The sequence below is a fragment of the Pseudomyxococcus flavus genome, assembly GCF_050038885.1.
GTDB classification, from domain to species: Bacteria; Myxococcota; Myxococcia; order Myxococcales; family Myxococcaceae; genus Myxococcus; species Myxococcus flavus.
On sequence record NZ_CP143624.1, the window covers coordinates 3932198 to 4162125 of the forward strand.

Annotated in this window: 183 protein-coding genes, 1 tRNA gene and 1 CRISPR repeat array (2 of these 185 running past the window's edge); of the genes, 106 read left to right on the forward strand and 78 right to left on the reverse strand. The window is 70.8% G+C overall.

Annotated features, from left to right (window positions below; all coding sequences use genetic code 11):
- The 3 genes from VZL07_RS16565 to VZL07_RS16575 form a co-directional block, all read left to right on the forward strand.
- Window positions 1-926, forward strand: partial view of a DUF4419 domain-containing protein gene (locus VZL07_RS16565; RefSeq protein ID WP_426756508.1) — the 3' portion only. It extends 682 nt beyond the left edge of the window; 926 of the gene's 1608 nt are visible here — the last part of the coding sequence; its start codon lies off the left edge, out of view; its stop codon occupies window positions 924-926.
- A gap of 265 nt (window positions 927-1191) precedes the next feature.
- Window positions 1192-1662: a hypothetical protein gene (locus VZL07_RS16570; RefSeq protein WP_426756509.1), complete on the forward strand. Its 471-nt coding sequence runs from the start codon at window positions 1192-1194 to the stop codon at window positions 1660-1662.
- Window positions 1663-1672: 10 nt separating this feature from the next.
- A complete protein-coding gene (locus VZL07_RS16575) occupies window positions 1673-2446 on the forward strand; it encodes an eCIS core domain-containing protein (protein WP_426756510.1) in 774 nt (257 codons plus the stop codon).
- 4 nt (window positions 2447-2450) lie between these two features.
- On the opposite strand, the gene VZL07_RS16580 is transcribed toward VZL07_RS16575, so the two are convergent.
- Complete coding sequence (locus VZL07_RS16580; protein ID WP_426756511.1) at window positions 2451-2750, reverse strand: YiaA/YiaB family inner membrane protein; 300 nt, start codon at window positions 2748-2750, stop codon at window positions 2451-2453.
- A gap of 110 nt (window positions 2751-2860) precedes the next feature.
- Between VZL07_RS16580 and VZL07_RS16585 the strand changes: the two genes are divergently transcribed.
- Window positions 2861-3736: a LysR family transcriptional regulator gene (locus tag VZL07_RS16585; protein ID WP_426756512.1), complete on the forward strand. Its 876-nt coding sequence runs from the start codon at window positions 2861-2863 to the stop codon at window positions 3734-3736.
- Window positions 3737-3832: 96 nt separating this feature from the next.
- Here the strand turns inward: VZL07_RS16585 and VZL07_RS16590 are convergent, their stop codons facing one another.
- Window positions 3833-4531 (reverse strand): LysM peptidoglycan-binding domain-containing protein, encoded by a 699-nt coding sequence (locus tag VZL07_RS16590; RefSeq protein ID WP_426756513.1) that lies wholly within the window; start codon window positions 4529-4531, stop codon window positions 3833-3835.
- A 265-nt stretch (window positions 4532-4796) separates the two neighbouring features.
- Between VZL07_RS16590 and VZL07_RS16595 the strand changes: the two genes are divergently transcribed.
- From VZL07_RS16595 to VZL07_RS16605, 3 genes are all read left to right on the forward strand, one after another.
- On the forward strand, window positions 4797-5372 hold the full coding sequence (locus VZL07_RS16595) for a protein-tyrosine phosphatase family protein (protein ID WP_426756514.1): 576 nt from the start codon (window positions 4797-4799) through the stop codon (window positions 5370-5372).
- Window positions 5372-7204 (forward strand): hypothetical protein, encoded by a 1833-nt coding sequence (locus VZL07_RS16600; RefSeq protein ID WP_426756515.1) that lies wholly within the window; start codon window positions 5372-5374, stop codon window positions 7202-7204. The genes VZL07_RS16595 and VZL07_RS16600 overlap by 1 nt, the downstream gene beginning before the upstream one ends.
- A 96-nt stretch (window positions 7205-7300) precedes the next feature.
- On the forward strand, window positions 7301-8416 hold the full coding sequence (locus VZL07_RS16605) for a hypothetical protein (RefSeq protein WP_426756516.1): 1116 nt from the start codon (window positions 7301-7303) through the stop codon (window positions 8414-8416).
- A gap of 66 nt (window positions 8417-8482) precedes the next feature.
- Here VZL07_RS16605 and VZL07_RS16610 read toward each other — a convergent pair whose 3' ends face one another.
- The 8 genes from VZL07_RS16610 to VZL07_RS16645 form a co-directional block, all read right to left on the reverse strand.
- On the reverse strand, window positions 8483-10297 hold the full coding sequence (locus VZL07_RS16610) for an acyl-CoA dehydrogenase (RefSeq protein WP_426756517.1): 1815 nt from the start codon (window positions 10295-10297) through the stop codon (window positions 8483-8485).
- A gap of 55 nt (window positions 10298-10352) precedes the next feature.
- Window positions 10353-11477, reverse strand: a complete 1125-nt coding sequence (locus tag VZL07_RS16615; protein ID WP_426756518.1) for a slipin family protein — start codon at window positions 11475-11477, stop codon at window positions 10353-10355.
- A 309-nt stretch (window positions 11478-11786) separates the two neighbouring features.
- Window positions 11787-11856, reverse strand: a tRNA-OTHER gene (locus VZL07_RS16620).
- A 302-nt stretch (window positions 11857-12158) separates the two neighbouring features.
- A complete protein-coding gene (locus tag VZL07_RS16625) occupies window positions 12159-13115 on the reverse strand; it encodes a hypothetical protein (protein ID WP_426756519.1) in 957 nt (318 codons plus the stop codon).
- Between the two features lie 257 nt (window positions 13116-13372).
- Entirely contained in the window at window positions 13373-14155 is a 783-nt protein-coding gene (gene bla / locus VZL07_RS16630; protein ID WP_426756520.1) for a subclass B1 metallo-beta-lactamase, read from the reverse strand.
- A 182-nt stretch (window positions 14156-14337) separates the two neighbouring features.
- Window positions 14338-14988, reverse strand: a complete 651-nt coding sequence (locus VZL07_RS16635) for a class I SAM-dependent methyltransferase (RefSeq protein WP_426756521.1) — start codon at window positions 14986-14988, stop codon at window positions 14338-14340.
- A gap of 116 nt (window positions 14989-15104) precedes the next feature.
- Window positions 15105-17231, reverse strand: a complete 2127-nt coding sequence (glgX, locus tag VZL07_RS16640; RefSeq protein WP_426756522.1) for a glycogen debranching protein GlgX — start codon at window positions 17229-17231, stop codon at window positions 15105-15107.
- Between the two features lie 67 nt (window positions 17232-17298).
- Window positions 17299-18570, reverse strand: coding sequence for a hypothetical protein (locus tag VZL07_RS16645; RefSeq protein ID WP_426756523.1), 1272 nt, complete (start codon window positions 18568-18570; stop codon window positions 17299-17301).
- Window positions 18571-18850: 280 nt separating this feature from the next.
- Here VZL07_RS16645 and VZL07_RS16650 point away from each other — a divergent pair, with 280 nt between their 5' ends.
- Window positions 18851-19069 carry a hypothetical protein gene (locus VZL07_RS16650; protein WP_426756524.1) on the forward strand — a complete coding sequence of 73 codons (219 nt, stop codon included), beginning with the start codon at window positions 18851-18853 and terminating at the stop codon, window positions 19067-19069.
- Between the two features lie 83 nt (window positions 19070-19152).
- Here VZL07_RS16650 and VZL07_RS16655 read toward each other — a convergent pair whose 3' ends face one another.
- From VZL07_RS16655 to VZL07_RS16670, 4 genes are all read right to left on the reverse strand, one after another.
- Window positions 19153-19689 (reverse strand): hypothetical protein, encoded by a 537-nt coding sequence (locus VZL07_RS16655; protein ID WP_426756525.1) that lies wholly within the window; start codon window positions 19687-19689, stop codon window positions 19153-19155.
- A gap of 153 nt (window positions 19690-19842) precedes the next feature.
- Window positions 19843-20556, reverse strand: a complete 714-nt coding sequence (locus tag VZL07_RS16660; protein WP_426756526.1) for an MOSC domain-containing protein — start codon at window positions 20554-20556, stop codon at window positions 19843-19845.
- 212 nt (window positions 20557-20768) lie between these two features.
- Entirely contained in the window at window positions 20769-21353 is a 585-nt protein-coding gene (locus VZL07_RS16665; protein WP_426756527.1) for an Erp protein, read from the reverse strand.
- Window positions 21354-21381: 28 nt separating this feature from the next.
- Window positions 21382-23856 carry an efflux RND transporter permease subunit gene (locus VZL07_RS16670; RefSeq protein ID WP_426756528.1) on the reverse strand — a complete coding sequence of 825 codons (2475 nt, stop codon included), beginning with the start codon at window positions 23854-23856 and terminating at the stop codon, window positions 21382-21384.
- Between the two features lie 432 nt (window positions 23857-24288).
- Here VZL07_RS16670 and VZL07_RS16675 point away from each other — a divergent pair, with 432 nt between their 5' ends.
- The gene (locus tag VZL07_RS16675; RefSeq protein ID WP_426756529.1) at window positions 24289-26769 is read left to right on the forward strand and encodes an efflux RND transporter permease subunit; all 2481 of its coding nucleotides are present in this window, start codon (window positions 24289-24291) and stop codon (window positions 26767-26769) included.
- 98 nt (window positions 26770-26867) lie between these two features.
- Window positions 26868-27146: a hypothetical protein gene (locus VZL07_RS16680; RefSeq protein WP_426756530.1), complete on the forward strand. Its 279-nt coding sequence runs from the start codon at window positions 26868-26870 to the stop codon at window positions 27144-27146.
- A gap of 22 nt (window positions 27147-27168) precedes the next feature.
- Here the strand turns inward: VZL07_RS16680 and VZL07_RS16685 are convergent, their stop codons facing one another.
- Window positions 27169-28041, reverse strand: a complete 873-nt coding sequence (locus VZL07_RS16685; protein WP_426756531.1) for a hypothetical protein — start codon at window positions 28039-28041, stop codon at window positions 27169-27171.
- Window positions 28042-28386: 345 nt separating this feature from the next.
- On the opposite strand from VZL07_RS16685, the gene VZL07_RS16690 reads away from it, so the two are divergent.
- The 3 genes from VZL07_RS16690 (at window position 28387) to VZL07_RS16700 (ending at window position 31746) form a co-directional block, all read left to right on the forward strand.
- The gene (locus tag VZL07_RS16690; RefSeq protein ID WP_426756532.1) at window positions 28387-29319 is read left to right on the forward strand and encodes an NAD(P)/FAD-dependent oxidoreductase; all 933 of its coding nucleotides are present in this window, start codon (window positions 28387-28389) and stop codon (window positions 29317-29319) included.
- Window positions 29316-30236, forward strand: a complete 921-nt coding sequence (locus tag VZL07_RS16695; protein ID WP_426756533.1) for a helix-turn-helix domain-containing protein — start codon at window positions 29316-29318, stop codon at window positions 30234-30236. Before VZL07_RS16690 ends, VZL07_RS16695 begins: the two co-directional genes overlap by 4 nt.
- A 118-nt stretch (window positions 30237-30354) precedes the next feature.
- Window positions 30355-31746, forward strand: a complete 1392-nt coding sequence (locus tag VZL07_RS16700; protein WP_426756534.1) for a DUF4340 domain-containing protein — start codon at window positions 30355-30357, stop codon at window positions 31744-31746.
- 130 nt (window positions 31747-31876) lie between these two features.
- Here VZL07_RS16700 and VZL07_RS16705 read toward each other — a convergent pair whose 3' ends face one another.
- The 6 genes from VZL07_RS16705 to VZL07_RS16730 all read right to left on the reverse strand — a co-directional run bounded on the left by VZL07_RS16705 (window position 31877) and on the right by VZL07_RS16730 (window position 37846).
- Complete coding sequence (locus tag VZL07_RS16705; protein ID WP_426756535.1) at window positions 31877-32458, reverse strand: protein-tyrosine phosphatase family protein; 582 nt, start codon at window positions 32456-32458, stop codon at window positions 31877-31879.
- Complete coding sequence (locus tag VZL07_RS16710) at window positions 32455-33453, reverse strand: hypothetical protein (protein WP_426756536.1); 999 nt, start codon at window positions 33451-33453, stop codon at window positions 32455-32457. The genes VZL07_RS16705 and VZL07_RS16710 overlap by 4 nt, the downstream gene beginning before the upstream one ends.
- Window positions 33443-34690, reverse strand: coding sequence for a GtrA family protein (locus tag VZL07_RS16715; protein ID WP_426756537.1), 1248 nt, complete (start codon window positions 34688-34690; stop codon window positions 33443-33445). The genes VZL07_RS16710 and VZL07_RS16715 overlap by 11 nt, the downstream gene beginning before the upstream one ends.
- Window positions 34683-35609, reverse strand: a complete 927-nt coding sequence (locus VZL07_RS16720) for a phosphatase PAP2 family protein (RefSeq protein WP_426756538.1) — start codon at window positions 35607-35609, stop codon at window positions 34683-34685. The genes VZL07_RS16715 and VZL07_RS16720 overlap by 8 nt, the downstream gene beginning before the upstream one ends.
- Window positions 35587-36921: an inositol-3-phosphate synthase gene (locus tag VZL07_RS16725; protein ID WP_426756539.1), complete on the reverse strand. Its 1335-nt coding sequence runs from the start codon at window positions 36919-36921 to the stop codon at window positions 35587-35589. The genes VZL07_RS16720 and VZL07_RS16725 overlap by 23 nt, the downstream gene beginning before the upstream one ends.
- A gap of 397 nt (window positions 36922-37318) precedes the next feature.
- Complete coding sequence (locus VZL07_RS16730; RefSeq protein ID WP_426756540.1) at window positions 37319-37846, reverse strand: pyridoxamine 5'-phosphate oxidase family protein; 528 nt, start codon at window positions 37844-37846, stop codon at window positions 37319-37321.
- 124 nt (window positions 37847-37970) lie between these two features.
- Between VZL07_RS16730 and VZL07_RS16735 the strand changes: the two genes are divergently transcribed.
- Entirely contained in the window at window positions 37971-38465 is a 495-nt protein-coding gene (locus VZL07_RS16735) for a hypothetical protein (protein ID WP_426756541.1), read from the forward strand.
- Window positions 38466-38472: 7 nt separating this feature from the next.
- Here the strand turns inward: VZL07_RS16735 and VZL07_RS16740 are convergent, their stop codons facing one another.
- A complete protein-coding gene (locus VZL07_RS16740) occupies window positions 38473-39450 on the reverse strand; it encodes an aldo/keto reductase (protein ID WP_426756542.1) in 978 nt (325 codons plus the stop codon).
- A gap of 197 nt (window positions 39451-39647) precedes the next feature.
- On the opposite strand from VZL07_RS16740, the gene VZL07_RS16745 reads away from it, so the two are divergent.
- From VZL07_RS16745 to VZL07_RS16785, 9 genes are all read left to right on the forward strand, one after another.
- Window positions 39648-41609 (forward strand): LA_2272 family surface repeat-containing protein, encoded by a 1962-nt coding sequence (locus VZL07_RS16745; RefSeq protein ID WP_426756543.1) that lies wholly within the window; start codon window positions 39648-39650, stop codon window positions 41607-41609.
- A 69-nt stretch (window positions 41610-41678) separates the two neighbouring features.
- Window positions 41679-42677 (forward strand): zinc-dependent alcohol dehydrogenase family protein, encoded by a 999-nt coding sequence (locus VZL07_RS16750; protein WP_426756544.1) that lies wholly within the window; start codon window positions 41679-41681, stop codon window positions 42675-42677.
- A gap of 219 nt (window positions 42678-42896) precedes the next feature.
- Entirely contained in the window at window positions 42897-43232 is a 336-nt protein-coding gene (hpf, locus tag VZL07_RS16755; RefSeq protein WP_426756545.1) for a ribosome hibernation-promoting factor, HPF/YfiA family, read from the forward strand.
- A gap of 291 nt (window positions 43233-43523) precedes the next feature.
- Window positions 43524-44141, forward strand: a complete 618-nt coding sequence (locus tag VZL07_RS16760; protein ID WP_426756546.1) for a RedB protein — start codon at window positions 43524-43526, stop codon at window positions 44139-44141.
- A complete protein-coding gene (locus tag VZL07_RS16765; protein WP_426756547.1) occupies window positions 44138-45535 on the forward strand; it encodes a sensor histidine kinase in 1398 nt (465 codons plus the stop codon). Before VZL07_RS16760 ends, VZL07_RS16765 begins: the two co-directional genes overlap by 4 nt.
- Window positions 45532-46299 (forward strand): response regulator, encoded by a 768-nt coding sequence (locus VZL07_RS16770; RefSeq protein WP_426756548.1) that lies wholly within the window; start codon window positions 45532-45534, stop codon window positions 46297-46299. Before VZL07_RS16765 ends, VZL07_RS16770 begins: the two co-directional genes overlap by 4 nt.
- A gap of 3 nt (window positions 46300-46302) precedes the next feature.
- On the forward strand, window positions 46303-47031 hold the full coding sequence (locus VZL07_RS16775) for an ATP-binding protein (protein ID WP_426756549.1): 729 nt from the start codon (window positions 46303-46305) through the stop codon (window positions 47029-47031).
- The gene (locus tag VZL07_RS16780) at window positions 47031-47411 is read left to right on the forward strand and encodes a response regulator (RefSeq protein ID WP_013936365.1); all 381 of its coding nucleotides are present in this window, start codon (window positions 47031-47033) and stop codon (window positions 47409-47411) included. Before VZL07_RS16775 ends, VZL07_RS16780 begins: the two co-directional genes overlap by 1 nt.
- A 15-nt stretch (window positions 47412-47426) precedes the next feature.
- Window positions 47427-48830 carry an aminopeptidase P family protein gene (locus VZL07_RS16785; RefSeq protein WP_426756550.1) on the forward strand — a complete coding sequence of 468 codons (1404 nt, stop codon included), beginning with the start codon at window positions 47427-47429 and terminating at the stop codon, window positions 48828-48830.
- On the opposite strand, the gene VZL07_RS16790 is transcribed toward VZL07_RS16785, so the two are convergent.
- Window positions 48793-49374: a carboxypeptidase regulatory-like domain-containing protein gene (locus VZL07_RS16790; RefSeq protein ID WP_426756551.1), complete on the reverse strand. Its 582-nt coding sequence runs from the start codon at window positions 49372-49374 to the stop codon at window positions 48793-48795. The two genes, VZL07_RS16785 and VZL07_RS16790, sit on opposite strands and share 38 nt — an antisense overlap.
- Window positions 49375-49506: 132 nt before the next feature.
- Window positions 49507-49932 (reverse strand): nuclear transport factor 2 family protein, encoded by a 426-nt coding sequence (locus VZL07_RS16795; protein ID WP_426756552.1) that lies wholly within the window; start codon window positions 49930-49932, stop codon window positions 49507-49509.
- A gap of 443 nt (window positions 49933-50375) precedes the next feature.
- Here VZL07_RS16795 and VZL07_RS16800 point away from each other — a divergent pair, with 443 nt between their 5' ends.
- Together VZL07_RS16800 and VZL07_RS16805 are read left to right on the forward strand one after the other, a co-directional pair.
- Window positions 50376-51872, forward strand: a complete 1497-nt coding sequence (locus VZL07_RS16800) for an AgmX/PglI C-terminal domain-containing protein (protein WP_426756553.1) — start codon at window positions 50376-50378, stop codon at window positions 51870-51872.
- 39 nt (window positions 51873-51911) lie between these two features.
- Entirely contained in the window at window positions 51912-52214 is a 303-nt protein-coding gene (locus VZL07_RS16805; protein WP_426756554.1) for a hypothetical protein, read from the forward strand.
- 437 nt (window positions 52215-52651) lie between these two features.
- Here VZL07_RS16805 and pdxA read toward each other — a convergent pair whose 3' ends face one another.
- The 4 genes from pdxA to VZL07_RS16825 form a co-directional block, all read right to left on the reverse strand.
- On the reverse strand, window positions 52652-53668 hold the full coding sequence (gene pdxA / locus VZL07_RS16810) for a 4-hydroxythreonine-4-phosphate dehydrogenase PdxA (protein ID WP_426756555.1): 1017 nt from the start codon (window positions 53666-53668) through the stop codon (window positions 52652-52654).
- 4 nt (window positions 53669-53672) lie between these two features.
- Entirely contained in the window at window positions 53673-54641 is a 969-nt protein-coding gene (locus VZL07_RS16815; RefSeq protein ID WP_426756556.1) for a peptidylprolyl isomerase, read from the reverse strand.
- A gap of 64 nt (window positions 54642-54705) precedes the next feature.
- Window positions 54706-55698: a peptidylprolyl isomerase gene (locus VZL07_RS16820; RefSeq protein WP_426756557.1), complete on the reverse strand. Its 993-nt coding sequence runs from the start codon at window positions 55696-55698 to the stop codon at window positions 54706-54708.
- A 97-nt stretch (window positions 55699-55795) separates the two neighbouring features.
- Complete coding sequence (locus tag VZL07_RS16825; protein WP_426756558.1) at window positions 55796-56824, reverse strand: alpha/beta fold hydrolase; 1029 nt, start codon at window positions 56822-56824, stop codon at window positions 55796-55798.
- A gap of 166 nt (window positions 56825-56990) precedes the next feature.
- Between VZL07_RS16825 and VZL07_RS16830 the strand changes: the two genes are divergently transcribed.
- From VZL07_RS16830 to VZL07_RS16840, 3 genes are all read left to right on the forward strand, one after another.
- Window positions 56991-57299 carry a CBS domain-containing protein gene (locus VZL07_RS16830; protein WP_426756559.1) on the forward strand — a complete coding sequence of 103 codons (309 nt, stop codon included), beginning with the start codon at window positions 56991-56993 and terminating at the stop codon, window positions 57297-57299.
- 26 nt (window positions 57300-57325) lie between these two features.
- Window positions 57326-57619, forward strand: a complete 294-nt coding sequence (locus tag VZL07_RS16835) for a GIY-YIG nuclease family protein (RefSeq protein WP_426756560.1) — start codon at window positions 57326-57328, stop codon at window positions 57617-57619.
- 128 nt (window positions 57620-57747) lie between these two features.
- Window positions 57748-58131, forward strand: coding sequence for a hypothetical protein (locus VZL07_RS16840; protein ID WP_426756561.1), 384 nt, complete (start codon window positions 57748-57750; stop codon window positions 58129-58131).
- Between the two features lie 17 nt (window positions 58132-58148).
- Here the strand turns inward: VZL07_RS16840 and VZL07_RS16845 are convergent, their stop codons facing one another.
- The gene (locus VZL07_RS16845; RefSeq protein ID WP_426756562.1) at window positions 58149-58460 is read right to left on the reverse strand and encodes a hypothetical protein; all 312 of its coding nucleotides are present in this window, start codon (window positions 58458-58460) and stop codon (window positions 58149-58151) included.
- 89 nt (window positions 58461-58549) lie between these two features.
- Between VZL07_RS16845 and VZL07_RS16850 the strand changes: the two genes are divergently transcribed.
- Entirely contained in the window at window positions 58550-58834 is a 285-nt protein-coding gene (locus VZL07_RS16850; RefSeq protein ID WP_426756563.1) for a hypothetical protein, read from the forward strand.
- A gap of 28 nt (window positions 58835-58862) precedes the next feature.
- Window positions 58863-59297 carry a hypothetical protein gene (locus tag VZL07_RS16855; RefSeq protein WP_426756564.1) on the forward strand — a complete coding sequence of 145 codons (435 nt, stop codon included), beginning with the start codon at window positions 58863-58865 and terminating at the stop codon, window positions 59295-59297.
- 19 nt (window positions 59298-59316) lie between these two features.
- Here VZL07_RS16855 and VZL07_RS16860 read toward each other — a convergent pair whose 3' ends face one another.
- The 8 genes from VZL07_RS16860 to VZL07_RS16895 form a co-directional block, all read right to left on the reverse strand.
- Window positions 59317-60009, reverse strand: coding sequence for a radical SAM protein (locus tag VZL07_RS16860; protein WP_426756565.1), 693 nt, complete (start codon window positions 60007-60009; stop codon window positions 59317-59319).
- A gap of 110 nt (window positions 60010-60119) precedes the next feature.
- Window positions 60120-60953, reverse strand: coding sequence for an NAD(+) diphosphatase (nudC, locus tag VZL07_RS16865; protein ID WP_426756566.1), 834 nt, complete (start codon window positions 60951-60953; stop codon window positions 60120-60122).
- A 70-nt stretch (window positions 60954-61023) separates the two neighbouring features.
- A complete protein-coding gene (gloA, locus tag VZL07_RS16870; RefSeq protein ID WP_426756567.1) occupies window positions 61024-61410 on the reverse strand; it encodes a lactoylglutathione lyase in 387 nt (128 codons plus the stop codon).
- A 64-nt stretch (window positions 61411-61474) separates the two neighbouring features.
- Window positions 61475-63802, reverse strand: coding sequence for a hypothetical protein (locus VZL07_RS16875; RefSeq protein ID WP_426756568.1), 2328 nt, complete (start codon window positions 63800-63802; stop codon window positions 61475-61477).
- An 18-nt stretch (window positions 63803-63820) separates the two neighbouring features.
- Window positions 63821-64183 carry a hypothetical protein gene (locus tag VZL07_RS16880; RefSeq protein WP_426757301.1) on the reverse strand — a complete coding sequence of 121 codons (363 nt, stop codon included), beginning with the start codon at window positions 64181-64183 and terminating at the stop codon, window positions 63821-63823.
- 49 nt (window positions 64184-64232) lie between these two features.
- Window positions 64233-65420 carry an NAD(P)H-dependent flavin oxidoreductase gene (locus VZL07_RS16885; RefSeq protein WP_426756569.1) on the reverse strand — a complete coding sequence of 396 codons (1188 nt, stop codon included), beginning with the start codon at window positions 65418-65420 and terminating at the stop codon, window positions 64233-64235.
- A 125-nt stretch (window positions 65421-65545) separates the two neighbouring features.
- A complete protein-coding gene (locus VZL07_RS16890; RefSeq protein ID WP_426756570.1) occupies window positions 65546-66001 on the reverse strand; it encodes a GNAT family N-acetyltransferase in 456 nt (151 codons plus the stop codon).
- Window position 66002: 1 nt separating this feature from the next.
- Window positions 66003-68837: a TonB-dependent receptor domain-containing protein gene (locus VZL07_RS16895; RefSeq protein WP_426756571.1), complete on the reverse strand. Its 2835-nt coding sequence runs from the start codon at window positions 68835-68837 to the stop codon at window positions 66003-66005.
- Window positions 68838-68977: 140 nt separating this feature from the next.
- Between VZL07_RS16895 and VZL07_RS16900 the strand changes: the two genes are divergently transcribed.
- Complete coding sequence (locus VZL07_RS16900; RefSeq protein ID WP_426756572.1) at window positions 68978-69595, forward strand: Uma2 family endonuclease; 618 nt, start codon at window positions 68978-68980, stop codon at window positions 69593-69595.
- 19 nt (window positions 69596-69614) lie between these two features.
- Here the strand turns inward: VZL07_RS16900 and VZL07_RS16905 are convergent, their stop codons facing one another.
- Both VZL07_RS16905 and VZL07_RS16910 read right to left on the reverse strand, forming a co-directional pair.
- Complete coding sequence (locus tag VZL07_RS16905; RefSeq protein ID WP_426756573.1) at window positions 69615-74264, reverse strand: AAA domain-containing protein; 4650 nt, start codon at window positions 74262-74264, stop codon at window positions 69615-69617.
- Between the two features lie 67 nt (window positions 74265-74331).
- Window positions 74332-74784: an HIT family protein gene (locus VZL07_RS16910; RefSeq protein WP_426756574.1), complete on the reverse strand. Its 453-nt coding sequence runs from the start codon at window positions 74782-74784 to the stop codon at window positions 74332-74334.
- 254 nt (window positions 74785-75038) lie between these two features.
- Here VZL07_RS16910 and VZL07_RS16915 point away from each other — a divergent pair, with 254 nt between their 5' ends.
- The 8 genes from VZL07_RS16915 (at window position 75039) to VZL07_RS16950 (ending at window position 91208) form a co-directional block, all read left to right on the forward strand.
- The gene (locus VZL07_RS16915) at window positions 75039-76718 is read left to right on the forward strand and encodes a carboxypeptidase-like regulatory domain-containing protein (protein ID WP_426756575.1); all 1680 of its coding nucleotides are present in this window, start codon (window positions 75039-75041) and stop codon (window positions 76716-76718) included.
- Between the two features lie 584 nt (window positions 76719-77302).
- Complete coding sequence (locus VZL07_RS16920; protein WP_426757302.1) at window positions 77303-78781, forward strand: Ig-like domain-containing protein; 1479 nt, start codon at window positions 77303-77305, stop codon at window positions 78779-78781.
- Window positions 78782-78941: 160 nt separating this feature from the next.
- The gene (locus VZL07_RS16925) at window positions 78942-79403 is read left to right on the forward strand and encodes a response regulator (RefSeq protein ID WP_426756576.1); all 462 of its coding nucleotides are present in this window, start codon (window positions 78942-78944) and stop codon (window positions 79401-79403) included.
- Window positions 79404-79529: 126 nt separating this feature from the next.
- Complete coding sequence (locus tag VZL07_RS16930) at window positions 79530-83351, forward strand: protein kinase domain-containing protein (RefSeq protein WP_426756577.1); 3822 nt, start codon at window positions 79530-79532, stop codon at window positions 83349-83351.
- 187 nt (window positions 83352-83538) lie between these two features.
- Window positions 83539-84495 carry an ADYC domain-containing protein gene (locus VZL07_RS16935; RefSeq protein WP_426756578.1) on the forward strand — a complete coding sequence of 319 codons (957 nt, stop codon included), beginning with the start codon at window positions 83539-83541 and terminating at the stop codon, window positions 84493-84495.
- A gap of 179 nt (window positions 84496-84674) precedes the next feature.
- Window positions 84675-85934 (forward strand): efflux RND transporter periplasmic adaptor subunit, encoded by a 1260-nt coding sequence (locus VZL07_RS16940; protein ID WP_426756579.1) that lies wholly within the window; start codon window positions 84675-84677, stop codon window positions 85932-85934.
- A gap of 42 nt (window positions 85935-85976) precedes the next feature.
- On the forward strand, window positions 85977-89159 hold the full coding sequence (locus tag VZL07_RS16945) for an efflux RND transporter permease subunit (RefSeq protein ID WP_426756580.1): 3183 nt from the start codon (window positions 85977-85979) through the stop codon (window positions 89157-89159).
- Window positions 89160-89243: 84 nt separating this feature from the next.
- Window positions 89244-91208 (forward strand): 4-alpha-glucanotransferase, encoded by a 1965-nt coding sequence (locus VZL07_RS16950; RefSeq protein WP_426756581.1) that lies wholly within the window; start codon window positions 89244-89246, stop codon window positions 91206-91208.
- Between the two features lie 9 nt (window positions 91209-91217).
- Here VZL07_RS16950 and VZL07_RS16955 read toward each other — a convergent pair whose 3' ends face one another.
- Window positions 91218-91949 carry an AMIN-like domain-containing (lipo)protein gene (locus tag VZL07_RS16955; RefSeq protein WP_426756582.1) on the reverse strand — a complete coding sequence of 244 codons (732 nt, stop codon included), beginning with the start codon at window positions 91947-91949 and terminating at the stop codon, window positions 91218-91220.
- Window positions 91950-92166: 217 nt separating this feature from the next.
- Here VZL07_RS16955 and VZL07_RS16960 point away from each other — a divergent pair, with 217 nt between their 5' ends.
- The 4 genes from VZL07_RS16960 to VZL07_RS16975 all read left to right on the forward strand — a co-directional run bounded on the left by VZL07_RS16960 (window position 92167) and on the right by VZL07_RS16975 (window position 97722).
- Window positions 92167-93471, forward strand: coding sequence for a pyridoxal phosphate-dependent aminotransferase (locus VZL07_RS16960; RefSeq protein WP_426756583.1), 1305 nt, complete (start codon window positions 92167-92169; stop codon window positions 93469-93471).
- A gap of 95 nt (window positions 93472-93566) precedes the next feature.
- A complete protein-coding gene (locus VZL07_RS16965) occupies window positions 93567-94865 on the forward strand; it encodes an NTP/NDP exchange transporter (RefSeq protein WP_426756584.1) in 1299 nt (432 codons plus the stop codon).
- A 46-nt stretch (window positions 94866-94911) separates the two neighbouring features.
- The gene (locus VZL07_RS16970; RefSeq protein WP_426756585.1) at window positions 94912-96087 is read left to right on the forward strand and encodes an NAD-dependent epimerase/dehydratase family protein; all 1176 of its coding nucleotides are present in this window, start codon (window positions 94912-94914) and stop codon (window positions 96085-96087) included.
- Between the two features lie 132 nt (window positions 96088-96219).
- Window positions 96220-97722, forward strand: a complete 1503-nt coding sequence (locus VZL07_RS16975) for a hypothetical protein (RefSeq protein ID WP_426756586.1) — start codon at window positions 96220-96222, stop codon at window positions 97720-97722.
- Window positions 97723-98063: 341 nt separating this feature from the next.
- Here the strand turns inward: VZL07_RS16975 and VZL07_RS16980 are convergent, their stop codons facing one another.
- Window positions 98064-98438 (reverse strand): hypothetical protein, encoded by a 375-nt coding sequence (locus VZL07_RS16980; protein ID WP_426756587.1) that lies wholly within the window; start codon window positions 98436-98438, stop codon window positions 98064-98066.
- A 394-nt stretch (window positions 98439-98832) separates the two neighbouring features.
- Between VZL07_RS16980 and VZL07_RS16985 the strand changes: the two genes are divergently transcribed.
- Both VZL07_RS16985 and VZL07_RS16990 read left to right on the forward strand, forming a co-directional pair.
- Entirely contained in the window at window positions 98833-103704 is a 4872-nt protein-coding gene (locus tag VZL07_RS16985; RefSeq protein ID WP_426756588.1) for a DNA topoisomerase 3, read from the forward strand.
- A gap of 270 nt (window positions 103705-103974) precedes the next feature.
- A complete protein-coding gene (locus VZL07_RS16990) occupies window positions 103975-105369 on the forward strand; it encodes an MBL fold metallo-hydrolase (RefSeq protein WP_426756589.1) in 1395 nt (464 codons plus the stop codon).
- Between the two features lie 8 nt (window positions 105370-105377).
- Here the strand turns inward: VZL07_RS16990 and VZL07_RS16995 are convergent, their stop codons facing one another.
- The 4 genes from VZL07_RS16995 to VZL07_RS17010 all read right to left on the reverse strand — a co-directional run bounded on the left by VZL07_RS16995 (window position 105378) and on the right by VZL07_RS17010 (window position 110536).
- Window positions 105378-106943 (reverse strand): B12-binding domain-containing radical SAM protein, encoded by a 1566-nt coding sequence (locus VZL07_RS16995; protein ID WP_426756590.1) that lies wholly within the window; start codon window positions 106941-106943, stop codon window positions 105378-105380.
- 100 nt (window positions 106944-107043) lie between these two features.
- Window positions 107044-108504, reverse strand: a complete 1461-nt coding sequence (gene cls / locus VZL07_RS17000; RefSeq protein WP_426756591.1) for a cardiolipin synthase — start codon at window positions 108502-108504, stop codon at window positions 107044-107046.
- Window positions 108505-108902: 398 nt separating this feature from the next.
- On the reverse strand, window positions 108903-109283 hold the full coding sequence (locus VZL07_RS17005) for a DUF5335 family protein (RefSeq protein ID WP_426756592.1): 381 nt from the start codon (window positions 109281-109283) through the stop codon (window positions 108903-108905).
- A gap of 107 nt (window positions 109284-109390) precedes the next feature.
- Complete coding sequence (locus VZL07_RS17010; RefSeq protein ID WP_426756593.1) at window positions 109391-110536, reverse strand: AAA family ATPase; 1146 nt, start codon at window positions 110534-110536, stop codon at window positions 109391-109393.
- 246 nt (window positions 110537-110782) lie between these two features.
- Here VZL07_RS17010 and treZ point away from each other — a divergent pair, with 246 nt between their 5' ends.
- The 3 genes from treZ (at window position 110783) to VZL07_RS17025 (ending at window position 115890) form a co-directional block, all read left to right on the forward strand.
- Entirely contained in the window at window positions 110783-112642 is a 1860-nt protein-coding gene (gene treZ / locus VZL07_RS17015) for a malto-oligosyltrehalose trehalohydrolase (protein WP_426756594.1), read from the forward strand.
- Window positions 112643-112943: 301 nt separating this feature from the next.
- Entirely contained in the window at window positions 112944-114293 is a 1350-nt protein-coding gene (locus VZL07_RS17020; RefSeq protein WP_426756595.1) for a discoidin domain-containing protein, read from the forward strand.
- Window positions 114294-114453: 160 nt separating this feature from the next.
- The gene (locus VZL07_RS17025) at window positions 114454-115890 is read left to right on the forward strand and encodes a M20 family metallopeptidase (protein WP_426756596.1); all 1437 of its coding nucleotides are present in this window, start codon (window positions 114454-114456) and stop codon (window positions 115888-115890) included.
- On the opposite strand, the gene VZL07_RS17030 is transcribed toward VZL07_RS17025, so the two are convergent.
- From VZL07_RS17030 to VZL07_RS17045, 4 genes are all read right to left on the reverse strand, one after another.
- Window positions 115865-117805: a DUF4135 domain-containing protein gene (locus VZL07_RS17030; RefSeq protein ID WP_426756597.1), complete on the reverse strand. Its 1941-nt coding sequence runs from the start codon at window positions 117803-117805 to the stop codon at window positions 115865-115867. The genes VZL07_RS17025 and VZL07_RS17030 overlap by 26 nt on opposite strands.
- A 115-nt stretch (window positions 117806-117920) precedes the next feature.
- Window positions 117921-118064 carry a hypothetical protein gene (locus VZL07_RS17035; RefSeq protein WP_426756598.1) on the reverse strand — a complete coding sequence of 48 codons (144 nt, stop codon included), beginning with the start codon at window positions 118062-118064 and terminating at the stop codon, window positions 117921-117923.
- A 91-nt stretch (window positions 118065-118155) separates the two neighbouring features.
- Window positions 118156-119460, reverse strand: coding sequence for a JmjC domain-containing protein (locus tag VZL07_RS17040; protein ID WP_426756599.1), 1305 nt, complete (start codon window positions 119458-119460; stop codon window positions 118156-118158).
- A 3-nt stretch (window positions 119461-119463) separates the two neighbouring features.
- Window positions 119464-120672, reverse strand: a complete 1209-nt coding sequence (locus VZL07_RS17045) for a hypothetical protein (RefSeq protein WP_426757303.1) — start codon at window positions 120670-120672, stop codon at window positions 119464-119466.
- A gap of 97 nt (window positions 120673-120769) precedes the next feature.
- On the opposite strand from VZL07_RS17045, the gene VZL07_RS17050 reads away from it, so the two are divergent.
- Window positions 120770-121342: a glutathione S-transferase family protein gene (locus VZL07_RS17050; RefSeq protein ID WP_426756600.1), complete on the forward strand. Its 573-nt coding sequence runs from the start codon at window positions 120770-120772 to the stop codon at window positions 121340-121342.
- 75 nt (window positions 121343-121417) lie between these two features.
- Here the strand turns inward: VZL07_RS17050 and VZL07_RS17055 are convergent, their stop codons facing one another.
- The 3 genes from VZL07_RS17055 to VZL07_RS17065 all read right to left on the reverse strand — a co-directional run bounded on the left by VZL07_RS17055 (window position 121418) and on the right by VZL07_RS17065 (window position 124899).
- Window positions 121418-123022, reverse strand: coding sequence for a serine/threonine protein kinase (locus tag VZL07_RS17055; RefSeq protein WP_426756601.1), 1605 nt, complete (start codon window positions 123020-123022; stop codon window positions 121418-121420).
- A 177-nt stretch (window positions 123023-123199) separates the two neighbouring features.
- Entirely contained in the window at window positions 123200-123946 is a 747-nt protein-coding gene (locus tag VZL07_RS17060) for an ABC transporter permease (protein WP_426756602.1), read from the reverse strand.
- Window positions 123947-123969: 23 nt separating this feature from the next.
- Window positions 123970-124899, reverse strand: coding sequence for an ABC transporter ATP-binding protein (locus VZL07_RS17065; protein WP_426756603.1), 930 nt, complete (start codon window positions 124897-124899; stop codon window positions 123970-123972).
- Window positions 124900-125000: 101 nt separating this feature from the next.
- On the opposite strand from VZL07_RS17065, the gene VZL07_RS17070 reads away from it, so the two are divergent.
- From VZL07_RS17070 to VZL07_RS17100, 7 genes are all read left to right on the forward strand, one after another.
- Window positions 125001-125465, forward strand: coding sequence for a DUF4150 domain-containing protein (locus tag VZL07_RS17070; RefSeq protein WP_426756604.1), 465 nt, complete (start codon window positions 125001-125003; stop codon window positions 125463-125465).
- Window positions 125466-125468: 3 nt separating this feature from the next.
- The gene (locus tag VZL07_RS17075; protein WP_426756605.1) at window positions 125469-125984 is read left to right on the forward strand and encodes a DUF6484 domain-containing protein; all 516 of its coding nucleotides are present in this window, start codon (window positions 125469-125471) and stop codon (window positions 125982-125984) included.
- Between the two features lie 88 nt (window positions 125985-126072).
- Entirely contained in the window at window positions 126073-126933 is an 861-nt protein-coding gene (locus VZL07_RS17080; RefSeq protein ID WP_426756606.1) for an AHH domain-containing protein, read from the forward strand.
- 35 nt (window positions 126934-126968) lie between these two features.
- Window positions 126969-127568 carry an imm11 family protein gene (locus tag VZL07_RS17085; RefSeq protein ID WP_426756607.1) on the forward strand — a complete coding sequence of 200 codons (600 nt, stop codon included), beginning with the start codon at window positions 126969-126971 and terminating at the stop codon, window positions 127566-127568.
- Window positions 127565-128890 carry a TIGR02270 family protein gene (locus tag VZL07_RS17090; protein ID WP_426756608.1) on the forward strand — a complete coding sequence of 442 codons (1326 nt, stop codon included), beginning with the start codon at window positions 127565-127567 and terminating at the stop codon, window positions 128888-128890. The genes VZL07_RS17085 and VZL07_RS17090 overlap by 4 nt, the downstream gene beginning before the upstream one ends.
- Window positions 128887-130014 (forward strand): hypothetical protein, encoded by a 1128-nt coding sequence (locus VZL07_RS17095; RefSeq protein ID WP_426756609.1) that lies wholly within the window; start codon window positions 128887-128889, stop codon window positions 130012-130014. The genes VZL07_RS17090 and VZL07_RS17095 overlap by 4 nt, the downstream gene beginning before the upstream one ends.
- Window positions 130015-130046: 32 nt before the next feature.
- Window positions 130047-130814 (forward strand): Imm49 family immunity protein, encoded by a 768-nt coding sequence (locus VZL07_RS17100; protein ID WP_426756610.1) that lies wholly within the window; start codon window positions 130047-130049, stop codon window positions 130812-130814.
- Window positions 130815-131330: 516 nt separating this feature from the next.
- A CRISPR array of direct repeats spans window positions 131331-132862; the repeat unit is 37 nt; unit sequence GTCGCTCCCCGTGAACGCGGGGAGCGTGGGTTGAAAC.
- A gap of 340 nt (window positions 132863-133202) precedes the next feature.
- Here the strand turns inward: VZL07_RS17100 and VZL07_RS17105 are convergent.
- A complete protein-coding gene (locus tag VZL07_RS17105) occupies window positions 133203-134630 on the reverse strand; it encodes a PLP-dependent aminotransferase family protein (RefSeq protein ID WP_426756611.1) in 1428 nt (475 codons plus the stop codon).
- Window positions 134631-134732: 102 nt separating this feature from the next.
- Here VZL07_RS17105 and VZL07_RS17110 point away from each other — a divergent pair, with 102 nt between their 5' ends.
- From VZL07_RS17110 to ettA, 4 genes are all read left to right on the forward strand, one after another.
- Entirely contained in the window at window positions 134733-135197 is a 465-nt protein-coding gene (locus VZL07_RS17110) for a 2,4'-dihydroxyacetophenone dioxygenase family protein (RefSeq protein ID WP_426756612.1), read from the forward strand.
- 76 nt (window positions 135198-135273) lie between these two features.
- Complete coding sequence (locus VZL07_RS17115) at window positions 135274-135606, forward strand: DUF2834 domain-containing protein (RefSeq protein WP_426756613.1); 333 nt, start codon at window positions 135274-135276, stop codon at window positions 135604-135606.
- Window positions 135607-135799: 193 nt separating this feature from the next.
- The gene (locus tag VZL07_RS17120; protein WP_426756614.1) at window positions 135800-136519 is read left to right on the forward strand and encodes a hypothetical protein; all 720 of its coding nucleotides are present in this window, start codon (window positions 135800-135802) and stop codon (window positions 136517-136519) included.
- Between the two features lie 406 nt (window positions 136520-136925).
- On the forward strand, window positions 136926-138605 hold the full coding sequence (gene ettA, locus VZL07_RS17125) for an energy-dependent translational throttle protein EttA (protein ID WP_426756615.1): 1680 nt from the start codon (window positions 136926-136928) through the stop codon (window positions 138603-138605).
- A 59-nt stretch (window positions 138606-138664) separates the two neighbouring features.
- Here ettA and VZL07_RS17130 read toward each other — a convergent pair whose 3' ends face one another.
- Both VZL07_RS17130 and VZL07_RS17135 read right to left on the reverse strand, forming a co-directional pair.
- Complete coding sequence (locus tag VZL07_RS17130) at window positions 138665-138910, reverse strand: hypothetical protein (RefSeq protein WP_426756616.1); 246 nt, start codon at window positions 138908-138910, stop codon at window positions 138665-138667.
- Between the two features lie 49 nt (window positions 138911-138959).
- Window positions 138960-140081: a peptidoglycan-binding protein gene (locus tag VZL07_RS17135; protein ID WP_426756617.1), complete on the reverse strand. Its 1122-nt coding sequence runs from the start codon at window positions 140079-140081 to the stop codon at window positions 138960-138962.
- 427 nt (window positions 140082-140508) lie between these two features.
- Here VZL07_RS17135 and VZL07_RS17140 point away from each other — a divergent pair, with 427 nt between their 5' ends.
- From VZL07_RS17140 to VZL07_RS17165, 6 genes are all read left to right on the forward strand, one after another.
- A complete protein-coding gene (locus VZL07_RS17140) occupies window positions 140509-140712 on the forward strand; it encodes a DUF6229 family protein (RefSeq protein ID WP_426756618.1) in 204 nt (67 codons plus the stop codon).
- Window positions 140713-140825: 113 nt separating this feature from the next.
- Window positions 140826-143666 carry a type 2 lanthipeptide synthetase LanM family protein gene (locus VZL07_RS17145; RefSeq protein WP_426756620.1) on the forward strand — a complete coding sequence of 947 codons (2841 nt, stop codon included), beginning with the start codon at window positions 140826-140828 and terminating at the stop codon, window positions 143664-143666.
- 152 nt (window positions 143667-143818) lie between these two features.
- A complete protein-coding gene (htpX, locus tag VZL07_RS17150; RefSeq protein ID WP_426756621.1) occupies window positions 143819-144736 on the forward strand; it encodes a protease HtpX in 918 nt (305 codons plus the stop codon).
- Between the two features lie 197 nt (window positions 144737-144933).
- Entirely contained in the window at window positions 144934-146268 is a 1335-nt protein-coding gene (locus tag VZL07_RS17155; RefSeq protein ID WP_426756622.1) for a porin, read from the forward strand.
- 212 nt (window positions 146269-146480) lie between these two features.
- Window positions 146481-148139, forward strand: coding sequence for a LysM peptidoglycan-binding domain-containing protein (locus VZL07_RS17160; protein ID WP_426756624.1), 1659 nt, complete (start codon window positions 146481-146483; stop codon window positions 148137-148139).
- A gap of 137 nt (window positions 148140-148276) precedes the next feature.
- Window positions 148277-149440 (forward strand): ATP-grasp domain-containing protein, encoded by a 1164-nt coding sequence (locus tag VZL07_RS17165; RefSeq protein WP_426756625.1) that lies wholly within the window; start codon window positions 148277-148279, stop codon window positions 149438-149440.
- 6 nt (window positions 149441-149446) lie between these two features.
- Here the strand turns inward: VZL07_RS17165 and VZL07_RS17170 are convergent, their stop codons facing one another.
- Together VZL07_RS17170 and VZL07_RS17175 are read right to left on the reverse strand one after the other, a co-directional pair.
- Window positions 149447-150019, reverse strand: coding sequence for a DUF2378 family protein (locus VZL07_RS17170; RefSeq protein ID WP_426756626.1), 573 nt, complete (start codon window positions 150017-150019; stop codon window positions 149447-149449).
- 11 nt (window positions 150020-150030) lie between these two features.
- A complete protein-coding gene (locus VZL07_RS17175; protein WP_426756627.1) occupies window positions 150031-150804 on the reverse strand; it encodes an alpha/beta hydrolase in 774 nt (257 codons plus the stop codon).
- A 131-nt stretch (window positions 150805-150935) separates the two neighbouring features.
- Between VZL07_RS17175 and VZL07_RS17180 the strand changes: the two genes are divergently transcribed.
- The 6 genes from VZL07_RS17180 to VZL07_RS17205 all read left to right on the forward strand — a co-directional run bounded on the left by VZL07_RS17180 (window position 150936) and on the right by VZL07_RS17205 (window position 159004).
- The gene (locus VZL07_RS17180) at window positions 150936-151127 is read left to right on the forward strand and encodes a hypothetical protein (protein ID WP_426756628.1); all 192 of its coding nucleotides are present in this window, start codon (window positions 150936-150938) and stop codon (window positions 151125-151127) included.
- Between the two features lie 82 nt (window positions 151128-151209).
- Window positions 151210-153348 carry a hypothetical protein gene (locus VZL07_RS17185; RefSeq protein WP_426756629.1) on the forward strand — a complete coding sequence of 713 codons (2139 nt, stop codon included), beginning with the start codon at window positions 151210-151212 and terminating at the stop codon, window positions 153346-153348.
- Between the two features lie 26 nt (window positions 153349-153374).
- The gene (locus tag VZL07_RS17190) at window positions 153375-155192 is read left to right on the forward strand and encodes a lamin tail domain-containing protein (protein WP_426757304.1); all 1818 of its coding nucleotides are present in this window, start codon (window positions 153375-153377) and stop codon (window positions 155190-155192) included.
- Entirely contained in the window at window positions 155180-155683 is a 504-nt protein-coding gene (locus VZL07_RS17195) for a thermonuclease family protein (RefSeq protein WP_426756630.1), read from the forward strand. The genes VZL07_RS17190 and VZL07_RS17195 overlap by 13 nt, the downstream gene beginning before the upstream one ends.
- Window positions 155684-155863: 180 nt before the next feature.
- A complete protein-coding gene (locus VZL07_RS17200) occupies window positions 155864-158125 on the forward strand; it encodes a PAS domain-containing sensor histidine kinase (RefSeq protein ID WP_426756631.1) in 2262 nt (753 codons plus the stop codon).
- A 39-nt stretch (window positions 158126-158164) separates the two neighbouring features.
- On the forward strand, window positions 158165-159004 hold the full coding sequence (locus VZL07_RS17205) for a hypothetical protein (protein WP_426756632.1): 840 nt from the start codon (window positions 158165-158167) through the stop codon (window positions 159002-159004).
- A gap of 30 nt (window positions 159005-159034) precedes the next feature.
- Here VZL07_RS17205 and VZL07_RS17210 read toward each other — a convergent pair whose 3' ends face one another.
- The 3 genes from VZL07_RS17210 to VZL07_RS17220 form a co-directional block, all read right to left on the reverse strand.
- A complete protein-coding gene (locus VZL07_RS17210) occupies window positions 159035-159994 on the reverse strand; it encodes a TerC/Alx family metal homeostasis membrane protein (protein ID WP_426756633.1) in 960 nt (319 codons plus the stop codon).
- A 166-nt stretch (window positions 159995-160160) separates the two neighbouring features.
- Window positions 160161-161132, reverse strand: coding sequence for a TonB family protein (locus tag VZL07_RS17215; RefSeq protein WP_426756634.1), 972 nt, complete (start codon window positions 161130-161132; stop codon window positions 160161-160163).
- 151 nt (window positions 161133-161283) lie between these two features.
- A complete protein-coding gene (locus tag VZL07_RS17220) occupies window positions 161284-161877 on the reverse strand; it encodes a DUF938 domain-containing protein (protein WP_426756635.1) in 594 nt (197 codons plus the stop codon).
- A 43-nt stretch (window positions 161878-161920) separates the two neighbouring features.
- On the opposite strand from VZL07_RS17220, the gene VZL07_RS17225 reads away from it, so the two are divergent.
- Window positions 161921-163495 carry an ATP-binding protein gene (locus VZL07_RS17225; protein WP_426756636.1) on the forward strand — a complete coding sequence of 525 codons (1575 nt, stop codon included), beginning with the start codon at window positions 161921-161923 and terminating at the stop codon, window positions 163493-163495.
- A 74-nt stretch (window positions 163496-163569) separates the two neighbouring features.
- Here VZL07_RS17225 and VZL07_RS17230 read toward each other — a convergent pair whose 3' ends face one another.
- On the reverse strand, window positions 163570-164631 hold the full coding sequence (locus tag VZL07_RS17230; RefSeq protein WP_426756637.1) for an ATPase, T2SS/T4P/T4SS family: 1062 nt from the start codon (window positions 164629-164631) through the stop codon (window positions 163570-163572).
- Window positions 164632-164709: 78 nt separating this feature from the next.
- Between VZL07_RS17230 and VZL07_RS17235 the strand changes: the two genes are divergently transcribed.
- The 20 genes from VZL07_RS17235 (at window position 164710) to VZL07_RS17330 (ending at window position 196870) form a co-directional block, all read left to right on the forward strand.
- Complete coding sequence (locus tag VZL07_RS17235) at window positions 164710-166374, forward strand: carbohydrate-binding protein (RefSeq protein ID WP_426756638.1); 1665 nt, start codon at window positions 164710-164712, stop codon at window positions 166372-166374.
- 395 nt (window positions 166375-166769) lie between these two features.
- Entirely contained in the window at window positions 166770-167477 is a 708-nt protein-coding gene (gene infC, locus VZL07_RS17240; RefSeq protein ID WP_426757305.1) for a translation initiation factor IF-3, read from the forward strand.
- Between the two features lie 253 nt (window positions 167478-167730).
- Entirely contained in the window at window positions 167731-168627 is an 897-nt protein-coding gene (locus VZL07_RS17245; RefSeq protein ID WP_426756639.1) for a DUF2135 domain-containing protein, read from the forward strand.
- A gap of 29 nt (window positions 168628-168656) precedes the next feature.
- A complete protein-coding gene (locus VZL07_RS17250) occupies window positions 168657-169316 on the forward strand; it encodes a DUF1175 family protein (protein ID WP_426756640.1) in 660 nt (219 codons plus the stop codon).
- Window positions 169313-170905, forward strand: a complete 1593-nt coding sequence (locus tag VZL07_RS17255; protein ID WP_426756641.1) for a hypothetical protein — start codon at window positions 169313-169315, stop codon at window positions 170903-170905. The genes VZL07_RS17250 and VZL07_RS17255 overlap by 4 nt, the downstream gene beginning before the upstream one ends.
- Entirely contained in the window at window positions 170902-175620 is a 4719-nt protein-coding gene (locus VZL07_RS17260) for an MG2 domain-containing protein (protein WP_426756642.1), read from the forward strand. The genes VZL07_RS17255 and VZL07_RS17260 overlap by 4 nt, the downstream gene beginning before the upstream one ends.
- Window positions 175621-175623: 3 nt before the next feature.
- Window positions 175624-177834: a hypothetical protein gene (locus VZL07_RS17265; RefSeq protein ID WP_426756644.1), complete on the forward strand. Its 2211-nt coding sequence runs from the start codon at window positions 175624-175626 to the stop codon at window positions 177832-177834.
- Between the two features lie 138 nt (window positions 177835-177972).
- Window positions 177973-179655, forward strand: a complete 1683-nt coding sequence (locus VZL07_RS17270; RefSeq protein WP_426756645.1) for a trypsin-like serine protease — start codon at window positions 177973-177975, stop codon at window positions 179653-179655.
- A gap of 348 nt (window positions 179656-180003) precedes the next feature.
- Complete coding sequence (locus tag VZL07_RS17275; RefSeq protein ID WP_426756646.1) at window positions 180004-180210, forward strand: hypothetical protein; 207 nt, start codon at window positions 180004-180006, stop codon at window positions 180208-180210.
- 138 nt (window positions 180211-180348) lie between these two features.
- A complete protein-coding gene (locus VZL07_RS17280) occupies window positions 180349-181998 on the forward strand; it encodes a trypsin-like serine peptidase (RefSeq protein WP_426756647.1) in 1650 nt (549 codons plus the stop codon).
- Between the two features lie 456 nt (window positions 181999-182454).
- On the forward strand, window positions 182455-183780 hold the full coding sequence (locus VZL07_RS17285) for a trypsin-like serine peptidase (protein WP_426756648.1): 1326 nt from the start codon (window positions 182455-182457) through the stop codon (window positions 183778-183780).
- 214 nt (window positions 183781-183994) lie between these two features.
- The gene (locus tag VZL07_RS17290; protein ID WP_426756649.1) at window positions 183995-186175 is read left to right on the forward strand and encodes a hypothetical protein; all 2181 of its coding nucleotides are present in this window, start codon (window positions 183995-183997) and stop codon (window positions 186173-186175) included.
- Window positions 186176-186290: 115 nt separating this feature from the next.
- Window positions 186291-188207, forward strand: coding sequence for a HEAT repeat domain-containing protein (locus tag VZL07_RS17295; RefSeq protein ID WP_426756650.1), 1917 nt, complete (start codon window positions 186291-186293; stop codon window positions 188205-188207).
- Window positions 188208-188247: 40 nt separating this feature from the next.
- Window positions 188248-190014, forward strand: a complete 1767-nt coding sequence (locus VZL07_RS17300) for a hypothetical protein (RefSeq protein WP_426756651.1) — start codon at window positions 188248-188250, stop codon at window positions 190012-190014.
- 50 nt (window positions 190015-190064) lie between these two features.
- Window positions 190065-190793 carry a hypothetical protein gene (locus VZL07_RS17305; RefSeq protein ID WP_426756652.1) on the forward strand — a complete coding sequence of 243 codons (729 nt, stop codon included), beginning with the start codon at window positions 190065-190067 and terminating at the stop codon, window positions 190791-190793.
- A 334-nt stretch (window positions 190794-191127) separates the two neighbouring features.
- The gene (locus VZL07_RS17310) at window positions 191128-192777 is read left to right on the forward strand and encodes a mechanosensitive ion channel family protein (RefSeq protein ID WP_426756654.1); all 1650 of its coding nucleotides are present in this window, start codon (window positions 191128-191130) and stop codon (window positions 192775-192777) included.
- A gap of 108 nt (window positions 192778-192885) precedes the next feature.
- Window positions 192886-193551 (forward strand): DUF4142 domain-containing protein, encoded by a 666-nt coding sequence (locus tag VZL07_RS17315; protein ID WP_426756655.1) that lies wholly within the window; start codon window positions 192886-192888, stop codon window positions 193549-193551.
- A gap of 67 nt (window positions 193552-193618) precedes the next feature.
- Window positions 193619-194572, forward strand: a complete 954-nt coding sequence (locus VZL07_RS17320) for a hypothetical protein (protein ID WP_426756657.1) — start codon at window positions 193619-193621, stop codon at window positions 194570-194572.
- Between the two features lie 22 nt (window positions 194573-194594).
- Entirely contained in the window at window positions 194595-195353 is a 759-nt protein-coding gene (locus VZL07_RS17325) for an ATP-binding cassette domain-containing protein (RefSeq protein WP_426756658.1), read from the forward strand.
- Entirely contained in the window at window positions 195350-196870 is a 1521-nt protein-coding gene (locus VZL07_RS17330) for a glycine betaine ABC transporter substrate-binding protein (protein ID WP_426756659.1), read from the forward strand. The genes VZL07_RS17325 and VZL07_RS17330 overlap by 4 nt, the downstream gene beginning before the upstream one ends.
- 101 nt (window positions 196871-196971) lie before the next feature.
- Here VZL07_RS17330 and VZL07_RS17335 read toward each other — a convergent pair whose 3' ends face one another.
- Together VZL07_RS17335 and VZL07_RS17340 are read right to left on the reverse strand one after the other, a co-directional pair.
- Window positions 196972-197943 (reverse strand): COX15/CtaA family protein, encoded by a 972-nt coding sequence (locus tag VZL07_RS17335; protein WP_426756660.1) that lies wholly within the window; start codon window positions 197941-197943, stop codon window positions 196972-196974.
- Between the two features lie 453 nt (window positions 197944-198396).
- A complete protein-coding gene (locus tag VZL07_RS17340; protein ID WP_426756661.1) occupies window positions 198397-201336 on the reverse strand; it encodes a sigma 54-interacting transcriptional regulator in 2940 nt (979 codons plus the stop codon).
- A gap of 238 nt (window positions 201337-201574) precedes the next feature.
- Between VZL07_RS17340 and VZL07_RS17345 the strand changes: the two genes are divergently transcribed.
- Window positions 201575-202507: a hypothetical protein gene (locus tag VZL07_RS17345; RefSeq protein WP_426756662.1), complete on the forward strand. Its 933-nt coding sequence runs from the start codon at window positions 201575-201577 to the stop codon at window positions 202505-202507.
- A 12-nt stretch (window positions 202508-202519) separates the two neighbouring features.
- Here the strand turns inward: VZL07_RS17345 and VZL07_RS17350 are convergent, their stop codons facing one another.
- The 3 genes from VZL07_RS17350 to VZL07_RS17360 form a co-directional block, all read right to left on the reverse strand.
- The gene (locus tag VZL07_RS17350) at window positions 202520-203050 is read right to left on the reverse strand and encodes a hypothetical protein (protein ID WP_426756663.1); all 531 of its coding nucleotides are present in this window, start codon (window positions 203048-203050) and stop codon (window positions 202520-202522) included.
- 3 nt (window positions 203051-203053) lie between these two features.
- A complete protein-coding gene (locus VZL07_RS17355) occupies window positions 203054-203695 on the reverse strand; it encodes a hypothetical protein (protein ID WP_426756664.1) in 642 nt (213 codons plus the stop codon).
- 100 nt (window positions 203696-203795) lie between these two features.
- Window positions 203796-204086, reverse strand: a complete 291-nt coding sequence (locus VZL07_RS17360) for a hypothetical protein (protein ID WP_426756665.1) — start codon at window positions 204084-204086, stop codon at window positions 203796-203798.
- 193 nt (window positions 204087-204279) lie between these two features.
- Here VZL07_RS17360 and VZL07_RS17365 point away from each other — a divergent pair, with 193 nt between their 5' ends.
- Window positions 204280-204492 carry a hypothetical protein gene (locus VZL07_RS17365; protein ID WP_426756666.1) on the forward strand — a complete coding sequence of 71 codons (213 nt, stop codon included), beginning with the start codon at window positions 204280-204282 and terminating at the stop codon, window positions 204490-204492.
- 11 nt (window positions 204493-204503) lie between these two features.
- Here the strand turns inward: VZL07_RS17365 and VZL07_RS17370 are convergent, their stop codons facing one another.
- Window positions 204504-205919: an NAD-dependent succinate-semialdehyde dehydrogenase gene (locus VZL07_RS17370; protein WP_426756667.1), complete on the reverse strand. Its 1416-nt coding sequence runs from the start codon at window positions 205917-205919 to the stop codon at window positions 204504-204506.
- 143 nt (window positions 205920-206062) lie between these two features.
- On the opposite strand from VZL07_RS17370, the gene VZL07_RS17375 reads away from it, so the two are divergent.
- The 6 genes from VZL07_RS17375 to VZL07_RS17400 all read left to right on the forward strand — a co-directional run bounded on the left by VZL07_RS17375 (window position 206063) and on the right by VZL07_RS17400 (window position 214347).
- Window positions 206063-206305, forward strand: coding sequence for a hypothetical protein (locus VZL07_RS17375; RefSeq protein WP_426756668.1), 243 nt, complete (start codon window positions 206063-206065; stop codon window positions 206303-206305).
- A gap of 197 nt (window positions 206306-206502) precedes the next feature.
- Window positions 206503-207207: a phosphatase PAP2 family protein gene (locus VZL07_RS17380; protein ID WP_426756669.1), complete on the forward strand. Its 705-nt coding sequence runs from the start codon at window positions 206503-206505 to the stop codon at window positions 207205-207207.
- Between the two features lie 138 nt (window positions 207208-207345).
- The gene (locus VZL07_RS17385) at window positions 207346-209106 is read left to right on the forward strand and encodes a histone deacetylase family protein (RefSeq protein ID WP_426757306.1); all 1761 of its coding nucleotides are present in this window, start codon (window positions 207346-207348) and stop codon (window positions 209104-209106) included.
- 12 nt (window positions 209107-209118) lie between these two features.
- Window positions 209119-209778 carry an acyltransferase gene (locus tag VZL07_RS17390; protein ID WP_426756670.1) on the forward strand — a complete coding sequence of 220 codons (660 nt, stop codon included), beginning with the start codon at window positions 209119-209121 and terminating at the stop codon, window positions 209776-209778.
- Window positions 209779-209938: 160 nt separating this feature from the next.
- Window positions 209939-212107, forward strand: a complete 2169-nt coding sequence (locus VZL07_RS17395; RefSeq protein WP_426756671.1) for an ATP-binding protein — start codon at window positions 209939-209941, stop codon at window positions 212105-212107.
- Between the two features lie 185 nt (window positions 212108-212292).
- Window positions 212293-214347 carry a neutral/alkaline ceramidase gene (locus VZL07_RS17400; RefSeq protein WP_426756672.1) on the forward strand — a complete coding sequence of 685 codons (2055 nt, stop codon included), beginning with the start codon at window positions 212293-212295 and terminating at the stop codon, window positions 214345-214347.
- Window positions 214348-214372: 25 nt separating this feature from the next.
- On the opposite strand, the gene VZL07_RS17405 is transcribed toward VZL07_RS17400, so the two are convergent.
- Window positions 214373-215782: a serine/threonine-protein kinase gene (locus VZL07_RS17405; RefSeq protein WP_426756674.1), complete on the reverse strand. Its 1410-nt coding sequence runs from the start codon at window positions 215780-215782 to the stop codon at window positions 214373-214375.
- 132 nt (window positions 215783-215914) lie between these two features.
- On the reverse strand, window positions 215915-216967 hold the full coding sequence (locus VZL07_RS17410; protein ID WP_426756675.1) for a DNA ligase: 1053 nt from the start codon (window positions 216965-216967) through the stop codon (window positions 215915-215917).
- A gap of 170 nt (window positions 216968-217137) precedes the next feature.
- Between VZL07_RS17410 and VZL07_RS17415 the strand changes: the two genes are divergently transcribed.
- The 3 genes from VZL07_RS17415 (at window position 217138) to VZL07_RS17425 (ending at window position 220102) form a co-directional block, all read left to right on the forward strand.
- Window positions 217138-217626 carry a gluconokinase gene (locus VZL07_RS17415; protein WP_426756676.1) on the forward strand — a complete coding sequence of 163 codons (489 nt, stop codon included), beginning with the start codon at window positions 217138-217140 and terminating at the stop codon, window positions 217624-217626.
- Between the two features lie 118 nt (window positions 217627-217744).
- Entirely contained in the window at window positions 217745-218386 is a 642-nt protein-coding gene (locus VZL07_RS17420; RefSeq protein WP_426756677.1) for a carbonic anhydrase, read from the forward strand.
- A 15-nt stretch (window positions 218387-218401) separates the two neighbouring features.
- A complete protein-coding gene (locus tag VZL07_RS17425; protein ID WP_426756678.1) occupies window positions 218402-220102 on the forward strand; it encodes a dihydroxyacetone kinase family protein in 1701 nt (566 codons plus the stop codon).
- Between the two features lie 285 nt (window positions 220103-220387).
- Here VZL07_RS17425 and VZL07_RS17430 read toward each other — a convergent pair whose 3' ends face one another.
- Window positions 220388-220948, reverse strand: coding sequence for a hypothetical protein (locus VZL07_RS17430; protein ID WP_426756679.1), 561 nt, complete (start codon window positions 220946-220948; stop codon window positions 220388-220390).
- A gap of 487 nt (window positions 220949-221435) precedes the next feature.
- Window positions 221436-222248, reverse strand: coding sequence for an oxidoreductase (locus tag VZL07_RS17435; protein WP_426756680.1), 813 nt, complete (start codon window positions 222246-222248; stop codon window positions 221436-221438).
- Window positions 222249-222341: 93 nt separating this feature from the next.
- On the opposite strand from VZL07_RS17435, the gene VZL07_RS17440 reads away from it, so the two are divergent.
- The gene (locus VZL07_RS17440; RefSeq protein WP_426756681.1) at window positions 222342-223262 is read left to right on the forward strand and encodes a LysR family transcriptional regulator; all 921 of its coding nucleotides are present in this window, start codon (window positions 222342-222344) and stop codon (window positions 223260-223262) included.
- Window positions 223263-223275: 13 nt separating this feature from the next.
- Here the strand turns inward: VZL07_RS17440 and VZL07_RS17445 are convergent, their stop codons facing one another.
- The 3 genes from VZL07_RS17445 to VZL07_RS17455 all read right to left on the reverse strand — a co-directional run bounded on the left by VZL07_RS17445 (window position 223276) and on the right by VZL07_RS17455 (window position 225193).
- Window positions 223276-223614, reverse strand: a complete 339-nt coding sequence (locus VZL07_RS17445) for a CBS domain-containing protein (protein WP_426756682.1) — start codon at window positions 223612-223614, stop codon at window positions 223276-223278.
- A 152-nt stretch (window positions 223615-223766) separates the two neighbouring features.
- Window positions 223767-224543, reverse strand: a complete 777-nt coding sequence (locus VZL07_RS17450; RefSeq protein ID WP_426756684.1) for a DUF481 domain-containing protein — start codon at window positions 224541-224543, stop codon at window positions 223767-223769.
- Between the two features lie 23 nt (window positions 224544-224566).
- Window positions 224567-225193, reverse strand: coding sequence for a phenylalanine--tRNA ligase beta subunit-related protein (locus VZL07_RS17455; protein WP_426756685.1), 627 nt, complete (start codon window positions 225191-225193; stop codon window positions 224567-224569).
- A gap of 186 nt (window positions 225194-225379) precedes the next feature.
- On the opposite strand from VZL07_RS17455, the gene VZL07_RS17460 reads away from it, so the two are divergent.
- Window positions 225380-227002, forward strand: coding sequence for an ABC-F family ATP-binding cassette domain-containing protein (locus tag VZL07_RS17460; protein ID WP_426756686.1), 1623 nt, complete (start codon window positions 225380-225382; stop codon window positions 227000-227002).
- A 190-nt stretch (window positions 227003-227192) separates the two neighbouring features.
- Here VZL07_RS17460 and VZL07_RS17465 read toward each other — a convergent pair whose 3' ends face one another.
- The 4 genes from VZL07_RS17465 to VZL07_RS17480 all read right to left on the reverse strand — a co-directional run.
- On the reverse strand, window positions 227193-227960 hold the full coding sequence (locus VZL07_RS17465; protein WP_426756687.1) for a PH domain-containing protein: 768 nt from the start codon (window positions 227958-227960) through the stop codon (window positions 227193-227195).
- Entirely contained in the window at window positions 227953-228531 is a 579-nt protein-coding gene (locus tag VZL07_RS17470; protein WP_426756688.1) for a PH domain-containing protein, read from the reverse strand. The genes VZL07_RS17465 and VZL07_RS17470 overlap by 8 nt, the downstream gene beginning before the upstream one ends.
- A gap of 214 nt (window positions 228532-228745) precedes the next feature.
- Window positions 228746-229336: a hypothetical protein gene (locus VZL07_RS17475; protein ID WP_426756689.1), complete on the reverse strand. Its 591-nt coding sequence runs from the start codon at window positions 229334-229336 to the stop codon at window positions 228746-228748.
- A 435-nt stretch (window positions 229337-229771) separates the two neighbouring features.
- On the reverse strand, window positions 229772-229928 hold the final stretch of the coding sequence (locus VZL07_RS17480) for an aldehyde dehydrogenase family protein (RefSeq protein WP_426756690.1). The gene runs 1283 nt beyond the window's last position; the window shows 157 of its 1440 coding nt (coding positions 1284-1440); its start codon lies off the right edge, out of view; the stop codon is at window positions 229772-229774.

Below are 229928 nucleotides of genomic sequence, written 5' to 3' on the forward strand. Positions count from 1 at the left end.
ACTGGAAGCAGCTCTACAAGCCCAAGGCCGCGTATCGCGCGGACCTCGCCACGGGCTGGATGGCGCGGTTGTTCCCCTACGTCGCGACCGATGGGGCCTACACGGAGCGGAACCCGCTCCTGAGCATCTCGCATGCCGAGGTGATGGCTTCGCGTGACACGGCGCCGACGCTCAGGTGGGATGCTCCTCGGATAGGTGTGGCGCTGAAGGACGTTCCCGCGAACCTGTCGAGCGTGGCGCTTCATGTGGAGACAAAGCCTGTTGTCATCCGGGAGACGTGGACCCTGGACGCGGGCGTCCTGAGCGTGGAGGTGGATGGCACGGGCGCGCTCCTGCCCAGGGCGGGTGTCGTCGTGCGGCGTGGCGATGGCCGCTCGCTCATGGAGCTCGTGGAGCGAATCCTCGCGGAGCACACGGGGATCCGCGCCACCCGCGTGGGAGCCTACAATGGAGCCGCGGAGCTCAACGCCCTCTATGATCAGCTTCAGGAGGCCACGCTCTTCTCTGGCGATCGCGCGTGGCGCCTCCGGCCTCGTTCAGAGCATGTGGAGGTCGACATCCCCATCGACGAGAATGGGCGCGGCACGGCGGAGGTCTTTGCGCTCGTGGACCTGCCGGATGGCTCCGTGCTGGCGTGGCGGGACGGGGGGGACAGTGGCCTCCACTGCGTCGTCCGGTTGGACCCAAGTCAGTGGGGGCCTGTTTCGTGCCCCAACTCGAATGGATTCCTGGCCTGGGCGGTGCCGGGTGGCCGGCCTGGAATGCCTTTCCTGCGCACCCAGCAACGGGCCGCGGAGGTCCCCGTCGTCGGCACGTCGCTCGTGACCGTGCTCATGCAGGCACTGGAGCACGGCGGCTCCACCGACCTCCCTACCTTGGGGATGCTCGGCGACCGGCTGTTGCCCTGGGAACTGCCTCGCAAGTAGCCGGAGCGCGCTTACACGTCAGTGGAAATAGTCGGGTCATTTAAGACCCTATACGCCTGGGTAGGTGTTACTTTTGACCCACTGAACGGGCGTATCAGGCCACCCGTCCTCGCGGGTTTGGAGGTCCAGAAATCCAGGAAGTACTCTCAAGAGTTGAAGTAAAGATTGATATTTCCGCTATTGCTGGTTTATTGTCGCATTCGTGTCCAGCGCCCCCGCACCCCTGATCCGCCGTGCGCAGTCCCTCCTTGATGCCCGCCATCTGGTGGAGGCTGGCGCGCTGCGTCTTCCCATCGAGCCCGTCCCCGCGCCCGCGCGGCGTCACCGGAGCGCTCCGAAGGGCCCTCGGGTGATGCTCGTCTCGGAGGAGCCGCTGTTCCGGCTGGCCATGGGCCGCGAGCTGGCGTCAGACTTCGAGCTGGTCCCCACGCTGGGCATCGCGTCGGCGGACCGTCGGATGGACCTGGGCGTGGTGCCGGAGGCGGTCATCGTGGATCTGGACTCGGTGGAGCGAGCGGCCGTGCCCACCTTCCTGGCGCGGCTGGTGGATCGGGACCTGGCGGGGCCGCGCATCCTCGTGTCGTCGCACTTCCGTCCCGAGGTGGCGGCGTCCTACAGCGCCTCCAGCCTCACGCACTTCGCGCTGTCCCGCCCGTGGCGTCAGGGCTCGCTGCGCACGCTGGTGGAGTCCGTCCTGGGCCTCTCCGGGCTGCGCGCCATGGCGGCGGGACGATGAGGCGCCACGCATGAGTCGCGGGGCCACGCTCTCGGAACGGCTGGCGGACGCGGGCCGGGGCCTGCTGACGGGCGTCACGAGCGCCTCGGTGGGCGTGGTGCGCAGCGTGGGCGTGGTGCTGAAGTCCGTGGGCGGAGGCGTGGCGCAGTGCGCGCGCGGCCGGCCTCGCGAGGGACTTCCCCGGCTGGGCCAGGGCCTGACGCGCGTGGCGCAGCTTCCAGCGGATGCCGTGCTGATGGTGGGCGGGCGCGTGCTCAGCTCGGTGCAGGTGCTCGCGGGCCTGGAGCCCCCGGGCCGCCGCCTCACCGAGGACGAAGTCGCGCGGGTCCGCCCGGTGTTCGGCGACAGCCTGGACTACGCGGCGGTGCGGGTGAAGGTGGGCCGGCTGGGCCTGCTGGGGCTCCCCGGGCGGGCCTTCGCGCATGGCAATACGGTCTTCGTGCCGCCCCCGAGCGGCGCCGTGGACTTCGGGCTGCTCGTCCACGAGCTGACGCACGTGTGGCAGCACCAGCACGGCGGCACCGCCTACCTGAGCGCGGCCCTGGCCGCGCAGTGGTCCGGCGATGGGTACGACTGGCGCAAGGGCGTGAGCCGCGAGAAGCGTTGGGCCCAGCTCAACCCCGAGCAGCAGGCCCAGCTCATCGAGGATGCCGCCGTCGCCGGCCTCATCCCCGTCACCACGCCAGTGTCCCCGCGCATGAAGCTCCGGGGCTGGTCCGACGCGGCGCTCGCGCTGCTCGACGAGGCCGTGGCCTGCCTGCACGCGGGACGCGGCGCGCCCTGAAGCCTCACAGCTTGGGCGGGGCCAGCGGGTCGTGCTCGGAGAGCAACCGCGACACGCGGGCCTCGTCGAGGCGCGTGCCGAGCTGCTCCATCTCGTGCTGGTCGCGCACCGTCTTCGACAGGCTGAACGTCGAGCCCACGGTGAAGAGCAGGCCCATGCCCAGGAAGGACTTCACCCAGATGTCCACGGGCAGGTTCCAGATGCCCACCGCCGTCACTCCGACGGAGAGCACGAACGAGAGCCACGTCTGGGCAACCCAGGCGGAGCTGTGGGCAACGACGACCTTCGGCGTGGCGCGGGACATGCGGACTTCCTCCTCGTGGGCGAGCCGTGCTCGCTGACGAGAAGAACCATGCGCCTTCTCACCGTAAAGTGCATGGAACTAGTTGATGGGGGATTGATAACCTGGAGTGAATGATTCAGCTCCAGCGGCTCGAGGGCTTCTACCGGGTGGCGCGCGCGGAAGGCTACGCGCGGGCAGTGCCGACATTCCCGTATCCCATCACCCAGCCGGGCATCCATCAGCAGGTGAAGCGGCTGGAGGCCGACGTGGGCGTCCCCCTCTTCGAGCGCGTGGGGAAGGACCGCGTGGTGCTCACGCCGGAGGGCCGCGCGCTCTACGCGCACGTGGCGCCCTTCCTCGAAGGGCTGGACGCCGTGGTGCAATCGGTACGCAAGGGCGAGGTGGGCGGCACGCTGCGCGTCCACGCCTCCGGCCACGTGCTGCGCCACCTGCTGCCCGCGTGGCTGCGGCGGCTCCAGGCGAAGCGCCCGGACATCGAGGTGGCCCTCTTCGAGTCCAAGACGCCCGCGCTGGACGTGCTGCGCGCGGGCGACACGGACCTGGTGGTGGACCACCTGCCGGAGATTCCGGACGACGTGGACGTCCGCGAGGTGGGGCGCACCCATCCCTTCCTCGTCCTGCCCTCGAACCATCCACAGGCGAAGCGCCAGCAGGTGCGACTGGCGCAGCTTCGCGACGACGCCTTCATCGCCTACAGCACCGACCGGCACCTGCGCGAGCTGCAGCTGGGCGCGCTGGCTCGGGCGGGCGTCACGCCCAAGCGCCTGCACGCCGCGGATTCGTCGGAGACCATCCTCGGCTTCGTGGCGGCGGGGCTGGGGTACTCGCTGCTGGCCTCGCTGCTGCCGGGCGGGCCGCGTGAGGCGGGCGTGGTGGCCCGTCCGTTTCCCGGCGCGGGCACGGGCACCGTCCATGCGGCCTGGCGGAAGACGGCCGCGCGCAGCCCGCTCATCCAGGCCGCGCTGACGCTCGCGCCCAAGCCGTGAGCCGTCACCGGAGCCAGAACGACAACGGGGCCCCGCGTCCGCCAGGAAGGCTGGACCCGGAGCCCCGCGGGGACTCACCCATCTCAGTGCGGGCGCTCAGCCCTGGTACTGGTGCACGGCCATGATGGGGTAGTTCATGCTGGAGATGGTGACGCGCTGCGAGCCGTCGGGGTTGACGTTGTTGGAGCCGATGAACGTCGGCTTGCCGTCCTTCCAGCCCGCGAACATCACCACGTGCTGGCCGCCGTTGGTCTTCATGGAGACCACGTCGCCCGGCTTCGCGTCCTTCAGGTCGATGCGCTTGAAGTTGGGGTCCCTGTCGAGCTTGGCCATCAGGCCCATCACGCTGTTGTCGTGCTGCGAGTCGGAAATCTGGCCCGCCTGCTCGAGCACGGCGGACACGAAGTTGGCGCAGTTGACGTTGTTGGGGACCCAGTCCTCCATGTCCGCGCCCACGCCGTTCTTCTCCAGCTTCAGCGAGCCCGCGTTCTTGCCCAGGTGCTGCTGCGCAATCTCGAAGGGGCTGCCCTTGGGGCCGCGGGTGCCAGGGCCGGAGCTGCTGGGGCCCTGCACGTCCTGCGCACCGCTACCGCCCGTGGCGCCACCCGGGCGGCCCGAGGAGCCGGGCTCGAAGCTGTCCCGCGACCCCGGGATGTTCAGCGTCTTGCCGGCGTAGATGAGGTCCGCGTTCTTGATCTGCGGATTCGCCTTCATCAGCGCGCTGACGCTGGTGTTGTAGCGCTGCGCCAGGTGGGAGAGGGTGTCGCCCGACTTGATGCGGTAGCTGCTGCTCATGGGGGGCTCCGTCAGGGTGTGGGGGCGCGGGGGGGCGCCCGATGTGCGTCTTGAACCTATTCTCGGAGGTTGAGACCCGGAGTTGCGTCCCTCTTGATTTTCGAGCCCGTCACCACGGAAAGCCTCCTGATTTCAGGAGGTTCTCGGGGCGCCCCCGGGAAGGTGCGCGGCGGCGTGGGGCCTCTCGTGGATCCGACGACACTCCTGGCGGCCCCCGCGGACGGTGGCGGTGGCGGTACCGGGAGGCGGCCCTACCTTGAGGCGCATGAGCGCGCCGTCCCGGAGGTTGAACCTGGACTGGGTGTTGCCCTCGCTGGCGGTGGGGGGACGCTTCCCCATCGACACGGCGGAGCACCTCGCCGGGAAGCTCGGCATCCGCTACGTGGTGGACGTGCGGGTGGAGGCCTGTGACGACGCACAGGTCCTGCGGGAGCACGGCATCACCTTACTGCACCTGCCCACCGAGGACCTGCGTGCGCTGCGCGGCGACCGCCTGGATGAGGGCGTGGCGTGGGTGACGGCGCGCCTGGCGCAGGGCCACAAGGTCTACATCCACTGTGAGCATGGCGTGGGGCGCAGCGCATTGCTGGCCCTGTGTGTGCTCGTGGCCCTGGGACATGCCCCCCTGGAGGCGCTGGCCCTGATGAAGCAACGGCGCTGGCAGGTCTCGCCCAGCGCGGAGCAGCTCCGGACCTTCATGGCGTGGGCGGACTCCTGGCGGCAGCGGCACGCGGTGACGTGGCAGGTACCCACGCTGGAGGCGCTGGCCGAGGTGGCGCACAGCCACCTGCGTCACCCGCCCGACCTGCGCGACGGGGACGCGGACGGAGGGGAGTCCTGATGTTGGTGTCCGGAGAACATCCGCGAGACGTGGACCCGACGGCGGAGGCGCGCGCGCTGGCGAGCGCCTGGTGGGAGGTGGAGGCGCTCCCCGCGGGCCTGACGCGCCACGCGGCGCTGGTGTCCCTGCTCATCCGAACGGGGGAGTGGGCGCAGGGTGTCCTCGACGCGGAGCAGGTCGCCCACGGGGGCGAGGACGGGGACACGCCGGTGGCGCGGGCCTGCGAGGCCGCGCTGCTGGCGCTGGGGCACGCGGTGGTGGCGTCGTGGACGGGCGGCTTCCACGTGGACCTGGCGCGGGTGGGAAGCGCGCTGGAGTCCCTGGGAGGGCTGGCGCTGCCTTCGCGGGTGCGGTGCAAGGTGCCTCGGGGCCATGCCTCCCTCGGGCTCTATCCCGAGGGCTACCTGGAGTCGGCGCGGGCGCTGCCAGCCGAGGGTGGGCCCTGGCGGGTCCTGGGCATCCGCGGCATCGGCACCGGGCTGGCGGGCGTGGTGGCGGCGGCGCTGGACGCCCGTGCGCTGTGCTTCGTCCGGCCCCGAGGTCACCCCTACCGGCGCACGCTGTCACTGTCCCCGGAGCGGACGGCGCGGCTGGTGGAAGAGGCGCGCGAGGGCTACCGCTTCGTCGTGGTGGACGAGGGGCCGGGGCGGTCCGGCTCGTCCTTCGGCGCGGTGGCGGACTTCCTGGAGGCGCGGGGTGTGCCGCCCGCGTCCACCTGGTTTCTGTCGGGGCATTCCGGCGCCCTGGGGCCTCGTGCCCAGCCGAGGCAACGCGAGCGCTGGCGCCAGGCCCAGCGGCGCGGCGTGGACTTCGAGTCGCTGATGGTGACACCCACCGAGCCCGCGCACGCGCTGGCGGGCTGGGTGGAGGACCTCACAGGCAAGGCGACGGCGCCCCTGGAGGACGTGGGCGCCGGGGCCTGGCGGCACTTGCTGGGCGGCGTGCCGGAGGAGGCCTGGCCCGCGGTGCATTCGTGGCGCGAGCGCCGGAAGTACCTGCTGCGCGCGGGCGGGCGGCCGTGGCTGCTGAAGTTCGCGGGCCTGGGGGCCTATGGCGCGCGCGCCTATCTCCAGACGCGGGTGCTCGCCGACGCGGGCTTCGGTGTTCCCGTTGCGGGACTGAAGCACGGCTTCCTGGTGCAGCCGTGGCTGGAGGAGGCGCGGCCCCTGAGCTTCGTGGGGCATGCGGTGGACCGCTGGGAGCTGGTGGCGCGCGTGGGGGCGTACCTGGGCTTTCGCTCGCGCCACTTCGGGCGTGTGGAGGACGGCTGTGGCGCCTCGACGCGCGAGCTGTGGGAGATGGCCCGGTACAACACGGAGGCGGCGCTCGGGCGGCAGGTGGCGCAGGCCCTCCACGTGTGGATGCCCCGGCTGGGCGCGCTCGAGCGGATGGTGCGCCGGACGGTGACGGACAACCGGATGCATGCGTGGGAGTGGCTGGTGCTGCCCGGTGGCCGCCTGCTCAAGGCGGATGCGGTGGACCACCACCGGGGCACGGACCTGGTGGGCTGCCAGGACCTGGCGTGGGACCTGGCGGGCGCCGCGGTGGAGCTGTCGCTGGATGACGCGGAGGTGGCGGCGCTCTGCGCGGTGGTGGAGCGCCACAAGGGCCGGCTTCCTCCCTTGGAGCTGCTCCGCTTCCATCGGCAAGCCTACCTGGCCTTCCAGCTGGGGGACCATGTGCTGGCCGCTGAGTCCCACGACGCGGAGGCCCCGGAGGAGGCCACCCGGCTCCGCCGCGCGGCGGCCCGCTACGCGGAGTTGCTGCGCCGCGAGCTGGCTCCGGCCCGTCGGCCCTTCGCGAGCGGAGGCGCGAGCGCACAGCTGTCATGACGCACCGTCTGGTGGTGACCGTCTCCTCGTGACAGGCGCGCGGAGCGCCATGCCGAAGCGCTTGAAGTCGGACCATGGGCCGCGCATGGTGCCGGCGTGAGCTCCATACCCCATCCCGACTTCACGGCCGCGCGTTTCTCCCAGAGTCCTGACGCGCGCTTCCAGCCGGCGCCCGCGGACGGCGTGCTGCCGGAGGGCTTCTTCACCACCACCAACCTGCCCACCTACGTGCGCATTGGCGGCGCGTGGCGCATGCCGCGCGAGCCTCGCATGGACGGTGCGCTGGTGCTGGACGCGCAGGGCGAGCTGTGGATTCGCGAGGGCCGGCGCGTGCGCGCGGGCGAGCGCGTGGTGGTGGGCCACGCCGAGGACGGCAGCGAAGGCGTGTACGTGAACTCCGCCTACCTCTCCGGAGAGGGCGAGGGGGAGTTCAAGTTCATGACGAGCGAGGTGTCCCGCGAGAAGCCCATCGACTACGCGCATATGGCCCGCGTGCTGGTGGACGAGCGCGAGCGCGGCGGCTACCCCATCTGGGTGACGGGCCCGGCGCTGGTCCATTCCCGCGCGCGCACGGACATGACGTGGTTCGTCGCCAATGGCTTCGTGGGCGCGCTGCTCGCCGGCAACGCGGTGGCGGTGCATGACATCGAGGCGTCCATCTTCGGCACCACGCTGGGAATGAGCGGCTCGGGGGAGGCCACCTCGGGAGGCCACGGCCTGCACATGCGCGCCATCAACAAGGTGCGGGCCGCGGGCTCCATCGCGAAGGCGGTGGAGGCGGGCGTGATTACCAACGGCATCATGCACGCCTGCGTGGTGCACAAGGTGCCCTTCGTGCTGACGGGCTCCATCCGCGACGACGGGCCGCTGCCGGACGTGGTGACGGACAACCTGGAGGCGCAGGTGGCCATGCGCCAGCACGCGGTGAAGGCCACCATGGCGGTGATGGTCGCCACGGCGCTGCACGCCATCGCCACCGGCAACATGCTGCCGGCCTTCGTGACGGAGAAGGACGGCTCGCTGCGGGAGCTGCCCACCATCTGCGTGGACTCGTCCGAGTTCGTGGTGAGCAAGCTGAAGGACCGGGGCACGCACCAGGCCTTCGGCGTCGTGACGAACGCGCAGGACTTCATGCACATCCTGCGGCTGTACGTGGAGCGGGAGCTGGCGGCGCGCGGGCTCGCGGTGCCGGGCGACGCGCCGAAGAAGTAGCGGGCCGCCGCGATGGCGGAGGCGGGCCTGGCCACCGCGGGCCAGGCTCGCCTCGTGGCACCTGCGTCAGAACGACTCTTCCGGCACCTCCATCAGGTCCAGGTTGCCGTGCTCAACCATGCGGGCGGCGTGGGCGACGCCGGGCAGCACCTCGTGGCAGAACCACCGGGCGCTGGCGAGCTTGCCCACGTAGAAGGCGCGGTCTCCCGGGTTGCTCTTCATGCGCTCCAGCGCGACCTCGGCGTGGCGCACCAGCAGCCAGCCGATGACGACCTCCGCGACGGCGAACAGCACGCGGTTGCCCTGCAGGCCCACGTGGTAGACGGACTCGCCCAGCTTGCCCATCAGCGTGCCGAGCATCGTCTCCAAATCTCCCAGCGCGCGGCCCAGGGCGGCGCGCTCGGCCTCCAGTTCCTTGCCCCCACCCTTGCGCTCGGCGGTCTCACGAATCTGCGCGAGCAGCCCCTGGAGCGTCGCGCCACCGTCGCGCGCCACCTTGCGCATGAGCAAATCCAGCGCCTGGATGTGCGTGGTGCCCTCGTAGAGCGTGTCGATTTTCTGGTCCCGGATGTACTGCTCCACCGGGTAGTCCTGCAGGTAGCCGGAGCCGCCGTGGACCTGGAGCGATAGCGCCAGCAGCTCGTAGGCCTTCTCCGAGCAGTAGCCCTTCACCAGCGGCAGGAGCATGTCGTTGAGCGTGTCCAGCTCGCCCGCCTCGGTGGCGCGGTGGCCGCCCTTGCGCTCCACGCCGTCCTGGATGAAGGCGGTGTAGAGGCACAGCGCGCGCATGCCCTCCGCGTGAGCCTTCTGCGCCATCAGCATGCGGCGCACGTCGGGGTGGCGGAAGATGGGCACGCGCGGCGCCGTCTTGTCGCGCGCCTGCATCAGGTCCGCGCCCTGGAGCCGGTCCTTGGCGAAGGCCAGCGCGCGGCTGTAGCCCGCGGACAGCGTGGCCATGGACTTCACGCCCACCGCCATGCGCGCCTGCTCGATGATGTAGAACATCTGCCGGATGCCGTCGTGCACCTCGCCCAGCAGCAGGCCACGACAGGGCTTCCCATCACCGAACGTCAGCTCACAGGTGACGGAGCCCTTCAGCCCCATCTTCTTCTCCAGCTTGGTGCACACCACGCCGTTGGCTTCGCCCAGGCTGCCGTCCTCGTTCACCCAGTACTTGGGCACGACGAACAGCGACAGGCCCTTGGTGCCCGGCGCCGCGCCCTCCGGACGCGCCAGCACCATGTGGATGATGTTTTCGGACATGTCCGAGTCGCCGTTGGTGATGAAGCGCTTCACCCCTTCGATTTCCCAGACCTCGTCGGAGACGCGGCGGGCCTTGGTGCGGGCGGCGCCCACGTCGCTGCCGGCGTCGGGCTCGGTGAGCACCATGGAGCCGCCCCAGCGGCGCTCCAGCATGTGCGGCAGGAAGCGCTTCTTCTGCGCATCCGTGCCCAGCCGGTCGATGATGCGCGCCAGCAGGTTGCCCAGCGTATAGAAGGCCAGCGAGGCGTTGGCGCCCACCAGCAGCTCGAACGCGGCCCAGCCCAGCGACGGCGGCGCGCCCAGGCCGCCCAGGTGCGGCGGCTGCTCCAGCAGGTGCATGCCCGCGTCGAAGAAGGCGTTCATCGCCTTCTTCAGGCCCGGGGGCAGCGTCACCTCGCCGTTCTCGAGCTTCGGCGGGTTGTGCTCCGGCTCCTCGAAGCTGAGGGCCAGCTCGTTGACGCTGAGCTGAGCGAAGGTCTGGAGCATCTGGCGCGCGGACGTCTCATCCAGGTCGCCAAAGGGCGCGTGGCCCAGCGAGGCGCGGCCGATATCGAGGAACTCGAAGAGGTTGAACTCGATATCGCGCAGGTTGGGGACGTAGTGGTTCGAAGACGACATCTCGGGCTCCTCGCGGGTGTGGGGCCGCGAGGCTAACCCGAGATTGATTCGCGAGTCAGGGACTCTTGAGCTGGAGGGTGGGGACGGCGCCCTCGCCGAGGACGAGGTGCACCTGGCCCACCTTGGACGCCAGGTCCTTGTAGGCCTCCAGCTCCTTGAGGCGCACCAGCAGCGGGTTCTCCGCCAGCACCCTGGCCGTCTGCGCCATGGAGCGGGTGGCCGCCGTCTCCTCGCGCCGCAGGATGACGTTGGCCTCTGCTTCCTTCTGCGCCTGGATGACGCGGTTCAGCAGCTCCTTCATCTCTCCAGGGAGGACGACGTCCTTGATGCCGAAGCGCAGCAGCTCCAGGCCCACCGCGTCCGCGCGGTCCTTCACCTGGGTGAAGAGGCCCTCGGCCACGGCCTCGCGCGAGGCGAGCAGCTCGTCCAGCGTCCGCTCCGACACGGCCTCACGCGCCGCCAGCTGCATGGCGAGGTAGAGGACGTCATCCGGCGTGCGGGACACGACGGCGAGCCGGCGTGCATCCGCCACGCGGAAGGCGGCGGACAGGTTGAGGCGCAGGGTGACGCGGTCCTTCGTCATGACCTCCTGGCCGGTGACGTGGAGCAGGCGCTCGCGCAGGTCGATGACGGCCAGCTGCACCTTGCGGGCGACGGTCCACGCGGCGTGGCGGCCCGGAGGCAGCACGGCGTCCAGCACACCGTCCACGTAGCGCAGCGCGACGCTGCCCTCGGCGGCGGTGGCTTCCACGTAATCGCTGGCGGGGACCAGGGCGCGCACGTCGTCACGCAGCGGCGCCGTGGCGATGCCCGAGGTGTCCACGCGCTCCACGCGCACGGTGGGCGTGGGGGGCGTGTGGTCGCGACTGGGGATGCGCTCCACCTGCCACACCTGGTGCAGGCCCCGGCCGAGCCAGCGCACGGGACGGCCCTTGTGGAAGAGGATGGCACGCTCGTCCGCGCCGAGCTCCACGACCTGAAGGTCCGCCTCCGGCACGAGGGCCAGGAGCGCCGGGTCGAGCTGGGCGAGCGGCTGCTCGGTGCTCACGCGCACCAGCCGCACCGTGCGGAAGGGGTGGAGGAGCCAGTACCGGCCGGGAGCGAGGTATCGCTCCGGCTTCTCGTTCACCAGCACGAAGACCCGCTCGTTCTGCCCGACCGTCACACTCATGATGCTCATCGCGCACCTCCTTTCCCCCTCCGGGGAGCTTGAAGAACCGGGACGTTTCCGTGCGCGGTGTCGCGCGTGTCCCGGGCACTGCTGAAAAGTGAGGGCCCCGCCGTCCACCGACGGGTGAGCGCGTACGGCATGTCCTGGCCGCTTCCTGGCTGCTCGCGCCAACGCGCCGGGCACGGTCGCGGACGGCGGCAGGGGCTTTCGCTGACAGCTCGAAAGGGGCCTTGTCGCCCTGGCGGAAGGCCGGGCATCGAGGTGGGAGGAGTGGGAAGCGGTGGACCCGCGCTCACGTCAGTTCGCGGCGAAGCCCTCTGGGTTGAACGAAGGAATCGAACCTTCTCCGCAGGATTTGGACCTGTGCTCTACCAGTGAGCGAGTTCAAAGCAGGCGCGGCTGGCGCCTGCTTCCATTTGGGCCCGACGGGGGCCCGACCGGGCGGGCCGATGTGAGGGAGCCACCGCGAGCGATGGACATGGGAACGCCCACGCCGGTGCCCGGACGCAGCGCGCCCCTGCCCGGAGTCGGGCGCCCAGGGACAGCCCCGTGGCACCTCTGGATTCCGCCGGGGCACTGGGACGATGCGCCACGGAGGACCTGACAGCGCGCTGTCCTGGCGATGAACGCCAGGGGCCATGGGTTGGAGGCCGCCCACTTCGTTTGAAGGGGCGGACGCAGGCCCCCTGCCTACTTCACCGCGTCTGCCTCCTGGGGCACGAATGGGATGGGCGCCTTCGCCTTCTGGGGCACGGGCGTCGCCAGGACTGACTCGGTCGGCGCTTCGGAGGGAGGCGTGTTGTCGGGCTGCATCGGCTTGCACTCAGCGGCGTGCTTGTCTGCCGGCTGCTCCTTCGAAGAGGTGCCTGCCGTGCGCGTCTTCGCCACCGGGCCCGAGGACACCTCGCACATGGGGGCGGTGCCGAGGATGGGCTTGGCGACCCGGGGGGAAGTGGCCGGCGGTGTCTGCCGTGACGAGCTCCTCCGTGCCGAGGATGACACGTCACCCCGGAGCGTCGCGTCGCTCCGCTGCGTGGAGTCGGTCTGCGTGTTCGCCAATCCCTCGCTGCTGGACGTGGAGGTGGCCGTCGCCACCGCCGAGGGCGCGGGCTTCTTCGCCGCTTCGCCCAGCGCCTCCGCGAGCAGGTTGTTGCTCTCGTGCATCTGGTCGCGCGCCCGCGCCATGCTGGCATCGTGGCGGTTGAGTTGCTCCGACAGGGCAGCCTGGTACTGGCTGCGCTCCTTCTCGATGCTCGCCTTGAGCGTGTCTCGCTCCTGTGCCACCTCGCTCAGCCGCTGCTCCAGCGCGCCCTTCTCCGTGTTCAGGACGGCCTCCGCCCGGGCCATGCAGGCCGCGAGCACCTTCTCCTCGGACTCCCGCTCCGGGAGCGGTTCGCTCCGGGTCCACGCCACCATCGCGCTGCTCTGCCAGCGGTAGTCCGTGTGCATCACGCACTCCTGCACCAGCCGCGTGAGTCGGTCCTCGGACCACACAGGCTCGGGCCGTGCGCAGGGGCCCACTTCCTCCTTGAGCGTGGAGGGAAAGGACCGGGTCTGCTTCACCCAGCAACCGTCCCGCTGCTCCATCCGCACCGCGGTACACGCGCTCGCCATCACCGCGAGCGACACTGCCGTCACAAGCCTCATGTCTCCCTCCGTCCCCAACACCCAGCGGCCCGTGCTTCTGGGCGGACGGTAGGAATGGCCAGGACACGCGCCCATGGCCGTGAACCCTGGAGCCGTGTGGGAATGTCTTGGGACGGACCTCACCGGCAGACGAGCAAGCGAGGAACGCTTCGCCTCGCGTGCGCTGGCCAACGCTCCTGGCCGAACGGACGACGCGCTGTCGCGGCGCGCAAGCCTGCCCGGCTGCTCGCGTGTCGAGCCCCAGAACCGCGAGGCCCTCAGCGGAGCAGCGCTTCCGTGTGGCTCAGCAGCTCCGGTCCTCCGGGCTGTCCGTGCCCGGGGATGACCACGCGCGCCTCGGGAAACCGCTGCCGCACGCGCTGCAGGCTCGCGGGCCAGGCCCCGACGTCCGCGTCCTCCAGGTTTCCCAGATCCTTCGAGGTGGCGTCCTTCACGAAGCAGCCGCCGAACAGCACGCCGCTTTCCCGGTGCCACACGACCACGTTGTCCTTCGCGTGGCCCGCGCCCGGAAAGAACAGCTCGAGCGGCCCCATCGACTGGGACTCCGTGAAGGTCTCCGAAGGCCCTGGCAGGTCCAGGGCGGCGGCAATCCTCGCCGTCTCTTCCAGTCCATGGACGGGAATGCCATGGGGCACGAGCGCCGGCACGCCGCCGAGCCGGTCCGTGTGGTAGTGCGTCACCACCGCCGCGCGCACCGGGCGGCGCAGCGTGTCTCGCGCCCAGCTCAGCAGCAGCGCCCCCTGACGCGCATCCCACCCCGTGTCGACGAGCAGCGAGGTCTCGCCGTCCTCGACGATGAGCCCGTTGGTGTAGACGCGGCCGAACCTCTCCGTGTCGACCACCGTGACGTGCCGCCACACGCCGGGCGCGAGCTGATGCACGCTCACGTCATCCGCCAGCACATATTCGTTCCTGTGCCCGGTCCGCGTCTCCACGGAGGCACTCCGCTCCGCTTCGACCGCGGGCGTCTTTCGGGTGCATGCGGCGCTCAGGGTGAAGAGCGCGCAGGCGACAAGCAAGGGGGAGGGACGGAGTGTCATCGTTGGGGGACCTCAACTGCGGTTGTTCGTGAATGCCAGGAGCCGCGTGCTAATTCGTGTCAGCGAACGGGTAGCACCAGGTGGCGGCGTCCCCGTGCAAGCCGTGTGCACAGGTTGGAGCAGCGCGGGTGTGGCCTCCCGGCAGCGGAAATGTGGCACTGGAGCCACGAAGGGGCGCGCCGTCAGCGCCGCTCGATATCCCACCAGCCGAACCACATGGTCCGCTGCTCCGTGAGCTGGACCCAACCCGGCGCATGGGTGTACGCGCGAGGGAGCAGTCCCGCCGCCGTGACGGCGTGCGCCGTCTCCTCGAAGGAATACAGGTGGAGGGACACCGCGGGGCCAGCCGTCTGCACCTGCTGGACGGGCGCCTCGTGTCCTTCGAGCCCGGGCCGCCGCTCCAGGACGGTGAAGAGCATGCGCCCGCCGGGCTCCATCGCGTCCGCCAGGTGCTTCAGCACGCGCGGCAAGTCGTCGCAGAAGTCCAGGCAGCCGATGGCGAGCGCCACCGAGAAGCGGCCCCACTCAGAAGGAATGGGTTGATGGTAGCTGTGCACGTGCCAGGCGCCCTCGGGACGTGCGGTCCGGGCCCGTGCGAGCATCTCCTCGGAGAGGTCGGTGCCGACCACCGTGACGGAGGCCTCCAGGCCGCGCGTGTGCAGTCCGGGCCCACAGCCCACGTCGAGCACGCGGGCGCCGGGTGTCACCACCGCCGCGAGGAATCGCTCGACTCGCTCCTCGTACCGGTGCAGGACCGGGAAGAGCGCCTCGTAGGCTGAGGCAATCTCCCCATATACCTGCTTCACGCCCTCTTCCTGCGCATCCCGGGACACGGTTCCTCCGGCTCGTGCGAACGCCCAGGCGACGCGGCCGGGCGCTCCGGCATCGTGTATGCCACGCCCGCCGCGAGAGGACGCGGCGGGGCACCCTAACACGCAGCGTGGCTGCCTCAGTCCGCGACCTGTCGGAACACCGCGAGCGAGCGGCCGATGAGCTCGAACGTCTCCTTCTCCAGCGGCTCGGGGCCCCTGCTGTCGTCGGCGGTGCAGAACTCCAGCTCCCACCGCTGGCCCTGCGCCGCGGGCGGCACCTTGTACGTCACCGGCTCATGGTGCGCGTTGAGCAGGATGAGCAGCGCGTCGCCGATGATGCGCTGCCCGCGCTCATCCGGGGTGGGGATGGCATCTCCGCCCAGGAGGAATGCCAGCGAGCGCACGAAGGGCTTCTGCCAGTCCTCCGCGTTCATCTCCGTGCCGTCCGGCCGGAACCACGTCAGGTCCTTGTGCTCGGAGTCCCACAGGTGCTGGCCCTTGAAGAAGCGGCGGCGCTGCAGCACGGGCTGCCGGTGGCGGAAGTGGATGAGCTTGCGCGTGAACTCCAGCAGCTTCCGCCGCCGCTCATCCAGGTTCCAGTCCACCCATGACAGCTCGTTGTCCTGGCAATAGGCGTTGTTGTTGCCGCCCTGCGTGCGGCCCATCTCGTCGCCAGCGACAATCATGGGGATGCCGGTGGAGAGAAAGAGCGAGGCCAGCAGGTTGCGCTTCTGCCGCTCGCGCAGGGCGATGATGTCCGGGTTGTCCGTCTCGCCCTCCACGCCGCAGTTCCACGACTGGTTGTCGTCCGCGCCGTCGCGGTTGTGCTCGCCGTTGGCCTCGTTGTGCTTGTGGCTGTACGTCACCAGGTCGTGCAGGGTGAAGCCGTCGTGCGCGGTGACGAAGTTGATGCTCGCCTGCGGACGGCGACGCGCCTCCGCGTACAGGTCCGCGTTGCCCGTGAGGCGGTAGCCCATCTCACTGGCGAGGTTCTCGTCGCCCTTCCAGAAGCGGCGCAGCGCGTCCCGGTACTTCCCGTTCCACTCGCGCCAGGGCGCGGGGAAGCCGCCCACCTGGTAGCCGCCGAGGCCCACGTCCCACGGCTCGGCGATCAGCTTCACGCGACTGAGCACCGGGTCCTGGTGGAGAATCTGGAACAGCGCCGCGTTGCGGTCGAACGCGCCTTCGCCCGTGCGCCCCAGCACCGTGGCGAGGTCGAAGCGGAACCCGTCCACGTGCATCTCGTTCACCCAGTAGCGCAGGCTGTCGACAATCAGCCGGGCCGCCTGGGGGTGAGATGCGTTGATGCTGTTGCCGCACCCGGTGAAGTCCAGGTAGTGCCGCCCGTCCGGCATCAGCCAGTAGTAGCTCGCGTTGTCGATGCCCTTGAGCGACAGCGTGGGCCCCAGGTGGTTGCCCTCGCAGGTGTGGTTGTAGACGACGTCGAGGATGACCTCGATGCCCGCGGCGTGCAGGTCCCTCACCATCGCCTTGAACTCGGCGACGGCGGCGCCGGGCGTCTTGCGGCTGGCGTAGTACTGCTCCGGCGCGAAGTAGCCCAGCGTGTTGTAGCCCCAGTAGTTCGACAGCTTCTTGTCGTCGAGGAACGAGTCGTCCGCGAAGGCATGCACCGGGAGCAGCTCCACCGACGTCACGCCCAGCTTCTGCAGGTGCTCGATGATGGGCGGGCAGGCCAGGCCCGCGTAGGTGCCGCGCAGGTGCTCGGGCACGCCGGGGTGGCGCATGGTGAGGCCACGCACGTGGGCCTCGTACAGCACCGTCTTGCGCCAGGGCACATCCGGACGCCGGTCATTGCCCCAGTCGAAGAAGTCGCTCACCACCACGGACTTGGGGACGCCCGCCGCGCTGTCGCGCTCGTCGCGCGCCAGGTCCTGCTGCGCGTGGCCCAGTGGATAACCGAACACCGGCTGGCGCCAGTCCACGTCGCCGTAGAGCGCCTTGGCGTAGGGGTCCACCAGCAGCTTGTGTGGGTTGCAGCGGTGGCCCTTGGAGGGCTCGTACGGGCCGTGGACGCGCAGGCCGTACAGCGTGCCTGGCTCCAGGCCCGGCACGTAGCCGTGGTGCACGAAGTCCGTGGACTCCGGCAGGTCGAACCGTTCGATTTCGCGCGTCGGGTCCGCGGGGTCGAAGAGGCAGACCTCCACGCGCGTCGCGACCTGGGAGTAGACGGCGAAGTTGACCCCTGAACCATCGAAGGTGGCGCCACGAGGCCAGGGCTTGCCCGGCCAGACTTCCCTACTCATTGCAGGCTCTCGATTCTGGAGGAAAAGCCCGCTGAATGTGGGGATGGCCCTTGCGGGCTGGCAAGCGTCACGCGGCGGCAGCGTGGTCCAGTGAGCGCCAGGTCCCCAGCGCCCAGTCCTGCTCGTCCGGGTCGTCGAAGCTCACCACGCACAGGGCCCGGCGCCTGCCCGACGTGCACAGGGCCGTCAGCCGGCACTCGCCCGGCTCCACGCGGAGCGAGGCCCGCCCGCTGACGCGCTTTCCGTGGTGCTCCAGGTCCATGGCCCGGCGCTCGACGAAGGTGGGCGCGAGGCGGTCCGAGCCGCCGTTCCCCAGCGGCACGAAGCGCACGCTGCGCCGGTGGTCCCGGGCCACCCAGGTGCCGTCCTGGAGGTACGCCTCCGCGAGCGAGCCGGGGATGCGAATCTCCCAGCCCTCCGGCAGCGCCACCTGCACCTCGCCGCGCCGGTAGCCGATGGGGGGGCCCCCCGGGGCCGTGGACGCGCGCCGGTGGACCTCCTCGGCGAGGGTGCCGCCCACGCCCAGGAACCCGAGCACCTCCTGCCACTCCCGCCAGGGGTAGGGCAGGCCCGGGTCCTCGCGCCAGGCCTGCTCCAGCAGGCGGGCCACGTCGCGCAGCTGCCGGCGCTCGTCCTCCAGGAGCGGCGGACGCCAGACGACGTCCGTCCACAGGCGGCACCGCGCGCGGTCGAGGCGGGTGCGCGCGTGGATGCCCGGGGTCCACCAGGGGAACACGTCGATGCCGCGGCGAGGGTCCTCGTACACGTCCACCAGCCAGCGCGCGTCGCGGGGACCCAGCGGCGTCAGCAATGCGCCGGGATATTCGAAGGTGCGGCCCAGGCGCATGGCCAGCGCGAAGCCGGACTCGCCCAGGCGGCGCATGCGCAGCACCTGGCCCACGCAATCCTGGAGCGACGCCAGCATGTGGACGTCCACCGGGCCCGCGTCGCCCGTGTGGAAGTAGCCGGTGGGGTCACCCGGCTTCCCGGACGCATGGCCATTCGCCCAGACGATGCCGAGCGCGTCGCCCAGGGCCTTGAGCGCGTCACAGAGGAAGAGATGGTAGCCGGGGCCCACGGCGGAGGTCTCCGCGGAGACGGACACGTGGACGCCCGAGGTGGCCACGAACGCGACCTCGCTCGCCGCTGGGTGGAGCCGCAGCCGGAGCGTGGGCGCCCCCAGGGGGCCAGCGCCCAGGTCGGCGCTTTCGAGCAGCTCGCCGTGGTGCTCCTCGAACCAGCGCGAGATTCGACGCAGCCAGGGAAGCGGGCCCTCGGACGCGGAGAAAAGGTGATGGCCCCCCCACCGCCTGCCGGCCAGTGACAACTTCACGCTCATCGCATCCCACCTGGGTTCAGAACCTGAATTCAGGTTCGGTTGACTATTTCAGCGTGGCTCTCCTGGAAGGTGCCACCGACGCCCAGTGGCTGCCCGCCCGTCCTCAAGGTGGTCACGCACGGCAGGCGTGGGTGCGTCCATACGGGGCGCTGACGGTTCTACGTGGCGTGGGGGCGGACGCATTGACGGTGTGTCGGGAAGCACTCGCTCAGCCAGGCGCCCATCCGCCGGGTGACCATTCCCCAGACGGCGCCCAGGTTGGACAGGAAAGGAGGCCGCCATGAGCAAGAAGGACGTGTTGCACATTCCACCCGAGGCCGTACCCACCGCGCCCGACCGGAACGCGGGCAACGAGGACGACACGCGCACGCCGCACAGCAGTCCGCCCCCGTTGCAACCGGATGGCGGTCCCGCCGGAACGCCCGGTACCGGGGGCAGCCAGCGCATCATCGAGCCGGTGAAGTCGCCGCAGCCGTATCCCGGCTTCAGCGTGAGCTGAGGCGGGTGCTCCAAAAAGGGGATGCCCGCGTCACCTCGACGCGGGCATCGTTCCTGCCGCCAGGGCTCATGCCCCGTGCGCGGCTAGCGCGTGGTGTCGGACTCCGGCAGCGGCGTGGGCGGCGTCATCCGGCTGTCCGGGTCCGTCATGCCGCTGCCGCCCGTGCCCGGCTCCAGCGTGGTGTCGTCCTCTTCGACATCCAGCTCTTCGGTTTCCTGGGTGTCGAGCGGCTCCGTGTCGCCGGCGCCCCCCGTGCCCGGCTCGGCGCCCATGTCCGGGTCGAGGCTCGGATCCACCTCCGTGCCCGTGCCGCCCGTACCCGGGTTCAGCGTCGGGTCCGCGTTGGGGTCCACGCTGTTGGGGTCCGTGGTGTCGTTCGTCTCGGGCGTCATGGTGGGGTCATCCATGCCCGTGCCGCCCGTCCCCGGTGGCGTCGTGGTGTCGGTACTGCTGTCGGTGCTCGTGCCCGTGTTCGGGTTGCTCATCGTGCCCATGTCACCGCTGTCGGTGGTGGACGTGTCACGTGTCGCGCCCGAGTCCGACTTGCATGCGGTACCGAACGCGAGGGCGCCGGCGGCGAGAGAGGCGAGGACGGCCTTCGTCTTGAGGAACCTGGTCATGTTCGTTCTCCGGTAGGTTTGTGTCTGCCTGCTGCTGGCCGGGAACGTGAGCAGCCGATGTGCGGACTGCAGAGGCCCCTCCCACGGCCGCCTGCTCTCCAGGCGGCGGCGGGAATGAAACCCGCGCACGGCTTGCTCCGACGAAGATGTTCTTCAGTCGTCGCTGTTGGGGCCCACCAGGCGCGGGCGGTCGTTTCCCCGGTTGCCCTGCGAGCGCCGCCGGAGCGAGTCGCGCCAGCCCGCTGTCAGCAGCGGGCACTCCGCGAGCGCGGCGGCGGCCTCCGGCGCCTGTCCATGCATGGCCTGATTGGCGAACGCGATGGTGAAGGCAGGGAAGGGGCGCTCCAGCAGTGTCACCGTGTCGCCTTCCTGGACGTGGCCTTCCTCCAGCACGCGGTAGTACCAGCCGGTGCGGCCCGTCTGCTGGAGCAGCAGCGCCAGGTCGCGGCGCCCCCAGCGGCGCGCGGGTTTCCAGCAGGGCTGACGGGGTTGGGATACCTGCACGCGCGCGTGGCCCACGCGCAGCACGTCGCCGATGCAGACGTCCGCCTCCGTGCCTTGGGTGAGCACCCAGTTCTCGCCGAAGGCGCCTGGGCCGATGTCGTCACGCGCGAGGTGCTCGCGCCAGAAGTCGTAGTGCGACAGGGCGTAGGCGAGGACAGCCTTCTCGGGGCCGCCGTGGACCTTGCGGTCCGCTTGTCCGTCGCCGGTGAGGCCCGTGGGGGACAGCCATACAGGGCCTGTTACCGGCTCCTTGAAGATGGCGCTGGTCCAGGGCCGATCCATCGGCGCGCTGGCGCCAGAAACGCCCAGCTCCCGGGGCATGCCCACCCGCAGCGACAGGATTCGCGTCTCGGTGGTGTCCATGGCCGCGGGACAAAGCAGGCGCGCGGGGCCGTGTCCAGCGCGGCACGCCCCACCGGAGGCACCGCGAAGGTAGCGGTGCCAGGGTGAGGCGCTTCATGTGGCCGCAAGGCGCGGGCCTGATGGCTCGTGTCCAGCGCGGTGCGCCCCACCAGAGGTACCGCGAGGGCCGCAGTGCCAGGGTGAGGCGCTTCATGAGATTTCAGCGCGTGGGCTCAGTAACCCGTGCCCGCGTCGTTCAAGGCACCCGAGGGCGCCGGGACGGTGTTGGACGTTCCGGTTCCAGGCGTAGTGCCGACGCCGGGCGTGGTCCCGACACCCGGCGTGGTGCCGACACCCGGCGTGGTGCCGACGCCGGGCGTGGTGCCAACGCCAGGCGTGGTCCCGGTTCCAGGCGTGGTGCCCATGCCGGAGCCACCGGTGCCCGCGTCCGCCCCATAAGGCGCCGTGCCCGGGATGTTGGAGGTGGAGCCCTCCGCGCCCGTGCTGTACGGCGACGTGGTCGTGGAGCCCGAGCCGCCGGTGCCAGGCGTGGTAGGCGTCGTGCCTGGAGCCGTGGTGCCGGGCGTGGTGGTCGTCGTGCCCGGAGCCGTGGTGTTCGGCGTGGTGGGGGTGGTGGGCGTGGTCGTCGTCGGTGACGTGTTCCCAGGCGCCGCGCCCGGCGTCACCGTCTGCCCGGTGTTGGGGTCCACCTGCGCCACTTGCACGGGTGCCTCGGTCGCGCTGCAGGCCGTGCCCAACGCCAGGGTTCCCGCCAGCGCACCGGCCCACATCCATCCCCGCTTCAGCTGCTTCGCCATATTGCTCCCTCCTTCGTGGGTGTGTGTTTCAGCTTGCGTGCGTGGGCTCACCGCGCTCGGTGTGTCGCGGTGGCGCCGCGTCCTGCGTGTCTTTTCGGGCGGGATGGCGTCGCAGCCTGCGCTCGGACAGCACCAGCAGCAGGGCCGGGAAGGCCACCAGCATGACGAGGAGGTTGGTGGCGAAGCCCAGATTGGCAAGGGCGCCAATGGAGTTGAGGCCCGGGTGGTCGGCGAGGAAGAGAGCGCCAAAGCCCATCGCGCTCGTCAGCAGGCCGCCACAAATCGCCTTCCCCGTCTCCGAGTACACCGACACGAAGTCGTTGCCAGGGGACGACAGGCGCGTCAGCAGATGCACGCCGGCGTCCACCGTCGTTCCGATGAGAATCGGGATGACGAGGATGTTGAGGTAGTTGAACTCCATTCCGAGCAGCGGCATCAGCCCCAGCAGCGCCGCCAGCGACACCACCGTGGGCGCCATGCACAGCAAGGCGAGGCGCAGGCCACCCAGCGTCAACCACATGGCCAGCAGTACCGCCAGCGTGGTGCCGCCGAGGATGCGCGGCGCCTCGTGCGTCACCATGTCGAGGATGTCCGCCATCACCATGGACTCGCCCGCCGCGGAGACGCGCGTGCCATCCGGTGTCCCCACGCCGCGTATCTCCCGCGCCAGCGTGCGGACCGCCATCCCGTCCGACTGGTCCACCGCCGGGTACACCATGACGAAGCCACCCGGTGCCCCCTCCCTGCCCACGAACTGCTGCCGCACGCTCGGCGGCAGGTCCGCACGGGTGAAGGGCGGCGCGGCGGCCTGCCTGCGCAGCGTCTCCACCTGCTCCCGCTGCCGGGCATCCAGCCGGTCCTCCGGGACGCGCTCCAGCAGCTGTGAGATGTCCTGGAGGACGCGCTGCTTCCGGGCCTGCTCCGGCGGCACGAGCGAGGACAGCGAGGCCACGAAGTCGATGGTGGAGTCCTGGCCGCGCGCTCGCTGCCGCGCGTGCAGCCGCTCCACCATCGCCTGTTCCTCCTCCGGCGAGCGGGTGAGCACCACCACCGGTGTCTGGGAATAGCCGATGAGGCGGTTGACCTCGCGGTCCAGCACGAAGGACGGCAGGTCCTGGTCCTCCAGCGAGCCGAAGTCGAAGTCGAAGCGCACGCGCCCCGTCTGGCTCAGCAGCCCCAGCAGCACCACGGCGGACAGGACGGTGATGACGTGGCGGCGCCGCAGGAGCAGGTGGCCCATGGGGGAGCTCGCCGTGGTGACGGACGCGCGCCGCGGCTTCCAGCCCAGGCGCGAGGCCAGCCCCAGCATCGCGGGCAGCACCATGACATAGGCGGCGATGAGCACCACCATGCCCGCGCCCGCGATGACGCCGAACTCTCGGAACGCGCGGAAGCGCGAGGTGCCCAGCACGAAGAAGGTGAGCGCCGCCACCAGGGCCGAGATGAGCGCCGCGCCGCCAGTGTGGGTGAAGGACGCGCGCGTCGCTTCCTCGGACGTGCGGCCCTCGCCGCGCAGGTGCAGGTAGCGCCCCAGCAGGTGGATGCCATGCTCCAGGCCCAGGCCTCCCAGGATGGCGCCGAGGAAGCCCGTCAGCAGGTTCACCTCGCCGAAGACGAGCGCCACCAGGCCGTAGGTCCAGGCCAGGCCCACGCCCACGGGCACCAGCACCAGGCCCACGGCCAGCGCGCTGCGGAAGTGGAAGAGGAGGTAGAGGAGCATCAACGCGGTGGCCACCGTCGACGCCACGCCGATGTCCCGCACAATCTGCCGCTGCTGGTCCAGCTTCTTCTGGAAGGTGCCGGTGATGTCCACCTTGAAGTCGGGCCCGTACTTCGACAGGTCCTGCGCCGCGAGCAGCCCGCGCACCGCGTCCGTCACCTTGCGCGAGAAGCCCAGGTCCGCGGACGTGGTGTCCGGCTTGGCCAGCAGCACCACGCGGCGCTGGTGCGCATCCAGGTAGTAGTCACCCTGGCTGGAGGACAGCCGCTGTCCGGCGCCGCCCGCGTACTTCGCCTCCAGGTCGGAGAAGTCCAGCGACGGCGGGGCCTCCTCCACCAGCGGCACGTAGAGCGGGTTGGCCTGCTGCTGCTCCCACTTGAGCCGTGCCTCCAGCCGGCGGTGCACCTCCTTCAGGTCCTCTTCGGAGAGGAAGTACAGGGCCCGGTCGCGGAAGAAGGCGCCGGGGCGCTTCACCTCGACGAAGCGGATGCCCGGCAGCGCTTCCAATCGGGGCGCCAGGTCATCCGCGAAGCGCTTCAGCGACTCGGCGTCTCCGCCTTCTCCCACCACCGCCACCCAGCCGAGCGCACCGAAGCGCTGCTCCAGCTCGTGCAGGTCCTGGACGCTCTCGAAGGTGTCGGGCAGCAGGTCCACCAGGTTGGCGTTGAGGTGGAGCCCCCGCGCGAGCAGGCCGCCCGCCACGGCCAGCACCAGCGCCAGCAGCAACGCCACCACCGGCCGCTGGTGGTTGTGCGCGGCCATCGCGCCCAGTGCTCGCTCCACGCGCCCCATCCACCGCGGCTCGCCTGGAGGTGACGTGTCGTTCCGATGCGGTTCCATCATGGACCTGGCACCCCGCCCGCCGACCCTGTACCGCCGGTCGCGTGGAGGGCGGCGCGGCTTCCCCTCCCTCGTGTGCTCGCATGCGCGAGCCCGTGTCGCGGGGAACGTGCCCACTGCGCAGGTGCGATGCAGGCGTTCACGTCCGCCTGTCTGCCCACCAGGGAGGGATAGCCGACACCATCTCGGGCCGGACCCAACCCATCCCATTCCCAAGGGATGGCTCGCGTCCGCTGGCGTGAGCGGACGGGCATTCGCTCGGGATGGTTCGTGACCTTACTTTCCGCCTCCCGGCATAAACGCGTTGACTCTCCCGTTAGCGCGTGCCCAAGGTGTCCGGCGATTCGGCCAGTCAACAAATGCAGGTGTCGCTACATGAGTGAGAAGCGTTGGTCGGAGCGGTTCGAGGGCGCGATGGGCCGCCTGGCCTTGCGGAACCACCGGAAGCCCTACCAGGCGCTGCTCCTGGCCCTGGTGCTGACGGTGGCCGGCGCCTACTTCGCCCGGACGCTGACGCTCAACGCGGACTTCGTGGGGCTGCTGCCGAAGGGCTTCCCCAGCGTCCAGGACATCGAGAAGCTCCGCAAGCGCTTCGGTGGCCAGGGCAACGTGGTGGTGGTGGGCATGGGCGCGGATCCGGAAGTGCTCAAGCGCTTCGCGGATGACCTGGCGCCCCAGCTCGAGCAGCTGCCGGAGATCCGCTACGTCAACTACCAGCGGCCCCGCGCCTTCTTCGACGAGCACTCGCTCTACTACGTGGACGTCGAGGACCTGCAGACCATCCAGGAGCGCATCGACGCGCGCATCCTCTGGGAGAAGCAGCAGGCCAATCCGCTCTTCGTGTCGCTGGTGGAGGAGGCGCCGCCGTCGGTGGACTTCTCCGACATCGAGCAGAAGTACACGGGCCGCGCCAACCAGCGCCTCTCCGGGCAGGGCGACCTCTATTACATCAACCCCACCGAGCGCATGGTGGTGCTGATGGCGAAGCCCCGGGGCAGCGCCGCGGACCTGGACTACTCGAAGAAGGTCGTGGGCCAGGTGGAGGACTTCCTGGCGAAGCAGGACCTGTCGAAGTACGGGCCCGGCTTCAAGACGGCGGTGACGGGCACCTTCAAGAAGAAGATCGACCAGCAGCGCGTCATCGTCGGGGACCTGGCGAGCGCGTCCACGCTGGCCATGGTGCTGCTGCTGGCGTACCTGGCCTTCCACTTCCGCAGCGCGCTGTCGGTGGGCCTCACCATGGTGCCGGTGATGGCGGGCCTGGGCTGGACCTATGGCTTCGTGGGGCTGGCCTACGGGCAGGTGAACCTGCTGACGGGCTTCCTGGCGGCGGTGCTGGGCGGCCTGGGCGTGGAGCACGGCATCCACCTGCTGGGGCGCTACAGCACGCTGCGCACGGAGGGGCTGGGCTCCGAGGAGGCGGTGGAGGAGTCCTTCCGGCACACCGGCTTCTCCGCGCTCATCGCGGCCCTGGTGGCGGCGCTCACCTTCCTCAGCCTGGCCATGTCCGAGTTCAGGGCGTTCCGCGAGTTCGGCATCATCGCCGCGGTGGGCATGCTGGTGAGCATCTTCTCCTATGTGATGCTGCTGCCCGCGATGCTGGGGCTGGCCACGCGCTTCGGCTGGTCGCCGCGGGTGATTCAGGAGGGCTCGGCCGGGCCGATGAGCCTGCTGGCCCGCTGGCTGCCGCGCTCGTACCGGGGCGTGGGCATCGTGGTGGGGGTGGGCGTGCTGGCGCTGGTGTCGCAGGCGTACCGCATCTCCTTCAACTACGACTCGCGCACGCTGGAGGACTACAAGCAGGCGTCGGCGGTGCTGGACCAGAAGGTCAATGACATCCTGGGCTACTCGCAGACGCCGGTGGTGGTGCTCACCGACTCCCCGGAGATGGAGCGCGAGGTGGTGCGCCAGCTCGAGGCGCGCAAGGCGGCGCGGGGCAAGGACTCCACCATCGACTTCGTGGGCGCGCTGGCGGACCTGGTGCCCAAGCGGCAGGACGAGAAGCAGGCCATCCTGCAGGCCATCTCCGCGAAGCTGGAGAAGCTGGACCCGGAGCGGCTGCCCGAGGACACGCGCAACTCGCTGGCGCGCGCGCTGAACATGGCGAAGGCGAAGCCCTTCACGCAGGACGCGCTGCCCACCAGCGTGCGGCACCAGTTCGAGAGCCTGGATGGCAGCACGGGCGGCGTGGTGCTGGTGTACGCAGGCGGCATCAGCCTGTCGGACGGCGAGGGCACGCGGAAGTTCGCGAAGGAGGTGCGCGGCCTGCAGATGCCGGACGGCAGCCAGGTGTCGGCGGCGGGTGAGGCGCTCATCCTGGCGGACATCCTGGACATGGTGGCGCGCGAGGGGCCGCGCATCCTCGCGGCGGCGGTGCTGAGCGTGCTGGTGGCCATGTGGCTGACGCTGGGCAAGCTGCGCACCGCGCTCATCTGCATGCTGCCCACGCTGCTGTCCGTCGTCGGGCTGGTGGGGCTGATGTCGCTGCTGGGCCTCCAGTTCAACTACCTCAACATCATGGTGCTGCCGGTGCTGGTGGGCACCACGGTGGACGCGGGCGTGCACCTGGTGCAGCGCCTGGGCGAGCGCGGCGCGGACTTCGTCTCCGTCTACGCGGAGACGGGCCGGGCGATTACGGGCGGCCTGCTGACGAGCGCCATCGGCTTCGTCGCGCTCATCCTCGCGAAGCACCCGGGCCTCAACTCCATCGGGGACCTGGCCAACCTGGGCTTCGGCATCAACCTGGTCATCGTGCTGCTGGGCTTCCCGTCGCTGCTGCTGATGGTGGAGCGCTGGCGGCGCAAGCACAGCTCCGCGCCGGAAGAGCAGACCGAGCAGCCCGCGCCGGAGGCGTGAGCGTCGCTGGCCGGCAACCACGCCGCCCGGTATGACAGGCCCCTGGGGGCACCGCATCCATGGCGGTGGCTCCCTGGGGCCTTTCTTCGAGGTGGGCGATGACGCAGAGGTGGACGCGGAGCAGTGGGCGACGGTGGCTGATGCTGGCCATCGTTGGCGCGGCGGCCCTGGTCGGTTGCCGTCACGGTGCGCAGCGCGAGGAGAAGAAGGGCGAGACGCGCTGTGCCGAGTCGCGCAACCTGACGTGTGTCACCGGCGTGAATTGCACCATGGACCGCGAGCGCGGCTGTGAGGTGTGCCGGTGCTCCACGGCGAATGGGCTGGAGCCCACCGACAACCGGCGGCCCGCGGCCATGGAGCCGGAGCGGCGCTGGTAGGCGTCACGCCGCGCCGGGTGTTTCAGCACCCGAGGACGGGGTAGTCGGCGGGGCGCAAGAGCAGGCGCCACGTGTTCCCCTCACGGAGGAGCAGCCCGGTGACGGCCTGCCCCTTGAGCCCCACGCGCACCAGGTATTGCGTGTCGCCGCCCACATGCAGCGCGGCGACCAGGGCCGTGGTGGCCTCGCCGTAGTCCGCGAAGCTGACGACCAGCGGCTTCCGGTCCACGTAGAGCAGGGAGGCTCCGGGCGTGTCGTCCGGGGCGATGTGCGGCGCGCCCGGGAAGCACTGAAGCCGCGTGAAGGGGCCCTGTCGTTCCTGGGTGCAGGTGTCGAGCGGGACGAGCGTGGCCTCCATCTTCCCACCGCGGCGCGTCTCCAGCGCCACCCGCCCGTCCGCTCCAGCGCGCCACCGGTAGTCCGGGGCCGGGAAGTCCTCGGGGAGGTAGGGATTGGCCCCTTCATCCACGGGGCGCTCGAACGTGCCCGACGTCCACTGGCCCGGAGCGGGGCGCTCCGGAGGTGTCGTGGGGGCGGGGCCGCTGACCGTCCCCTGGACGGCGCCGGCCAGGGCCACCAGGGGCTCGCCGAGGTCCGGCGTGCCAGGGGCCTGTGTGTAGACGCCCACGGTGTGGCAGACGGGCGGCAGGCCGAAGTCCTCCTCCTTCGTGCACACGGCCTCCGTGCGCTGGAAGCGCGCCTCCGCGAGGCCGTGGCGGCCCACGAGCGTCATGACCTGGAGCCGGGAGGCCACGTCCTCCGGGGCCTGCGCTCCCAGGATGACGCGGGTGGTCCGGCCCGACGCATCTTCAATCTGATATGGCGCGGTCCACCGCTCCGAGGCAGAGGCTCCGAACGAGGCCAGCGTGACTCCCAGCACCATGGCGTAGCGCATGACGTCCTCCCGAGCGGGGCTGGATAGCAACGCGTGTACCAGGCCCGAGGGCGCCTGGACCGTGGCCGGGCGGCCACACGGCGCTCCGGGCCTGCTCGCCGCGGTGGCGCGCCTGGGAGGACGGCCCATGCGCGAATCCGCCGATTCGGTGCGAAGGCGCGCCCTCCCGGGGGTGCTCCGCGCCGGTTAGCACTTCTACGCATGACGAGCCGGAAGACGCGGGAAGGCGGCGCTCAGCCTCGTGAGGTGTGGACGCGCCGGGAGACCCTGGCGGGGCTGGGCCTGCTGGGAGCGGCGCTGCCCCTGGCCTGCGGACACCCGGCGGCTGCGATTCGGAGGGCTGACATGGAACGCAAGGACGTGAAGGACGTGGTGGTGGTGGGCGGTGGACCCGGTGGCTTGAGCGCCGCGCTGATGCTGGGCCGCGCGTGCCGGAAGGTGCTGCTGTGCGACGCGGGGCCGCGCCGGAACGCGGCGGCCACGGAGGTGCATTACTTCCTGACCCGCGACGGCATCCCGCCCCAGCAGTTCCGCGACATCGCCCGTGAGCAGCTGCGCCCCTACGACGTCGAGGTGCGCGACGTGCGGGTGCAGAACGTCGAGCGCATGGGCGCGACCTTCCGCGTGACGCTGGAGGGCGGCGACGTGGTGGAGGCGCGCCGGGTGCTGCTCTCCACGGGCATGGTGGATGTGCCCAGGGACCTGCCCGGCTACCGGGAGCTGTGGGGCAAGGCCATCTTCCAGTGCCCCTACTGTCACGGCTGGGAGGTCAAGCAGCGGCCCTGGGGCGTGCTGGCCACCAGCGAGATGTACCTCGATTTCAGCCTGGTGCTGCGCAGCTGGACCGACGACGTGGTCGTCTTCACCCACGGCTCCTTCGAGGTGCCGGCGGAGCGGCGGGCCCAGCTGGAGCGGGTGGGCGTGCGCATCGAGGAGCGGCGCATCCGTGGCCTCGTCACGGCGGAGGGCGCGCACGGCCTGGCGCTCGCCGCGGTGGAGCTGGAGGACGGCACGCGGGTGCCTCGGCAGATTCTCTTCGACCATCCGCCCCAGCGTCAGGTGCCGCTCGTGCAGCAGCTGGGCCTGGAGCTGACCGAAGAGGGCTTCGTGAAGGTGCAGGCCACGGGCGAGACGTCCGTGCCGGGCATCTTCGCGGTGGGGGACATGTCCCAGCGGATGCAGGCGGCCATCGCGGCGGCGTCCGCGGGGGCCGTGGCGGCGGGCATGCTCAACCATGGCCTGAGTCAGGAACTGGCAGGTCCCGTGAGCGCCGGATGAGCGGCGTTGCGCCCGCGACGGCCGCTCGCTACGACAGGGCGATGCCGCGCACGTCCTGTTCGGACTCCCATGAGCCCACGCAGATGCCGCATGAGCGGTTCGAGCCGGGCCGGCTGCCCATCTGGGCCGGCAGGCTGCAGAACCGCGAGATGGGGACGGGGATGACCGCCGTCCACACCTATGCCGTGGTGGCGCTAGTGACGCGCGGCGAGTCGCGGATTCGCCACGCGGGCGAGCTGGTGCTGCGGGCGGGCGACGTCCACCTGATTCCGCCGGGGGATGCCCACCGAGGGGGCATCTCGAACGCGGAGGGCTGGGGCGTCGCGTTCCACCAGGAGGTGCTGGGCGGCGAGGATGGGGCCTCGCGCCTGGGACCCCTGCTGCGCGTGCGCGGCGGCTGTCACCCGGTGCTGCGGCCCTCGGTGGCGCAGCGCCGGCGGCTTCTTCGGTGGTTCCGGCTGCTGGCGGAGGAGGTGTCCCGGAACGAGCCGGGGCGCGACGAGGCCGCGCTCGCGCTGCTGCGGCTGGTACTCATCGAGCTGGAGCGAATCACGGCCCAGCCCGATGCCAGCGAGCCACCCTCCCTGAGCCTGAGCCGCAAGGCGCTCACCTATATCGAGACGCACTGCCTGGAGCCGCTGTCGCTGGCGCAGGTGGCGAAGGCACTGGGACGCTCTTCCGCGCACGTGGCGGGCGTGGTGCGGCAGGAGACGGGCCGCACGGTGGGGGAGTGGATACTGGAGTGCCGCATGGCCGAGGCGCGCCGCCGGCTGCGAGGCACCGACGAGCGCGTGGACATCATCGCCGAGCGCGTGGGCTACGCGGACGTGACGCACTTCATCCGGCAGTTCCGCCGCGTCCATGGCGTGACGCCAGCCGCATGGCGGCGCAAGGCCACGGTGGTGGGGGCTTCGTGACCCGCCTCCATGGCAGGACGTGGTCCCCATGACGGCGCCGCGGATGCGCGGAGGGGGCTGCCGAGACGCGCGGGGGTGAAGTAAGGGTTCTCCCTGGGCCCGGAGTCGAGGGAGAGCCATGAAGAAGGCGATGTTCCTCATCGTTGGCGCAGCCGCCGTGCTGCTCGTGTTCATGTTCGTCGCTGGTGAGCAGGGGCAGCCGGAAGCCAGCGGCGGTGGACGTCAGTTGGACCTGTCGGGCTTCGACCCGGCCCGCGTCTCGGCGCTGGAGCTCTCGGGGGTTCGCCGCGCCACGCTGCAGCGGGACGGGAGCGGGTGGACGGTCGCGGACCCGGGGGCGCCGGAGAGCCGCTTCATGGCGGACGAGGCGATGGTGAAGGAGGCGCTGGAGTCCCTGGCTCGGGTGTCGGGCGCGAAGTTCGTCACGGGCGAGGCCGACCGGCTGGCCGCGTTCTGGCTGGACAACGCGCAGGGCCTGAAGGTCCGCATCCTCCAGGAGGGCCGTCCCCCGCTGGAGCTGGTGCTCGGGAAGGATGGGGCCTCGAATGGTGGGACGTATGTGCGCATGGCGGCCAACACCGAGGTCTTCGAGCACCCCGTGCTGCTGGGGTGGCGGTGGCGCAGGCGCGTCATGGACTGGAGTGACCCGCGGCTGGTGCGGGTGGCGCCCGAGGACATCACCCAGCTGGTGTTCCGCGTCGGGGATGACGCGCCGGTGACGGTGACCTCGACGGGAACGCCCGGCGGCTGGCGGCTCGCGGACGGGACGCAGGTGCCCGAGGGCTTCCGGTTCAGCGCGCGCGTGGCCGAGCAGGTCGCACGGGATTTCGCGGGGGTCGAGGTGCAGGAGGTGCTCGCGGGGGAGGCCGCCGCCGAGGCGGCGCGGGTGCTCGCCACCGCGCACGACACGGTGGAGGCGCGCCTCAAGGACGGGAAGACGGTGGTGCTGCGGTTGGGCCGGGCGCCGGAGTCCCAGGACCCCGTCTTCGTCCAGCTGGAGGGGGATGCGCGGGTGTACGGGGTGTCCACGGCGGCGGCGCTGCAGGTGCGCAAGCGGCTGGTGGACTTCCGCGACCTGCGCCTGCTGGATTTCGCGCGGGAGAAGGTGAACCGGCTGCGCATCCAGGCCGGTGAGACGACGGTGGTGGTGGCGAAGGACGCGCAGGGCTGGGCGCTGCGTGAGCCGCAGACGCCGCCGGAGTCCTTCCGGTTCGACGCGTCGCAGGTGGAGGCGCAGCTCGTCTGGCTCCAGCAGCTCGAGGCTGCGCGGCTGCTCGACGCGCCGGTGGAGGACGCGCAGGCGGGCCTGTCATCGCCCGTGGCCTGGGTGGAGGTGAGCGAGGAGGGCGGCGGCGTGCAGACCCTGCGGCTGGGGAATGCGGTGCCGGACGTACCGGGAGGCTTCAAGGAGGTGTACGCCCGAGGCGCTCGCGACGGCTTCACCTATGCCGTGGAGGACCGGGCGCGCGCCTGGCTGGCGCGTGGCCTCGTGCTCTTCAGCGCGCCGTAGCGGCAGCACGCGTGGGCGTCGCCTCGTGGCAGGGGCGCGCCCGCATCCTGGTCAGCGCGATGCGTTTGATGGCCGGTACGACAGTCCGTACCCACGCCGCGGATGTCGGCGCTCCGGGCGGTGGCCGCGCCTACGCCGCCCGCTCCGCCGTCCGCGCCTGCCACGCGGCGACGAAGTCCGCGAGCCCGTTGAGCTGCCGGTCATTCAGCGTGGACTGCCAGCGCGCGCGCCGCAGCTCGCGGTAGGCGGCCGGTGCCTCCCAGCCACGCGCCACCATCACCGCCAGGCCCACCAGCGGGCCCCGGCCCACGCCGTGCTCGCAGTGCGTGTACAGCCGCCCGCCCTGCTCCAGCCGGGGCAGCGCCCACGCCACGCCCCGCATCAGCTGCTCCACCGACGGCGGATAGCGGTCCGTCACCGGCAGGTTCAGCAGCTCGATGCCGAGCGCCGCCAGCGCCTCCGCGTCGTCACAGCGCTCGCCGCGCACGTCAATCACCGCGGTGATGCCACGCGCCTTCAGCTCCGTGTACCGCGAGCGAGGCACCGAGCCGCCGACGTACAGCCAGTCATTCACCTGCGACACGTTCAGCCCGCGCCCCGGCAGCTTCGTGGTCCACTCCACGCAGCGCGCCACCGAGCGCAGCACCTGCTTCCGCACCCAGCCGCGCACGCCCGGCACGTGGTGCACCTCTCGCAACAGCGCGAAGCTCACGGGTCTCCCTCGAGCGTGACTTCCATCAACCCCGGCACCGGCGCCTTCCCCTCGCGCTCCAGCACCGCTCGATGCAGGTACGTCACCGGCGAGCCCAGCACCGGGCGCACCAGCCCGGACAGCACCCCCAGGTCCTCCACGGGCGCGCTGCGCTGGAGCAGCGACGTGGAGCGCAGCACCATGGCCGAGGCGCCGTCCGCGAACAGCTCCACCGTCCAGGCGCTCCGCTCCTTCGCGCCCTCCCGGGCCACCGTGAAGTACTCCAGGAAGCGGGCCTGCGAGGTGCCTTGCTCCCAGGCGTAGACCGGGCCGTATTCCCCGTCCTGCCCCTCGCGCGCCAGCAGCACCAACTGCTCGCCGCCGCGCAGGGCCCGGAAGCGCACCCACCGCTTCGCCAGCTTCGCCGGCGCGATGGTGGAGCGCGTGTGGTCCGCGTAGCCGCCGCCGGCATAGACGACTTCCCCCGCCTTGGGCCGGGTCACCGTGGCCTTGAGCTCGCTGAAGGCCAGCGTCACCTCGTGGTGGTAGCGCTCACGGCCCACCTCCACCTCGGAGCGCTCCAGGTGGTGGGGCGTCATGGACGCGGCGTACTCCAGCACCACCCGCCCGCCGTCGAGCGGCACCTCCACGCGCGTGGCGCCGTCCGCCGAGCGGGCCGAGCACGGCCCCACGTGCAGCGTCCCGGTCTCCGCGTCGTAGCGCCAGTCGCGGGCTTTGACCCGGGCCTGCGCCGTCCAGGGCTTCTGGCCGGGCGTCAGCACCGTGGTCCGGCACAGGCCGGTGCGCGAGCCCGGCCCGATGTTCGTCACCGTCAGCTGCGCGAAGATGAACGTCCCACCGTCCAGGTCCCCGATGAAGGTGAAGCTCTCCCCGTAGTTGTCACTGGGAGCGACCTGGGGCTCCAGCACCGCGCCCGCCGCCGCCACCGAGGGCAGCGCGAGCGCGGTGGCCAGGGCCAGGCCCTTCAGGACCTGGAAGCGGCGTTCACGCCGCATGAGGGCGCTGCTCCATGAGCGAGTCGTCGGAGGCAGGCTCGTTGTTGAAGACGTAGTCGCGCTGCAGCGGCAGGTTCCACGCGAAGTACACGACGCCGCGCACCATCCACCACCCCAGCGCGTAGGCCAGCTGCGGGTGCAGCGTCAGCAGCGCCACGCCGCCCGCGTTGAGCAGCGCGCTGGTGCCGCTCACCACCGAGTAGCGCGCCAGCTGCCGCGCCACCGCGCCGGTGCTCTTGAAGGTGAACACCCGGTTGAGGGAGTAGTTCACCACCGCGCCCAGGCCGCAGCCCAGCACCGTGGCCCAGGCGGGCAGCATGCCCACCCACTCCACCAGCGCCAGCACCAGCGCGAAGTCCACCGCCGTGGCCACCGCGCCCGCCAGGGCGTTGAGCCCGAGGATGGCCTTGCCGGAGCGCGCCTCCTGACGCTTGGGCGCCAGCGCCTTCACCAGGTTGCGGAAGCGGGAGAGCGCCGTGACGTTGCTCATGATGGCGACGAAGACGAGCCCCACCACCGCCAGCCAGTGCATGGGGTGCTTCTCCTCGGGCCAGAAGACGGCCTCCAGGATGGGCGACAGCGCCGTGCCCGCGCCCATGAAGAGCACCCGCTCCAGCCGCTGCATGGCGCCGTCACGCACGTTGACGCCCAGGCCCTCGCCCTTGGCGCGCACGTAGGGCACCAGCGACGAGCCGAGCAGCGCCATCAGCGCGGGCAGCAGCACCCACGTGTCCCGGTAGTACCAGGCCAGGCCCATGAGCATCGCCGAGTCCACGTAGCGGTCCAGCACCGAGTCCAGCGCCGCGCCCGCGGGGTTGGCCTCCTTGCGCGTGCGGGCGATGCGCCCGTCCATGACGTCCAGGATGCCCGCGAACAGGAAGAGCCACCCGCCCAGCGCGAAGCGGCCCGCCGCCACCGCCACGCCGGACGAGATGCCCAGCAGGCCCGACAGCATGGACAGCGCGTTGGCCGGCAGGCCCGAGCGCAGAATCACCGCCCACAGCGGCTGGATGACCCAGAAGAAGTAGTGCCGCAGGAAGAAGCCCACCAGCACCGTGCTGCCCCGCTTGAGCGTCTCCTCGTCGCGAGGGATGCCCTTGAAGGCGCAGCGGATACAGAAGAGGAGCAGCCCACCGATGAAGTAGGTACAGGCGACGATGGCCGGTGCCAGTGCCGTCCAGATGCGGGCGGATGGAGACAGGTTGCCGGTCAACCACGCCACCAGGTTCTCAAGCACGGGTGTCTCCTCTTGTAGTCAACGGCACGGCCCAGGGTGTGGAGGCCGTCATGCGGGCGTAGACGCTTTCGACCGCCATGAATGCAACCGCCGCCACGCCCATGCCCGCGAGCACGTCCAGGACGTAGTGGTGCGTCAGGTATACGGCGGAGAAGGCGACGAGCAACGCGAACAGCCCGGTGGAGATGCGCCACGCCCAGCCACGCGACCACACGAACAGCATCACCAGGAAGGGGTACGCCGCGTGGAGTGAAGGCATGGCCCCGAACACGTTGGTGCTGCGCGAGTAGAAGCCCGCAAAATAACTGATGCCCAGCAGTTCGTCGAAACGGGCGGTCCCCGCGGGGTTGGGGGGCGCCGCCAGGTCGGCCGGTCCAGGGCCGTACTGGAGCACGTACCAGGGCGGCGCGGCGGGGTAGAGCACGTAGATGACGACGCCAATGGCGTTCGCCACCAGGAAGCCCCAGCACAGCCGCTCGAAGAGGGAGTCCTTCTTCACGAAGAAGAAGATGGCCAGGATGAAGACCTCGTACAGGTACGCCGCGTAGGCGAAGCCGCACAGCAGGTCCAGGGCCGGGGTGAAGCGCGTGGACCACCACTCGGGCCAGTGGACACCGCCGGGCGCCGGGAACAACTGGCGCTCCAGCTCCCACAGGTCGCCCGTGTGGATGGGGCCCCGCAGGAACAGCCAGAGTCCCTGGCTGTCCAGCAGCATCCCGGTCAGCCACAGCGCGAACCCACCGCGGAGGAAGCGCTGCAGGCGGGGGCCCGACCAGGCCACCCCCAACAGCAGCGCGTCCGCCGCGGCATGGTCCCACCGCAGCCGGCCGGTGGCGTACACCAGCATCAGGTGGCCCAGTCCCAGCGCGGTGACGAGCCACGTGAGCGTGGTGACCTTATTTGGAAAGCGGGAGGTCATCTCCGTAATAGTCGAGCCCGAGGTGGGTGATGGGGTCCTCGCCCGCGACGACGCGCAGCGTGTTCTTCAGCTTGGTGAGCTGGATGAAGAGGTCGTGCTCCACCGGCAGGCCCGGCTGCGCCATGGGGCTCTTGAAGTAGAAGGACATCCACTCCTGGATGCCGCGCCACTCCAGCCGCTTGGCCAGGTCCAGGAACAGCGCGATGTCCAGCACCAGCGGGGCGGCCAGGATGGAGTCGCGGCAGAGGAAGTTGACCTTGATCTGCATCGGATAGCCGAGCCATCCGGTGATGTCGATGTTGTCCCAACCCTCCTTCGCGTCGCCGCGGGGCGGGTAGTAGTGGATGGACACCTTGTGCGCGTACTTCTTGTACAGCTCCGGATACAGCTCGGGCTGCAGGATGGTGTCCAGCACGCTCGACTTGGTGACTTCCTTGGCCTTGAAGGCCGCGGGGTCGTCCAGCACCTCGCCGTCGCGGTTGCCGAGGATGTTGGTGGAGAACCAGCCGTCCAGACCCAGCATGCGGGCCTTGAGCGCGGGCGCGATGACCGTCTTCATCATCGTCTGGCCGCTCTTGAGGTCACGGCCGGCGACCGCCACCGACTCCTGCTTGGCCAGCTCCTGGAGCGCCGGCGTGTCCACGCTGGCGTTGGGCGTGGCGTTGGCGAAGGGCACGCCCTCCTTGATGGCCGCGTAGGTGTAGAGCGCGGTGGGGTTGATGTCCGGGCTGTTCTCGTCCAGCGCCTTCTCGAAGGCGGCCAGGCTCTTGAAGGCCTCGGGCAGCGGACGGAACGTCTCCACGCTGCTGCACACCACCATCACCGCGCGCGTCGCGTTCAGCTCCTTCTTGAAGTCGCGGATGTCCTGGCGCAGCGCCTCGATGCTCTCGCGGTGCGTCTTGGTGGCCTTGACGTGGTTGGCCTCGATGCGGCGCACGAACTCCGGGTCGTGCACGCCCTGCTTCGGCTTGATGCTCTGGAGGTACGGCTTCACCTCCTCCAGGTGCTTGTCGCTCAGCACGCCGGAGCGCACCGCCACCTCGTACGCGTCCTCGCGGATGATGTCCCAGGCGCCGAAGGCGATGTCCTTGAGCTCCGCCAGAGGAACCAGCTCGCTGAGCTTCACGGTGCGCCCGTCGGTGCGCTTGCCGAGGCGGGCCGTACCCATCTGCGTGAGCGAGCCAATGGGGTGCCCCTTGCCCTGGCGCGCCAGCTCCACGCCCGCCATCAGCGTGGTGGACACAGCGCCCAGACCCGGAATCAGCACCGCGAGCTTGCCGTCCGGCTTCGACACCGACCTCTTGTTTTCCATCGTGATGTTCCTTCGTTTGACCTTTTCGAGTCGGCCGTATGCGGGTCGGTACGATACCGGTCGTGCATGCGGAAAATCTCGAAAGCGGATGGTTGATACTCTAAAGCGTTCGTCACTTCAACGTCATGAGCGTCGCGGCTCTTACCACCCGAAGGCGCCGCACTCATGGATCAGGCCAGCCTCAGGTACAAGGCGAGCAGATCGACGCTGTCAGAGAAACACCAGGTCGTCAGAAGGACGACATCCACGGCACACTCCTTGGTTGGGGCGGCATGGGTTTCTTTGGACCCATGCCACATGGGCGATGAGGAAGGTGTCAGTGGGAGAAGCCGGGACGGGTGCCTGATGAGGCGCCGTCCCACCCCCTTTATATGGAGAGGAGGCTGGTCGGGCCCGCTCAGTGGGGCAGCGGGGCGCTGTCGTCCAGGTCGAGCTTCTGGTGGTCGCCGGGCGCGTAGGACGTGCCGGTGAGGGCGGCCTTCACCATGCCGGCGAGCTGCACCATCCGGCTGCTCGGTGTGTCCCAGTACTCGGCCTTCTCCACCCGGACGCAGAGGAGAGCGAGCTCGGGATCATCCAGTCCGTCGGGGAACCAGGCCTTGAGGGTGGGGTTCCACAGCTCGCGGGCCTTCTCCTTGTCGCGCACCAGACGGCCGCGGCCGCTGACGGAGACATAGCGCTCGCGGCTCGGGTCCGAGTAGGCGAGGTTGACGTGGTGGTCGTGCGTCACCTCGTCGACCTTGGGCGAGTGCTCACGCGTGAAGAACCAGAGCTCGCCGTCGAAGTCGCGCTCGTGGGTCCACATGGGGCGGCTGCGGAGGCTGCCGTCCGCCTCCACGGTGGTCATCATCGCGACCTTGATGCCCTGGATGAAGTCGCCGAGGTGCTGGGCGACGTCCTGTGTGTCCTTCTGCTTCCTGGCCATGGCTGCCTCCCTTGGGAGCACAAGGTAGGCAGCGCGGAGTCCGCCGGGCACAGGGCGGCGGGTTGGCCGCCGCCAGGGCAGCCGGGCGTGTGGTAGGTGGCCGAGCAGGAAAGCGAGGTATCGGATGCTGAAGACGGCGTGGAACGAGTGGAGCCTCAAGGCGCTGCAGCTGGAGACGGCGGTGCTGGCGCTGGAGGAGATCGACCTGCCCGAGGAGATGCACGCGCTGCAGGAGGCAGCGGAGGAGAAGCTGCTGGCGCTGGCGCGTGCCTGGAAGGCCCGGCAGCCGCAGCGCGAGCCGCGCAAGTGGGAGAAGCAGACGCTGCCCGACGGCATGCCGCGCGACGCCGAGCTCCAGGACCTGGTCGAGGGCTTCAAGGAGGACGGCAAGTCGTGGACGCTGCTGCGCGCCACCAGCGACCACAAGGAGGTGGTGGAGACGGTGGTGTCGGAAGGCCGCGCCTGCATGGCCGCGGGCGGCGAGTACTACCTGGGCCAGTGGGACGCGAAGGAGTCCGTGCTGGAGGTGGGCCGCGACGACGAGGCGGACGAGCCGGGCACGGGCCTGGTGCTGGAGCCCACGGGCGAGCTCCAGTACACGCCGGACCCCGAGCTGTAGGGCGCCTTCAGCGCTGCAGCTCCTTCACGATGCGGGCGCGGAGCTTCTCGTCGGGCAGCCGGCCGAAGCCCGCCCGCACGTTGTCGGCCAGATGCGAGGGCTTGCTCGTGGCGGGCAGCGGGCAGTTCACCGCGGGGTGGCCGAGGATGAACTTGAGGAACACCTGCGCCCAGCTCGTGCAGTCGATGTCCGCGGCCCACCCGGGGAGGGGGCGGCCGCGCACGTGCTGGAAGAGGGAGCCGCTGGCGAAGGGCTGCATGACGAGCACCGCCACGCCATGCTCGGCGGCGGCGGGCAGCAGGCGCTTCTCCGCGTCGCGCTCCGCCACCGAGTAGGGCAGCTGCACGAAGTCCAGCTTCTCCTCGCGGATGAAGCGCTCCAGGTCGTCGAAGGCGCTGCGCGCGTAGTGCGTGACGCCGATGTAGCGGATGCGGCCCGCGGCCTTCCATTCACGCAGGACGGGCAGGTGTGCCCGCCAGTCCACCAGGTTGTGAATCTGCATCAGGTCCATGCGGCCGTGGCCCATGCGCCGGAGGGACTCGCGCATCTGCGCAATCCCCTCGCTCTTTCCGGTGGTCCACACCTTGGTGGCCAGGAAGGGCTTCTTCGTCTCACCGAGCTTCTCCAGCAGCTCGCCCACGACCTGCTCCGAGCGGCCGTACATGGGCGAGGAGTCGATGAGGCGCGCGCCCGAGTCCAGGAAGGCGCGGAGCACCTGGGCCAGGGGCTCGCGCTCTGCCGGGGCGGCATCGAAGGTCTGCCAGGTGCCAAGCCCGATGACGGGCAGGGCCTCGCCCGTGCTGGGGATGGGGCGTGTGAGCATCGCATCTCCTCGAGAGGGGGAAGGGGCGGCGGCCTTGCCCGTGGGCTTCGTGGTGGGCTGCGCGGCGGCGAGGCCGGGGAGGAGCAGGCCGCCCAGGGTCGCGGTGAGGACGTCGCGGCGGGACGGAGACTGTGGACTGCGGGCCGGAGCGCGGGAGGACATGGGCCGGCATGTTAGCGGCCCGGCGGTGGGCACTCGCGGGTGACGGCTGCGCGGGAGTGGACAGGTGACAGTTTCTGCCGACGGCGGTGTTCCCTTGGCACGAGCGGGGCGGTGACGCCCCCCGGCGACTCCTCTGGCCCGGTGCCCGCGCAGTGCGGGCCGGGCCACTCTCGGAACAGTCCAGGAAGGTCCAGGCGATGAATCGCAAGGTCTCGGTGTGCGCGGGGATGGTGGCGGCGGCGGTGGCGTTCTCGGCTTCGGCCGAGGAGAAGGTGGCTGGACAGGCCACGCAGGAGGCGCCTGGGCAGGTGGCGGCGGTCGATGGCCCGGGTACGGCCCGCACGATGAGCGCGTCGCCTGGCGTGGACGTGGCGGTCGTGGATGGCCTGGATGCGTCCCGCCTGCTGGCCGCGTCGCCTGGCGTGGAGGTGGCGGTCATTGATGGCCTGGATGCGTCCCGCCTGCTGGCCGCGTCGCCTGGCGTGGAGGTGGCGGTCATTGATGGCCTGGATGCGTCCCGCCTGCTGGCCGCGTCGCCTGGCGTGGAGGTGGCGGCCATTGATGGCCCGGATGCGTCCCGCCTGCTGGCCGCGCCTCCGTTGGAAAGTGTGGCGGAGAATCCAGCCGTGCCGCGGGCCGAGGCGCGCCCCACCCCGGTCGGCATCACGGCGGATGCGTCCGTGGCGGAGCAGCCTGCCTCGACCGGCAGCGCGCTGGACGAACCAAGGGCGGAGGCAAGGGATACCGCCGTGGCGGAGCAGCCTGCTTCGACCGGCGGCGCGGTGGACGCACCAAGGGCGGAGGCAAAGGCCACAGCCGTGGCGGAGCAGCCTGCTTCGACCAGCAGCGCGGTGGACGCACCAAATGCGGAGACAGCCAAGAGCACAGCCGTCGCGGTGGCGGACACTGCCCGCGGCGGTGAGGTGCGTGCATCCGAGCAAGCCGCGTCCTCGGCCGAGACGAAGTCGGAATCGGAATCGGACGCGAAGGAGGTGCACATCCCCTTCAGCTTCACCCTGGTGCCGGGCCTGAGCACGTCGGGGTTCCACACGAGCAACGTGGTCAACAACGTCTCCATCGGCCTGGTGTCGACCCACGCGAAGCGGGTGGACGGCGTGGCCATGTCGCTGGCCGGCAACTGGGTGGAGGACGGCGGACTGAGCGGCGCGCAGCTCGCGGTGGGCGCCAACGTGTCCCGAGGACCGGTGTCCGGCGCGCAGTTCTCCGTGGCCACCAACGTCTCGGGCGCGGACCTGCTGGGCCTGCAGTCCACCGTGGGCGTCAACGTGGTGCGAGGGCACGCGGAAGGGGCGCAGCTCGCGGTGGGTGGCAACATCACGTCGGGCGCCGTGAATGGCGCGCAGCTGGGCGTCGGCATCAACGTGGCGGGAGAGCGCCTGCTGGGGGCGCAGCTGGCGGTGGGCGCCAACATCGCCAGCGGGTCCGTGCATGGGCTCCAGGCGGCGGCGGGGCTCAACGTGGCGGGACAGATGAGCGGGCTGCAGATGTCCTCGGGCGTCAGCTACGCGCGGAGCCTCTCCGGGACACAGCTCTCCATCATCAACGTGGGCGGCGAGGTGGACGGCGCGCAGGTGGGCATCGTCAACGTCGCCAACAAGATTGCGGGCGCGCAGGTGGGCATCGTCAACGTGGCCCGCGAGTCGGAGGGCGAGGCGGTGGGCATCCTGAGCATCGTGGGGGGCGGCCAGGCCCACGTGGCGGCGTGGACCAGCGACGTGGCGCTCACCCACGTGGGGGTGAAGCTGGGCGGCCGCCACATCTACTCGCTGTTCACTGCGGGCTATAGCCCCTCCCTCGACGGAGAGCGCCGCCGCTACGTGCTGGGGGCAGGCCTGGGGGCCCACATCCCCGCGGGCCGCTTCTTCTTCGACGTCGACGTGACGAGCAGCACCCTCCATTCGCAAAAGCTCTTCGAGGACACCCACCATGTCCTGGGGCAGCTCCGGCTGACGGCGGGCTGGCAGGTGGCGCGCCGCTTCGCGGTGTTCGGCGGCGTCAGCGCCAACACGCTCGTCTCCTGGGACGGCAAGGACCAGTGGCGGGAGCTGGGCATCGGTCCCGAGTGGAAGAGCGTGTCGGACGAGGGCCGCACCGTCGTGCGCATGTGGCCGGGCCTGCTCGCGGGTGTGCAGATTTGACGAGCCCCACCATGTTCATCCCAGGCGCCTCGTCGGAGGGGCGCCCGGGGGTGATGCGTGGAACGAAGCATGCGCGCCATGGTGCTGCGCGCCGCGGGGCAGCCCCTGTTCGAGTCACGGCTGCCCATCCCCCGTGCCGGCCTGGAGGAGCTACTGCTCCGCGTCCACGCCTGCGCGGTGTGCCGCACGGACCTGCACATCGTGGACGGGGAGCTGCCGCGGCCCAAGCTGCCGCTGGTGCTCGGCCATGAAATCGTGGCGACGGTGGAGGCGGCGGGCGAGCGGGCGACGGCCATTCCGGTTGGCACGCGCGTGGGGGTGCCCTGGCTCGGCTGGACCTGCGGACGCTGCCGCTTCTGCGTGTCCGGCCGGGAGAACCTCTGTGCGCAGGCGCGCTTCACCGGCTATCAAATCGACGGGGGCTTCGCGGAGTTCACGGTGGCGCATCACCGCTTCTGCTTCCCGCTCCCGCCGGAGTACGCCGACGTCCACGCCGCCCCGCTGATGTGCGCGGGCCTCATCGGCTTTCGCAGCCTCCGCATGGCGGGCGCGGAGCGCCGCCGCTTGGGCCTCTACGGCTTCGGCGCGGCGGCGCACCTCATCATCCAGGTGGCGCGTCACCAGGGGCGGCGCGTCTTCGCCTTCACCCGGCCTGGCGACGCGGAGGGGCAGCGCTTCGCCCGGGAGCTGGGCGCGGAGTGGGCGGGCGGCTCGGAGGTGCTGCCTCCCGAGCCCCTGGACGCGGCCCTCCTCTTCGCGCCCGTGGGCGCGCTGGTGCCCGCGGCGCTGCGGGCGGTGGACAAGGCGGGCGTGGTGGTGTGCGGCGGCATCCACATGAGTGACATCCCCTCGTTCCCCTACGCGCTGCTGTGGGAGGAGCGGGTGGTGCGCTCGGTGGCGAACCTCACCCGGGCGGATGCGCTGGACTTCCTCGCGCTCGCGCCGCGCGTGCCGGTGCGCACCCAGGTGCAGGTCTTCCCCCTGTCCGCCGCGAACGAGGCCCTCACCGCGCTCCGGCAGGGGAGGGTGCGAGGCGCGGCGGTGCTCGACCTGACCGCGCCTGCGTGAGCCAGCCAGGGACGGAGCAGGCGCCCGCCCACCGCCCGGCTCCATTGAGGCAAAACGCCACGCAACGCCTGCGGCGGTGTCCCAATCCGCCGCAAACACCGCGTGAAGTGAGCGGGCGGGCGACGGGATTTCGCGGGCCTGGCGCTGGCCGCGCAAATGCATCGGGAGGCAGGGCAACCCGATGCCCCCTCACCGGGGCACCACCACGCGAGGCGGACGATGAACCGAGCGCTGCAAATCACCTATCGGGGCATGGAGACGAGCGAGGCCCTGAGCGAGTACATCCGCGACCACGCCGACAAGCTGGAGCAGTTCTACGACGGAATCGTCGGGTGCCACGTGGTGGTGGAGGAGCCGCACCGGCACAAGCAGCGCGGCCGGCATTTCCACGTGCGGGTGGATGTGAGTGTGCCGGGACGGAACATCGTCGCCGCCCGGGACCCGGAGGCGCGCGACGGCCACGAGGACGCCTACCAGGCGGTGACGGATGCGTTCGACGCCGCCAGACGCCAACTCCAACACTACGCGGATGCCTTGCACTCGCACCATCGGTGACGTCAGGCCTCACGCCCGCTTCATTCTCATCACAGACATTCAGTCGGGCGGTCGCGGGGCCCACCTTCCCAACATTTGTCAATCAAACCCATGACAGACCTGGGGCGCTGAGCGCTATCGTGTGGCTTGTCACGCCATGAAAGCCCAGCGCCACCAGGTGCTGCGGGTCGACGCCGAGGACTTCCACCTCGTCACTGCCGCCGTCCACTCGACAGCCTCTCTCTTCCAGCCGGTCACGCCTCCTCGCGCGAGGGGCGGCCACGGGGTCTGGATTTACCCGAGGGCGGTGCGATGACCCCCCCGGTGCGCAAGCGTGCGTGGCTGGTGCTGATGGGCGTCATCTGGGCGGGGGGCGTCACCGCGGGCTCGCTGGCCATGGCTCGCTACGCGCTCACGCCGGGCGAGTCACGGGAGCCCCCGGCGCGCTGGCCCGTCCGCTCCGGGCTGCCGCGGGTGGAGGGCCGCCCGACGCTGGTCATGCTGGCCCACCCGCGCTGCCCCTGCACGCGCGCCAGCCTGGGTGAGCTCTCCGTGGTGATGGCGAAGGCGCGGACGCGGCTGGACGCCTTCGTGCTCTTCCTCAAGCCCGAGGGGACGGAGCAGGACTGGGAGCAGGGCGAGCTGTGGCGCGCGGCGGCCGCGATTCCGGGTGTCACCGTCCTGCGCGACGCGGGCGGCGTCCTGGCCGAGGGCTTCGGCGCCGTCACCTCCGGCCAGGTGCTCGTCTATGACGCGGCGGGGGCGCTGCGCTTCAGCGGCGGCATCACCCCGGCGCGAGGCCACGCGGGGGACAACGCCGGCCGTGCGGCGGTGGAGGCGCTCCTGGACGAAGGGCCGGTGCTGGCGGAGCGGGCCGGGCACGCCGTCTATGGTTGCGCGCTCGAGAATCCGCGCGGGAGCGAGCCATGAGCACGGCGCAGGAAGCCGCCTCGGGCCCGCCGCTGGCGCTCAAGGAGCGCGCCGCGAGGCTCTTCCTGGAGCACCTGCTCGAGGTGCGCAGCCGGACGGATCGGCTCTTCGCGGGGTTGATGCTGGGCCAGTGGGTGGTGGGCATCGCCATCTCGGTGGTGGGGCCCTCGCGAGGCGCGCACCTCCAGGCGGCCCTGCTGACGGGCTCGCTGCTCAGCGCCTTGCCGGTGGTCATGGCCCGCTGGCGCCCGGGCTCCACGCCCACGCGGCACGTGGTGGCGGTGTGCCAGGCCCTCTGGTCCTCGCTGCTCATCTTCCTGACGGATGGCCGGGTGGAGACGCACTTCCACATCTTCGGCTCGCTGGCCTTCCTCGCGCTCTACCGCGACCCGTGGGTGCTGCTCTCCGCCAGCATCACCACCGTCGTGGACCAGGTGGCGCGGGGCATGTTGGGGACGCCGTCCCTCTACGGAGGCCTCCAGCCGGAGCTGTGGCGCTTCGTGGAGCACGCCTTCTGGGTGGCCTTCATCGACGTGGTGCTGGTGTATTCGTGCCGCGGCATGCTGCGCGAGCTGCGCGAGGTGGCGGTGCGCCGGGCGGAGCTGGAGCTGGCCCGCGAGCGCGAGCAGGCCAAGGCGCGGGAGCTGGACCGCGCCCTGCGCGAGCTCAGTGGCTTCCAGGAGCACCTCATCCGCGTGGAGAAGCTGGCCGCGGTGGGGCAACTGGCCGCCAGCGTGGGGCACGAGCTGCGCAACCCGCTGGCGGCGGTGCGCAACTCCCACGCCTATCTGTCCCGCAAGCTCACGAAGGACCCAGCGGGGGCCGCGGATGACCCACGGGTGTCTCAATTCCTCGGACTGATGGAGCGCGAGCTGAATGCCTGCGCGAAAATCATCTCCGACCTGCTCGACTTCGCGCGCGAGCGTCCGCCCGCGCTCCAGCCCTGTCCGCTGCGCCCGCTGGTGGACGAGGCCATCGGCGTGGTGCCGCAGCGCGAGGGTGTGCGAATCGTCAACGGTGTTCCCGAGTCACTGCCGGTACCCAACCTGGACAAGGAGCAGTTCCGCCAGGTCCTCGTGAACCTGGTGCAGAACGCGGTGGAGGCCATGCCCGTGGGGCGCAATGGAGAGGTTTCAGTGATGGCGGAAGGTGGCGAGTCCAAGCCCTGGCGCATCCGGGTCGTGGATGACGGCGCGGGGATTCCTCCCGACGTGCTGCCCAAGATTTTCGAGCCGCTCTTCACCACGAAGACGCGCGGCACCGGCTTGGGACTGGCCATTGTCGCCAACATGGTGCAACGTCATGGCGGCACAATCTCTGTGCGAAGCGAAGCGGAGCGGGGTAGTGAGTTCCTCATCGAGCTCCCCGCGGCAGCGGCGGCACAGGCCGCATGATGGAGGACGTCGCAGTGGCCCCCGCGCGCATCCTGTTGGTTGACGACGAGGAGTCGCTCCGCATCACCCTGGCCGCGAACCTGGAGCTGGAGGGCCACACGGTCCTCGAGGCGGCCAATGGTGAGGAGGCCCTGCGCCTCCTGGAGCATCAGTCCGTGGACGTGGTGCTCACGGACATCCGCATGCCCGGGCTCCATGGCGTGGAGCTCCTGCGCCGCATCAAGCAGGAGCGCCCCGACATGCCGGTGGTGCTGATGACGGCCTTCACGGCGGAGGAGCTGGTGGACGACGCGCTCGCCGAGGGCGCCTTCACCGTGCTGCCCAAGCCCTTCGACGTGACGCACGCGCTGGACACGGTGCTGCGCGCGGCGCGGGCGCCCCAGGTCCTGGTGGTGGACGACACCGAGCAGGTGGCGCGCGGCATGGTGCGCGCGCTGAGCACGGTGGGGCTGCGCGCGCGCGCCGTCTACAGCGGCGAGGAGGCGCTGGCCTCGCTGCGCTCGGGTGAGTACGACGTGTGCGTGCTGGACCTGGTGATGCCGGAGATGAGCGGGCCGGAGCTGGTGTCCAAGGTGCGCGCGGCGAACCTCTCCGTCGCCATCATCGCCGTGTCCGGCCACGTGGTGCCGGAGATGCTGCGCCGGGTGGCGGCGCAGGGCGCGGTGGTGTGCATGACCAAGCCGGTACCGCTGCGCGAGCTGGTGCAGGCGATTGCTCGGGTGCGAGGCCGGCCACAACAAGGGCTGCAAGGCGCGAGGATTTGACCCATGGCAGGCAGAGACCTCCAGGCGCGAGAGCGGGCGGCGGTGGCGGACGTGGTGGCCTCCACCCTGCGGCACGACCTGCGCAACAAGCTGGCCAGCATCCGCAACGCTTCGTTCTACTTGATGCGGCAGGTGAAGAAGACGGACCTCTGGAGCGCGGACCCGCGCGTGGAGACCTTCTTCCAGCTCATCGAGAAGGAGCTGACGTCCGCCGAGGACGTGCTCTCCAAGCGGGCGCCGCCGCCCACCGGGGGCGCCCGTCCGAAGGGCAGCGCCCGCGAGGGCGTGGAGCACGCGCTCGCCCAGGCCCAGGTGCCTCCGTCCGTCACGGTGGTGCGCGACCTGACGGAGCGGAGCAGCGTGCCGCTGGAGGTGGAGGACCTGGCCCTGCTGGTGCGCTGCCTCGTGGACAACGCGCTGGAGGCCATGCCGCGCGGTGGCACCCTCACGCTGCGGACCCGGGACACGGACGCGGGCGTGTGCCTGCGCGTGGAGGACACCGGAGAGGGGCTGTCGCCGGAGGCGTACTCCCGGGCCCTGGAGCCCTTCTTCACCACGCGTCCCCACCACGCGGGCCTGGGGCTGAGCATCGTCCACCGCACGGCCGTCCGGCACGGCTGGCAGCTGGACCTCGGCGCGGGCCCCACGGGGGGCACGTACGTGGAACTCGTCTTCACGGGCCCGGACGCAGGGGCCCATGACCGGAATGACGTGACGCGGGGGAGCAAGTGATGGAGACCAACTGGACCTTCGGGCGTTGCCTGCTACTCGTGGAAGACGACCCTTCCAATCGGATGACGTTGTCCGCGCTTCTCGAGGACGCAGGCTTCGCGGTCGTCACGGCGGGTTCCTATTCGGAGGCGGCGGGATTATTGAACCGGCCTCGCGCGTATGACGCCGTGTTGCTGGACCAGAGCCTGGGAGACGGCTTTGGTACCGGGTTGATTCCGCTGGTGCGTCACCACATGCCGAAGACGAAGGTCGTCTTCGTCACCGGGCATGACGGGAAGATCGACATGCCGGTGGACGCCGTCTTCCGCAAGGGTGGCCACTTCGACGACCTGCTGGCCTTCCTTTTCAAGTTGTTACCCCAGCGCCCGCTGGGCGCCTGACCGAGAGGTTCCAGAATGTTGCTCCCTTCCGTTTCCGAGCGCTCCGCTCTCACCCGACGGCGGGAGCAACTGGCCCGGACCCTGGGGGCCGTGCCCGCCTTGCTGGCGTCGAGCCGCCCCCGTCCGCGCAACTACGCCGCAGACCAGTTTCCCTTCCGCGCCTCCAGCCACTTCCTCTACCTGTTCGGGCTCGCGATGCCGGACGGCATGGGCCTGTATGACGGCCAGGGCTGGACGCTGTACCTGCCCGAGCCCGGCCCCGACGACGCGCTGTGGGACGGCGTGGTGCCCGGCTTCGACGAAATCGCGGAGCGCACGGGCTGCACGGTGCGCTCGCGCGCCGAGCTGCCCGCGGCGCTGAAGGGCCGCGAGGTGGCGACGCTGCCCACGCCGGACCTGGAGACGTGTTGGGACGTGGCGGCGCTGCTCGGCCGCGAGGTGCGTCCGGGCCACCTGTCGCCGGTGGACGTGCCGCTGGCGGACGCGATGATTGCGATGCGCCTGCGCCACGACGACGCGGCGGCGGCGCAGCTCCGGCAGGCCGCGGCCGTCACGACGCCGGCCCACCTCGCGGGCATGCGCGCGACGCGGCCGGGCATCCTCGAGGCGGTGGTGCGCGCCGCGATGGAGTCGGAGTTCGTCTCGCGCGACGTGAGGCCGGCCTATCAGCCCATCGTCACCGTGCACGGCGAGGTGCTGCACAACCTGCGCTACGACCACACCCTGCACGAGGGCGAGCTGGTGCTGGCGGACGTGGGCGGTGAGAGCCCGGGCGGCTTCGCCTGCGACGTGACGCGCACGTGGCCGGTGACGGGGCGCTTCAGCACGACGCAGCGTGAGCTGTACGAGCTGGTGCTGCGCATGCAGAAGGCCAGCATCGCCGCCGTGCGCCCTGGCACGCGCTACCGCGACGTGCACCTGGCCGCGCACCGGGAGATGGCGCACGGGCTGGTGGCGCTGGGCATCCTCCGGGGAGACCCGGAGGAGCTGGTGGTGGACGGCGTCACCGCGCTCTTCTTCCCGCACGGCGTGGGCCACCTGCTGGGCCTGGACGTGCATGACATGGAGGACCTCGGAGACCGGGCGGGGTACGCGCCGGGCCGCACGCGCTCGCCGGAGTTCGGCCACCGCTCGCTGCGGCTGGACCGGGATTTGGAGCCCGGCATGGCGGTGACGATCGAGCCGGGCATGTATCAGGTGCCGGCCATCCTGTCGGACGCGCGGCTCACCGCGCGCGCGAAGGACAGGCTCCAGCGCGACGTGCTGGCGCGCTACGCGGACGTGCGCGGCATCCGCATCGAGGACGACGTGCTCGTCACGCCCGAGGGCCACGAGGTGCTCACCGCCGCCATCCCGAAGGAGGCCGCGGACATCGAGGCCGTCATGACCAGCTCTGCCCGTCCAGCTCCGGGAAGGTGACCTCGCACTGGCCGGGATTCACCCCGTCCACGCGCGCATAGCCATTCTTGTTGAGCGTGCCCTCGCGCGTGCTGCCGTCCGGGAGCGTCACCCGGTAGCGCGCGTGGGGGACGGGCTTGCCCTCCTCGTCCTTCAGCTCGATGGCCAGCCACGTCTGCTCCTCGACCGGGGCTTCCTCTGTCTGAGGCGGGGGCGGCTCGGGCCACGGGGCGGGCAGGAGCACCGGGCGCTCCACGGCAAGCGCCACCAGCTCGCCCTGGGTGAAGGCCTCGGTGAGCCGTTGCTGGAGGCGCTGCTCGTATCGGCTGCGCTCCAGGCCGGACAGGCCCAGCGGGCGGGTGCCTCCGAGCGCTTCGTACATCGCGTACAGCGTGTGCGCGGCCGGTGTGGCCAGCCAGCGCTTCAGTGAGGACGTGACGAACACATCCGGCACCGGTGCATGTTTCGCCTGCAGTCGCTCCAGGTCGACGGACGGAACGACGAGCCAGTCCTCCCCCTGGGCTGGAAGCCTCCATCGGCGGTCACCTTGCAAGAGCGGCATCATGACCATCCCCCTGTCTCGGAGTGTTGCAGCATAACTCGCTGAGGACGGGGCAGGGATTCAGGTCGCGCGGCGTCGGGCGCCGCGCGTGGGGGTGTGGGTTGCGGGACGTCCGCGTGGGACGGTGGGGCAGGGCTACTGCTGCGGTACGGGTTCCGGGGAATTGCTGTCGGCGGGCGGAACCGGGCTGCTGTGCGAGAACACCATGAGCCACTTTCCGCCGCGGCGCTGCCACACGTCGGTGAAGTACACCCTGTCGGTGGCCTCGCTGCCGTCCGTCATGCGCAGCTGTGAGCGCTGGATGCCGGCCATCACACCCGTGTCACCGAAGACATGAGCCTTCATGGCTTCGGCTTCGACGGACGTGAAGCCACCGGGGATTTCGCCGATGCTCGCGACGAATGTCTCGCGGTCAATCTCCGAGCCATCCGCGCTCCGGTAGACGAAGTCCTCGGCGGTGAGGGCCTTGATGGTGGCGAGGTCCTTCGTCTGGAGGGCGCGCATGACGGAGGTCTCGAGGTCCGTCAGGGTGCGCACGTCGTCAGCGGAAGGGGTGGTCATGGGTGTCTGACTCCGGGTGGATGCATGGCCGCACGCAGAGGCCGCCAGCAGGATGGATGCGAGCAGGATTCGGTTCATGGAGGCGGCAAATGTACATGTGTCATCGACATTCGTGTCGCGGTGTTCCGCGCGTGCACGCATGAGGAATGAAGTTCGGAAGCGCGAAGTTGCGGGGGCGCGAGCGCCATCCACCGTGAGTTGACCGGTGAAGCAGTGGACAGGCGCGGTGTCTTCAAGGGGCACAGCGTTCGAGGAAGGACACTGGGGGTGGCGCGACGAGGACCGGGTCCTACGTTGCACGCTCTGTCGAAGTCAGGGCCGGTGAGTGCAGCGCGGGCGAGGGAGGGCGTGTGGACGAGCTTCTTTCCGGAGCTGAAGGGCAGTTTTGTACTCAGGGCAAAGGCACTCCCGGTGCACCGCTGGAGCCCCGGCGGTCCGCGAGCGTGCACGAAGCGCTTGCTGGGGACCTCGACGCGTATCTCGACCGGGAGCTCTTCGAGGCGCCGGACACCGAGGCCGCCGCGTGTGACACCGCGTCCGTGACGGAGGTCTCCGAGAGTCTGCGCGAGCTCCTCGCGTTGGCGGAGGCGGAGACGGAGTGGATGGAGCAGCATCCCCGGTCCACCTCGCCTGTCGCGGAGGTCCTGTCCGAGCCCACGGTGGAGATTCCCGCGTGGATGCGCACGTCGCCCGACGCGAAGCAGGTCACGTCCCTGGGCGCCTTGTTGCTACCGCTCGACGCGGAAGCCCTGTCCCATGTGACAGGGGCGGCACCGTTGTTCGGGTCGGCCCCGCAGGACGCTGCATCGTGGGATGGGCGACCGCTGTCCGCGCCGTGGGAGGTTGCCGCCGTGGGTGCCGAGGCTCCGGCTCGCGGGATGGGCCTGTGGTTCTCCGCTTTGATGGGCGCGGCCGCGGTGGGCGCGCTGACGGCGGGCCTGCTCCTGGTCGCGGGGCTGTCCGTGCGCGAGGGCTCGCTCCCGAGTGCGACAGCACGTGTCTCCCATGTGGAGGTGCCTGACACCGCGGGTGTGGGGGATTCGAGCCAGACCGCGTCGTTCCCCGCCACGGCGGGAAGCCTCGCCGCCGACGCCGCGGTGTCGCAGGACACGTCGTCGCTTGCTCCGGGAGCGGTGTCACCGGGGATGGTTTCCTCCGTACAGCCTCTGGTGAGCACGGCGTCGCAGCAGGTCTCGCTGGCGGGCGTGGTGCCATCTTCCGGGCAGGACGCGCTGCGCGAGGCGGTGGATGGACTCCGGCCGGATGGCGCCTCGCCGGCGCCGTCGGATGCTGCCCGTCGCACGGACACCCAAGCGCTCGCCGTGGCGCAGCCCGCTCCCGTCGCGCGCAAGGTGCGCACGAATGCGGACGAAGCCGCGGCCCTGCCGGATGCGCCAGCGGCACCCGTCGAGCTTGCCTTCGGTGAGGCCGAAGCCGGTGGCGCCGCTCCTGGCGAAGGCGTGCAGTCATCCCCCGGTGATGTTGTCGCGGACGCGGTGGAAGAAGCGGCCGCCGAGGAGAAGGGACCGTATGCGGACCTCGATGAGGAGTTCGCGCGCGAGCTGGGCTTCACCGACGACGCGGAGGCGGAGGCCTTGAAGGCGCAGGAGCCTGCCCGCACCGTCTACGTGCCGCCCGCGCTCGACATGAAGGAGCACCTCACGCCGGAGGACGTGAAGCAGGTGGTGGTGACGAACCAGCCCGCCATCACCGCGTGCCTGCGTTCTCATTCGGAGGGGACGGCGATGGCCTCGGGCGGCCGCTTCGTGGTGCAGTGGTCGGTGCTGCCGAGCGGCGAGACGCTCAACGTCTCCATGGACTCCAGCGTCCTGCGTGGCACACCGCTCGCGCGCTGCATCGAGGACGTGGTCCGCCGCTGGAAGTTCCCGGTGCATCAGGTCCGCATGCAGGAGCCCATTCGCTTCCCGTTCATCTTCTGAGCGGCGGGCTGCTCGACAGTCCATATGCTTCCACCTGGAATGTCAGCGCCCGAGACGCCGGAACCCACGGAGTTGCATGTCTGCCACCGGTGTCTGGTGCGCCTGGACGCGAGCGCCGGAGGCGTGGACCTGCCACGGCGCGTGCGAGCGGCCCTCGCGGGGCGCGGGCTCGAGCAGCGGACACGCGTGATTGCTTCGGGCTGCCTGGGCGAGTGTCCCATGGACCGCGTGAGCGTGCTGGTGCTGCCCGAAGGCGGCACCGGAGCGCACATCCAGCTCATCGACCCCGCGAAGGACGGCGAGGACCTGGCCGAGCACGTCAGCCGGCTTCCTGGCCCCTGAGGCCAGCGTGTCCGAGCATCGGCGCCTGCCCGGCAGTGGAGGCCACGCACGCGGTGTGGAGCCTGCTCGGTGGCCGGGCGGAGGCTGCGTCTGCGGTGGTGAAGCGTGTCGAGTGGCGGAGTCCAGGCTTGCGGTGGTGGAGCGTGTTTGGTGGCGGAGGCTACGTCTGCGGTGGTGGAGCCTGCTCGGTGGCGGAGGCTACGTCTGCGGTGGTGGAGCCTGCTCGGCGGCGCGTAGCCTGTTCGGTGGCGGAGGCCACGCCTGCGGTGGCGGGGGTTGCTCGGCGGCGCGTAGCGTATTCAGTGGCGGAGGCCACGCCTGCGTTGGTGGAGCTCGCTCGGCAGTGGACGCTGCACCCGCGGAAGTGGACAGCGCCGCCGGATGCGCGCAGCAAGGCGGAGCATCCGTCGCCGGTGTCCGCGCCCGCTTCGTCCTCGCTACCGGCCGCGCGCGGCTTCGCGCTTCCGCGTCCCGCGCGCCTGTGCCCCCGCGAGCTGCGCGGCCTTGAGCAGCGCTTCCACCATGGGCACGGCGCTCGCCTCGCCCTTGCCGGCAATGGCATACGCGGTACCGTGGTCGGGCGAGGTGCGCGGCACGGGCAGGCCCAGCGTCACATTCACCGTGCGCTCGAAGTCCAGCGCCTTGGCCGGGATGAGGCCCTGGTCGTGGTACATGGCCAGCACCGCGTCGTAGCGCGAGCCCACCTCGTCGGGCTTCGCGAAGAGTCCGTCCGCGGGGATGGGGCCGTGCGCGTCCACCCGGGACGCGCGGGCCTTGCGGATGGCGGGGCCAATCACCTCGACCTCCTCGCGCCCCAGCAGTCCGCCTTCGCCCGCGTGCGGGTTGAGCCCCAGCACGGCGATGCGCGGCTTGCGGCCCACCACCGGCTCGAGGCTGCGCGACAGCAGCTTGAGCTGCGCCGTCAGGCCGCCCACGGTCAGCAGCCGCGGCAGGTCCGCCAGCGGGACGTGGTTGGTGGCGAGCGCCACGCGCACGCGGGGCCCGTCCATCAACATCATCACCTCCACCCCGAAGGCCTCCGCCAGCACCTCGGTGTGGCCCATGAAAGGGATGCCCGCGCGGGAAATCTGCTCCTTCGACACCGGTGCGGTGCACAGCGCATCCACGTGCCCGGCCCGCATCGCATCGATGGCCGCCGTCACGAAGGCGTACTGCGCGCGGCCGCCCTCGCGCGAGGGCTTGCCGGGCGCGCGGTCCTTCTCCTTCAGCCGCGTCACCTCCACCACCGTGGGCGCGTCCACGCGGCCCAGGGCCTGTGGCGCCACACGGGCGTAGCGGCGGAAGACGGGGAAGCGCTCCAGCGTGGGCCCATCCCCGAAGAGGACGGGGATGAGCGCCTTGCGCACGGAAGGCCGGGCCAGGGCCGCGGCCGTCACCTCGGGCCCGATGCCCGACACATCTCCCAGGGAGATTCCGACGAGCGGAAGGCCCATGGGCTTACAGCTTCACGTCGATGTTGGCCTTCTGCCGCAGCTCCTGCACGTACTGGTCGAGGAACTTCTCCGTCTTCTCCTGGAGCAGCTTGCCCTCCAGCTTGGTGCGCATCTCCTCGTACGAGGCGGCGGCCACCGCGCGGCGCTCCTCCACCTTCAGCACGTGCCAGCCGAAGTTGGTGCGCACCGGGTCGCTGACGCCGCCCTCTGGCAGGGTGAACGCCGCCTTCTCGAACGCGGGGACCATGACGCCCCGCTTGAACCAGCCCAGGTCGCCGCCGTCCGCGGCGCTGGGGCCCTCGCTGCGGGCGCGGGCGAGCGAGGCGAAGTCCATGCCCGGGCGCCGCGCCTCCGCGGCGATGGCCTCCGCCTTCTTCTTCGCGGCCTCCACCTGCTCCGGCGTGGCCTTGGCGTCCACCTGCACCAGGATGTGGCGCGCGTGGACCTCCGAGTCACCGCTCTCCATGCGCGCGTACTGCGTATAGGCGGCCTTCAGGTCCTCCTCGGTAATCTTCACCTGGGAGCCGACCTTCATCCGCAGGAGCCGGTCGCGCATGATGCGCTTGCGCATCATGTCCCGGTACGTGGCCATGGTGAGGCCTTCGTTCAGCAGCAGCTGCTCGAACTGCGCGGGGTCGGTGATGTTGTTCTGCTGGCGCACGTCCGCCACCAGCTCATCCACCTCGGCCTCGGTGGCGGTGATGCCCAGCTGGGCGATTTCGGCCTCCATCAGCTTCTCGCCGATGAGGGTGTCCAGGGCCGTCTTCATCAACTGCAGCCGCTGCTCGCCGCGCTTGCGCGGGTCCGGGTCGTTGATGCTCGCCAGCTCCGGGGCCGCGCGCTGCTGCACCTCGGACAGCGCGATGATGTCGCGGTTCACCACCGCGGCCACCTTGTCCACCAGCTCCGCGTGCGCCGCCGTGCCGCCGCCCAGGAGCGCCACCGCCGCGATTGCCGCCACCAGCTTCTTCATTCCTGCCATCCTTCCGCACCACCCCGGGCGCGTCCAACCGACGCCCCGGACTTCGATTCCGTCGTCACTCCGTCGCCGCCTGCTGGGGCGCCGGACGCCCGCGGATGGCCTGCAACGTGGCCTCGTTCACCTGGATCTGCGCCTTCTGCCGCAGCTCCTTCTCGAACGTCTCCTGCGCCTGCGCCCGCTTCTGCTCCAGCACCTTGCTCTCCACCAGTTGCCGCACCTCCGCGAACTCCCGCTTGCGCGCCGGCTTGCGCTCCAGCACGCGGAAGAGGTGGAAGCCGTACTCGGTGGACACCACGTCCGAAACCTGCCCCACCCCCAGCTTGAATACCACCTCGTCGAAGGCGGGCGGCATCTGCCCCCGGGGGAAGAAGCCCAGGTCGCCTCCCACCTTGGCGTCCGCGCTCAGCGAATACCTGCGCGCCAGGTCCGCGAACTTCTTGCCGGACTTGAGCTGGGATTGCAGCCGCCGTGCCTCGTCCAGGCCCTTCACCACGATTTGCGCGGCGTGCACCCGCTCGGGCTCATGGAAGTCCGCCTCGTGGGCGGTGTACCAGGCCCGCAGCTCCTCTTCCGTCACCGCCACCCGCGAATACACATGGCTGGCGAACAGCTTCTCGATGGTCAGCCTGCTCGCCTCGCGCGAGCGCAGCTCCGCCATGGACAGCTGCCCCTGGGCGAGCACTTCGTTGAAGTTGCCGGCCGGGTAGTCACCCGACAGCCGCAGCACCCCCCGGTCCACCTCCTCCGGCGAGGCGGAGAGGTTGTGCTTGCGTGCCTCCTGGAGCAGCAGCATCCGGAGGATGTACGTATCGAGGAGCGCGCGCTTGAAGGGCTCCACGTCCTCCAGGGTGCGCTGGGACACGTCCGACAGCGCCAGCTCCCGCCACAGCTCCTGCTCGAAGTCCGCCCGGGTGAGGACCTCGCCGTTGACGCTGGCGACGACCAGGTCCTCCGGCGTCTCCTTCACGGGCTTGTTGCAGGCGGATGCCCCCAGGGCCAGCGCGATGGCGAGTGGGACCAGGGGGGCGCGGGTGGGAGAAGGGCGCATGCGCGGGGCCTCGTGGGTGGAATGGCTCCAGATGGGCAAGCCGTCAGTCATGGCACGAGGCCCGTTCCGCTAGCACGCCGGGCAGGGCCGGACAACCTCACCCCGTCTGGGGCCGCGTCGCGTGTGCGGAGAGGAACGCCTCCACCAGGGGGAAGATTTCGTCCGGGGCCCGGCGACCGAGCACCAGGTCCGCGTGGCCGTAGTCCGCCCCGAAGCCATGGGCCCTGCCGGCCACGAGGAACTTCACGGGGCCTCCCAGGTGCTCCTTGGCGCGCGCCACCGCCATGGGCGGCGCCAGGAGGTCCTTGCTGCCGGCCAGCAGCAGGAAGGGGATGGTCACCCGGGAGAGGGACTCGCGGTAGTCGAACTCGCCGTTGTAGGACGTGAAGCGGTTGGTGGTAATCCAGCGGGCGAACTGGCGCCCGACGCCGCCAGCGATGTCCGCGGGCACGTTGGCCAGTGCACGCCGCACCACCTCGGTGTCCATGTTCTCCGCCAGCATCATGTAGCGGCTCATGGGCCCCGGCGGCGCGCCGAACAGGGCGATGCTGGTGACGCGGCTGGTGGGGATGACCCGCAGCTTCAGCACCGGCTCCACCTTCTGGATGAAGGTGCGCAGGCCCGGCTGCACCGCGAAGGTGAAGGGAGCGCCGAGGACGACGGCCGCCCGCACCGGCGCCTGGGGCGTCTTCGCCAGGTGGGCGTAGAGCATCAGCCCGCCCTTGGAATGGCCAACCCAGAGCACTTCCCTGGCACCTGTGGACAAGACGGTGCGCACCGCGGTGCGCACGTCGTGCTCGGCCTGGTCGTCGAAGTTGAAGTCCAGACAGTCGCCCGCCAGGCCCCGGCCTCGCAGCTCCAGCACCCAGGTCTCGAAGCCCGCGCGGGCCAGGTAGCGGGCCAGGCTGTAGTGCTCGTCGAAGTCCAGGTGGAAGCGGTTGGCGCCCAGCCCGTGACAGAGGATGACCGGCTGGGCGAAGCGCTTCTCGCCCCGGGCGTGATAGCGCCCCAGGGCAATGGAGGCCCCGTCGTCCGTGGGCACCCGGTACAGCTCATCCGGCCGGAAGCTGAGCGTCAGCAGGCCCTCCTTCCCGCGCGTCATCGTCCGCGAAAAGAGGTCTGCCATCCGCCCCAGCCGCGCCACCTGTCTACGAGTCACCTCCGCAGTCTAAGCCGGACCGTGGGGCGATGCGGTGTTCATTGCTGAGCAGCTCCCTTGTACGGCAGGACTGTTGCAGGGAGATGTGGGAGACGACTCGGAGGACGTGGCAATGCAGCGAAAGCTGGCTTGGATGGAAAAGTGGTCCTCCCTCATCGCCACGGTTTTTCCCACGGATACTCTTCTGGCGGCCCTTCGGACGATGGAGCGGCACCAGGTGCGGTTGCTGGGCGTGGTGGGGGATGGGGGAGGTCTGGTGGGTGTGGTCAGCGAGGAGCACATCCTCGCGGCCTGGCGGGGAGACCCCCTGGCGCCCGTGGCGGGCGTCATGGCGCGGGCGGGGGCTCCCGGGGCGAGTCGATATCCCGCGCGGCGGTTGCGGTTCCGGGTGCCGAGGCGGCGCGAGCTGGGCCTGGGAGAGGAGGGGGCGGGGAGGAAGTAGGGCCGGCGGTCCGCGAGGGCGGTACAGTGCGGCACGCCGTGCCGGACGAATCGCCCTCGTGGACTGTCTACATCCTGCGGTGCCGTGACGGCACGCTCTACACCGGTGCCACCAACAACCTGGAGCGCCGGCTGGCCACGCATGGCCGGGGCCGTGGGGCCGCGTACACGCGCGCGCGCCTTCCCGTCACCCTGGTGTGGAGCGAGGTCGCGGAGGACCGCGGCTCGGCCTTGCGGCGGGAGGCCGCCATCAAGCGCCTGTCCCGCGCCGAGAAGCTGCGGATGCTGGCGGCGTCACCGCTTGCGCGCCGGCGCACCTGAGTGAGCGAGGCCACTCCCGGTGGCGGCGTCCATGGTGCATCGGCTCGCGGACGTTTCGCGCCGCTGGGGCAATACCTCCCTCGGAGCCGACGCGTTACGCTGGTGTCACCTTCCAAAGGGGCCGGTGCATGTCTCGCTCGTACTCGAAAGTGCTGGGAGTGTTGGCGCTGTGTGGGCTCGGTGTGTCCTGCCGTGCCAATCACCTGCCGGAGGTCACCGCGGGGCCTCGTCCCATGCCGCAGGTCGTGAGGGCAGGGGACGAGGTGCGGTTCATGTTCGAGGTGGCGGACCCGGACGGGGACTCCATGACCTTCGCCTGGGTGCAGGTTCCCGCGGAGCCCGCGGGGCGCTTCAGCGACGTGGGCGTGCAGAACCCCACCTGGGTGGCGCCCGAGGTGTCGGAGACGATGGATTTCTCCATCATGGTGACGGTGTTCGACAGCGAGGGTGGCGGCATTCGCGCCACGGGGCCCAGCGTCATCGTGCAGGCCCCCTCGCCCCAGTCGCCCTGAGCCCGGTGGGCCGCCCGTCAGGCGGTGGCGTGCGGCTCCGTGGGCGGCGTCTGGTCCGCCTGCGGCCGGGCCCGCCGGTGGGTGCGGCGGACGAAGAGCACGCCCAGGACGAGGAAGAGGGCAGCGCCCACGCCTCCGCCAATCACCTGATACGAAATCAGGTCCGCGGACGTCTTGCGGATGACCTCGGGCAGGTTGCACATCGTCTGCGTCGCGTAGGGCGTCTCGTTGTACCAGCCGAGATAGTTCGGTCCCATCCACGAGGCGACCACGACGCCCAGCAGGGCGCCGACGAGGACGAAGTTGAGGAGCGTCTTGGCGGCGTTCATCTGCAGGCACCTCGGCTGGTTGACGTCGGGGCGTGCTTAATATGTGCACGCCAGCGCCGCAAAGGGTGGAACGTGTTAAGGAAGTGGGCGTGCCGCTGCTTCCGCTCGCCATCCTGTTTGCCGTCCTCGCGCTGGGATGCGCTGCCACCCTGCTCGTCCACGCGTTCCGGCGGAGCGTGGGCACGGGGATGATGGTGCTGCTCATCCCCTGCTACATGCTCTTCTACGCGTTCAGCCAGTTCGAGCACCGGCGCAAGGGCCTCATCGTCGCCGGCTTCATGGCCTGCACGGTGCTGGCCGCCGTCTTCCTGGGGCTGGGGCTGCATGGCGCCGCGGCGCTGAGCGCCCGTCCCCCTCCGCCCACGGGCTTCTGATGGCGAGGCCCCCCAGGTGGAGGGCCGTGTGCTGACGCCCACAGGGGCCGTCTGCGCCACCCACCCGGACGTGGCCGCGGTGGCCACGTGTGCCCGCTGCGGCGGCTTCCTATGCGGTGACTGCACGGAGCTGGCGGGTGAGACGCCCTCCTGTGCGCCCTGCGTGGCGGTGCTGCGCCAGGAGGCGCGGCCGTCGCGGGTGATTCCCGTGGCCCTGGCGCTCAACGTGGTGGGCCTGGCGAGCCTGCCGTGCTCCCTGTACATCCTGGCGCTGCCCACGCTGGTGGCGGGCCTGGTGGGCGTGGTGCTGGGCATGCGGGAGCTGCGGCGCATCGCCCGGGGCGAGGGCGCGGAGCGCGGCCGGACCCTGGCGCGGGTGACGGTGGTGCTCGGCTGGGTGGACCTGGGGCTCGCCGCGGGCTGGGCGGCCTTCGTGCTTGAAGCAGCGTGGAGCTCACGGTGATGAGGGCCGGACGGCGCGCTCACACACCGCGCGCGTTCGGGTCCCACATGTACTTGTGCATCTGCAGCTGGAAGCGGACGGCGAGCCTGTCCTCGATGACCCACTCGGCGAGCTCGCGCGGGTGGAGCTTGTCGAACACGGTGGAGAAGAGGGTGCCGTAGGGCTTCTGGAGCAACTGATGCTCGGCGATGAGCGCCTTGGCCCAGTCGTAGTCCTCGCGCGAGCCGATGACGAACTTCAGCTCGTCGTTGGCGTTCATCGACGTGAAGTTGCGGTAGTCGTTGCGCAGGTGCTCGCCCGAGGAGGGCGTCTTCATGTCGACGATTTTGTGCACCGCCGGGGGCACGAGCCGCACGTCGATGGCGCCGCTGGTCTCCAGCAGCACCTTCAGCCCCGCGTCGAGCAGCGCCTCCATCAGCGGATAGACGCCGGGCTGGAGCAGGGGCTCGCCGCCGGTGACCTCCACCATGGGCGTGCGCATGGCCAGTACCTCGGCGACGATGTCCGGAATCTTCCGGCGCGCGCCGCCGTGGAAGGCGAACTCGCTGTCGCAGTAGGTGCAGCGCAGGTGACAGCCCGTGAGGCGGACGAAGGCGCACAGCAGCCCCGCGTGGGACGACTCTCCCTGGACGCTGAGATAAATCTCCTTCACCACCACGGAGTCCGCGGTGGGGACGCGTCGGGGTTCGATGTGCGGGCGCGCTGCGGGCATGGCTTCTTCGTCTTTGCTCGTTGGGGAGGGGCGCTTCAACCCCAACCTGCTGCGCCAGGTCAAGCCCACAAACAGGCGCCGGGCGGGGGCCTGCTGCCCCGCTCGTGGGCTCAGGGCGCGGCGGTGCCCTTCACGCGCTCGACGAAGGCGTCGATGAGCTGGCGGGCGATGCTGAGCTTCGGCGGGATTCGGGGCAGGTGGTCCGGGCTGAACCAGTGGGCCTCGGCGATTTCCTTCGAGTCCACGACGATGTCGCCGCCCGCGTACTCGGCGGTGAAGCCCACCATGAGCGAGCGCCCGAAGGGCCACGGCTGCGAGCCGAAGTAGCGGATGTTCTTCACGTCGATGCCGACTTCCTCCTTCACCTCGCGGGCCACGCACTCCTCCAGCGACTCGCCGGGCTCCGCGAAGCCGGCGAGCGTGCTGAACATGGGCTCCGGGAACTGGGCGTTGCGCGCCAGCAGCATCGTGTCGCCATGGGTGATGAGGACGATGATGGCCGGGGCGATGCGAGGGTAGAAGGGCGTCTTGTCCACCGGGCAACGGCGGGCGCGCTCTCCGGCGACGAGCTGGGTGGGCTGTCCGCAGCGGCCGCAGAAGCGATGGGTGAGGTCCCACTCCACGATGGCGAGCGCGCGTCCCGCCACGGCGAAGCGGACGTCATCCACGCGCTTGTAGAGCGAGCGGGCGGGGACGGCCTTGTAGCCCTCGGGTACGGCGAAGTCCTTGGCGAACCCCGCCGCGTAGCAGTCCACGCCGTCCAGCTCGCCCAGGTAGTGCGCGGCGGCGGCGAGCTCCGGGAAGGCCGCGCCCGTGGGAATGGAGACCCCCTCCGCGTGCTCCTGGACGAGCAGGTCCATGCCTCGGGCAAGGAAGAGCAGGGCGCCCTCGCGCGGACGGTCGGGCGGGGTGGGGTTGGGGATGAAGTGGGGTGCGGAGCTCACGGGGCCACACTAACGGGCCCGGGTCGGGCGTGCAGTCGTCGCGTGAGCTCCGGGCCTGGGGCGGCGCGGCTCAGCTGTCCTTCTGGATCAGCTCCACCTTGTAGCCATCCGGGTCCTCGACGAAGGCGATGACAGTGGTGCCATGCTTCATGGGACCGGGCTCGCGGACCACCTTGCCACCGGCCTGGCGGATGGCGTCGCACGTCGCATGGATGTCACTGACGCCCAGCGCGATGTGGCCGTACGCGGTGCCGAGCTCGTACTTCTCGACGCCCCAGTTGTAGGTGAGCTCCAGGGCGGGGTGCGTGTCCTCGGGGCCGAAGCCCACGAAGGCCAGGGTGAACTTGCCGTCGGGGTAGTCGTGACGGCGCAGCAACTTCATGCCGATGACCCGGGTGTAGAAGTCGAGCGAGCGCTCGAGGTCGCCGACGCGGAGCATGGTGTGCAGGATTCGCATGCGCGCTTCATAACGCCATCACCCCGTCGCGTCATGCGTCCCGGGTGCCCGGCGCCCGTCGGGTTCAGGGCTTCTGCTGGGACTGTGCTTTGGGTGGCACGGTGAGTGTGCCCGCCTCGACATGGGACGACGCCAGCGGCTTGCCGTCCTCGCCCCGCACGCCGATGCGCGAGCCGTCACCGCCCGCGTGCCACAGGCCCACCTGCACCTTCCAGGTGCCCGCGTCCCAGTCCTTGGTGGACACCGAGAAGGCATCTCGCAGGAGCGTGTCCCGCGGGGCCTCGGCGAGGAAGAAGGTGCCGCCCAGCACCGGGTGGTCCGCGTTCTTCCGCTTGCTGCCCGCGGGGCCGGGGAGGTGGACGAAGATGCCCGCCGAGCGGGGCACGGGCCCGGTGACGCGCCAGTAGAGCACCGTGTGGACGAACCCCTCCGCGTCCGGCGCGGGCGGCACCTCCGCCGCCACCAGCTCCACGGGGACGTCGAACCGCGTGCCCAGCGGCCTGGCCGCCGGCGGCAGCGCCGAGATGACCATGGGCGAGCCATCCGCGTTGAGGGGCACCGCGCGCGCCACCGGCTCCGTCGACGTCCCCAGCAGCACGGCCCACGCCGCGAGCGGCACACAGGCCACGCCGATGGCGGGAAGCCCCAGCCGCCCACGCAGCCTCCAGGCCGCGAAGCCCAGCCCCAGCCACGCGAGCGCGGACACCAGCGCTCCGCCGATGCCCGAGCGGGGCAGGAAGCGCAGCACCACGCGGTGCGTTCCTTCCGCCAACCGGACCCCCAGCAGTCCGTCGTGCGAGACGACCTCGCCCTCCGAGGCCTTCCAGCCCGGGTGCCAGTTCTGGTTCACCAGCAGCACCGTGGGGCGCGTGGCCGCCACGTCCACCGTCACGCGGTTGGGCGTCCACTCCACGCGGCGCGCGGTGCCCGCGGACGCGTCCTCCAGGTACTCCTCCTGGGGCAGGTCGCCGCGCAGTCGCTCCGACATGGGCACCGGCCACGCCTCGCCGCAGGCGATGGAGCCGCGGTTGAGCGCCAGGAAGTAGCCCTGCGCCCAGCGGTTGCCACGGGCCTGCGCGAAGGGCCGCTCCGCCTCCTCGGGAACGGGGCCGGGCGAGGGCACCATCTGCGACCAGCGGCTGAGCCGGTCGAAGGCGCGGACCTGGAAGCCCCAGCCCACGGCGATGACGACGCACGCCACCGCCGCCGCGGTGGGCCACCACGACGCGGCCGTGCGCGCCGGCGGCACGCGCCAGACGCGCACCAGCACCACGGCGAGCCCCAGCGCCACCAGCTCGGCGAGGAAGAACCCGGCGGGCACCAGGAAGCGCTCCGGGTAGCGCAGCGTCCCGAAGACGGGCAGCAGCCGCAGCGCGCCGAACAGCGAGGGCGTCGCCGCATAGCCGGCGGCCATCCACACGCACAGCGCCGCCAGCACCGCCGGGTACAGCGCGCGTCGCCAGGCCCACGCGGCGAGGGGAATCAGCGCCAGCACCGCGGGCGCGAGGAAGAAGTTGCCCGGGTCGCTGTAGCCGGAGCGCGCTGGGAGCTGGAGCAGCATGCGCACCAGCTCCTCCGCGGAGTTGCCCGGCGTGCCGGCCATGATGCGCGGCGCCGAGCGCATGGTCTCCACCAGCGGCCACAGCCGGAACGCGCAGGCGCCCAGGGTGAACACGGCGGTGGCGCCCAGCGCCCACACCGCCGCCTTGCGCCGGGGCGTCCCGCGCAGGCCGTACAGCGTGCGCCCGGCCTCCAGCGCGACGAACAGCGCGCCCATGGGCACCGGATAGGTGCCGCCGAAGCCCAGCAGCAAGGCGAACGTTCCCGCCACCACCACGGCGCCGCGAAGGTGCCCCTCCGCCGCGCGGCGCGTGCCCCACAGCAGCCAGGGCAGCAGCAGGAAGCCCGCGAAGTTGAGCCAGCCAATGGACCACGACAGCGCGGTGAAGCCCGCCAGACCGAACAGCGGCGCCGCGGCGAGCGCGCCCAGCGCGGAGCCCACACGCCGCCGCGCGTAGTGGAAGAAGCCCTCCATGCCGAACACGAGGAAGGCCCACAGCAGCACCGACTCCGCGCGCCGGGCGCCCATCAACGTGGACACCAGCAGCGTGGGCGACGCCACCCGCGTCTGCGGACTGCCCAGCGCGTACTGCCCGCCGCAGGCCCACGGGTTCCACAGCGGGAGCTGCCCGTAGTGCGTCACCGTGCGCGTGCCCGCATCCTCGTAGGAGTGCAGCAGGTGCGCGTCGCGGAAGTCATTCATCCCACCGGCCTGCTGGAGCGGACGCCAGCTCGCGGCCAACGCCAGCGCGGCGAAGAGGGCCAGCCGCAGGCTGGCGAGGGTGGCGGCGCGGTGGGCGAAGCGGAGCACCCTGCGGGGAGGAGGAATCATGGGCGAAGGGCGCAGGGCTCAGTCGTAGAAGGGGCGGGGCTTGCAGGGGCTCGCGGTGGCCTTGCGCGGCGGCAGCACGGGGCGGCTGTGCAGCTCCTCGTCGATGGCCTCCATGACGTCCGTCACCGGGACGCGGCGGCGGCGGGCCTCGTCCACCGCCCACCTGCGCTCGGAGGCGCCGAAGTCGTCGTCCTGGGACCAGCGGTCACCGGGAAAGGAATGGCGGGACTTGAGCCGCCACTCCGCCTCCTGGGCCGCCGCGGCGTGGCCCACCTGCTCGCGCTCGGCCGCGGACAGGCGCTGTGTGGGGGGCGGCACCTGCGCCGTGGCCGCGCGCACCACCGCGGTGGCGCCGCACAGCGCGAAGGCCAACCACCCCACCTGTGCTGCTCGACGCCACCTTGCACCCATGAGGGCGCTCTACTCCAACTCAGCCCCGGCCGTCCTCATCGGCGTCGGCCTCCAGGCCGTGGGGATCGGCGAGCACCCGGCGCGCCCGCTCCATCAGCTCCACCACGATTTGCCCGGCCGGCAGCACGCTCTCGATGCGAGCCATGCTGGCGCCGCTGGCCGGCATGGCCAGCTCCTCCAGGTCCCCCTCGGTGTCGGGGGTGGGGACGAAGGCACTGAACCTCGGTACGTCCACCGAGGTGCTTCCGGGCGTGCCCGGGAAGAGCCGGGTGCTGGCCACGCGCTCGGGCGGCGGGGTGGGCATGGGGACCCGTCCCTCGCGTCCCGTCCACTCGCGCACCACGCGGTTGCGCAGCACGCGCATGCGCTGGCCCGGCCACGCGGAGCCGAAGACGGTGGTGAGGTCGGAGTCGCCCGCGTCTCCTTCGACGATGCGCTGCTTGTAGCCCGGGTGGGCGTATGCCTCCACGGACGCCACCATGCGCGTGCCCACCCAGACGCCGTCCGCGCCATGGAAGAGGGCGCGCGCGGCGCTGAGCCCGTCGGCGATGCCCCCGGCGGCCAGCACCGGCACGGTGTCCGTCATGGCGCGCAGCTCGCGCACCAACGCCAGGGTGGGGGTGCTGCTGTGGTTGATGCCGGAGGCCTGCCGGCCCTGGGCGATGAGCGCGTCCGCACCCAGGGCCAAGGCCTGGCGGGCCGCCTCGGCCGACGGTGCCTGTATCCACACGCGAAGGCCCGCGGCCTTCAGCGCCGCGACCCACTCGGCGGGCGGCAGTTCTCCCTGGAAGGAGACGACGGGGACGCGCCGGGCAATGCACACGTCCACATGCTCGCGCGTGGTGGCGTGCTGGCCCCCGCCCTGGGTCACGAGGAGGTTGGCCCCAAAGGGCTTCTGCGTGCCCGCCCGGATGGCCTGCAGGCGGGCATCCAGGACGTCCGCGGGCTCCGGCGCGACGCCGAGCATGCCCACGCCGCCCGCCTCCGAGACGGCGATGACCAGCGGGGGCAGCGCCACGAAGGGCATGCCGTCGCTGACGAACGGATAGTTCACTCCCAGCTCGCGGGTCAGCCGCGTGTGCAGGGTGTTGCCTTCCAGGACATAGATGGGAGGCCGGCGGGGCTCGGGACCGGAATCACTGCGCTCCTCGTCGAGCTCGACATCACCGGAAGAGGGCGGGGAACGTCCGTCATTCGCTCCGTTCATCGGGTCTCCTGAAGCTGGCAGGCTCTTCGGCTCCTCCAAGGTTACCAGCAACATCCATGTCCCAGAGGCGAGGAGCGGAAGAGGGCCCTCCAGGCTGGTTGCCGGGTAACAGGCGTGGGCCGGGCCTAGGCTCCAAGTGTCTTGTGCATGTTGCGGTGGGGGATTCCGACCTCGGTGTAGGGCTCGCCGAAGACGGAGTAGCCCAGCCGCTCGTAGAAGGGGACGGCGGGCGCGCGCGCATGCAGGTGGACGTGGTTGAAGCCGCGCCGCACCAGCTCCGCTTCCAGCGTACGCACCAGCCGGGCGCCCAGCCCCTGTCCCTGGAGGTGCGCGGCCACGGCCATCTGGAACAGCCGTCCTCCGTGCGCGTCCTCGGGGTTGAAGAGGACACACCCGAGCACGGTGCCTGCCCGGTGCGCCACCAGGTGCAGGCTGTCCGCCTCGAACGGGAAGGCGACGTCGGCGCGGGTGTAGCCGAGCGGCTCGCGCAGCACGCGGAAGCGCAGCTCCAGCTCGCCCGCGTAGAGCGCGTGCCCCGGCTCGATGAAAGTGAACGCGAAGTCAGGGGTACCGGGCGTCACGTCAGAAGGTCCCCGTGAGCTGGAGGGTGAAGGTGCGGCCGTACTGGGGCACCGGCGCGATGGAGTTCTCGTCCGACACCGGCAGTGAGTAGCGGGTGTCGAGCAGGTTGTGGACGCCGGCGAAGTAGCGCAGCGGGCCGTAGTCGCCCGACAGGCCGAAGCCCACCAGCAGCGCCTCGCCGCTCTCCGCGCCGCCGGGGCCCGTGGGGCGCGCGCTCTGGTAGATGGCCTGGGTGGCCACGCGCATGTCGCCGGCGCCAATGGGCAGCATCATCCGGCCGGCGACGAGGTGCGCGGGCGCCGCGGAGGCGACCTCCTCCGAGGCGTGGCGCAGCGTCACGTAGGAGTAGCTCAGGTCCACCAGCAGCCAGCGGCCCGGTTGCCAGTGCACGCCGGCCTCCGCGCCCCAGGCCAGCGTGGTGCCGTCGGCGTTCATGAAGCGCAGGCACGGCGCGCTGCCGCACTCGCCCGAGGGACTGTCCTCCGCGGTGAGCTGCACGAGCCGGGAGATGCGGTTGTGGTAGCCGGCGACGGTGAGCCGCAGCTCGTCCGTCAGGTCGTGGGAGTGCTCCAGCTCGAAGGTGGTGATGGTCTCCGGCCGGAGGTTCACCGCCGCGCCCTGGGAGATGCCGTCCGCGTAGTAGAGCTCGTAGACGTTGGGGGCACGGAAGGCGTTACCGGCCACCAGCTTGGTGAGCCCCTTCTCATAGGGCCGCGCGATGACGGCCAGCCGCGGGGTGATGGGCGTGCTGTCCAGGTCCACGTACTTGTCCAGGCGCAGACCGGCCGACACGCTCAGCCGCGGGTGGAGCTTCCACTCGTCGAGCAGGTACGCGGACAGCAGCGTGCGCGCCTGGGTCTCCAGCGGCAGGTCGCCCGCGTCCTGCCGCACGCGGAGCTGCGCCTGACCTTCCACGCCGAGCGTGAGGACGTTGCCCTGGAACAGGCCGAGCCGCGCGCGGGCCTCGGCGGTGAGCCAGTCCGCCGCGCCGCCCTCGGTCCGGGGGCCGCCGTCCTCCTCCGGGTAGACGTAGGTGCCCTCGTAGCGGCTGAGGTCGAACGCGCCGCGCACGGACAGGCTGAAGCGCTCGGTGAACTGGCGCTCGTAGCGGGCCTCGGCGAAGGCGCGCAGGTCCTCCACGATGTTGCCCTCGGTGCCGGGCACCGTGCCGTAGGGCGCGGTGGGCAGCTCCTTGGTGCGCACGTTGAACTGGGCCTGGAAGGAGAAATCGCCCAGGCGGGCCCGGAGCGAGCCGCCCGCGGCGCGCTCGGCGTCCAGGCCGGTGATGATGGGGCCGTTGGTGCCCAGCCGGGTGGTGTCCGCGCCCGTGGCGCCCAGGGCGGAGGCGCTCACCAGCACGGAGCGGTTTCCTTCCTCCCACGACGCCGTGGCGTGGCCGCGCGTGGTGCCCAGCGCGCCCACCGCGCCCGTCACCTCGAGGTGGTTGTTCGCGCCCAGCGACTCGCGAGGCACCACGTTGATGACGGCGAAGAAGGCGCCCGTGCCGTAGAGGGCGCTGCCAGGGCCTCGCACGACCTCGATGCGCTCCACCTCCTGGATGTCCACGCTCAGGTCGCGGGCCGCGAAGCCCTGGCCGGCCCAGACGTCGTTCATGGCGTGGCCATCCCAGAGGATGAGGATGCGCGTGTTGAGGTCGCCCGGCGGCGAGAAGCCACGCACGCCCAGGTACGTGTAGGTCCGGTCGTCGGTGAGGTAGAAGCCGCGCACGCCGGCCACCGCTTCCGCGACGGTGCGCCAGCCGAAGGCGCGCAGCTCCTCCTGCGAGAGCACCGTGGTGGAGGCGGGCGCCTCGTCGACGGCGACCAGGCTCTTGGACGCGGCGCGCACCGGGGGCGGGGCGTAGCGCAATTCGGCGTGGACCTTCACCTCTTCCTCGGCCACCACCGTCACCGTCTGGCGGAGCGGGCGCACCTCGCGGCTCTCCACCTCCAGCGTGTGCTCGCCCTCGGGGAGGGTGACGACGGTGGGCGTGAAGCCGGCGGGCTTGCCATCCACGCGCACCGTGGCGCCGTCGCGGTTGGCCGTCACCACGAGCCGGCCGGTGGGCCGGTCCTGGGGCCGCAGTGCGACGCTGACGGGCACGCTGCCATCGGCGGGGACGTCCACCACGTACTGGGCGGGGGCGTAGCCGGGCGCGCGCACGTGCAGCACGCGCTGGCCGGGCGGCAGCCGCACCCGCCCGGGAACCCGGGCCAGGATGTTGCCGTTGGGGGCGTCGCGAATCTCCGCGCCCGTCGGCGTGCCCGTCACTTCGACGCCCCCGGTGATGAGGCTCAGGTCGAAGGTCTGCTCCATCTCCCGACCACGCACCAGGGTGAGGGTGGCCTCCGAGGGGCGGTAGCCGTCCTTCTTCACCATGATTTTGTGACGGCCGGGCGTCAGCGCGAGCGTCTGCGGCGAGCGACCCCGGCTGCCCAGGTCCATGCGGTCCACGTAGACGTCGGCGCCCTTGGGGTTGGTGGTGACGCGCACCAGCGCGACCTTGGGACGGAGCCGGTCCACTGAGCGGGAGACCTCGGCGGCGTCCTCCTTGGGCAGGTCTTCCGCGAGCAGGTCGTTGTAGTAGCGGTACGCCTCGTTGAACTTGCCCAGCGCCTCGAAGCAGCGGGCGATGTTGAAGAGGACGTTGCGGTTGGGCACCAGCCGGTAGCTGGTGAAGTAGGAGCGCAGCGCCTCGGCGTACTGGCCCTTGGAGTACGCCTCGTTACCGAGCTCGAACGCGATGTCCGCTTCATCCGCGTTGTTGTCCGCGAGCACGGGTGCGGACAGGAGGAGCAGCGACAGGACGAACGCGAAAGAACGGGAGGAACGCATGGGACTGCAAGCATTCTTCCCTCTCCGAGGGGAGAGGTCCATGGGGGCCTCAAGGTTGGCCGCTCGGCGTCAGACCCGTCAGGTAATGCTTCCTGGACACGCAGCAAGGAGTGGGGTTCCACTCCAGGGAGGCGGGGGCAATGATGCAGGGGCCGGCAGTGGGAGAGGAGCGCGACACGGGAATGGGCCAGGAGACGAAGCGTCCGGCGACCTACGAGGACCTGGAGGCGCTGCCCGAGCACTGGGTGGGGCAGCTCATCGACGGGGAGCTCATCGCGCAGCCCCGGCCGGCGAGCCGGCATGCGCGGGCGAGCTCCCGGCTGGGTGGCGAGCTGTACGGCCCTTTCGAGCGGGAGCGGGGAGGGCCCGGAGGCTGGTCATTCCTGGATGAGCCGGAGCTGCACTTCGGCGCGGACGTCCTGGTGCCGGACCTGGCGGGCTGGCGCCGTGAGCGCATGCCGGAAGTCCCGGATGTACCCTTCTTCACCTTGCCGCCGGACTGGGTCTGCGAGGTGCTTTCGCCCTCCACGGCCTCGTTGGACCGCACGCGCAAGAAGCGAATCTACGCCCGGGAAGGCGTCGGGCACGTCTGGCTCGTGGACCCACAGGCGCGGACGCTGGAGGTGTACCGGCTGAGCAGCGGACAGTGGCTCGAGCAGGGCACCTGGACAGGTGACGAGCGCGTCCGCGCCGAGCCCTTCGAAGCGCTGGAGCTGGAGCTCGGCGTGTTGTGGCTACCCGAGGCGAAGGCGCCGTGAGCGCGGCGCCCGGGCTCTCTCAGTGCACCACGCTCCGGGACGACACGGCCGCCTGGGGCGTGGCGGAGGGCTCGCGCATCAGCTTCTCGCCCGAAGCCTGGAGGACCTGGGTGGTGGCGCCCTCCGGGTCGCGGAAGAAGTGTGGCGTCCACAGCCGCACGAGCTGCCAGCCCTGGCCTTCCAGCACGCCGGTGCGGAAGAGGTCCCACTCCACGCGGTCCGTGGCCTTGGGATAGCGCGTGCCGTCGCAGAGCACACCGACGGTGACGTCGCCCGGACGGGTGGGGTGGCGGAGCGCGATGTCCACGCAGAAGCCGTCATTGCCCCAGTGGACTTCCGACGACACGCGGTGCTGGGCGGCCAGGTGCCTGGCCAGGGCCTGTGCGAACGTCGAGCCCGCCTCCGTGGGCCGCGGGTACACCTCGGCCTGCTGTTCGGGCCGGAGCGTCTCCGGCGCGGTGGGCTCGGAGTCGCGCTGGGCTTGCTGGGCGTAGGCCTGCTCGAGGGCCTCCGCGAAGCGGAGGTAGGCGAAGAGCAGCCAGCCTCCGTTGGGCTGCCGGCCCGCCTCGACAGGGGGCAGTGACTGGTAGGCCTCGCGCGGAATCGAGGTGACGAGATGAATCTGCTCCCGTGCGCGCGTCACCAGCACGTTGAGGCGCCGGCCACCGCCCGCGCTGCCCAGGGGGCCGAAGCGCCGGTAGAAGCGGCCCTGCCGGTCCGGGCCGTAGGTGGTGCTGATGATGAGGTGGTCCCGCTCGTCACCCTGGACGTTCTCCAGGTTCTTGACGAAGAGCCCCTCGAACGAGCCCGAGCCCCGGCGCACGCGCGCCTCCGCCAGCCGGGCCGCGAACGCGGAGTCGCTCGCGGCCATCTCGTCGAGGACGTCGTTGATGGCGTCGCGCTGGGTGAGGTTGAAGCATGCGATGCCAATGGAGGGCGGCTCGGGACGCGCGAGCAGCTCCTTCACCAGCGCACCCACGGCGCGTGCCTCGATGACGTTGGCGCGCTTGTCGTAGATGCCGCCCACGGGCAGCAGCCGCAAGGGGGCGTGGGGCGCGCGATGGGAGGGGTGCGCGGGGATGGCCTGGAGCCGCTTGTCGTAGAAGTGGTCGTTGCTGAAGGCGATGAGGTCCGCGTTCTGCGAGCGGTAGTGCACGTCGAGGTAGCACTGGTCGATGTCGAGGTTGAGCGCCGCCGACAGCAGGTCCTCCACCTCGGACTGCTGCTCCTCGAAGAGGCCCTGCTCGCTCTCCGCCTCCTGCTCCGCGTTCTGCACCACGGCGGACTCGAAGAAGCGCGTGGGAGGCAGCTGCTTCGGGTCGCCCGCGATGACCACGCGGTGGGCGCGGGTGAGCACCGGCAGCGCCTCTTCCAGGCGGCACTGCGAGGACTCGTCGAAGATGACGACGTCGAAGATGGGGCGCCGCGGGAAGATTTGCGCCACCGTCTGCGGGCTGGCCATCCACACGGGGCGGACGTCGAAGAGCGGGTCTCCGCCTTCGATGCCTTGCCCCGTGGCGATGACCTGACGCACGCGCATGGCGCGCTCGCCCCGGAGCATCAACCGCCGGCGCAGCTCCGCGCCCTGGCTGTTGAGCCGTCCGCCCGTGCCCGCGAGCAGCCGCTCGCGCTGGCGCTGCGTCCAGCGGTGAATCAGGGCATCGCGCACGAGGCCCCGCTTCTTCTCCTCCAGCATGCGGTAGTGCGAATGAGCCGCGCGCACGCGCTCGGCGTCGATGTGCTGGAGCGCGGGGTCCTCGCGCAGGCGCGCTGAGGTCTCCGCCGCCAGCGTGGCCTTCAGCACCGCTCGCCAGCCTTCATCGGCCTCGGCGCCCTGATGTGCCAGCCGCTCCACGGCGGACTCCAGCGCGGGAGGCAGGCCCGCGAGCACGGTGCGCATGCGCAGCAGGCCTTCCACCGTGGACAGCCGTGACAGCAGGGCCGCGGTGGCGGAGGCCAACCGTTCCCCCGAGCGCAGGCCGCGCGAGCGCGCGTCGAGCCAGACGGTGGAGAAGAGGCCTGCCTCCGCGAGCCGGGCCTCCAGCCGCGCGATGGCGTCGCCCCGGGCAGCGGACTGGCGCAGCCCGGCCAGCAGTGCCGAGCGCGCGCCCGCGTCCCCTTTCAACGCGGTCCGGACCGCGTCGCGGCAGGACACGAGCAGGGGTGTGCGTTCCAGCTCCCCCAGCAGCTCGAAGAGGGCCGCGTGGGTGCGCAGCGTCTGGGACAGGGCCTCGTCGCTGAGGGATTCGGTGGTGCCCGGGACGAGCGTGGTGCGGTGATACTCGTTGAGCAGGGCGCGCGCCTTGGCGCCGGTGAAGAAGCGGGTGACGCGCTCCGCGGCGAGGATGCTCAGCGTCAGGCCGAACTGCTGGAGCACCCGGCGGGCCCCGGCCTTCCGCGCGAAGTAGAAGAACGCGTACCACTTGCGAGCGATGTCCAGGTACGAGCCCAGCGCGGCCAGCGCGGAGGACAGCGCGCCCAGGGCTTGCGGCTGCTCGCGGTGGACCAGGGCGAGCTCCGCGTCCAGCGGCCCCTCCGCGAGCACCTGGCGCTGCGCCGCCAGTCCGTCGAGCTGCGTCTTCGCGGACTGGACCGCCTCCGGCGTCGCCGAGCCCCAGCGCGCGAGGACGTCCGCGCTGACGGTGTCCAGCAGCGGCGCCAGCTTCTCCGCGAAGGCGGCCCGCGCCGCGCCCTCGGCCCGAGGGTCCGCGCCGAAGACGGGCACGTCCGGAGACGCGAGCGCGTCGGCGTCGCGTGCGGCGGTGTCGACGGCGGTCAGCCGTTCGCGGTACGTGGCCAGGGGCGTCGCGAGGTAGGTGGCGAGGTCGGTGCCCAGCGCCTCGCGCCAGGGATTGTCCGGGTAGCCTTCCTTGCCGCCGCGCTCGAGCACTTCGCGCACCTCGCGCTCGCGAGACGTCACGTCGCTCAGCCGGGCGTCGGCGAGGCTCGACACCGCGGGCGTGAGGGCGGCGGGGGCCTCCACGGAGAACCACTGGCCCACCAGCTCGTGGAAGGAGGGCGCGTTGCCACCGGCGGGGCGCTGGGAGAGGGCGCGGTCGGCGGAGGTCAGCTCGTCATGGAGGGACTGGAGCTCCGCGTCGACGCGCGCCAGCTCCCGGGTCACGGCCGCGTCGGTCCGCGCCTCGGGCAGCGTGTCGAGTTGCTCGCGAATGCCCATGTAGAGGTCGCGCTGATCCCGCTGGGCGTCGTGGACGACGGCGCACAGGTGGCCCAGGCCGAGGTGGTCCAGGCGGTGCTTCACCACGTCCAGCGCGGTGCGCTTGTCGCACACGAGCAGCACGCGCTCCCCGCGCGCCAGGTGGTCGCCAATGGCATTCGCGATGGTCTGCGACTTGCCGGTGCCCGGGGGCCCGTGGATGACGAGCCCTCGGCTGCTGCGGGCCAGTCGCACCGCGCGCGCCTGGCACGGGTCCGCGAGGGTGACGAGGCGCTCCTCGCCCGCGCGCTTGTGGCCCTCCAGGTTGGGCTCGCCGCCGCCGTGACCCGAGGGCCCGCCCAGGGACACGTCCACGCGGAGGAAGCTCTCCAGGGGCCCGGAGATGGGCTCACCGTCGAGCAGCGCGCGCACATCGTCCACGAGGCTCTGGTTGGACAGGGGATACAGGCCGAGCACGGCGCTGGGGAGGATGGCCGCCTGGGACTGGGCATCGTCGCCGCGAGGCACGGGGGCCAGGGCTGTTTCAGGGGTGAAGGCAGGCGGCGCGGGCAGCTCCAGGGCCTTGCACACGGCGGCCACCAGCTCGTTCAGCTCGCGCCACGGGTCCTCACCCGTCTCGTCCGCGAAGAGGTCGCCGAGCCGCTGCCCGGTCTGCTGTTCCACCCAGGCGAGCAGCGCCGTGTTGGGGGCGACGCGGTCCACGCCGGCCTCCGCGCCTTCCAGCTCCACGGAGGGCACGCGGCCCTTCTTGAGCGTGAGGCGCACGGGGACGAAGGCGATGGGCGCGAGGATGCGCCGGGTGCCGAAGCCGCGCTTGTCCTTGGCGCTCGGTGGCAGGTGCAGCAGGGGGAACCCCACGTGGAGCACATGGGCGCCGGTGTCCTGCTCGAAGGTGCGCGCGTCCTCGACGATGGTGGCCAGCTTGCGCAGCAGGGCCTGCTGCTCCTCCTCCTCGCGGGAGGGGGCATCTGCTTCGTCGGCGGATTCCGGGGCGCCGGAGGCTGGTACCGCGTCGGGTGACTCGGCGTCCGGAGTCGCTCCATCGACAGGGCTCGTCGAGCGGGCCTGGGCGGATGCCTTGCTGGAGGTCGGCGCCGTGTTGAGTGCGTCAGCATCCGGCGGTGCTTCGTCGGCGGAGCTCGCCGAGCGGGCCTGGGCGGGCGCCTTGCTGGAGGCCTGTGCCGCGCCGAGCGAGTCGGAATCCGGCGGTGCTTCGTCGGCGGAGCTCGCCGAGCGGGCCTGGGCGGATGCCTTGCGCGTGCGTGTTTCGGGCGGGGGCGGCTTCACCGCGAGCCGGGCCTGGGCCTTCTCACCCAGCAGGGCCGCCAGCACCGCGTGGGGTGGCGTTCCGTCCAGGCGGCTCAGCGTGGCGAGGTCCACGCGCTGGCGGCTGTTGTGCGGCCGGCTGTTGAGGCTGGGGCCGGATGCGAGCGCGGCATAAAGCCGCTCGAGCATCTTCTCCAGGACGCGGTTGCGGGGCTCGGGCGACAAGGCGGCACCTCTCGACGGGAGGGAGGCCGCTGTCTCTATCACGTGGCGCGGGCCCCAGGCCCCCGCTTCATCGGGACAATGCGGCGGCGAGCGCCTGCGCGGCGGCCTCCAAGTCCTGCGCGGGGAGATGCTCCGCGGAGGGGGCGTCGAAGACGGCGCGGCCCCAGAGCCGCTGGGGCGTCTGCGGGTAGCGCGGCACGAGGTGCAGGTGGAAGTGGCGCAGCACATCGCCAATGGCGAAGGCATAGGCGTGCTCGGCGCCCAGCACCTCGCGCTGGGCGCGCATGACCCGGGCGGCGAAAGGGCCCAGCTCGCTCGCGGCGCCCGGGTCGAGGTCATACCAGGCGCGCACGTGTCGCTCGCTGGAGATGACCACCCAGCCGGGAACGGGACTCGGGCCCGCGACGCCATGCAACACCAGTCCGGGCGCGCGAGCGATGATGCCTCCCACGGGCCGTGTCTCGCCGCGCGCGATGGCGCAGCCGAGACATGGGTCATTCACATCCAATACATCTGGCATGGGCTCACGCTAGCAGCCCCTTGATGCGCGGGTGGGTCACAAAATCGGGTCGTGGAGGACCCATGTCATCGAGGGCATCCGAGGTTGTCCGAGTGAGCCGTGACACACCCGGTTGAGCCGTCTCGCGGGGCGAAAACGGCCGCTGAATCAAGGGTGGCCTTCTTGACGGCACGGGCAAGTGTCGGAGAGTGTCCGGCTCGCGCTTCGTGAGTGTTGAGGCGGCGATACTTGGGGACTTTTCTTTCAAGGCGGGGATGATGAAGAAGCATCTGGTAATGGCCGTGGTGCCGTTCCTGGCGATGGGGTGTGGTGACGACCTCGTGGACGCGGACGGCGACGGAATCGCGGACGGCGTGCGCGAGCCCAACACGGTGACGGTGGTGACGCCGGCCACGCCGAAGGGCACGGTGTCCGGCCAGGTGCTGGGCACGGACCTGCGGCCGCTGTCTGAGGTGACGGTGGAGATGACCATCGGCAGCTCGGCGGAGGCGGTGACGGCCACGACGGATGCGAAGGGCAACTTCACGTACACGAACGTTCCGGGTGGCGCCGAGGTACTCCTGACCATCTCGAAGGCGGGCTATGCCACGCTGCGCGCGGGGGCGACGGTGCCGACGTCGGCGGGCAACGTTCCCATCAACAACGGCAACGCGAGCTTCGGCGCCATCACGCTGGCGCGTCTGGATGGCACGCTGAACTTCCTGGTGGTGACGCCTCAGGGCCGCCCCGCGGCGGGTGCGCGGGCGACGCTGGAGGCCACGCCGGCGGGCTCCATCCGCAGCGGTGACGCGTCCTCGTCGATGGTGAACTCCGTGGTGGTGGAGGGCATCGCGAACGACCAGGGGCTGGTGTCGTTCACGGGCATCCCCAGCGCGTCGGAGCTGGCACGGCTGACCCGCAGCGGCTCCAATCCCGAGTACAGGCTGTGGGTCTCTCCCATGGACTCGAACGCTGACGGCATCCCCGAGACGGGAGGCTACGTCAGCACGTACACGGCCGCCGAGGTGGTCAGCAACAGCACCACGCGCCTCATCAGTCTGCCGTACTCGCGGCCGCAGAACGTGCCGCTGAGCATCGAGAGCAGCAACGTGGCCAGCTTGCGCGGAGCCGCTGCGGACATGCACCCGCTGCGCAACCTGGTTCGTCCGGGCGAGCCCATCCACCTGTTCTTCAACCAGCCGATTCAGCCGGGGTCGCTGTTCGTTCGCATGACGGGCGAGGACGCTGGGGAGCTTCTGCCGGTGACGACCAGCGTGGCGAATGGTGGCTACAGTGCGACCATCAACCCGGGCGGCTCCATCGCGGATGGACAAGAGTACAACATTGATCTGCGTGCCGTGTCCTCGGAGGGTGGCAGCATGTATGCGCGGACCGGGTTCTTCTTCACGGGCGACGCGTCGACTGTCCGCCAGATGTCGATTGTTGCGGCGCGTTACCAGGAGCGGTCGCTGGTGGGCTCAGAGGCTGCGTCCCAGCTGAACTCGAATGAGGAAGTCTTCCTGTCCTTTAATCACCCGATTGTGCGCCCTTCGAATGTGACCGGACACGTTTATGCCCATGTGAACTGGGACATTGGCGGTCCTATGCCAGGGGTTATCGGTGACTACCCCGGGGAGCTGAATAATCCGACCGGGTTCCTGCTCTCCCCTGAAGAGCCTACTGCGCCTGTTCAGACGCGCAATCCAGCTGAACTCCCCGTTTTTGACATTGTCGAATCTGGTTACACCACGCGATGGAAGTTTACGTATATCGGGACGAACGTGATCCCGAGCACGAGCTTTGGTGGACTTGAGATGGTCGTGAAATTCTCCGACCTTCCGTTGCGCTCCATCAACGGCACCTACGAGAACTACATGGGGCAGCCGCTTACTGAGGATTTGTCGGTAACTGGGTTGGTTCAGCAGCCCGCCCCCGTTTCTTCTCCGGCTCCGTGATGTGCTTGTAGCTGGTACCTGAACAGGCAGTGTCTGGAGCCCCATGGATATCCATGGGGCTTCATTTTTTTTTGGGGCTAAAGGCAGGAAAACCACATGGAGTCTACAAGCCCGGATCCAGTGTCCAAGAGGTTGTATGCCGTGGACCGAGTCTTGACCGCTTCAAGACGCAAGGTGCTGTAGTTTCAGAGGGTTTCCTGGAGCTGAGCTTGCGCTGCGCGGAATGGCAGATGCATTGGCAAGCCGGACATATGAACTCCATCCGAATATTGACCGTGTGTGTCAGTACCTTGTTCTGGGCCTGTATCAATGTGCCAGGTATTGAGGTTGTGCCTGAGAGCCCTGATGCGGGAGCTTCGGCCCCTGTCGTGACACTAACGCTGTCACGGACTGCTACAAATTGTGATGTAGATGTCCGGGTTTCGGTGACGGGGGTTGTCCCGGACTCAGTCGAACTGTTCGTTGATGGCTTTTTGGTCGCTTTGCTATCCCCGCCTTCATACGAGCTTCGCTGGAACACCCAGGCTCTCGCTGAAGGCGCTCATGTGTTCGCCGCGAGAGCTTCGCTGGGGGACCACGCCTATATGAGTGAGTTGCGGACGCTCGTGGTCGACCGGACGCCGCCGCAGGTGGTGACACAGCGCCCTCGAACTGGAGACCAGGACGTATCCGTGCGCACCCCCATTCAGGCTGTCTTTTCTGAGGCCATCGATCCGTCCACGGTAACTGCCGAGTCCGTCAGGCTCTTGGTCAATCAATCGGAAGTTGCTGCGGAGGTGCGCCTGTCAGCCGATGGCGCGAGCGTGACGGTGAGCCCTTCTGAGCAAATCCCGGTGGAGTCAGATGTATCCGTGACCATCAAGTCGTCGGTAACAGACATGGCAGGCAACAAATTGGATGTCACTGCGCTTGACTGGCGGTGGAGTGTTCCCAGGCACCTGCTTCTTGGGGGCGCCATCTCTGCCGATATGGCCACGGGAATGAACGTTTCGACATTCTCGCTCGTGCAGGATGGTAACGGGAGACCAGTCGTTGCTTTTGTCGAGGGGAGCACTCCTTCGACCTATGGCGTCTACGTCAAGCGATGGTCAGGGGAGACCTGGGAATTGCTAGGCGACGTCCTGGAGACCGTTGGGGTGGAGTCTGTTATCAAGACTTGCGCTCTCTGGAGCACGCCAGAGGGGGAGATTTACGTGGTGTGGACTAGGGAGATGCCTGATGGGACTGCTGGCGTTCGCGTTTATCGTTGGAATGGAAGTAGTTGGTCTCCTCTCGGAACCCCCGTCACACTAGAGCAATCTGTGGTGAAGATTGAGTCGCTTGGATTTGTCGTGGGGCCTCAGGGAGAGCGATGGCTGGTTCTTCATGAGTATGATGCAAATGTTTCGTCTGGGATTCATGTTTTTCGCTGGGGTGAAGGGAGTTGGGAGCGACTAGGGGGGACGGTGTTGAATCCTTATTGGCTCCAGTTGAACTTTAGTCTGATGATGGATTCGCTAGGTCGTCTTGTTGTTGTTTGGACTCTTCAGTCTGGGGCTGGGGGCGCAGTGACGCCTTATTCCAAGAGGTGGGTTGGGACACATTTTGAGGACATGGGCCCGATGTCTGGTTGGGGCACTCCGATGGTGTCCGCATTGGATGGTGAGGACCGTCTCATTCTCGGCATGCCCAGTCAGGACGTCGGGACAAGTTTTCGACCATGGATTCAGCGCTCCGTGCCAGCGGAGGGGTGGCAAAACCTCGGACTTGGCATCGATGGCATGTATCCTGGCGCAACGGACTCCATGGTGGAGGTCCTGGACTTCGACCATGAGGGCAGACTGGTTGCACTGTTCTCCGAGCCTGAAGTCGCCGGTGGTCCCGTCAACCACTATGTCCGTCGTTGGGACGAGAACTCCTGGGGGCTCATGGGGGCACCGTTGCTCCCTCGCACAGGCTCAAGGCCCGTGGGGCGCGCCCAGTTCTTCATGACGGGCCCCGAGCAATGGGTGCTGGCCCGCATCGAGGAGACCGAAGGCACTCCGAGCCAACGCCACCTCTACGTCTACCGCCCCAACAACTGAACCCCCGTCGACGTTCCGCCTCCCACCCCGCGTGTTTTCAAGTGAACACGTCTCGGCACTCCGGTTCGTATTCGTTGAAGAGCGGGGTGGGGTGGGCACGTCAGGAGGGGCGTGTATAGATTGTTCAACGCCCGTTCCAACCCGAGAGGCGTCGGTTTCCATGAAGCACACGGCGATGACCATTCCGGCAGATGACATGTCGGCTTCCGCGGAGCCCGCAACAGGCGGGAACAAGAAGCGTGTCCTCGTGGTGGACGACTTCGATGACGCGCGGGAGATGTACGCCGAGTACCTGGAGTTCGTCGGCTTCGAGGTGGACACCGCCCGCAACGGCATGGAGGCGGTGGAGAAGGCCAGCGAGGGCGAGCCCGACATCATCCTGATGGACCTGTCCCTCCCCATCATGGACGGCTGGGAGGCCACGCGGCGCATCAAGCAGGACGCCCGCACCCGGGACATTCCGGTCATGGCACTCACCGGCCACGTGCTCGCGGGCAACGCCGAGCACGCGCGGGATGCTGGCGCGGACGAGTTCGTCGCCAAGCCCTGCCTGCCGCAGGACCTGGAGAACAAGATCCGCAACATGCTCAAGCCCAGCAAGCGGAAGGTGGGGGGCGGCTAGGGAGCGCAGGACGCAGAACACCTCCACTGCTCGACAGCGGACACTCCGGCGCCCTCGGAGACTCAGTGGCCGCTCCCTCGGGTCCGTTCAGTTGACCCCTGGCGGACGGATGCATAGGCACCGTGTGTGGGCTCTCCGGCCGCCTCGCCGTCTCCTGATGCGTGGACTCCTCCCCAGGAGTTCGACGAGTACCGCCTCGTGCGGGCCATCGGGCGTGGGCGCACGGGGCGCGTGTTCCTGGCCCATGACACGCTGCTGGAGCGCCCGGTCGCGGTGAAGTTCATCCCCGCCCTGGGGCCCAACGCCCTGGCGCGGTTCCTCGTGGAGGCCCGGGCGGCGGCCCGCATCCAGCACCCCAACGTCGTCACCCTCTACCGGGTGGGGCAACTGGAGGAGCAGCCCTACCTCGTCTCCGAGTTCATCCGGGGGATGAGCCTGGACCGCCTGCCCAAGCCACAGCCGTGGGAGCGGGTCCTGGCCATGGGGCGCGACCTGGCCCGCGGCCTGAGCGCCGCGCACCGGCGTGGGGTGCTGCACCGGGACATCAAGCCCGGCAACGCGGTGCTCACCGAGAGCGGCGAGGTGAAGCTGCTCGACTTCGGCCTGGCGAAGCTCCTGGACCGCGCCGCTGGCGCCAGCGATGCCGAGGCCCCCGGGCAGGCCACGCCGCCGGAGCTGCCACCGGAGCTGGACCCGGACGCCAGCCCCAACCTGGGCGCACGCTCGCTGGATGGCGTCTTCCTTCCCTCGCTGCCGCGCGGCTCGCTGGTGGGAACGCCCTACTACATGTCTCCGGAGGCCTGGGCGGGCGAGGCGCTGACGGCGCGCAGTGACGTGTACTCGCTGGGCGTCGTCCTGTACGAGCTGTGCGCCGGCAAGGGCCCGTTCCGCGACGTGCCGTGGCGCGAGCTGTCGGAGACGGTGCGGAGCCGGGACACACGCCCGCTGGCCCAGGCCGCGGCCGCCGTGGACCCGGCCTTCGCCAGCATCATCGACAAGTGCCTCCGCCGGGAGCCGTCCGAGCGGTATGCCACGGCGGCGCAGCTCCTCGACGCCCTGGAGTCCCTCGCGCGCGACGACGTCGTCCAGGCCGTGCCGGAGGGCAATCCCTACCGCGGTCTCCAGGCCTTCGAGGCGGAGCACCGCGCCGTCTTCTTCGGCCGCCGCCGCGAGCAGCGCGCGGTGCTGGAGCGGCTGCGCGCGGAGCCCTTCCTGCTCATCACCGGCGACTCGGGCGTGGGAAAGTCCTCCCTGTGCCTCGCGGGCCTGCTGCCCGCTGTCGCGGAGGGGGGACTCGAAGACGGGCGCCACTGGCGCACCGTGCGGCTGGTGCCGGGGCGCAGGCCCATCTCGACCCTGGCCGCGGCCCTGGCTCCGGTGCTGGAGACCGAAGAGGACGCCCTGGCCGAGGCCCTGCGCGCCGAGCCCACCTCCCTGGTCCGCCGGCTCCGCGTGAAGCTGGGGACGCGCGACGGACTGCTCGTCTACGTGGATCAGCTCGAGGAGCTGGTAACGCTGGCGCCACCGTCCGAGGTGGAGCTGGCGGGGCAGGCCCTGGGCGCGCTCGCGGAGGGCGCCAGTGGCGTGCGGCTCCTGGCCACCGGGCGCAGTGACTTCCTCACCCGCCTGTCCGCCGTGCCAGGACTGGGCGCCGAGGTGCCTCGTGCGCTGTACCTGCTGCGCGCCCTGACGCCCGAAGAGACGCGCGAGGCCGTGACGGGCCCCGCGCGCGTGAAGGGCGTGCGCTTCGAGTCCGACGCCCTGGTGGACGCGCTCGTCACCTCCACCCTGTCCGCCGCCGAGGGCGGGCTGCCGGTGCTCCAGTTCGCGCTGGCCGAGATGTGGGAAGCCCGTGACGTGGCGACGGGTGTCATGACGCAGGCGGCGCTGGACGCGATGGGCGGCGTGGAGGGGGCGCTCGCGCGGCACGCGGATTCCGCGGTGGCTCGGCTGTTACCGGACCAGCGGGTGGCGGCCCGAGGCGTGCTGCTGCGGCTCGTCACCGCGGACGGCACGCGCGCACGCAAGACGGACCGTGAGCTGGTGGGTGACGACCCGCGCTATCGCGCCGCGCTGGAGGCCCTGGTGCACGCACGCCTGCTGGTGGCGCGAGAAGCCCAGGACGGCACCTCGTACGAGCTGGCTCACGAGGCGCTGCTCTCCGGCTGGGGCACGCTGGCGCGCTGGCTGGCCGAGGCCTCCGAGCGCCGGGAAGTCCAATCCCGGCTGGAGTCCGCCGCCGCGCACTGGGAGAAGCTCGGCTTCCCGCGCGAGTCGCTGTGGGGACCGCGGCAGCTCGCGGAGGCCCGGGTGCTGGACACGGGCGAGCTCACGCGTCGCGAGCGCGACTTCTTGAAGGCCTCGCGCCGCACCATGGTGCGCAGCCGGCGGACGCGGCAGGCGCTGGTGGTGGGCTTCGTCGTGTCGCTGGGGCTCGTCTACGGCGGGCTCCGGTTGAGGGAGCGCTGGAGCCTGGACCGGCAGGTGCGCGACGAGCTGGGCCAGGCCGCCCTGGCGATGAGCGCCGTGCGTCAGGCATGGGGCGCGCTGGGCGCCGAGCGCGCCGAGGCCTTCCGCCTCTACGACGGAGGTCGCCGCGCCGACGCGGACCGGCACTGGAGCCGCGCGGGTGCGCAGGCGGGGATGCTGCGGGGCCACTTCGACGAGGTGGCGGGCCGGCTCGAGCGCGCGCTGGCCCTGGCCCCGGGCCGCTCCGACGTGCGCGAGGCGCTCGCGGACTTCCTCTACGAGCGCGCCCTGTGGGCCGAGCAGGACGAGGACGCCTCGGCGCTGCCCGCGCTGCTCCAGCGCCTGCGCCTCTATGACACGGAGGGGACGCGCTGGCTGCGCTGGAACGCCCCCGCGCGCCTCACCCTGGAGACACCCGTGCCCGGCGCGGAGGTGGAGCTGCGCCCGCTGTCGCGGGACGCCCAGGGCCGCTATCAACTGGGGGACGCCCTGAGCGCGAACCCGGGCCGCTGGGTGGAGGTGCCGGTGCCGCCGGGCACGTACCAGGTGTCCGTGCGCGCGCTGGGATACGAGCCGGTGGTGCAGTGGGTGCAGCTGCGGCGGGGCGAGGCGCGCCGGCTGGGTGTGCCGCTGCCTCGCGCCGGGAGCGTGCCGGAGGGCTTCGTCTTCATTCCACCCGGCGAGGTGAAGTTCGGCAGCGCGGCCGAGGCCAGCGTGCGCGAGTTCTTCAACGCGGTGCCCCAGCACTCGGTGGACGTGCCCGGCTTCCTCATCGCCCGGTACGAGGTGACCTATGCCGAGTGGCTGGCCTTCGTGGAGTCGCTGCCGCCGGAGCAGCGCGCGCGGCGCCTGCCGCGCGTGGGCACCGGAGGCTACGCGGGGCTGCTCAACCTGAGCCAGGTGGACGGCGTCTGGCGGCTGCGCTTCCAGCCGGGGAATGAGCCCTACGTGGCACGGGCCGGCGAGCCGCTGCGCTACGCCCGCCGGACCTCGCGCGCGGAGCAGGACTGGCTGCGCTTCCCCGTGAGCGGCATCACCTTCGCGGACGCGGAGGCCTATGTCGCGTGGCTGTCGGAGAGCGGCCGGGTCCCCGGCGCGAGGCTCTGTTCGGAGCTGGAGTGGGAGCGCGCGGCGCGCGGCGTGGACGGGCGGGAGTATCCGCACGGTGACACCCTGGCGCCCGATGACGCCAACATCGACACGACGTACGGCAAGCAGCCCGGCGGCTTCGGCCCGGACGAGGTAGGCAGCCACCCCGCCTCGCGCAGCCCGTTCGGCGTGGACGACATGTCCGGCAACGTGTGGGAGTGGACCCGCTCCTGGCTGGAGCCGGGCAAGGCCGTGGCCCGAGGGGGGAGCTTCGCCTTCGCGGCCACCTCCGCGCGCGCCTCCAACCGGGAGCTGCCGGAGCCTTCGCTGCGAGACGTGACGGTGGGCCTGCGCGTGTGCGCGGACGTGGCGCCTTCCCCCACGCCCTGAGCGCCTGCCTGGCTGCCCTACATGCGCTCCGCGCGTTAGCGGACGGAGGAACCCCGTGTCTGCCCTGGCGTTCTGGGGCGTTGACGCGAAGTCGACGAAGCAAGTGCCTGCGGGGACTCGCCTGAGTTGCTGGGCGAGCGACCGCTGCGGACATTGCCGCCGTGGTCGGGCCGGGAAGGTGGCGGTGATGGGCGCAAACAAGCGGACGTGGGCGGCGGTGGTCGTCGCCCTGGGCATGGTGGGGTGTGCGGGCGACGTGACGGAGGCGACGCCAGCGCTGCGCGTGAGCGTGGCGGAGCTGGCGGCGCCCAACGGGCGGAACCTGAATGGGCGCAATCTCAATGGCCGCAACCTGAACACCACCGAGCTCGGGCAGATGCTCGTGTCCGTGGACCTGGCGGGCGCGCGCCTCGCCGATGCAGCCCTGGGCGATGTGCGGCTGGAGGGCAGCGTCTTCCACGGCGTGGCGGCTGGCGCTCCGGTGTCCGGCGAGGGCTTCCTGGGCGCGCGCTTCACCGGCAACCTGGGCAGCGGCGGCACCGTCGAGCTGCGCGTCGACGACATCCAGCCGGGGACGGGCGCGGACGCGGACGTCTGGGTGTACCGCGTCTCCTACTTCGACGCCGGAGAGGGGCTCTGGAAGCCCGCGTGCCCGGCGGAGGACGGCACCGCGCTGGGCGCCATTCCGGTGATGGGCCGCTGGGACTACCGCCAGGGCGTGCAGGGCGGCGGCGCGAAGGTGGCGGACGCCGAGCGCTTCACCTTCGCCTGCGAGGGCGCGGCCATCGCCAAGTGCGTGCGCTTCGGCTACCGGCCCTGGGCGTCGACGGCGAGCGGCGCGAGCCTGGCGGACCATCACCAGGCGTGCACGCGCATGGTGCGCGCGGACTTCTGTGGAGACGGCACCTCGCACACCGATGACGGCAACTGGGTGAACCTCTACGACAGCGTCGGCGTGCAGGCGGACTCGGAGACGTGGCTGCACGAGGCCGAGTGGGACACCGATGGCGCCCGCTGCTTCACGCAGACGACGCGCGCGGCGCAGGCCGTGAGCTGCCCGCGGACGCAGCTCCCGGGCTGCGGCAAGCAGGCCCACTTCCAGGCAGGCACGCTCCTCATGAGCGAGGTCCCTCCCGCGCAGTAGGCGCTTCGGGCCTTCGCGGGCCCGGGAGGGCTCGGCGGCACGTCTGCCCGCCCTGCTTCCTGGCGGTGGACGCCGGCGTCAACGGCTACCGGGGGCAGGGGGGCGACACCATGGTTAGCCGGCTCGCCGCAGGGGGCGGAAATGGGAGATTCGCTGTGAGACGGGCTCGAATACGAAGCGTGTTCGGCGGAGCGTCCGTGGGGATGGCGCTGGGGCTGTGTGCCCTGGCGGGATGCCGCAAGGACGCTGCCGAGGAGGCCCCCGCGCCACAAGAAGCGCTGGAGGTCACGCTCGGCCAGGAGAACGTGGCGCGCGCCAAGGTGCGGGAGCTGCGCTCGGGGCCTGGCATCTCCGGCACCCTGCAGGCGCGCACGGCCGCCGCGGTGCGCGCTGAGGTGGGAGGCACCATCCTCGACCTCAAGGCCCAGCAGGGCCAGGTGGTGAAGAAGGGCGAGGAGCTGGCGCGCATCGAGGACGCCACGCTGAAGGACCAGCTCATCGCGGCGACGGCCGCGGTGCGCACGGCCCGCAGCACGCTGCAGGTGGCCGAGGCCGAGCTGGAGCGCAGCGCCAAGCTGGCGAAGGCGGGCGTCATCACCCAGCGCGACTTCGAGCGGGCCCAGCTCTCCCTGGAGCAGGCCAAGGGACAGCTCGCGGAGGCGCGCTCCCGCCAGGCCCTGTCGCGGGAGCAGCTCGACCGCGCGCGCGTCGTCGCGCCCTTCGAGGGCGTGGTGAGCGAGCGGCAGGCGAGCGCGGGCGACGTCGTCCAGCCCAGCGCGCCCCTCTTCACCGTGGTGGACCCGCGCACGCTGCGCCTGGAGGCCTCCGTGCCCGCCGCGCAGCTCGAGCAGGTGCAGGTGGACACGCCAGTGGAGTTCCACGTGACGGGCTACGGGGACCGCGCGTTCCGCGGCACGGTGGAGCGCATCAATCCGGTGGTGGACCCCGCCACCGGCCAGGTGCGCATCTACGTCGCCATTCCCAACACGGACCTGCAGTTGCTGGCCGGCCTCTTCGCGGAGGGGCGCGTGGCCTCGCAGGCGGTGAAGTCGCTCGCGGTCCCCATCGACGCCATCGACGACACTGGCACCGAGCCCTCCGTGCTGCGCATCCAGGATGGCCGGGTGCAGCGGTCCAAGGTCACCCTGGGCCTGCGGGACGAGGTGGCGCGGCAGGTGGAGGTCCGCTCCGGGCTGGAGGCGGGAGACGTGGTGCTGCTCGGCGCGGCGCGGGACGAAGTCACGGAAGGCGCGCGCGTGAAGGTGTCACCCGCGCGGCCCGACGCGCAGCCCGTGCAGGACACCGGGCCGGGTGTGGGGGGCTCCGAGGCGCCGCCGTCACCGGCGGGACAAGGACAGGAACAGGGACAGCGAACGCTGGAGCCGCAGCCCGCGTCCACGCCACCGCCGGAGGAGGGCGCGTCGCCTCCCTCGCCGTGAGGCCCCGCCGTCCACCACTGCCCCCAGCCGGGAGTCACGTCCGTGTTCATCTCCGACTTCGCCATCAAGCGTCCCATCGTCACCATCACCTCGATGCTGGCGCTGGTGGTCTTCGGTCTCGTCTCGCTGGGGCTGCTGGAGACGGACGAGTTCCCCGACGTCCAGCCCCCCGTCGTCAGCGTCACCATCGCCTACCCGGGGGCGTCACCGGAGACGGTGGAGCGGGAGATCGTCGAGCCCATCGAGGACGCCATCTTCGCCATCAGCGGGGTGGACCCGGATGAGACGACGTCCATCGCCACCGACGGCCTGGCGAGCTTCACGGTGTTCTTCGACTTCGAGAAGGACATCCAGGAGGCGTCGCAGGACATCCGGGACGCCATCTCCAGCAAGCGCGCGGACCTGCCACAGGAGATGGAGGAGCCCATCCTCACGCGCTTCGACCCGGCGGACCAGCCCATCGTGTCGCTGACGCTCACCTCGGAGGGGCTGGACGTGGCGGCGCTCTCGCTGGTGGCGGACCCGACGGTGGTGGGGGAGCTGCGCTCGGTGCCCGGCGTGGCGCAGGCCGAAGTCGTGGGCGACGTGGCCCGGGAGATGACGGTGCAGCTCAAGCCGGAGGCGCTCCAGGCCGCGGGGCTGTCCGTCGCGGAGGTGGTGGCCGCGCTCCAGGCGCAGAACCTGGCTGCACCGGTGGGCCGCATCAACGCGCCGCTGTCGGAGGAGTCCATCCGCCTCAAGGGGCGGCTGGAGAAGGTGGAGGACTTCCGCGACATGGTGGTGGCCTCGCGAAACGGGCAGGCCATCCGGCTGGGCCAGGTGGCGGACGTCTTCGTCGGTGCCGAGGAGCCGCGCACGCTGGCGCTCTTCAACGGCGCCCAGGCGGTGGGCATCGACGTGCTCAAGGCCCGCGGCTACAGCACCACCCAGGTCGCGGACGCGGTGCGCGAGCGGGTGCAGGCGCTCCAGCAGCGGCTGCCCGCGGGCGTGAAGCTCGAAATCGTGCGCGACGCCGGTGTCCGCGTGGAGAGCGCCGTCCACAACGTGCAGTCCGCGCTGCTGGAGGGCGCGGTGCTCACGGTGCTGGTCGTCTTCGTCTTCCTCAACTCCTGGCGCTCCACCGTCATCACCGGCCTGGCGCTGCCGGTGAGCGTGCTGGCGTCCTTCATCAGCGTGTGGGCCTTCGGCTTCACGCTCAACACCATGTCGCTGCTGGGCCTGACGCTGGCCATCGGCATCCTCATCGACGACGCCATCGTCGTGCGAGAGAACATCGTCCGCCACGTGGAGATGGGGAAGGACCACTACACGGCGTCGCGGGAAGGCACCTCGGAAATCGGCCTCGCGGTGTCGGCGACCACGTTCTCCATCGTCGCCGTCTTCGTGCCGGTGGCCTTCATGTACGGTGTGGCCGGCCAGTGGTTCAAGCCCTTCGCGCTCACCATCGCCTGCGCGGTGCTGGTGTCGCTCTTCGTGTCCTTCTCGCTGGACCCGATGCTGAGCGCGTACTGGCCGGAGCCCCACAAGAAGGAGCGCCCGGGCTTCATCACCCGCGTGTTGAACCGCTTCAACGCGTGGTTCGACCGGCAGGCGGAGCGCTACAAGCACGTCATCGCCTGGGCCCTGGACCACCGGCTCGCCATGGTGCTGGTGGCGGTGGGCTCGCTGGTGGGCGCGCTGGTGCTGCAAGGCACCCTGGGTGGCGCGGGCTTCGTGCCGGTGAGCGACCGCGCCGAGGTGGAGCTGCTCGTGGAGACGCCGCCGGGCTCCAGCCTGGAGTACACGCGGCGCAAGGTGGACGAGGTGACGCGCACCCTCCGCGCCCACCCGGAGGTGCACTACACGTACGCCACCATCGGCGTGCCCCTGGCGCTCAGCGCGCCCGGCGTGGACCAGGCGCTGGTGTACGTGCGGCTGACGCCAAAGTCGGAGCGTGACGTGAGCCAGGATGCGCTGGGCGTCCAGTTCCGCGAGGAGATGAAGCGCATCGGCGGCGCCACCGTCTCCGTCTTCACCTCGGGCTTCGGCGGGGCCTTCAAGCAGCTCCAGTACGAGCTGCGCGGGCCGGACCAGAAGGTGCTCACGCAGCTGGCGGAGCAGGTCCGGAAGGAAGTGGAGCAGGTGCCCGGCGCGGTGGACGTGGGCCTGTCCACGCGAGGGCAGAAGCCGGAGCTGGAGGTGGAGCTGAACCGCGGGCTCGCGGGGCAGCTCGGCGTGACGGTGGGGCAGGTGGCCCAGGCGCTGCGGCCGGCCTTCGCGGGCCTGGACGTGGGGGACTGGGTGGACCCCATTGGCGAGACGCGCGAGGTCATGGTCCGGCTGGCGCCGGGGGCGCGTGACAATCCCAATGACCTGGCGCAGCTGCCCATCGCCGTGGGCGCGGCGCCGGGCGGCCTGCCTCGGCTGGTGCCGTTGGGACAGGTGGCGGACATCCGCCGGACGCTGGGCCCGGCGCAGGTGACGCACCTGGACCGCGAGCGCGTCATCAACGTGCAGGCGAACGTGCAGGGCCGCTCGCTGTCGGAGGTGGGCGCCGACATCCAGAAGCGGCTGGACGGCGTGAAGCTGCCGCCGGGCTACACGCTGACGACGGGCGGCGAGTCCGCGGACCAGGCCGAGGTCTTCATGCGCGTGTTCATCGCGCTCGGCATGGCGCTGCTGCTGATGTACTTCATCCTCGTCATCCAGTTCGGCTCGTTCCTGGACCCGCTGGCCATCCTCATCTCGCTGCCGCTGTCGCTCATCGGCGTGGTGCTGGCGCTGCTGCTCACCGGCGACACGCTGAACCTCATGAGCCTCATCGGCATCATGCTGCTGATGGGCATCGTCGCGAAGAACGCCATCCTCCTCATCGACTTCGCCAAGTGGTCGCACGAGAAGGGCATGCCGCTGCGAGAGGCGCTCATCGAGGCGGGCCGCATCCGCCTGCGGCCCATCATCATGACGACCTTCGCGCTGGTGGCGGGCATGGTGCCGGTGGCCATCGGCGCGGGCGAGGGGGGGGACTTCCGCGCCCCCCTGGGCCGCGCGGTGATTGGCGGCACGCTGACGTCCACGCTGCTGACGCTGCTGGTGATTCCCACGGTGTACGAAATCCTGGTGGACGGCCGGACGTGGGCCACGCGCAAGCTGCGCAAGCTCTTCCACATGCGACCGCCCGAGGCGCGCTCGCACGGTGGCGGTGGCGGCGAACCTCGGCCTGCCCCCCAGGCCCGGCACGAGTGAGGGGTCGACAACGAAGTCGCGGGCCTGGGACATCAGGACGGTTGGCGCATCGCGCCAGGGGCCGTAGGGTCAGCCCCTTCCGCCATGTCTCGCGCTTTGCTGCCCGAAAACCATCACCGACTCGTCACCGAAGCCCTGGCCGCGCTGGACGTCCGCAACCTGGTGCTCAGCATCCACGACCCGAGCTTCCCCAGCCTTCCAGAAGAGGACACCGGCTGGGGCTCGCCCTACTCCGAGGGCGCGGCGCGCTTCCTCGCGTTCTCCCGGGCGCTGGGCTTCAACGGCATCCAGCTGGGCCCGCAAGGGCAGGTGACCGAGTACAACGCCTCGCCATATGACGGCACGCTCTTCTCGCGCAACGTCCTCAACGTGGCGCTCGCGGCGCTGGAGGCCCCCGAGCCCTGGGGCGCGCTCCTGCCACCCGGCCGCGTCGCCGGGCTCGCCGCCCGCCAGCCTGCATCGCTCAGCCCCGGCGAGCGCTTCCGCCATGCCTTCCGGGAACAGACCGCGCTGCTGAACGAGGCGTGGCAGACCTTCCGCCACCAGCGCGCGGCCCCGGACGCATCCGCCGCCATCAAGGCGCTGGCCTCGCGCTTCGACACGTTCCGCCAGCAGCACCGGGCCTGGCTGGTGCGCGATGCCCTCTTCGACGTGCTGTGCGAGGAGAAGCGCGAGCCGGACTGGCGGCGCTGGGCGGACTCGCTCGACGGGCGGCTGTGGAGCCCGCGCCCGGAGGAGGAGGCCGCGGCCGCCGCGCGCCTGGCACAGCTCGAGCTGCGATACGCGGACTCGCTGGAGCGCTACGCCTTCTGGCAGTTCCTCGTCCACGCGCAGCACCAGACGCTGCGGGAGCGCGCGGGCGCCTGGCGCCTGAAGCTGTACGGCGACCTGCAGATTGGCCTGTCGCCGCGGGACGCATGGGCGTGGCAGGGCCTCTTCCTGCGCACCTACCTCATGGGCGCCCCGCCCAGCCGGACGAACCCGGATGGCCAGCCCTGGAACTATCCGGTGATGGACCCGGGGCAGTACTTCGAGGCCGACGACGCGGGCGCCAATGCTGGCAGCCGCAGCGGGCCGGTGCTGCGCTTCATGAACGCGCGCATGGACAAGATGCTGGGCGAGTACGACGGCCTGCGCTTGGACCACCCGCACGGCCTGGTGTGCCCCTGGGTGTACCGCGCGGACCTGCCGGACGCGCTGTGGGCGGTGCAGCACGGCGCCCGCCTCTTCTCGTCCCCGGACCTGCCGGACCACCCGGAGCTGGCGCACTTCGCGCTCGTCCATCCCGGTCAGGTGGACCGCGCCGTGCCGCGCTACGCGGACCACTGGGTGAAGGACCTCTCGCCCGAGCAGGTGCGCCGCTACAGCGTCCTCTTCGACACCGTGGTGGAGGCGGCCCGGCGCAACGGGCGGCAGCTGGGGGACCTGCTCGCCGAGGTGCTCAGCACGCTGCCGTATCCACTGGAGCGCGTGCTGGCGCAGTACGGCCTGGGCCGCTTCCGCGTGACGCAGAAGGCGGACCTGAACAACCCCGCGGACGTGTACCGCAGTGAGAATGTGGGCCCCGAGGACTGGGTGATGGTGGGCAACCACGACACGAAGTCGCTGTGGCGGCTGGTGACGGACTGGCAATGGAAGGGCACGCTGCGCGCCCAGGCGGACTACCTGGCCTGGCGCCTGTGTCCGGAGGACGCCGGGCGCGAGGCCTTCGCGCGCGAGCTGGCGGCCAGCCCCGGGCGGCTCGCGCAGGCCAAGGTGGCGGACCTGTTCGCCAGCCGCGCGCGCAACGTGATGATGTTCTTCACGGACCTGCTGGGGCTGCCGGAGACGTACAACACGCCCGGCACGGTGGACGAACGCAACTGGTCCCTCCGCGCGCCCCAGGACTGGGCGAGCCAGTACCGCGAGCGGCTGCGCGCGGACGCCGCGGTGAACCTGCCCGCGGTGCTCGCCATGGCGCTGCGGGCCCAGGGCCCGCAGGCGCGAGCACGGCACGCGTCATTGCTCGAGGGGCTGGACGCGCTGGCACGCCAGCTCCGGGCCGGGTGACGCGCCCGCTCAGTGCTTCACGTCCACCACGAGGCGGGTGGGGTCGCGCAGCGCCATGACGCGGTATTCGCCGCGGGCCTTGGTGCCGAGCACCCACGTCACCTCGGCCTCGAAGTCACACGTGCGCACCAGCTCCAGCAGGGTGGGCAGCCTGGGCTTCAGCTCGAGCGCGGCGACGGTGGCGCGGCCCTGGTCGTCATGGCCGCGCGCGGGCGTGAGGGTGACCTGGAGCCAGGCCTGTCCGGCCACGGGCGTCTCGTCGCCCGAGCCACACTGGATGATGGGCTTGTCCACGTACTGGAGCTGGTAGCCGGGGACCTGCGGCCCGTCGAACTCGAACACCACCCGGTCGAAGTCCGCGTGGGTGCCGGCGCGCACCGAGCGCAGCGTCACCGCCTGGGCGGTGCTCCGCTTCAGCTGCACCGGCTCCGTGGTCCACTCCCGGTTCGCCACGCCGTCGGGAGGAGCGTCCGGCGCGGGGGCTTCCGTGGGGGGCACGGCCTCCCCGCCGGCCCCGTCCGCGAAGACACCCGTCGCCGTGTGGACGGGAGGCCTGGCGGCGGCCTCGCCCTCGCGAGGGATGGTGCCCTCCGGGGGGCGGGTGGAGGGGATGCCCGTGGCCTGGGGCGGGGCCTGCGTCTCGGTGGGCGCCGCGGCGGGCTCCTCCTTCTTCGAGCATCCCGCGACCGCGAGACTTCCGGCCAGCCATAGCGACGTCAGCCTGCGTCCAGACAGCGTCATCGTCTCTCTCCTGTTTGCCCACATGTTTGGGATTCCGCCCCTTCGTCTCGCACGAGGGGCGGCCCGGAAGCCAGTGCCCCGGCGCCCGGGCCCCGTTGCCTCGCGGCACCGCCGCCCCCACGAATGCATGACACAGGATGGTGAGGCCGCGACTATCGTCCGCGCCGCACGCAGCCCGCGCGGCCCCTGACGCGCACGAACCGGAGAGCATCCTCGCATGGCCCCCCTCGATTTGACCTCTCTTCCCCGTCCCTCGAAGGACGACGCCACCGTGGGAACGATGGCGCGTGGCCTCGTCGGCAGCGAAATCCTCCGCATCGCGGCGGAGATTCGCGAGCGGGTCGCCCAAGGCCAGAAGGTGTGCAACCTCACCGTGGGCGACTTCAACCCGCGTGAGTTCCCCATCCCCGACGGCCTGCGAGCCCACATCGCCACCGCCCTCCAGGCGGGCGAGACGAACTACCCCCCGTCCGACGGCGTGCTGGAGCTCCGCCAGTCCGTGCAGCGCTTCTACGAGCGCTCGCTCGGACTGAAGTACCCGCTGGAGGGCATCGTCATCGCGGGCGGCGCGCGGCCCATCATCTACGGCACGTTCCGCAGCGTGCTGGACGCCGGAGAGACGGTCGTCTACCCGGTGCCCTCGTGGAACAACAACCACTACGCGCACATGATGGACGCGAAGAGCGCGGTGGTGGTGACGGACGCCGCGCGCGGCTTCATGCCCACCGTGGAGCAGCTCACGCCGCACCTGGGCAGCGCGCGCCTCTTGTGCCTGTGCAGCCCGCTCAACCCCACGGGCACCATGATTGAGCCGGACGTGCTGGGCGCCATCTGCGAGCGCATCGTCACGGAGAACCGCGAGCGCGAGAAGCAGGGCCGCAAGCCGCTCATCCTCATGTACGACCAGATTTACTGGGTGCTGAGCTTCGGCGCGACGAAGCACGTCACGCCGGTGGCGCTGGTGCCGGAGGTGGCCCCCTACACGGTGTTCGTGGATGGCATCTCCAAGGCCTTCGCCGCCACGGGCGTGCGCGTGGGCTGGGGCGTGGGGCCGCCGACGATCATCGCCCGCATGCGCGACGTGCTCGGCCACGTGGGCGCGTGGGCGCCCAAGGCGGAGCAGGTGGCGGTGGCACGCTACCTCGACGACACCGCGGCGACGGCGTCCTTCCTGGAGGGGATGCGCGAGCGCGTGGACGCGCGGCTGGAAGCCCTGCACCAGGGCCTCACGCGCATGCGCGAGGCGGGCCTGCCGGTGCAGCACATCGCCCCGCAGGGCGCCATCTACCTGTCGGTCCGCTTCGACCTGGTGGGCAAGGGCGGTCTGCGCACCAACAATGACATCCGCAAGCTGCTGCTGGAGAAGGCCAACCTGGGCGTGGTGCCCTTCCAGGCCTTCGGGCTGGACGCGGACACGGGCTGGTTCCGCCTGTCGGTGGGCGCCACCTCCGTGAAGGAAATCGAGGAGGCACTGCCCCGGGTCGAGGCCACCCTCCGCGAGGTGCTCGCCGCCGGGACGTAGTCCGTGCGACATCTGCCCGCCGCGCCCGTTCCTGAGTGAGGGCCCTGGGAATACCCTGCCAGGGGCCTCGTTGGGCCGCACACGTGAATTCCTCCATGCTCAGGCGATTCGTGGATGTTCGGGACGAGGAGGTGGGCGCCCTCCGTTGGTCGTTCCTGTACTTCTTCACGCTGATGTGCGGCTACGCCATCCTCCGGCCCATCCGCAACGAGATGGGCACGGCGGGCAGCGTGAAGGGCCTGGACTGGCTCTTCACCGCCACCTTCCTGGTGATGCTGGCGGCGGTGCCGGCCTACTCCGCGCTGGTGTCCCGCTGGCCCCGGCGGGTGGTGATTCCGCGCGTCTACCGCTTCTTCCTCGTCAACCTGCTGGGTTTCTTCGTGCTGCTGAAGCTCGGCGTGGCGCGGGAGACGGTGGCGCGGGTCTTCTATGTCTGGCTCAGCGTCTACAACCTGTTCGTCGTCTCCATCTTCTGGAGCTTCATGGCGGACGTCTTCGCCAGCGGGCAGGGCAAGCGCCTCTTCGGCTTCATCGCCGCGGGCGGCACCACGGGGATGCTGGTGGGGCCCTTCCTGGTGGGCCGGCTCGCCGAGCCCGTGGGGCCGGTGAACCTCATCCTCGTCTCCGCGGTCCTGCTGGAGGTGAGCGCGCAGTGCGTGCGCCGCCTGAGCGGCTGGGCCCAGGACGTCCAGCACCAGCCCGCGGCCGCGCAGGGGCCGCTGGGCGGGGGCGTGCTCGCGGGGCTGCGGCTGCTCGTGACCTCGCCCTTCCTGCTCGCCCTGGGGCTTCAGGTGCTGCTCTACGCGGCCACCTCCACGTTCCTCTACTTCCAGGAGGTGCAGCTCGTCGCCGCGCTGGGCAAGGACGCCGCGTCGCGCACGGCGCTCTTCGGGGACATCGACTTCTACGTGCAGCTGGCGACGCTGGGGCTGCAGACGCTCGTCACCGGGCGCGTCATGACCCGGCTGGGACTGGGCGCCGCGCTCGCCGTGGCGCCGGTGCTCACGGGGCTGGGGTTCCTGGGGCTCGCCGCGATGCCGGTGCTGGGCGTGCTCATCCTCTTCAAGGCGGCGCGCGGCGCCAGCCACTACGCGCTGGAGCGGCCCTCGCGCGAGGTGCTCTTCACCACCGTGGACCGTGAGGCGCGCTACAAGTCGAAGAGCTTCATCGACACCGTGGTGTACCGCGGCAGCGACACGGTGAGCGCGTGGCTTCAGGGCGGGCTGACGAAGCTGGGCCTGGGCCCGACGGGCCTGGCGCTGGCGGCGGTGCCCCTGGCCGGCGCGTGGCTGGGCGTGTCGCTGTACCTCGCGCGCCACCAGCGGAGGCAGGCGGAGGCGGCGCCGCCGGGCGCGCTCGAAGCATCGGTTCCGGAGAAGGTCGCGGCCCCTTAGCGGCCGTGCCCACGCAGTCCTTCCATCCACGCAGGAGGAGTCCCGCATGAGGCTGTCTCGCAGAAGGTTGATTCAGGGCGCGGTCGCGACGGGCTCGCTCTGGGCCATGGGGTGTGCCACGAAGGGGGCGTCCGGCCCTGGCGCGGCGTCCGTACAGGGGCAGGGCGAGCAATCCTCCGCCCCGGCGGCGCCGCTGCGCATCCTCATCCTGGGCGGCACGGCCTTCCTGGGCCCGGCGCTGGTGGAGTTCGCGCGCTCGCGCGGCCACACGGTGACGCTCTTCAACCGGGGGAAGACGAACCCCGGCCTCTTCCCGGACGTGGAGAAGCTGGCGGGCGACCGCGACCCGAACAAGGGCGAGGGCCTGAAGGCGCTGCAGGGCCGCACCTGGGACGCGGTGGTGGACACCTCCGGCTATGTGCCGCGCGTCGTCCGGGCCTCCGCGGAGCTGCTGGCGCCCCACGTCCAGCACTACACCTTCGTGTCCTCCGTCTCCGTCTACCAGGAGCTCACGCAGATGGGGCTGCACGAGGCCGCCGCCGTCGCCACGGTGGAGGACCCGACGACGGAGGATGTCCCGAAGCACTACGGCGCGCTCAAGGCGCTCAGCGAGCAGGCGGCGGAGGCCGCCATGCCGGGCCGGGTCCTCAACGTGCGCCCGGGGCTCATCGTCGGCCCGGATGACCCGACGGACCGCTTCACCTACTGGCCCGTGCGCGTGGCGCGCGGCGGCGAGGTGCTGGCGCCGGGGGATGGGGAGGACCCCATCCAGTTCATCGATGCCAGGGACCTGGCCGCGTTCATCATCCGCTCCGTCGAGCGCCGCATCACCGGCGTCTTCAACGCCACCGGGCCCGAGCATACCCAGTTGATGCGGGACGTCCTCGAGGCGTGCAAGACGGCGCTGGGAAGTGACGCGCGCTTCACCTGGGCGGACACCGCCTTCCTGGCGAAGCACCAGGTGGAGTCCTGGACGGACCTGCCGGCGTGGGTGCCGCGCACCGGTGAAGAGCGCGGCCTCGGTGCGGTGAGCATCTCCAGGGCGCTGGCGGCGGGCCTGACCTTCCGCCCGGTCGCGGACACCATTCGGGACACGGTGGCCTGGTTCAAGACGCTTCCGCCCGAACGCCAGGCGAAGCTGCGCGCGGGCCTCGCCCCCGAGCGTGAGCAGCAGGTGCTGTCCGCGTGGCATCAGTCTCGCGGTAACGCCACGGCGGGCTGAGCGGGCTTCCCGTCGGGAGAAGGGCCAGGGGCTGCGCGTGAGGACCGCTCACGCCGCCCACCTTGCTTCAAGGTATGCGGGTTTGGCAGGAAGGGCGGGCAACGCTGCTGGCTGCCCAGGGGAACCCCCATCATGAAGCCCGAACTGCTGAAGCACGCCCTTCCACCCGCGCTCCGCGCCCGAGGCACGCCCGTGCTGCTGGGGGCGCTGCTGGCCGCCTGCGGCGGCAAGGACGTCCGGCCGGAGAATCCACCCGCGGCGAGCGACTGCGCGCCGCTGCGGCTGGAGCGCGACGTCGACCTGGATGGCTTCCGCACCGACCGCTTCGAGTGGCGTGACGCCGACTGCAAGCCGCGCTCGGCCTCGCTGGTGCGCAACGACGCCCCGGACCCCGCCGGGTGGACGGGCGGCTACGTCCGTCGCTACACCTACGACGTCGCGGGCACGGCGCGCGTCTGTGATGGCTCCACGGACGAGGTCCCCGGCTGGGGCATGGTGACGAGCCACCTGCGCGCCGGCGCGACGTGGGGCAACTGGACGGAGAAAATCCAGGGGACCTGGCGCACCGTCTTCGAGGGACGCCACCACGCGCTGCACGAGTTCCGCTGGCCGCTGACGCTCGACGACCACGTCGTCGACGTCACGGTGCACTACCTCTTCGCCACCGGCCGCAGCCACCCGCTCTACGCCATCACCCATGATGCGTCCGGGGCGCCGCCCGACGTCATCGAGGCGGACGTGCGCTCGCCCTACGGCGACATCCTCTTCGACGGGGACGGCAACGCGGACATCTCCGGCGTGAGCTGGGGAGACCGCTACCGCTTCGTGACGCTGGGGGCCGGGCCCATGACGCGGGCCAGCGGCTGGGACTACCGCGAGCCCAACGTGGTGCCCTACACCCGCATGTGGATGACCGCGCCCGACGCGGAGATGGGCGTGGTGCAGACGCAGACCTGGGAGCAGAAGCCCGCGGGTGGCTACTGGCACTACGCGTCCTGGGGACAGGCGGATGCCGACGGCCCCCTGCCCGTGGACTGGAACTGGACCTACCAGCTCAACCAGTACCAGCTCCCCGAACAGGGGCCCACGCGCTCGCACCGGCTGGCGTGGGGGAGCAACTTCGGCGCGGTGGGCTTCCGCGAGTACCCGCGCTACGGCGACGACGCCATGCTGTCCGGCTACCCGTACCAGAGCTACTCCGTCTTCATGGTGCTGGGCACGCACAGCTCGGACCCGGTGATGCGGCTGGTGGCGGAGGTGGAGGCCTGGCAGGGCGTGCGGCTCACGGCCACCGAGGGCCGCGTCGTGGACCGGGGGCCCGGCGGCGTGGGGCGGGAGGACGTGGTGACGCGCGAGGTGCCCGGCTACAACCCGGTGTACGCCACCTGGGAGGCCGAGGTCGCCGCGAACAACCGCGCCTCGCTGCGCTTCGAGACGGGGGGCCGCGCGCTCGTGAATCCCATGCTGGTGCTGCGCGGCTACACCGCGGCCACGCCGCCCGCGCGCGTCACGCTGGACGGCCAGGCGCTCACGGCCGACGTGGACTACTTCGCGTCCGTGGATGAGGCGGGCAACGCCCTGTGGCTCACCCTGCGCCGCTCGCTGAACGGCACGGCGGCGCTTCACGTCGAGTGAGCGCGGGCGCGCGAAGGGTAGGAGGGGCTGGACGGGCGCGTCCGACCGGGGCGCCCGCGCCGCGGGTGAAGCGAACCCGCGCGGGAGGTGGAGCCACCTCGCGCCGGGGCCCGCAAAGCAACGGGGGATGCCCCGATGGACTCGGAGCATCCCCCGGATTTCGACCCATTATCGGGTTCGCCCTCCCCCTCTGGCGAGCGTGACCCCGGGTCCCCCTTCCACAGACGTCACCGCCCCCGCGGCGCCGTCTTCCTACCCGCCCCTGTTCGTGTGTCCGGAGGGCCTTGGACCCCTCCAGCGAAGCTGCGTGTAGAACGTTCCCCCTACCGCCTCTGGCCCCTTCAGGTGGAGGTGGCCGGTGCCCCCAGCACCGTCACCTGGGAGAAGCGTGGCCGCTCCCGCACCTGTCCTGCTGTATCCCAGGGCACCGCGGGCCGTGAGAGCGCCCGCAGCCGTGCTTGCGTCTGGGCGCGTCCGAACGTCTGCGGGCGCATGGATGCCACCCGGGTGACGTCCTTCAGCGTGGTTTGGAGGGCCGCCATCACAGCGGATGTCGTCAGGACCGCCAGCTGCGCCCGCTTCGCCCCCGCGAAGCTGGCCAGCTCCGGAATGACGATGCCCTCCAGCGTCCCCCCCGTGGCTTCGAGCCACTCCCCCCGGGAAAAGCGCCCCGGCCGTTGTGCCGTGGCCCTGCTTCCCTTGTCGCCGTGCGACACTGCACCGAGCCTCGTGTTTCCCCCCGATGCCCCCCGACCCGGTCCATGCGCGACGTGCGACATACGTCTTCCCCCCCGTTCGGTTCGCCGCAGTGACTGGCGACAAAGGCATACTGGCTCAGACCCAGGACGGAGTTTTCCGCTTCCGCGCCAATTGCTTGCGCCAGCACGCCAGGATGCCTGGCGTCCTGCGCGGCGTGTTCGCGAGGCGAAATTTCCGCGTCTTCTCAGAGACCTGGAAGGTGGCGGGCGGGACGGAGAGCGGGCAGGCGCCACGGGTAGGGCGAGGCGGGGCTCGGCGATGTCAGGCCACCGCGATAGGGGAATGGCTCACACTGCGTCTCCAGGTTCCCTCCCTGGCGGGTGGTGTGGCGGGCGGGAGGGGTGAGGGCACATGAGGTGGGAAGACATGGGCGAGACGCCCCGGGACGACAGGCATGGAGGAAGGGACGGCGCGGCGGGCCGGTCCCCGGGCCGTCCGTCCTTGCTGGCCGTGCTGGCGGAGAAGCCCGCGGTGGCGCGCGACATCGCCCGGGTGCTGGGGGCGAGCGAGCGAGGTGACGGCTGGCTGCGTGGCAATGGCTATGTGGTGACGTGGGCCATCGGTCACCTGGTGGGGCTGGCCCAGCCGCATGAGATTCGCGCGGACTGGAAGAAGTGGAACCGCGCGCTCCTGCCCATGCTCCCGGCGGAGTGGCCGCTCGTCGTCTCCAAGGAGACGCGCAGCCAGTTCGAGGTGGTGAAGCAGGTGCTCAACGCGCCGGAGGTGTCCGCGGTGGTGTGCGCCACCGACGCGGGGCGCGAGGGTGAGCTCATCTTCCGTTACATCTACGACGCGTCGGGGTGCCGCAAGCCGGTGCGGCGGCTGTGGGTGTCGTCGCTGACGGAGCGGGCCATCCGGGAGGGCTTCCGTCAGCTCGCGGACGGAAGCGAGTACGACGCGCTGGCCGCCGCGGCCAAGGGGCGCAGCCGGGCGGACTGGCTGGTGGGGATGAACCTGTCGCGCCTGTACACGCTGGCGCACGGGGGCCATGGGGAGATGCTGAGCGTGGGGCGGGTGCAGACACCCACGCTGGCCATGGTGGTCGAGCGCGAGCTGGCCATCCGTGACTTCGTGCCGCGCGACTACCTGGAGGTCGTCGCCACCTTCGCGCCCCGGGCGAAGGGCGTGCCTCCGGACGCGCGGTACCAGGGGACATGGTTCCGTTCGGGGCCGGACGGAAAGCCGGTGGCGCCGCCGGGGTTCGAGGGCGTGCGCGAGGCCCGGCGGCTGGACGCGAACGGCGTGGAGGCGCAGGCCATCATCGACCGCGTTCGCGCTGGCCGGGCCGTCATCGAGTCGCTGGAGTCGGAGGAGAAGAAGATGCCGCCTCCGCTCCTCTACGATTTGACGGAGCTCCAGCGGCACGCCAACCGGCTCTATGGCTTCAGCGCGCAGCGCACGCTGGAGGTGGCGCAGGCGCTCTACGAGAAGCACAAGCTGTTGAGCTATCCCCGCACCGCGAGCCGGCACCTGTCCCGCACGGTGGCGGACACGCTGCCGGAGGTGGTGAGCGCCATCCGCGCGCCCTACGAGGAGGACCTGGCCGAGGGCACCGGGGCGCGCCCGCTGGGCAAGCGCTACGTGGATGACGCGAAGGTCACCGACCACCACGCCATCATCCCCACGCCCACGTCACCGGGCGGCGTGCGGCTGTCTCCGGACGAGCAGCGCGTCTATGACCTGGTGTGCCGGCGCCTGCTCCAGGCATGGCATCCGGACCACGTGTGGCGCGTCACCACGGTCATCACCGCGGTGACGTCGCCCGGGACGCCGCCGGTGGTGGACCGCTTCCAGAGCACGGGCACCCAGGTGGAGCGGGTGGGCTGGAAGGTGCTGGACATTGGCGGCGGGCAGAAGGCACCGCGTCCGAAGGCGGACGCTCGCAAGGGCGAGGACGGGGAGCGGGAGCCGGACGACGAGCCGCAGGCCTTGCCCGCTGGCCTGGAGCGCGCGCAGCCGCAGTCCGTGGAGGACGTGGAGGCGGTGAAGAAGCGCACGCGCCCGCCACCGCGCTTCACGGATGCGACGCTGCTGACGGCCATGGAGTCCGCGGGGCGGGCGCTGGACGAGAAGGAGCTCGCGGACGCCATGCGCGAGACGGGCCTGGGAACTCCCGCCACGCGCGCGGCCATCATCGAGGTGCTGCTGGACCGCGAGTACCTGCGCCGCAAGGGGAAGGTGCTGGAGGCCACGGAGAAGGGCATCCACCTCATCCAGGTGGTGCACCCGGACGTGAAGACGCCGGCCATGACGGGCCAGTGGGAGGCGTGGCTCCAGCGCATCGAGCGCGGTGAGGGACAGCTCGACGAGTTCATTCGCGGCATCGAGAAGTACGTCATCGAGGTGGTGGGCCATGGGGCCACCGCCGCGCCGCGGCCGGTGCCTCGGAACGAGGTGCGGAGCGAGGGCTGGGGGGCAGAGGACGGGGGGGCGCGCTTCTCGGCCGAGGCGCCGCGGATGTCCGTGGCACAGGCGGACGCCGGAGCGGTGCGTGGTGCGGTGTCGATGGCGAGCCGGCAGCGGTGGGCGCAGAGCGGCGCTCCGGGCGATACCGGGGCCGCGGGCATGCATGGCCCGGGCGCCATGCATGCGCTCAATGTCTCCGAGGCTTCAGGGGTCGCGGGGGCGGTTGCACGGGGCTCGGGTGGGAGGCGCGCACCGGGGGATTCCGGAGCCGAGCGTCTCGCGGACGCTGTGGCGGGCGCGCCGGGGCCGGGCGGGCGAGCGGCATTCGACGCCACCTCGGAGCCCCTCTTCGGGACCCGGCGGAGCAGGACCTCCGGCGCCATGGGCCGCTCGTCATCGCAGGACGAGGCGTTGACGCCTCCCGCCTGGGCCTCGAGTGGCGCTGCCTCACGTCTGCCCGCACCGGACGGCGAGGGCTGGAGTGCCGGGGCCTGGGGGGGCGCGGGCGCTTCGCGAGCTCCGGTGAATCGGGCGCGGGCTGGCGCACCGGCGACCAGCGGGCAAAGGCCCGAGCGGGTGCGGCGCGCGCCCACGCCTCCCGATGCGCTCCGCTCGCTGCTGAAGGACGCGTTCGGTTTCTCCGACTTCCGGCCGTACCAGGAAGCCGTGTGCCGCGCGGCCACGGCGGGAGAGGACCTGCTGCTGGTGATGCCCACGGGCGCGGGCAAGTCGCTCTGCTACCAGTTGCCAGGGCTGGCGCGCGCGGGCACCACCCTGGTGGTGAGCCCGCTCATCGCGCTGATGGAGGACCAGGTGGCGCGGCTCCAGTCGCTGGGGTTCGCCGCGGACCGCATCCACTCCGGCCGAGACAGGGCCACCTCGCGGCAGGTGTGCGCGGACTACCTGGAGGACCGGCTCGACTTCCTGTTCATCGCGCCCGAGCGGCTGGGCGTCCCGGGCTTCGTGGAGCTGCTGGCACGCCGCCCCCCCGCGCTCATCGCCGTGGACGAGGCGCACTGCATCTCCCAGTGGGGACACGACTTCCGCCCGGACTACCGGCTCCTGGGCGCGCGCCTGCCCCTGCTGCGCCCCGCGCCGGTGGTGGCGCTCACCGCCACCGCCACGCCGGATGTGCAGCGCGACATCGTCCAGCAGCTCGGCCTGCAGGGTGCTGGCGGCAAGGCGCGCACCTTCATCCACGGCTTCCGCCGCACCAACATCGCCATCGAGGTGCGGGAGCTCAATCCCGGCGCGCGCGGCGACGCCATCCAGGGCCTGCTCCAGGACGAGGAGAACCGGCCCGCCATCGTCTACGCGGCCACGCGCAAGCACGCCGAGCAGCTCGCGGACCTGCTCGCGGGGGAGTTCCCGGCGGCCGCGTACCACGCGGGGCTCCAGCCCTCGGAGCGGGACCGGGTGCAGTCCGAGTTCCTCCGGGGCGCGCTGGAGGTCATCGTGGCCACCACGGCGTTCGGCATGGGCATCGACAAGCCGGATGTGCGCACCGTCATCCACGCGGCGCTCCCCGCCAGCCTGGAGGGCTACTACCAGGAGCTGGGCCGCGCGGGCCGCGACGGAAAGCCCTCGCGCGCGGTGTTGCTGCATTCGTACATCGACCGGCGCACGCACGAGTTCTTCCACCGCCGGGACTACCCGGAAGCGTATGTGCTGGAGCGGCTGTTCAAGTCCACCGCGCCGCAGCTCGAGCCCAAGGCGGTGCTCCAGGGGCGTGTGAGAGGCGACCCGGAGGTCTTCGACAAGGCGCTGGAGCAGCTCTGGATTCACGGAGGCGTCGTCATGACGCCCGACGAGACGGTGATGCGCGGGCGCCCGACCTGGTCGGCGTCGTACACGGCCCAGCGCGAGCGCAAGCTGCTGCACCTGGAGCAGATGGGGCGTTACGCGGAGGCCCACGGCTGCCGCATGAAGCAGCTCGTGGGGCACTTCGGTGACACCCAGGACTCGGGTGAGCCGTGCGGCCTGTGTGACGTCTGCGCGCCGGAAGCCTGCGCCACGCTGCGCTTCGCCGAGCCCACCTCCGCGGAGCGGCACTGGATGGAGCGCATCCTGGAGTCGCTCCAGGAGCGGGATGGGCAGGCCACCGGCCGGCTCCACCGCGAGCTGTTCGGGGAGTCCCTGCCACGGCGCGACTTCGAGCGGCTGGTGGGCGGGCTGGTGCGCGCGGGGCTGACGCGCCTGGAGGTGGACTCGTTCGACAAGGACGGGCAGGTCATCTCGTTCCAGCGCCTGACGCTGACGGACGAGGGCCGGCGCACGCGCGGGGTGGACCCGCAGCAGGTCTTCCTGCCGGTGCCCCTGGAGAAGGCCGCGAAGCGCAAGCGGCGCAAGGGCGCGGAGGCGGGGACCTCGAGGCGCGCTTCCAGCAAGCGTACCCCCCGGTCGAAGCGAGGCGCTGACGCGCGGGGAGCGGGGCGCTCCACGTCTGGCGCTGGAGGTGACACTCCGGCGGTGCACTGGCGTGCGAACGCTCCCGCGGGTGGCAGCGCCGAGGCCTCGTGGAATTCGTCCCGGAGCGAGGCCGCGAAGCGGGCTCCCGCCGTGGCTCGGCGTCGCCGCGACGTCGCCGACGCCGAGCCTTCACCCAGGCTGGTGGAGGCCTTGAAGGAGTGGCGGCTGGCGGAGGCGCGCAAGCGGCGCGTGCCCGCCTTCCGCATCCTCACGGACCGGGTGCTGGCGGCCATTGCCACGGCGTGCCCGGAGAATGGCACGGAGCTGATGGCCATCCACGGGGTAGGACCGTCCCTCACGGAGCGCTACGGCGCGCAGATTCTTTCCCTCGTGGCGCGCAGGCGCTGAGTCCGGCCGGAGGCAGGGGGGCGCGTGCCCTTCCCAGGGAGGGAAGGGGGATGCCTCGTCGCGCCAGCGGGACTCCCGGACAAGTGCCCCGCGGGGTGCGCCTGGGGACAGGTGTCTTCAAGCCCGCAGGGATGGGGGGCGTCCGTCCAGGCAACGAATCATCTTCACCGTGCTAACGGGCAGTGCTGGCGGTGTTCGCCCGTCGCCACGTTGGTTCGGCCGAGACGGCGGGCGGACTTGTGCGCAGCCGCGATGCGAGAGGGGGGACGCATGGAACTGGGCTTCGAGACCATCGGGAATGCCACGCTCATCTGTCACGACCACGGTCCGGTCCTGGTGACGGACCCGTGGACGGACGGCAGCGCGTACTTCGGGAGCTGGACGCTGTCGCACGAGATTCCTCCGGCGCAGCGCGAGGCCATCCAGGCCTGTCCCTATGTGTGGCTGTCCCATGGACACCCGGACCACCTGAGCCTGGAGTCACTGGAGGCGCTGCGCCAGCGCACGCTGCTGGTGCCCAACCACTTCGGCAACCGCATGCGCGACGAGCTGCGCGAGCAGGGCTTCACGGTGCACGTGTTGAGGGACCGGGTGTGGACGCAGGTGTCGCCGCGCATCCGCATCATGTGCCTGCCGGACGTGAACCAGGACGCCGTCCTGCTGGTGGACATCGATGGGCGGCTGCTCGTCAACCTGAACGACGCGGGCGACCGCGGCGCGGGCCGCTTCGTGCGCAAGGTGGTCAGCGGGTACAAGGAATCGTATCTGCTGGCCCTGTCCGGGTATGGCGACGCGGACATGATCAACTTCTTCACCGAGGACGGCGCGCGCATCCCGCCCCATGCCGCGGCGAAGACACCCGTGGGGCGGAGCATCGCCCGGCAGGCGGAGTTCTACGGGGTGCGCTTCTTCATCCCCTTCAGCTCCATGCACAAGTACCAGCGGGCCGACAGCATCTGGGCCTCCGAGTACACCACCTCGCTGGAGGACTATGGCCGGGGCTTCGAGTCGAGCACGTGCACGCTGCTGCCCGCCTTCATCCGCCACGACTTCATCCGTGACCAGACGGAGCGCATCCAGCCGAAGGAGCGCGTCCTGAACCCCGTGGACCCCAAGGCTTTCGGCGACGACTGGAGCGAGCGGCTGGAGGCAGACGAGGTGAAGGCGCTCACCGCCTACTTCCGGCGCGTGGAGCACCTGGGGCGCACGCTCGACTTCCTGTGCTTCCGCGTGGGCGGCAGGGAGCATGTCGTGGAGTTCCACCGCCGCCGCTTCCGCAGGGGCATCACCTTCGAGGTGCCGCGCGGCTCGCTGATGGCGGCGGTGCGCTACCAGGTCTTCGATGACCTGCTCATCGGCAACTTCATGAAGACGACGCTGCACGGTGACTTCGGCCCGGGGCGGCTCTACCCGGACTTCAGCCCCTACGTCGCCAAGTACGCGGACAACGGGCAGGCGCGCACGCGCAACGAGCTGAAGACGTACTTCGCCGAGTACCGCCGCAGGGACCCGCTGGGCTTCCTGCGCGCGCAGGTGGAGACGCACTGCGTGCGCCCCCTGCAGACGCAGTCCGCGGAGCTGCTGCGCACGCTGTTGCCCCAGGACTCGCTGGCGTTCCGCGCCGCGAAGGAGACCTTCTGGCGGGCGCGCCGCGCGTTGCTCTAGCCCGCCTGTCAGGCGGCGTGCAGCTCGGTGACGTGGGGCTCCTGCTCGATGGCGTCGCGAATCTTCCTGCCCACCAGGGCGGAGAAGGGGCCGAAGTGCAGGTACAGCGCCATCATCGACACCGAGTACCGGATGGAGCGCGGGTTGGCCACCAGCGCGCCGATGAGCGCCTTCCAGAAGGGGCGCCGCGTGGCCTTGTTCAGGCTCATCTTCCGCACCAGCCGGACGAAGCCACGCAGCTCCTTCACCTGCTTCGACAGGGAGGGCTTGAAGCGGCGGTGGCGCGAGTCGAGCTGCCGCCCCACCCGGAGCACGCGCTCGAAGTAGCGCTCGGGCGCGTAGATGGTCTCCACGACCTTCAGGTAGTCGGTCAGGATGTCGCGGCGCGGGCGGCGCGGGGTGAAGTTGATGCCGGCCGTGCACTGGTCGCTCTCGCCGTCGGGCTGGACGTCATGGCCATCCTGGAGGCGGCCCTCCGCGCGCAGCCGCCGCGTGAGCTGGGTGTTGGGAAGCGCGTAGAGCAGGCCCACCATGCTGGCCGGCAGCGCGGCGTCCTCGATGCACTCGATGATGCCCCGGGCCACGCTGCCCTGCTCGCTGTCGAAGCCCAGGATGAAGCCCGCGTTCACGAACATGCCGTGCTGGTAGATTTTGCGCAGGCTCTCGACGATGGGGCGGCGCGTGTTCTGCCGCTTCTGCATCGCCAGCAGCGTCTGCTCGTCCGGGCTCTCGATGCCGACGAAGATGGCGAAGAAGCCCACGTCCCGCATCATCTCCATGAGCTCCGCATCGTCCGCCAGGTTGATGGAGGCCTCGGTCGTGAACTCGAAGGGCCAGTCATGCGCCTCGAGCCACGTCTTCATCCGCGGCAACAGCTCCTTCACCCGCTTCTTGTTCCCGATGAAGTTGTCATCGACGAGGTCGATGTGCCCCCGGTATCCCAGGGCGTGAAGCGTCTCGAGCTCGCGGAGGACCTGCTCGGGCGTCTTCGCCCGGGGCTTGCGGCCATACAGCTCGATGATGTCGCAGAACTCGCAGTTGAAGGGGCACCCCCGGCAGAACTGGATGCCCACGTGGTTGTAGGACTCGAACTGGAGCAGGTCGAAGCGGGGCACGGGGGACTGGGTGAGGTCCGCCTTGCCCGCGTCCTGGTACACGGGCTGGGCCTCGCCCCGGGCGAGGTCCTCGAGGAAGCGGGGGAGGGTGACCTCGCCCTCGCCCAGCACCAGGTGGTCCGCCTCCTTGTAGAGGTGGGGGCTGCTCGTCGGGTCCGGACCGCCCACCACCACGCGCTTGCCCTGGGCCCGTGCGCGCCGGATGAGCGCGAGGCAGTCCCGCTGTTGCGGCAGCATGGCCCCAATCAGGACGATGTCCGCCCAGTCGAGCGCGGCATCCTCCAGGGGCTCGACGTTGCGGTCCACGAGCCGGAGCTCCCAGTCACGCGGCAGCAGCGCCGCGACGGTGCAGAGCCCCAGCGGCGCCGCGGGATAGCGCGCGTCGAGCAGCTCGCACGTCGCGCGGTAGTTCCAGAAGGATGCCGAACGGAATTCAGGGTGAATCAGCAGTGCGCGCATGGCGGGGCCCCGCGGTGGAACGTGCTCGGTTCGCCCCTTCAACACCCGGCACGCGAAATCGTGTCACCGCGTTCGCGCCGTCAGTCTTGTGCGCGAGCGCCTACAGATAGGGCGACAGCAGCCGCGCGAGCCCGTCGCGCAGCCGGATGGGCAGCGCGCGCGCGTCCACCTGCTCCAGCGTGAGCGGCTTCGCGCGGCGCAGGCGGTCCGCCACCACCGCCTCCAATTCGGCGGCCAGCGCGGAGTCGTAGCACTCCACGTTGAACTCGAAGTTGAGCCGCAGCGAGCGCGGGTCCCAGTTGGCCGAGCCGATGAGCGCCCACACGCCGTCCACCACCAGCAGCTTCGTGTGGTCGAAGGGCGGGGCGGTGAGGAAGATGCGGCAGCCGGGTCGCAGCACCTGCCAGAGCTGCGCCCAGGTGGCCCACTGCACCAGGGGCAGGTTGCCCTTCTCGGGGAGAATCACGTCCACCTGGACGCCGCGCAGCGCCGCCACGCTCAGCGCGGTGATGAGCGCCGTGTCCGGGAGGAAGTAGGGCGTGACGATGCGCACCGACGTGCGCGCGGTGGCCAGCGCGCCCAGCAGCACCGTGCGCAGGGACTCGAAGTCCTCGTCCGGGCCGTCCGCGATGCCCCGCGCGAGCACGTTGCCGGCGGCGGTGAGGGGCGGGAACCATGCGTCACCGGACAGCCGCTCGCGCGTGGTGAAGGCCCAGTCCTCGGCGAAGGTCTCCTGGAGTTGCCCCACCACCGGCCCCTCGAGGCGGAAGTGCAGGTCCACGGCGGCGTGCTCGCCGGGCCAGAAGTGCTTGCGGATGTTCATGCCGCCCGTGAAGCCCACGTGCCCGTCCACCACCAGGAGCTTGCGGTGGTTGCGCAGGTTGGCGAAGGGCAGCCGGTACGGCATCAGCGAGGGCAGGAACCGCGCGGCGCGGACCCCCGCGCGCCGCAGCCGGCCCAGGATGGGGGGCCACGTGTAGCGCGAGCCCACCGCGTCCACCAGCACCCGCACCTCCACGCCGCGCTTCACCGCCGCGCCCAGCGCCTCCACGAAGCGCCGGCCCGCCACGTCGTTGTCGAAGATGTAGCTGCACAGGGCGATGGAGACGCGCGCCGCCTCGATTGCCTCCAGCATGGCGGGGTAGGCGTCCCGGCGTGACTCCAGCACGGTGACGCGGTTGCCCGGCAGCAGCGGCCGGCCCACCACCGCGTCGCCCAGCCGGACCAGGGGCGCCAGGGACGCGGCCTCGGGGAGGGGCTCGCTCAGGGCCTCCGCCTTCATCGGCGCCACCCGGGGCGACGGCGGGAAGCGGCCATGCTCCTGCTTCAGCATCAACGAGCGGGCCCGCCGCCGGATGCGGTTGATGCCCAGCAGCACGTACAGCACCCCGCCCAGCACCGGCACCAGCCACGCCAGCCCCACCCAGCCCACCGCGGCCCGGACGTCCCGCTTGTGCAGCACCGCATGCGCGCTGGCCAGCACGCTGATGAGGACCGTCAGCGCCGCCACCACGTGGGGCCAGGCCACCTCCAACCAAGCGGGGATGTCGAACAGGTGCATAGGCGACAGCAGGGTCCAGCGCTTCCGCCTATCACGCCCGCAGGCGCCCGCGCAGGTCCTCGGAGCGGGAGTCGTCCGGAATCAACGGGACACCGGCGCACGGGGGGCCTGCGAGGCCGGGTGACGCGGCGCGTGCTCGCGATGCCTCGAATCCGCCCCACCTGGTGTCAGGCGGGCTGACATGGCCTGTCTTGGATTGCGCCTTCCAATGGCTGGCATGCGCCGCATTGCGACGGCCGCCGGGGCCTGTCCCGCGTGGGGCCGCGGGAGAGGCTCACGCGCTGGCCCCAATGCCTGTGACGCACCGGGCGGTGGTCCTGGCCGTGTCATGGGGCGCGGCCAGGACCGCCGGGGAAGCCACCCGCTCCGAGGAGGTGCTCCTTCCGGCCCCGCCGGCATCAGGCCGGCGCACCGATGCCCGCCTCCTCGCCCGCGCGGACCGGCTCGAAGTAGATGAGCGTCTTCACGTGGTCCGCGTCCTCGATGTCGAGGCACTCCAGCTCGCCGCTCTCGCTCTCGTCCGCGTAGATGTGGTCGGGCTTCAGGATGCGGTGCGTGACTTCGCCGCCGGGGCGGCCCACGATGATTTCGACGGCGCCCTGGTCGCTCCCCTTCGACTCGAGCCCGATTTCCACCAGCGGCAGCCTGCCCGCGAGCGGCTGGTCGCCGAAGTCGGTGCTCTCCGTCTCGATGCGCACCCAGTGGTCGCGCTCCAGGTTGCTCAGCAGGGCGAGGTAGTCCGCCCAGCCTTCCCTGGGAATCTCCCGCGTGTGATGCATGTGTCTGCCCTCCGGATTCCGTTGCCCAGCAGAACCGTAAGGCTTGCGCGCGCGGGGTGTGGGCCGGGCCTGCCTTCCTGGCGCGTCGACACCCTCGGGGCCAGGCGCTACACCACCCGCGCCTGGACGTGGCCGTCCTCCAGCGTCAGCCGGAGGGTGGCGTCGTTGCCCCGGTGCCCGAAGTGTTCGTAGGCCGCTCGCTCCAGCAAGGGCGCGAGCGTGGCGCGGAGCCCTCGCGCGCCTGTCTCCCGCTTGAGCGCCCGGGCCACCACGTGCTCCCGCACCGCGGGCTCCACCAGGAGGCACAGGCCCTCCTGCTCGAACTCGCGCTCATAGGCACGCAGCACGTTGTTCTGGAGGATGTCTCCCAGGGTGTCCGCGTCCAGGGGCGTGAAGGAGACGAGCCGATTGAAGCGGCCGATGAGCTCCGGGATGAAGCCGTAGCGGGCGAAGGCCGTGGTCTGCTCCAGCTGCTCCTCCGTCACCTGGGTGGCGATGCGCTCCTGCCCGGAGGGCATCGGCTCGCGGCCGAAGCCCAGGCGCTCGCCGCGCTCCAGTCCTTCCGCGGTGGACTTGAGGCCGCTGAAGGCGCCGCAGGCGATGAAGGTGACGCAGGCCAGCTCCATGCGGTCCGGCTGCGTGCGGCTGGTGAAGCCGAAGTCCGGCGGAAAGTCCGCGCTGGGGGCGGACAGCAGGTGCAGCAGGCTGCGCTGTACGCCAAAGCCGCTGACGTCCTTGGTCGTCTGCTGTCCCGCGAAGCGGCTGTCGGAGCGGCTGGTGGCGAGCTTGTCGAACTCGTCCAGGCACACCACGCCGCACGCGGCCCACTGGGAGTCCTGGCCCGCGGCCTCGTACAGGCGCGACAGCAGCGTGTTGACGTCGTCGCCCACGTAGCCCGTCTCGGAGAACTGCGTGGCGTCCGCCAGCACCGTGGGCACGGCGAGGATTTCGCGAAACAGCAGCTCCACGAGGAACGTCTTCCCGGAGCCCGTGGGGCCCAGGAACAGGCAGTTCTCCCGCGTCCCCGGCTCGGGGGCGAGCCCCTCCAGGTACAGCCGGCGGATGCGGCGCAGGTGCCGGTAGGCCAGCACGGAGGCCGCGCGCCGGGCCTCGGCCTGCCCCCGGTAGCCCAGGTCCGTCAGCCGCCCGTCGATTTCGCGGGGAGAGAGGACCTCGATGGCGGCGACGCGGGCGCGCACGTCCGAATCAACGGGGAGGGGCAGCGGCTCCGGGCCGGGGCGGATGGGGCTCATTCCAGGTAACTCCCTTCAGGGCGGACGGCTGCCGGGGGGCGCATCTTCCGGGGGCGCGAGCGAGCGGACAAGGGAGGGCGGGCGCGCCGCCGCTGTCCGGCCCTATGGGGCCACGGCGACGTCACGAACACCGTCGTCCGGTGTCCATTCCTTCTGGAAGTCATGCCCACCCGTGAACAGGCGCCCGCGCCCGCATGCACGGAGTGCTCCTCAAGGGCAGGGGCGGCGCATTACAGGGACACGCCCATGGTGCCAGTGGACGAGTCTGTGAGTGCGCGGTCTCAGGCGCCCCTGTTGGGGGCGTGGGTGGAAGAAGGTCGGCGGGTGCGGTGGCGCGTCTGGGCCCCCGGCCACCAGCGGGTGGAGGTGGTGCTGCACGACGCGCAGGGGACGCCCGGGCGCGTGCTGCCCATGACGCCCGAGCCCGGGGACTGCTTCGGCGCCGTGCTGGAGGGAGCGGGCGCGGGGCTGCGCTACAAGCTGCGCGTGGATGGCGAGGGCCCCTTTCCGGACCCCTGGTCGCGCTCGCAGCCGCAGGGCGTGCACGGACCATCCGAGGTGGTGGTGCCGGACTTCGCCTGGACGGACGCGGGCTGGAAGGGCGTGGCGCCGCGGGACCTGGTCATCTACGAGCTGCACGTGGGCACGGCCACGCCCGAAGGCACCTTCGAGGCGCTCATCCCCCGGCTGGCTGGCCTGAAGGCGCTGGGCATCACCGCGCTGGAGCTGATGCCGGTGGCGTCCTTCCCCGGCCGGCGCAACTGGGGCTATGACGGCGTGGACCTCTTCGCGCCCCTGCACGCCTACGGCGGCCCGGAGGGCCTGCGCCGTCTGGTGGACGCCGCGCACGCGCACGGGCTCGCGGTGCTGATGGACGCCGTCTACAACCACTTCGGGCCGGACGGGAACTACCTGCGCGTCTACTCGCCGCACTACTTCACCGGCCGCCACCACACGCCGTGGGGCGACGCGGTGAACTACGACGGCGAGGGCAGCGCCCACGCGCGCGCCCAGGTGCTGGCCAACGTGGAGATGTGGATTCGCGACTTCCACCTGGACGGGCTGCGGCTGGATGCGGCGCACGCCATCATCGACGACGGCACGCCGCACCTGCTCACCGAGATTGCCGAGCGCGCGCGCGCCTGCGCGCCGGGGCGGCAGGTGCACGTCATCGCCGAGGACGAGCGCAACGAGCGGCGCCTGCTGCGCCCCACGTCCGAGGGCGGCCTGGGGCTGGACGGCGTGTGGGCGGATGACTTCCACCACCAGATGCGCAGGGCCTTCGCCGGGGACAGCGAGGGCTACTACCAGGACTACACGGGCAGCACGGAGGACCTGGCGCGCACGCTGAACCAGGGCTGGTTCTACGAGGGGCAGGTGTCGAAGAACCTGGGCCACGCGCGCGGCACGAAGGCGGACGGCCTGGAGCCCTGGCGCTTCGTTTTCTGCATCCAGAACCATGACCAGGTGGGCAACCGGGCCTTCGGCGAGCGGCTGGGTCATGACGTGAGCCCGGCGGCCTTCCGCGCCATGAGCGCACTCTTGCTGCTGTCGCCCTACACGCCGCTGCTCTTCATGGGGCAGGAGTGGAACGCGAGCACGCCCTTCCTCTACTTCACCGAGCACAACGCGGAGCTGGGCCGGCTCGTCACCGAGGGCCGGCGCAGGGAGTTCGCCGGCTTCGCGCGGTTCGCGGGCGCCGAGGTGCCGGACCCCCAGGCCGAGGAGACATTCACCCGCTCGCGGCTTGACTGGAGCGAGGCGGAGAAGCCCGGGCATGCGGGCGTGCGGACCCTCTACCGCGAGCTCCTCCGGCTCCGCGCCTCGGAGCCGGCGCTGCGGGAGACGGGCCGGGGCACCTACGAGGCCCGGGCCCTGGGGCCAGACGCCCTGGTGCTCGAACGGCGTGGGGGCGGGCAGCGACTGCAGGTGTTGCTTTGCCTGCGCGGCGTGCTGGAACATCCGGTGCCCGCGGGCGCGGAGCTGGTGCTGTGGACCGAAGCTGCTCGCTTCGGAGGCTCCGAAAAATTGCAGCCATTGAATCAAGACACGGTGACGCTGAATGGTTCGGCCGTGGCTGTGATAAGGCTCCCCGCCAAAGATTGACAGGACGTGCAATGTTTCATCGTATGTGTCGAAGGTGAGCAGCCGAGCATGGCTGGAAACATGCTCAACAATTGGGTTGGGAATTCCATATCGACTCAAAGGGTATTGGGGCCCGCAGTTCGTCGTTGAGTCGGTAACTCCCCTGGCAACTCCTGGAGAGCGCACCCCCCGTGAGGGTGGGGGCTTCACGGGAGACCCGGGGATGGAAGTCCACGCGCCGCGGGGGGAACGCGGCGCGCCGGTGTGGCCCTGGCCATGCTGGTGAGTCGCGGAAGCTCGCGGCCTCACTTGAGGTAGTTACTTGAATCGACAGCACTCGACTTCGTCCCGCGGGGGATGGAAGCGCTTCCGTACGTCTGTCACCGCGTTCTCGCTGGCCGCTGGCGCGTTCGCGACGCCCGCTCTGGCCGCTGGCGGCTTCACGTCCGCGACCGCCAGCTCCCAGGAGACGGGCAACACGGCCGCGATGGCCATCGATGGCAACAGCGCCACGCGCTGGTCGGCAGATGGCGCGGGCCAGTGGGTTCGCGGCGACATGGGGGCGGTGAAGCCGCTGAATGGCGTGGACATCGCCTGGTTCCGCGGCAACGAGCGCATCAACCTCTTCGACATCTCCACCTCGACGGATGGCTCGACGTACACCCAGGTGTTCGTCGGCATCTCCTCGGGCAAGACGAAGGACTTCGAGCGCTTCACCTTCCCCACGGTGAACGCCCGCTACGTGCGCGTCACCTTCTACGGCAGCACCCAGACGACCTGGGGCAGCATCACGGACATGGCCGCCGTCGCCGGCGCCACCGTTCCGGACCCCGAGCCGGAGCCCGAGGAGCCGGCTCCCGAGGAGCCCACTCCCGAGCCCGAGCCGACGCCCACCCAGGACAAGTTCGGCGTGAAGATGCTCTACCCGACCAGGTCGGGCGGCGAGCAGTGGTTCCTCGCGGACAACGCGACGTCCGACAAGCGCTTCGACCCTCAGGACACCATCACCCGCAACTCGGATGGCTCCTGGAAGATGAAGAGCGACAAGGTGCGCATGTCCGTGTTCACCTCCACGGGCTACAGCGCGTCCAGGATTCCGACGTATGACCGCGACGTGCTGGCCAGCCGCGGCTACATGCAGGCGGCGAACGACTGGAAGAACATCGAGATGACCGGCTTCATCAAGGTCAACTCCGTGTCGGACAACTCGGACAACTTCGCGTGGTACGCGCGCGGCGGCAAGCACAACGACAACCACTCGGGGTGCGAGGGCAGCAGCTACAAGGGCTCGCTGCACTATGACGGCCGCGTGCGCTGGCAGAAGGAGACGTGGCATGTCTCCTACGACCAGTCGTCGTACAAGTCCGGCACCTCGGCGCTGCGGGGCCGCTGGGTGGGCTTCAAGTCGGTGATGCGCAACACCAAGGTCAACGGCAAGGACGCCGTGCGCCTGGAGATGTACCTCAACGAGAACGCCGACAAGGTCACCTGGAAGAAGGTCTACGACATGGTGGACTCGGGCAGTTGGGGTGGTGACGCCAGCCACTGCGGCGGCGCCGTGGACGCCATGCCCATCACCTGGGGTGGCCCCATCGCCGTGTTCCGCTGGGACAGCGCCAGGGACGTGGACTTCAAGTGGATGTCCGTGCGCGAAATCAACCCGGAGCAGTGAGCCGCTGACCGCGTGACGCCCGTCCCGGTGCTCCTTCCCTGGGGTGCCGGGGCGTGGCGTTTTCAGGGCATTCGATGGGCGCCATCACCGGGGTCCGGGCCCTCCCGGGATTCCCCCTGTCGACAGGGGCCCCTCTCCCGTGTTCTGGATTCGGCCTGACATGGCCATGAACGTCCAGACCGCTACCGAGTCGTCCGACCGCATCTGGGAGCAGGAAATCCTCCCCGCGCTCGAGCGCTACATCCGCATCCCCAACAAGTCGCCCGCCTTCGACCCCGACTGGGTCCGCTCCGGCCACATGGAGGCCGCGGTGCAGCTCGTCGCGGACTGGTGTCGCGCCCAGGCCCAGCACCTGCCCGGCCTGGTGCTGGAGGTGGTCCGCCTCAAGGACGAGAAGGGCCGGGAGCGCACGCCGCTCATCTACATGGAGGTGCCGGGGACGAAGGGCGACGACACCGTCCTCCTCTACGGCCACCTGGACAAGCAGCCGGAGATGACGGGCTGGCGCGAGGGCCTGACGCCGTGGACGCCGGTGCGCGAGGGCGACAAGCTCTACGGCCGCGGCGGCGCGGATGACGGCTACTCCGCCTTCGCGTCGCTCACCGCCATCCGCCTGCTGCGCGAGCAGGGCCTGCCGCACGCGCGCTGCGTGGTGCTCATCGAGGCGTGTGAGGAGAGCGGCAGCTATGACCTGCCGGCCTACATCGAGGCGCTGGCGCCGCGCATCGGCAAGCCGTCGCTGGTGGTGTGCCTGGACTCGGGCTGCGCCAACTATGAGCAGCTGTGGATGACCACGTCGCTGCGCGGCATGGTGGCCGGCAACCTGCGGGTGGACGTGCTCACCGAGGGCGTGCACTCCGGGGACGCCAGCGGCATCGTCCCTTCGTCCTTCCGCGTGCTGCGGCAGGTGCTGTCGCGCGTGGAGGAGGAGGCCACGGGCAAGGTGCTGGTGGAGGCGCTGCACACGGAGATTCCGGAGGCGCGGCGCGAGCAGGCCCGCGCGGCGGCCAAGGTGCTGGGCGAGGAGGTCTTCACCAAGTTCCCCTGGGTGCCCGGCATCCGCCCCATGTCCGACGACGGCGGTGAGCTGGTGCTCAACCGGACGTGGCGTCCGGCCCTGTCGGTGACGGGCGTGGACGGCATGCCGGCGCTCAGCAGCGCGGGCAACGTGCTGCGGCCCTTCACCACCGTGAAGCTGTCCATGCGCATTCCTCCGCGCGTGGAGTCCAAGGCGGCCGTGCAGGCGCTGACGCAGGCGCTGGAGAAGGACCCGCCGTACGGTGCGAAGGTGACGTTCGAGGTCGAGAAGGCCGGCGCCGGCTGGGACGCGCCGCCGCTGGCCTCCTGGTTGTCGAAGGCGGTGGAGTCCGCGTCCGCCAGCTACTTCGGCAGGCCCGCCATGGCCATGGGCGAGGGGGGCTCCATTCCCTTCATGGGCATGCTGGGGGAGCGCTTCCCGGAGGCGCAGTTCCTCGTCACCGGCCTGCTGGGGCCGGGCAGCAACGCCCACGGCCCCAACGAGTTCCTCCACATCCCCACCGGCAAGAAGCTGACCTGCTGCGTGGCCAGCGTCATCGCCGAGCACTTCCACCGGTAGGTGGTCGCGGCCGGGTCCGCTCTCCGCGCCGGGGAGCGGGCTCCTCCTCCAGTTCCTCGTCGTGCAGGCGCACGGTGCGGCGGTTCCAGGAGAATGTCAGGCGTTTGCCCGTCTCCGGCCAGTCGAAGGACACCGAGCCCTTCCGGCGATCCGCCTCCAATGCCAGACGCACGCCCCACGCGGGCGCCTCCTGAACGCGGTGGCGGAGGTCCGGGGCGACGGCGTCCACCGCGTCGCGCAGGGCCACGCCCAGGTTCATCAGGCCGAGCTGCTCTCCGCTCAGGATGTGCGGAGCAGGGGGTGGCAGGGCATCCACGAGCTGCTGCGGGCCCACGCGCCGGAAAGCCGTGGAGGCTGGCGGCGCATCCATCATCAACAGGGGACCTCCGTCCGCCTTGCGGAAGAAGTAGGGCACGTCGAAGCGGGCCAATTGCTCGCGCTCCTCCTTGCTGAAACGCACGCGTCCCTGGCTCCCCGTGGCGGGGTCCTGTCGTTGGGATGACAGCATCATCTGCTCCAGCGCGGCGCCGTACGCGTCCGACGGTTTGACGAGCACGCGCACGTAGTGCCGCCGCGCCGCGCGCGTCAGGAAGGCCGCCACCCGTTCGCGCGCCAGCAGCAGCTTTGTCCACACGTCGAACATGCCGCGCAGGTAGGGCAGCAGGTAGGCGGCGTAGCCCACGTTGCCGTCGGTGTCCGCCACCAGGGACCGGGCTTCTTCGCGGGCCCACGCGCGCCTCCGGGGGCGAAGCTGGAGCACTCCGCCCCGGCCGGGGAAGAAGCACAGCAGCGGACCGCCCGTGGTGCACCACCAGGCGCGCCATTCGAAGCCGACGTGGTGGTCACCGCGCCGGGCGCTGTCTGGAATCAGTCCCGTCTCGGGGAGCCGGCGCACGGGGCAGAAGAACAGCTCCAGGTCCACCAGGTAGGGCAGGGGCTCGCGTTGTCCGCGCCGGACGCCCACCACCAGGTTGCTGCCCAACAGGTCCGACGCACCCACGGCGAAGCACGTGGCGGTGAGCGCGCCGGCGCGATGCCAGAAACGCGCGGCCTGGGGCGGAGGCAGCTGGCAGGCCTGGAGCTTCAGCCGGGGCGAGCTTCGGAGGGTGCCCCACTGAGGCGGCCTCTCAATCCAGTCCTGCCAGCTATAGGCAGCACCGTCCCTGCCTCGTCCGCGCAGGACGCGCAGCGTGGGCAGCCGCACCTCGCCGGAGGCCGGGGGCAGGTCGTTGACCCAGTCGAAGAACGAGCGCGGCGTGCGTCGCTCCGGCTCGGCCAGGAAGAGGGACTCGCCGCTCGCGGGCCGGGGCTTGTAGGCCAGCGCGCCGCCCCGGCGGAACTGGACGCGCAGGACGTGCTGCCGTCCATTGTGCGTCTCCTCGGGGTTGGTCCAGAGGTGGGTGACGGGGCCCTCGAAGCCCGCGCGCCGGAAGACGCCCGCCTTCAGGTCGCGCGCGAGCCGCTTCACGAAGAGGCCGAAGAAGGCCAGGAAGCCGTCCCCCAGGGCGCGCACGACCGGAAGAGTCCCGTCCGTCGCGGAGGCGGAGGCGCACAGGACGAAGGCCTCCATCAGCACCGGGCCGAACAGTGCGGCGTTGGTGATGCGCACCACGCGCGGGGCGAACAGCCCAGGGTGTCGCCGGACGATGGCGTCGCAGCCGTCGCCCAGGGATTCATAGAGCATCACCAGTGGCTGGAAGGCGGGCCGAGCGAGCAGGGCGCCCAAGCGCGCGGCGTCGTCAGCGCCCTGGAAGGGGCGGGCCTCGTGCAGCACGCGCTCGGGCCCGGGCCGGGCAATGGGCGGGAAGAAGCCGCTGTCGGCCCGTCCCGTGCGGAGGGCGTCCAGGAGACGGCGGGTGTGCGGAGGGAAGCGGGGAGGGGCGGCCGGTGGTGGCAAAGCAAGGAGTGGCAGCACATGCGCCCTGCGCGTCATCAATCAGCCCTGGCCCGGTGGGCGGAAAATAGAAACGCGCGGCCCGGCAAAGGCCGGGACGCGCGTGAAAAGCGCCGAGTCAAACGCCCGTGGCGCGTCAGACGCAGTAGATGCGGGGGGCGCAGCTCCGGGCCGCGTTCCGGGCATCCGCGGGCTTCACCGTCTTCTCCAGCTCCTGCAGCACCTGGGTCAGCTTCTTGGCCTGCTTGGGCGCCTTCGCCTTCGTCTTCGCCTTCACCATGGGAATCCTCCACACGTTGGGGGCAGACTGCTCAAGCATGGTAAAGTGCGTAATTCAAATGAGTCAAGTTGAGATGTCTTTGCTTGCTGCGTTATGAAGCAGCCAGGTGGATGGCTCGGAATGTCAGTAGAATTTCCAGCATCCGGCGCACGCCCTCCCGTGTCGCGGGCAGTGATTCCAAGACACGGAGCGGCAGGGCGCCTCGCGAGGGAAACGGGCGCAGGAGCTCGTTGACGGACACCTCACGCGCCGTGTTCAGTATCTTGATAACTTTATCCACGGGTTGCCGGGGGCCTGAAACGTGCAAAGCGTTTCCATTGGCGGAGCAGCACCATCCCGTGCCTGTCTTTTCCATCAGGATGGGAAAGCTCTTGTCTCCATGAAGGCTGTCGGTGTCCTTGAGCGGCCTCCGGCGCGCGGGTGGGGGTGAGGGCTCGAAGCCGCCCGCGGAGAGCCGGTTGAGCCACAAGGTGCGGATGTTGGCGTGCATGCGTGCGTCGCGGGTGGCCTCACGCAAGGTGGTGGCGGCCTGCCGCAGTGCGACCGGCAGCTCCCGCGGCAGCACGCCGCCATCGAGCACCCCCGGCTCCAGTGGACGCCTCCGCGCCGCGTCACGCACACGCAGTGCGTCGGCGCCGCCCGCGCTCAAGAGGTCCTCCACGTCATCGCGCGTCTGATGCCCGGTGATGGGGATGCCCACGTTGACGCTGGTGGCCACGCCTTCGCCCGCGCTCTCGCCGACGTGGTGGTAGCTGGCGGGCCAGTAGAGGATGTCGCCTGGCCCTACCTCCGCGGTGAAGGACTTCTCCAGGTAGGGCGCGTAGTCCACCAGGGTGGTGACGGGCATGCTCCAGGGGCGCCGGGCCCAGAAGCGCATCCGTTTGCGGCCGCGGAGGCCAAACAGGAACGTGGTGAAGCGGTCCAGGTGGACGCCCACCGGGCTGTGCTCGTAGTTCCCGTGGAACAACGTGGTGATGGCGCCCGACAGGGGCATGCCCACGCGCCGCCAGAGCTCGGAAAAGAAGGCCCGCTCCTGGGACCAGAGCCCGAAGCCATGGGAGTGCAGGAGGGAGATGATGAGCGCGTAGCGACGCGTGCCCAGCGTGTCCGCGAGCCGCGCGTCGTAGCCGTCCAGCGAGCCGTCGGTGTCCCGGGGGAGCCAGGGCGCCAGTTGAACGGGCTGTCCCTTGTCGATGGTGAACTGGACGTCCGTGCGCGCCTCGAGCGTCGTGGGTGGGGCCATGGCGCCGCGCGAGGCGCCGAGGGCCGCGTCGAACACGTCCGCATCCCTGAAGGGATTGACGCCCGTCGCCTGGTAGAGCACCGGGCGACGGTTCCAGTAGCGCGTGACGAAGGTGTCCCAGTCGAACCGGCGCTGGATGTCGATTCGGGCCATGTGTCACGCCTCCTTCAGGGACACGCGCTCGATGCCGCGAAGCGCATGAAGGGTTTCCAGCAGCGACCGCACCTGCTCACGCTGGGAGGCGCCCCGCCCCAGACTCCACAGGGCGCCCACCCGCACGGGGACGCCCGGTGCCAGCGCGTCCAGCACGTGCGCCGCGAAGGGGCCTGGGCCGGCGAAGGCGTGGCCGTTGACGGCCCACAACCATTGTCCCGGGCTGTCCTGCATCCGCACCACGCGGCCCGGGAGCGTCTTCCGCACGAAGGCGTCTTCCTCCAGTGGTTCGTGGGGACGCGGCGGGGGCACCGGCTCCAGCGCGGAGGCGCTGACGCGCTGGGCCCACGTGATGCGCAGCACCTGCTGCAGGTCCGGGCCGTGCGTCACGTCTCGCAGCGCGCTCGCGGCGTGGGCCAGCCGTGGCACCCGCGCGCGTCCCCGCTTCCCGGAACAGGGCAGGTACGGGACGGTGCCATCCTCTCCGTACTGGGCGTTCAGGAGCTTCACCGCCACGTCCTTCACGGCGTCCAGGGGCTCGCTGCCGCGCACGGGAATCCACAACCGCAGCACCAGGGCGCCCTCCTCGCTCGTCTCCTCCTGCCAGACGTGGGACGGCGCATACAGCACGTCCCCGGCCTCGGCCTCCACGTCGCGGGCCCTGCTCGGGTCCTTCGTCCATTGGCGGGCGCGCAGCCGGCCCTGGAGCACCACGGTGAAGCGGGAGTGGTGCTCGCGGCGCGCGGCGCCCTGCGGCGCTTCGCTGAAGCGGCCCAGCCACAGGTCGCTGACGATGGGCAGCACGGGGACGCCGACCTGCGCCAGCACGCCGTCGATGAAGCCGCGCACGCGCTCCCATTGCGCGTAATCCAACATGAGCGGCTGTTCCACGAAGCACTGGAAGCCGCGCGAAGCGCCGAGCTCGCGGCCGATGCGCTGGAGATAGGCCTCGACGCTCGCGTCCGCGTCGCCGGGCAGCAGCGTGCCGGGCGCGCGCAGCCGGGCCGTGTCCGCGAAGAAGCGCACGTCGGGCAGGGCGCGGAAGCGCGTGCCGAAGCGGAAGGGCGCGCTGACCGAAACGAGGCCCTGGAAGGCCTGCTCGGGTGGAATGAGTGGGTGCGACAGCCGCAGCCGCGTGGGTGACTTCTCCCAGTGTGTGCGCGCGAAGCGTGCCCAGTCGGAGGTGTGTCTCGTCGGCATGGTTTGCACCATCGAAGTCCGGCGGGTGGGCGCGCGTCCAGCGGTGGATTTCTTCAATCGCATGAGGCATGCACGGCACGCCCCTTCACCGGAAAGGCCAGGTGCGACGATGAAGCTCTATTTCAATCCCCGAAGCCGCGCGACCATCGCCAAGTGGATGCTGGACGAGTGTGGCGCGCAGTACGAAATCGTCCCCATCGACTTCGAGAAGAAAGAGAACAAGTCGCCTGACTTCCTGAAAATCAATCCCGCCGGGAAATTGCCAGCCTTGGTGGACGGCGACGAGCGGCTGTTCGAGAGCGCGGCCATCTGTCTCTATTTGGCGGACAGATTCCCGGAGGCGCAGCTCGCGCCGAAGCCCGGTGACAAGGACCGGGGGCGCTATCTGTCGCTGATGGTGTACTCCTCGTCGCAGCTCGAGCCCGCCATGGGCGACCACATGTTGAAGCTGCCGACGGGGGCCGCGCGTGGCTGGACGGACTTCGAGACGGCGCTGAACGTGGTGGAAGGCGAGCTGGGCGCGGGCCCCTATCTCTTCGGTGAGCGCTTCACCGCGGCCGACGTGATGATTGGCTCGATGTTCATCTGGCTGCGCCTGTTCGGGAGCAAGACGGGGCGGCCCGCGCTGGATGCCTACGTCGACCGGCTGCTGGCCCGTCCCAAGGCCATGAAGCTGGGCTGAGACGGCCTGCCCGAGGCCGAAGCCTCGGAGGGCCCGGCCGCCGCGCCACCTTCGAGAGTCCTCTCCGCGCGAGGCTCAGCGGCCTGTCTTGATGCCCAGGCCGCCGCCCTGGGAACCGGTGGGCCGCTTCGTGCCCTGCGCGCCCACGGTGGGCTTGCCGCCGCCGGTGCGCCGCAGCTCGAGCCGCAGCTCTTCATCCGCGGCGGACACCTGCCGTGTCACCGGCTCGTAGCCGCTGAGGGCCAGCGTCACCGACACCGGGGCCGCCCCGGGCTCCAGCTCCAGGCTCAGCGGCGTCTCTCCGCGCTCCTCCCCGTTGACGCTCACCCGGGCGCCGGGGGGCTCGGTGATGACGGGCAGCGCCACGTGGCGCACCGGCTCGGGGGCGACCTTCGGGGGCGCCTGGGTTCCGGGCGGAGCCTCCGGCTGGTGGGGCACGGCCACCTCCACCGGCGGGGGCCGCATGGGCGTGGCGTCCGCGGGCGAGCGCAGGACGATGACGCCAGCGCCCACGATGAGCAGGCCCACGCCCGCCGTCACCACCGGCAGCAGGGGGATGCGCCTGGGCGACTCCGGCGGGCGGGCCAGCGGCGCGGTGCCTCGCGTCTTCTCGGGGACCGGGGGCGCGGCCACGGCCCGGCGCGAGCGCGTTCCGGGGGCGGCGCCATGCGGCGAGCCGCGCACGGCCCGTGACGGGGAGGAGCGCCCCGCGGGCCCCAGCACGCCCGGCACGCCGCTGAGCGACGAGTTGGAGCGCGAGTCCAGGTCCGCGTCCTCGGCGAGCTGGTCCAGCTTCGCCGGGTCCGTCTCTTGGGCGATGCGGTCCGCGTAGAGCTCGCGCAGGAAGGCGGCCAGGTGCGCGCTGCTGGAGGGCAGCCGCAGGTTGAGCGCGTAGTCCTCCAGCGCCAGCCGGAAGGCGCTGCAGTCCGGGTAGCGCTGGTCCGGCGAGGGCGCCAGCGCCTTGAGCACCACTTCGTCCAGCCCCGGCGGCAGGCGTGGGTTGAGCTGCGAGGGCCGCGGCACCTGGCAGTCCTTCACCAGCCGCAGCGTCATCATGTCCGACTCGCCCTTGAAGAGGCGCTTGCCGGTCAGCAGCTCCCACATGACGACGCCCAGCGCGAACAAGTCACTCCGCGCATCGATGGAGAGCCCGCCGGCCTGCTCCGGGGACATGTACGGGTACTTGCCCTTGAGGACGCCGGTGGCCGTGTTCTGGCTGCTGGTGGCCGCCTTGGCCACGCCGAAGTCGATGACCTTCACCCCGCCGTCGAAGCCCACGAGGATGTTCTGCGGCGACACGTCACGGTGCACCAGCCGCAGCGGCTTGCCCTGGGCATCGCGCGCCTGGTGCGCGTAGTGGAGGCCCGCGGCCGCGTCCGCGATGATGCGGAGGATGAGGCCCACCGGCAGCGGCTTGCCCTGCGCGCGCGCGGCCTTGTCCAGGCGGCGCACGTCGTCGCCCTGCACGTACTCCATCGCCAGACAGTGCCGGCCCTCAATCTCTGTCAGGTCGAGGATGGTGATGAGGTTCGGGTGCGTCAGGCGCGCCACGAGCCCCGCCTCGTCCAGGAACATGGAGAGGAACTCGTCGTCCTCCGCGAGGTGGGGAAGGATGAGCTTGAGGACGACAAGCCGCTCGAATCCCGTCCCGTGTTCGCGGGCCAGGAAGACCTGACCCATTCCCCCAGAGGCAATTTTACGCAGTAACTCGTACTTCCCGAATGGCACAGCCATGTGTGCCCGCCAGGATATCGCTCTTTCTTACCTCATGGGAATTGCTCAGTCGCGAATTACCCCACAAGGGAGAAAGCGAGCAGGCGGGCAGGCAGGGCCTCTTCGCCGGCTTTCCGGGGTGACTCAGGCTTTCATTTTGTAGCCGGAGCGCAGGACCCAATACGTCACGAGGGTGGCCACCACGGAGACGGCGAGGAGGATGCTGCCGCCGCCCAGGGGCGAGTAGATGCTGCGGCCGAGCATGCCGTAGCGCAGCCCTTCCACCATGTAGACCATGGGGTTGAAGAGGCTGACGGTGTTCCACGGCGCGGGCAGCTCGCGCACGGAATAGAAGACGCCGCCCAGGAAGGTGAGGGGCAGCATGACGAAGGTGGGGAAGAAGTTGATCTGCTCGAACTTCTCGGCCCACACGGCGGCGAGCATGCCCAGCACGCTGAAGACGTAGGACGACATGATGAGGAAGTACGCGGCCACCCACGCGTGCTCCAGGCTGAAGCCGGTGAAGAAGGTGGCCACGGCCCAGGTCAGCAGGCCCACCACGAGGCCGCGCACCATGGCGCCGCCGATGAAGCCCGCCATCAGCTCGCCGGGGCCCAGCGGCGCCACCAGCAGGTCCACCACGGTGCCCTGAATCTTGGTGATGAACAGCGACGAGGAGCTGTTGAGGAAGGCGTTGTTGGCGATGCCGAGGAAGACGAGGCCCGGCACGATGAAGTGCAGGTAGGGCGAGCCTTCCACCGTCTGGATTCGGCCGGAGATGGAGTAGCCGAAGACGATGAAGTAGAGCGTGGTGCTGATGAGGGGCGAGAGGACGGTTTGTCCCGGCACGCGCATGAAGCGCCGGACCTCCTTCGCCAGAAGTGTCTTCATCCCGAGGACGTTCATGATGGGGCTCAGGCGGCTTGCGGACGGCCGCGGAGGATTTCGATGAGCACGTCCTCCATCCGCGAGCGGCGCGTCTCCACGTCGGAGATGAGCTGCCCTTCGGCATAGAGGGCGCGGAGCAGCTCGCCGGACGGGGCGCAGCCATCGCGCTCCACGTAGGTGAGGGTACGGCCGTCCTCGGAGAGGCGGGCGGCGAAGCGCTTGCCGGCCTCGGACAGGCCCGGCTGCGGCTGCTCGAAGGTGATGACGACGCGGCGCTCGCCGAAGCGGCGCAGCAGGGTGTCCTTGTCCTCCACCATGAGGAGGCGGCCCTCGTTGATGATGCCCACGCGGTCGGCCAGCTCCTCGGCCTCTTCCAGGTAGTGCGTGGTGAGGACGATGGTGGTTCCCTCCGCGGCGAGCTTGCGCACGTAGGTCCACAGGTCGCGGCGCAGCTCCACGTCCACGCCGGCGGTGGGCTCGTCGAGGAAGACGAGGCGGGGCTTGTGCACCAGCGCCTTGGCGATGAGCAGCCGGCGCTTCATGCCGCCGGAGAGCGCGCGCGTGTACGCGTCCTTCTTCGTGTGCAGGTTGAGGGCGGTGAGCACCTCGTCGATGCGCGCGTCGTCCGCGGGGCGGCCGTAGAAGCCCAGCTGGATGCGCAGCGACTCGGCCACCGTGAAGAAGGGGTCGAAGTTGATTTCCTGCGGGACGAGCCCGATGTCGTAGCGCGGGCCCACCGGGTCCTGGTCCAGGTCCTTGCCGAAGACGCGGATGGTGCCGGACGACTTCTTCACCAGGCCACAGACGCTGCCAATCATCGTCGTCTTGCCTGCGCCGTTGGGGCCCAGGAGGGCGAAGATTTCGCCGGGGCGGATGGCAAGGTCCACGGTGTGCAGGGCCGTGAACTCTCCGTAGCGCTTGGAGAGTCCCTGGAGTTCGAGGGCGGGGACGGACATGGCGCCGCCTCCTGTAACACCTTCGCTCGCGCGGCGCTTGCCTTGTGTGCGGCGGCCGGCGCTGGCGGGCAGCGGCGCGCCGCCCTATCATGCTCCGCGGCATGGCGAACAGCGTGGGCGTGAACAAGATGTCCGTTGTCACCAAGGACTCCAACGGCGTCACCGTTGCCTTCCCGGACGTCTGCAAGACGCCCAGCCCCGCGGGGCCGGTGCCCATCCCCTACCCGAATGTCGCCATGTCGTCGGACACCGACCAGGGCACCAAGAAGGTCTCGGTGGAGGGGAACCCGGTGTGCGTGAAGGACTCCAACTTCAAGACGAGCACCGGAGACGAGGCCGGCACCGCGGGCGGCGGCGTGGCCTCGGGGAAGACCCGGGGCAAGGCCGAGTTCGTCAACTACTCCTTCGACGTGCAGTTCGAGGGCAAGAACGTGGCGCGGGCCTTCGACCTCATGCTGCATAACGACAAGAACACACCTCCCGTGCCGCTGATGCAGCCGCCCGTTGTCTCTCTCGGCAAGCGGCCCGAAGAGCTCCCCTGCGATGTCTGCGGAGAGGAGCTCTAGTCCATGGACGCGCCCGAGCGAGGCGGGGGGGCGGCCGAGGGTTCGCCCTCCCCAGAAGAGCGCATCTCCTCGCCGCGCGTCGGGTGGGTGGCCGGGGACGGCGCGAGCGGGGTCCTCCTGGTGGACTTCGAGGGCAACCGTCGCGGTCCACTCTCGGTACGCAGCACGGTGGCGCTGACGCCCGAGGCCATCCGGCGGGCCGCGGTGGAGCGGCAGGGAGCGCTCCTGCTCTTCGAGAACGGGGACCCCGCCTTGCCCGTCCTCGTCGGGCTCCTCCAGAACACCAGCGCCGCGCCGCTCACCGAGGCCCTCCTGGATTCGCTGGACGCCGGTCCACGAGAGGCCCGGGTGGATGGCAGGCAGGTCCGCATCGAGGCCCGGGAGGAGGTCACGCTGACGTGTGGGAAGGCGAGCCTCACCCTGCGGCGCAACGGGGACGTCATCCTGCGTGGCGCCAACATCCGAACCGAGGCGGAGCAGGTGCAGCGCATCAAGGGCGGGAAGGTCCAGATCAACTGAGCAGGCTCCCCGGAGGACCGCTGGCGCAGGCCATCAGCCGCGGCGCCCGTTGATGGCCAGGGGAGACAATGCCCTCTTGGAGAGAGCCATGGTCAAGGCACAGTCCCTCGGCAAGGCCAAGCGCCAGAAGAAGGTGAAGCGGGCCACCACCACGGCGGCCGCCAAGCGGAAGGCCCCGGCGAAGCAGAAGAAGCCCGTCCCTTCTCCCCACTCCTGGGAGGGCTCCTACCTCTCCGATGACCACGAGTATGGCTGCGTCAACCGGCACGTCAGCGCGTACACCCCGAGCAATCCATGCAGCCACCGCCATCAGGCGCGGCTGAGGGCGCAGCAGACCCCGGCGAAGTACACGTGGCCGGCGGATGCCGCCACGCAACCCGACGTCGCCGGGGCCTGGGACATCACCGTGGACGGGAACTTCGAGACCAACGCGCGGATGCCCTTCTATCATGAGGCGCATCACATCGTGGCCAACGCGGAGCTCCAGGCCGCGGTCATCGATGCGGGCAAGGGCATCGAGCCCAAGGGCCAGGTGCCGCTGATCATCCGCTCGGGGCTGATGAGGGAGGGCTACAATCTCAACAGCCAGGTCAACATGATCATCCTGCCGATGGTGAAGTACGCAGCGCTGGCGCTGGGCTTGCCGCTGCACCGCAGAACGCCCATCCACTTCCACCACGCGGCCTACAGCGCGTTCATCCGGAATGAGCTGGGGAAGGTCTTCGCCTGGGTCAAGAAGGCCGCCGACGCGCATGCCGTGCCCGACTACGAGGCCACACGGGAGGCAGTGGAGCTGCTCTCGACGGATGTCTACCCGCAGATCGTCGCGGCCGGCGAGGCGATGAAGGCTGGCTCCATGGCGGGAGATGCCCTGGAAGACATCCCTCACGACTTCCTCGCCGAGGGCAGGAACAAGAGCGTGGACATGCTGGCGGGGCCGCCGCCCTGAGCCAGGGCGCCTCACCCACCAGGAGAGACTGACGAATGATGCGATTCCGCCTTCTCGATACGATGGGAAACGCCAACGACCGGGACCTCTGCTTCCTCACCGAGTTCGTCGAGGGAATCGAGGGGAAGTCCTATGCCACCCACCTCGGCGAGCGGTTGAGCCCCTTCTACCCGAAGGATGCCCGCATCCCGATGAGCCCGGAGCACCCGGGAATCAAGCTGTCGGCCCTGATTGGCAATGGACGGAGCATGCTGATTGGCTCCTCCGCGTTCAAGGAGGCCGTCCAGAAGCACTGCGCGAACGAGATCGAGTATCTCCCGTTTACCCTCCACGACCACCGTGGGCGCCCCTACAGCGACGACTACTGCATCATCAATCCGATAGGCACCTTCGACTGCCTCGACCTCGAGGCGAGCGACATCTCCTGGAGCGCGAAGAGCCCCAGGAAGATCCTCCGTGTTCGCGAGTATGTCCTGGACCGCGCGAAGATGCAGAGCGCGCCCCAGCTCTTCCGGGTGGAAGGGGCCCCCTCCGAGTATGTGATTGGCCGGGAGCTGGCGCGAGAGCTGTACGACCGCAAGCTCACCAACATCCGCTGGACGGAGCTGCGCTTCAGCGACGAGCCCAAGAAGTGAGCGCGGTCCTCCCCCTACCCGTGACGCGCCGCCCGCCGCTGCTGTGGGACGTGCTCACCGAGCACCTGGAGGAAGCCAGCTTCCTCTGGGTGCAGCGGGAGCGGGCGATGAGCGCTTCGGACTACACCCTGCCCGAGGTCGAGGCGGGGGACGAGGCCCGGTTGCGGGCCCACCTGGATGGGCTCCTGGTGGGAGGGGCGCCCGTCGCGCGAAGGCTGCTCCAGCCCGCGCTGGAGGACGACGCGCCCGGGGGCGTTGCCTCCGCGGCCTCCGTCCTGCTCGCGTCCGGAGCACAGGCGCTGGTGCTGGAGCGGTGGGTGGAGGACGCGGAGCGGCGCCCGTGGCTGGGGCACGCGCTGGCGCTGTGCGAGCGCCCGGACCTGGACGCCGCGCTGCTCGAGCTGCTGCCGCGCCTGGCACCGGCGCTCCAGGCGGAGCTCCTCGACGTCCTCGCCTTCCGGCAGGTCGACGCGGGTCCTCTCCTGGAGCGGTTGGCCTTCCCGGACATGGCGCCGGCGCTCCGCGTGGCCGCCCTCCGCGCCGCACGAGCGACGGCGCCGCCGACGCTGGCGGCGTGGCTCCGCGAGGGGATGGACGACTCCGAGCCGCTCGTGCGCGACGCCGCCATCGAGGCGGGGCTGCTTCGGGGCATGCGCGCGGCCTGGCGGGCCTGCCAGGCGCTCGTGGCGGAGGGAGCGGTGTCCCGGGTGGCGATGCTCGCGGTGGCGATGGGCGGTGCGCCCGCTGACGTGGAGGCGCTGGTCCGGGCGCTGGACAGGCCCGAGCTGCGCGCGGAGGCCCTGTGGGCGCTCGGCTTCAGCGGCCGGCGGGCGGGGGCGGACGCGGCCCTGGCGGTGCTGCGGGAGCAGGCGCCGGAGACCGCGTGGCTTGCCCTGTGGGCCTTCTCCGTCATCACCGGCCTGTCCCCGGAGGGCGTCTTCCTGCGCGACGAGGACGAGGACGCGGTGGCCCCGCCCGCGGCGGCCGGGCCCGTCAGCCTGCCGCCTCCCGAGCATCGCTCCGGCCGGGTCCACGTGGCCGAGGTGGAGCAGTGGTGGGCCCGGGCCCGCGAGCGCTTCGAGCCGGAGGGGCGCTACCGGGATGGCCTGCCGTGGACCTCCGGGGCGCAGCTCCAGGCCCTCCACCTGGCGCCGATGCGCCACCGTCCGGCGCTGGCTTTCGAGCTGGCCGTCAGGAGCCGGGGGGCCTGTCAGGTGGAGACCCGGGGCTGGTGCGGTCACCAGCGCGCGAGGCTGCGCGCCGCCGCGACGCTGTCTCTGGGGAGCCTCACGCGTGGCTTCGACGGGTGGATGAACGCATGAGCGCCTCACGCGAGCTCCGCCCGGGAGACGTGCTCGGGGTCATCACCGCCACCGGGGCGGTGACGTCGGTCGGGCGTGGCGCCGCCGCCTCGTGCGCCGCCATCCGGGCGGGCATCTCCCGTCCCCGGCGGGTGAGCCACTTCCAGGTGCTGGAGCCGGAGACCCAGGTGCCCCAGCCGCTCACCGCGCACCCCATCCACGGCTACACGGATGGCTTCGTGGGGATGGGGCGGTGGCTGCGCCTGGCGCGCGGGTGCCTCGGTGAGCTGCTGGAGGCGCCCGGGCTGGCGCGCCCCTCCGACGCGAGGTTCTGGGGCCGCACGGCCCTGATGATGGTCACCCCCTCCGGCGATGACGGCGTGTTCGAGCTGGAAGGGGACGATGGCCTGGACGGCATCCGCGAGGGCTGCCTCCGCCCGCTCCGCGACGCCCTGGGGCTGGCGCTCCCCGACGCGAACGTCCGGGTGGTGGACCTGGGGCCCGCGGGGACGACGGCGGCGGTCCAGCAGGCCGCAAGCGAGCTGTGGCCGGCCGGCTTCGAGCGGGTCCTCGTGCTCGCCGTCGACTCGCTGCTGGACCCCGAGGCGCTGCGGATGCTCGACGAGGAGGGCAGGCTCAAGGCGGGCGACAAGCCGGTGGGACTGATGCCCGGCGAGGCGGGCGTGTGCTTCCTGCTGGAGCCGGAGGGCGTGGCGCGCCAGCGCGGCGCGGCACCCCTGGCCCTGGTGACGGGCGCGGCCACCGCGCTGGAGCGCCACCACCTGTACGCCGGCCAGACCAGTCAGGGGGAGGGGCTCGCGGCCTGCATCCGCGAGGTGCTCGCGCGCGGCCCGCGCCCGGCCCGCTTCGATGGGGACCTCTACGCCGACTTGAATGGCGAGGAGTGGCGCGCGCGGGAGTGGGGGACCGCGCTCGTGCGCCTGAGCGAGGCCCTGGACGCGCCGAACGTCCACCTCCCCTGCGTCTCGGTGGGGGACATTGGCGCCGCGAGCGGAGCGCTTGGGGTCTGCCTCTCGGTCCATGCCTTCTCCCGGGGCCACTCCAGGACCGGGCAGGCGCTGGTCGTCTCCAGCTCCCCCTGGGGTACCGTGGGCTGCCTCCGTCTCCACGCCGCCGGGGCCTGAGGCCCGGCCCTTCTCCGTCTCCAGGTGCGCCCATGGCCTCCCGCTTCCTGCCCGCCGTCATCGAAAACGCCCTGCACCAGAGCCGGGCCCTGCTCCCGGTGCTCGTCCGTGGCGCGGGAGGCGCGCGTCATGTCCTGACGTTCTGTGACAACCTCCGCATCGCGGGCATCGGCGCGCTCTTCCTGACGGGCACCTCGGAGCCCTTCCTCCTCCGGCTCCAGCAGAGCGGCCGGGCCTTTGCACACTATCTGCGCGGCGCCGCGAACGACGACGTGCGGCTGAGCCGCTCGCGCCCCCTGCTCGACGCCATCGGGGCGGGGGACTTCGACGGCGCGGCGCTGATCGCCAGGCATGCGAGGCGGGCCTGGGCACAGGGCGAGGAGTACGAGGAGGACTTCCTCTTCATCGAGTTCCTCATCCAGCATGGCGTCCTGGAGGCCCCGGTGTCCGCGTGCGAGGACCTCCTCACCCGGTACGAGCGCGCGCTGAGGGGCGCCGAGGACCTCCGCTTCGACGTGTGCCGGGCGCTGCTCGCGGCGGACGCGGAGTCCTTCAACGAGGCGCTCGCGCTGTACCTCTCGGACAGGAAGGAGCGGCTGGAGGCGCAGGCGGAGACCAGCCCCTTCCCCGAGGAGTTCCTCGCCACCGAGTGGAGCTTCTCCCTCGAGGGGCTGGTGCTGGCGCGTCTGGCCGAGCGAAGAGGGCTGGAGACCGAGGAGGATTACCTCCACGTCCCATCGCTGGCACGAGCGCGGAGCCGGACACCGCCGGGCGAGGACTCGTGGAGGGTCCTGGGCTGAAGTGGGTATCCGGGTGCCCGCACAGGGGGGCTTCGGTGTTGGCTGTCCCTCCGCTGGTGGCACTGACCTCCAGCGGAACGGATGCAGACGCGGCCAGGCGCTCAATGATCGAGCTACCTGTCAGCTCGCCCCACGCTCGAGAGCAGCTCCACATCCCCGCCCCATGAGCGCATCCTCAAGGGTTGGACGTCATGCGCAACAGAGCGCTGGCGACGACCGACTCGGAGGGCGACGGCTTGCGATTCCATCCCTTTCGGAAGATGGCACGCGGAAGACGGGGCACCACGACCCCAGGGGCCCTCTGGACGTCGAGGGGGCGACTGTCTTGTAGTAGCCGCCCGCGAACCGCCCCCGGTGGGCGCTCCGCCGAGGGTTCGCGCTCTTTGAAATCCCGAATAGTTTTCAAGGGTTGGATGAGACGGCGCGGTGGTCGAGGGCCCGGAAGCGTCGCGGTGGAGGCGGGTTCGCGAAACCGGGCCGGATTCCGTAGGAAGAACGCTATGTTGGATAGGCAGGGTCGCTCCCCGTGAACGCGGGGAGCGTGGGTTGAAACCCGAATGAAGGCAACAGCCTCGGGAATCTCCTTGTCGCTCCCCGTGAACGCGGGGAGCGTGGGTTGAAACGGAGTGCATGTGTCGGTTGTCCGCTCTGCGCTCGGTCGCTCCCCGTGAACGCGGGGAGCGTGGGTTGAAACCCGGGCAAGGTCCGCATGTCCTTGTCAATGGACACCAGGTCGCTCCCCGTGAACGCGGGGAGCGTGGGTTGAAACTTCGCGGGGCTCACGACTCCACCTCCTTCGGCGTCGCTCCCCGTGAACGCGGGGAGCGTGGGTTGAAACCTCCGCAAGTACCCGACGGTGAGCGAGGCCGAGCGTCGCTCCCCGTGAACGCGGGGAGCGTGGGTTGAAACGACCCCAACGTGATTGCCGGCTTCGACCCCAGCATGTCGCTCCCCGTGAACGCGGGGAGCGTGGGTTGAAACATGGGTGGCTCCGAACGAAAGGTGCGAAGAACGCCGTCGCTCCCCGTGAACGCGGGGAGCGTGGGTTGAAACAAGCGGAAGAAGAAGAAGACGACCGCCACGTCGCTCCCCGTGAACGCGGGGAGCGTGGGTTGAAACGCGCCGAGCGGCAAGGTCCAGGAGTACGCGGACAGTCGCTCCCCGTGAACGCGGGGAGCGTGGGTTGAAACTGAGGGGCCTGCTGGGCCTTGCGGCTCGCCTCCAGTCGCTCCCCGTGAACGCGGGGAGCGTGGGTTGAAACGTCACGCGCGCGGTGTGGCGTGGAGCGGACTTGTCGCTCCCCGTGAACGCGGGGAGCGTGGGTTGAAACTTGTCGCCGTCCGGCAGTTGAATGCCGTTGGCCTGTCGCTCCCCGTGAACGCGGGGAGCGTGGGTTGAAACCTCGAACAGCAGCCCCGGCCCGCCGATGTCGTGCGTGTCGCTCCCCGTGAACGCGGGGAGCGTGGGTTGAAACCACCAACCCGAATGTGGCGCTCCGTGATGCGGAGTCGCTCCCCGTGAACGCGGGGAGCGTGGGTTGAAACTGGTGTGATTCAGCAGGGTTGCGGCGACGGTCGAGTGTCGCTCCCCGTGAACGCGGGGAGCGTGGGTTGAAACATGAAGGCTGCCACTGGAGACCCGGAGTGTGCGTCGCTCCCCGTGAACGCGGGGAGCGTGGGTTGAAACGGCACCTGTCGCACGACTTCGGCGTCGGCCTTGGCGTCGCTCCCCGTGAACGCGGGGAGCGTGGGTTGAAACACTTACTGAGGCCGGTGGGTCTTCGACCCCCACAGTCGCTCCCCGTGAACGCGGGGAGCGTGGGTTGAAACTGACAACGACATGCCGAGGCTGGGCGAGGCCGGGAGTGTCGCTCCCCGTGAACGCGGGGAGCGTGGGTTGAAACTCCTGCACCTTGGGCACCAGGTCGCCGTAGACGAGGTCGCTCCCCGTGAACGCGGGGAGCGTGGGTTGAAACTCCGTGTGCGTAATCGTCGTGACGATGGGGCCGCGTGTCGCTCCCCGTGAACGCGGGGAGCGTGGGTTGAAACTTCGCGGACAGGGTGGCATCCGGGCAGGTCTCGGTGAAAGGCGCCAACGTGGCGCGGCTTCGTACGGCCCCGGGCACTGGGCGGGCCAGCTTCGAGGTCGCGGGGAACGACGCTCGCCGGGGAGGCCATGCCTCCAACGACTGCCAAGGCCGCGCTCCCGTTCGCCACCACGCCAGCGCCTGTTGGCGCACGGTCTTCGCCGCTGCGGTCATCGCCCGAGAACCTGCCCACTGCCACCTCGATGCTCGTTGGCGCGCGGTCCTCGCCGCCTCTCGCTCCGTGCCGAGCCAAAGGAGCGCAGCCACGCTCATTTCGTCGCGTCAAGGCTGCGAACGTCGAGTCAAAGGGTTCCGGCGAGCCGAGCGCGCAGGCGCTGGAGTCCCTCCTCGATGCGGTCCACTGTCACTCCGCCGTAGCCCAGGACCCAGCCGTGGCGCGTCGGTGGCCCGGCGAAGTAGCGGGAGAGCTCCTCGACTCCGATGCCCGCCGCGCGGGCCCTCCGGGTGAGCTCCCGCTCCAGCCGGGCACCGCCTCGCGCGAAGGTGACGCACAGGTGCAGCCCGGCGGCGGAGGGAAGCTGCTCGAGCGCGTCCCCGAAGTGGTGGGTGAGCCCCTCGGACAGCCGAAGGTGTCGCTGCTCGTATTCGCGCCGCGTCCTGCGCAGGTGCTGCGCCAGCGCGCCCGTGTCGATGAAGCGCGCGAGCGCCGCCTGGGCGGGAAGCTGGCTGTGCCAGTCCGTGACCTGCTTCGCCAGCCGCAGCTCCCGCTGGAGCGAGGGCGGCGCGACGAGGAAGCCCAGGCGCAGCGCGGGGAGCAGCACCTTGGAGAATGAGCCGACGTAGAGCACGCGGCCCGAGCGGTCCAGGCTGTGGAGCGTCTCCAACGGCCGCCCGCCGAAGCGGAACTCGCTGTCGTAGTCATCCTCGATGACCACCGCGTCGCGCCGCCGGGCCCAGTCGAGCAGTGACCTTCGGCGGGCGGGCGACATCGCGATGCCCAGCGGGAACTGGTGGGATGGCGTGACGTAGACGACGCGCGTGTCGTCCGGCAGTGCCTGCACGTCCAGCCCTTCCTGGTCGACCGGCACCGGCACGACACGGGCTCCGAGCGACTGGAACAGGAGTCGGGCCGGCGGGTAGCCGGGCTCCTCCACGGCGACGCGGTCTCCAGGCTCCAGGAGCACCCGTCCCACGAGGTCCAGCGCCTGCTGTGCCCCGTGCGTGATGAGCACGTCCGACGCCTCCGCGCGAACGCCTCGGGAGACGCCCACGTGGCGCGCCACCGCCTCGCGCAGCTCGGGGTGTCCAGACGGGTCCGAGTAGGCGGCGGTCATCGCGGTGGCGCGCAGTTGCCGCGCCAGCAGCCGTCGCCAGGCGTCGAACGGGAAGAGCGTGGCATCGGGGATTCCGACGCGGAAGTCATACGGCGCTGGGGGCTCAGCGGGCGGCGGAGCGCGCAGCTGACTCCAGACCGGGCGCGGGCGCAGCTTCACGCCGCGAGTCGTCGTCGCGCGGGCACCGCGCTCCCGAGGCGCGTTCTGGATGAAGCTGCCCGAGCGTCCTCGTCCCACGAGCAGGCCTTCGGCGGACAGCCATTCGTAGGCCACGCTCACCGTGTTGCGCGAGACGCCCAGCCGCCGGGCCAGCTCACGTGACGGGGGGACCTGCTCACCGTCTCGCAGCCGTCCGTCGAGAATCCGCGCGCGCAGGCCTCGATATATCTGCCCCGCGAGGTCCCTGCGGTCCTGGAGGTCGACATGAAGGTCCATCCCGCGGCCCCTTCGTTTGGCCCAGTGAGATTCGTCGATTCTGGCCCGGTGGAAGGGCCAGGGAAAGCGCAACCTGACGGCGTTCTCCTCACGGGAGTCGTCATGAACCACACGCCGCCGTCCTCGTCCTCCTCGCACCCGGTCGACCCCGAGCGCATGCCCTGGATTCCCATGGGCCCCCCGGGCCTCTCCTTCAAGCCGCTGCGCTTCTTCCGGGATGGCTCCGGCTGGATGTACCTCTTCCGCCTGGAGCCCGGCATCGTCATCCCCCGGCACCGCCACACCGGAGAGGTGCACGGCTTCAATCTCTCCGGTAGCCGCGAGCTGCTCGACACGGGGGAGGTAATTGGCCCCGGTGGCTACGTCTACGAGCCGCCCGGCAACGTCGACAGCTGGCGGGTGACGGGCGACGCGCCGGTGGTCCTGCTCATCACGGTGCGCGGGGCCATCGAGTACCTGACGGAGGATGGCCAGGTCTCCAAGCGCGTCACGTCCGAGGACCGGCTCCAGACCTATCGACGCTGGTGCGAGGCGAACGGCGCGCCGTTCCTGGCCACGATGGAGTGATGTCCCGCGGGAGCGGAGGCCACCGGCTGCACTCCGCGGCGACAGGAGCCGGGTTCCCGCTTGTTATGCTGGCGCGGTGAAGACCCAGCACCTCAAGCCTGTGCTCCTGGCCCTGACCGTGGCGGGCGTGGCCATCCCCTACGCGGCCTTCCTTCCCTTCGTCGTGGAGCACGGGTTCGATGTGCCGCTGCTCGTCGCGCAGGCCGCGGCCAATCGCATCAGCGCGTTCGCATGGCTGGACGTCGTGGTGTCCGCGGTCGTGCTGCTGGTGGCCGCGTACTCCGGCCGGTTCATCCAGCGCAGACAGGCCCTCATCGTCACGGTCCTCACCCTGGGGGCCGGTGTCTCGGCGGGACTGCCACTGTTCCTGTACTTCGCGCTCCAATCGGGCGTGTTCAGGAAAGATTGAATTTTCTCCGGAAGGGGCCGTCCTCAGCCCGCCGCCGCGATGCAATCGCACACGGCGGAATCCCCGCTCGCTGCCTCCTGGAGAAGACATGTTCATGCGTCCACTGGTCATTCCTGTCGTCGCGCTGTCCCTTGTCGGCTGTGCAGGAATGACTGTCACCCGAACGGTGACGGGGCCCGACGGAAAGACCGTCGTGACGAGCTCCGACCCCGCGGAGCAGGCCCGTATCGACGCGGAGGCGCGTGAGCAGGAGGAGTACGACAAGGCCGTCGCCGCGGCGCCCCGGCGCTCACCCCAGGCGCCCATCGAGGTCGCGGTGTTCGAGGCAACTGTCGCCGAGTCGCTCGCCAAGTCTCTCGACCGCAAGCAACTCGACGCGGCGCTTCTGGCCGAGCTCTCCGCCGACCCGATGCTGCGCATCGTGCGCGTCACGAAGCTCCCCAGCAGCGCGACGCGGTCCGGTGCGACGGACGAGGACCGCATCGCCGCCGCGCAGGCCAAGGGCCTCGCTCCGGACGTCTGGGTCCTGCCGCATGTCTTCCTCGAGGACGCGGTGGGGACGAGTGGCGGGAAGCTCGTCTCGGTGCAGGCCTTCACGCTCCGCGGCCGCGTGCGGTCCGCGTACGGCACTGGCGCGTCGGAGCCCAAGGAGCGGGGAACGATTTTCCAGAATGAACAGGTGGTGAAGAACGCCGCGTCGGCGATTCGCAACGCCGTCGTGAGCGAGCTCGGGCCCAACCTGCCCGACCGCGAGGCGGTGGCGGGGCTCACCAAGGCGCGGCAGCAGAAGAAGATGGACGCCCTCATGGAGCAGGCCGGCATCAAGCCCGAGGACGACGCCAACACCCGGCTGCGGAAGCTGTTCGGCATGGAGCAGCCGGAGCAGGCCGAGCAGGCCTCCTCGAACGAGTAGTCGACGCTGCCGCTGGGGACGCCCGTCCCGGGAGCGTCCCCGTGTCAGGCGCTGGGCCTGCGCGACTCCGCGCACGAAGGTTCGAGTCCCGGCGTCGCGCGCGCCGCGTGTTGGCGCGACGCCCACCGCTTCGGCGGCCATCGGACGCGGCGGCAGGCGGGCTGGGGGGCGGCCCGGCCTCGTTTCCCGGGCCGGCGGCTCGGCGGTGCCCCTCCTGCGCCGTTCGCTATTCCACGCCTGCTGGCGCGGCCACCGGCTCGCCGTCGAGGGCCCGTCCGGGCTGCCCCTACCGGTCGGGGCCGTTCGTTCGTGCCCATCCGGGGCGGGGACGCTCTCACCTTGAGTGCGCTGTTGCACCCTGGTATCCGCAGAGCCCCTCACTCCGCCTCAAAGCAGGAAGGCCCAGATGGCCCAGAATTTCATCTTCACGATGCAGGACCTGCGCAAGGTCAAGAACGGCAAGGAGATCCTCAAGGGCATCTACCTCTCGTTCTTCCCCGGCGCGAAGATTGGCGTCATCGGTCCCAACGGGTCCGGTAAGTCGACGCTGCTGCGCATCATGGCCGGTGTGGACACCGAGTTCTTCGGGGTCGCCAAGCCGGACCCGGGCGCCAAGGTCGGCTACCTGCCGCAGGAGCCGCAGCTCGACCCCTCGCTCGACGTGAAGGGCAACGTGGAGCTGGGCCTCAAGGAGATTCGCGCCACGCTGGACCGCTTCAACGAGGTCAGCGCGAAGTTCGCCGAGCCCATGAGCGACTCCGAGATGGAGAAGCTGCTGGCCGAGCAGGGCAAGCTGCAGGACGCCATCGACGCGGTGAATGGCTGGGAGCTGGACCGCACCATCGAGATGGCCATGGATGCGCTGCGCCTGCCCCCGGGCGACGCGGACGTGACGAAGCTGTCCGGTGGTGAGAAGCGTCGCGTGGCGCTGTGCCGCATCCTGCTGGAGAAGCCGGACCTGCTCCTGCTGGACGAGCCCACCAACCACCTGGACGCGGAGAGCGTCGCGTGGCTGGAGCAGGCGCTCAAGGAGTACAAGGGCACCATCGTCTGCATCACCCACGACCGGTACTTCCTGGACAACGCCGCCGAGTGGATCCTGGAGCTGGACCGCGGCGAGGGTGTGCCCTGGAAGGGCAACTACTCCAGCTGGCTGGAGCAGAAGCAGAAGCGCCTGGAGCTGGAGGAGAAGGCGGAGAGCCACCGTCAGAAGACGCTCAAGCGCGAGCTGGAGTGGGTGCGTGCCTCGCCCAAGGCCCGTCAGGCGAAGAGCAAGGCCCGTATCTCCGCGTACGAGGAGCTGCTCAACCAGACGCAGGAGAAGCGCGACGCCACGGGTGAGGTCATCATCCCGCCCGGCCCGCAGCTCGGCGGTCTGGTCATCGAGGCGAAGAATCTGCGCAAGGCCTACGGCGACCGGCTGCTCATCGACGACCTGAGCTTCAAGCTGCCGCGCGGTGGCATCGTGGGCGTCATCGGTCCCAACGGCGCGGGCAAGACGACGCTGTTCCGCATGCTGACGGGCGTGGAGAAGCCGGACGCGGGCGAGCTGCGCATCGGCGAGACGGTGAAGCTGGCCTACGTGGACCAGAGCCGCGACGCGCTGGACGGCGACAACACGGTGTTCCAGGAGGTGAGCGGCGGGCTGGACCACCTGGACCTGGGCAAGGCGGGGCAGGTACCCAGCCGCGCGTACCTGGCGGGCTTCGCCTTCAAGGGGCAGGACCAGCAGAAGCGCGTGAAGGACCTGTCGGGCGGTGAGCGCAACCGCGTGCACCTGGCGAAGATGCTCAAGAGCGGCGGCAACCTGCTGCTGCTCGACGAGCCCACCAACGACCTGGACGTGGAGACGCTGCGCAGCCTGGAGGACGCGCTGCTGGGCTTCGCGGGCTGCGCGGTGGTCATCAGCCACGACCGCTGGTTCCTCGACCGCATCGCCACGCACATCCTGGCGTTCGAGGGCGACAGCAAGGTGTTCTTCTTCGAGGGCAACTTCGAGGACTACGAGGCGGACAAGAAGAAGCGCCTGGGCCCCGAGGCCCTGGAGCCGCACCGCATCCGCTACCGGCCGATTACGAAGAGCTGAGCCGCTGCCGTGCCCGGAGCCACCGTACCTACCCTGAGGTGCGGTGGCTCGACGAGGCTTCAGCAGGCGTCGATGCACTCCACCGTGTAGAACGGCGTCACGTCCTCGGTGTTGTAGCAGTACGGGTTCGCACAGGAGCAGCGCAGCGTCATCACGTACTCGGTGAGCGCCTCATCGGCGTAGTAGGTGTACGTGCAGGCCTGCCTGGGCGACTGCGCCTCCGCGGTGGGCGTGTATCCCAGGCTGCCGACGACAACGCCTGCGGGAACCGCCAGCACCGCGACCGCCATGAGCAGCTTCTTCATGTCTCTCTCCCGGTAAGACGCACTTCAGTGGAGATCGGACATTACTGCTTCAGGGCCGGTACTCCCAGTGCCAGGGCTCGGACGGGACGGTGCGCACGAAGCCGAAGTTCTTCGCGTTGTTGGCGAGCCACCGGTACGTCGACGTGCCCGTGCCGCCCGTGTTGATGTCCACCGCGATGCCGCCCTGGTGGTTGGAGTAGCCCGGAGGCGCCGCCAGGTTGCCGGTGCCATTCTTGTACGCGCGGTACAGCGCCTCCTGCTCCGCCATGCTGCGGAAGCCGCTGTTCACCTTCAGCGTGATGCCCTGGGCGCGCGCCGCCGCATACATGCGGTTGAACGCCGCCGCCGCGTCCGAGCGCATCTCCTTCCCGTTGGGGACGGGCGAGAGGGTGATCTGCCGCGGCTGCCCGTTCACGTAGCCCGTGACGACCCGGCCGCCACCGCCACCACCCGGGTTGGTGACGGAGCCCTGCACGTTGATGCCCAGCTTGTCCCACGTCTTGGGGCCGACGATGCCGTCCGCCACCAGGCCGCGGGACTGCTGGAAGGCCTTCACCGCCGACAGTGTCTTGGGACCGAACACGCCGTCCGCCGTGCCCGAGTTGAAGCCCAGCACGTTGAGCCGCTGCTGGAGCGCGCGCACCGGCTCGCCCCGGGCGCCATTGCGCAGTGTCGGGCCCGACCCGCCACCCACCGCGTTGAGGGCACCCCACGTCTTGGGACCGACGACGCCGTCAACCTGGAGCCCGCGAGCCCGCTGGAAGGCCTGCACCGCCGACTGCGTCCTGGGGCCGAACACGCCATCCGCCGCGCCCGGGTTGAAGCCCGCGGCCTTCAGCTTGTTCTGGAGCGTCGTCACCGCCGCGCCGCGTGCACCGTTGCGCAGCGTGGGGTTCGCCCCGCCCGCGCCCGCCGAGTTGAGCGCGTTCCACGTCTTGGGCCCGACGATGCCGTCGACCTGGAGTCCCCGTGCCCGCTGGAAGGCCTGCACCGCCGCCAGCGTCTTGGGACCGAACACGCCGTCGGACGCACCCGGGTTGAAGCCCGCGGCCCGGAGCTTGTTCTGGAGCGTCGTCACCGCCGCCCCCCGCGCACCATTGCGCAGCGTGGGCGAGGCAGAACGGGACGCGCTGCTGGACGCAGCCGCGGAGGTACGAGCAATGGCTACCATGGGGGGACTCTTCCCTTGTGAAGAAGAATGGAGTTGGACCCATTTTCCCAATCGCTCAAAGAAAGTTGCCTCGGATTGCGTCAAGAACGTGTGTCAGCCCTTGCGCACACGCGTGGTTGCGATGCCTTTCGTGGCGTGACGGAAAAGTTGCACCAAGGTGACATTGGACAGACTACATCCATGTCATTCATTCCCGCGGAAATCTTCCAGTGGAGTGCCTTCCGCTGCATTCCCTGCCGCCGCCGAGTCTTTTGGCGTCGCGCACGTGCTGTCCAGGAGTTGACGGACGCCTGCCCCAATGGCGCAGCCGGCCAAGACCTTCCATGGCGCTGTCTGGTTTGTCATTGCCTGCGCGGGCGGTGGCCGCATTCTGGCGGCTGCCTTTCCGCGCATGACGCTGTTCGTTCAATCCGATGGGAGGACGTTCATGGCGAATATGACCGATGCGCGCGTGGAGGAGATTCTGGCGGGCTGGCTCTCGGGCTCCGAGGCGGCTCACGGGATGTCGAACCCGGCGGGCCCGCTGTACGTGGGCGGCGACGCGACGGAGGCTGCGCTGACCGACGAGTCGCTGATGCTCTTCACCGGCTGTAGCTCGTGCACCGCCTCGGGCACGGCGCACTGCTGCTGAGTCGTTCGGGGCCTGCCAGCCATCGCTGAGCGCCCCCACGTGGCGCCGGAAGCCGGCCTTCCGGCGCCACGTCTTCGCGAACTCGAACGCCGACTCACGACGAGGTGCAGCGCATGTCCGGGAACCCCGACTCGGGTTGGTTCGAGCGTCCGGTGACAAGACTCATCAAGCCGTTTCTCGCGTCGTTGCAGGAGCGGCTGCGCCGGGTGCGAGGACTGGGTGACGCCGAGCGCGTCGTCCTGGACGAGGCCTCCGCGCGGCGGCTCCATGACACCGCCCAGCTTCGCCTCAATCGGTTGTTCCTGCTGGAGCTCCACGCCGCCACGCTGACGGGCAAGCTCACCGCCGGGGACGAGCGCGAGCGCTGGACACAGTTCCTCGAGCTGACCTGCACGCCCGATTTCGAGTCGCACCTGCGTCGCCGCTACCCGACGCTCCACTCGCGGCTGGCGACGCTCTGTCAGTACCAGGTGGACGCGGTGCTCCGGCTCGTGGAGCGGTTCGTCGCGGACCGGGACGCGCTGGCGGGGTTGCCGGGCCAGCCTCGGGGAGAGCTGCGCGCCATCTCCCTGGGCGCCGGGGACACGCACCTGGGAGGTCAGGCCGTCGCGCGCCTGGAGCTCGCCGACGGCACGGTGATGTACAAGCCCCGGCCCGTCCAGGTGGACGTCGCCCTGGAAGGGCTGCTCGCGGAGGTGCTGGCGGGAGCGCCCGCGGCGGAGCGCATCCGCGTGCCGGCGGTGCTGGCGCGTGACGGCTATGGCTGGGCCGAGTTCGTCGAGCACCGCTACTGCGACGGCGACGCCGAGCTGGCCTGCTTCTATCGCAACCTGGGCCACTGGCTCGCGGTGATGCGGCTGGTGGGCGGCACGGATTTGCACTCGGAGAACATCGTGGCGGCGGGCCCGGTGCCCATCGTGGTGGATGCGGAGAGCCTCTTCTGTCCGGACCCCGCGGTTCCGGCCTCGGGCCGGGGACAGGCGGTGGATACCGCCGCGGAGCTCATCCGCCGCACGGTGCTGCGCACGGGCATCCTGCCCATCCGCGCGGACGGGCTGGCCCTGGCGGGCCTGGACATCTCCGCCGCGGGCTCCCTGCCGGGACAGCAGCCCCGCATTCCCGTGCCCACCATCGTGGAGGGCGGCACCAGCGCCGCGCGCCTGGGCATGGCGCAGGTGGAGCGCCCGCCCACGAAGAACCACCCGAGCCCGAAGCCCGTGCTGGCGCTGTACTGGGACCAGGTGGTCGCCGGGTTCCGGGACCTCACCGCCGCCATGCAGCGCCGGGGCGCCGGCGTGGACGCCCTGTTGCGGCCCTTCACCGGGTGCGTCGTGCGGCGCATCCGCCGGCCCACGCAGGCCTACGCGGAAATCATCCGGATGCTGTGGCACCCCGCCTCGCTGCACGACGAGGCCGCGGCCATTGCCCGGGGCCAGGACATCCTGCGGCGCAACGCCGAGTCCGCGCCCGGCGCGCCGACGGAGCCCGCGCTCATCGACGGTGAGGTGCGCGACATGCTCGCCGGTGACGTGCCCGTCTTCACCGTCACCGTGGACGCGGCGCTCATCCAGCAGCAGCTCGCGGACTGGCGCTCCGCCGACTTCCCCCTGGAAGAGATGACCATCCAGGGCGCGCTGGTGAGCGCCTATCTCAACGAGCGGGCGCCGCCGCCGCGCCAGCAACTCCCGCCCAATCCCCACCGGGAGCAGCTCGACCGCCGCCGCAGGGCCATGGCCGCGAGCCTGCTGGAGCGCCTGCGCGACAACGCCATCCGCGGCGCGGATGGCTCCGTGACGTGGGTGAGCCCCATCCTCGCCGAGCATGGCTGGGCCATCCGGCCGCTGGCCGCGGACGTCTACAGCGGTCAGGGTGGGCTCGCCATCTGCCTCGCCGAGTACCTGCACGAGCGGGCCCAGGGGCGCGTGGACGCGGTGGACGGCCTGGACGCGCTGTACGAGGGGACGCTCGCCGTGCTCCGCGCCACGGAGGACCGGGTTCCCACCAAGAAGGTGGGCGCCTTCCTGGGGCTGGCCTCGCAGGTGTGGACGTGGAGCGCGCTGTACGAGCTCCAGGGCGAGCCATGGATGCTGGAGCGCGCCCGGGCCCGCGCGGACCTGCTGGCGGAGCGGACCTTCGACGATGACAAGCTGCTGGACATCCTCGATGGCGTGTCCGGCGTGGTGGTCCCAATGCTCAACCTGGCGTCGCTGACACGCGAGGAGCGGTGGCTGGAGGTCGCCGCCAGGGCCGGGCGCCGGCTGGTGGCCACCGTCACGCGAGACGCGGCGGGCGCGCGCTGGGCCACGTCGATGTTCCCGGAGTCCATTGGCGGCTTCGCGCACGGCGCCACCGGCATGGGTTGGGCGCTCGCCCGGCTGGCGCTGAGCGCCGCGGGTTCCGAGACGGAGCGCCGCGCCTGGCTGGACCTGGCGCACGCGGCCTTCGACTTCGAGGAGACGCTCTTCCAGCGGGACGCCGGCAACTGGCGCGATGCCCGGAGCGGGGTGGGGCTGCGCTTCCTGACCAACTGGTGTCATGGCAGCACGGGCATCGGCCTGGCCGCGTGTGACCTCCATGCGCGCACGGGCGCGCCGCGCTACCTCGACGTGGCCCGCCGGGCCGCCGCCGCCGGCCTGCGCGAGGGCTTTGGCTGGAGCCACACGCTCTGCCACGGCGACCTGGGGCTGTGGGAGCTGCTCGAGCGCTGGCGCCGAATCGACCCCGAGGCGGTCCGCGCGGACCGCGATGGCTGGGACGCCGCCATCCTCTCCGGCCTGGAGGAGCGCGGCCCGGTGGGCGGCTGGTCTCGGGACGCCTTCACCCCCGGGCTGATGCCGGGGATTGGCGGCATCCTCCACCTGTTGATGGAGATGCACCCCGACAGCCGCCTCGCCACGCCGCTGCTGCTGGAGCGGCGGCCGGGAAGCCCGGCGGGCGGCCAGGTTCATCCATAGAAAAAAGCGAAGCCTCCCGAAGGAACAACCTTGGGAAGTGCCCGCCTGGGGCGCTGTTCAAGGCAGGTTGGGACGATAAGTCGCGTGAGCGCTTGCATTCGCTCCGCGCTGTTGAATGTTGTCCCCAAGGTTTTTTCTAGGGAGAGAGGGTCATGAAGGGGAGTTTCGCCAAGCGCATCACGTTGTTCGTCCTGACCAACCTCGCGGTGGTCGCGATGCTGGCCATCGTCGGGCGGCTCATCGGGGTGGAGAACCTGCTGGCCCGCCAGGGCGCGGGCCTCAACCTGCCGGGGCTGCTCATCATGGCGGCGGTGATGGGGTTCGGCGGGTCCATCATCTCGCTGCTCCTCTCCAAGCCGATGGCGAAGTGGAGCACGGGGGCGCAGGTCATCGAGTCGCCACGCTCGGAGGCCGAGCTGTGGCTGGTGGAGACGGTGCGCCGGCTCGCGCGGGACGCGGGCATCGGCATGCCGGAGGTGGCCATCTACGACAGCCCGGACATGAACGCCTTCGCCACGGGCGCCAACCGCAACAGCGCCCTGGTGGCGGTGTCCACCGGCCTGCTCCACGGCATGCGGCGCGACGAGGTCGAGGCGGTGCTCGGCCACGAGGTGGCCCACGTGGCCAACGGTGACATGGTGACGCTCTCCCTGCTGCAGGGCGTGCTCAACACCTTCGTCATCTTCCTGAGCCGCGTGGTGGGCTTCTTCGTGGACCGCTTCCTCAGCCGCTCCGAGGACGGAGAGGAGAGCGGCGGCACGGGACCGGCCTACTTCCTCACCAGCCTGGTGCTCCAGATTGTGTTTGGCATTGGCGCCAGCCTCATCGTGGCCTGGTACAGCCGGCGCCGTGAGTTCCGCGCGGACGACGGCGGCGCCCAGCTGGTGGACCCGGGGGCCATGGCGCGCGCGCTGGACCGCCTGCGCATGCAGCAGGGGGAGCCGGCCCTGCTGCCCGCCAACATGCAGGCGTTTGGCATCCGCGGTGGCGGGATGATGGCGCTCTTCGCCAGCCACCCCCCGCTCGAGCAGCGCATCCAGCGGCTGGTGGACGGCAGCTGGCGGCGCTGACACCTGAAGGGACGTACGACCGGCGCATGTCACGAGTGTGTGACATGCGCCGGTCCATTTGGTGACACGGACCACGCGCCTGTGACGGTGCGGCAACAACAGGTGCCGCCGCGTTGCCGCCACGGAATCCGTCTTGTAACGGGAGCGCAAACTCGAGCCCGGAAGCGCTCTCTCTCCGTGGGCAGGCCCTCGCCTTCATGACCTCCACCGCACCGTTCCGCGCTGTTCTCCAGACGTTGCTGTCCGGCACCGCGTTGCTGCTGTCTCCACTGGCCCATGCTCAGCAGGAGGAGGCCCCGCCAGCGGCCTCCAGTGAGGCGCCGCCCGCCGACGAGGCCGCGCCGACGCCGGTGCCGGAGCAGGCGAAGCCCGAGACGCCGAAGCCCCAGGCCCCCGAGAAGAAGGAGCAGGCCTGGTACGACCGCATCCGCATCCGGGGCTACACGCAGTTCCGCTACAACCGGCTCCCCAGCTTCCGGGTGAATGACGCGCTCGTCAACGACCAGGGCGACCGCTTCCTCGGGAAGAACAACGGCTTTGGCATCCGCCGCGCGCGCCTCGTCCTGTTCGGTGATGTCCACGACCGCGTGTCCATCTACCTGCAGCCGGACTTCGCCTCCGTCCTCGGGGACCAGTACAACGTCACCATCATGCGGGACTGGTACGCGGACATCTTCCTGGACGCGAAGAAGGAGTTCCGCCTGCGCGTGGGCCAGTCGAAGGTGCCCTTCGGCTTCGAGAACCTCCAGTCCAGCCAGAACCGCCTCCCGCTGGACCGCAACGACGGCATCAACAGCGCGCTCAAGGACGAGCGTGATCTGGGCGTGTTCTTCTACTGGGCGCCCGACGAAATCCGGAAGCGCTTCAAGTACCTGGTCGACAGCGGGCTGAAGGGCTCGGGCGACTACGGCGTGGTGGGCTTCGGTGTCTTCAACGGCCAGACGGCCAACCGCGCCGAGCGCAACGACACGCCCCACGGCGTGGTCCGGTTCACGTGGCCCTTCCTGTTCGGCTCGCAGTATGTCGAAGCAGGCGTGGGCGGCTATTACGGCCGCTTCAACCTCAGCGCGTCTCCGCGGGACGAGGCGCCCTATGCGCTCGTGGGGGGCTCCAACCAGGTGGATGCCCGCGCCATCGTCAGCCTGACCATCTACCCCCAGCCGCTGGGCTTCCAGGCCGAGTACAACATCGGCCGTGGTCCCTCGCTGGGCGAGGGGCCCGTCGAAGGGCTGCTCATCGACAGCCGCAGGCTCCGGGGTGGCTACGCCCAGCTCATGTACAAGCTGGACGGCGTCCTGGGCGTGTCCCTCATCCCCTACGTGCGCGGCACGCTCTACGAGGGCGGCAAGAAGTTCGAGACGAACGCGCCGCTCTATGACGTGCGGGAGCTGGAAATGGGCGCGGAATGGCAGCTCAACAAGGCGCTCGAGCTGACCGGCACCTACCTCATCTCGGACCGGACCTCGTCGCGCTATCCCTACATCCAGGAGCAGGGGCACGTGACGCGTGTCCAGCTTCAGGTCAACTATTGAGCAGCAGGGGACGCAGATGCTGCGTGGGCAGCATCTGTGTCACGAATATGTAAAAGGTGTCTGGGCTGACCCTTTGTGCGCCGCGTCAGTGTTTGTCCAGAAATACTGAACTGTAACGCTGGGGCTGTTGTTTCGCCGCTTGCGCAACTTTCGGCAGTTGATCCGGAAAACCATGGAGGCGTCTGACTTACTTTGCCCCCATGGAGTCGTCGATGACCGGCAGCACCTCCTACCGAATCCGTCCGGGAGACACTCTCAGCGGCATTGCCCGGCGCAACAACACCACCGTGGATGCCCTGGCCCGCGCCAACAACATCCGCGACCCGGACCGCATCTTCGCCGGCAAGACACTCGTCATCCCGGGCGCCAGCGATGGCTTCGAGGCGAACGCCCCCCGCCCGATGCCGCGTCCGACCGGCCTGCAGACGGGGACCTCACAGCCGCGTGACAGCTTCGAGCCCGGCACCGCGCAGGGCACCATGGCGCAGGGCGTCACGCCCGCGGGCACCAATGGGGCCTCTGGCACCCAGAATGGCTATCGCAACATCGACCTGACGGCCTTCCGCCAGGGCGGCTCCAACTCCGAGTCTGCCATCATCATCGGCACCTCCGAGGGCAACCGCACGCCGAACGGCGGCTTCACGGCGAGCTACGGGGGCCACACGGACCCGGGCAATGCCAAGCACAACCGTGGCTCGTTCTCCTATCAGGGGACGGGGGCGAGCTCGCCCTCGCACGCGGATCAAATCTGGAACCAGGAGCTGGGCCGTGTGACGCCGCAGTACCAGCGCGCCGCCGAGCGTGCGGGCCTGGACCCGAACAACGCGCTGCTGGCCTCCACGTTCTACGACCTGCACACGCAGTCGCCCCGCGCCGCGCAGAACTTCCTCAACCGTGAGCTGCCCCGGCTGGCGCAGGACCCCCGTGGCGTGACGCCCGAGGCGCTCATCGACGCGCGGGTGAACGCGTTCCGCACGGACAGCGGCGAGATCAGCGCCTCCGGCTTCGGCCACAGCGAGCAGCGGCTGCGCGCCGACCAGACGCGGCGCGAGACGGCGCTGGTCCGGGCGCTGGACGCGCGCGGCTACCGCGATGGTGGCGCCGTGGCGAACCCGCCCATCCCGCAGCCGCGCCCGGAGAACCTCCAGGCGTCCAGCACGCCCGCCGAGGTCCCCATCCCGCGGCCGCGTCCGGAGAACCTCCAGGCGTCCAGCACGCCCGCCGAGGTCCCCATCCCGCGGCCGCGCCCGGAGAACCTCCAGGCGTCCAGCAGCACCGAGAGCGCGACGCCCACGGACTTCAACGACAACGCGGTCATCGCGCCCGCGGCGGACCGCCCGGCGGTGCAGACGTCCACGCCCTGGGTCAGCCAGTATGACGGGTCGCGGGTGGAGCGCGCTGGCCACAAGGCCTGCTTCCGCGCCGCGGTGGTGATGGCCGCGGGGGCGGGCGCGACCGTGACGGGGCCTGGCAACCGCATCCAGGTGGCCACGGGTGACGACCCGAACGGCGGCGTCACCGTGGACGCCGCGGCGGCGCGCCGGGGCCGTGAGTACATCGACGGCCAGCTCGACGCGGGCAAGCCCGTCGTCGTGGGCGTGGACCACCGCTCGGGCCGGAACTCGGACAACGTGGACGGCATCACCGACCACTTCGTGGTGATTACGGGCCGCGGCACGGACGAGCAGGGCCGCACCTACTACACGTTCCACGACCCGGCGACGCAGCACCAGCAGCGCGGCGCGGACACCAACCCGAACAACCGCTTCTACGTGGACTCGGAGACGGGCAACCTGTACCGCCCGGGCCCCACCGACGGCAACGTCGTCACCCGGCACTTCGAGGTGTCGATGGTCCGGCCGAACGCCTAGCCGTTGCGCTGGACGCTGGGGAGACCTGATTCCAGGCGGCCTCCGGCGGGCAGGAGTGTCTTTCCGCCCCCGGAGGTTCAGTCAGGAACTGGGCGCGGGCGCGCGGCGCGATATGGTCGTCCGTGCCCCGAGGAGCCATGAACTTCGTCTTCATCTCCCCCCACTTCCCTCCGCATTACTTCCACTTCATCACCGCGCTGCGGGAGCGGGGCGTCACGGTCCTGGGGATTGGTGACGCGTCCTACGAGTCGCTCCGCCCCGAGCTGCGCGAGTCCCTGCGCGAGTACTACTTCGTCCCCAGCCTGACGGACGAGGAGGCGCTCACCCGCGCGGCGGGCTACCTCACCTGGCGGCACGGCCGCATCCACCGCATCGACTCGCTCAACGAGTCCTGGCTGGAGGTGGAGGCGCGCCTGCGCCAGGACTTCCACGTGCCGGGCCTGCAGCCCGAGGACATCCACCGGCTGCGCTCCAAGTCCGGCATGGCGGAGGTGTTCCATGCCGCGGGCGTGCCGCACCCGGACCTCATCCGCGTCCGGGACGCCGCCCAGGTGAAGGACTTCGCCGCGCGCGTGGGCTACCCGCTGGTGCTCAAGCCGGACGTGGGCGTGGGCGCCGCCAACACCTTCAAGGTGGCCAGCGACGCGGAGGTGGACGCGGCCCTGTCCCATCCGCTGCCCACCTCCTACGTGGCGCAGCCCTTCGTGCGCGGCACCATCGTCACCTACGACGGCATCGTGGACCGGCACGGCGTCATCGTCTTCAACCTCAGTCACGAGTACAGCGACGGAGGCATGGAGACGGTGGTGGAGCAGCGCGACATCTCCTTCTGGAGCCACACGGAGATTCCCCCCGCGCTGGACGTGCTGGGCCGGCAGGTGGTGGCCGCCTTCGGCCTGCGCGAGCGCTGGTTCCACCTGGAGTTCTTCCGCCTGCCCGACGGCCGCTTCATGGTGCTGGAGGCCAACCTGCGCCCGCCCGGCGGCTTCATGGTCGACATGATGAACTACACGTGCGACATCGACGTGTACCGGCTCTGGGCGCGCGTGGTGACGGGGGACCCGGTGGCGGACTTCCGCTACACGCCGCGCTACCACGTCTGTCACAGCGCGCGCCGCAAGGCTCGCCGCTACCTGCACGCGCACGCGGACGTGGAGAAGAAGCTGGGCAGCGCGCTCATCCTCCACCGCGAGCTGCCGACCATCTACCACAGCCTCCTGGGCGAGGAGATGTACCTCACCCGCCACACGGACATGGACGCCGTGCGCGAGACGGTGCGCTTCATCCAGGCCAAGGCGTAGCGCGGCTCAGCGCTCATTCCACGTGAGCAGGTAGGTGGTGCTCTCCGCGTCCTCGCCGGCGCGGGTGACGCGGGGCGAGTTGGCGCCGCCCAGGCGCAGGAAGCACTCGAAGAGCGTCTCCGCGTAGCCCGGCGCATCCAGCCGCGAGTTCATCTTCATGGCGTAGGAGGTGGGGCCCAGCTCGGTGAGCTCGACCTCCGTGTAGTTGTCGGTGGCCCGCAGCGTCTGGGGCAGGCGCTGCACCAGGCGCCGGGGGCCCAGCAGCCGCAGGACGCCATACACGGCGCGGCCCACCATGGTGCGCCCGTAGCCCTCGACGTGGCGCTCGGCGAGCTGGCGGAAGGCCTCCTCCCGGGGGACGCCGGGAAAGGTCTCCTCGATGATGACGGCCAGGCACCGCTCCCACAGCGGCACCGGGTAGGCTGGCAGCAGGGGCCGGTCCAGGTCGATGCCCGCCTGTCTCAGCCGGTGCTTGAGGCGCGGGGACACGCGGCCCCGCAGTCCGTGCTCGAGCAGGCCCTCCACCACCTGCACGTAGACGAGCCGCTGCGACAGCGGAACCGACCTGGGAGGCCTCATTGGGGCGAGCCTCACCCCAGCAGCCAGCGCATGGCGCCGGGGAGCCTGCGCTGCCAGTCCCGCTCGTGGTGTCCGCCGTGCGGGTCCAGCACCAGCGCCAGCTCGTGGTCCGCGTAGCCGAGCTGCTTGAGGTGCTCGTAGAAGGCGCGCGTGGACTCGCCGTAGTAGACGGGCACGCCGCTGGCGTCGGTGTACTCGTGGGCGCCCGCGTCCAGGTAGATGCGCGTCCAGCGGCGGCTGTGGGCCGCCCACGCGTCGAACAGCTGGTTGGCCCCCCACGTCACGGTGGGAGACATCGCGCCGATGCGGCCGAACACGTCCGGGTACCGGCAGCCCAGGTAGAGCGAAATCAGGCCCCCCAGCGACGAGCCCATGGCGCCCGTCCACTCCGCCTCCGGGCGCGTGCGGTAGGTGCGGTCCACCAGCGGCTTGAGGTGCTCCACCAGGAAGCGGCCATACGCATCACCGCGTGCGTGGATGCGGCTGCGAGGCTCGTCCCACGGCGAGTACTCGTGGACACGGCCAGCGCCGGAGTCCACCGCGACGATGATCCACGGCTCCAGGCGCCCCTCGCCCACGCCATGCTCCAGCGCGAGGTTGGCGCACCAGGTGTCGAAGATGGCGGACTCGGGGTGGGCGAACACGTTCTGCCCGTCGTGCATGTAGAGCACGGGGAACCGGTGGTCCGGCATCGCATCGTATGCGTGAGGGGTGTAGACGCGCACGGTGCGCGCGAAGCCCTCCTGGGGGGAGGGGAAGTCTCGGACGATGTGGACGTGGCCCATGGAACCGGGGGGCATCATATCTGGAGGAGAGCGACGTCCGGGAACCGCTGGCCCCGGGACTGCACAGTCGGAAGGCGCCACGCGTTGCTGTCTATTTCCGCGTGAAAAGCGGTTTAATCTGGAGTCCCCTCATGGAGCTGGAACATCCGCACCTGGCGGTTCTGCTGCTCACCACCGAGGCCGACCTGCGCGAGGCGCGGGAAGGGCTGGATGGCAGTGAGGAGGCACGTCTGCGCTATGAGGCCGCGCAGTGCCGGGCGGAGGCCGCGTACTTCCTGGCGTGGGATCTGCTCGAGGTCGACCCTCGCCTGGGACGTGCCTGAGGCGGAAGGCGCCGCGTCCCACCCCTGGACGGCCGGTCCGCGTGGCGGACGGCACGCACGAAGGGCGCTCCTGTAGGGAATCGTGGTCTCGGATGTGCACAAGGCGCATGGCGTGCGTCGGGTGCTCTGGATGGGATGGTGGCTGGGGTGGTGGCTGGCGGGCGTGTCGCCCGCGCTGGCCGCGCCGTACGAGGTCGAGCCCGAAGCGGTGGGCGCGCAGGATTTGCTCGCGCTCGTGGAAGAGGGCGCCATCTCCGGCGAGACGCTCTCCGCGCTGCTGGCCTTGCATCGGACCGGCGTGGACCTGGGGCTGGCGACGCGGGCCACGCTCTATGGGTTGCCTGGGCTGAGCTACACGGACGTGGACGCGCTGCTGCGCACGCGCGCGGAAGGCAGTGTCGCGGGAGGCCGCCTGAAGGGCGCGCTGACGGAGGACGTCTCACGGCGGCTCGCGCCGTTCCTCGCGTCGCGAACGTCCGGACGGGTGTCGGGCGATGCGCGATTGATGGCGGCCTTCGCGGCATCGGATGGCCTGCCGCCCCCGCTGGCGCTGCAGGTGCGCGCGCAAGGGCTGGCGAACCTGCGGGTGGGGCTGCTGGCCACGCTCGCGCGGCGGAGCCTGGGGCCCTTGCGGAGGGACGCGCGGCGCCGGGCCTTCGTGGTGGAGGCCCCCGGGCCAGGGGTGATGCTCCCGAAGCTCTACGTGCAGTGGACGGGCGAGCGCGCCTCGCTGCTGGCGGGCACCTACCGGCTGGGCTTCGGGCAGCGGCTCACGCTGGACACCACCGCGCTGCCCTCGCCGGACGGCTTCCTCCCCGACGATGGCGTGCGCCCGCCCTCGGGATTGGAACGCGAGTGCCTGGTGGGCGGAGCTGGCTGCGAGCCCGAGGCGCGTCTATCCGACGTCACGCCGGACTTCCGCTGGGACGAGAGCTTCCGGGGCGTCGCGGGCACGGTGCGAGGCCCGGTGGGGGCGGGCGCGGAGCTGTCGCTCACGGGCTTCGCGTCGTACCAGTCGCGGGCGCTGCCCCGGTATGCGGTGTTGGACCGCGCGTCGTGCCCATCCCCAAGTGCGAGCGGCGGATGCAAGGCGCCGGATGTCTGGGTGACGATGCCCGGCGGACGGGAGCAGAAGCTCACGGCGCGGACCCTGCCGGGGGCCTTCCATGAGTGGGCGGGAGGCGGCAACGCGACCCTGTCATCGTCCTCCCGGGGCCAGGTGGGCGTGACGGGCTGGGTGGCCCGGCCCGTGTGGGGGCAGGGCGGAGCGCCGCTCGACTTCCAGCCCAACGCCCGCTACCCGGCGGGCGGCGCGTTCGGCGCGCTGGGGTTCGACGCCGCGTGGGGGCAGGGGGCGCTGGACCTCTTCTTCGAGGGCGCGCGGAGCTTCGACGCGGCGCCAGGCGGCGGTGGAGGCTTCGGTGCCGTGCAGCGCACCGTGCTCTCGGGCAAGGCGCGAGAGCTGGAGCTGTCGTTCCGCTATTACGGGCGAGGCTTCGCCAACCCTTACAGTGGCGCGCCGTCCGGGCCGGATGCGCTGGAGGGCCTGCGCGTCCGCAATGAGCTGGGCGCCCGGGTGCGCTACCTCCACCGGAACGAGGGACTGTGGCGGCTGCGCGGGCAGGTGGATGCGTGGGTGCTGCCCGCGGACGGCGCGGTGGCCGGCAGCGCGGGGACGCTGCATGCGCGGGCCTCGGCGCGAGGAGACCTCCTCGCATGGCCGGGGTTCCAGCCATCGCTCCAGGTGGAGCTGCGCGACAGCGGCGTGGGCGGAACGGGCGCGTGTGGGGCGTCGCTGGCCCTGGACCCGGACGCGGCGGACCTGTGCGTCAGCGCGCGGCAGGGCGTCATCGCCCGCGTGCGGTCGGAGGTGACGGAGGGACTGTCGCTCTCGCTCCAGTACGGGCATGCGCGCGTGCGGGCGCCCGAGACGAAGGGCCTTCGCCATGACGCGCAGGCCGTGTTCGACGTGCGTGCGCAGCCCGGCGCGGCGCTGAAGCTGCACGGGCGCCTGGTGTGGAAGGACGAGGACCTCTCCGAGCGCAGCCGCCTCCGGCAGGAGCTGCGGGCCGCGCTCGACGTGACGTGGGTGGCGTCCAGCCTCGTGTCGGCGCGTGGCCGCTATGCGTGGGTGCTGGACCTGAAGGACGCCCGCGTGGCGCGCGTACCTCCAGACCCGCCGCGACATCTCTTCCATCTGGAGCTGGAGACACGCTTTTGAAGGAGCTGAACGTGAGGGGGCAGGTCATGACGGGCTGGAGCAGGTGGGGTGCATGGGGGCTGGTGCTGGGATTGGCGGGCGCGTGGGCGTGCGGGGGCGCGCCCCTGGAAGACGGCGCGGACGAGGCGTGCGCGGGGCTGCTGCCCGGTGACCTCGTCATCACCGAGTACCTCAACGACCCGGTGGGCACGGACACGGGGCAGGAATACGTGGAGCTGCACAACCCCACGCGCCTCGCCGTGGACCTGCACGGGGTGACGTTCTACGCGTCCCGTTCGGATGGCTCGCAGGAGCGGGCCTATCTCTTCACCGGGTCGCTGATGGTGGAGCCCGGTGGCCACGTGGTGCTGGGGGACGTGCGTGACGGGCAGGTGCCCGCGCATGTCGACCACGCCTATGGCGAGGGGCTGGGTGCCCTGGGAAACTCGGGCGGGCGGCTGGGCATGCGCTGTGGCGGCCGCGTGTTGGATGAGGTCCAACTCTCCGCGCCCGCGAAGAGTGGTGTGTCGCGCATCTATGACGGCCGGTGGGTGCCGGACGTGGCCGGCAACGACGACCTGTCGCGCTGGTGCGACACGCCCGACGGCGGCGAGACAGCGGGGACGTTCCGGGGCAGCCCTGGCGCGGCGAATGCGCCGTGTGGTCCGGAGGGAGACGGGGGCGTGTCCCTGGATGCAGGCGTCGTGGCCTCGTGCAGGCAGCCGGACGACGGTGGCACGCGGCCCGTGGTGAGCCCACGCCCAGGTGACCTGGTCATCACCGAGGTGATGGCCAACCCCCGGGGCGACGATACGCAGGGAGAGTGGGTGGAGCTGCTGGCCACGGCGCCGGTCGACCTCAACGGGGTGACGTTGGTCGCGGAGGCGGGAGAGACGACCCTGACGGGGCCGGAGTGTCTGTCGCTCGCCGCGGGGGAGTACGCGGTGCTGGCCCGCCGCGCGGACGCGGTGCTCAATGGCGGGCTGCCTCCGCCGGTGGCCACCTTCAGCATGGACCTGCGCAACGCGGGCGGGCGGCTGCTGGTGAGGGCAGGGGAGGTGGTGGTGGACGCCATCGACCAGGGGCCCGCGGAGGACGGGGTGGCCACGCAGGTGTCCGCGTCCCTCGCGGATGCCGTCCGCAATGACGACCTGGCGGCATGGTGCGCCGCCACCGCGGCCTACGGCACGCGCGGCAACCTGGGGACACCGGGCCGTGCGAACCGCGTCTGCGGTGGCGGCGGGCTGGATGGAGGGGCCGGTGATGTGGACGCGGGGACGCCAGATGCCGGGGGAGACGCCGGGACATCCGCGCTGGATTGCATCGACCGGACCACGGGCCGGGCCCGCGCGCGGAGGACACCTGAGGCGGGTTCGGTCGTCCTCACCGAGTTCATGGCGGACCCGAGCGCCGTGGCCGATGCCACGGGCGAGTGGGTCGAGGTGCTCGCGCTGCGCGACGTGGACCTCAACGGGGTGACGCTCTCCAACGAGGGCAGTGGCCAGTCGACGCTCGACTCGGCGCTGTGCCTTGCCGTGAAGGCGGGGAGCCGGGCCGTCCTGGCGCGCAGCGAGGATGTGACCCGCAACGGCGGCCTGCCCGCCGTGCTCGGCACCTTCTCCTTCAATCTCGCGAACACCGCAGGCAACCGGAAGCTCCAGCTCTCGGTGGCGGGGCGCGTCCTCGACGTCGTGTCGTGGACGGGCGCGGCGGTGCCGGGCGTGTCGTCGCAGCTCGACCCTGGCCGCAGCGACCCCCAGCGCAATGACTGGCCAGGGAGCTTCTGTCCCACGCCCGACTCGGCCCGCTATGGCCGGGGTGACCGGGGAACGCCGGGAGGGGTGAACCGCGCATGCGTGCCTTGAGCCGCGGGTGGCATCGCGTGCCGGGCCTCGTGCTGGCCTGTGCACTGGTGGCGTGTGGTGGGGAGACGGAGCCGTCCTGCGGCCCAAGCTCGAGCCGGGTGGTGGAGGTCCTGGACGGAGACACGGTCGTGCTGGAGGGCGGGGAGCGGGTCCGCTACCTGCTCGCGGACACGCCGGAGCGCACAGGCGCGGGAGGTGAGTGCTTTGGCCCGGAGGCGCATGCCTTCAACCGGGGGCTCGTCGAGGGCAGGCAGGTGACGCTCACGTATGGCGAGGCGTGCGAGGACCGCTTCGGCCGGCTTCTCGCCTATGTGTCCGTGGGTGGGCGCGAGGTGAATACGCTGCTGGTGGAGCGGGGGCATGCCTGCGTCCTCCATGTGCCTCCCGCGGGGAGCTTGAGGCGCGCGGAGTTCGAGGCGCTGGAGGCACAGGCGCGGTTGGCGCGACGCGGCATCTGGGGCGCGTGTGCCCCGGTGCCGTGCCAGCGATGAGCCACCTGTCGGACGAGGCGCCGCCGTGGTCGTCTCTCCCGCGAGGCATCACCCGAGCCAAGGTTGGAGACGGGCAGCCCGGCTCGGGATTGGGGTGTATCCCAGTGGTAGTATCTCTTTCATCCCGCTTCTTCGAGGCGGGCGTACCTGGCCGGGGGGGCTCTGGTGATGAACAGGCCCGTGCAGTCTCTTCCGGACATGGTGGATGCCCTTCGAGAGGACATCGCCCGGCGTTGGACCGTGGGCGTGGGCACCGCGCTCGGGCCGCTCGCGCCGCTGGCGAGCGCGGACCCCGCTGGGTTCCGGCGGTTCATCGAGGAACTGGGGCCGCTGCTTCGGACCTCCCCTGGAGAGGCGCGCCTGGCGAAGGCGCGCGACCTGGGGCGCGAGCATGGACGCGAGTGCTACCTGGCGGGCTTCAGCATCGGGGCACTGGTCCTCAAGTTCGGCACGCTGCGCAGCGCCATCTTGGACAGCCTGGAGGCCATGGGCTGGGCTCCCTCGCTGGCGGAGCTCCGCGTCCTGGGGGAGGTGCTGGATGTGAGCACCCAGGAGGCGGTGGGGCAGTCCTCCCTGGAGGACGAGCGCACCGCGCGCGTCTCGGGCGCCTGGCTGCATGGCCTGCTGGACCACTCGCCGACGGTCGTCTACGCCAAGGACACGGAGGGCAGGTACCTCTACGTGAACCACAGCTTCGAGAAGGCGTCCGGCAGGTTCCGGCGCGATATCGTGGGCCGCACGGACCTCGAGGTATTCGGCGCGGAGATCGCGCGGGCCTTCGTCGAAAACGACGTTCGGGTCCTGGCCACCGGGCAGCAGCTCACCACCGACGAGCACGTGGTCCTCCCGGACGGGGTGCATGTCTTCCAGACCATCAAGTTCCCCTTGCCCGACGCGCAGGGCCGCATCGTGGGCGTGTGCGGCTTCTCCACGGACTTCACCGAGGCGAAGCGCCTCGAGCGCGAGCGGGACGAGGCGCGCGAGCACCTGCGTCGCATCGTCACCCAGTTGCCCGTCATCCTCTGGGCCACGGATGCGCGGGGCATCATCACGCTCTTCGAGGGCGAGCGGCTGAGCGCGCTGGGGCTGGAGCGCGGGGCGTACGTGGGCCGCTCCGCCTACGACGTGTACCGGGACCGCCCGGACCTGCTGGCCGCGACGATGCGTGCCCAGGAGGGCCAGTCCTTCATCCTGGAAGTGGAGATGAACGGCTCCTGGTTCATGACGGGCGTCTCCCCCGTCGTCGGCCCCGACGGCCGGGTGATGAGCGTGGCGGGCGTCTCGCTGGACATCAGCGAGCGCCGGCGCGCCGAGGAGGTACTGCGCCAGTCGGAGACGCGGTATCGGCTGGCCACGCTGGCGACCAGTGACGTCATCTATGACTGGGACTTCGCCTCCGGCCACATCGAGTGGAGCGAGCTGGCGGCCGTCCAGTTCCGGCTGCCGCCTGGGGGGCCGGCGCTCGACTTCCATGGGTGGACCGAGCGCATCCATCCGGAGGACCGGGAGCGGGTGGCGCGTGACATCCAGACGGTCATCGAACAGGGCGCCAGCCTCTGGACGGATGAGTACCGCTTCCTGCGGGGCGACGGTACCTGGGCCGTCATCGCCGACCGGGGGCAGGTGGTGCGCGACGCGGAAGGCCGCGCGGTGCGGATGGTGGGCGCCATGCAGGACGTCACCGAGCGGCGCGCCACCGAGCAGGAGGCGAAGCGGCGGGCGGAGTTCGAGCAGCTCCTCATCGGCATCGTCAGCCACGACCTGCGCAATCCACTCTCCGCCATCAGCATGTCCGCCACCGCGATGCTGCGGCGGGACGGCCTGGACGAGCGGCATCGCAAGGGCGTGAGCCGCATCCTCTCCAGCGCGGAGCGCGCCACGCGGATGTTGAGGGACCTGCTCGACTTCACCCAGGCCCGTCTGGGGGGCGGCATCCCCCTGCAGCCCCGCCGGGTGGACCTGCACGAGCTGACGCGGCACGTGGTGGAGGAGGTCCGGCTCGCGCGGCCGGAGCGGACGCTGGAGCTGGAGTGCCGAGGCGACGGCCATGGCCTGTGGGACGCGGACCGGCTGGCGCAGGTCATCACCAACCTGGTCAACAACGCGCTCAACTACAGCCCTGAGCGCTGCGCGGTGCGGGTGCGCACGCATGGGGTGCGCGACAGCGTGTTGTTGACCGTCCACAACCAGGGCGGCCCCATCGACCCGGAGCTGCGGACCCGCCTGTTCGAGCCCATGAAGCGCCCCGAGCGCAAGGGCTCACGTGGAGGGCTGGGGCTGGGCCTCTTCATCGTGAAACACATCGTCGATGCGCACGGCGGCACGGTTCGCGTGCACTCCACGGAGCAGGACGGGACGACCTTCATGGTCCGCCTGCCCCGGGGGATACTGGCCTCCTCGGGTGACGCCACGGCCCTTGCTCCAGGGGAGCAGCCCGGCTAGCACTGGGTCCGTGGTGACACATCTCCCCTGGAGGGTTTCATGAAGAAGGTCCTCATCGGCGTGGGCATCGGCTGCGGTGTCTTCATCCTGGCGGGCATCGGCCTGGTGCTGGCGGGCGGCATCTGGGCGAAGAAGACGTTTGGCGGCAGCATCGAAGCCGTCCAGAAGATGCAGTCGCAGGAGCAGGAGCTGCAGCAGCTCAACGCCGCCAATCCCTTCACGCCGCCCCCGGAGGGGCAGGTGCTGCCGCTGGACGAGAAGCGGCTGTTGGCCTACCTGTCGGTGCGTGAGTCGGCGCTGCCGGCCTTCAAGGACTTCGAGGCGAAGTCCAAGGAGTTCGAGGCGAAGCACGAGGCCAATGGGGACAAGAATCCCGGCTTCGACGCGACCATGGACGCGGCGAACATGTTCGTCACGTTGATGGCGGACGTGCGGACGGCGTACATCGCCGCGCTCAAGGCGCAGGGGATGTCTCCCGCCGAGTTCCAGAGCATCACCACCACCGTCTATGCCTCCATGGTGGCTGACAGCACGGACCAGATTCGCAACATGGCCGAGCAGGGCAAGAAGATGATGGTCACCCAGCTGGCCGAGGTGGACAAGCGCCTGGCGGACGGCTCGCTCACCGACGCGGAGCGCTCGCAGCTGGAGGAGTCCCGCGCGCAGCTCCAGGAGACGCTGGACTCGATTGAGGAGAGCAGCGCCAACAACGACGCGGAGCCGCTGTCCGAGGCGTCCAAGAAGGCGGCCGCCGCCAACGTGGAGCTGCTGAAGAAGCACAAGGACCGGGTGGAGCTGATGGCCAACGTGGCCTTCGACGGCTTCGTGCTGGGGGGCGCGGGCGCCGAAGGCGCGCCGGCCGCGGACCTGGAGGAGTAAGCGGCGCCTTCGTCTCCGCGGACTCCCGGCTCAGGCCTCCCGTTCCCGGCGAGGCTGGGCCGGGAGGCTTTCCTTGCGTGCGTCTCTTCGTCGGGCCCGCTGGCTGGCCCACACCGCCGCGCCGATGAGCACGACGATGACGAGCACGGACGCCATCGGGGGGACGTGGAGCCACGGCTCCAGCACCATCTTCAGCCCCGCGAACGCCAGCACGCCGGCCAGGCCGTAGTGCAGGTAGCGCAGCTGGCCCACGGTGCCCGCGAGCACCAGGTAGAGCGCGCGCAGCCCCAGGATGGCGAAGGCGTTGGAGCTGTAGAGGATGAAGGTCTGGTCGGTTATCGCGAAGGCCGCGGGCACCGAGTCCACCGCGAACACGATGTCCGTCAGCTCCAGGCCCAGCAGGGCCAGCAGCAGGGGCGTGGCGACGCGCCGCCCGTCCGCGAGCCGGACGATGAAGGACTTGTCGTGGAGCTCGTGGGTCACCGGCAGGCGCTTCGCGAGCCAGCGGACGGCCTTGTTGTCGGACTGCTCGGAGGGGTCCTCGCGCAGCACGCGCCAGGCGGTGAAGAGCAGGATGCCGCCGAAGACGTAGGACACCCAACCCCAGCGCTCCATGGCCGCCGCGCCCACGAAGATGAAGAGCGCGCGGAAGACGAGCGCGCCGAAGATGCCCAGGAAGAGCACCTGGTGCTGGACGCGCGGGGGGATGGCCAGGCTGCGGAAGATGACGAGGAAGACGAAGACGTTGTCCAGGCTGAGGCTCTTCTCGATGAAGTAGGCCGCCAGATATTCCTGCGCGGCCCGGGCCCCCAGCACCCGCCAGATGAGGACGTCGAAGAGCAGGCCCGCGGCAATCCAGATGACGCTCCAGACGATGGCGGCGCGGTGGGACTCGCCGTGCCGCCCGCGATGGGCGAGCAGGTCCACCGCGAGCAGCACCAGCACCGCGGCCCAGAAGACCATCCACATCCACGGCGGCACGTTCGGCATGGCGGGGTCAACCTATGCATGTCTCCGTGCGAGCGTTCTCGGATGCGCCATGGGGCATGCACGGCCAGGGTCGCCACGGGGCGCCTGCCGTGCGCTCGCCCGGCCTCTTCCCCCGCGGCGCGGTATGTGAGCGCGTGGCCTGCCCCGCTCCTCGCGAGGAGCGTGTTCATTCGAGGTGGTAGTTGAATGGAAGCTCGACGGTGATGTTGCCGCCGAGCGAGGGAGGCGGCGGGGGGAAGGGCGCCGCCTGTCGCACCGCGTCCTGCGCGGCTTCACACAGGATGGGATGGGGGCAGGGGCCCCGTACGCTCAGGGCGACCAACTGGCCCTGCACCCCCACGGTGATGCGCAGCATGAGCTGGCCCTCGATGCCTGCCATCCGGGCCTCTTGGGGATAGGGCAGGTCCTCGAAGCGGTCGCGGAACATCTGCTCGAAGTAGCGCCGCTCATCGGCGGCCCGGGTATCCGGCGGCGGAGGAGGCGGCGCTTCGAGCAGCAGGCCCGCGGCGCCGGGGCCCAGGGAGCGCTGCATCACGCCCGCCACGGCGCGGCCCGCCAGGCTCCCGGGGCCGCTCGGCGCGCCGCTCGCGGGCGCTCCGGCGGACAGGGGCTCCCCCTCGCGCAGCGCTGTCGCCGCGTCGTGTGGCTCGGCCTCGCGTGACGCTGTCGCCGTGTCGTGTGGCTTGTCTTCGCGTGACGCTGTCGCCGTGTCGTGTGGCTCGGCCTTGCGTGACGCGGCTGTGGTGTCGTGCGGCTCGGCCTCGCGAGGCACCCTCATGGTGTCGTGTGGCCTGGTCGCGGGCACCGGCGGGCGGAAGGGCCTGGGCCTGCGCGCGGCACGGGGGCGTGGCGGAGTGGGGCTCGGAGATGCGGCGGGGGCTCCAGCACGGGGTGGCGCGGGCGGAGCCGTCAGCCGGAGCACCAGCACTTCGCCATGCGTCGCCGAACCCTCCAGGCGTCGCGGCGCGCCGTGCCAGCGCGAGGCCACGCCGAGGAGCGCGGCCGCATGAAGTCCCAGGGCCACCAGCACCAAGCCCAGGAGGCGCTTGCGGCGTCCGGCCAGCGCCGCATGGGGACGGAGGACGGAGGCGAACAGCGCTGCCTCCGGCGCGCGGTCCTTCGCTCCTGCATCCGGCATGGTGCTCCCCCTCCACGTCGCGCACCCCCAGGGGGTAGTGGCACGGCGTCCCCGCGTGAAGCGGACGGGCGCCCCGGGCCTGTGCGGCGGTCTCCACTGCGTCCCGGGGATGTCGGCGGGGCTTCAACGCCGGCGCACCGGGGGGAGGGGTTTACGCCTTCCGGAAGACCACGGTGAGGTTGTTGCTGGGCATGTCGACCACGCGCGTGCGCTCCAGGCCGTGGAGGGCGGCCTCGGTGGTGACGGCCTCCAGCGTCCTCACGCCCCACGCCGGGTTCCTGGCGCGGAGGGAGGCATCGAACTCGAGGTTGCTCGGTGCCGTCTCCCGGCCCTCGACGAAGTAGGGGCCGTAGAGGATGAGCAGCCCGCCTGGCGGCAGCACCCGGCTCGCGCCGCGCATCAGTCCCTGGCACGCCGCCCAGGGGCTGATGTGAATCATGTTCACGTTGAGGACGACGTCCGCCTGTGTCTCGGGCCAGGACTCCGCGCTCGCGTCGAGCCGGCGCGGCGGCAGCAGGTTGGGCAGGGCTTCTGCTTCACGCCAGGACTCGATGCTCTCCAGGGAGTCGGCGTCCACGTCGGTGGGCTGCCAGGTGAGGTGGGGCAGCGCGCGAGCAAACCAGGCCGCGTGCTGGCCGGTGCCGCTGGCCACCTCCAGCACGCGACCGGAGGCGGGGAGGACCTCGCGAAGGACGGCGAGCAGGGGCTCGCGATTGCGTTCCGTGGCCGGGGCATGACGCTTCATCCCCCGGGTTTCGCACATCCGCCGCGTTCCGCGCGAGGGGCGGGTGGCGTACCTTCTGGCCATGCCTCGATGGTTCAACACCGCCGGCCCGTGCGAGCCGGCCGACCACTACATGTTGCCGGCCCTGCGGCGGCTGCCCGAGGTGCAGCACCTCATCGACCAGCGGAGCTACTTCGTCGTTCATGCCCCCCGGCAGGTGGGAAAGACGACGGCCCTGCTGTCGCTCGCCCGGGAGCTCACCCACGAAGGGCGTCATGTGGCCGTCCTGGTGTCCATGGAGGTGGGCGCGGGTTTCCCCCAGGACATCGGCGCGGCCGAGGCCGCTGTCCTTCAGAGCTGGCGTGCCGCGGCGCGTGCGCAGCTGCCTTCCGAGGCGTTGCCTCCTGCGTTCCCGGAAGTGCCTCCTGGCAGCCGTATCAGCGCCGCGCTCGAGGCATGGGCCGTCGCGGTGGCGCCGCGCCCGCTGGTTGTCTTCCTGGACGAAATCGATGCCCTGCGCGGGGACGTCCTCGTATCGGTCCTGCGCCAGCTCCGGGATGGCTATCGGAATCGGCCGGGGCACTTCCCATCGTCGCTGGCGCTCGTCGGGCTCCGGGACGTCCGCGATTACAAGGTGGATGCCACCGCACACGACCGGTTGGGCACGTCCAGCCCGTTCAACATCAAGGTCGAGTCCCTCACGCTCAGAAACTTCACTCGCGACGAGGTGGCCGACCTCTATCAGCAGCACACCGAGGACACGGGCCAGACCTTCCTGCAGGAGGCCGTGGACCGCGCGTACTACTGGAGCCAGGGGCAGCCGTGGCTGGTCAACGCATTGGCGCGTCAGATGGTGGAGCGCCTGGTGCCAGAGCGGGGGCAACCCCTGACGGTAGCGCATGTCGATGCGGCGAAGGAGCTGCTCCTCCGGCGTCAAGACACCCACCTGGACAGCCTGGCGGAGCGGCTGCGTGAGCCGCGGGTACGGCGCATCATCGAGCCCATGCTCGCCGGGCTGACGCTGGGCGATGTCGCCGAGGACGACCTCCGCTTCGTCCAGGACCTGGGATTGGTTCGCATGGCGGCGACGGGTGGCCTGGAGATTGCCAACCCCCTCTACCGGGAGGTCATCCCCCGCGTGTTGGCGAACACGGCGGTGGCGTCCTTGCCTCCGCTGACGTCGGCGCCCTGGCTGCGGGCCGACGGCCGGCTGGACATGGAGCGGCTCATGGAGGCATTCCTCGCCTTCTGGCGGCAGCATGGACAGCCATTGTTGGGCACCGCGCCCTACCATGAGGTCGCGCCCCATCTGGTGCTGATGGCTTTCCTGCACCGCGTCGCCAATGGCGGCGGGACGCTGGAGCGCGAGTATGCCATTGGCACCGGACGCATGGACCTTTGCTTGCGGCATGGGCCAGATACCCTGGCCTTCGAGCTGAAGGTGTGGCGAGACGGGGAGAAGGACCCACTGGCGGAGGGGCTGGCGCAGCTCGATGGCTACCTGTCGGGCCTGGGGCTCGACACCGGGTGGCTGGTCATCTTCGACCGGCGCGGCGGCCAGCCGCCCATCGCGGAGCGTACGCATGCCAGCCGAGCAGTGACGCCCGCGGGGCGTCAGGTCTCCGTGGTGCGAGCCTGACGACGGCGCCTGCCCGAGCAGGCCCGGCGGACCGCCCGCGGACCGTGACACCTCGGGGAGGCGAGGTGCGCGGCTTACTCCGGCTGCCAGCGCTCGACGCGCTCCGCCTCCGATGTGCCCTGTGCCACCCGGTACAGCGCCACCGTGCGTGCGCCCGACAGTGCGTCCACGGTGTGGTGCACGATGAGCGGCGCCACGGGGACGCCGGGAAGCGCGGCCCGCACCCGCTGGAGCGCGGCGTCGGGCGTCGGTGCTTCGAGCACGCCCACCGTGCCGTGTCCCGTCATCGCCGTGTTGACGAGCAGCTGCAGTTCCTCGTCCGTGCGGACCTCGTCCGCGAACACCAGGTCCGGGTCCTGCCGCAGGAACGCGCGGAGCGTGCCCACCATCGACATCTCACCTCCGAGCCGGACGATGCCGAAGCGCAGGTCGGTGGCGCGAGGCGCCTCCAGCGCGGCGAGCCCGCGCACGTCGTCCGGCAGCGCCTCGATGGCCGCATGGAGCGAGGTCGTCCGCCCCGAGCCCCGCGCTCCAGTGAAGAGCACCGGCTGTCCCTGGAAGAGCGTGTCGAGCTGGAGGAAGCGCTCCGACAGGAAGGCGGCCTCCTCGGCGGGCAGCGGCAGCGAGGAGAACGCGGGGAACGCGTCGCGCGTCCTCCGGTCCCTGGCCACGGAGATGACCCACGGGCCCAGCGCGCCCGGCTGGAAGACGACCCGGAACTCCACCTCCGGACTGCCGGCCTCGAAGGGGAAGGGAACGCTGCCGCGGTTCGGGCGTCGGGCATCGGCTCCGCGCTTCGCGAGCGCCGCCATCGCCTCCGTGAGCGGCCCGTGGAGCGACAGGTCCAGGGCGTGCCGCACCGCGCGCTTCTCCGCGCCAATCAGCCCCGGCTGCGCCGACGCATCCGGGACGTCATAGAAGAAGCTGAGGCCCGCGGCGTCCTGGCCGTCCTCGAGCGTGTCGGCCCACACCGAGAAGTGCGCCGCCTGCGTCTGCCCGGCGATGGCGTAGAGCGCCCGCGCGGCTTCATCGAAAGTTTGCGCTGCGGGCGGCGCGGCGACGGCGAGGCCCTCCCGGGCCAGGGCGTCGAGCAGTCCAGCCATCACGGTGGAGATGGGCGAGGGGGTCGGACTCATGATGTAACTCCGATGCGGATACGGCCCACTCTCTCACGGAAAGCCCGCCGAAGCGCCCATCCCATCAGGAGCTCGTCCATGCAACGACGCGTCGTCGCTCTCGTCCTCCTCGCTCTCGTGGCCACGGCGTGTTCGGATGACGCGGAGGACGGCCCGTCGGACAGTGGCACGCCGCCGGACGCGGGCCTGACGGACGCGGGGTCGGGCGATGCGGGCACGTCGGAGTGCGAGCCCTTCGGGCACTTCGGTCCTCCGGGCAACACGTTCACGCTCCCGGGCCCCAACGCCAACGGCGAGCTCTACGTCCCCGACGTGCAGGCGCGCTTCCCCGAGGTGGATTGGAGCACGCTGGACCGGCTCTACGTCCCGGCGGGGAACTACACGCTCATCAACCTGGGCAACCTGCCCCAGCGCAGCGCGTCCCGGCCCCTGGTCATCACCAACAGCGGCGGGCAGGTCGTCATGCGGCCCCGGCCGGGCAGCACGCAGGGCTACATCTGGTCCATGAGCGGCGGCTCCCACTGGGTGCTCACCGGCCGCTATGACCCGGAGTCGGGCACCGGCCATGTGGACTTCCCCGGCCACCGCTGCGGCGCCTACGCCACGTCGCGCGAGCGCTATGGCTTCCTGAGCGACGACGCCTTCCTGAGCGAGGGCCACATGGGGCTCGGCATCGGCGGCGCGCACAGCTTCGAGGTGGAGTTCATCGAAATCACCCGCGCCGGCTTCGCGGGCCTGCGCATCAACCGCTCGGGCTCGGGGGGCACCGTGCCGCCGCTCAATGATATCCGGCTGCACGACCTCTACATCCACGACACCGCCAGCGAGGGCATCTACTTCGGCTCCACCCAGGGCGCGCCCACGCCGCTGGGCTCCGGCCTCCAGGTCTACAACAACCGGCTGGTGCGCACCGGCACGGAGGCGCTCCAGCTCCAGAACCTGGGCGAGGGCGCGGACATCCACCACAACGTCATCGCCTACGGCGCCCTGGACTGGCGCGCCGCCTTCCAGCCGTACCAGGACCACAACGCGCAAGCCCAGGTGCGGGGCGGCCGCATCCGCTTCCACCACAACGTCTTCGTGGGCGGCGCCGCCGCGCTGCTGAACTTCTTCGTGGGCGCGGAGAGCGGGGACGCGCCGCTGAACGTCGAGTTCACCGACAACTACTTCGCGGACACGCTCAACCTCGGCATCTACGTGGGGGGCACCGCCGCGGACAGCGGCCGGCTGACGTGGGAGCGCAACGCCTTCCGGGGGCTGGACTTCGGCTACGCGGAGGTCTACCCCAGCACCACGGACCCCGGCGTCATCTTCGGGTTCGACAACCGCATCCGCTCGCCCGTCACGCTGAAGGACAACCGCTGGGAGGGCGGACGCCGGCTCACCCACGGGCTGAACGGGGGGAGTGGCACCTCGGGCGTGGTGACGGCCACGGGCAACGTGAATGGGGACATCGTCCCCCTCGCGTTCGTGGACACCGGCCTGCCCGCCGGCACGCCCACCCGGGCGCTGGAGCTGTGGACGGACCGGGCCACCCTGGCCCCGGGCGCGCCGGAGGTCACGTACGCGGCCGGCCGGCTGGTGATGCACGACGCGCAGCTCTACCGGGCCCGGCGGGCGAACACGAACAAGGTGCCCCCGGAGAACCCGTCCGACTGGGAGCGGCTGGCCCTCCCGGTGGACGACCTGCGCACGGCCCCTGGAACCGAGTGGGCGGAACGGGGCGTGGGCCTGCTGCCATGACTCCGCGTCCCGGGCTGGGGGGCGGAGCCGGACGTTCCCGCCGGGCCGGTGTGTTTCCCACCCGGCAATTCCCGGCCCCCGGGGCCGAGCGTGGGGGACGCCCCCGGGTGGCCCCTGGGGGGTACATTGGGGGCATGGTTCCACGGCAGGTGGACGGCTCGGGCGTTATCTCTGGCGTTACCGTCCCCCAAAGAGGAAAGTTCACCCAGGGCTCCCTGTCCTACCGGGCGAGCGGGCACTGGGATGCACTCCTGTGTCCGCGGGTTACACTGCCCGGCGTAGGTCCCAAGCAGGACGGGGCGCTTCACATCTGTGTACGGTCCCTTGTTGTCGCGGACCTGCCTGCCACACCTTTGGGTGGGCAGGCCTGAAACCCAATTCGGAGGAGAGTCACCATCATTCGCGAACAGAGAAGCAGCCGCGGCGGGAGCCGCGACCAGAGAACCAACCGCCGTATCCGTGCCCGTGAGGTCCGCGTCGTCGGTCCTGACGGCAGCCAGCTCGGGGTGATGCCCCTCGAGGCGGCCCTGGAACGCGCCCGGACCGAGGGGCTCGACCTCGTCGAGATCAGCCCCATGGCCAGTCCACCGGTCTGCAAGATCATGGACTACGGCAAGTTCAAGTACGAGGAGAAGAAGAAGGCCTCGGAAGCGAAGCGTGCCCAGGTCACGGTCCTGCTCAAGGAAGTGAAGCTCCGTCCGAAGACGGAAGAGCACGACTACGAGTTCAAGGTCCGCAACACCCGCCGGTTCATCGAGGACGGGAACAAGGCGAAGGTCGTCATCCAGTTCCGCGGGCGTGAAATCACGCACAAGGAGCAGGGCACGGCCATCCTCGAGGACGTGGCCAAGGACCTGAAGGACGTGGCCGTCGTGGAGCAGATGCCCCGCATGGAAGGGCGTCTGATGTTCATGATCCTCGCGCCCACGCCGAAGGTGGCCCAGAAGGCCCGCGAGCTGGTGCGCCAGGCCGCCGCCTCCGCCAAGCGGACGCCTCCGCCGGGAGCCCCGGGAGCGGGCAAGCCCGCGGCCGCCAGCGATGGCGCCGAGGAGAAGAAGGAAGCGCCGGCCGCAGCAGAGGCGCAGAGCCCGACGGCGCCATGAGGGATTGACGCCGACACGCGGTGGGCCGTGTCCTCCCACCGCGTGTGGCGCCTCTCGGATGTTGGGAATCCAAAGCTGTGGCTGGCGCACCACGGGCAGCCCGCCGGGCGCGGCTTCTCGCCCGCACGTCCTGCCCGAATCAGCGGGGTGTGCCTGCCTGGGAGGCTGGCAGGCGACTTGAAAAGGAGGGCGCTGCTGCCGCAGTCTGTCCGCTCGCGAACGCTCGCGGACCTCCTTTCCTCAAGGACGCGTGATGCTGCCTGTCCTCCTCGCCGTGTTGCTGGCGCAGTCTCCCGCGGCCAATGCCAATCCTCGTCAGCAGGGTGTGCCCATTGGCAAGGGCAAGACGATGCCCGTGGTCCGCCTGTCCGCGCCGTCGGGTGGCTGGACGGTGGACCGGATGATGCTCATCGAGGGCACCGTCAGCGACGCCACCATCGACCCGGTGGTGGTGTCCATCAACGGCGACCGCTACCTGATGCGCACGTACAACGGGCGCTTCAGCCGCAAGTTCCCCGCAGCCAGCGGGAAGAACGTCGTCACGGTGATGGCCACCAACCAGGCCGGCACCGCGCGCGCGCAGGCCACCAGCTACGCCCAGATTCCGCCGGTGCCCTTCAAGGTGGTCCTCACCAGCGACACCGACGGCGTCTACACCGACCTGCACGTCTATGAGCCCACCGACGCCAGCGCGGCGGGAGACACGCTCGACGTGCAGCAGATGGCGCACGTCTACTGGGCCGACACCGCGAGCCCCTCCGGTGGCACCTTCTTCCTCAACTCGCAGGGCGGTGACTTCGACCAGCCGGCGTACGGCCCCTACCTCTACATCCACCGCGCGCCGCCCAAGGGCGTGTACCTGGTGGCCACCAACTACTGGCCCAGCGGCGACAAGGCCCACACCGTGGCCACGCTCAACCTCGCGCTGTTCGAGGGCACGCCCAATGAGGTGCGCCGCATGGTGCGCATCCCCCTGGCCACGCCGGGCACCACCCGCGTGCTGGCCTGGGTGAACATGCTGGGTGACGGGCAGGCGGAGGTGTACGTGCCCTCGCAGGACCCGAAGCCCCAGCACGCCGCCTGGCCGAAGAACCTGGACGAGGCCCTCAAGGCGCTCCAGTCCAACGGCGGTGGCGAAGGCGAGTACTGACGCCTCCGTCCTCCGGGGCCTTCACGTCCATGCGCGTCCTGCCCGTCCTCCTGCTGCTGCATGCGTCCGCGCCCCATGCGTCTGGAACGGCCGGGGTGCGCCACGCGCCCGCTCCCGTGACCTCGGACGCCAAGCCCCGCGACGCGGAGTCGCCAACGCCAGCGGCGCGCGACGTGCTGCTCCGGCGGCTGGTGGCGCGCGTGGCGCTGGCGCAGGTGCGCAAGCAGGACGCCGCGTGGCACCCGGACCAGCGTGACTGCGCGGGCCTCATCCGCTTCGCCTTCCGCACCGCGTACAAGGAAGTGGCCCCCGAGCGCCTGTCCACGCCGCTGTGGCGCGATGGCCGGGGCCGCCCGTCGGACTTCGCGGACGCGGAGGTGCTCCTCCAGCACAGCTTCCAGCTCCTGGGCCGCGACGACGCCACGCGTGAGCGGCTGCGCACCGGTGACGTGCTCGCCTTCCGCCAGGAGCAGGACGCCGGCCCCATCTTCCACCTGATGCTGGTGGTGCGCCCGGAGGACCGGGCCCACGCGCCCGCGCGCGTCGTCTACCACCCGGGGGAGAAGGGCGCCGCGGTGCGCACCGGCGTCCTCCACCACCTGGCCACCGAGGCGCCGCTGGAGTGGCGCCCGGTGCCGCAGAACGCTTCCTTCCTCGGCTTCTTCCGCTTCAAGGAGTGGATGTCATGACATCTCCGAGCCAGCCTCCGAGCCCGTCGCCCAGGAGCGGCCCGCCCAAGGCGCTCCTCATCGGCCTGGTCACCGTCCTCGTGGGAGGCGCCGTGGCGGGCGCCTTCGTGCTGGGGCGCCGCAGCGGGCCGTCCGGTGACGGCGGCGGCACCGCCACGAACCTGCTGGGCGGGGAGCGTCAAGGGCCTCCCAGCGCGGGCGCCGGCGTGGAGGGCATGCCCGAGCCCGCGATGACGGCGCTGGAGGTGCCCGGCACCGCCGCGCCCTCCGCCCTCTGGGTGGACGTGCACCACCCCGGCAAGGTGCGCGACGCGCTGGCGGGGAACGCCTGGCTGCGCGAGCAGCTCCAGAAGCCGCTGGGGCAGGGCTTCGTCGGGGCGTGGGCCGCCTTCTTCGGCTCCACCGGCGAGGACCTCCAGGCGGGCTTCAAGGGCGCGGTGCTGGACCTCTTCGCGGGCCAGCTGCTGGACGCGCCCTTCCGCGTGACGTGGTTCGCCGGTGACGCGCGGGCCAGCACGCCCGCCTTCATCCTCCCCAGGCCGGGCCGGGCCGCGACATCCGCGTTCGAGGCGCTGGACGGCGTGGCCAGCCGCGGCGGTATGACGGCGCCGCACTGCCCCGGCGGCGACCGCGCCGCGTCCTACGAGATGAAGCGCTGGCTGGTGGCGGAGCAGACGCTGTGGGCGGGCCGGCTCCAGGACCGGCTGGTGCTCGCGCGCCACCCGGTGGCCGTGCTCCACGGCCTGTGCGCGGACCTGCCGGAGCTGGAGGCGAAGGACGGCGTCGACGTCGAGCTGGGCTACGACCCGGAAGCCTACGGCCGTGAGGTGCAGTTGCTGTCGAGCGTGGTGGGGCTGGCGCCGGGCACGCGGCTCCAGTTCGGCGTGGACGCGGGGCGGCTGGTGGGCCGGGGCATCGCGGGCGAGCTGATGGACGGCCCCGCGCGCCTGGACGCGGCGCCGCTGTCCGATGACCTGCTCAAGCTGGTGCCGGAGGACACGCCGGTGCTGCTGGCCTTCCAGCTCAAGCTGCCCGAGTCGCTGGATGCGCAGACGCTCAAGGCCTACTGGGAGGAGGGCGGCGGCAAGGGCCCCACGCGCACGCGGCAGGTGGCGCTGGTGTGGACGCCGCGCGGGGATGCGTCGCTGCCCGTGGAGCTCGCGGTGCTGTGGGGCCGCACCGAGGACGCGGCCGCGCTGGAGGGCCTGTTCTCCGGTGGCTACAACAAGCTGGTGCGCGGCACCCACTGCAACCACGTGGTGCTGGCGTCCAGTGAGGCGGAGCTGGAGCGCCTGCGCAAGGCCTGCGCGGGCCAGCAGCCCAACATGCTCAACGCGGCGGGCCCGGTGGTGGCGGGGCTGCGCGCGCCCACCTCGGTGGCCTTCGGGGTGAACACGGGCCGGCTGCTCAGCGGGCTCACCATGGATGGGTACCTGTCCGAGTTCCGGGTCAGCCGCGGCGCGCCCATGCCGAGCGCGGCGCCCCCGGAAATCGAAGCGGCGCGGCGCGACCTGGAGTCGCTGCCGTACCTGGGCCTGCGCGGCACCGTGCAGGGCGATTCGCTGGTTCCTGGAGGTTTCGGGTCATGAAGAGCGTCATCCGACTGGCGGCCCTGTCCGCGCTCGTGCTTTCCGGCATGGCCCTGGCCAAGCCGCTCTACATCACCGTGCCGCGCTCCTATGGCAGCCAGGAGCCGGTGGCGGTGGACGTCGCCTTCGAGGACAAGGGCCCCGTCGAGCTGCGCGTCCTCCAGCCCGAGAACCTGGACGCCTTCATCCGCGCGCAGGGGGACTTGCGGCGCGCGTACCAGACGCCGCCCACGCTGAAGAACCCGGGCCGCGCGCTCAGCCGGGGCTTCAACGCGGTGCGCACGCCGGGCATGTTCCTGCTCGACGCGCTCAACCCCGGCTTCCGCGACGTGGTGGGCGACGTGCTGCCCCGTCCGCCGGAGGTGCCCGGCTCGGGCGAGCCGCTGGCCACGGTGGCCGAGGGACCGGAGCGCCTGGTGGGCGTGCCCCCGGGCTTCAAGGTGGCGCGCAGCCAGTGGCTGAACCTGGACCTGGGCGGCGCCGAGCGCGACTTCAACGTCCCCGGCTTCTACGCCAGTGGCCCCAGCGGCTTCCAGGAGCGCCGGGTCACGCTGGCGCCGCTGCCCGCGGGCACCTACGTGCTCCAGCTGGTGCAGGGCCGCGTGGAGGGGCAGGTGGTGCTGGTCGTCAGCGACCTGACGGTGCAGCTCAAGCAGACGGATGGCCAGGTGCTGGTGCGCGTGGCGGGGCGGGACCAGAAGCCGCGCGCGGGCGCCGAGGTGCAGGTGTACCTGCCCAAGGGCAAGGGCCCCGCGGGGAAGACGAACGAGAAGGGCGAGGTGACGCTGGAGGTGTCGGAGCCGCGCATCATCGCCACCGCGACGGTGGGTGGTGACACGGCCATCGTCGATACGGACTTCTACTCCGCGCTGGCGGTGGCGCCGGACGTGTTCATCTACAGCGACCGGCCCATCTACAAGCCGGGCCACGAGGTGAAGTTCCGGGGCGTGGTGCGCCAGCCGGACACCTTCCTCGCGCGCCTCTTCACGCCGAAGAAGCGCGAGGTGACGGTGAAGCTCGTCTCGCAGGAGGGCCGCGCCCTCACCACGCGCGCCGCGGTGGACGCGTTCGGCGCCTTCCACGGCACGCTGAAGGTGCCGGAGGACCTGGGCACCGGCGTGCTGCGCGTGGAGGCGGAGGTGGACGGGCAGCCGCACCAGGGCGAGGCCCGCGTGCAGGACTACGTGAAGCCCACCTTCTATCTGGAGATGGAGCCCGCGTCGGAGACGGTGGTGCCCGGGCAGACGCTGCGCGCGAAGGTGCGGGCCCGCCGCTATGCCGGCGGCACGCCCGACAACACGAAGTACGAGGTGTTCCTCTACCGCAGCCTGCTGGACGCGCCCGCCTGGGTGGATGACGCCGGCAAGGGCGGCCAGGGCAGTGACGTGACGTACGGCAGCGCCTCGACCACGGAGGGCAAGCTGAGCGTGCCGGAGCGGCTGTACTCCTCCGTGGAGGCGCGCGGCGCGTATGACGACCCGTGGTCCAGCGCCAGTGGCTTCGACGCCAACGGCGAGGCCGAAATCGAGGTGGCGGTGCCGGCGCTGGCCGCGGGCGAGGAGCGGCTGCCGTACCGGTACACGCTCACCGTGCGCGCGCGCGACGACCAGGAGACCTTTGCCAACGCCACGTCCGCCTTCTTCCTGTCGAAGGTGGAGGTGCTGGGCCTGGCGCGCTACTCCGACGCGGTGGTGGCCAAGAGCGGCGAGGCGACGCTGGCGGTGCGCGCCACCACGCTGGCGGGCAAGCCCTACGGCGTGACGCAGGGCGAGGTGGAGTTCGTGCTGCGCAAGGCGGACGGCGCGGAGAAGAGCCTGGGCAAGCGCTCCTTCTCCACGGCGGCGGACGGCACGCACCGCGAGAAGGTGCCCACATCGGAGGTGGGCACGGTGCTGGCGCGCGTGGTGGTGAAGGACAAGAACGGCGAGACGTGGCAGGGCGAGGAGTCCCTGCTCGTCATCGGCGGCGCGGACGAGCCGGTGGCGCGGGTGCCCAACCTGACGCTGGCCTCGCTGTCGGGGACGCTGGCGCCGGGGGACACCGCGAAGCTGGTGGCGCTGCTGCCGGACAGCTGGGGCTCGGGCGGCCGTGACGCGGGCCCGGTGTGGGTGACGCTCACGGGGGCCTCGCTCTACGACACGCAGGTGGTGGAGCTGACGGGCCGCACGCTGGTGCACAGCTTCAACGTGGAGAAGCGCTTCGGCAGCGCGGTGTACGCGTCCGTGGCGTACCCCACGGCCACCGGCCGCTGGGAGGAGCGCACGGTGGCCTTCCGCGTGATTCCGCGCGAGCGCACCCTCACGGTGGAGCTGCAGCCCCGCCGCGCGGAGGCCACGCCGCTCACCGAGCAGAGCATCGACGTGCGCGTGGTGGACCACGAGGGCCGCGGCGTGGTGGCGCAGCTGTCCGTGGGCGTGGTGGACAAGGCCGTCTACGCCATCCAGAGCGAGTTCCGGCCGAAGGTGCTCGACTTCTTCTACCCGCCGGCGCGCAACAACGTGTCCAACTTCTTCTCGTCGGAGTTCCAGGGCTACGGCTACGGCGAGGCCCTGGCGCGGAAGATGGCGGGGCTGCCGGACCACGCCTTCGCCTCCATCAAGCCGCCCAGCCGCCAGACGAAGGACCTGGAGCGCGACACCGCGCACTGGGACCCGGCGGTGGTGACGGACCGGGACGGGCGCGCCACGGTTCGCTTCAAGCTGCCCTCCAACCAGACGCTGTGGGTGGTGACGGCGGTGGCGGCGGACACCTCCGGCCGCTTCGGTGAGGGCACCGCCGAGTTCGCCACGCGCGGGGGCCTCAACCTCTACGCCGCGCTGCCGCAGTTCCTCCGCCAGGGCGACGAGGCGCTCGCCTCCGTGCGCCTGTCCGCGGGCGAGAAGTCGCCGGGAAGCCAGCTGTTGGACGTGAAGCTGGCGTCGCTGGGCGCGCTGACGGCGGACCAACTGGAGCACAAGGTGGAGCTGGCCAAGGGCGGTGAGCAGATGGTGCCGCTGACGCTCAAGGCCGCGTCCACGGGCGCCGCCCAGCTCGCGGTGAATGTGACGGGCGGCAAGGACCCGCTGAAGGACCTCAAGCGCTTCGAGGTGGCGCCGGCCGCGGTGGAGGACGTGGTGAAGGTGAGCGCCTGGGGCGGCGGCGCGCTGGAGGTGCCCGCGCCCAGGGAGGCGACGCTGTCCCGCGTGGAGCTGGTGCTCCAGCCGTCCATCGTGGACGCGGCGCTCTCCAACGTGCGCGAGCTGCTCACGTACCCGTACGGCTGCCTGGAGCAGCTGGTGTCCACCACCGTGCCCAACGTGGCGGTGTACCAGGTGCTCCAGAAGGCGGGGGCGCTGGCGAAGCTGGACACGGACACCCAGGCCCTGCTGGCCGAGGCCCGCAGCCGCTCGGTGCAGGGCACCGCGCGCATCCTCGACCTCGCGGTGAAGGGGGGCGGCTTTACCTGGTTCGGTGGCTACGAGACGCCGAGCCTGCCGCTGACGCTCATCGCGCTGGACGGCCTGGCCTACGCCGCCGAGGCGGGGCTGGTGGACCGCGCCGACCCGCGCATCGTGGAGAGCGCCCGCTGGCTGGAGGCGCAGGAGGGCCTGCCGCCCGAGTACGACGCCACCCGCGCCTACGTGCTGGCGCGCCTGGAGGGCGCCAAGCAGGCCGCGCGCGTGCGGGCGCTGGTGCAGGGCGCGGAGGGCGGAGATTTGTACCCGCTGGCCCTGGCGGTGCTGGCCGCGGAGAAGGCGGGCGTCATGAAGGAGCCCGCGCTCCAGTCCCAGATCAACGCGCTGGTGTCGCGCAGCGCGCAGGGTTACGCCACGCTGGCCTCCCTGACCCCGGGCCAGCCGCTGGAGCAGTCCGAGGCCTTCTTCCACTTCCCGCTGCGGCGCGTGGGCATGACGGCCATCACCGCGCACGCGGCCTCGTTCGGCACGCTGGACATCACCCGCGCCCGCCGCCGCATCCTGGAGCTGCTGTCCGAGCCGGACCTGTCCACCTTCGACCGGAGCACCGCGCTGCTGCACTCGCTGTGGCTGCTGGAGCGGGACGCGAAGGCGATGCAGGGCATGAAGGCGCCCGAGGTGAAGGGCGTGAAGGCGCCGGTGAAGTTCGCCCCGCGCGGCCTGGGGCTGGTGGCCGTGCTGGAGCCGGGCACGCGCACCGTGGACGTGGGCGGCTTCGACGGCGTGGCCACGCTGCGCGCCACCACGCTCACCCCGCTGTCCGCGGTGCAGCCGAAGGCGGCGGGCATGTCCATCCAGCGCGCCTACTACGTGCTGCGCGAGGGCGGGAAGGTGCGGCTGGAGGCGGGCGACACCGTGGCCCAGGGCGAGGAGGTCTACGTGGAGCTGACGCTGGACGCGCGCGGCGACAGCCGGGTGCGCTCCGCGTACTACGTGGTGGAGGACGCGGTGCCCGCGGGCTTCGTGCCGCTCCATGAGGACAAGGCCTTCCGCAGCCCGCCGCACTCGCTGCCCCTGGTGCCTGAGGCGCTCAAGCGCCGCGTGCTCGACCCGGAGCGGGCGACCTTCTTCTTCGAGGAGCCGGCGTGGTGGAGCGACAGCCCGCGCACCGTGGGCTACGTGCTGCGCGCGCAGTTCGCCGGCACCTTCTCCGCGCCGCCCGCGCACATCGAGGACATGTACGCCGCCAGCATCCACGGCCACACCGCCGCGGACGTGCTGAAGGTGGTGCCCTCGAAGAAGCGCCAGGGCGACCTGTAGTCCATGGGGTTGGCCGTCACGGTGGCCGTGCTGCTCGCGGCCACCCCCACCTTCGTCACCCGCGGCGACGTGACGCCCGAGGCGGCGCTGCGCCGCGAGGCGGAGGCCGCGTGGAAGGCGCTGGAGTCGCGCTATGCGGCGGAGGCCGGCGGCGTCCCCCCGAAGGCGCCGGCCTCCATCGTCCTCCAGAAGGGCGCGGCGCTGACGCCCCAGCGCAACGGCCAGGGGCGGCCCGGGTGGGTGGAGCTGCGGCAGAACACGCCCGGTGTGCTGGATGAGCGGCTGCGGCTGGCGCTGCGGCACGAGCTGGCGCACCAGCTCCTGTGGTGGGCCTGTCCCCAGTCCAGCGAGGACCGGCTCTTCCACGAGGCCTTCGCCGTGGCGGTGAGCGGCGAGCTGCCCGCGTGGAAGGAGGGGCCATACCTCTCATTGTCCCGCGCGGCGTCGGAGCTGGCCGTGGCGCCGGAGGTGGACACGCCCCGGGCCCGCCGCGCGCTGGCGCGGGTGCTGAGTGAGTCCGCGGGCTTCCCTCCGGCCTTGTCGCGCAGGCTGCGGCAGTGCCAGGACGGCGCGCGCTGGGCGTCGCCGCTGTCCATCGACGAGCTGGCGGGTGTCGGCGTGCGCGCGGCCACGCCCGCCGCGGTGGTGGTGAGTCGCCACTCGGGCGAGGTGCTGCTGTCGGAAGGCGACGTGCGGCGCGCGCTGCCCTATGGCTCGGTGCTCAAGCCCTTCCTGTTCGCGGCGGGCGCGGAGCACCCGGTGTTGCCGCCGCGCCCGGGCGTGCAGGAGTGGGCGTGTGGCCCAGGGCTGCCGGCGAAGGTGGACGCGCGCACCGCGCTGCTGCGCTCGTGCAATGGCTACTTCCTGGACTGGGAGGCCCGGGGCTCGGCGCCCAGGGCGTTCGGCGCATGGGGGCCGGTGCTGGGGGCGCTGGGGCTGACGGGCATGCCGGAGGACGTGGCGGACGCCATTGGCCTGCGCTCCACGCTGGCCGTGTCGCCGTGGGGCGTGGCGCAGGCCTATCGGCTGCTGGCGGAGGCCCGGCCGGACGTGGTGGCGCTGCTGGCGGACAACGCGGCGCGCGGCACGCTGTCGGAGCTGCCCGCGTCCAGGGCGCTGGCCGGCGTGGCCACCAAGACGGGCACCGTGCGCGACGCCGCGAGCCGGCCCCAGTTCGGCTGGATTGCCGCCGTGGACGAGGACCTGGTGGCGGTGGTGATGCGTCCTGGCGCCATGCCCCGCCAGTTCGCGGACGAGGTGCCCCGGGTGCTCGCGCGGGCGCGCAAGCAGGCGGGCCTGGACGCCGCGCGTGTGCAGGTGCTGGGGCTGCTTCCCTCCGGAGACGTGGAGGCGCGCTGCCCCGGCGCGGGCTTCACGCTGGAGGACGGCGTGCCGCGTGCGGGCGCGGAGGCCTGGGCGCCATTGGCCTCACTCACGCGGCGCGGCGCGGCGGTGTGTCTGGGCGCGCCCTGGCGCGTGCGCTTCCCAGGAGGCCCGCGAGAGGGACGTGACTACGCGGGCGTCTTCATCACCTCGGTGCCCCCGCCGTACCGGCCACCTCCGGGCGTCCCCACCACGCCCAGCGCGATGAAGGCCCGGCGCGGCTCGGACTTCGTCTTCCGCACCACGCGCCTGCAATACACCGCGGGCGTGGTGGCCGCGGAGGACGTGACGCTGACGGGCGAGGCCCGGATTGCGCTGGCGCGGGTGGTGGCCCACAACGAGCAACACAGCCACAGCCGTCACCCGGGGCGCCCCGTTTGCGACACCACGCACTGTCAGGCCTTCCGCGGCACCGTGCGCGTGCGCTCCGAGGAGGCGAAGGCGCTGGGGCTGGCGCCGCTGAAGTGGCGCCGGTGGCTGACCTTCTCCCAGGGCGGGCAGGAGCCCTGGCGGCAGGAGCGGCCCCGCACGGAGGTGGAGCGGCTCCTGGGGCGCGGGCTGGTGTCGCTGCGCTTCGAGGCGGGACGGGTGAACTACCTGCGCACGCAGACGGAGGGCGACGCGACCTTCGAGTCCGCGCGCTCGCTGCCGTGTGACGTGTTGCGCGCCGGGCTGAAGCTGCCTTCGTGCCCGCGCACGGCGTCCTTCCATGGCGCGTCGCTGGTGTTCGAGGGCCGTGGCCGGGGCCACGGTGAGGGCCTGGATGTCGAGGCCGCCAAGGCCGCGGGCGTTCGCAGCGACGTGTTGCTCGAAAACGCCTATGGGCGGTGAAATCAGGTAGAAACTTTTTAGTGGCTCTATCTGCTTGTTTGGTTTTCAACTGAATTACATGAAATGGTGTCAGGGGCGCGCGTAGAGTGATACGGCCCGTCCGTTCTGGCGGGCCCTCATCCTCAGGAGTGGTCGCCTATGCGCATCACCCGTATCCCCCTGCGCCGGAAGCTGTTCGGCGCATTGTTGTGTTCCGTATCGGTCGCGGCCTGTGGCCCGGCTCCCGAAATGGACCCCACGGGAGAGAAGTCCCCGGAGCTGGGGGCGCAGGAGCAGGACGTCGTCTACGGCACGGACCATCGCACGGACGTCTACGCGTACGCGGCGGGCTCGGCACTGCGTCAGCGGGCCGAGAAGTCCACCGTGGCGCTGATGCGACCGTCGGCCCTCAACACCAGCAACCCCAACAACGTCACCTTCAACGCGTCCACGCTGCAGAGCGCCTACAACCTCTGCTCCACGCAGCGCTTCCTGAGCGACCCGACCCCCGCCTTCTGCTCGGGTACGCTCATCGATGACGACCTGGTGCTCACCGCGGGGCACTGTATCGAAACGGCTTCGGAGTGCGCGAACACGCGCTTCGTCTTCAACTTCTACCGCACGTCCGCCACGACCCTGCAGACGGTGACGACGCAGGACATCTTCGCCTGCCAGTCCATCGTCGCGCACGAGCTGGGGACGGTGAACGGCCGCAACCTGGATTACGCCATCGTCCGGCTGGACCGTCCGGCGACGCCGCGCTTCGAGCCGGCGCCCATCCGTCCGGGCAACACCGCCCTGCCGGTGAACACGGGCGTGTCCGTGATTGGCTCGGGCAGCGGCATCCCGTTCAAGATTGATGACGGCGGCTGGGTGCGCAACAGCCGAGCGTCCACGGTCGACTACTTCGTCGCCAACACGGACACCTTTGGTGGCAACTCGGGCTCGGGTGTCTACGAGAACGACAACTTCACGGTGGCTGGCATCCTCGTCCGTGGCGAGAACGACTACGTCAGCTCGGGCGGCTGCCGTGTCGTGAACCAGTGCACCGACACGGGCTGCCGTGGCGAGGACATCACCTACGTGCGTCCCGCCGTGGATGACTACTGCTCGACCCATGCCAGCATGCGTCTGTGCGGCACCACCGAGCCGCCGCCGCCTCCGCCGCCGCCTCCTCCCCCGCCGCCGGCCCCGAGCAACCCGTTCACCTACTCCGCCAGCAACACCAACAGCGCGCAGCAGAACACCACCGACTACTCCATCGCGATGACGGCGGGCCAGACGCTCACCATCGCGACGTGCGGCCTGACGGGCGCGTCCTTCTCCGGTGACACGTGGCTGCGCCTGCGCAACCCCGCGGGCGTCGAGGTGGCCTCCAACGACGACTCCTGCGGCGGCCGGGGCTCCAGCATCACCTACACCGCCACCACCGACGGTGACTTCGCCATCATCGCGGGCTGCTACTCCACGGGCACCTGCTCCGGCAGCGTCGCCTGGACCCTCTCGGGCGGCAATCCGGACCCGGAGCCCGAACCCAGCACCGGCAGCTTCGAGTTCAGCGCCAGCGGCACCAACAGCGCGCAGCAGAACACCGTCAACCGGGACGTCGCCATCGCCGCGGGCCAGAGCATCGTCGTCACCACCTGTGGCACCGCCACCGGTGACACCTACCTGCGGCTCTTCAACGGCGCCACGCAGGTGGCCTCCAATGACGACGGCTGCGGCAGCGGCCTGGCCTCCAGGCTGACGTACTCCGCGACCACCTCCACCACGCTGCAGATTCGCGCCGGTTGCTATTCCAGCAACAGCTGCAGCGGCACCGTGACGTGGACCATCCAGTAGCGCCGGTTTGATGTGAGGGCGCGGGTGGCATCGCCGCCACCCGCGCCCGTCGCTTCGCCGACAACACCCCAGCGGCCTCTTGTGTCCGCAGGGGCTCGCGTTCCCAGCCGCGGATGCGAGGAGCCTCCGTCGATGCCAGTGATGGCCGCGGAGGACATGGCGCTGACGGGCGAGGACCGGATTGCGCTGGCGTGGGTGGCGGCCACAACGCGCAACACAGCACAGCCGTCACCCGGGGCGCCCCGTCTGCGACACCACGCAGCGTCAGGCCTTGAGCGGCACCGGGTGCGTGTGCTCCGTGGATGAGATGGCCCTGGGCTGGCGCCGCTGAAGTGGCCCCGGTGGCTGATGTCCTCCCAGGGAGGGCAGGAGCCCTGGCGGCAGGAGCGGCCCCGCGCGGAGGTGAAGCGCTTGCTCGGGCGCGGACGGGTGTCGCTGCGCTTCGAGGTGCGACGGGCGAGCTCTCTGCGCACGCAGACGGAGGGCGACGCGACCTTCGAGTCCGCGCGCTCGCTGCCGTGTGACGTGCTGCCCGAAGACGCCCATGGGCAGTGAAATCAGATAATGAATCTTGGATTCTCATATCTGTTTATTCTGTTTGGTGGTGGGTTGCATGAAATGACGTCAAGGGAGCGCGTAGAGTGAGGGTGCCCGTCCGTTCCGGCGGGCTCTCATCCTCAGGAATGGTCGCCTATGCGCATCACCCGTATTCCCCTGCGCCGGAAGCTGTTCGGCGCATTGCTGTGCTCCGTGTCGGTCGCGGCCTGTGGCCCGGCTCCCGAAATGGACCCCACGGGAGAGAAATCCCCGGAGCTGGGGGCACAGGGGCAGGACGTCGTGTACGGCGATGACCACCGCACGGACGTCTACGCCTACACGGCGCACGCCGAGCTGCGCGAGCGGGCCGAGAAGTCCACCGTGGCGCTGATGAGTCCGTCGGACTTCAACACCACCGACCCCAACAACGTCACCTTCAACGCGCCCACGCTGCAGCAGTATTACAACCTCTGCTCCGACCAGCGCTTCCTGAGCGACCCGACGCCTGCCTTCTGCTCAGGCACGCTCATCGATGACGACCTGGTGCTCACCGCGGGGCACTGTATCGAAACGGCTTCGGAGTGCGCGGACACGCGCTTCGTCTTCAACTTCTATCGCACGTCGGCCACGGGGCTGCAGACTGTGACGACGCAGGACATCTTCGCCTGCCAGTCCATCGTCGCGCATGAGCTGGGAACGGTGAATGGCCGCAACCTGGACTTCGCCATCATCCGGCTGGACCGCCCCGCCACGCCACGTTTCGAGCCAGCGCCCATCCGTCCGGGCGACGCCGCCCTGCCGGTGAACACGGGCGTGTCCGTGATTGGCTCGGGCAGCGGCATCCCGTTCAAGATTGACGACGGCGGCTGGGTGCGTGACGCCCGCGCTGGCACGCTGGACTACTTCGTCGCCAACACGGACACCTTCGGTGGCAACTCGGGCTCGGGCGTCTACGAGAACGATACCTTCACCGTGGCTGGCATCCTGGTCCGCGGCGAGAACGACTACGTCACGCAGGGCAGCTGCCGTGTCGTGAACCAGTGCTCCGATACGGGCTGCCGTGGCGAGGACATCACCTACGTGCGTCCCGCCGTGGATAAGTACTGCTCCATCGCGGGCAGCATGCGCCTGTGCGGGCGGGCCGAGCCGCCTCCGCCGCCGGAGAACTCGTTCGACTACAGCGCCACCAACACCAACAGCGCGCAGCAGAACACCACCAACCACGTCATCGCGCTGAGGGCCGGCCAGACGCTCACCGTCGCGACGTGCGGCCTCACGGGGACGCAGTTCACCGGTGACACGTGGCTGCGTCTGCGCAACCCCGCGGGCGTCGAGGTGGGCTCCAATGACGACTCCTGCGGCGGCCGGGGTTCCAGCATCACCTTCACCGCCACCACCACCGGCAACCACGAGGTCCGTGCGGGCTGCTACTCCAGCGGCAGTTGCTCCGGCCGCGTCGTCTGGACCATCACGGGCGGCGAGCCCCAGCCCACTTCCGGCAGCTTCAACTTCGAGGCCAGCAACACCCACGACGCCCGGCAGAATACCGTCAACGAAACCGTCATCATCGACGCGGGTCAACGCATCACCGTGGCCACCTGTGGCGTGGCGGGCGCCAGCTTCGAGGGCAACACCCTCCTGCGGCTCTTCAATGGGAACAAGATGGTGGCCTTCAACAACGACGCTTGCGGAGGGCAGGGCTCCCGCCTGACGTACACCGCGACCACCACGAGAGCCCTGCAGATTCGCGCAGGCTGCGCCTCCTCGAGCAGCTGCCGTGGCACCGTGGTGTGGAACATCGACTAGCACCCGGTTGACGTGAGGGCGCGGGTGGCCTTGCCGCCACCCGCGCCCGGCGCTCCATGCGCAGTACCGACGCATCCCCTCGTTGCTCGCGTTCCCTGACGCGGGATGCGCGCGGAGCACCCGCCACTGCACGGGGTGGCCAGGGAGGGCGTGATGCTGACCGGCGAGGCGCGGATGGCATCGACGTCTGGCCTGAGGCGCCGAAAGTGCTGCCGGGGCGTTGACAGGTGTGGCTGCGATTCAACTCAGGGGAGGGGCGGTGATGTGGAGAGGGATTGGAGGTCAAGGTCGCTCTGTTTGAAAAGGTATACAGGTGTCCAATGGCTGGAAATGGACATTGGAGATTGGTTGTATTTTCGTGGTATGATTGAATTGCATGATTTGGTGTCAGGGCCAGGCGTAGAGTGTTTGCGCCCGTCCCTTCCGGCGGGCGCTCATCGCTAGGAGTGGTCGCCCATGCGCATCACCCGTACCGCCTCTCGCAGAAAGCTGTTCGGCGCGCTGCTGTGTACCCTCTCCGTCGCGGCCTGTGGCCCGGCGCCCGAAGGAGAGCTTCCCGGTGAGAAGTCCCCCGAGACGGGCTCGCAGGAGCAGCCCGTTGTCTATGGCATCGATCACCGCACGGACGTCTACGCCTACACGACGCACGCGGTGCTGCGTGACCGGGCCGAGAAGTCCACGGTGGCGTTGATGAATCCGTCTGACTTCAACGCCAGCAACCCCAACAACGTCACCTTCAACGCGCCCACGCTGCAGAGCGCCTACAACCTCTGCTCCGACCAGCGCTTCCTGGACGACCCGACGCCTGCCTTCTGCTCGGGTACGCTCATCGATGATGACCTGGTGCTCACCGCGGGGCACTGCATCACCAGCGCCTCGGCCTGCGCCAATACGCGCTTCGTCTTCAACTTCTACCGCACGTCCGCCACGACCCTGCAGACGGTGACGACGCAGGACATCTTCTCCTGCCAGTCCATCGTCGCGCGTCAGCAGGGCACGGTGAACGGCCGCAACCTGGACTACGCCGTCGTCCGGCTGGACCGCCCGGCCACGCCGCGCTTCGAGCCGGCGCCCATCCGTCCGGGCAACACCGCCCTGCCGCTGAACACGGGCGTGTCCGTGATTGGCTCGGGCAGCGGCATCCCGTTCAAGATTGACGACGGCGGCTGGGTGCGTGACGCCCGCGCTGGCACGCTGGACTACTTCGTCGCTAACACGGACACCTTTGGTGGCAACTCGGGCTCGGGCGTCTACGAGAACGGCGGCTTCACGGTGGCCGGCATCCTGGTCCGGGGCGTGACGGACTACGTCACCCGGGGCAACTGCCGTGTCGTGAACCAGTGCACCGACACGGGCTGCGGTGGCGAGTCCATCACCTACGTGCGTCCCGCCATCGACGCGTACTGCGCCGTCGCGACCAGCGAGCGGCTGTGCGAGGGCTACGAGCCGCCGCCGCCTCCGCCGCCGGTCGAGACCTTCACCTTCACCGCGTCCAATACCAACAGCGCGCAGCAGAACACCACCAACGTCAACGTGACGCTGGCCGCGGGCCAGACGCTGTCCTTCGGCACCTGCTCCCTGCCGCAGGCCACGGGCACGGGTGACACCTACCTGCGCCTGTTCAACGTGGCGACGAACACCCAGGTGGCGTCCAACGACGACTCCTGCAGCCTGCTGTCCTTCGTGTCGTTCACCGCGCCCACCGCGGGCACGTACCAGATGCGCGTGGGCTGCTTCTCCAGCGGTTCCTGCAGCGGCACGGTGGCCTACACCATCCAGTAACACCGGTTTGACGTGAGGGCGCGGGTGGCCCTGCCGCCACCCGCGCTCGTAGCTTCGCAGACAACACCACCGCATCCCCTTGTTGCCCGCGTGTCCTCGCGTTCCCCGTGGCCTCCCTCTGGAGCCTGGGTGGAGCGCCCCCGGCACGCGCCGTGCTCTGGGCCCCCGCCGGGCCGAGCCCGGAGCCGGTCCCTCAACAAGGACGATGCGTGACATGAATCAGCGGAAACACACGAAACAGCTCGCACGCCAGCTGCGCTGGGCGGGCCTGTCCGCGACGGCGCTGGCGGCCCCCGCGAGCTTCGCGCAGGACTGCCCCAAGCCCACGTTGCAGCAGTGCGTGGATGTCGACTACCGCGCCAGCAGTTGCGGCAGCGTCCACGACGCGTACTGCCAGGGCCTGGTGGAAGAAGAGTGGAAGGCCCGATGGGAGGCGGCTCCCAAGCGCGAGGCGCTGCTCCCCGAGGAGCTAGGAGGCGAGGTGGCGACGGTGGCCTATCAGCCCCACGTGCCGACGAAGACGCGCTTCCAGGGCATGGACCAGAGCATCATGGGCCAGGTGCTCAAGGGGCAGATTCTCTACCGGAAGCGACTGGAGAACCTGTCGAAGGACGAGCAGGCCTACCTGGCGCGGATTCGGGGCTGGGAGAAGAACGGCACCCAGGTGACGTCTTGCCAGGAGTTCGTCGACGAGAAGTACCTCGACTTCAGTCGCTTCGAGCGGGAGGCGGGCCAGTACGGCGATGACTACCGCGCCTTCTTCAAAGGCGCGTACGGCAAGGAAGGCATCGCGTACCGGACGCTCTACAGCCGGGACCAGGAGAAGCTGGCGCCCATCTGGGGCGAGCAGCGCGTGGAGAAGAACGCGTACTTCCGCTTCACGCCCGGCCGCTATCCGAAGGGGACCGACGGCTACGTCTTCACGTCCGAGGCGGCGAAGCTGGCCGACAACGTGGAGGCTCGCAACTGGGCCGTCCCGTCGGACAAGTGGCACGAGGCGCAGAGCGAGAAGCTCAGCCACATCGCGGACGATGTCCTCAATCACTACCAGGTCGAGCAGGAGGCCTTCGCCGCGCTGCTGCGCCAGCGTGACGCCGTCTATGCGGAGTGGGAGCAGGCGTCGAAAATCCTCCGCTCGCGCGACCACCAGACGGAGGAGCTCGACAAGCTGACGGCGAAGCGGCTCTACGGGCTCGACAAGGCCATCGAGGAGGCGCTCGTGAAGGCCCAGAAGGACGGCTGCCTCGATGCCCAGGGGCCCACCGTCTGTGATTGGAGCCCACGCCGCTACAAGACGATGCTGGAGGCCGCCATGGCCCCCCGCCGCGAGGCCGACCTCCAGGCCTGCCTCTTCCTCACGGGCAACGACTTCGGCGCGGAGAGCTTCGTGCGCAACGCGGACAAGCTCAAGGTCAAGGGTCTGGACCAGAAGGACTACACGCTGAGCTCCTCGTTGCTGGCGCATTACCTCGCTGTCTACGGTGCCCATATCCAGGAGTTGCTCGCGCCGCTGGATCCGTCCACGGGCACGGTGCGGCACGGCGGCGAGGCCAGCGACAGCGGCTACGCGGGCGGCGACACCTTCGGCGGCGGCTACAACTACACGGCCGGCTGGGAGTACATCCAGTCAGGCGCGGGGCTGCACGACAAGGGCCTGGGCGCCTGGTGCGACAGCGACGTGCGGCTCTACGGCGAGCTCAACGCCTACGCCAACGTGTTCGGGCCCACGCGCCACGAGATGGTGCACGTGAGCGGCGAGGCGGGAACGGAAGGCAATGGCATCCGCCTCAAGCTGGACACGCGCGTGCTGGGCATCTCCCTCTACAGCCACGACCAGCACTACCCGATGCGCGTCACGTTCTACGAGGGCAGGCCCTTCTTCGGCAGTGATGTCGCGAAGGCCTCCGCGACCTTCGTCGTCGTCTTCGTCCCCGTCACCGTGCAGGGCGGCCTGGCCGCGGAGGCGGGCGTGAAGATGCACATCGGCGGTGCCATCACCCGCAACTGCGCCGAGGACCTGCTGGGCGTGGACCTGTACGGGACCATCACCCCGTTCGCCGCGGTCAAGGGCTTCGCGTCCGTGGGCATCGGGGTTCCGGGGCTCCAGGCGGGCGTGAGGGGAGAGCTGGTCATCACCCGCGCCAACATCCCGCTCTTTGGCGACATCGGCCTCTATCTGAGCTCGCCCGCGCATCCGACGAACCCGAACACGCTCTTCCTGCGGGCCTCCTCGAAGCTCGACATCGAGCTGCGCTTCCTGGACGGCAGCATCAAGCTCTTCGGCGAGCTGGGCCCGCTCCGGGGCGAGACGACCATCGTGAGCTGGAGCGGCTTCGGCAACACCTGGAACGTCTACAACGAGTTCAAGTCACTGCCGCTGGTCCGCGTCTACTAGTTCGTCCGCGTCCTTCCCTGGCTCGCGCCAGCGCGAGCCGGGGAGGCGCCTTGCCGCCGCGGTGTGTCCATACGCAGTCGCGGCGGCCCCTTTTTCCACCTGTCTGGAGTCCTTCATGCGTCGCTCGAGGCTCGCCGTCCGCACGGCCGCGCTGACCACCCTGCTGCTGGCCGGTTCGGTGTCCGTCTGGTCCTACTTCCACCGTGCCGCACCGGAGGCTGTCGCGGCCCCCGCGCCCGTGAGCGCCTCACAACTGCCGCTCTACCGGTGGACCGTGGGCGAGGAGCGCACGTACCACTTCGTCTGGGATGACCTGCAGCGCGTGGCGCTCCCCGTCTCGCAGGACCAGGCGCGTCAGTCGATGGAGGGCATGCTGAAGCTGGAGGGGGAGCTGACGCTCCAGGCCCTGGAGGTCCGCGCGAATGGCGCGCGCGTGCGGATGGCCCTGAAGCGGCTGGAGCGGCACGAGGCGTCGCTCGCCGGCCAGGCGCTCTTCCCAGACGCGGCGTCCATCCAGTCACACCTGCCCGAGACGGCGTCGGCGTGGCTGGAGCTGGATGCCCGGGGCGCGCTGGTGGCCGTCCGATTCTCCGACGCGGAGCCGCCCATGTTCCGCCAGCTCGCGCAGACGCTGGCGACGGAGCTGTTTGCCTCCGACCTGCGGGACGCCGCCGAGTGGAGCGCCGTCGAGTCCACGCAGACGGGGGACGTGGAGGCGCGCTTCCAGTTCGATGACGACGGCGCTCGCCTGACGCGCCGTCGTGCGCGCTACCAATCCCTGCGGGCCGCCGGGACGGCGCCGGCCTTCCAGCAGAAACTGAGCTCCCTCACGCAGTTCGACCGGGACCCGGAGCGGTTCCTGGCCGCCGTGTCCCACGACGAAATCCTGGATGCCACGCACACCGACGGCCGCCCGCTGCTGTCGCGGCGCGTGCGCCTGCGTCTGTCGTTCTCCTCGCGACAGCAGAAGCCGCTGCCGCCGGCCACGGAGGACAAGCCCATCGTCCGCGTTCCCTCGCAGGTGGCCTTCGAGGGCGACGAGGCGCTGGCGTTGAAGACCAGCCAGGCGGACGGGATGAAGGTGGACGAGGTGCTCCGGGTGCTGGCGTCCGCGACCGACCCCAGCGCCATCCCGGAGCTGGGGACCTTCGCGCGGCGGGCCATCGCCGCGCTCGAGCTGGAGCCCCACCGGGCTGGTGAGCTGGGGGCGCTGTTCCGCCAGAAGGGCACCACGCCCGCGATGCGCGAGCTGATGCTGGACCTGCTGGCGGGGGCCGGACACCCGGAGGCCCAGGCCACGCTGCGCGAGCTGATTGCCTCCACGGAGGCCCGCGAGCACCCCGGGGCGCACGCGATGATGGTGCAGCGCGCCGGCTTCCTCCGCGAGCCGGAACCGGAGACAGGCCGGCTGCTCGCGCGGATGAACGCCGAGGCCCGGGCCACGGGCGACGTCGGCATCGAGCGCGCGTCTGCCTACGCCCTGGGCGGCGTCGTCTCTCATCTGCCGGCAGGCAGCCCGGAGGCGTCCGAGCTCCTGCGTCCGCTGGAGGACGCGCTCGCGCGGGCGGATGATGCCGAGTCGCGAGAGCACTCCCTGCGCGCGCTGGGCAACAGTGGCGCGGAGCGCATCATGGACCTGGCCTCGCCGCATCTGCGGGACGACGCGCCCGCCGTGCGTGCCGCCGCTGCCGGTGCCCTGCGCACCGCGCCTCAAGAGGCCGCCACGCGCATGCTGCTGGATGCGCTGGAGGCCGAGTCAGAGCGCGCCGTGCAGAGCGCCGTGCTGGACGCGCTGAACGCCCGCGCCCTGGGGCCGCCGGAGCTGGAGCGGTTGAGCCACTGGGTCGTGGCGGGGCGGCTGGCGCCGGGCGCCGAGGCCGCGCTGCTGAACGTCCTCACGCCTCGGATGGACGACAGCGTCGCCGTCCTCCGGATGCTCCAGGCCCTGTCGACGCGTCCCGGTCAGCAGCCCGCCACCCGGGCCCGCGTCCTGGCGCTGATGGCCCAGGCCTCGGCCCACCGGGGCGGCTGAGTCCCTTCGCTTCAACCCACCCACCGCAGTCGAGGTCCTCATGAAACGCAGTCTCAACGGGCTGTGGCCGCTGGCCCTGCTCGGCTTCTTCCTGGCACAGGCCGCGCACGCGGGCGTCGTGGACGACGTCCGGCGTGGCACGAACATCCGCCTCAACGCCGCGCGCATCCACGTGAGGGGCAATGACTACGCCACCGGCTACTGGTTGCTGCCGAAGGCGGCGAACACGCTGAACCTCAACGTCCCGGCGCGGCAGTTCGGCGTCAACTCGGACCTGGTGCTGCGCCTGCATGGCTCGAGCTCCGGGAACGTCATCACCTGGACCTTCGACGACACGCTGCCGAGCCCCTATTACCTGGGCAGCGCCAACAGCGTGACGCGGGTGAGAGGGACGCTGAAGGCCCTGGCCCGGCAGGTGCGCGGCGCGGACGACCCTTACTGCGACAGCGCCTCCTGCCCGCACAACGTCGAGCTGGTGCTGACGTCCGGCTCCAGCGTCAAGGTGGATGGCTACACGGACATCGTCTTCAAGTTCAACTGGACGGAGGACGTGCACGTGCGCCAGTTCGTCGCCTACGGCGGCGTGCCGCGGCCCCGGCTGTCCTCGATGGCTGTCGTCACGCCCAGCAGCCGCTGCTCGTCTCCGGGGCCGACCGAGCTGTCCGGAGACGTGGTGCTCAGCAGCCCCGCGCCCACCGGTGGCATCCTGGTGGACCTGATGAGCGTGGACGCGCGCGTGGGCGTGCTGCCCGTGCGCGTCCCCGAGGCCCAGCGGACCGCCCGCTTCACGCTGCGCTTGCCTCCGCGCTGGACGGGCCCCACCGTCATCTACGGCGCGTCGGGCGGCGTCCGGAAGAGCGTGAAGGTGAGCGTGCCCCGGTGCATCGCGTGGCCGTTCGCTTTCAACGGCTGGAGCATCCTCGATGCCGTCTACGCTCCCATCCGCCTGCTCAGCGGGGGCTCGGTGGTGGCCCGGTACAAGGAATCGGACGTCCTGCTCACCGCCAAGGGCGAGGCGTACTGGCTGACCGAGGTGCTTCGCGCCGAGCAGGTGCGGGTGGCGGGCGTCAACACGACCGGAGACGTGTTCGGCACCGCGTATTCGTCCAAGGGGCCGAGCGCGTTCCGGCTCCGCGCGGACGACGTGAAGGCGGGCCCCGAGGTGTGGCTGGAGGGCTGGGAGGCCGTGACGGCCAATGCCCACGGCACGCTGCTGGTGCGCAACCCTCAGGAGGACAAGGGGCTCTACCGCGTGGACGAGGTGGGGCCGGCGCTGCTCCCCGCCGTGTCGGAGCTGCACCCCCGGGACATCCTCTTCAACGCGCTGGGCGAGGCGGCGGTGACGCTGGAGACGGAGAAGGGACTCCGCGCCGCGCGCGTCTACGGCAAGGACGTGAAGGTGCTGCTGGATGCCGAGTCCGAAATCACGGCGCTCAGCGACGTGGGGGTGTTCGTGGGCACCGCGCTCGACGAGAACAAGCGCCCGCGCCCCTTCGTTTGGTCGCAGGAGGAGGAGGCCCGGTGGCTGCCCCTTCCCAAGGGCACCGTGTCCGCGAGGGCCGTGGCCATCAACGATGGTGGCTGGGTGCTGGGCACCGCCACCGCCGAGGACGGCAAGACGCAGTCGGCCTTCCTGGCGTCGCCCGACGGCAAGACGGCCCTCCGGCTCGACGACATGCTCCCGGAGGAGCTCAAGAAGGCGCAGTACCGCGTCGTGCAGGCGCTCTCGCTCGCGGATGACTTCGGGGTGCTGGCGCTCGCGGTGGATGGCCAGGGCGAGCGCGTCCACCTGGTGCTCCGTCCATGAGCCGCCCGCCGGTGGACTCCAATTCCTCTCTACGAACAAGGACCTTCCTCGTGAAACCGAACTCTCCCCTGCGGGGGCTGTTGATGTTGTTCATGGCCATCCTGGCGGGCTGCGGAAGCTGCCAGAGCAGCTCCTCGTCGTGTGACCGCAGCCAGTACGGGACTGAAGGCTGCGCCTGCCGGACGGACTCCGCCAGTTGCAACGCCGGGCTGGCCTGCCAGAGCGGCACGTGTGTGCAGTGTGGCAGCGAAGGCGAAGTGTGCTGCGTCAATGCCGCAGTGCCCTTCTGCCATGGCACGCTGGCGTGTGCGATGGAGGCCAGCGGCGAGCGCTGCCGCAACTGCGGCGAGGTGGGTGAGGCCTGCTGCGTGTCGTCGGGGAACAGCCAGTTCTGCCGCTCAAACGCCGTGTGCGTCAGCGGCACCTGCCAGTCCGTGGCGTCGATGACCTGCGACCCGGACGGCGCGGTCTACGCCGTGGGCATCCAGGACGACAAGCTGTGCGCGAAGCGGGTGGTGGAGGTCCGCGCGAGCTCTCCCGCGAACGCCCTGCAGTGCGTCTCCAGCAGCGGCATGCTGGCGGCGGGCGAGGCCGTCTACGAAATCCCCAACACGCCCATCAACGACTACGACGTGTGCCTGGAGTCGGCGAGCGAGGGCCGGCGCACCACGCGCGTGCAGGCGTTCGAGGAGTTCAATGCGCTGCGCTGCGCGCGCTGGACGCGGTGTGGTGACGACGACCCGTGTTCCAGCGCGACGCTGGGCGCCTGCACGCCCTGAAGCAAAGCGGGGGCGGAGCGGGAGGGGGGACGCTCCGCCCCCGTGTCGTGCCCCGGGCAGCGTCAGCACGTGCGGCGCGGGCCGAGCACTCGATGCCGGGCGCCGCTGTTGGCGTTGCGGCCCACCCTTCGGCCCGCCCGACGGCTTCGGGGCGCGGCACCCGGATGCGAGCCGGGGTGAGGCGTGGGCAGTTTCTCCAGCCATGAGGTCACGCCAGGCTCCTTGCTGCGCGGGCGTGCCGCCGTGACGCGCCGTGACGTAGACCCTGGACACAGGGTGTCCTTCATGGTTGTTGGAGGTCAAATCGTATTCCTCTGCTCAACAAGGAACCGACATGCGCCGTTCGCTCGCCTTGCTCCTGCTGTTACTGCTGCCCCTGCCAGCGCTCGCGCTGAACGGAGGGCTGGGGGAGCCACCGGCGGACGTGGACCGCCGCACGCCCATGGCGACGACGGCGGGCTTCCTGGACGCCGCGCATACGCGGGACGCGGCGCGCGCGCCGCATTACCTGTCGTTGTCGCATCTGCCTCCGGAGCAGCAGGCCGAGGAGGGCCTGCGGCTGGCGCGGCGGCTCGTCTTCGTGCTGGACCGGATGCTGTGGCTGGACTTCTCGAACATCAGCCAGAAGCCGGAAGGGGACCCGGCCGACCCCGTCTACGACTCGCTGGGGCAGATTCCGCTGCCGCGGGGCTCGGTCGATATCCGCCTGCAGCGCGTGGAGAGCCCGGACGGGCCTGTCTGGGTCTTCAGCGAGGACACGGTGCGCGCCATCGACACGCTGTTCACGGTGTACGGCTCGCCCGTGCTGGAGAAGCTGCCGCCGCTGCTCTTCGTGCGTCCGCTGTGGGTGCTGGAGCTGTGGCAGTGGCTGGGCCTGGGCGTGCTGCTGGGGGTCGCGTGGCTCGCGGGCCGGCTGATGGAGGCGGTGGTGTTGCGGGTGGGCGCCCGGGCGACGGGCATCACGCAGTCGGGCTGGGATGACCAGTTGGTGGCGGCGGGGAAGGGGCCGCTGCGGCATCCGGTGGCGGCGGTGCTGGTGGCCTCCGGCACGCGGATGTTGCTGCTGCCTCCGCCCGCGCAGCACCTGGTGGATGTGGTCGCGCGCTCGCTCGTCATCGCGTCACTGGCGTGGTTCCTCATGCGCTTCGTGCGGCTGGCCGCGGGCTTCGTGGAGCACCGCGTGGGCACGGAGAACAAGGACGTGGCGCGGGTGCGCGGGCTGCGCACGCAGCTGGCCGTCATGCGCCGGGTCATCGAGTGCACCGTGGTGCTGGTGGCGGGCTCGCTGCTGCTGCTCCAGTTCGAGGCGGTGCGCAACGTGGGCGTGTCGCTGCTGGCCTCCGCGGGCATCGCTGGCCTGGTGCTGGGGCTCGCCGCGCAGAAGTCCATCTCCACGCTGCTGGCGGGCATCCAGCTCTCCATCACCCAGCCGGTGCGCATCGGTGACACCGTCATCGTGGAGGGCGAGTGGGGCTGGGTGGAGGAAATCACCCTCACGTACATCGTCGTGAAGGTGTGGGACCTGCGCCGGCTGGTGGTGCCGATGAGCCACTTCCTCGACAAGCCCTTCCAGAACTGGAGCAAGGTGTCGCCGGACATCATGGGCACGGCGGAAATCTTCGCGGACTTCCGCACCGACGTGCCGGCCGTGCGCGCCGAGCTGCGGCGCATCTGCGAGACGGAGGGCACGGGGCTCTGGGACGGCAAGGTCGCGGGGCTCCAGGTGACGGAGTGCACCGAGCGCACCATCAAGCTGCGCGCGCTGGTGAGCGCGGCGGACTCGGGCAAGGCGTGGGACTTGCGGTGCCTCGTCCGCGAGAAGCTCATCGCCTACCTCCAGAAGCAGCCGCACGGCCTGCCCGTGCTTCGCGCCGAGGCGTCGCACGTGAGCGTCCAGGACGGTGCCGCCGTCACGCTCGGCGTGGTGCCGCTGGCGGGGCCCGCCGGTGCCAACGTCGTGGTGCCCGCCAGGCGCCAGGACTGAAGCCGCATGCCCCTGGGGCCCCACGGGGAGGCGCCGCCGGGCAGGCGGTGTTTGCCGTGAGGGCGCCACGCGCCCCACCTTCGGACATCGCTTCGTCTGGAGGTGGACATGGCTGGAAGGCTTGGCAGTGCGGGCGGCGCGGCGGTCCTGGCGGCCATGCTGGGGGCCGCACCCCTGGCGGGGCTCACCCCGCGCGCGGAAGCGCGCCAGGCGCGTGTGACGCGCGACGTCCTGGCGGAGCGCGACCTGCTCCTGGCGCAGCTCGCTCTCTTCGATGCCAATGCCATCGCGTCGGCGAACCTGGCGCTGGAGAAGTCGAGCAACCCACAGGTGCGCCAGCTCGCCATGCGGATGGTGGATGACCACCGCCAGCACCTCGAGGACTTGAAGCGCTGGGGCGGCTCTCCGTCCATGGACATCGTCGTGGCCGAGCTCACCCAGCCCCGGGGGGAGCAGGGGATGGGGGGCTCTGGCGGCGTGGATGGCGGCGTCGGGCAGAGCATGCCCATGCAACGCGCCGATGCCCGCCTGGAGCGCTCCGTGGGACACGCGCAGCAGCACCTGGACGTGCTGCGTGAGGCGCAGGGGCCCACTTTCGACAAGGTCTTCCTGAAGCGCGTCGTCGAGGACCAGGAGAACGGTCTGCGTCTGGTGAAGCAGGGCCAGGCGACCTACAAGAACGACGGCGCCTTCGCGCTCATGCTCGACAGGACGGGCAACCTCGCCGACCGCTTCCTCCAGCGAGCGCGTGGGCTGCAAGAGTCTTTGGAGTGAACGCGACGTCGTTTCGCAGGGCCTGACCGGTTGACGCGGTGGAGGCGCGACGCCTAACACCATCGGCATGAGGACCGCCGCGTGGCTGCTGTCGGTGTACCTGGCCGGGGCCCTGTGTGCGTGCGCCACGCCTTCGCCTCGTGTGCCGCCCGTGGCGCCGGAGGGCGCGACGTCCGTGGGCCCCTTCGTGCCCGAGGCCCGTGCACTGTTCGAGGGCTGCGTGGCCGTTCCGGACACCCAGGACTCCCGACTGTATCGCTGTGATGGCCTCACCCTCTGGCTGACGGAGCGCGGTGACCTGACGCGCGAGCTGGCGCTCTCCGAGGCCCAGGCCCTCGTCACCCAGCGCCAGGGGCCGGGTGTCACCTTCACGGAGGAGGCGCTCCCGCTCGCTGGCAGGCCGTGGCCCGCGCTCCGCTTCGAGGTGTGCGCGGAGGGAGACTGCCGCGCTGGAGGCTACGTCACCGCTGTCACCGGCGAGCTGGACCGGGTGCGGCAGCTCGGGTGCGTGGCGCGGGCCAATGCGCGGCCATTGCTGGCGCGCTGCGTGGAGTTGCTCGAGTACCTCGCATCGAACGGCAATCCCGAGGGCGAGGTGCTGGGCGCCCACGCGCTGCTCGTGCCGCCGCGCCTGCCGTGGCGTGCCCTGGCGGTGCCCTCGGGCTGCCAGCTCTCCGCGTCAACGGCGCGCGCGGGGCGCATCCGCTGTGCGGACTCGTCGATGATGTGGAGCCTCTATACGCCCGCCCGGTCCGACGTGACGTCATGGTGGCGCGCTCGCAGTGTGGAGGCGCTCCAGGAGGCGCTGCCAGGCGCGGGGCCGGTGGAGGAGGTGCCTTGCCGCCTGGAGCAGCTGTCCACGCGCTGCGAACGCTTCACCGTGTCGTCGCCTGAAGGGCCGCTCGTCGTGTGGACCGCCGCCGTGGCGTGGGAGGGCCATGCGCTCTTCGCCGCGTGCAGCCACCTCGCCTCCGAACGTCCCTTTCCCGCCGTCTGCAACGGCGCATTCACCCTGCCTTGACGCTGGCGAAGGAAGGCACCGCGTGTACGAGCTTCAGGACGTCTCCAAGCGCTTCGGGTCGATGCAGGCCCTGCATCCGCTCAGTCTGGAGCTGCCCAGGGGGCGCACCACGGTGCTGCTCGGCCCGAGTGGCTGTGGCAAGTCGACGCTGCTGCGGCTGCTCAATGGACTGCTGCCTCCCGATACCGGGCGCGTGCTCTTCGATGGGAACCCCTTGCCCACCGGCGGTGACGCGCTGCTCTCGGTGCGGCACCGGGTGGGCTATGCGCTCCAGGGCGGAGGCCTCTTCCCGCACCTCACAGGCGAGGAGAACGTCACCCTCATGGCTCGGCACCTGCGCTGGTCCGCGACGAAGGTGCGCGAGCGGCTGGCGGCCCTGGTGGAGCTGACGCGCTTCCCCGCGGATGCGCTGGCGCGCTACCCCTCGCAGCTCTCCGGGGGCCAGCGCCAGCGGGTGGCGCTCATGCGCGCGCTGATGCTGGATCCGGACGTGCTGCTGCTGGATGAGCCCCTGGGCGCGCTGGACCCGCTGGTCCGCCACGAGCTGCAAGGCGACCTGCGCGACATCTTCGCGCGGCTGGGCAAGACGGTGGTGCTGGTGACGCACGACTTGGCCGAGGCCGGCTTCCTGGGAGACAGCATTCTCCTGATGCGTGAAGGGCGCGTGGTGCAGCAGGGCCGCCTCGAGGACCTGGAGGCGCGGCCCGCGGACCCCTTCGTCTCCCGCTTCATCCAGGCGCAGCGTCCGCTGCCCGGCGGTGGGACGGGAGGTGCGGCGTGAGGGGCGCATGGGGCGTGCTTCTGGCGGCGTTGCTCGTGTGCGCCTGTGGCGGCGGCTCGTCAGCCGGTGATGGGACGCCCACCGTGCGCGTGGGCTCCAAGAAGTTCACCGAGTCCGTCATCCTCGGCGAGGCGGTGACGCAGCTGGCGCGAAGCACGGGCGCGCGCGCCACGCATCGGCGGGAGCTGGGCGGGACCGCCGTCCTCTGGGAAGCGCTGCGCCGGGGCGAGCTCGACGTGTACCCCGAGTACACGGGAACGCTGCGGCAGGAGCTGCTGTCGGGACGCCACCTGCCGGACGATGCGGCGCTGCGCGAGGCCCTGGCCGAGGTCGGCTTGCGGATGAGCGAGCCGCTGGGCTTCAACAACACCTATGCGCTGGGCATGAAGGAAGCGGAGGCCCAGCGGCTGGGCATCCGCCGCATCTCCGACCTGCGTGCGCACCCGGCGCTTCGCTTCGGCTTCAGCAACGAGTTCATGGACCGCGCGGATGGGTGGCCCGCCCTGCGGGACAGCTACCGGCTGCCGCAGCGGGACGTGCGCGGGCTGGACCATGACCTGGCGTACCGGGGGCTGGAGAGCGGGGCGCTCCAGCTCACGGACCTGTACTCCACGGACGCGGAAATCGTGGCGTATGGGCTGCGGGTGTTGGAGGACGACCTGCGCCACTTCCCCGCCTACGACGCCGTGTTGCTGTACCGGGACGACCTGGAGGCGCGCGCGCCCGAGGCGCTGGCCGCGATACTTCGCCTGGAGGGCCGCGTGTCCGAGGAGGACATGGTGAAGCTCAACGCGCAGGCCCGGCTGGAGCGAGTACCGGAGGCCCGCGTGGCCGCCGGCTTCCTGAGTGACTCGCTGGGGGTCGCTTCGGAGGTGCGTGGGGACGGACTGGCCTCGCGCGTGTGGAAGCGCACGCGCGAGCATCTGTTCCTCGTGGGCGTGTCCCTGTTGGCGGCGGTGGTGCTCGCGGTGCCCCTGGGCGTGGTGGCCGCGCGGCGGCCCCGGCTGGGGCGCGGCGTGCTGGGGCTGACGGGCGTCATCCAGACGGTGCCGTCACTGGCGCTGCTGGTGGTGATGATTCCGCTGCTGGGCATCGGCTCGCGTCCGGCGATTGCGGCGCTGTTCCTCTACAGCCTGTTGCCCATCGTCCGGAACACGGCGGCGGGATTGGCCGGAATCCCTCTGGAGGTGCGCGAGTCCGCGGAGGCGCTGGGGCTGCCCGCGCGGGCGCGGCTGTGGCGCATCGAGCTGCCCATGGCGGCGCCGTCCATCCTCGCGGGCATCCAGACGGCCGCCGTCATCAACGTGGGCACGGCCACGCTGGGCGCGCTGGTGGGGGCAGGGGGCTACGGGCAGCCGATTCTCACCGGCATCCGCCTGGATGACGCGAGGCTCATCCTGGAGGGCGCGGTGCCCGCCGCCGCGCTGGCGCTGCTCGCCAGCGGCTTGTTCGACCTCATCGAGCGCATTGTCGTGCCCCGGGGCCTGCGGCTCGGGACGGTGTCGCGTTCGCGCTGAGCCTTGGTGGTGCGAGTGCTCCACAGCGGGAACACGCACTGCCGCTGCCACTGGCTCAGCGAGCAGACGTCGTGGCGCGCAGGCCCACGACGTCCCCAGCGTCACACAGGCTCGGCGCTCGAGGCAGGCGTCTGCTCCGCCACCAGCCGCGGCGCATCCGCCGCCAGGCCCGCCGCGCACAGCACCACCACGGACATCCACACGAAGTCCGCCAGCAGCAGGTGGACCAGCTGCATCCACACCGGCGCCAGCAGCAGCAGGTTCGTCACGCCCGCGCCCAGTTGCACCGCATACAGCACGGTGATGGCGGACGCCGCGCGCCGCACGTCATCCGACGGCCGCAGCCGCGCCACCGACCGCGACGCCATCACCAGGAAGGCACCCACGCCCACCGCCAGCAGCGGGTGCCACACGCGCAGCTTGATGAGGATGTGCGCCGTCTCCGACATGTCCTGGCGCAAGCCCTCCGCCAGCGTGGTGGACGGGAAGAGCGTGTCCCCCAGCGCGGCGATGGCGCCGCTGACGCCCAGCACCAGCAGCCCCACGATGCTCAGGCCCATCAGCACGCCCGGCAGCCCCTGACCCCGCAGGCTCAGCGGCGCCCGTCCCCGGGAGAACCAGATGACCAGCGTCTGCGCGCCCACCAGGAGGAAGGTGTTCACCAGGTGCACGCCCATCCAGATGGCCCGGCCCACCGAGGCGTTGTCCGCCACGTACTTCAGCAGGACGATGCCCGCGCCCACCAGCGCCTCCGTCACCATGAAGAACAGGGCCCACGCCGCCGCGCTCCGCACCGGGTGACCCTTGGCATGCCCGCGCCGGGCCCAGACGCAGAGGGCCACGGCCAGAATCATCACCAGCCCGCTCGTCAGCCGGTGCGTGTACTCGATGAGCGTCTGGACGCTGGGCTCCCGGGGGATGACCTCGCCGTTGCACACCGGCCAGTGGTCGCCACAGCCGGCGCCGGAGCCCGTGGCGCGCACGAAGGCACCCCACAGAATCACGGCCAACGTGAAGGCAAGCACCCCCAGGCTGAAGGCCTGGAACCGGCGGGACGAGGCAGCGTGGGTCATCAGGCTCCCCCTTAACCCACTTCCACCCCGTTCGCTGTCCCACACGCCCCATGGACGCTCACCCCGGCCATCAGCGGGGCTGCTCGGCCCCTGGGGTACGACACATCCAGTGCATCCGGAATGATTCAGATGGATGCCACGCTGCACCCATTGGATATGCCTGCCCCCCGGCCGGGCTCGCGGATGATTTCCATTTGAGTCAATCGCCCTCCCGGGCACTGGCACGCCAGGTGCTTAACACCGCGGACAGTGCATCCAGCGCTTCGCGGGCGCAGGTAGCACACACCTTCCGCATGGAGGCCGCTTCGGTGGCCTCGGCACCCCGGGCCGGAGTTTCCCCCCTCTCCGTCCCGCGGGTGTGTTCTTCCAGAGGCATCCCTCTGGAGCCGCTTCCCACAGGGGTGTGGGGAAACAGGGTGGAGCGCATCGCGGGCTGGGGACACTCCTCTGGCTTCAGCCCGCGATGCGCATCTGCTCCGCGCCCAGCACCGCGGGGAAGGGCCCGTAGGCCATCGAGCGCTCAATCACGTTCCGCAGCTCGCGCACGTTGCCGGGCCACGGGTGCGCCATCAGCGCGGCGATGGCGTCCGGCCCCAGCTGTGGGGGCTCCATGCCCGGGGGCGTGAGCTGGCGGACGAAGTGGCGGGCGAGCGCCACCACGTCCTCGCGCCGCTCGCGCAGCGGAGGCACGCGCACGGGCACCACCTGGAGCCGGTAGTAGAGGTCCTCGCGGAAGCGGCCCTCCCGCACCAACTGGCTCAGGTCGCGGTGCGTGGCCGCCACCACCCGCACGTCCACCTCCACCGGCCGCATCTCGCCCAGGGGGAAAATCTCCCCGTTCTCCAGGAAGCGCAGCAGCTTGGGCTGGACCTCCAGGGGGAGCTCGCCAATCTCGTCCAGGAAGAGGGTGCCGCCGTGCGCGGCGCGGATGACGCCCGGGTGGTCCGTGGCCGCGCCGGTGTACGCGCCGCGCCGGTAGCCGAAGAGCTGGCCCTCGAAGAGGTCCCTGGGCACGGCGGCGCAGTTGAAGGCCACGTAGGGCTGCTGCGCGCGCGTGGACAGGGCATGCAGCGCCCGGGCGACCACCTCCTTGCCGGAGCCGGACTCGCCGGTGACGATGACGGTGGCGCGGCTGGAGGACAGGCTCGCCAGGTCGGCGCGCAGCCGCTTCATGGCGAGGGAAGCGGCGATGAAGCCCGGCACGTCCGCGTCGCGCGCCTCCTCGGCGCTGCTTGCGTCGGCGGGAACGTCGGCCTGGGCGAAGCCTCGCAGGGTGGCGACCTCCATCGCGAAGCCGCCCAGCCGGGACAGCGCCGTCAGCAGCGCGCGGCCGTCCGGGGGCAGCGGGCCCGCGACGCCCAGCCGGAGCCGCCGACCGCAGCCGTCCCCGAACTCCACGGACTCGGTGACGGGCACGGAGGCGTCGCCCGCCAGGAGCGTGGCCCGTCCCTGCGAGTCGAGCTCCTCCAGCCGGGGCGCGCTGTGGGGAAGCAGGCCTTCCACCACGGCCAGCAGCTCGCGCTGGATGAGCGGGGCGCCCATGCCGCGCACCGACAGCCGCTCGAAGGGCACCACCAGGGCCTCCGCGCCCAGCCGCTTCCCCGCCTCCGTGACCAGTGCCGTGGCGCCGGCGGAGCGCTCCTGGGCCACGTAGTGGACGAAGTGCTGCTGGTGCACCGCCATGCCCACGCGGTGCAGCTCCGCCTCGCTGGCGGCCAGCAGCTCGCCGGCGGCGGGGTCTCCGTCCATCCGCGCCAGCAGGGCCAGCAGGTGGCGGGTGTAGACGGCCATGCACAAATCGCCCGTGAGGCTGAAGGTGCCCAGCGAGGCCTGCAGCAGCTCCCGGGCCTCGGCGGTGCGGCCGTCCAGCACGTGCAGCAGGGCCTCGAAGCGGTGGAGCAGGGCGGAGTGCCACGCGGACGGCATGCGCTCCAGGAAGGCGCGCGCCCGCCGCAGCAGCACGCGGCCCTCGTCGCGCTGGCAGGCGTAGACGCGCGCGTACGTCTCGTACAGCAGGCACTCCCGGCGCAGGTAGGGCCAGCCTCCCAGCTCCACCACGCGCTGCCCTGCGGCGGCGAAGCCCTCCGCGGCGCGGAGCGCCCGGCCCTCGGCGAGGTCCGCGAGCGACTCCGTGAACTGCGCATACGCCCCGGTGAGGGCGCGCTGGATGGTGCCGTCGTAGGCCGTCAGGTGCCGCGCCAGCCGGCGCAGCCCCGAGTAGCGGCCGGTGAGCAGGTACAGCCGCGCGCGCGTCACCGTCAGGTACAGCGGCGTCCAGCGCAGCTCCTCCACCACCGCGTCCGCCTCGTCCAGCACGGCCTCGGCTTCCGCGAAGCGCGCCAGCCGCAGCAGGGCCTCGGCCTCCGCGCGCGCGGCGAAGATGAAGGAGAAGCCGCGGGCCATGCGCCCGCCATAGGCGGCCTCCCGCGCGCGGCGCACGAGCTGGAGCGCCTCGGACGGCTCGCAGGCCTCCTCCAGCCGGCGCTGGGCGAGGAAGGCCAGGTTGCGCGCCTCCAGGAAGGCGTAGCCCATCCGCGCGGCGCCCTGGGCCACCTCGCGGAAGCGGCGTGTGGCCACGGTGGCCTCGCCGCGCAGGGCCGCCTCGTGGGCGCAGGCGTCCTCGGCCAGGAGGCGCAGCGCCGGGTCCTTCACCCCCACGAGCGTCTCCGCCAGCCGTCCCGAGCCGTGGGTGATGCGCTCCGCCTCGCCCAGGTAGAAGCCACAGGCCACCTCGGCCATGCGCAGCTGGCAGCGCACCTCCGGGTCGTCGTGGTTGGCCAGCAGGGCTTCCGCGCGTGCCACGCACGCGGCGGACTTGTTCGCGTCGAACAGCTTTCCATCCGGCGACGCGTACAGGTTGGCCGCCATGGCCAGCACGCGCAGCTCCACCTCTTCCGGGAGGATGCCCGCGTCCGCGGCCCCCAGGTGTGGCAGCAGCGTGGTGAAGGCGCCCCGGCTGTCCTCGCGGCCCCAGCGCTGGAGGTAGGCCAGCCCCACCGCCGCCATGGCCCTTCCACCGGGCGTGCGCAGGACGCCCGAGGCCAGCAGCGAAAGCAGGTCCTCCTCGGCGGCCCGCCACTCGGCGCGCGTCAGGTGGGTGACGCAGGGGAGGATGCGGGCCAGCTCCTCGGGGTGCAGCTCCTGCCGCTTCGACGGGGTGATGGCGGAAGACGGTGCGCCGCCACGGGCCGCGAGCTGGCGGAGCGCCACGGCCACGCGGCCGCGCGGACGGCGGGCCTGGGGGGCCTCGCTCGGCAGCTCCCAGCGGTAGACGGTGAGAGGGGTGACACCCAGCAGGCGAGCGAATGCCGCGCGGCTCTGCTCACCCCGCAAGGCGCGGATGGTCTCGGGTTCCCACCCGGCACTCTCCCCCTTCTCCTCCGGTAACTCCACGGCACCTGCCCCCTTTTTCGCCCCCCCGCCAGGCCACATTCTCTACGGAGTTTCCCAGGATGAATGCAAACGGTTGAGGATTTCCGTTTCTTACAACCTGCATATGCAGCAGGCGACGAATGGAGCGGCTGCCCTCCCTGGGAGGAGGTGCCGTCGTTATCGTCACTCCGTGTCCCGCGGACGTCTCCAGCCTCCCGTTTCTACATCCTCTCGTCTCCAACATGAACGCCTGCTCAGGTTGGAGGACGCACTTTCGGAGGGCCGCGCGCGCGAGGACGCGGCCGTGGAGGCCTGGGTGCGCCGCACCGGCCAGATGCCGCCCCGGAAGGTGCGCCGGAAGTGGGAGAAGCAGTGGCGGCGGGAGGCGAAGCGCGCGGCCCGGCGGGCGGAGCGAGAGGTGCGCTCCCGCCGCTCTCGCAATCCGGCCCGGGGCGCCGCCTACATCGCGGTGGCCGTGACGTGCGTGTTGATGGCGCTGGGGCAGCCCCGGCGGTTGTGGTGGCTCGCCTTCGTGGCGCTGGGGCTCTTCCTCGCGGCGACGAAGCACCTGGAGCGCCCCCGGCGCGACGAGGCCCGTGAGGGCGAAGCCGGGCCGCCGGTGCGGACGCCCGCCGACGCCGTGGCGGAGGACCCCCGGGTGGCGAAGGTGGATGCGCTCTGCGCCCGGCTGATGGAGGCCCTGCGCGACGGGCCCGCGGTGCTGCGCGAGGTGGTGCACGCGCCCGAGCGCACGGTGGAGGCGCTGCGCCAGGGCTGTCACGCGCTGGCGCGGCGCGAGCGGGAGCTGCGAGCCCTGGTGCCTCCGGACGAGGCGCAGCGGCTGGACGCGGAGCGGGCGGCGCTGGCCGCGCGGGTGGACGCCGAGGCGGACGCGGTGGTGAAGGAGCGGCTGGCGGGGGCGCTGGCCGCGCTGGATGCCCAGCGGCGTCAGCGCGCGGAGCTGGCCACCGCCGCGGCGCGGCTGGAGGCCGAGCACATGCGCCTCTACTACACGTTGGAAGGCCTCTATGCGCAGGTGCTCCGGGTCCGCTCGGCGGACACGGCGGGTGAGGACGTCGCCGGGCTGGGGCTCCGGCAGAGCGTGGAGCAGCTGGGCGCGGAGGTGGAGGCGGTGACGCAGGCGCTGGAGGAGGTCCACGGCGCCCCGGATGGGCGGGTGCGCACGCGGTAGCCGCGGCGCGTGTCACGCCCGTGTGTCGCCGAGCGCGCCAATGTCGGGCGCGGCTTGGGGCTCGCATCGTTGCCAGCCCACCTTCAAGGCCACCAGCAGCGCGGGCAGCGCCAGGAGGTCCTCGGCGTCCGCGACGTGTGCGACCGGGAGCACGCGTGGAAGTCGGGGCATGTCCGTGAGAAGCGCCCACGCCGCTCGCGCGGGCCATTGCAGCAGGCCCAGCCCCCAGCGCCAGCCATCTCCCGCGAGCTCGGAGACCTGGATGGCGGAGAAGCACAGCCCCGTCATCAGGATGCAGCCATGGAGCACCGCGCGCGACGGCTGGAAGTCGTCACCATTGCGGGCGGTGAGGCGTTCCCACAGCCCCTGGAGCAGCAGCGGGAACATGGCGAGTCCCGCCACGTCCGACAGCTTGCCCGTCCACCAGGAGGGCCACCGCGCCTTGAACACGTGGTCGTTCAGGATGAGCAGCGCCACCGCCCCCAGGATGAGGGGATGCAGCATCGCGCTGCCGGGCGTGGGCCTTCGAGGAGCGGTGGTCATGCTTCAGCGATCCGCGATGGTGATACCGACGTCACGCGCGGGGATTTCCTCGACCCCGGTGGGACTCAGCCAGACCTGCAGGTCCAGCTCAGAGATGTCGACGTGGCCCTGGGCTTCACCCTCGAGCCGGAACTCCAAATCCGCCTCCCAAAGGCATTCCTGTCGGGCTTCGCAGTCGAACCAATGAGAATGCTCCGAGCGTCCCGTGAGAGGGACCGTGCTGTGCCCCACGAAGGAGAGGCTGTCCGGTTGGCTGTAGCCGCTCTGGTCCGCGTGGGTCCAGCTCAGGTGAAGCGTGGGGGCTCTATCGGAGGAAGACGGGCCAGGAATCCAGCGGGCGGTAACGTCCGCATCCACGGAGATTCGGCCGGAGCGCTTTTCCTTCTGGGGCGCGATGCGAACCGTGACGTGGCGTGTCGTCCGGCCCTGCTCGGTCGTGAGGGTGAAGGGCTGCGCGGAGAAACTGACGGAAGTCGTATTGTCTTCGGAGGTCGCGATGCTGCCGACGCACGCGATGAGCAGTGCCGCGCGGACGGCCCAGTTCCGGACTCGAGTGCTAGGCGTGACGACGGACTTCGACGAATGCACGATGCCCCCAGGAGCGTGATTGCAGATACAATCAAGCAACACCCATGCCGTGGGCACTGCGAGGGAGCGACTCCCCGCGTCTACGAGAAACCACGACTCCCATGTCAGGGCCCGGTGGCGCGAATGTCAGCCCGGGCCCTGGGGGCGGGGCCTGGTTTCAGCGGACCTCGGGGCAGTCCCAGACGTTGCGCGTGCCGAAGGGGCGGCAGGTGCAGACGTAGTCGTACCAGATTCCATCCGTGCACACCTGCGTCGCGCCCGGGCGGGCGCATGACGTGTAGTGCAGGTCCCAGCAGTACGGGAACGGCACTGGATCCACGCGGGCTTCGTCGGAGGCCTCCTGACTCACCAGCGCCTCCGGGTCCACCGACAGCTCCTCCGCATCGAATTCTTGTGAGGCGAGCGCGGGCAGGGAAAGGGACAGCGCGACGAGGAACGCCTTCTTCATGGGCTGACTCCTGGAGCTGAGAGGGTTTGTTGCGCCGCAGCTTTCTATGTGTTTGCCGTGTGTGGCAATGGTTGGAAATTTATTGTCGTGACGTGTTGCGCAAGGTGATTCACCCATGATGGGTGGGTCCCTTGTTCCGGGCATGTCTGGAATGGAGAATCCTCGCTTCATCCCCTGCAAGGAGTGCTGTGCCATGAAGCGAGTCTTCGTGATGCTGGCCGTGGCTGGTTGGATGGTCTCTGGCTGTGGCCCGGCGGAGGACGCCGGGGACGTGGGCTTCGAGCCCGCGTCCACCGAGCAGCGCCTCACGCCCTGTCTGGCGAACTGCTATCCGTCCTGTGTCGGCACGCCCACCCAGGTCAATCAGTGCAAGGCGGCGTGCCGGGTGGAGTGCGCGGGGAGCTGACCCGCGCCGCGCTACTCGCTGATGGCGCTGCGCGGCGGTGGCTGCCGCGCGGTGTCCTCTGCCGCGGCGATGCGGACCGACTTGATGTTGACGAACTCGTGGATGCCCACGTCCGCCAGCTCGCGCCCGTGGCCGGAGTGCTTCACGCCGCCGAAGGGCAGCCTCGCGTCCGAGGCCACCAGGGCGTTGACGAACACCATGCCGGCCTCGATGCCGTCGATGAAGCGCCGCTGCTCCGCCTCGTCCCGGGTCCACACGCTGGCGCCCAGGCCGAAGGGGGTCGCATTGGCCAGCTCCAGCGCATGGTCCACGTCGCGCGCCCGCAGCAGCGTGGCCACGGGGCCGAAGAGCTCGTCATGGAAGGCCGGGGCCTGGGGCGGCGGCTCGGCCAGGACGGTGGCCGGGTAGAAGTTCCCGGGGCGCTCCAGCGGCTTGCCACCCAGCAGGAGCTTCGCGCCCGCCTTCACGCTCGCCTCCACCTGGGCGTGGAGCCCGTCGAGGATGCTCCGGGTGGCGAGCGGGCCCAGGTCCGTCTTCGCGTCCATGGGGTCGCCCACGGTGACGCGCTTCATGCGCTCCACGAAGCGACGCTCGAACTCCGGGTAGATGGCGTCGGCGACGATGAAGCGCTTGGCGGCGATGCAGGACTGGCCGTTGTTGATGAGCCGCGCGGACACCGCCGTCTCCACGGCCTTCTCCAGGTCCGCGCTCGGCATGACGATGAACGGGTCGCTGCCGCCCAGCTCCAGCACCACCTTCTTGATGGCCTTGCCCGCGGCGGCGCCCACCGAGCGGCCCGCGCCCTCGCTGCCGGTGAGCGTCACCGCGCGCACGCGGCTGTCTTCGATGACGCGGTTCACCTCGGCCGTCTCGATGAGCAGCGTCTGGAACGCGCCGCGCGGGAAGCCGGCCTGGAGGAAGAGCTCCTCCAGGGCCAGCGCGCACTGCGGCACGTTGTGGGCGTGCTTGAGCAGGCCCACGTTCCCCGCCATCAGCGCGGGCGCCGCGAAGCGCACCACCTGCCAGAAGGGGAAGTTCCACGGCATGATGGCCAGCACCGGCCCCAGGGGCTGGTAGCGGACGAAGGCGCGGCCACTGCCCATGTCGATGCGCTTGTCCTTCAGGAGCGACTCGGCCTGCTCCACGTAGTAGCGGCAGGCCGTGGCGCACTTCTTCGCCTCCGCCTTCGCCGCCTCCAGGGGCTTGCCCATCTCCTGCGTCATGATGCGGCCGTAGCGGTCGGCCTCGGACTCCAGCAGTTCGGCCGCGCGCCGCATCCAGGTGGCGCGGTCGGCGAAGGTCGTGTGGCGGTAGGTGCGGAACGTGTCGGCGGCCGTCTGGAGCTTCGCCTCCAACTCCTCGGACGTGAGGGGCGTGAAGGTGCGCAGCGTCTTGCCGGTCGTCGGGTCGATGGTGGAAATGGCCATGGAAGTGCCTCCTTGCGGCCCTGTGATAGCAGCCGGACGCGGGGCGACCGTGCCGCTCGGGGCCCGAGCGTCCAGCCGTTCACTCCAGGGCTTTCGTGGCCCCAGCCCCTCTTTTATATGGGGAGCAGGACGGGAGACTGCCAATGACCACCGACGCCATCCGCGAGCGCCGCTTCAACTTCCTCATCGCCGGGGTACTGTCCCTGGTCATCCCGGGGCTGGGGCAGCTCTACAAGGGCCAGTTCCTGCGCGCCGTCCTGTGGTTCCTGATGGTGGGGGCGGGCTACTGGTTCTTCTTCGTTCCGGGCCTGGTCCTGCACTTCTTCTGCATCCTCGGCGCGGCCTTCGGCAGCGCGGGGAAGGACCGCATCCGCCTGCCCGGCTAGCGTCCGCGAGGCGAGGCGCCGCCGCCATGACGCAACGGTGACGGAATCCTGGCCGGGTGTCCGCCAACCTCCAGCTACGTCTCGGGTTGTCTCGTCTGCAGTGAGCTGCGTGGCAGCCGACGTTCCGCGAGCGATTCATTCCGTTCGGCGTCCGAGTGCATACAGTCACAGCCATGTGGCGGAGGCTCTGGCAGTGGATGTCGGGTTGGGACGTGGCGGTGACGCGGCTGCTGGGGTTGGCCCTGCTCCTGGCCCTCTGCTGTCTGGGCTTCATCGCCCTGTCGGACGAAGTGGCCGAAGGCGAGACGCAGCAGCTCGATGAGCGCGTGCTGCTGTCGCTGCGCCGCCCCGAGGACCCGGCGCTGCCCCGGGGGCCCTGGTGGCTGTGGCGCGCGGCGGAGGACGTGACGGCGCTGGGGGGCGTGCCGGTGCTGACGCTCGTCACTGTGGCGGTGTGCGGCTTCCTCCTGCTCGTGCGGCGCTACCGGACGCTGCTGCTCGTGCTGGGCGCGACGCTGGGAGGCGCGGGCCTCAACGTCCTGCTCAAGCAGCTCTTCGCGCGGCCCCGGCCGTCCGTGGTGCCTCACCTGACGGAGGTGGTCAGCCAGAGCTTCCCCAGCGGACATGCCATGCTGTCGGCCACCGTGTACCTCACGCTCGGCGCGCTGCTGGCCCAGCTCGCCGAGCGCAAGCGGCTCAAAATCTATGTCCTCACCGTGTCGCTGCTGCTGCCCTTCCTCGTGGGCCTGACGCGTGTCTATCTGGGTGTGCACTATCCCACGGACGTGCTCGGTGGCTGGGTGGCCGGGCTGGCGTGGGCGCTGCTCATGGCCGTCTGTGCACGCGCACTGCGCCGCCGCAGCCCCGCCTTGCGCGCGGAGGCACGGCGTCCGGTGGCGTGAGGGGGCTTCCGCTGGAGCCGGGTGGACACGCCACGCCAGGGTGGACGCCGTTCACTTCGCGAAGCTCCCGGTGTCCCTGTGGCTGAACGTCTGTCGGGCCCTGGCCCCCGCGCCCTCTCCGTGAGAGACATGCGTCCCATGGGCCTGCGGGACTGGCTGTCGCGATGGGGCTGGGGCGGCGCACCGGTGCCCGCCTTCTATGACGAGTCCTACCGGTTGCCGCTCACCGGCATCGAGTCCTCGGTGGGCATCGAGCCGCGCGGCGTGGACTTCACCACGTGGTACCTCCTGGAGGCCCGCGCGCTGCGCACCCAGGACGTGCACCACCCGCAGCCGGTGAGCCTCGCCGAGCTGACGCGCGTGCACGACGCCGCCTACCTGGAGTCGCTCGGCCAGCCCGAGACGCTGGCGCGCATCTTCGCCACCGACCCCGCGGAGGTGCCGGTGGACGCGCTGCTGTCCAACCTGCGGCGCGTGTGTGGCGGCACGCTGGGCGCCGCGCGGCTCGCCGTGGCGCGCAGGGGCCCGGTGGTGAACATGGCGGGCGGCTTCCACCACGCGGCCCCGGCGCGCGGCGGTGGCTTCTGCGCGGTGAACGACATCGCGGTGGCGCTCGCGGCCCTGCACGCGGACGGCTTCGACGGACAGGCCGTGGTGCTCGACCTGGACGCGCACCCGCCGGACGGCACGGCCGAGTGCCTCGTGGGCCAGAAGCGCGCCTGGATTGGCTCGCTGTCCGGCAGCGACTGGGGCGCGCTCGCGCCCGAGGTGGACGAGACACGCGTGCCCGAGGGCACGGACGACAGGACCTACCTGGCCCTGCTCGACGCGCTCCTGGCGCGCATGCCCCGGCCCGACGTGGCCTTCGTCATCGCGGGCAGCGACGTGCTGGAGGGCGACCGCTTCGGCCGCGTGGGGCTGTCGCTGGACGGGGCCCGCCGCAGGGACCGGGCCCTGGCGCGCGCGCTGCGGGGCATCCCCAGCGTCTGGCTTCCGGGCGGCGGCTACCACCGTGACGCCTGGAAGGTGTTCGCGGGCACCGTGCTCGTGCTGGCGGGGCAGGGCCACCGCCGCATCAAGGCCCGGTATGATCCGCTGAGCGCGCGCTACCAGCGCATCGCGCGGCTGCTGACGCGGGAGGGCGCCACGCCGCTGGACGAGCCCCTCACGCAGGAGGACCTGGAGGGCTCGCTGGGGCTGGGCGGCGGCAGGCTCCAGCCGCGGTTGCTCGGCTACTACACGGCGCAGGCGCTGGAGTACGCCTTCTTCCGCTACGGCATCCTCTCCTACGTGGAGCGGCTGGGCTACAGCCGGCTGCGCGTGGAGGTGAGCGCGGTGGGGGAGGGCGACCGGATGGCGGTGCGCGGCAGCGCCGGTGGACAGGAGCACCTGCTGGTGGACTGTGTCGTGGAGCGCCGCACGCTGGGGGGCGAGCCCTTCCTCTTCGTCAACTGGCTCAGCCTGCGTCACCCGCGCGCGCGCTTTCGCGAGGGACGCCAGCGGCTGCCCGGACAGGACGCGCCGGGCCTGGGGCTGGCGCGCGAGGCGACGGAGATGCTGCTGCTGATGGCGAAGCGGCTCTCCCTGGCGGGCGTGGCCTTCCGGCCCATGTGGTTCCACCTGGCGGTCCTGGCACGCGCGCGCTTCCGCTTCGTGGACCCGGCGCGGCAGGGGCGCTTCGAGGCGCTGCTGCGGGACCTGGGGCACCTGCCCCTGCTGGAGGTCTCCCAGGCGGTGGTGGACGGCCAGGTGCTGCTCGACGGCGCGCCCTATGCGTGGGAGCCGGCGGACATGGTGTCGCGCCTGGAGCCGGCGGGAGGAGATGTGGAGGCCATCGCCCGGGAGCGCGAGCGCTGCCGCTTCACCTGGGAACCCACGCGGCGGGCTACCGGAGCATGATAGGGAAGGGGCGTGGACCTGGAAGCGCTTCGCCGTGAGCAGCACAAGCGCCGGCTCTCCTGGATGCCGTGGCTCTACTTCAGCCTCAAGCCCCGCCACCGCGAGTGGGCGGAGGCCTGGCAGCGCGAGGTGCAGCAGCACCTGCGCGACGTGGAGACGGTGGAAATCGCGGAGGGCTGCTTCATCGCCCCGGAGGCGCGCATCTTCGCCGAGCCCGGACGCACCGTCTCCATCGGCCGGGGGTGCAGCATCGCCGCGGACGTCTTCCTGCATGGCCCGGCGGTGCTCGGGCCCGGGGTGAGCATCAACGCCCGGGCCAGCCTGGATGGCGGCGCCGCGGGCATCCGCATCGGCGAGGGCACCCGCATCGCCACCGGGACCACCGTCTATGCCTTCGACCACGGGATGGCGCCGGACCGCCCGGTTCGTGACCAGCCCGTGACATCGCGCGGGGTCGTCATCGGCGCGGACGTCTGGGTGGGGGCCAACGCCGGCATCACCGACGGCGTCACCGTGGGCCACCATGCCGTGGTGGCCATGGGCGCCGTCGTCACCCGGGACGTGCCGGACTGGGCGATTGTCGCCGGGGTGCCGGCCCGCGTCATCGGCGACCGGCGCGAACGCCCCCGCTCAGGTGCTCCGGGTGGGTGGGAACCCGGAGACGGAGCGTGAAGTTCTCCCGCCTTCATTGACTTCCAGAGATTCCGACCCGATATGCTTCGGGCTGACGTCGCCACGGGAGGGGAACCGACGGGTCTGGACTCGCTCCCGGCAGCCACGCGTGCTGTCAGGGCCCCGGCCCCTCCCCGATGAGGCGCTAGGAGGCCAACACGTGGCAGACGAGCAGCGGGAAGCGGCGGTCATGGACGCTCCCGGGAAGGCTTCAGGCGAGGTTTCCGCCGGCGAGGGATGTGCGCTGCTTCCTCCCATGAAGCCGCAGCCCTCGTTCGCCAGCAACCAGGTGGAGTCCGAGCGCTTCCACCTCCTGTCGGAGCTGCTGCACGAGGTGGTGTTCCAGCTCGACGCGCAGGGGCGGCTCACGCTGCTCGGCGGCGCCTGGGCGCGGCTTACCGGCACGTCGGTGTCGGCCTGGCTGGGCCGCCCGCTGCTGGAGGCCATCCACCCTGAAGACCGGGCGCGCGCCCAGGCGCTGCTGTCGGCCGCGCCCGGTGCTCGCATGCCGCCTCGGGAGGTGCGCGTGGACGTGGGCGGAGGCCATGGCCTCCGCTGGGTGGAGCTGTCCGCCCGCGCGCTGGCGTCCGCGCCCGGCGAGGTGATGGGCACGCTGCTGGACGTGACGCCACGGCGCTCCGCCGAGGAGGCCGTCACCACCCGCGAGCGCTACCTGGAAGCCATGGTGCAGGTGCAGCGGCGGATGATGGGGCATGAGGTGCCGGAGGACCTGTACGGCGCCGTCATCGAGCCGCTGGGCCACGTGTCCGCCGCCAGCCGCGTCTACGTCTTCGAGATGCACTCCGCCGACGACGGCGCCCTGCTGGCATCGCAGCGGGCGGAGTGGTGCGCCCCCGGGGTTCCTCCCAACCTGGACGACCCCAACATGCACGGCCTCCCCTTCCACGAGGCGCTGCGGCCCCACCAGGCCGCGCAGCTGCAGCGGGGCGAGCCCGTGCAGGGCCTGCCGCGCGACTTCACCGAGATGCTGGCGCCCATGCTGGAGGCCCAGGGCGTGCGCTCCGTGCTGCTCCTGCCCATGCACGTGCATGACCAGCTCTTCGGCGTCATCGGCTTCGACAACTGCCGCGAGGCCAGCCCCTGGGGCCCCATCGAGGTGAACCTGCTGTCCGCCGCGGCGGGCGCGCTGTCGCTGGCGCTGGAGCAGCGCTCGGCCAACGCGCTGCGCGTGCGCACGGAGACGACGCTGCGGCGCACCGAGGCCGGGGTCCACCTGCTCATCGAGGCCTTCCCGGACCCGGTGCTGGTGCACGTGGGCGACGGCGTGCTCCTCTCCGTCAACCCGGCGCTGGTGCAGTACCTGGGCTACCGGGACGCCACCGAGCTGGTGGGCCGCCACATGCTGGACCTGGTCCGCCCCGAGGACCGGGGGGCCGCGCAGCTCCACCTGGGCCAGGCGCTGGAGGGCAAGAGCGCGGCGCGCGTGGTGGACATGCCGCTGGTGCGCAGCGACGGCGAGGTGGTGGTGGCGGACCTGGTGACGCTGGCCGTGGTGCTGGACGGCTCGCCCGCTCGCATCACCGTGGCGCGCGACTTCACCGAGCGCAAGCGCACCCAGGCGCAGCTCATGCTGACCGACCGCATGGCCTCCATGGGCCTGCTGGCCGCCGGCATCGCCCACGAGCTGAACAACCCGCTCGCCTACGTCCTGTCCAACCTGGACTTCCTCCACAGCGCCGTGGGCGGAGGGCGCCCGCGGATGCTCTCCCCCGAGGACATGCTGGAGCTGCGGCAGGTGCTCGATGACGCCCGCGAGGGCGCCGAGCGCATGCGGCAAATCGTCCGCCAGCTCCGCGTCTTCTCCCGCGTGGACGACGGCAAGGAAGAGGCGGTGGACGTCCACCAGGTGCTCGAGTCCGTGTCGCAGATGGCCGCCAGCGTGGTGCGCGCCCGCGCCCGGCTGGTGAAGGACTACGGTGAGGTGCCTCCCGTCCAGGGCAACGAGGGCAAGCTGTTCCAGGTGTTCCTCAACCTCATCATCAACGCCGCGCACGCCATCGAGGAGGGCGCGACGGAGGAGAACGAAATCCGCCTCACCACGCGCGTGGAGCTGGGCCGGGTGATGGTGGCGGTGAGCGACACCGGGCAGGGGATTCCCCCCGAGCACCTGCGCCGCATCTTCGACCCCTTCTTCACCACCAAGTCCGCCGGCCTGGGCACCGGCCTGGGGCTGTCCATCTGCGACACCATCGTGACGGCGCTCGGCGGCCACATCTCCGTGGAGTCGTCGGTGGGGGCGGGCACCACCTTCCGGGTGGCCCTCAACGCCGCGCCGCCCAAGGCCCCGGCGAACCGGCCGGGCGCGTGAGCGCTGCCTCCCCGTGTCGCGCGTGGGGCGCACGGGGCGTGTAACGCGGGGCCACCGCCCGCTCCGGTCCTCGCGCGGACTGTGGCCCTCTCGACGGCGCGCGCTTTCGGAACTTCGCGGCGGCCCCGGGGCGTTATCAACTTCCGCTCCGGGACAGGTGTCCCCTGGCGCCTGGGAGGCAGGCCATGCGCACCCACTACATCTGGCGCCTTCTGGCGCTCTTGCTCACGTTCACGACGGCGGCCCACGGGGCTGGCCAGTCCTGGCGGACCTCGCCGCATCCCGAGGTGGCCGGGGCCGGCCTGTCCGACGCGTGCGAGGGCTCGCGGCGCTTCCTCCTCGGCGCGGGCAGCGCCGACATCACCGGCCCCGCCGCGGAGGTGGGGATGATGGGCTACGGCATGCTGGAGCAGCAGACCACTGGCATCCACCAGCGGCTGCGCTCGCGCGCGTTCGTCATCGCCTCGCCGTGCAACGGCAAGCGGGTGGCCTTCGTCAGCGCCGACCTGGGCATGGTGTTCCAGGCCGTGAAGCAGCAGGTCGTGGAGCGGCTGCGCGCGCGCTACGGCGACCTCTACACCGACGACAACGTGCTCCTGAGCGCCACCCACACCCACTCCGGGCCCGGGGGCTACTCGCACTACACCTTCTACAACCTCACCACGCTGGGCTTCTCGCCGCAGAACTTCGAGGCCATCGTCTCCGGCATCGTCGCCTCCATCGTCCGGGCCCACGAGCGGCTCGCGGAGGGCACGCTGCGCCTGGCCTCGGGCGAGCTGCTCGGCGCCAGCCGAAACCGCTCCCCGAAGGCCTACCTGCTCAACCCGGCCGGGGAGCGCGCCCGCTATGCGCACGACGTGGACACGCGGATGACGCTGCTGCGCCTCACCCGCGAGGACGGGGACGAGGTGGGGCTCATCAACTGGTTCGCCGTGCACGCCACGTCCATGGGCAACGGCAACACCCTCATCAGCGGGGACAACAAGGGCCTGGCCTCGTACCTCGCCGAGCAGGCGCACGGCGACGACTTCGTGGCCGCCTTCGCCAACGCCAACGAGGGCGACGTGACGCCCAACGTCCTGGGCGGCACCAATGGCGGCGGCGCCGACGACTTCGAGGACACGGCGATTTCGGGCCACAAGCAGTACGACTTCGCCGCGCAGCTGTGGGCGCGGGCCGAGGCGCCCCTCACGGGGGGCGTGGACTACCGGCACACCTACGTGAAGATGGACGCGGTGGACGTGGCGCCCGCCTTCGCGGACGGCACGCCGCGCAGCACCTGCCCGGCCGCCATCGGCGTGTCCATGCTCGCGGGCGCCGAGGACGGGCCGGGGGTGGGCGAGGAGGGCGTCACCTGCTCCGCCGTCCAGAATGCCTGGGGAGAATTCAGCTGCTCGCTCACCACCACGCCGTGCCAGGGTGAGAAGCCCATCGTCCTGGAGACGGGCCGCATGCAGCCGTATCCATGGACGCCCGAGGTGCTGCCCATGCAGCTCGTCACCATCGGCAACCTGGCGCTGGTGGCGGTGCCCTTCGAGCTGACGACCATGGCCGGACGCCGCCTGCGCGAGACGGTGGAGACGGCGCTGGCGCCCACGGGCGTGACGGACGTCGTCATCGCCGGCCTGTCCAATGCCTACTCGGGCTACGTGTCCACCCGGGAGGAGTACGCGCGCCAGGACTACGAAGGCGCCTCCACGCACTTCGGGCCCTGGACGCTGGCCGCCCTCCAGCAGACCTTCCACACCCTGGCCACCTCCCTGCGCGACGGCGCGGGGGTTGCGCCGGGGCCCACGCCGCGGGACTTGCGCCACGAGCAGCTCACCTTCCAGCCCGGCGTGGTGTTCGACGACAAGCTGTTGTGGGTGGACTTCGGTGACGTCGTCACCGACGCCCGGCCCACGTATTCGCGCGGCGACACCGTGAGCGTCACCTTCTGGGGCGGCCACCCGAAGAACGACCTGCGCCGGGAGGGCACGCTGCTGCGCGTCCAGCGGCGCGAGCCGGACGGCACCTGGTCGGACGTGGCGACGGACGCGGACTGGGCCACGCGCTACCAGTGGCGGCGCGAGAACTGCGTGCCCACGCTGGCCTGCTCCCACGTCACGGTGACGTGGGACATCCCCGTGGACGCGATGCCCGGCACGTACCGGCTGGTCCACGAGGGGAACTGGAAGTCGGGCTGGGATGGGAACGTGCGGCCCTACACCGGCGCCTCCCGGCCCTTCACCGTGAACTGACGCGCCCCTCCGCGCGCCCGGCGCTTCAGAGCACCACCTCCGCGCGCAGCAGCGTGGAGGCGGGGGTGGCCAGCCGGAGCGGCTGCACGCGGCGGATGAGCTCGCACAGCCGCGCCGACGGGTTGATGAACTGCACGCCCACGCCCGTGGACAGCATGCCCCACGTCTGCGCCTGGGCGGCGTCCACGTGCCGCACCACCTCGCCCGCGCACTCCACCAGCTCCCCGGCCAGCAGCAGGGTGAACTCCAGCCGGTTGAACAGGCGCGGGAAGGGGTCCGCGCAGCACATGAAGAGGCCGCCGCGGCTCAGCTCGGTGCACAGCACCTCCACGTCGCCCGCGCCCGAGCGCCGGCGCACCCGCGCCACCCACGTCAGCGGCGGGGTGAGGGCGTTGGGCTCCGTCGCCGGACCCTCGGTGTCCAGCCACGCCAGGGAGGGCACCGGCGTGTGGCTGCGCGGCGGCGGCGTGTCCTGCGGCAGCGCGGCCGCGAGCGGCTGGGCGGCGGCCAATAGCAGCGCCTCCTTGAACTCCAGCGCCGTGGCGTAGCGGTCCTCGCAGCGGCGGGACAGCGCGCGCAGCAGCACCTCGGACAGGGCGGGCGGTACCCCGGGCACCAGCAGGTGCGGCGGCGGCGCGCCCACCGGGCCCGTGCCCAGCGCCAGCTCCACCATCTGCCCCCGCTCGAAGGGCAGCTGCCCCGTGGCCAGGTAGTAGGCCGTCACCGCCAGCGCGTAGATGTCCGCGCGCCCATCCACCGGCTGCCCCGCGGACTGCTCCGGGGCCATGTACGCCGGCGTGCCCAGGATGATGCCCGCGGCCGTCTCGTCCTCGCCCGGGTGGGGGCGGCGCGCCTTGGCCACGCCGAAGTCCAGCACGCGCAGCGACGGCGGTTCCCCCGCGTGCCGCACCACGAAGAGGTTGTCCGGCTTCAGGTCGCGGTGCACCACGCCGCAGCGGTGCGCGGCGTCCAGCGCGTCACAGGCCTGCGCCAGCAGCGCCACCAGCGGCCCGGGCGCCATGGGCCGCGGCAGGTGCGACATGGGCACGCCCTCCAGGTACTCCATGACGAAGTAGTGGATGCCGCCGGGGGCCTCGTTGATGTCGAAGATGTGGACGATGTTGGGGTGGCCCACCACGTTGACGGTGCGCGCCTCCGCGTAGAAGCGCGCGCGCAGGCTTTCGTCCCGGCCCAGGTGGGGGTGCAGCACCTTCACCGCCACCCGCGCGCCAATGCGCGTCTGCTCGCCCAGGTAGACGGTGCCCATTCCGCCGGCGCCCAGCCGGCGCACCAGCCGGTAGTGCCCCAGCGTCTGGCCCGTGAGGTCCACGGGAGGGGCCTCCACGTCGCCGGTGGACAGATACACCTGCGTCCAGGGCTCGCCGCCACACGCCACATCGCAGGGATGCTCGGTCAGACAGAGCTCGCAGTGCATGGTTCCCTGAAGCAGACACCAGGGAGCCACCTGGACGCGCATCACCCGGGCCACGCATCGTCTGTCAGGTGGCAATGCGCCGCCGCTCCGTCGACCAGCGGACCGGTGACTCCTGCCGTGGGACGGCTGGCCTCAGCTCGCGGCGAAGGGCGCGGCGTCGACGCGTACACCCACGTACGACGGGAAGCGCGGGATGCCGTCGTCCGACAGCTCCTGGTAGCGGAAGGTGATGATGGCACCCACGGGTGGCGGCGACCTGCGCTCCGCGTCCGACAGGCCGGTGCCCACGCTGAAGCGCTTGCCGTTGCGCAGCTCCACCTCCAGCGCGCCCAGCCGCCCCTTGTGGCGGCCCGCGCCGGGCACGTGGCCCACCACGCGCGCCTCGTCGTCCTTGAAGCGCTTCACCTTGAGCAGCGTGTGCGAGCGCCCCGCCTCGTAGCGCGAGCCGGGCTGGCGCAGCATGAGGCCCTCGCCGCCCAGCGCCTCCACCCGGGCCAGCTCCGAGCGGAGGTGGGCCGTGCCGTCACAGCGCGCGTGCTCGTGCCACCGCGCGTACGCGGGCCGGGTGTCCTCCATCCACTGGCGGCAGCGCTCCAGCCGTGCCTCGAAGCTCCCCTCCACGCCGGGGGCGTCGAAGGCGACGAAGGTGAGCTCCTTCCAGTCGTCGCTCCGGTCCTGCCGGCGGACGATGCTCACCGTGCGCTGGAAGCGCTTGCGCCCGCCGAACAGCTCTCCATCGAGCGGGAAGCCCGGCAGCCCCGCGGTGAACCACTCCGGCGCCAGGAACGCGTTGCCCAGCCGGGACCAGAGCTGCTTGCCGTCCCAGTACGCGCGCACGCCATCGAGCTTCTCGCTCATCCACCAGCCGGTGAGGTCCACGTCGTTCTCCCACGACTGGGCCAGCAGCAGGGGCGGGGCCTTCGTGTCGTCGCTGGCCGATGGGCTCTTCGCCGCGCGTGCGGGCACCCTGGCGCCACCGGCCGCGTCACCGCCGATGCGCGCGTCCTCCGCCGCGTCTCCTCGCACGCGGCGCAGGTGCTTGCAGGTGCGCCGCTCGAGGGCCACCGACTGGTTGCGCCAGGCCGGACACGAGCACGAGTACACGCCGCCGGTGTTCTTGAGGATGTAGGGCTTGGAGCCCGAGCCCTGGACCGACAGCTGCTCCCCGTCCGCGATGTCCGCCATGACCACCCCTCCGTGCCGCATCCCGGGCGGCGATGAGAGGCAGCATACCCCTGGGGTCCGACGTTCCCAGGGCGTGATGCGGTGGGCATTCCGCGGTGGAAGGGGTGGCACAAGGCCGCCGGGCGCCCCACGATGAGGAGCAGGCCCCGCAACCAGGAGGATTCGCGTCAATGGTCGTCATCGTCATGGGGGTGTCCGGAGCGGGGAAGACGACGGTCGGGCGTACGCTGGCGGCCGAGCTGGGCTGGCGCTTCGTGGACGCGGATGACCTGCACCCGCGCTCCAACGTGATGAAGATGGCCGCGGGCGCGCCTCTGACGGACGAGGACCGCGCGCCCTGGCTGCGCAAGCTGCGCGACGAGGTGGCGCGGGCGCTGGCGCGCGAGGAGGACGTGGTGATTGCGTTCTCCGGCCTCAAGCGGGCCTACCGCGCGCTGCTGGAGGAGCTGGACCCGGCGCACTTGAAGTGGGTCTTCCTGCACGCGCCGCACGAGGTGCTCGCCCGCAGGATTTCACAGCGCCAGGGGCACTTCATGCCGGCGTCCCTGCTGGACAGTCAGTTGGCCACCATGGAGGTGCCTTCGTGCGCGTTGAGCGTGGACGTGACGCCTCCGCCAGACGTCGTCGTCCAGCGCATCCGTGACGGGCTCGGTGTCTGATGCCCATCTCCGTCTCCCGGGGGGCGGTGCCAGGGCAGCCCCCGCCCGCCTGGTCGGTGTATAGCGCTCTGCCGGGTTGTCACCTTTACCGTTCCACCTCCCATTCGAGGACCGCGCCATGCCCAATACTTCGACGCCCCCCCTGTCCGCCCAGGACGCCCTCGCGCGGCTTCGGGAAGGCAACCAGCGCTTCGTCTTGAACGTCCGCAGCTCGGAGAACCCGCTCGGCAGGTCCGCCCGGCAGGCGCTGGTGGCGGGACAGAGCCCCTTCGCCATCATCCTCTCGTGCTCGGACTCACGGGCCCCGTCGGAGTACATCTTCGACCAGGGCCTGGGGGATTTGTTCGTCATCCGGGTGGCGGGCAACATCGTCGCGCCGTCGCTGGTGGGCAGCGTGGAGTTCGCGGCGGCGGAGTTCGGCACGCGCCTGGCGGTGGTGATGGGGCACTCGCACTGCGGCGCGGTCCAGGCCACGCTGGACTACGTGCGCAACGGCGAGGGCTCGCCCTCCGATAACATCCGCGACATCGTGGAGCGCTGCCTGGAGCCGGTGACGACGGTGGTGAGCGCCGCCGGCCCTGGCGCGGACCGCGAGTTCCTGATGAAGCAGGCGGTACGCGCCAACGTCCGCAACTCCTGCGACCACCTCCGCCATGGCAGCCGCCTGCTGGAGCGGCTGTGCAAGGAAGAGGGCATGCTCATCGTCGGCGCCGAGTACTCGCTGGAGACGGGCGCGGTCGACTTCTTCGACGGCGTCTGAAGAGAGGTCACACGCATGAAGAAGCTGGTCAACGCCCCCCGCGCGGTGGTGCGGGAGATGCTCGAGGGACTCGTCTCACTGTCACCGGGGCAGGTGCTGCTGGAGGGCGAGTCGGTGGTGCTCCGCGCCGACACTCCGGTCGACGTCCGCGCGCGCAAGGTGGCCGTCATCTCTGGCGGAGGCAGTGGCCATGAGCCGGCGCACGCGGGCTACGTGGGGGCGGGCATGCTGGACGCGGCGGTGGCCGGCGACGTCTTCACCTCGCCCAGCACCGACGCCGTCCTGGCCGCCATCCGCGCCGTCGCGGGGCCCGCGGGCGCGCTGCTCGTCGTGAAGAACTACACCGGGGACCGGCTGAACTTCGGGCTCGCCGCGGAGCTGGCGCGCGCCGAGGGCATCCCCGTGGAGATGGTCGTCGTGGCGGACGACGTGTCCTTGCATGACACGGTGGAGCCCGCGCGGCGCCGGGGCATCGCCGGCACGGTGCTGGTCCACAAGGTGGCGGGCGCGGCGGCCGCGTCGGGGGCGCCGCTCCAGGACGTCGCCCGCGAGGCCACCGCGGCGGCGGAGGCGCTGGGCACCATGGGCGTGGCGCTGGGGCCCTGCACCGTGCCGGCGGCGGGCAAGCCGGGCTTCACGCTGGGGGAGGACGAAATCGAGCTGGGCCTGGGCATCCACGGCGAGCAGGGTGTGCGCCGCGTGCCGATGCAGTCGGCGGACAGCCTGGTGGACACGCTGCTCACCACCATCGTCGAGGACCGGCGCATCAGCTCCGGCGACCGCGTGGTGCTGCTCGTCAACGGGTTGGGCGGCACGCCGCCCATGGAGCTGGCCATCGTCGCCCGGCATGCGCTGGCCGTCCTCCGCCAGGGTGGCATCCGCGTGGAGCGGGCCTGGAGCGGGACGTTCCTCTCCGCGCTGGAGATGCCCGGCTGTTCGTTGACGCTGCTGAAGGTGGACGACGCGCGGCTGGCCCGGCTGGACGCGGCGGCGGACGCGCCCGCCTGGCCTGGCGCGGGCCGGCTGCCTCAGGAGCCGCGCGTGCACCGGCCCTCGCCCGCCGCGCCCGAGGCCCCGCTCACGGTGGAGGCACCGCTGCCGGGGATGGGCCCCGTCCGCGAGGCGGCCCTGCGGGTGGCGGATGCGTTCGACCTCGCGGAGTCCCGCCTGACGGCGCTCGACAGCGCCGCGGGTGACGGTGACCTCGGCATCAGCCTGGTGCGTGGCGCCGAGGCGATTCGCGCGTTACCGGACGCGGTGTGGACTCACCCTTCGCGCGCGCTGACGGCCATTGGCAACGCCTTGCGGCGCAGCATCGGCGGCAGCTCGGGGCCCTTCTATGCGACGGCGCTGCTGCGCGCCGCGCGCAGGCTGGCGGACGGACCGGTGGATGCCCTCGCATGGGCCGAGGCCTTCGACCTCGCCGTGATTGCGGTGGCGGAGCTGGGGGGCGCGCGGCCTGGAGACCGCACCATGCTCGATGCGCTTCGGCCCGCCGCGGATGCGTTCGCGAAGGCGCTGCGGGACGGACAGGCGCCACGCGAGGCCTGGGCCGCCGCGGTGCAGGCCGCCGAGGCCGGTGAGGACGCGACGTCCCGGATGCAGCCGCGCCTGGGCCGCGCCAGCTACCTGGGAGCGCGCGCGGTCGGCGTGCCCGATGCAGGGGCCGCCGCCGTGGTGGTGTGGATGAAGGCAATCACGCCTGGCCTCGGCTGAGTGGCCTGGCGTGTGGATGAAGGCACTCACGCTTGTCTTGGGCTGAGCGGCCTGATGCGTGGATGACGGCACTCACGCTTGTCTTGGGCTGAGCGGCCTGATGCGTGGATGACGGCACTCACGCCTGACGTGGGCTGAATGGCCTTTCCAGCAGATGATGGCGCTAACGCCTGGCGTCGGCTGAGTGGCCGGGTGTGAGAATACAGCCAGCCCTGGCGGGAGTGGACTGGACTCCCGCCAGGGTAGGGCGCACGTCGATAAAGCGCCGTGCGCTGAAGCTTCAGCTCACTGCATGATGGTGACGATCTGCGTGTAGCAGGTGGTCGGGTCGATGAACGACTGGGCCCCGTCGAGGGTGCAGACGGCACCGCCGTAGGTGCCGTAGAAGACCTGCGCCGAGCAGGAACCTCCAACGTCGCTGACCTCCACGCGCCAGACGCACGTCTTCGCGCCGGCCGGGTTCGCCGTGTCGACCGTCCAGTAGTACTCCTGGGCGATCAGCGGCGTCGGAGCGGGGGCGCTGACCTGGAAGCCGCCATAGTTGGCGTGGGGCACGGGGTAGGGGTTGTACACGCCGTTGAGCGTCCCCGTCAGGACCTGGATGCCGAGGTAGATGTCGACGCCCGTCTGGTTGTAGACGAGGAGGTCCTCCAGGGCGGGGGCCACGGACTCCACGGAGGGACCCTTCCGCACGGGGACCTGGACCGCGCTCTCTGCGCGCAGGCTGACGTATTCGTCACGCCCGGAGAGGAAGTCGGGATATTGCTCCACCTGCCCGGCAAGCGCGAGCGACGGCGTGAGAGACAGCAGCGAGCCAGCCAGGAAACGCTTCACGTTCCTCGTCATGGACTTCTCCTGTGTTGTTTGTGCGGGGTTGGCCGAAGCCAATGCCTTACTAGCACTGGTCGTAAATCAATTTCAAACTTAAACGGGCAATGCCGACAATTCTGTATCTGTGGATGATTCCGGTCCGGGCGTGTTGCGCTCGTATTTGAATGCCGTCTAAGGGGTTTCCGCTGGGCCAAAAAAGACTTACGTCGCATCGCTCGACACAACGCGGTGATTCAAGGCCAGGGGCCGTGGCACGCGCGACGCCTGGGACGAGAGAGTGTGGTGGAAGGGGCCTGGAGAGGCATCGCGCTCCTTGTCATTGGATGTTTGTCGCCGGTGTCTGGGTTTGTCGGGCGACTGGGGTTTCTCCGATGTGGAGAGTTATTCGGGTGCAGGCGAGAAGAATGACGTTCCTGCACCCATGCAGGGTCGTGGCGGGACGGGCGGTTTCGCTTCCGTCGACGCGATGCTCCCGGAGCATCGCGCTACTCGAGACGTGGGCTCAGGACGCGAAGTCGGTGGAGAGGGAGAGGGCGCGGTGGGTGGCCAGCTCGCGGGCGACGAAGGCGTTCTTGTCCTCGATGCTCTTCACCGTGTCACTGCCCAGGGCCAGGCGCAGCGGTGGGTTGGGCAGCTTCGCCAGCTCGAGCAGCGCCGTCGCCAGCTTCGCCGGGTCGCCCGGCTGACGGTGGTTGAGCTCGGCGGCGCGGTTCCGCACCGCGCCGGAGGTCTCCGCGTAGTCGGGAATGACGTTCGCTGCCCGCGAGAGCGAGGCCGTGTCCAGGAAGTCGGTGCGGAAGTAGCCGGGCTCGACGACGGTGACGTGGATGCCCAGCGGGGCCAGCTCCTCGTGCAGCGCCTCGCTCAGGCCCTCCACGGCGAACTTCGTGGAGCAGTACACGCCCCAGCCAGCCCCCGAGCGGTACCCGCCAATGGAGGACAGGTTGATGATGTGCCCGGAGCGCTGCTTGCGCATGACGGGGAGCACCGCGCGGGTGACGGCGAGCAGGCCGAAGACATTGGTGCGGTAGAGCTTCTCGACCTCCTCGGCGCTCGCCTCCTCGACACCGCCGAGCAGTCCGAAGCCCGCGTTGTTCACGAGCACGTCGATGCGGCCCGCGCTCTGCGCGACCTGACGGGCATCGGCCTCGTCGGTGACGTCCAGCTTCGCCAGCACCAGGTTCGGGTGGTCCTTCAAGGGGATGCCGCGGGGGTTGCGCGCGGTGGCGATGACGCGGTCGCCCGCGTCGAGGGCCGCCTGGGCGATGCGGAGGCCAAAACCACGGGATGCGCCAGTGATGAGCCAGGTCTTCATGGGATGTGCTCCTCTTCAGCGGGTTGCACGTGAAGAAGTAGGCCTTCGCGACCCGTGAGAGAATGCGCACGGCAGGCACAAGACTGTTGAGCCATGCTCAACACGGAGAAGGGAGTACGCATCCCCATGCAGGCGGACGTGCGTGAGCTGACGGTGTTCCTGGAGATCGCCCGGTGTCTGAACTTCCGTCGCGCGGCGAGCGCGCTGGGGGTGACGCCCTCGGCGCTGAGCCACAGCCTGCGCGGGCTGGAGGAGAAGCTGGGCTTGCGGCTGGTCCACCGCACCACGCGGAGCGTGGGATTGACAGCGGCGGGCGAGCGGCTCGCGCAGCGGCTGCGCCCGGCGTTCCGGGACATCGACGACGCGCTCGATGACCTCAATGCGTTCCGGGAGGCCCCGGTGGGCCGGCTGCGCATCACCTCCGCCCGGGTGGCGACGCGGCTGGCCCTGATGCCAGTGCTGGGCCCCTTCCTGGAGGCCTATCCGGGCATCGAGGTGGACGTCGTCGACGGCGCCGCGTTCGTGGATATCGTCAGGGAGGGCTTCGACGCCGGGGTGCGCTTTCGCGAGCGCGTGGCCGCGGACATGGTGGCGATTCCGCTGGGGCCACCGCTGCGCTCAGCCATCGTCGCCACGCCGGCGTACTTCGCGAAGCATCCACCGCCGAAGGCGCCCAGGGACCTGGCCACCCATGACTGCATCCAGCTCCGGTTCACCAGCGGCGCCCATTACGCGTGGGAGCTGGAGCGCAACGGCAAGGCCCTGGAGGTGGAGACGCGCGGCCGGCTGGCGCTGGGCGACCAGGTGGAGATTCTGGAGGCCGCGCTCGCCGGAATGGGGCTGGCGTACGTCTTCGAGTCCCAGGTCGAGGCCCTGCTCCAGCAGCGGCGCCTGGTCCGCGTGCTGGAGGCGTGGTGCCCGCCCTACCCGGGTTTCTTCCTCTACTACCCGAGCCGCAGGCACCTGCCACCCGTGCTCAAGGCCTTCGTGGACTTCGTCCGGGCGAAGGCCTGACGGCGCCCGGGGCCTACTGCACCCAGCGTTTGCTGGTCTGGTAGACGTCCACCAGGGGGGAGACGAGCGCGATTCTCGGCCCCCAGCGGGTGGCGTCCACCAGGTCCTCGGCCCGCAGGGATTTCAGTGAAAGAATTTCCGACATACAGGCCAGCGGGGCGAGCTGCCAGACCCGCGTGAGGTCGTCTTCCGTCACGTCGCCGATGAGCTCGCCATGCGTCTCGTCCACCACCGGCAGCCGGCACACGCCATATCGCTGCATCAGTGACAGGGCCCTCACCACCGTGTCCCGGGGGAAGAGCGTCACTGCCTTGGCCACCACGTCCCTGCGCTCCGTGTCCTGTTCCATCATCACCGGCCTCGCCACCCAGTTGTTGCCCTGCGAGGCGCTGAAGCAAGACGGTTGCCAACAGCGGCGCTCCCCTCTGACGGGGGCGGGGAGGCATGCGAGGGCCGCCGCTGTCGGCCGGGCGACAGTCTCTGGAAGAGGGACCCGGCCGTTCGCTACAGGCGGATGCCCACGGTGGTGCGCAGCTGGGTATCGAGCTTGGGGACGCCGAGCGGTGGGGAGTTGTCGAAGGTGAGGTTGAAGCCGATGCCCACCGTGAGACGCTCGTTGGGCTTCACCTCGAAGATGGTGTCGTTGAGCAGGCGGATGTCCGCGGGGTTCGTCACGCGGGGTTGGGCGTACAAGGTCTCCACCAGGAAGACGTTCTCCATGAACTCCAGCCGCCCCAGCACGTAGCTGGACAGCCGCGGGTCGGTCCGGAACTGCCCCGCGTCCGGCTCGGTGTCACGGCGGATGCGTTCATGCTCCAGCATCAGCGCCACCCCCGCCACGAGCGTCGCCTTCTTCTCGGTCAACACCTTCACCCGGGGGCCGGCGCCCAGCAGGGCCCTGAACTGGATGCGGCGGAACTCGTCGTACTCGTGCTGGAGGAAGACCTCCCAGGAGCGCCGCTCCGTGACGTGGTAGCGGTAGCGCAGGTGTTCCAGCGTCTTGGAGACGATGGTCTCGTCGGCGGCGAAGGCGTACTCGCCGCGGATGACCCCTAGCCAGGTGTGCCGCTCCGTCCGCCACTGGCCCAGCAGGGAGCCCCGTACGCTGAAGAGGTCGGTGCTCCCCGTGCGCCAGTCCGTGCCCAGGTCCATCGCGAAGGAATGGCCCGGGGCCGAGTTTTCCTCGAACAGCGCCTGGACGTTGACGATTTGCGCCGCCGCGCTCGCCGCATGGAGCCATGCGAGCAGCAGCACCCATCCGCTGAAACGAGGTCCCACCATTGCGTCGGTAGCGCCCCCGCGGCTCAGGGCAGCCGCTCCACCGTGGCGCCCACTCGCTCGAGCAGCTCACGGTACCAGTCGAAGGCGCGCGCCGTGCGCTCCCCCAGGGCCTTGGCGCCCCAGAGTACGGTGAGGGTGCGGCGGGTGTCCGCGTTCGTCTTGGTGCGCTGCGCGTCCTTGACGGCGTTGGCGCACGGCCCCTCCGCGTCGAAGAGGCACAGCAGGCCCGCGAGGTCGATGCTCTGCCCGGAGGCGTTGAACACGTACTGCGCGCCGGCGGGCGCCACGCCGATGCGGAAGGGCGCGGTGGCGCGGTCCAGGTCCACCACGCTGATGGGCAGGCCGCTGTGCAGGGACACCGCGTTGCAGGCGTCCACGGCGAGGTTGATGGTGCCCAGCGAGCCGTCACCCGAGGCGCGCACCAGGTACTCCGACGCGGGCTTGCCCCGCCCGGTGGGCTTGTAGCCGCCGTGCCGGAGCATGTCGCGGATGGCGCCGCGCACGGTGTCGTCGCTGGCCAGGGGCGCGGAGGCGCCGGGCTTCAGCAGCGCCACCAGCCACTCGGGGGAGGGCAGCGTGCCCAGGGGCCCGGGGAAGGTGGTGGTGAAGGCGAGCGCATCCAGGGAGGGGTGAGGGTCGACGGTCAGCACGGCGCGGCAGTCTATGCCACGGCATGCGTGGGGGCAGGTCCCACTTCCAGCCCACGGCCGGGGGCTCCTCCGCCTGTCCGCTCCCGTGCAAGAGAAGTCGCTTTCCTGGGGTTTGGAACATTCTTCCCGGGGCGCCACACGTGGCATAAGGGCGCCGCACCCGCTTCCGGGGCCCCCCGTACGCACATGATTCGTCTCGACAACATCAGCAAGCAGAACGGCCAGCAGATTCTCTTCATCGAGGCCTCCGCGGCGCTCCACAAGGGGGAGAAGGTGGGGCTCGTCGGCCCCAACGGGGCTGGCAAGACGACGCTGTTCCGGATGATTACCAGCCAGGAGCACCCCGACGAGGGCCAGGTCGCGGTCGACCGGGGCGTCACCATTGGCTACTTCAGCCAGGACGTGGGGGAGATGCAGGGCCGCAGCGCCGCCGCCGAGGTCATGGACGGCGCGGGCCCCGTGAGCGAGGTGGCCGCCGAGCTGAAGGCGCTGGAGGCGGCCATGGCCGACCCGGACCAGGCGGACAACATGGACAAGCTCGTGGAGCGCTACGGCGTGGTGCAGGGGCGCTTCGAGGAGCTGGGCGGCTACGCGCTGGAGGGCCGCGCGCGGGAAATCCTGGCGGGCCTGGGTTTCTCCCAGGAGATGATGGACGGCGACGTGGGCGCGCTGTCGGGCGGTTGGAAGATGCGCGTGGCGCTGGCCCGCATCCTCCTGATGCGCCCGGACGCGATGCTGCTCGACGAGCCCAGCAACCACCTGGACATCGAGAGCCTCATCTGGCTGGAGGAGTTCCTCAAGAACTACGACGGCGCGCTGCTGATGACGTCGCACGATCGCGAGTTCATGAACCGCATCGTGAACAAGGTGGTGGAAATCGACGGCGGCTCGCTGTCCACCTACTCGGGCAACTACGCGTTCTACGAGCAGCAGCGCGCGATGAACGAGAAGCAGCAGCAGGCCCAGTTCGAGCGCCAGCAGGCCATGCTCGCCAAGGAGCTGAAGTTCATCGAGCGCTTCAAGGCGCGCGCGTCGCACGCGGCGCAGGTGCAGAGCCGCGTGAAGAAGCTGGAGAAGATTGAGCGCGTGGAGCCGCCCAAGCGCCGCCAGACGGTGCTCTTCGAGTTCCAGCCGGCGCCGCGCTCGGGCGACGACGTGGTGAGCCTCAAGAACGTCCACAAGGCCTACGGCAAGCGGGTCATCTACGAGGGGCTGGACTTCCTGGTGCGCCGCACGGAGCGCTGGGCCGTCATGGGCGTCAACGGCGCGGGCAAGTCCACGCTGCTGAAGCTGGTGGCGGGCGCCTCGCAGCCGGACGAGGGCAACGTGGTGCTGGGGGGCAGCGTGAAGATGGGGTACTTCGCGCAGCACGCCATGGACCTGCTGGACGGCGAGCGGACGGTGTTCCAGGCGCTGGAGGATGCCTTCCCCCGCGCGGGGCAGGGCTCGCTGCGGGCGCTGGCCGGGTGCTTCGGCTTCTCAGGCGACGAGGTGGAGAAGAAGTGCCGCGTGCTGTCCGGTGGTGAGAAGGCCCGGTTGGTGATGGCGAAGATGCTCTACGACCCGCCCAACTTCCTGGTGCTGGACGAGCCCACCAACCACCTGGACATGGCGACGAAGGAGATGCTGATCACGGCGCTGTCCCGCTACGAGGGGACCATGCTCTTCGTCTCGCACGACCGTCACTTCCTGGCCGCGCTGTCCAACCGCGTGCTGGAGCTGACGCCCGAGGGCATCCACCAGTACGGCGGTGGCTACACCGAGTACGTGGCCCGCACGGGCCAGGAAGCGCCCGGCCTGCGGAGCTGAGACACGCGGCGGAACAGGGCGCGCATGCCGCGTCCTGCTCCCGCCATGCGCCTGAGCAGGAGCGCCGCGCATGCCTCGCGGCGTGCTTGCTCCCGCCACGCGCCTGAGCAGGAGCGCCGCGCGTGCCTCGCGCCGTGGCGTGCTGACGCAGGGCGGTTACGCGAGCGAGGCCGGCCGCACCTGCCTGTGCTCAGGGCTTCGCGCGGCCCTGCGCCGACACGGCGACTCGGAGCGCCCGCACCTCGCCCAGCAGCTCCCTGGCGGCGCCGAGCGTGTCAGCGGACGGTGCCGTGGAGGAGGGGAGGGCCGGCTCGGGATGCTGCGGCTCGCCCAGCCCGGCGTCCCGGTGCATGCGCACCCGCGCCATGATGACGTCTCGAATCTCCTCTGGAGCGTCCACGCCCCGGAAGTGGGCCTCGTGCAGGCCTTCGGTGTGGGATGCGTCCGCGTCCTGGGAGCCGCCTTTGCTGCCTCCGCCCGCCGTCTCCACCTTGACGTCGGCGAGGCCGAACAGCCGCTGGAGCGGGTTCTGCCGGATGGAGACCTGCTGGATGTTGGCGAAGGTCATCGTCTTCTCCTGGAGCGAGACGAGCCCTTCCCGGATGCGCAGGCTCCGGTCGGAGAGGATGTACCAGCGGTACTCGTAGTCGAGCCACGCCACCAGGAAGGTGATGGGGGCCTGCACGGCGAACGCGAGCCAGGCGAACACCTCGAAGATGAAGAAGGCGGTGTCCGCATATTCATAGGGCAGGTTCGGGACGAACCGGTGCTTCACCGCCACCCAGGTGAAAATCAGGCCCACCACGACGCCGACCTGCCGCATGCCCCAGCGGAGCAGCTGGAGCTGACGGTAGGCCGGGGCGGAGCGGAACACGCGAACCGCCGCCCCCTCGGGGATGAGGGGCGCGGGGGGCACCTTCAGCAGGCGCAGGAACCAGGCGGGCGCGGTGTCAGGCATCCTGCTTCTCCCGCGTGTCGCCGCTGCCCAGGCTCAGCCGCAGGGCCCGCACCTCCGATGCAATCTCCCGGAGCGTCGCCGCGAGCTCATCCGAACCCTCCGGCGTGAGGCGCGCCGCATCGTTCGTGGGCACGGCGCGCTCCCGGCTTCCCCGCATCTTAGAATAGAGGAAGTCGCGCATGGCTCCGAAGTCGGGGATGCCCTCGATGGTGATCTCCGCCTGCGCGTTGCCGCTGGCCGTCTGGATCTGGATTCGCGCGAGCCCCAGCCAGCGCTCCACCACGTTGCTGGACAGGTGGATGTCCTGGATGCGCGCGTACGTCAGGGAGACTTCGCGCCGGAAGAAGATGCCCCAACGGACATTGATGCCCTCGTCGTCCAGCGTGTAGCGGAGCGTCTGGTACTTGAAGTAGCGGATGAGCCCGAGGATGGGGAAGCCGGGCCCGGCCAGCAGCGCGCTGACGAGGTAGTAGGTGAGCAGGCTGCGGTGCGGCTGCAGCACCGTGGGCAGGCGCGACAGGAAGCCCCCGTCACCGGTCGCGGCCGTGAGTGCGTGAGACGAGTCGGTCATGGACGGACGTGCGAAGGTTTCCGCGTGCAGCGGATGCGGGTGGTACGGGTGGGAACGGGCGTGATTGCACGGGCCCGCCCGGCATCAAGTACATGCGGTACATAAGCACACGGCTCGCGGAACGAGCCTGCACGAGGAGCGATGATGAGCAGCTTCCTGGGAGAGGCTTGGCATGTGCGCGTTGTCGATACGCGCTTCGGTGCCTTTCTACCTGCTATTGGATTCCGAGTTCCTCCAGGAGAGGCTCCAGAGACGGCCTCAATCCATGTCGGCTGCACACGTCCCGAAGTTCGGCGACGTTCAGATTCGCTCTGTTGTGCTCCAGCAGTTCGACCACATCATTTATGGACTTACGCCCCTGCGCATAGAGCTTCAGCGCGATGAGGTACGGCAGGCTGACGACATGCAGTGGGCTTCCGGGGCCCAAAGGCATGTGAGCCGCTTGCATCGCTTCCCGGACAAGCACAGTTGCATCTCTCGCGCTTGGCCATGGATTTTGGAAGTTCACGACCTCGATAGGATCGAAATCCGCTCCCAAAATACGAAGAACGCCTCCAAGTGCGTCCCCGTCGTCCGGGTACTCGAACGTGACTTCGAAGCCATGAGCGCGAAGGGTCGCTTCTAACTGACGGAAGCTCTTGAATGGGTCGACATTGATCGCCAAATCAAGGTCTTCCGTCTGCCGCACATAATGATGCGCCGCCATCGCTGCGGCACCGATCACAATAGCAGGAACATCATGCCGCTTCAGGAGCTCAACAACCTGCTCGGCGACTTCGATGGTCCGCTCGTATCGCGCATCCATCGGGGAGCTAGTCACCACACTCCAGTTCACCTGACTGGAGCAATGCCACCCGCTTCTGAATCAGGCGAGAGCGCCCCTTCAGCGAAAGCGCCAGCAAGACTCGTTCCCTGGGACTCATGGCGGCCATGCGCTCGAAGTGCAGCTTGCGCGCCCACTCAGCACTCTTGCTCGGCCGTTGCCCGTACATGCCGTGCGGCGCCGCGGTACTAGAGTCCATTGTCGGCTCCCTGCTTCGGGGCAGTGCCTTCAGGTGAGAAGCGTGCCGTCGAATATCCGGCACCGGGTTGCTCGCTACCAACCCATTTGTAGTCATCGAGGTGGTGGCCTGTCAACTAGCAGTTGGCAATGAGGGAGGCCTAAGTTGTTGAAGTTACTTGGGAATCTGGCTTCGCCTGAGAAGTGGCTCGGGCTGATCCGGGAACGAACCGTTCGGCGTTACTCGAACAACCGGCTCGCCAGCCGCGCCAGCTTCTGGGCCTTGCCCGTGTAGGGCGGGAAGAACAGGTGGACCAGGGATGTGCGGCCCTGGCGCAGCACCGCGCGCTCGTGGCTGAAGGTCCGGAAGCCCGTCTCGCCGTGGTAGGCGCCCACG

Excerpts from the sequence above, each read along its gene's own strand:
- VZL07_RS16575 (WP_426756510.1), top strand. The coding sequence starts at position 1,673 with ATGAGTCGCGGGGCCACGCTCTCGGAACGGCTGGCGGACGCGGGCCGG.
- VZL07_RS16580 (WP_426756511.1), bottom strand. The coding sequence starts at position 2,750 with ATGTCCCGCGCCACGCCGAAGGTCGTCGTTGCCCACAGCTCCGCCTGG.
- VZL07_RS16585 (WP_426756512.1), top strand. The coding sequence starts at position 2,861 with ATGATTCAGCTCCAGCGGCTCGAGGGCTTCTACCGGGTGGCGCGCGCG.
- VZL07_RS16590 (WP_426756513.1), bottom strand. The coding sequence starts at position 4,531 with ATGAGCAGCAGCTACCGCATCAAGTCGGGCGACACCCTCTCCCACCTG.
- VZL07_RS16595 (WP_426756514.1), top strand. The coding sequence starts at position 4,797 with ATGAGCGCGCCGTCCCGGAGGTTGAACCTGGACTGGGTGTTGCCCTCG.
- VZL07_RS16600 (WP_426756515.1), top strand. The coding sequence starts at position 5,372 with ATGTTGGTGTCCGGAGAACATCCGCGAGACGTGGACCCGACGGCGGAG.
- VZL07_RS16610 (WP_426756517.1), bottom strand. The coding sequence starts at position 10,297 with ATGTCGTCTTCGAACCACTACGTCCCCAACCTGCGCGATATCGAGTTC.
- VZL07_RS16615 (WP_426756518.1), bottom strand. The coding sequence starts at position 11,477 with ATGAGCATCATGAGTGTGACGGTCGGGCAGAACGAGCGGGTCTTCGTG.
- VZL07_RS16625 (WP_426756519.1), bottom strand. The coding sequence starts at position 13,115 with ATGAGGCTTGTGACGGCAGTGTCGCTCGCGGTGATGGCGAGCGCGTGT.
- bla (WP_426756520.1), bottom strand. The coding sequence starts at position 14,155 with ATGACACTCCGTCCCTCCCCCTTGCTTGTCGCCTGCGCGCTCTTCACC.
- glgX (WP_426756522.1), bottom strand. The coding sequence starts at position 17,231 with ATGAGTAGGGAAGTCTGGCCGGGCAAGCCCTGGCCTCGTGGCGCCACC.
- VZL07_RS16645 (WP_426756523.1), bottom strand. The coding sequence starts at position 18,570 with ATGAGCGTGAAGTTGTCACTGGCCGGCAGGCGGTGGGGGGGCCATCAC.
- VZL07_RS16650 (WP_426756524.1), top strand. The coding sequence starts at position 18,851 with ATGAGCAAGAAGGACGTGTTGCACATTCCACCCGAGGCCGTACCCACC.
- VZL07_RS16655 (WP_426756525.1), bottom strand. The coding sequence starts at position 19,689 with ATGACCAGGTTCCTCAAGACGAAGGCCGTCCTCGCCTCTCTCGCCGCC.
- VZL07_RS16660 (WP_426756526.1), bottom strand. The coding sequence starts at position 20,556 with ATGGACACCACCGAGACGCGAATCCTGTCGCTGCGGGTGGGCATGCCC.
- VZL07_RS16665 (WP_426756527.1), bottom strand. The coding sequence starts at position 21,353 with ATGGCGAAGCAGCTGAAGCGGGGATGGATGTGGGCCGGTGCGCTGGCG.
- VZL07_RS16675 (WP_426756529.1), top strand. The coding sequence starts at position 24,289 with ATGAGTGAGAAGCGTTGGTCGGAGCGGTTCGAGGGCGCGATGGGCCGC.
- VZL07_RS16680 (WP_426756530.1), top strand. The coding sequence starts at position 26,868 with ATGACGCAGAGGTGGACGCGGAGCAGTGGGCGACGGTGGCTGATGCTG.
- VZL07_RS16685 (WP_426756531.1), bottom strand. The coding sequence starts at position 28,041 with ATGCGCTACGCCATGGTGCTGGGAGTCACGCTGGCCTCGTTCGGAGCC.
- VZL07_RS16690 (WP_426756532.1), top strand. The coding sequence starts at position 28,387 with ATGGAACGCAAGGACGTGAAGGACGTGGTGGTGGTGGGCGGTGGACCC.
- VZL07_RS16695 (WP_426756533.1), top strand. The coding sequence starts at position 29,316 with ATGAGCGGCGTTGCGCCCGCGACGGCCGCTCGCTACGACAGGGCGATG.
- VZL07_RS16700 (WP_426756534.1), top strand. The coding sequence starts at position 30,355 with ATGAAGAAGGCGATGTTCCTCATCGTTGGCGCAGCCGCCGTGCTGCTC.
- VZL07_RS16710 (WP_426756536.1), bottom strand. The coding sequence starts at position 33,453 with ATGCGGCGTGAACGCCGCTTCCAGGTCCTGAAGGGCCTGGCCCTGGCC.
- VZL07_RS16720 (WP_426756538.1), bottom strand. The coding sequence starts at position 35,609 with ATGACCTCCCGCTTTCCAAATAAGGTCACCACGCTCACGTGGCTCGTC.
- VZL07_RS16725 (WP_426756539.1), bottom strand. The coding sequence starts at position 36,921 with ATGGAAAACAAGAGGTCGGTGTCGAAGCCGGACGGCAAGCTCGCGGTG.
- VZL07_RS16730 (WP_426756540.1), bottom strand. The coding sequence starts at position 37,846 with ATGGCCAGGAAGCAGAAGGACACACAGGACGTCGCCCAGCACCTCGGC.
- VZL07_RS16735 (WP_426756541.1), top strand. The coding sequence starts at position 37,971 with ATGCTGAAGACGGCGTGGAACGAGTGGAGCCTCAAGGCGCTGCAGCTG.
- VZL07_RS16740 (WP_426756542.1), bottom strand. The coding sequence starts at position 39,450 with ATGTCCTCCCGCGCTCCGGCCCGCAGTCCACAGTCTCCGTCCCGCCGC.
- VZL07_RS16745 (WP_426756543.1), top strand. The coding sequence starts at position 39,648 with ATGAATCGCAAGGTCTCGGTGTGCGCGGGGATGGTGGCGGCGGCGGTG.
- VZL07_RS16750 (WP_426756544.1), top strand. The coding sequence starts at position 41,679 with ATGCGCGCCATGGTGCTGCGCGCCGCGGGGCAGCCCCTGTTCGAGTCA.
- hpf (WP_426756545.1), top strand. The coding sequence starts at position 42,897 with ATGAACCGAGCGCTGCAAATCACCTATCGGGGCATGGAGACGAGCGAG.
- VZL07_RS16760 (WP_426756546.1), top strand. The coding sequence starts at position 43,524 with ATGACCCCCCCGGTGCGCAAGCGTGCGTGGCTGGTGCTGATGGGCGTC.
- VZL07_RS16765 (WP_426756547.1), top strand. The coding sequence starts at position 44,138 with ATGAGCACGGCGCAGGAAGCCGCCTCGGGCCCGCCGCTGGCGCTCAAG.
- VZL07_RS16770 (WP_426756548.1), top strand. The coding sequence starts at position 45,532 with ATGATGGAGGACGTCGCAGTGGCCCCCGCGCGCATCCTGTTGGTTGAC.
- VZL07_RS16775 (WP_426756549.1), top strand. The coding sequence starts at position 46,303 with ATGGCAGGCAGAGACCTCCAGGCGCGAGAGCGGGCGGCGGTGGCGGAC.
- VZL07_RS16780 (WP_013936365.1), top strand. The coding sequence starts at position 47,031 with ATGGAGACCAACTGGACCTTCGGGCGTTGCCTGCTACTCGTGGAAGAC.
- VZL07_RS16785 (WP_426756550.1), top strand. The coding sequence starts at position 47,427 with ATGTTGCTCCCTTCCGTTTCCGAGCGCTCCGCTCTCACCCGACGGCGG.
- VZL07_RS16790 (WP_426756551.1), bottom strand. The coding sequence starts at position 49,374 with ATGATGCCGCTCTTGCAAGGTGACCGCCGATGGAGGCTTCCAGCCCAG.
- VZL07_RS16795 (WP_426756552.1), bottom strand. The coding sequence starts at position 49,932 with ATGACCACCCCTTCCGCTGACGACGTGCGCACCCTGACGGACCTCGAG.
- VZL07_RS16805 (WP_426756554.1), top strand. The coding sequence starts at position 51,912 with ATGTCAGCGCCCGAGACGCCGGAACCCACGGAGTTGCATGTCTGCCAC.
- pdxA (WP_426756555.1), bottom strand. The coding sequence starts at position 53,668 with ATGGGCCTTCCGCTCGTCGGAATCTCCCTGGGAGATGTGTCGGGCATC.
- VZL07_RS16815 (WP_426756556.1), bottom strand. The coding sequence starts at position 54,641 with ATGAAGAAGCTGGTGGCGGCAATCGCGGCGGTGGCGCTCCTGGGCGGC.
- VZL07_RS16820 (WP_426756557.1), bottom strand. The coding sequence starts at position 55,698 with ATGCGCCCTTCTCCCACCCGCGCCCCCCTGGTCCCACTCGCCATCGCG.
- VZL07_RS16825 (WP_426756558.1), bottom strand. The coding sequence starts at position 56,824 with ATGGCAGACCTCTTTTCGCGGACGATGACGCGCGGGAAGGAGGGCCTG.
- VZL07_RS16830 (WP_426756559.1), top strand. The coding sequence starts at position 56,991 with ATGGAAAAGTGGTCCTCCCTCATCGCCACGGTTTTTCCCACGGATACT.
- VZL07_RS16840 (WP_426756561.1), top strand. The coding sequence starts at position 57,748 with ATGTCTCGCTCGTACTCGAAAGTGCTGGGAGTGTTGGCGCTGTGTGGG.
- VZL07_RS16845 (WP_426756562.1), bottom strand. The coding sequence starts at position 58,460 with ATGAACGCCGCCAAGACGCTCCTCAACTTCGTCCTCGTCGGCGCCCTG.
- VZL07_RS16860 (WP_426756565.1), bottom strand. The coding sequence starts at position 60,009 with ATGCCCGCAGCGCGCCCGCACATCGAACCCCGACGCGTCCCCACCGCG.
- gloA (WP_426756567.1), bottom strand. The coding sequence starts at position 61,410 with ATGCGAATCCTGCACACCATGCTCCGCGTCGGCGACCTCGAGCGCTCG.
- VZL07_RS16875 (WP_426756568.1), bottom strand. The coding sequence starts at position 63,802 with ATGATTCCTCCTCCCCGCAGGGTGCTCCGCTTCGCCCACCGCGCCGCC.
- VZL07_RS16885 (WP_426756569.1), bottom strand. The coding sequence starts at position 65,420 with ATGAACGGAGCGAATGACGGACGTTCCCCGCCCTCTTCCGGTGATGTC.
- VZL07_RS16895 (WP_426756571.1), bottom strand. The coding sequence starts at position 68,837 with ATGCGTTCCTCCCGTTCTTTCGCGTTCGTCCTGTCGCTGCTCCTCCTG.
- VZL07_RS16900 (WP_426756572.1), top strand. The coding sequence starts at position 68,978 with ATGATGCAGGGGCCGGCAGTGGGAGAGGAGCGCGACACGGGAATGGGC.
- VZL07_RS16910 (WP_426756574.1), bottom strand. The coding sequence starts at position 74,784 with ATGCCAGATGTATTGGATGTGAATGACCCATGTCTCGGCTGCGCCATC.
- VZL07_RS16915 (WP_426756575.1), top strand. The coding sequence starts at position 75,039 with ATGATGAAGAAGCATCTGGTAATGGCCGTGGTGCCGTTCCTGGCGATG.
- VZL07_RS16920 (WP_426757302.1), top strand. The coding sequence starts at position 77,303 with ATGAGTGAGTTGCGGACGCTCGTGGTCGACCGGACGCCGCCGCAGGTG.
- VZL07_RS16925 (WP_426756576.1), top strand. The coding sequence starts at position 78,942 with ATGAAGCACACGGCGATGACCATTCCGGCAGATGACATGTCGGCTTCC.
- VZL07_RS16935 (WP_426756578.1), top strand. The coding sequence starts at position 83,539 with ATGGGCGCAAACAAGCGGACGTGGGCGGCGGTGGTCGTCGCCCTGGGC.
- VZL07_RS16950 (WP_426756581.1), top strand. The coding sequence starts at position 89,244 with ATGTCTCGCGCTTTGCTGCCCGAAAACCATCACCGACTCGTCACCGAA.
- VZL07_RS16955 (WP_426756582.1), bottom strand. The coding sequence starts at position 91,949 with ATGACGCTGTCTGGACGCAGGCTGACGTCGCTATGGCTGGCCGGAAGT.
- VZL07_RS16960 (WP_426756583.1), top strand. The coding sequence starts at position 92,167 with ATGGCCCCCCTCGATTTGACCTCTCTTCCCCGTCCCTCGAAGGACGAC.
- VZL07_RS16965 (WP_426756584.1), top strand. The coding sequence starts at position 93,567 with ATGCTCAGGCGATTCGTGGATGTTCGGGACGAGGAGGTGGGCGCCCTC.
- VZL07_RS16970 (WP_426756585.1), top strand. The coding sequence starts at position 94,912 with ATGAGGCTGTCTCGCAGAAGGTTGATTCAGGGCGCGGTCGCGACGGGC.
- VZL07_RS16975 (WP_426756586.1), top strand. The coding sequence starts at position 96,220 with ATGAAGCCCGAACTGCTGAAGCACGCCCTTCCACCCGCGCTCCGCGCC.
- VZL07_RS16985 (WP_426756588.1), top strand. The coding sequence starts at position 98,833 with ATGAGGTGGGAAGACATGGGCGAGACGCCCCGGGACGACAGGCATGGA.
- VZL07_RS16990 (WP_426756589.1), top strand. The coding sequence starts at position 103,975 with ATGGAACTGGGCTTCGAGACCATCGGGAATGCCACGCTCATCTGTCAC.
- VZL07_RS16995 (WP_426756590.1), bottom strand. The coding sequence starts at position 106,943 with ATGCGCGCACTGCTGATTCACCCTGAATTCCGTTCGGCATCCTTCTGG.
- cls (WP_426756591.1), bottom strand. The coding sequence starts at position 108,504 with ATGCACCTGTTCGACATCCCCGCTTGGTTGGAGGTGGCCTGGCCCCAC.
- VZL07_RS17005 (WP_426756592.1), bottom strand. The coding sequence starts at position 109,283 with ATGCATCACACGCGGGAGATTCCCAGGGAAGGCTGGGCGGACTACCTC.
- VZL07_RS17010 (WP_426756593.1), bottom strand. The coding sequence starts at position 110,536 with ATGAGCCCCATCCGCCCCGGCCCGGAGCCGCTGCCCCTCCCCGTTGAT.
- treZ (WP_426756594.1), top strand. The coding sequence starts at position 110,783 with ATGGTGCCAGTGGACGAGTCTGTGAGTGCGCGGTCTCAGGCGCCCCTG.
- VZL07_RS17025 (WP_426756596.1), top strand. The coding sequence starts at position 114,454 with ATGGCCATGAACGTCCAGACCGCTACCGAGTCGTCCGACCGCATCTGG.
- VZL07_RS17035 (WP_426756598.1), bottom strand. The coding sequence starts at position 118,064 with ATGGTGAAGGCGAAGACGAAGGCGAAGGCGCCCAAGCAGGCCAAGAAG.
- VZL07_RS17040 (WP_426756599.1), bottom strand. The coding sequence starts at position 119,460 with ATGGCCCGAATCGACATCCAGCGCCGGTTCGACTGGGACACCTTCGTC.
- VZL07_RS17045 (WP_426757303.1), bottom strand. The coding sequence starts at position 120,672 with ATGGTGCAAACCATGCCGACGAGACACACCTCCGACTGGGCACGCTTC.
- VZL07_RS17050 (WP_426756600.1), top strand. The coding sequence starts at position 120,770 with ATGAAGCTCTATTTCAATCCCCGAAGCCGCGCGACCATCGCCAAGTGG.
- VZL07_RS17055 (WP_426756601.1), bottom strand. The coding sequence starts at position 123,022 with ATGGGTCAGGTCTTCCTGGCCCGCGAACACGGGACGGGATTCGAGCGG.
- VZL07_RS17060 (WP_426756602.1), bottom strand. The coding sequence starts at position 123,946 with ATGAAGACACTTCTGGCGAAGGAGGTCCGGCGCTTCATGCGCGTGCCG.
- VZL07_RS17065 (WP_426756603.1), bottom strand. The coding sequence starts at position 124,899 with ATGTCCGTCCCCGCCCTCGAACTCCAGGGACTCTCCAAGCGCTACGGA.
- VZL07_RS17070 (WP_426756604.1), top strand. The coding sequence starts at position 125,001 with ATGGCGAACAGCGTGGGCGTGAACAAGATGTCCGTTGTCACCAAGGAC.
- VZL07_RS17075 (WP_426756605.1), top strand. The coding sequence starts at position 125,469 with ATGGACGCGCCCGAGCGAGGCGGGGGGGCGGCCGAGGGTTCGCCCTCC.
- VZL07_RS17080 (WP_426756606.1), top strand. The coding sequence starts at position 126,073 with ATGGTCAAGGCACAGTCCCTCGGCAAGGCCAAGCGCCAGAAGAAGGTG.
- VZL07_RS17085 (WP_426756607.1), top strand. The coding sequence starts at position 126,969 with ATGATGCGATTCCGCCTTCTCGATACGATGGGAAACGCCAACGACCGG.
- VZL07_RS17095 (WP_426756609.1), top strand. The coding sequence starts at position 128,887 with ATGAGCGCCTCACGCGAGCTCCGCCCGGGAGACGTGCTCGGGGTCATC.
- VZL07_RS17100 (WP_426756610.1), top strand. The coding sequence starts at position 130,047 with ATGGCCTCCCGCTTCCTGCCCGCCGTCATCGAAAACGCCCTGCACCAG.
- VZL07_RS17105 (WP_426756611.1), bottom strand. The coding sequence starts at position 134,630 with ATGGACCTTCATGTCGACCTCCAGGACCGCAGGGACCTCGCGGGGCAG.
- VZL07_RS17110 (WP_426756612.1), top strand. The coding sequence starts at position 134,733 with ATGAACCACACGCCGCCGTCCTCGTCCTCCTCGCACCCGGTCGACCCC.
- ettA (WP_426756615.1), top strand. The coding sequence starts at position 136,926 with ATGGCCCAGAATTTCATCTTCACGATGCAGGACCTGCGCAAGGTCAAG.
- VZL07_RS17130 (WP_426756616.1), bottom strand. The coding sequence starts at position 138,910 with ATGAAGAAGCTGCTCATGGCGGTCGCGGTGCTGGCGGTTCCCGCAGGC.
- VZL07_RS17135 (WP_426756617.1), bottom strand. The coding sequence starts at position 140,081 with ATGGTAGCCATTGCTCGTACCTCCGCGGCTGCGTCCAGCAGCGCGTCC.
- VZL07_RS17140 (WP_426756618.1), top strand. The coding sequence starts at position 140,509 with ATGGCGAATATGACCGATGCGCGCGTGGAGGAGATTCTGGCGGGCTGG.
- VZL07_RS17145 (WP_426756620.1), top strand. The coding sequence starts at position 140,826 with ATGTCCGGGAACCCCGACTCGGGTTGGTTCGAGCGTCCGGTGACAAGA.
- htpX (WP_426756621.1), top strand. The coding sequence starts at position 143,819 with ATGAAGGGGAGTTTCGCCAAGCGCATCACGTTGTTCGTCCTGACCAAC.
- VZL07_RS17155 (WP_426756622.1), top strand. The coding sequence starts at position 144,934 with ATGACCTCCACCGCACCGTTCCGCGCTGTTCTCCAGACGTTGCTGTCC.
- VZL07_RS17160 (WP_426756624.1), top strand. The coding sequence starts at position 146,481 with ATGACCGGCAGCACCTCCTACCGAATCCGTCCGGGAGACACTCTCAGC.
- VZL07_RS17165 (WP_426756625.1), top strand. The coding sequence starts at position 148,277 with ATGAACTTCGTCTTCATCTCCCCCCACTTCCCTCCGCATTACTTCCAC.
- VZL07_RS17170 (WP_426756626.1), bottom strand. The coding sequence starts at position 150,019 with ATGAGGCCTCCCAGGTCGGTTCCGCTGTCGCAGCGGCTCGTCTACGTG.
- VZL07_RS17175 (WP_426756627.1), bottom strand. The coding sequence starts at position 150,804 with ATGGGCCACGTCCACATCGTCCGAGACTTCCCCTCCCCCCAGGAGGGC.
- VZL07_RS17180 (WP_426756628.1), top strand. The coding sequence starts at position 150,936 with ATGGAGCTGGAACATCCGCACCTGGCGGTTCTGCTGCTCACCACCGAG.
- VZL07_RS17190 (WP_426757304.1), top strand. The coding sequence starts at position 153,375 with ATGACGGGCTGGAGCAGGTGGGGTGCATGGGGGCTGGTGCTGGGATTG.
- VZL07_RS17195 (WP_426756630.1), top strand. The coding sequence starts at position 155,180 with ATGCGTGCCTTGAGCCGCGGGTGGCATCGCGTGCCGGGCCTCGTGCTG.
- VZL07_RS17205 (WP_426756632.1), top strand. The coding sequence starts at position 158,165 with ATGAAGAAGGTCCTCATCGGCGTGGGCATCGGCTGCGGTGTCTTCATC.
- VZL07_RS17210 (WP_426756633.1), bottom strand. The coding sequence starts at position 159,994 with ATGCCGAACGTGCCGCCGTGGATGTGGATGGTCTTCTGGGCCGCGGTG.
- VZL07_RS17215 (WP_426756634.1), bottom strand. The coding sequence starts at position 161,132 with ATGCCGGATGCAGGAGCGAAGGACCGCGCGCCGGAGGCAGCGCTGTTC.
- VZL07_RS17220 (WP_426756635.1), bottom strand. The coding sequence starts at position 161,877 with ATGAAGCGTCATGCCCCGGCCACGGAACGCAATCGCGAGCCCCTGCTC.
- VZL07_RS17230 (WP_426756637.1), bottom strand. The coding sequence starts at position 164,631 with ATGAGTCCGACCCCCTCGCCCATCTCCACCGTGATGGCTGGACTGCTC.
- VZL07_RS17235 (WP_426756638.1), top strand. The coding sequence starts at position 164,710 with ATGCAACGACGCGTCGTCGCTCTCGTCCTCCTCGCTCTCGTGGCCACG.
- VZL07_RS17245 (WP_426756639.1), top strand. The coding sequence starts at position 167,731 with ATGCTGCCTGTCCTCCTCGCCGTGTTGCTGGCGCAGTCTCCCGCGGCC.
- VZL07_RS17250 (WP_426756640.1), top strand. The coding sequence starts at position 168,657 with ATGCGCGTCCTGCCCGTCCTCCTGCTGCTGCATGCGTCCGCGCCCCAT.
- VZL07_RS17255 (WP_426756641.1), top strand. The coding sequence starts at position 169,313 with ATGACATCTCCGAGCCAGCCTCCGAGCCCGTCGCCCAGGAGCGGCCCG.
- VZL07_RS17260 (WP_426756642.1), top strand. The coding sequence starts at position 170,902 with ATGAAGAGCGTCATCCGACTGGCGGCCCTGTCCGCGCTCGTGCTTTCC.
- VZL07_RS17265 (WP_426756644.1), top strand. The coding sequence starts at position 175,624 with ATGGGGTTGGCCGTCACGGTGGCCGTGCTGCTCGCGGCCACCCCCACC.
- VZL07_RS17270 (WP_426756645.1), top strand. The coding sequence starts at position 177,973 with ATGCGCATCACCCGTATCCCCCTGCGCCGGAAGCTGTTCGGCGCATTG.
- VZL07_RS17275 (WP_426756646.1), top strand. The coding sequence starts at position 180,004 with ATGTCCTCCCAGGGAGGGCAGGAGCCCTGGCGGCAGGAGCGGCCCCGC.
- VZL07_RS17280 (WP_426756647.1), top strand. The coding sequence starts at position 180,349 with ATGCGCATCACCCGTATTCCCCTGCGCCGGAAGCTGTTCGGCGCATTG.
- VZL07_RS17285 (WP_426756648.1), top strand. The coding sequence starts at position 182,455 with ATGCGCATCACCCGTACCGCCTCTCGCAGAAAGCTGTTCGGCGCGCTG.
- VZL07_RS17290 (WP_426756649.1), top strand. The coding sequence starts at position 183,995 with ATGAATCAGCGGAAACACACGAAACAGCTCGCACGCCAGCTGCGCTGG.
- VZL07_RS17295 (WP_426756650.1), top strand. The coding sequence starts at position 186,291 with ATGCGTCGCTCGAGGCTCGCCGTCCGCACGGCCGCGCTGACCACCCTG.
- VZL07_RS17300 (WP_426756651.1), top strand. The coding sequence starts at position 188,248 with ATGAAACGCAGTCTCAACGGGCTGTGGCCGCTGGCCCTGCTCGGCTTC.
- VZL07_RS17310 (WP_426756654.1), top strand. The coding sequence starts at position 191,128 with ATGCGCCGTTCGCTCGCCTTGCTCCTGCTGTTACTGCTGCCCCTGCCA.
- VZL07_RS17315 (WP_426756655.1), top strand. The coding sequence starts at position 192,886 with ATGGCTGGAAGGCTTGGCAGTGCGGGCGGCGCGGCGGTCCTGGCGGCC.
- VZL07_RS17320 (WP_426756657.1), top strand. The coding sequence starts at position 193,619 with ATGAGGACCGCCGCGTGGCTGCTGTCGGTGTACCTGGCCGGGGCCCTG.
- VZL07_RS17335 (WP_426756660.1), bottom strand. The coding sequence starts at position 197,943 with ATGACCCACGCTGCCTCGTCCCGCCGGTTCCAGGCCTTCAGCCTGGGG.
- VZL07_RS17350 (WP_426756663.1), bottom strand. The coding sequence starts at position 203,050 with ATGACCACCGCTCCTCGAAGGCCCACGCCCGGCAGCGCGATGCTGCAT.
- VZL07_RS17360 (WP_426756665.1), bottom strand. The coding sequence starts at position 204,086 with ATGAAGAAGGCGTTCCTCGTCGCGCTGTCCCTTTCCCTGCCCGCGCTC.
- VZL07_RS17365 (WP_426756666.1), top strand. The coding sequence starts at position 204,280 with ATGAAGCGAGTCTTCGTGATGCTGGCCGTGGCTGGTTGGATGGTCTCT.
- VZL07_RS17370 (WP_426756667.1), bottom strand. The coding sequence starts at position 205,919 with ATGGCCATTTCCACCATCGACCCGACGACCGGCAAGACGCTGCGCACC.
- VZL07_RS17375 (WP_426756668.1), top strand. The coding sequence starts at position 206,063 with ATGACCACCGACGCCATCCGCGAGCGCCGCTTCAACTTCCTCATCGCC.
- VZL07_RS17380 (WP_426756669.1), top strand. The coding sequence starts at position 206,503 with ATGTCGGGTTGGGACGTGGCGGTGACGCGGCTGCTGGGGTTGGCCCTG.
- VZL07_RS17385 (WP_426757306.1), top strand. The coding sequence starts at position 207,346 with ATGGGCCTGCGGGACTGGCTGTCGCGATGGGGCTGGGGCGGCGCACCG.
- VZL07_RS17400 (WP_426756672.1), top strand. The coding sequence starts at position 212,293 with ATGCGCACCCACTACATCTGGCGCCTTCTGGCGCTCTTGCTCACGTTC.
- VZL07_RS17405 (WP_426756674.1), bottom strand. The coding sequence starts at position 215,782 with ATGCACTGCGAGCTCTGTCTGACCGAGCATCCCTGCGATGTGGCGTGT.
- VZL07_RS17410 (WP_426756675.1), bottom strand. The coding sequence starts at position 216,967 with ATGGCGGACATCGCGGACGGGGAGCAGCTGTCGGTCCAGGGCTCGGGC.
- VZL07_RS17415 (WP_426756676.1), top strand. The coding sequence starts at position 217,138 with ATGGTCGTCATCGTCATGGGGGTGTCCGGAGCGGGGAAGACGACGGTC.
- VZL07_RS17420 (WP_426756677.1), top strand. The coding sequence starts at position 217,745 with ATGCCCAATACTTCGACGCCCCCCCTGTCCGCCCAGGACGCCCTCGCG.
- VZL07_RS17425 (WP_426756678.1), top strand. The coding sequence starts at position 218,402 with ATGAAGAAGCTGGTCAACGCCCCCCGCGCGGTGGTGCGGGAGATGCTC.
- VZL07_RS17430 (WP_426756679.1), bottom strand. The coding sequence starts at position 220,948 with ATGACGAGGAACGTGAAGCGTTTCCTGGCTGGCTCGCTGCTGTCTCTC.
- VZL07_RS17435 (WP_426756680.1), bottom strand. The coding sequence starts at position 222,248 with ATGAAGACCTGGCTCATCACTGGCGCATCCCGTGGTTTTGGCCTCCGC.
- VZL07_RS17440 (WP_426756681.1), top strand. The coding sequence starts at position 222,342 with ATGCTCAACACGGAGAAGGGAGTACGCATCCCCATGCAGGCGGACGTG.
- VZL07_RS17445 (WP_426756682.1), bottom strand. The coding sequence starts at position 223,614 with ATGATGGAACAGGACACGGAGCGCAGGGACGTGGTGGCCAAGGCAGTG.
- VZL07_RS17450 (WP_426756684.1), bottom strand. The coding sequence starts at position 224,543 with ATGGTGGGACCTCGTTTCAGCGGATGGGTGCTGCTGCTCGCATGGCTC.
- VZL07_RS17460 (WP_426756686.1), top strand. The coding sequence starts at position 225,380 with ATGATTCGTCTCGACAACATCAGCAAGCAGAACGGCCAGCAGATTCTC.
- VZL07_RS17465 (WP_426756687.1), bottom strand. The coding sequence starts at position 227,960 with ATGCCTGACACCGCGCCCGCCTGGTTCCTGCGCCTGCTGAAGGTGCCC.
- VZL07_RS17470 (WP_426756688.1), bottom strand. The coding sequence starts at position 228,531 with ATGACCGACTCGTCTCACGCACTCACGGCCGCGACCGGTGACGGGGGC.
- VZL07_RS17475 (WP_426756689.1), bottom strand. The coding sequence starts at position 229,336 with ATGGATGCGCGATACGAGCGGACCATCGAAGTCGCCGAGCAGGTTGTT.